This is a genomic window from Leclercia sp. UBA7405, assembly GCF_037152215.1.
Lineage (GTDB): Bacteria > Pseudomonadota > Gammaproteobacteria > Enterobacterales > Enterobacteriaceae > Enterobacter > Enterobacter pneumoniae.
The window spans coordinates 1,198,058-1,421,594 of record NZ_JBBCMR010000001.1; the positions used below are offsets into that span (position 1 = coordinate 1,198,058).

At 54.4% G+C, this 223,537-nt stretch carries 241 protein-coding genes and 2 pseudogenes (2 of these 243 cut by a window edge); 146 read left to right on the top strand and 97 right to left on the bottom strand.

Features of this window, described 5'->3' with window-relative positions; genetic code table 11:
• From WFN75_RS05815 to WFN75_RS05830, 4 genes are all read right to left on the bottom strand, one after another.
• On the bottom strand, positions 1-518 hold the 5' portion of the coding sequence (locus WFN75_RS05815; protein ID WP_336995764.1) for a dimethyl sulfoxide reductase anchor subunit family protein. The gene continues 334 nt to the left of window position 1, outside the view; the window shows 518 of its 852 coding nt (coding positions 1-518); the start codon lies at positions 516-518; its stop codon lies beyond the left edge, outside the window.
• A 1-nt stretch (position 519) separates the two neighbouring features.
• Complete coding sequence (locus WFN75_RS05820) at positions 520-1,137, bottom strand: DMSO/selenate family reductase complex B subunit (protein ID WP_040075798.1); 618 nt, start codon at positions 1,135-1,137, stop codon at positions 520-522.
• Positions 1,138-1,147: 10 nt separating this feature from the next.
• The gene (gene ynfE, locus WFN75_RS05825; protein WP_233804644.1) at positions 1,148-3,586 is read right to left on the bottom strand and encodes a selenate/tellurate reductase subunit YnfE; all 2,439 of its coding nucleotides are present in this window, start codon (positions 3,584-3,586) and stop codon (positions 1,148-1,150) included.
• 147 nt (positions 3,587-3,733) lie between these two features.
• Positions 3,734-4,039: a DUF1161 domain-containing protein gene (locus WFN75_RS05830; RefSeq protein ID WP_040075796.1), complete on the bottom strand. Its 306-nt coding sequence runs from the start codon at positions 4,037-4,039 to the stop codon at positions 3,734-3,736.
• Positions 4,040-4,143: 104 nt separating this feature from the next.
• Between WFN75_RS05830 and WFN75_RS05835 the strand changes: the two genes are divergently transcribed.
• Entirely contained in the window at positions 4,144-4,854 is a 711-nt protein-coding gene (locus WFN75_RS05835; protein WP_336995765.1) for a YnfC family lipoprotein, read from the top strand.
• A 39-nt stretch (positions 4,855-4,893) separates the two neighbouring features.
• Here WFN75_RS05835 and WFN75_RS05840 read toward each other — a convergent pair whose 3' ends face one another.
• Positions 4,894-5,223, bottom strand: coding sequence for a DUF1283 family protein (locus tag WFN75_RS05840; protein WP_233804646.1), 330 nt, complete (start codon positions 5,221-5,223; stop codon positions 4,894-4,896).
• A gap of 149 nt (positions 5,224-5,372) precedes the next feature.
• Between WFN75_RS05840 and WFN75_RS05845 the strand changes: the two genes are divergently transcribed.
• From WFN75_RS05845 to WFN75_RS05865, 5 genes are all read left to right on the top strand, one after another.
• Positions 5,373-5,699 carry a YnfA family protein gene (locus tag WFN75_RS05845; protein WP_046885568.1) on the top strand — a complete coding sequence of 109 codons (327 nt, stop codon included), beginning with the start codon at positions 5,373-5,375 and terminating at the stop codon, positions 5,697-5,699.
• A 110-nt stretch (positions 5,700-5,809) separates the two neighbouring features.
• Positions 5,810-7,024: a starvation-sensing protein RspA gene (gene rspA, locus WFN75_RS05850; protein WP_040075792.1), complete on the top strand. Its 1,215-nt coding sequence runs from the start codon at positions 5,810-5,812 to the stop codon at positions 7,022-7,024.
• An 11-nt stretch (positions 7,025-7,035) separates the two neighbouring features.
• Positions 7,036-8,052, top strand: a complete 1,017-nt coding sequence (locus WFN75_RS05855; protein ID WP_336995766.1) for a Zn-dependent oxidoreductase — start codon at positions 7,036-7,038, stop codon at positions 8,050-8,052.
• Positions 8,053-8,105: 53 nt separating this feature from the next.
• A complete protein-coding gene (locus WFN75_RS05860; RefSeq protein WP_336995767.1) occupies positions 8,106-9,485 on the top strand; it encodes an MFS transporter in 1,380 nt (459 codons plus the stop codon).
• A gap of 216 nt (positions 9,486-9,701) precedes the next feature.
• Positions 9,702-11,165: a mannitol dehydrogenase family protein gene (locus tag WFN75_RS05865; protein WP_336995768.1), complete on the top strand. Its 1,464-nt coding sequence runs from the start codon at positions 9,702-9,704 to the stop codon at positions 11,163-11,165.
• A 41-nt stretch (positions 11,166-11,206) separates the two neighbouring features.
• Here the strand turns inward: WFN75_RS05865 and ydfZ are convergent, their stop codons facing one another.
• Positions 11,207-11,410 carry a putative selenium delivery protein YdfZ gene (gene ydfZ, locus WFN75_RS05870; protein ID WP_040075787.1) on the bottom strand — a complete coding sequence of 68 codons (204 nt, stop codon included), beginning with the start codon at positions 11,408-11,410 and terminating at the stop codon, positions 11,207-11,209.
• A 262-nt stretch (positions 11,411-11,672) separates the two neighbouring features.
• Between ydfZ and WFN75_RS05875 the strand changes: the two genes are divergently transcribed.
• Entirely contained in the window at positions 11,673-12,104 is a 432-nt protein-coding gene (locus WFN75_RS05875; RefSeq protein ID WP_336995769.1) for a universal stress protein, read from the top strand.
• Between the two features lie 42 nt (positions 12,105-12,146).
• Here the strand turns inward: WFN75_RS05875 and WFN75_RS05880 are convergent, their stop codons facing one another.
• The 4 genes from WFN75_RS05880 to WFN75_RS05895 all read right to left on the bottom strand — a co-directional run bounded on the left by WFN75_RS05880 (position 12,147) and on the right by WFN75_RS05895 (position 14,482).
• Positions 12,147-12,833: a GntR family transcriptional regulator gene (locus WFN75_RS05880; protein ID WP_040075785.1), complete on the bottom strand. Its 687-nt coding sequence runs from the start codon at positions 12,831-12,833 to the stop codon at positions 12,147-12,149.
• Positions 12,834-12,923: 90 nt separating this feature from the next.
• A complete protein-coding gene (gene ydfG / locus WFN75_RS05885) occupies positions 12,924-13,670 on the bottom strand; it encodes a bifunctional NADP-dependent 3-hydroxy acid dehydrogenase/3-hydroxypropionate dehydrogenase YdfG (RefSeq protein ID WP_046885572.1) in 747 nt (248 codons plus the stop codon).
• An 88-nt stretch (positions 13,671-13,758) separates the two neighbouring features.
• Positions 13,759-14,004 (bottom strand): YmjA family protein, encoded by a 246-nt coding sequence (locus WFN75_RS05890; protein ID WP_046885573.1) that lies wholly within the window; start codon positions 14,002-14,004, stop codon positions 13,759-13,761.
• A gap of 88 nt (positions 14,005-14,092) precedes the next feature.
• The gene (locus WFN75_RS05895; protein WP_207291789.1) at positions 14,093-14,482 is read right to left on the bottom strand and encodes a hypothetical protein; all 390 of its coding nucleotides are present in this window, start codon (positions 14,480-14,482) and stop codon (positions 14,093-14,095) included.
• A gap of 76 nt (positions 14,483-14,558) precedes the next feature.
• On the opposite strand from WFN75_RS05895, the gene WFN75_RS05900 reads away from it, so the two are divergent.
• Together WFN75_RS05900 and WFN75_RS05905 are read left to right on the top strand one after the other, a co-directional pair.
• The gene (locus WFN75_RS05900) at positions 14,559-14,963 is read left to right on the top strand and encodes a hypothetical protein (RefSeq protein WP_336995770.1); all 405 of its coding nucleotides are present in this window, start codon (positions 14,559-14,561) and stop codon (positions 14,961-14,963) included.
• A gap of 261 nt (positions 14,964-15,224) precedes the next feature.
• On the top strand, positions 15,225-15,908 hold the full coding sequence (locus tag WFN75_RS05905) for an RluA family pseudouridine synthase (protein WP_336995771.1): 684 nt from the start codon (positions 15,225-15,227) through the stop codon (positions 15,906-15,908).
• A gap of 6 nt (positions 15,909-15,914) precedes the next feature.
• Here the strand turns inward: WFN75_RS05905 and WFN75_RS05910 are convergent, their stop codons facing one another.
• The gene (locus tag WFN75_RS05910; protein ID WP_040075776.1) at positions 15,915-16,454 is read right to left on the bottom strand and encodes a DUF2058 domain-containing protein; all 540 of its coding nucleotides are present in this window, start codon (positions 16,452-16,454) and stop codon (positions 15,915-15,917) included.
• Between the two features lie 125 nt (positions 16,455-16,579).
• Here WFN75_RS05910 and dcp point away from each other — a divergent pair, with 125 nt between their 5' ends.
• Entirely contained in the window at positions 16,580-18,625 is a 2,046-nt protein-coding gene (gene dcp / locus WFN75_RS05915; protein ID WP_336995772.1) for a peptidyl-dipeptidase Dcp, read from the top strand.
• 150 nt (positions 18,626-18,775) lie between these two features.
• Here the strand turns inward: dcp and WFN75_RS05920 are convergent, their stop codons facing one another.
• The 11 genes from WFN75_RS05920 to WFN75_RS05970 form a co-directional block, all read right to left on the bottom strand.
• Positions 18,776-19,915: a phage integrase Arm DNA-binding domain-containing protein gene (locus tag WFN75_RS05920; RefSeq protein WP_336995773.1), complete on the bottom strand. Its 1,140-nt coding sequence runs from the start codon at positions 19,913-19,915 to the stop codon at positions 18,776-18,778.
• On the bottom strand, positions 19,896-20,153 hold the full coding sequence (locus WFN75_RS05925; RefSeq protein WP_212478057.1) for an excisionase: 258 nt from the start codon (positions 20,151-20,153) through the stop codon (positions 19,896-19,898). Before WFN75_RS05925 ends, WFN75_RS05920 begins: the two co-directional genes overlap by 20 nt.
• 59 nt (positions 20,154-20,212) lie before the next feature.
• A complete protein-coding gene (locus WFN75_RS05930; RefSeq protein WP_336995774.1) occupies positions 20,213-20,452 on the bottom strand; it encodes a DUF4060 family protein in 240 nt (79 codons plus the stop codon).
• A complete protein-coding gene (locus WFN75_RS05935) occupies positions 20,439-21,080 on the bottom strand; it encodes a hypothetical protein (protein ID WP_336995775.1) in 642 nt (213 codons plus the stop codon). Before WFN75_RS05935 ends, WFN75_RS05930 begins: the two co-directional genes overlap by 14 nt.
• 34 nt (positions 21,081-21,114) lie before the next feature.
• Positions 21,115-22,230 carry a RecT family recombinase gene (locus tag WFN75_RS05940; RefSeq protein ID WP_336995776.1) on the bottom strand — a complete coding sequence of 372 codons (1,116 nt, stop codon included), beginning with the start codon at positions 22,228-22,230 and terminating at the stop codon, positions 21,115-21,117.
• Positions 22,231-22,241: 11 nt separating this feature from the next.
• On the bottom strand, positions 22,242-26,054 hold the full coding sequence (locus WFN75_RS05945) for a RecE family exodeoxyribonuclease (protein WP_336995777.1): 3,813 nt from the start codon (positions 26,052-26,054) through the stop codon (positions 22,242-22,244).
• A gap of 138 nt (positions 26,055-26,192) precedes the next feature.
• Complete coding sequence (locus tag WFN75_RS05950) at positions 26,193-26,354, bottom strand: YdaE family protein (RefSeq protein ID WP_336995778.1); 162 nt, start codon at positions 26,352-26,354, stop codon at positions 26,193-26,195.
• A gap of 11 nt (positions 26,355-26,365) precedes the next feature.
• Complete coding sequence (locus tag WFN75_RS05955) at positions 26,366-26,572, bottom strand: cell division inhibitor protein (protein WP_336996225.1); 207 nt, start codon at positions 26,570-26,572, stop codon at positions 26,366-26,368.
• Positions 26,573-27,143: 571 nt separating this feature from the next.
• Positions 27,144-27,881 (bottom strand): hypothetical protein, encoded by a 738-nt coding sequence (locus WFN75_RS05960; RefSeq protein WP_336995779.1) that lies wholly within the window; start codon positions 27,879-27,881, stop codon positions 27,144-27,146.
• A gap of 20 nt (positions 27,882-27,901) precedes the next feature.
• Positions 27,902-28,180, bottom strand: a complete 279-nt coding sequence (locus tag WFN75_RS05965) for a hypothetical protein (protein ID WP_336995780.1) — start codon at positions 28,178-28,180, stop codon at positions 27,902-27,904.
• 104 nt (positions 28,181-28,284) lie between these two features.
• A complete protein-coding gene (locus WFN75_RS05970; protein WP_336995781.1) occupies positions 28,285-28,662 on the bottom strand; it encodes a helix-turn-helix domain-containing protein in 378 nt (125 codons plus the stop codon).
• Positions 28,663-28,766: 104 nt separating this feature from the next.
• Here WFN75_RS05970 and WFN75_RS05975 point away from each other — a divergent pair, with 104 nt between their 5' ends.
• From WFN75_RS05975 to WFN75_RS06000, 6 genes and pseudogenes are all read left to right on the top strand, one after another.
• Positions 28,767-28,985: a transcriptional regulator gene (locus WFN75_RS05975; protein WP_021543299.1), complete on the top strand. Its 219-nt coding sequence runs from the start codon at positions 28,767-28,769 to the stop codon at positions 28,983-28,985.
• Positions 28,986-28,996: 11 nt separating this feature from the next.
• Positions 28,997-29,554 carry a toxin YdaT family protein gene (locus WFN75_RS05980; protein WP_336995782.1) on the top strand — a complete coding sequence of 186 codons (558 nt, stop codon included), beginning with the start codon at positions 28,997-28,999 and terminating at the stop codon, positions 29,552-29,554.
• Positions 29,555-29,638: 84 nt separating this feature from the next.
• Positions 29,639-30,622 carry a replication protein gene (locus tag WFN75_RS05985; RefSeq protein ID WP_336995783.1) on the top strand — a complete coding sequence of 328 codons (984 nt, stop codon included), beginning with the start codon at positions 29,639-29,641 and terminating at the stop codon, positions 30,620-30,622.
• Positions 30,619-31,371, top strand: a complete 753-nt coding sequence (locus WFN75_RS05990; RefSeq protein WP_336995784.1) for an ATP-binding protein — start codon at positions 30,619-30,621, stop codon at positions 31,369-31,371. The genes WFN75_RS05985 and WFN75_RS05990 overlap by 4 nt, the downstream gene beginning before the upstream one ends.
• Before the next feature lie 17 nt (positions 31,372-31,388).
• Positions 31,389-32,090, top strand: a complete 702-nt coding sequence (locus tag WFN75_RS05995; RefSeq protein ID WP_336995785.1) for a DUF1627 domain-containing protein — start codon at positions 31,389-31,391, stop codon at positions 32,088-32,090.
• Positions 32,077-32,316: pseudogene (locus WFN75_RS06000) on the top strand (DUF977 family protein); the annotation flags it as partial. The gene WFN75_RS05995 and the pseudogene WFN75_RS06000, both read left to right, overlap by 14 nt.
• 732 nt (positions 32,317-33,048) lie before the next feature.
• On the opposite strand, the gene WFN75_RS06005 reads toward WFN75_RS06000, so the two are convergent.
• Positions 33,049-33,489, bottom strand: coding sequence for a hypothetical protein (locus tag WFN75_RS06005; RefSeq protein WP_336995786.1), 441 nt, complete (start codon positions 33,487-33,489; stop codon positions 33,049-33,051).
• Positions 33,490-34,383: 894 nt separating this feature from the next.
• On the opposite strand from WFN75_RS06005, the gene WFN75_RS06010 reads away from it, so the two are divergent.
• The 12 genes from WFN75_RS06010 to WFN75_RS06065 all read left to right on the top strand — a co-directional run bounded on the left by WFN75_RS06010 (position 34,384) and on the right by WFN75_RS06065 (position 40,449).
• Positions 34,384-34,980, top strand: coding sequence for a DUF1367 family protein (locus tag WFN75_RS06010; RefSeq protein WP_336995787.1), 597 nt, complete (start codon positions 34,384-34,386; stop codon positions 34,978-34,980).
• Between the two features lie 4 nt (positions 34,981-34,984).
• Positions 34,985-35,185 (top strand): hypothetical protein, encoded by a 201-nt coding sequence (locus WFN75_RS06015; RefSeq protein ID WP_336995788.1) that lies wholly within the window; start codon positions 34,985-34,987, stop codon positions 35,183-35,185.
• Between the two features lie 2 nt (positions 35,186-35,187).
• Positions 35,188-35,799: a recombination protein NinG gene (locus WFN75_RS06020; protein WP_336995789.1), complete on the top strand. Its 612-nt coding sequence runs from the start codon at positions 35,188-35,190 to the stop codon at positions 35,797-35,799.
• On the top strand, positions 35,796-35,936 hold the full coding sequence (locus WFN75_RS06025) for a YlcG family protein (RefSeq protein WP_336995790.1): 141 nt from the start codon (positions 35,796-35,798) through the stop codon (positions 35,934-35,936). The genes WFN75_RS06020 and WFN75_RS06025 overlap by 4 nt, the downstream gene beginning before the upstream one ends.
• Entirely contained in the window at positions 35,933-36,511 is a 579-nt protein-coding gene (locus WFN75_RS06030) for a DUF1133 family protein (protein WP_336995791.1), read from the top strand. The genes WFN75_RS06025 and WFN75_RS06030 overlap by 4 nt, the downstream gene beginning before the upstream one ends.
• A gap of 571 nt (positions 36,512-37,082) precedes the next feature.
• Positions 37,083-37,298 (top strand): class II holin family protein, encoded by a 216-nt coding sequence (locus WFN75_RS06035; RefSeq protein WP_053271627.1) that lies wholly within the window; start codon positions 37,083-37,085, stop codon positions 37,296-37,298.
• Positions 37,298-37,834: a lysozyme gene (locus tag WFN75_RS06040; protein ID WP_442913265.1), complete on the top strand. Its 537-nt coding sequence runs from the start codon at positions 37,298-37,300 to the stop codon at positions 37,832-37,834. Before WFN75_RS06035 ends, WFN75_RS06040 begins: the two co-directional genes overlap by 1 nt.
• Positions 37,831-38,292 (top strand): lysis protein, encoded by a 462-nt coding sequence (locus WFN75_RS06045; RefSeq protein WP_336995792.1) that lies wholly within the window; start codon positions 37,831-37,833, stop codon positions 38,290-38,292. The genes WFN75_RS06040 and WFN75_RS06045 overlap by 4 nt, the downstream gene beginning before the upstream one ends.
• A gap of 142 nt (positions 38,293-38,434) precedes the next feature.
• Positions 38,435-38,695 carry a hypothetical protein gene (locus tag WFN75_RS06050; protein ID WP_040074996.1) on the top strand — a complete coding sequence of 87 codons (261 nt, stop codon included), beginning with the start codon at positions 38,435-38,437 and terminating at the stop codon, positions 38,693-38,695.
• Between the two features lie 177 nt (positions 38,696-38,872).
• On the top strand, positions 38,873-39,061 hold the full coding sequence (locus WFN75_RS06055; protein WP_336995793.1) for a hypothetical protein: 189 nt from the start codon (positions 38,873-38,875) through the stop codon (positions 39,059-39,061).
• A gap of 390 nt (positions 39,062-39,451) precedes the next feature.
• Positions 39,452-39,910: a hypothetical protein gene (locus WFN75_RS06060; RefSeq protein ID WP_336995794.1), complete on the top strand. Its 459-nt coding sequence runs from the start codon at positions 39,452-39,454 to the stop codon at positions 39,908-39,910.
• Between the two features lie 272 nt (positions 39,911-40,182).
• Positions 40,183-40,449, top strand: a complete 267-nt coding sequence (locus WFN75_RS06065; protein ID WP_336995795.1) for a hypothetical protein — start codon at positions 40,183-40,185, stop codon at positions 40,447-40,449.
• 92 nt (positions 40,450-40,541) lie between these two features.
• On the opposite strand, the gene WFN75_RS06070 is transcribed toward WFN75_RS06065, so the two are convergent.
• Positions 40,542-40,724: a hypothetical protein gene (locus WFN75_RS06070; RefSeq protein WP_336995796.1), complete on the bottom strand. Its 183-nt coding sequence runs from the start codon at positions 40,722-40,724 to the stop codon at positions 40,542-40,544.
• A gap of 68 nt (positions 40,725-40,792) precedes the next feature.
• On the opposite strand from WFN75_RS06070, the gene WFN75_RS06075 reads away from it, so the two are divergent.
• The 16 genes from WFN75_RS06075 (at position 40,793) to WFN75_RS06150 (ending at position 55,042) form a co-directional block, all read left to right on the top strand.
• The gene (locus WFN75_RS06075; RefSeq protein WP_336995797.1) at positions 40,793-41,365 is read left to right on the top strand and encodes a terminase small subunit; all 573 of its coding nucleotides are present in this window, start codon (positions 40,793-40,795) and stop codon (positions 41,363-41,365) included.
• Entirely contained in the window at positions 41,362-42,933 is a 1,572-nt protein-coding gene (locus WFN75_RS06080; RefSeq protein ID WP_336995798.1) for a terminase, read from the top strand. The genes WFN75_RS06075 and WFN75_RS06080 overlap by 4 nt, the downstream gene beginning before the upstream one ends.
• 4 nt (positions 42,934-42,937) lie before the next feature.
• Positions 42,938-44,341 (top strand): DUF4055 domain-containing protein, encoded by a 1,404-nt coding sequence (locus WFN75_RS06085; protein ID WP_336995799.1) that lies wholly within the window; start codon positions 42,938-42,940, stop codon positions 44,339-44,341.
• A gap of 1 nt (position 44,342) precedes the next feature.
• Complete coding sequence (locus WFN75_RS06090) at positions 44,343-45,446, top strand: hypothetical protein (protein WP_336995800.1); 1,104 nt, start codon at positions 44,343-44,345, stop codon at positions 45,444-45,446.
• A gap of 228 nt (positions 45,447-45,674) precedes the next feature.
• Positions 45,675-46,427 (top strand): DUF6651 domain-containing protein, encoded by a 753-nt coding sequence (locus WFN75_RS06095; protein WP_336995801.1) that lies wholly within the window; start codon positions 45,675-45,677, stop codon positions 46,425-46,427.
• Between the two features lie 17 nt (positions 46,428-46,444).
• On the top strand, positions 46,445-47,584 hold the full coding sequence (locus WFN75_RS06100; protein ID WP_336995802.1) for a P22 phage major capsid protein family protein: 1,140 nt from the start codon (positions 46,445-46,447) through the stop codon (positions 47,582-47,584).
• Positions 47,585-47,623: 39 nt separating this feature from the next.
• Complete coding sequence (locus WFN75_RS06105; RefSeq protein ID WP_336995803.1) at positions 47,624-47,917, top strand: hypothetical protein; 294 nt, start codon at positions 47,624-47,626, stop codon at positions 47,915-47,917.
• Positions 47,918-47,919: 2 nt separating this feature from the next.
• A complete protein-coding gene (locus WFN75_RS06110) occupies positions 47,920-48,402 on the top strand; it encodes a DnaT-like ssDNA-binding protein (protein ID WP_336995804.1) in 483 nt (160 codons plus the stop codon).
• Position 48,403: 1 nt separating this feature from the next.
• The gene (locus tag WFN75_RS06115; RefSeq protein ID WP_336995805.1) at positions 48,404-48,757 is read left to right on the top strand and encodes a hypothetical protein; all 354 of its coding nucleotides are present in this window, start codon (positions 48,404-48,406) and stop codon (positions 48,755-48,757) included.
• A gap of 2 nt (positions 48,758-48,759) precedes the next feature.
• Complete coding sequence (locus tag WFN75_RS06120) at positions 48,760-49,359, top strand: hypothetical protein (protein ID WP_336995806.1); 600 nt, start codon at positions 48,760-48,762, stop codon at positions 49,357-49,359.
• Entirely contained in the window at positions 49,349-49,795 is a 447-nt protein-coding gene (locus WFN75_RS06125; RefSeq protein ID WP_336995807.1) for a phage tail terminator-like protein, read from the top strand. Before WFN75_RS06120 ends, WFN75_RS06125 begins: the two co-directional genes overlap by 11 nt.
• A 46-nt stretch (positions 49,796-49,841) precedes the next feature.
• Complete coding sequence (locus tag WFN75_RS06130; RefSeq protein WP_336995808.1) at positions 49,842-50,774, top strand: phage tail tube protein; 933 nt, start codon at positions 49,842-49,844, stop codon at positions 50,772-50,774.
• A 40-nt stretch (positions 50,775-50,814) separates the two neighbouring features.
• On the top strand, positions 50,815-51,153 hold the full coding sequence (locus WFN75_RS06135) for a phage tail assembly chaperone (RefSeq protein ID WP_336995809.1): 339 nt from the start codon (positions 50,815-50,817) through the stop codon (positions 51,151-51,153).
• A 17-nt stretch (positions 51,154-51,170) separates the two neighbouring features.
• Positions 51,171-51,458, top strand: coding sequence for a DUF1799 domain-containing protein (locus WFN75_RS06140; RefSeq protein ID WP_112018309.1), 288 nt, complete (start codon positions 51,171-51,173; stop codon positions 51,456-51,458).
• Entirely contained in the window at positions 51,458-54,595 is a 3,138-nt protein-coding gene (locus WFN75_RS06145; protein ID WP_336995810.1) for a phage tail tape measure protein, read from the top strand. The genes WFN75_RS06140 and WFN75_RS06145 overlap by 1 nt, the downstream gene beginning before the upstream one ends.
• 24 nt (positions 54,596-54,619) lie before the next feature.
• Positions 54,620-55,042 carry a hypothetical protein gene (locus WFN75_RS06150; RefSeq protein WP_336995811.1) on the top strand — a complete coding sequence of 141 codons (423 nt, stop codon included), beginning with the start codon at positions 54,620-54,622 and terminating at the stop codon, positions 55,040-55,042.
• A 90-nt stretch (positions 55,043-55,132) separates the two neighbouring features.
• Here the strand turns inward: WFN75_RS06150 and WFN75_RS06155 are convergent, their stop codons facing one another.
• The gene (locus WFN75_RS06155) at positions 55,133-55,447 is read right to left on the bottom strand and encodes a hypothetical protein (protein ID WP_325946127.1); all 315 of its coding nucleotides are present in this window, start codon (positions 55,445-55,447) and stop codon (positions 55,133-55,135) included.
• Positions 55,448-55,687: 240 nt separating this feature from the next.
• On the opposite strand from WFN75_RS06155, the gene WFN75_RS06160 reads away from it, so the two are divergent.
• The 14 genes and pseudogenes from WFN75_RS06160 to WFN75_RS06225 form a co-directional block, all read left to right on the top strand.
• Complete coding sequence (locus WFN75_RS06160) at positions 55,688-56,089, top strand: hypothetical protein (protein WP_336995812.1); 402 nt, start codon at positions 55,688-55,690, stop codon at positions 56,087-56,089.
• Between the two features lie 52 nt (positions 56,090-56,141).
• Entirely contained in the window at positions 56,142-56,492 is a 351-nt protein-coding gene (locus WFN75_RS06165; protein WP_336995813.1) for a phage tail protein, read from the top strand.
• Positions 56,492-57,262 carry a phage minor tail protein L gene (locus tag WFN75_RS06170; protein WP_336995814.1) on the top strand — a complete coding sequence of 257 codons (771 nt, stop codon included), beginning with the start codon at positions 56,492-56,494 and terminating at the stop codon, positions 57,260-57,262. Before WFN75_RS06165 ends, WFN75_RS06170 begins: the two co-directional genes overlap by 1 nt.
• A 12-nt stretch (positions 57,263-57,274) precedes the next feature.
• Positions 57,275-58,006 carry a C40 family peptidase gene (locus WFN75_RS06175; RefSeq protein ID WP_336995815.1) on the top strand — a complete coding sequence of 244 codons (732 nt, stop codon included), beginning with the start codon at positions 57,275-57,277 and terminating at the stop codon, positions 58,004-58,006.
• Complete coding sequence (locus WFN75_RS06180) at positions 57,994-58,587, top strand: tail assembly protein (protein WP_336995816.1); 594 nt, start codon at positions 57,994-57,996, stop codon at positions 58,585-58,587. Before WFN75_RS06175 ends, WFN75_RS06180 begins: the two co-directional genes overlap by 13 nt.
• Positions 58,588-58,661: 74 nt before the next feature.
• Positions 58,662-59,078: a hypothetical protein gene (locus WFN75_RS06185; RefSeq protein ID WP_249220444.1), complete on the top strand. Its 417-nt coding sequence runs from the start codon at positions 58,662-58,664 to the stop codon at positions 59,076-59,078.
• Positions 59,079-59,133: 55 nt separating this feature from the next.
• Positions 59,134-62,337 carry a host specificity protein J gene (locus WFN75_RS06190; protein ID WP_336995817.1) on the top strand — a complete coding sequence of 1,068 codons (3,204 nt, stop codon included), beginning with the start codon at positions 59,134-59,136 and terminating at the stop codon, positions 62,335-62,337.
• On the top strand, positions 62,337-62,639 hold the full coding sequence (locus WFN75_RS06195) for a hypothetical protein (protein WP_336995818.1): 303 nt from the start codon (positions 62,337-62,339) through the stop codon (positions 62,637-62,639). Before WFN75_RS06190 ends, WFN75_RS06195 begins: the two co-directional genes overlap by 1 nt.
• Positions 62,639-63,307: a hypothetical protein gene (locus WFN75_RS06200; RefSeq protein WP_336995819.1), complete on the top strand. Its 669-nt coding sequence runs from the start codon at positions 62,639-62,641 to the stop codon at positions 63,305-63,307. The genes WFN75_RS06195 and WFN75_RS06200 overlap by 1 nt, the downstream gene beginning before the upstream one ends.
• Before the next feature lie 102 nt (positions 63,308-63,409).
• Positions 63,410-63,646 (top strand): phage exclusion lipoprotein Cor, encoded by a 237-nt coding sequence (gene cor, locus WFN75_RS06205; protein WP_336995820.1) that lies wholly within the window; start codon positions 63,410-63,412, stop codon positions 63,644-63,646.
• 63 nt (positions 63,647-63,709) lie between these two features.
• Positions 63,710-64,786, top strand: a complete 1,077-nt coding sequence (locus tag WFN75_RS06210) for a tail fiber domain-containing protein (RefSeq protein ID WP_336995821.1) — start codon at positions 63,710-63,712, stop codon at positions 64,784-64,786.
• A 99-nt stretch (positions 64,787-64,885) separates the two neighbouring features.
• Positions 64,886-65,305: a translesion error-prone DNA polymerase V autoproteolytic subunit gene (locus WFN75_RS06215; RefSeq protein WP_336995822.1), complete on the top strand. Its 420-nt coding sequence runs from the start codon at positions 64,886-64,888 to the stop codon at positions 65,303-65,305.
• 1 nt (position 65,306) lies between these two features.
• Positions 65,307-66,575, top strand: a complete 1,269-nt coding sequence (locus tag WFN75_RS06220; RefSeq protein ID WP_336995823.1) for a Y-family DNA polymerase — start codon at positions 65,307-65,309, stop codon at positions 66,573-66,575.
• 333 nt (positions 66,576-66,908) lie between these two features.
• Positions 66,909-67,157, top strand: a pseudogene (locus WFN75_RS06225) (M3 family metallopeptidase); the annotation flags it as partial.
• 72 nt (positions 67,158-67,229) lie between these two features.
• On the opposite strand, the gene WFN75_RS06230 reads toward WFN75_RS06225, so the two are convergent.
• The 3 genes from WFN75_RS06230 to ftrA form a co-directional block, all read right to left on the bottom strand.
• A complete protein-coding gene (locus WFN75_RS06230; RefSeq protein WP_166182385.1) occupies positions 67,230-67,520 on the bottom strand; it encodes a Bor family protein in 291 nt (96 codons plus the stop codon).
• A 384-nt stretch (positions 67,521-67,904) separates the two neighbouring features.
• On the bottom strand, positions 67,905-68,573 hold the full coding sequence (locus tag WFN75_RS06235) for an SOS response-associated peptidase (protein WP_207291785.1): 669 nt from the start codon (positions 68,571-68,573) through the stop codon (positions 67,905-67,907).
• Between the two features lie 269 nt (positions 68,574-68,842).
• Complete coding sequence (gene ftrA, locus WFN75_RS06240) at positions 68,843-69,835, bottom strand: transcriptional regulator FtrA (RefSeq protein WP_040075772.1); 993 nt, start codon at positions 69,833-69,835, stop codon at positions 68,843-68,845.
• Positions 69,836-69,903: 68 nt separating this feature from the next.
• On the opposite strand from ftrA, the gene WFN75_RS06245 reads away from it, so the two are divergent.
• The 8 genes from WFN75_RS06245 to zinT all read left to right on the top strand — a co-directional run bounded on the left by WFN75_RS06245 (position 69,904) and on the right by zinT (position 77,918).
• Positions 69,904-70,302, top strand: a complete 399-nt coding sequence (locus WFN75_RS06245; protein WP_046885591.1) for a rhodanese-like domain-containing protein — start codon at positions 69,904-69,906, stop codon at positions 70,300-70,302.
• A gap of 162 nt (positions 70,303-70,464) precedes the next feature.
• Positions 70,465-71,568 (top strand): cobalamin-independent methionine synthase II family protein, encoded by a 1,104-nt coding sequence (locus tag WFN75_RS06250; RefSeq protein ID WP_040075769.1) that lies wholly within the window; start codon positions 70,465-70,467, stop codon positions 71,566-71,568.
• Positions 71,569-71,765: 197 nt separating this feature from the next.
• Positions 71,766-73,037: an urea ABC transporter substrate-binding protein gene (gene urtA / locus WFN75_RS06255; protein WP_207291783.1), complete on the top strand. Its 1,272-nt coding sequence runs from the start codon at positions 71,766-71,768 to the stop codon at positions 73,035-73,037.
• Positions 73,038-73,054: 17 nt separating this feature from the next.
• The gene (urtB, locus tag WFN75_RS06260; protein ID WP_336995824.1) at positions 73,055-74,629 is read left to right on the top strand and encodes an urea ABC transporter permease subunit UrtB; all 1,575 of its coding nucleotides are present in this window, start codon (positions 73,055-73,057) and stop codon (positions 74,627-74,629) included.
• On the top strand, positions 74,629-75,702 hold the full coding sequence (gene urtC / locus WFN75_RS06265) for an urea ABC transporter permease subunit UrtC (protein ID WP_336995825.1): 1,074 nt from the start codon (positions 74,629-74,631) through the stop codon (positions 75,700-75,702). Before urtB ends, urtC begins: the two co-directional genes overlap by 1 nt.
• The gene (gene urtD / locus WFN75_RS06270; RefSeq protein WP_207291781.1) at positions 75,702-76,499 is read left to right on the top strand and encodes an urea ABC transporter ATP-binding protein UrtD; all 798 of its coding nucleotides are present in this window, start codon (positions 75,702-75,704) and stop codon (positions 76,497-76,499) included. Before urtC ends, urtD begins: the two co-directional genes overlap by 1 nt.
• Positions 76,500-76,509: 10 nt before the next feature.
• Positions 76,510-77,208: an urea ABC transporter ATP-binding subunit UrtE gene (gene urtE / locus WFN75_RS06275; protein ID WP_336995826.1), complete on the top strand. Its 699-nt coding sequence runs from the start codon at positions 76,510-76,512 to the stop codon at positions 77,206-77,208.
• A gap of 68 nt (positions 77,209-77,276) precedes the next feature.
• Positions 77,277-77,918: a metal-binding protein ZinT gene (gene zinT, locus WFN75_RS06280; protein WP_207291779.1), complete on the top strand. Its 642-nt coding sequence runs from the start codon at positions 77,277-77,279 to the stop codon at positions 77,916-77,918.
• Between the two features lie 33 nt (positions 77,919-77,951).
• Here the strand turns inward: zinT and ydeE are convergent, their stop codons facing one another.
• Positions 77,952-79,148 (bottom strand): efflux MFS transporter YdeE, encoded by a 1,197-nt coding sequence (ydeE, locus tag WFN75_RS06285; protein ID WP_046885598.1) that lies wholly within the window; start codon positions 79,146-79,148, stop codon positions 77,952-77,954.
• Between the two features lie 193 nt (positions 79,149-79,341).
• Here ydeE and eamA point away from each other — a divergent pair, with 193 nt between their 5' ends.
• On the top strand, positions 79,342-80,241 hold the full coding sequence (gene eamA, locus WFN75_RS06290) for an O-acetylserine/cysteine exporter (protein WP_046885599.1): 900 nt from the start codon (positions 79,342-79,344) through the stop codon (positions 80,239-80,241).
• A 33-nt stretch (positions 80,242-80,274) separates the two neighbouring features.
• Here eamA and marB read toward each other — a convergent pair whose 3' ends face one another.
• The 3 genes from marB to marR are packed head-to-tail and all read right to left on the bottom strand — an operon-like array spanning position 80,275 to position 81,355.
• Positions 80,275-80,490 (bottom strand): multiple antibiotic resistance protein MarB, encoded by a 216-nt coding sequence (gene marB, locus WFN75_RS06295; RefSeq protein WP_046885600.1) that lies wholly within the window; start codon positions 80,488-80,490, stop codon positions 80,275-80,277.
• Positions 80,491-80,518: 28 nt separating this feature from the next.
• Positions 80,519-80,902, bottom strand: coding sequence for an MDR efflux pump AcrAB transcriptional activator MarA (marA, locus tag WFN75_RS06300; protein ID WP_154298843.1), 384 nt, complete (start codon positions 80,900-80,902; stop codon positions 80,519-80,521).
• 18 nt (positions 80,903-80,920) lie between these two features.
• On the bottom strand, positions 80,921-81,355 hold the full coding sequence (gene marR, locus WFN75_RS06305) for a multiple antibiotic resistance transcriptional regulator MarR (RefSeq protein WP_046885601.1): 435 nt from the start codon (positions 81,353-81,355) through the stop codon (positions 80,921-80,923).
• Positions 81,356-81,612: 257 nt separating this feature from the next.
• Between marR and WFN75_RS06310 the strand changes: the two genes are divergently transcribed.
• Positions 81,613-82,278, top strand: a complete 666-nt coding sequence (locus tag WFN75_RS06310; protein WP_040075757.1) for a MarC family NAAT transporter — start codon at positions 81,613-81,615, stop codon at positions 82,276-82,278.
• Between the two features lie 29 nt (positions 82,279-82,307).
• On the opposite strand, the gene WFN75_RS06315 is transcribed toward WFN75_RS06310, so the two are convergent.
• The gene (locus tag WFN75_RS06315) at positions 82,308-83,504 is read right to left on the bottom strand and encodes a sugar transporter (RefSeq protein WP_207291777.1); all 1,197 of its coding nucleotides are present in this window, start codon (positions 83,502-83,504) and stop codon (positions 82,308-82,310) included.
• A 175-nt stretch (positions 83,505-83,679) separates the two neighbouring features.
• Here WFN75_RS06315 and WFN75_RS06320 point away from each other — a divergent pair, with 175 nt between their 5' ends.
• From WFN75_RS06320 to nadS, 4 genes are all read left to right on the top strand, one after another.
• A complete protein-coding gene (locus WFN75_RS06320) occupies positions 83,680-84,471 on the top strand; it encodes a PhzF family phenazine biosynthesis protein (protein WP_336995827.1) in 792 nt (263 codons plus the stop codon).
• A gap of 15 nt (positions 84,472-84,486) precedes the next feature.
• Positions 84,487-85,278, top strand: a complete 792-nt coding sequence (locus tag WFN75_RS06325; protein WP_336995828.1) for a PhzF family phenazine biosynthesis protein — start codon at positions 84,487-84,489, stop codon at positions 85,276-85,278.
• Positions 85,279-85,451: 173 nt separating this feature from the next.
• Positions 85,452-85,784 carry a type II toxin-antitoxin system RelE/ParE family toxin gene (locus tag WFN75_RS06330; RefSeq protein ID WP_040075751.1) on the top strand — a complete coding sequence of 111 codons (333 nt, stop codon included), beginning with the start codon at positions 85,452-85,454 and terminating at the stop codon, positions 85,782-85,784.
• 1 nt (position 85,785) lies between these two features.
• Positions 85,786-86,070, top strand: a complete 285-nt coding sequence (gene nadS, locus WFN75_RS06335; RefSeq protein WP_336995829.1) for a NadS family protein — start codon at positions 85,786-85,788, stop codon at positions 86,068-86,070.
• 37 nt (positions 86,071-86,107) lie between these two features.
• Here nadS and WFN75_RS06340 read toward each other — a convergent pair whose 3' ends face one another.
• The 6 genes from WFN75_RS06340 to WFN75_RS06365 all read right to left on the bottom strand — a co-directional run bounded on the left by WFN75_RS06340 (position 86,108) and on the right by WFN75_RS06365 (position 91,961).
• Entirely contained in the window at positions 86,108-86,785 is a 678-nt protein-coding gene (locus WFN75_RS06340) for an SDR family NAD(P)-dependent oxidoreductase (protein WP_327061755.1), read from the bottom strand.
• Between the two features lies 1 nt (position 86,786).
• On the bottom strand, positions 86,787-87,257 hold the full coding sequence (locus tag WFN75_RS06345; RefSeq protein ID WP_286781925.1) for a YhcH/YjgK/YiaL family protein: 471 nt from the start codon (positions 87,255-87,257) through the stop codon (positions 86,787-86,789).
• Entirely contained in the window at positions 87,254-88,423 is a 1,170-nt protein-coding gene (locus WFN75_RS06350; protein WP_263617765.1) for a sialidase family protein, read from the bottom strand. Before WFN75_RS06350 ends, WFN75_RS06345 begins: the two co-directional genes overlap by 4 nt.
• 1 nt (position 88,424) lies before the next feature.
• Positions 88,425-89,837 carry a sodium:solute symporter family protein gene (locus tag WFN75_RS06355; RefSeq protein ID WP_040075745.1) on the bottom strand — a complete coding sequence of 471 codons (1,413 nt, stop codon included), beginning with the start codon at positions 89,835-89,837 and terminating at the stop codon, positions 88,425-88,427.
• Between the two features lie 76 nt (positions 89,838-89,913).
• Positions 89,914-90,798, bottom strand: coding sequence for a dihydrodipicolinate synthase family protein (locus tag WFN75_RS06360; RefSeq protein ID WP_263617764.1), 885 nt, complete (start codon positions 90,796-90,798; stop codon positions 89,914-89,916).
• 17 nt (positions 90,799-90,815) lie between these two features.
• Complete coding sequence (locus WFN75_RS06365; protein ID WP_336995830.1) at positions 90,816-91,961, bottom strand: iron-containing alcohol dehydrogenase; 1,146 nt, start codon at positions 91,959-91,961, stop codon at positions 90,816-90,818.
• Between the two features lie 172 nt (positions 91,962-92,133).
• On the opposite strand from WFN75_RS06365, the gene dtnK reads away from it, so the two are divergent.
• The 3 genes from dtnK to WFN75_RS06380 are packed head-to-tail and all read left to right on the top strand — an operon-like array spanning position 92,134 to position 95,093.
• Entirely contained in the window at positions 92,134-93,351 is a 1,218-nt protein-coding gene (gene dtnK, locus WFN75_RS06370; protein ID WP_336995831.1) for a D-threonate kinase, read from the top strand.
• Entirely contained in the window at positions 93,344-94,330 is a 987-nt protein-coding gene (locus WFN75_RS06375) for a D-threonate 4-phosphate dehydrogenase (RefSeq protein WP_207291768.1), read from the top strand. The genes dtnK and WFN75_RS06375 overlap by 8 nt, the downstream gene beginning before the upstream one ends.
• 1 nt (position 94,331) lies before the next feature.
• The gene (locus tag WFN75_RS06380; protein WP_040075740.1) at positions 94,332-95,093 is read left to right on the top strand and encodes a DeoR/GlpR family DNA-binding transcription regulator; all 762 of its coding nucleotides are present in this window, start codon (positions 94,332-94,334) and stop codon (positions 95,091-95,093) included.
• A 3-nt stretch (positions 95,094-95,096) separates the two neighbouring features.
• Here WFN75_RS06380 and WFN75_RS06385 read toward each other — a convergent pair whose 3' ends face one another.
• The gene (locus WFN75_RS06385) at positions 95,097-96,041 is read right to left on the bottom strand and encodes an L-lactate dehydrogenase (RefSeq protein WP_207291767.1); all 945 of its coding nucleotides are present in this window, start codon (positions 96,039-96,041) and stop codon (positions 95,097-95,099) included.
• A 152-nt stretch (positions 96,042-96,193) separates the two neighbouring features.
• On the opposite strand from WFN75_RS06385, the gene WFN75_RS06390 reads away from it, so the two are divergent.
• Positions 96,194-96,676 (top strand): GNAT family N-acetyltransferase, encoded by a 483-nt coding sequence (locus WFN75_RS06390; RefSeq protein ID WP_336995832.1) that lies wholly within the window; start codon positions 96,194-96,196, stop codon positions 96,674-96,676.
• Here WFN75_RS06390 and ptrR read toward each other — a convergent pair.
• The gene (ptrR, locus tag WFN75_RS06395) at positions 96,630-97,508 is read right to left on the bottom strand and encodes a putrescine utilization regulator PtrR (protein WP_046885616.1); all 879 of its coding nucleotides are present in this window, start codon (positions 97,506-97,508) and stop codon (positions 96,630-96,632) included. The genes WFN75_RS06390 and ptrR overlap by 47 nt on opposite strands.
• A 99-nt stretch (positions 97,509-97,607) precedes the next feature.
• On the opposite strand from ptrR, the gene sad reads away from it, so the two are divergent.
• The 11 genes from sad to WFN75_RS06450 all read left to right on the top strand — a co-directional run bounded on the left by sad (position 97,608) and on the right by WFN75_RS06450 (position 109,739).
• Complete coding sequence (gene sad, locus WFN75_RS06400) at positions 97,608-98,990, top strand: succinate-semialdehyde dehydrogenase (RefSeq protein WP_233802466.1); 1,383 nt, start codon at positions 97,608-97,610, stop codon at positions 98,988-98,990.
• Positions 98,991-99,104: 114 nt separating this feature from the next.
• Positions 99,105-100,694: a methyl-accepting chemotaxis protein gene (locus WFN75_RS06405; RefSeq protein WP_233802465.1), complete on the top strand. Its 1,590-nt coding sequence runs from the start codon at positions 99,105-99,107 to the stop codon at positions 100,692-100,694.
• 63 nt (positions 100,695-100,757) lie between these two features.
• Positions 100,758-101,684, top strand: coding sequence for a glutaminase B (gene glsB, locus WFN75_RS06410; protein ID WP_336995833.1), 927 nt, complete (start codon positions 100,758-100,760; stop codon positions 101,682-101,684).
• The gene (locus WFN75_RS06415; protein WP_207291761.1) at positions 101,684-102,046 is read left to right on the top strand and encodes a DUF4186 domain-containing protein; all 363 of its coding nucleotides are present in this window, start codon (positions 101,684-101,686) and stop codon (positions 102,044-102,046) included. Before glsB ends, WFN75_RS06415 begins: the two co-directional genes overlap by 1 nt.
• Before the next feature lie 109 nt (positions 102,047-102,155).
• Complete coding sequence (locus WFN75_RS06420) at positions 102,156-103,607, top strand: GGDEF domain-containing protein (RefSeq protein WP_336995834.1); 1,452 nt, start codon at positions 102,156-102,158, stop codon at positions 103,605-103,607.
• A gap of 178 nt (positions 103,608-103,785) precedes the next feature.
• Positions 103,786-104,778 (top strand): sensor domain-containing diguanylate cyclase, encoded by a 993-nt coding sequence (locus tag WFN75_RS06425; protein ID WP_212476155.1) that lies wholly within the window; start codon positions 103,786-103,788, stop codon positions 104,776-104,778.
• A 51-nt stretch (positions 104,779-104,829) separates the two neighbouring features.
• Complete coding sequence (locus WFN75_RS06430) at positions 104,830-105,801, top strand: sensor domain-containing diguanylate cyclase (RefSeq protein ID WP_046885622.1); 972 nt, start codon at positions 104,830-104,832, stop codon at positions 105,799-105,801.
• Positions 105,802-105,865: 64 nt separating this feature from the next.
• The gene (locus tag WFN75_RS06435) at positions 105,866-106,393 is read left to right on the top strand and encodes a GNAT family N-acetyltransferase (RefSeq protein ID WP_336995835.1); all 528 of its coding nucleotides are present in this window, start codon (positions 105,866-105,868) and stop codon (positions 106,391-106,393) included.
• Positions 106,394-106,511: 118 nt separating this feature from the next.
• The gene (locus WFN75_RS06440; protein WP_336995836.1) at positions 106,512-107,963 is read left to right on the top strand and encodes a tagaturonate reductase; all 1,452 of its coding nucleotides are present in this window, start codon (positions 106,512-106,514) and stop codon (positions 107,961-107,963) included.
• A 207-nt stretch (positions 107,964-108,170) separates the two neighbouring features.
• Complete coding sequence (locus WFN75_RS06445; RefSeq protein ID WP_336995837.1) at positions 108,171-109,085, top strand: bestrophin family protein; 915 nt, start codon at positions 108,171-108,173, stop codon at positions 109,083-109,085.
• A 144-nt stretch (positions 109,086-109,229) separates the two neighbouring features.
• On the top strand, positions 109,230-109,739 hold the full coding sequence (locus WFN75_RS06450; RefSeq protein WP_336995838.1) for a GNAT family N-acetyltransferase: 510 nt from the start codon (positions 109,230-109,232) through the stop codon (positions 109,737-109,739).
• Positions 109,740-109,778: 39 nt separating this feature from the next.
• Here WFN75_RS06450 and WFN75_RS06455 read toward each other — a convergent pair whose 3' ends face one another.
• The 4 genes from WFN75_RS06455 to WFN75_RS06470 all read right to left on the bottom strand — a co-directional run bounded on the left by WFN75_RS06455 (position 109,779) and on the right by WFN75_RS06470 (position 111,955).
• Positions 109,779-110,174: a hypothetical protein gene (locus tag WFN75_RS06455; RefSeq protein WP_154298845.1), complete on the bottom strand. Its 396-nt coding sequence runs from the start codon at positions 110,172-110,174 to the stop codon at positions 109,779-109,781.
• Positions 110,175-110,231: 57 nt separating this feature from the next.
• Positions 110,232-110,354 (bottom strand): hypothetical protein, encoded by a 123-nt coding sequence (locus WFN75_RS06460; RefSeq protein ID WP_336995839.1) that lies wholly within the window; start codon positions 110,352-110,354, stop codon positions 110,232-110,234.
• Positions 110,355-110,382: 28 nt separating this feature from the next.
• On the bottom strand, positions 110,383-110,931 hold the full coding sequence (locus tag WFN75_RS06465) for a GNAT family N-acetyltransferase (RefSeq protein WP_336995840.1): 549 nt from the start codon (positions 110,929-110,931) through the stop codon (positions 110,383-110,385).
• 133 nt (positions 110,932-111,064) lie between these two features.
• The gene (locus WFN75_RS06470; RefSeq protein WP_207291753.1) at positions 111,065-111,955 is read right to left on the bottom strand and encodes a LysR family transcriptional regulator; all 891 of its coding nucleotides are present in this window, start codon (positions 111,953-111,955) and stop codon (positions 111,065-111,067) included.
• 128 nt (positions 111,956-112,083) lie between these two features.
• Here WFN75_RS06470 and WFN75_RS06475 point away from each other — a divergent pair, with 128 nt between their 5' ends.
• The 8 genes from WFN75_RS06475 (at position 112,084) to ompC (WFN75_RS06510) (ending at position 119,832) form a co-directional block, all read left to right on the top strand.
• Complete coding sequence (locus tag WFN75_RS06475; protein WP_046885629.1) at positions 112,084-112,344, top strand: DUF2798 domain-containing protein; 261 nt, start codon at positions 112,084-112,086, stop codon at positions 112,342-112,344.
• A 97-nt stretch (positions 112,345-112,441) separates the two neighbouring features.
• Complete coding sequence (locus WFN75_RS06480) at positions 112,442-113,332, top strand: alpha/beta hydrolase (protein ID WP_233802456.1); 891 nt, start codon at positions 112,442-112,444, stop codon at positions 113,330-113,332.
• Between the two features lie 142 nt (positions 113,333-113,474).
• A complete protein-coding gene (locus WFN75_RS06485; RefSeq protein ID WP_336995841.1) occupies positions 113,475-113,942 on the top strand; it encodes a GNAT family N-acetyltransferase in 468 nt (155 codons plus the stop codon).
• A gap of 138 nt (positions 113,943-114,080) precedes the next feature.
• Positions 114,081-115,076 (top strand): alpha/beta fold hydrolase, encoded by a 996-nt coding sequence (locus WFN75_RS06490; protein ID WP_336995842.1) that lies wholly within the window; start codon positions 114,081-114,083, stop codon positions 115,074-115,076.
• 47 nt (positions 115,077-115,123) lie between these two features.
• On the top strand, positions 115,124-115,864 hold the full coding sequence (locus tag WFN75_RS06495; protein WP_336995843.1) for a response regulator: 741 nt from the start codon (positions 115,124-115,126) through the stop codon (positions 115,862-115,864).
• Positions 115,861-117,165: an ATP-binding protein gene (locus WFN75_RS06500; RefSeq protein ID WP_336995844.1), complete on the top strand. Its 1,305-nt coding sequence runs from the start codon at positions 115,861-115,863 to the stop codon at positions 117,163-117,165. The genes WFN75_RS06495 and WFN75_RS06500 overlap by 4 nt, the downstream gene beginning before the upstream one ends.
• Positions 117,166-117,295: 130 nt before the next feature.
• Complete coding sequence (locus WFN75_RS06505) at positions 117,296-118,486, top strand: cytochrome c biogenesis protein DipZ (RefSeq protein ID WP_336995845.1); 1,191 nt, start codon at positions 117,296-117,298, stop codon at positions 118,484-118,486.
• 224 nt (positions 118,487-118,710) lie between these two features.
• Positions 118,711-119,832, top strand: a complete 1,122-nt coding sequence (ompC, locus tag WFN75_RS06510; protein WP_336995846.1) for a porin OmpC — start codon at positions 118,711-118,713, stop codon at positions 119,830-119,832.
• Between the two features lie 6 nt (positions 119,833-119,838).
• On the opposite strand, the gene tam is transcribed toward ompC (WFN75_RS06510), so the two are convergent.
• From tam to WFN75_RS06525, 3 genes are all read right to left on the bottom strand, one after another.
• Complete coding sequence (gene tam / locus WFN75_RS06515; protein WP_325945835.1) at positions 119,839-120,597, bottom strand: trans-aconitate 2-methyltransferase; 759 nt, start codon at positions 120,595-120,597, stop codon at positions 119,839-119,841.
• A 73-nt stretch (positions 120,598-120,670) separates the two neighbouring features.
• Positions 120,671-121,033: a DUF4406 domain-containing protein gene (locus WFN75_RS06520; RefSeq protein ID WP_336995847.1), complete on the bottom strand. Its 363-nt coding sequence runs from the start codon at positions 121,031-121,033 to the stop codon at positions 120,671-120,673.
• Positions 121,034-121,040: 7 nt separating this feature from the next.
• Entirely contained in the window at positions 121,041-121,625 is a 585-nt protein-coding gene (locus tag WFN75_RS06525; RefSeq protein ID WP_336995848.1) for a GDP-mannose pyrophosphatase, read from the bottom strand.
• 87 nt (positions 121,626-121,712) lie between these two features.
• Between WFN75_RS06525 and WFN75_RS06530 the strand changes: the two genes are divergently transcribed.
• Positions 121,713-122,468 carry a DeoR/GlpR family DNA-binding transcription regulator gene (locus WFN75_RS06530; protein WP_207291745.1) on the top strand — a complete coding sequence of 252 codons (756 nt, stop codon included), beginning with the start codon at positions 121,713-121,715 and terminating at the stop codon, positions 122,466-122,468.
• Positions 122,469-122,534: 66 nt separating this feature from the next.
• Here WFN75_RS06530 and WFN75_RS06535 read toward each other — a convergent pair whose 3' ends face one another.
• From WFN75_RS06535 to WFN75_RS06545, 3 genes are all read right to left on the bottom strand, one after another.
• Positions 122,535-123,026: a GNAT family N-acetyltransferase gene (locus WFN75_RS06535; protein ID WP_336995849.1), complete on the bottom strand. Its 492-nt coding sequence runs from the start codon at positions 123,024-123,026 to the stop codon at positions 122,535-122,537.
• Positions 123,014-123,280 carry a type II toxin-antitoxin system TacA family antitoxin gene (locus WFN75_RS06540; RefSeq protein ID WP_040075705.1) on the bottom strand — a complete coding sequence of 89 codons (267 nt, stop codon included), beginning with the start codon at positions 123,278-123,280 and terminating at the stop codon, positions 123,014-123,016. The genes WFN75_RS06535 and WFN75_RS06540 overlap by 13 nt, the downstream gene beginning before the upstream one ends.
• A 188-nt stretch (positions 123,281-123,468) precedes the next feature.
• Entirely contained in the window at positions 123,469-124,617 is a 1,149-nt protein-coding gene (locus WFN75_RS06545) for a PD-(D/E)XK nuclease family protein (RefSeq protein WP_336995850.1), read from the bottom strand.
• 162 nt (positions 124,618-124,779) lie between these two features.
• Here WFN75_RS06545 and WFN75_RS06550 point away from each other — a divergent pair, with 162 nt between their 5' ends.
• Positions 124,780-125,118, top strand: a complete 339-nt coding sequence (locus WFN75_RS06550) for a hypothetical protein (protein WP_207291741.1) — start codon at positions 124,780-124,782, stop codon at positions 125,116-125,118.
• Between the two features lie 33 nt (positions 125,119-125,151).
• Here WFN75_RS06550 and WFN75_RS06555 read toward each other — a convergent pair whose 3' ends face one another.
• Entirely contained in the window at positions 125,152-126,249 is a 1,098-nt protein-coding gene (locus tag WFN75_RS06555; protein ID WP_046885643.1) for an oxidoreductase, read from the bottom strand.
• Between the two features lie 120 nt (positions 126,250-126,369).
• Between WFN75_RS06555 and WFN75_RS06560 the strand changes: the two genes are divergently transcribed.
• The 5 genes from WFN75_RS06560 to ampC all read left to right on the top strand — a co-directional run bounded on the left by WFN75_RS06560 (position 126,370) and on the right by ampC (position 132,827).
• On the top strand, positions 126,370-127,257 hold the full coding sequence (locus tag WFN75_RS06560) for a LysR family transcriptional regulator (protein WP_040075701.1): 888 nt from the start codon (positions 126,370-126,372) through the stop codon (positions 127,255-127,257).
• A 265-nt stretch (positions 127,258-127,522) separates the two neighbouring features.
• Complete coding sequence (locus WFN75_RS06565; protein WP_336995851.1) at positions 127,523-129,712, top strand: TonB-dependent siderophore receptor; 2,190 nt, start codon at positions 127,523-127,525, stop codon at positions 129,710-129,712.
• A gap of 131 nt (positions 129,713-129,843) precedes the next feature.
• The gene (gene hipB, locus WFN75_RS06570; RefSeq protein WP_233802433.1) at positions 129,844-130,113 is read left to right on the top strand and encodes a type II toxin-antitoxin system antitoxin HipB; all 270 of its coding nucleotides are present in this window, start codon (positions 129,844-129,846) and stop codon (positions 130,111-130,113) included.
• A complete protein-coding gene (locus tag WFN75_RS06575; RefSeq protein ID WP_336995852.1) occupies positions 130,113-131,447 on the top strand; it encodes a type II toxin-antitoxin system HipA family toxin in 1,335 nt (444 codons plus the stop codon). The genes hipB and WFN75_RS06575 overlap by 1 nt, the downstream gene beginning before the upstream one ends.
• Before the next feature lie 237 nt (positions 131,448-131,684).
• Positions 131,685-132,827, top strand: a complete 1,143-nt coding sequence (ampC, locus tag WFN75_RS06580) for a class C beta-lactamase (protein WP_336995853.1) — start codon at positions 131,685-131,687, stop codon at positions 132,825-132,827.
• Positions 132,828-132,859: 32 nt separating this feature from the next.
• Here the strand turns inward: ampC and WFN75_RS06585 are convergent, their stop codons facing one another.
• Positions 132,860-133,231 (bottom strand): cupin domain-containing protein, encoded by a 372-nt coding sequence (locus WFN75_RS06585; RefSeq protein ID WP_336995854.1) that lies wholly within the window; start codon positions 133,229-133,231, stop codon positions 132,860-132,862.
• Positions 133,232-133,387: 156 nt separating this feature from the next.
• On the opposite strand from WFN75_RS06585, the gene WFN75_RS06590 reads away from it, so the two are divergent.
• The 3 genes from WFN75_RS06590 to WFN75_RS06600 all read left to right on the top strand — a co-directional run bounded on the left by WFN75_RS06590 (position 133,388) and on the right by WFN75_RS06600 (position 135,134).
• Positions 133,388-134,281 (top strand): siderophore-interacting protein, encoded by an 894-nt coding sequence (locus tag WFN75_RS06590; protein WP_336995855.1) that lies wholly within the window; start codon positions 133,388-133,390, stop codon positions 134,279-134,281.
• A 63-nt stretch (positions 134,282-134,344) separates the two neighbouring features.
• The gene (locus tag WFN75_RS06595; protein WP_336995856.1) at positions 134,345-134,704 is read left to right on the top strand and encodes a nuclear transport factor 2 family protein; all 360 of its coding nucleotides are present in this window, start codon (positions 134,345-134,347) and stop codon (positions 134,702-134,704) included.
• A gap of 103 nt (positions 134,705-134,807) precedes the next feature.
• A complete protein-coding gene (locus WFN75_RS06600) occupies positions 134,808-135,134 on the top strand; it encodes a YebG family protein (RefSeq protein WP_040075693.1) in 327 nt (108 codons plus the stop codon).
• 461 nt (positions 135,135-135,595) lie between these two features.
• On the opposite strand, the gene WFN75_RS06605 is transcribed toward WFN75_RS06600, so the two are convergent.
• Entirely contained in the window at positions 135,596-136,471 is an 876-nt protein-coding gene (locus tag WFN75_RS06605) for a LysR substrate-binding domain-containing protein (protein ID WP_336995857.1), read from the bottom strand.
• Positions 136,472-136,614: 143 nt separating this feature from the next.
• Between WFN75_RS06605 and WFN75_RS06610 the strand changes: the two genes are divergently transcribed.
• The 3 genes from WFN75_RS06610 to WFN75_RS06620 all read left to right on the top strand — a co-directional run bounded on the left by WFN75_RS06610 (position 136,615) and on the right by WFN75_RS06620 (position 141,597).
• A complete protein-coding gene (locus WFN75_RS06610; RefSeq protein WP_336995858.1) occupies positions 136,615-137,874 on the top strand; it encodes an MFS transporter in 1,260 nt (419 codons plus the stop codon).
• Between the two features lie 505 nt (positions 137,875-138,379).
• Positions 138,380-139,927, top strand: coding sequence for a GMC oxidoreductase (locus WFN75_RS06615; protein ID WP_336995859.1), 1,548 nt, complete (start codon positions 138,380-138,382; stop codon positions 139,925-139,927).
• A gap of 125 nt (positions 139,928-140,052) precedes the next feature.
• Positions 140,053-141,597 carry a GMC family oxidoreductase gene (locus tag WFN75_RS06620; RefSeq protein ID WP_336995860.1) on the top strand — a complete coding sequence of 515 codons (1,545 nt, stop codon included), beginning with the start codon at positions 140,053-140,055 and terminating at the stop codon, positions 141,595-141,597.
• 30 nt (positions 141,598-141,627) lie between these two features.
• Here WFN75_RS06620 and WFN75_RS06625 read toward each other — a convergent pair whose 3' ends face one another.
• The 21 genes from WFN75_RS06625 to WFN75_RS06725 all read right to left on the bottom strand — a co-directional run bounded on the left by WFN75_RS06625 (position 141,628) and on the right by WFN75_RS06725 (position 159,155).
• The gene (locus tag WFN75_RS06625) at positions 141,628-142,815 is read right to left on the bottom strand and encodes an MFS transporter (RefSeq protein WP_336995861.1); all 1,188 of its coding nucleotides are present in this window, start codon (positions 142,813-142,815) and stop codon (positions 141,628-141,630) included.
• 48 nt (positions 142,816-142,863) lie between these two features.
• Positions 142,864-143,337, bottom strand: a complete 474-nt coding sequence (locus WFN75_RS06630) for an OsmC family protein (protein WP_336995862.1) — start codon at positions 143,335-143,337, stop codon at positions 142,864-142,866.
• Between the two features lie 190 nt (positions 143,338-143,527).
• Positions 143,528-144,397 carry an archaetidylserine decarboxylase gene (gene asd, locus WFN75_RS06635; RefSeq protein WP_336995863.1) on the bottom strand — a complete coding sequence of 290 codons (870 nt, stop codon included), beginning with the start codon at positions 144,395-144,397 and terminating at the stop codon, positions 143,528-143,530.
• Positions 144,394-144,906: a methyltransferase family protein gene (locus WFN75_RS06640; protein WP_336995864.1), complete on the bottom strand. Its 513-nt coding sequence runs from the start codon at positions 144,904-144,906 to the stop codon at positions 144,394-144,396. Before WFN75_RS06640 ends, asd begins: the two co-directional genes overlap by 4 nt.
• A complete protein-coding gene (locus tag WFN75_RS06645) occupies positions 144,903-145,202 on the bottom strand; it encodes a hypothetical protein (RefSeq protein WP_336995865.1) in 300 nt (99 codons plus the stop codon). The genes WFN75_RS06640 and WFN75_RS06645 overlap by 4 nt, the downstream gene beginning before the upstream one ends.
• 28 nt (positions 145,203-145,230) lie before the next feature.
• Positions 145,231-145,617, bottom strand: a complete 387-nt coding sequence (locus tag WFN75_RS06650; RefSeq protein ID WP_336995866.1) for a RidA family protein — start codon at positions 145,615-145,617, stop codon at positions 145,231-145,233.
• Positions 145,618-145,689: 72 nt separating this feature from the next.
• Positions 145,690-146,610, bottom strand: a complete 921-nt coding sequence (locus WFN75_RS06655; RefSeq protein WP_336995867.1) for a LysR family transcriptional regulator — start codon at positions 146,608-146,610, stop codon at positions 145,690-145,692.
• A gap of 79 nt (positions 146,611-146,689) precedes the next feature.
• Positions 146,690-147,895, bottom strand: coding sequence for a cystathionine beta-lyase (metC, locus tag WFN75_RS06660; protein WP_336995868.1), 1,206 nt, complete (start codon positions 147,893-147,895; stop codon positions 146,690-146,692).
• 80 nt (positions 147,896-147,975) lie between these two features.
• A complete protein-coding gene (locus WFN75_RS06665; RefSeq protein ID WP_336995869.1) occupies positions 147,976-149,160 on the bottom strand; it encodes an aminotransferase-like domain-containing protein in 1,185 nt (394 codons plus the stop codon).
• 192 nt (positions 149,161-149,352) lie between these two features.
• Positions 149,353-150,633 carry an amino acid permease gene (locus WFN75_RS06670; protein WP_336995870.1) on the bottom strand — a complete coding sequence of 427 codons (1,281 nt, stop codon included), beginning with the start codon at positions 150,631-150,633 and terminating at the stop codon, positions 149,353-149,355.
• Between the two features lie 365 nt (positions 150,634-150,998).
• Complete coding sequence (locus WFN75_RS06675; RefSeq protein ID WP_336995871.1) at positions 150,999-151,937, bottom strand: LysR family transcriptional regulator; 939 nt, start codon at positions 151,935-151,937, stop codon at positions 150,999-151,001.
• Between the two features lie 158 nt (positions 151,938-152,095).
• Entirely contained in the window at positions 152,096-152,242 is a 147-nt protein-coding gene (locus tag WFN75_RS06680) for a DUF2474 domain-containing protein (protein WP_336995872.1), read from the bottom strand.
• A 10-nt stretch (positions 152,243-152,252) separates the two neighbouring features.
• Positions 152,253-153,257, bottom strand: coding sequence for a cytochrome d ubiquinol oxidase subunit II (cydB, locus tag WFN75_RS06685; protein WP_336995873.1), 1,005 nt, complete (start codon positions 153,255-153,257; stop codon positions 152,253-152,255).
• Positions 153,250-154,668, bottom strand: coding sequence for a cytochrome ubiquinol oxidase subunit I (locus tag WFN75_RS06690; RefSeq protein ID WP_336995874.1), 1,419 nt, complete (start codon positions 154,666-154,668; stop codon positions 153,250-153,252). The genes cydB and WFN75_RS06690 overlap by 8 nt, the downstream gene beginning before the upstream one ends.
• A gap of 109 nt (positions 154,669-154,777) precedes the next feature.
• A complete protein-coding gene (locus tag WFN75_RS06695; RefSeq protein WP_336995875.1) occupies positions 154,778-155,299 on the bottom strand; it encodes a carboxymuconolactone decarboxylase family protein in 522 nt (173 codons plus the stop codon).
• A 34-nt stretch (positions 155,300-155,333) separates the two neighbouring features.
• Positions 155,334-155,657 carry a thioredoxin gene (gene trxA, locus WFN75_RS06700; RefSeq protein WP_336995876.1) on the bottom strand — a complete coding sequence of 108 codons (324 nt, stop codon included), beginning with the start codon at positions 155,655-155,657 and terminating at the stop codon, positions 155,334-155,336.
• 32 nt (positions 155,658-155,689) lie between these two features.
• The gene (locus WFN75_RS06705) at positions 155,690-156,715 is read right to left on the bottom strand and encodes an alcohol dehydrogenase (RefSeq protein WP_336995877.1); all 1,026 of its coding nucleotides are present in this window, start codon (positions 156,713-156,715) and stop codon (positions 155,690-155,692) included.
• A gap of 3 nt (positions 156,716-156,718) precedes the next feature.
• Complete coding sequence (locus tag WFN75_RS06710) at positions 156,719-157,789, bottom strand: flavin monoamine oxidase family protein (protein ID WP_336995878.1); 1,071 nt, start codon at positions 157,787-157,789, stop codon at positions 156,719-156,721.
• Entirely contained in the window at positions 157,786-158,460 is a 675-nt protein-coding gene (locus WFN75_RS06715; RefSeq protein WP_336995879.1) for a cupin domain-containing protein, read from the bottom strand. Before WFN75_RS06715 ends, WFN75_RS06710 begins: the two co-directional genes overlap by 4 nt.
• Before the next feature lie 51 nt (positions 158,461-158,511).
• Complete coding sequence (locus WFN75_RS06720) at positions 158,512-158,853, bottom strand: carboxymuconolactone decarboxylase family protein (protein ID WP_042391062.1); 342 nt, start codon at positions 158,851-158,853, stop codon at positions 158,512-158,514.
• Positions 158,854-158,873: 20 nt separating this feature from the next.
• Positions 158,874-159,155, bottom strand: coding sequence for a hypothetical protein (locus WFN75_RS06725; protein ID WP_336995880.1), 282 nt, complete (start codon positions 159,153-159,155; stop codon positions 158,874-158,876).
• Between the two features lie 208 nt (positions 159,156-159,363).
• On the opposite strand from WFN75_RS06725, the gene gcvA reads away from it, so the two are divergent.
• Positions 159,364-160,377, top strand: a complete 1,014-nt coding sequence (gcvA, locus tag WFN75_RS06730; RefSeq protein WP_336995881.1) for a transcriptional regulator GcvA — start codon at positions 159,364-159,366, stop codon at positions 160,375-160,377.
• A 319-nt stretch (positions 160,378-160,696) separates the two neighbouring features.
• Positions 160,697-161,533 carry an alpha/beta fold hydrolase gene (locus WFN75_RS06735; protein WP_288820340.1) on the top strand — a complete coding sequence of 279 codons (837 nt, stop codon included), beginning with the start codon at positions 160,697-160,699 and terminating at the stop codon, positions 161,531-161,533.
• A gap of 66 nt (positions 161,534-161,599) precedes the next feature.
• Here WFN75_RS06735 and WFN75_RS06740 read toward each other — a convergent pair whose 3' ends face one another.
• Positions 161,600-162,787: an aminotransferase-like domain-containing protein gene (locus WFN75_RS06740; RefSeq protein WP_040075691.1), complete on the bottom strand. Its 1,188-nt coding sequence runs from the start codon at positions 162,785-162,787 to the stop codon at positions 161,600-161,602.
• A gap of 243 nt (positions 162,788-163,030) precedes the next feature.
• Between WFN75_RS06740 and WFN75_RS06745 the strand changes: the two genes are divergently transcribed.
• A complete protein-coding gene (locus WFN75_RS06745) occupies positions 163,031-163,801 on the top strand; it encodes a hypothetical protein (RefSeq protein WP_212476102.1) in 771 nt (256 codons plus the stop codon).
• Positions 163,802-163,857: 56 nt separating this feature from the next.
• Here the strand turns inward: WFN75_RS06745 and WFN75_RS06750 are convergent, their stop codons facing one another.
• The gene (locus WFN75_RS06750) at positions 163,858-164,916 is read right to left on the bottom strand and encodes an NAD(P)-dependent alcohol dehydrogenase (RefSeq protein ID WP_336995882.1); all 1,059 of its coding nucleotides are present in this window, start codon (positions 164,914-164,916) and stop codon (positions 163,858-163,860) included.
• 110 nt (positions 164,917-165,026) lie between these two features.
• Between WFN75_RS06750 and WFN75_RS06755 the strand changes: the two genes are divergently transcribed.
• The 4 genes from WFN75_RS06755 to leuA all read left to right on the top strand — a co-directional run bounded on the left by WFN75_RS06755 (position 165,027) and on the right by leuA (position 168,832).
• Positions 165,027-165,428: a winged helix-turn-helix transcriptional regulator gene (locus tag WFN75_RS06755; RefSeq protein WP_046885457.1), complete on the top strand. Its 402-nt coding sequence runs from the start codon at positions 165,027-165,029 to the stop codon at positions 165,426-165,428.
• A gap of 45 nt (positions 165,429-165,473) precedes the next feature.
• Complete coding sequence (locus tag WFN75_RS06760) at positions 165,474-165,761, top strand: VF530 family DNA-binding protein (RefSeq protein ID WP_046885456.1); 288 nt, start codon at positions 165,474-165,476, stop codon at positions 165,759-165,761.
• Positions 165,762-165,767: 6 nt separating this feature from the next.
• Positions 165,768-167,075: a glycoside hydrolase family 10 protein gene (locus WFN75_RS06765; protein ID WP_336995883.1), complete on the top strand. Its 1,308-nt coding sequence runs from the start codon at positions 165,768-165,770 to the stop codon at positions 167,073-167,075.
• A 98-nt stretch (positions 167,076-167,173) separates the two neighbouring features.
• On the top strand, positions 167,174-168,832 hold the full coding sequence (gene leuA / locus WFN75_RS06770) for a 2-isopropylmalate synthase (RefSeq protein WP_336995884.1): 1,659 nt from the start codon (positions 167,174-167,176) through the stop codon (positions 168,830-168,832).
• Here the strand turns inward: leuA and WFN75_RS06775 are convergent.
• From WFN75_RS06775 to WFN75_RS06810, 8 genes are all read right to left on the bottom strand, one after another.
• Complete coding sequence (locus WFN75_RS06775) at positions 168,829-169,593, bottom strand: AraC family transcriptional regulator (RefSeq protein WP_336995885.1); 765 nt, start codon at positions 169,591-169,593, stop codon at positions 168,829-168,831. The genes leuA and WFN75_RS06775 overlap by 4 nt on opposite strands.
• Before the next feature lie 3 nt (positions 169,594-169,596).
• A complete protein-coding gene (locus tag WFN75_RS06780) occupies positions 169,597-170,550 on the bottom strand; it encodes a hypothetical protein (RefSeq protein WP_212476097.1) in 954 nt (317 codons plus the stop codon).
• On the bottom strand, positions 170,547-171,215 hold the full coding sequence (locus WFN75_RS06785; protein ID WP_336995886.1) for a hypothetical protein: 669 nt from the start codon (positions 171,213-171,215) through the stop codon (positions 170,547-170,549). The genes WFN75_RS06780 and WFN75_RS06785 overlap by 4 nt, the downstream gene beginning before the upstream one ends.
• A 119-nt stretch (positions 171,216-171,334) precedes the next feature.
• Positions 171,335-173,410 (bottom strand): glycogen debranching protein GlgX, encoded by a 2,076-nt coding sequence (glgX, locus tag WFN75_RS06790; RefSeq protein WP_336995887.1) that lies wholly within the window; start codon positions 173,408-173,410, stop codon positions 171,335-171,337.
• A gap of 23 nt (positions 173,411-173,433) precedes the next feature.
• Entirely contained in the window at positions 173,434-175,932 is a 2,499-nt protein-coding gene (gene treY / locus WFN75_RS06795; protein WP_336995888.1) for a malto-oligosyltrehalose synthase, read from the bottom strand.
• The gene (gene treZ / locus WFN75_RS06800) at positions 175,929-177,719 is read right to left on the bottom strand and encodes a malto-oligosyltrehalose trehalohydrolase (protein ID WP_336995889.1); all 1,791 of its coding nucleotides are present in this window, start codon (positions 177,717-177,719) and stop codon (positions 175,929-175,931) included. Before treZ ends, treY begins: the two co-directional genes overlap by 4 nt.
• A gap of 187 nt (positions 177,720-177,906) precedes the next feature.
• Positions 177,907-179,121, bottom strand: a complete 1,215-nt coding sequence (locus WFN75_RS06805; RefSeq protein ID WP_212476086.1) for a diguanylate phosphodiesterase — start codon at positions 179,119-179,121, stop codon at positions 177,907-177,909.
• Between the two features lie 118 nt (positions 179,122-179,239).
• On the bottom strand, positions 179,240-179,701 hold the full coding sequence (locus WFN75_RS06810; RefSeq protein ID WP_286931711.1) for a winged helix-turn-helix transcriptional regulator: 462 nt from the start codon (positions 179,699-179,701) through the stop codon (positions 179,240-179,242).
• Between the two features lie 96 nt (positions 179,702-179,797).
• Between WFN75_RS06810 and WFN75_RS06815 the strand changes: the two genes are divergently transcribed.
• Entirely contained in the window at positions 179,798-181,018 is a 1,221-nt protein-coding gene (locus tag WFN75_RS06815) for an MFS transporter (RefSeq protein WP_336995890.1), read from the top strand.
• Here the strand turns inward: WFN75_RS06815 and WFN75_RS06820 are convergent.
• A complete protein-coding gene (locus tag WFN75_RS06820; protein ID WP_336995891.1) occupies positions 180,939-182,408 on the bottom strand; it encodes an alpha/beta hydrolase in 1,470 nt (489 codons plus the stop codon). The two genes, WFN75_RS06815 and WFN75_RS06820, sit on opposite strands and share 80 nt — an antisense overlap.
• Before the next feature lie 274 nt (positions 182,409-182,682).
• On the opposite strand from WFN75_RS06820, the gene WFN75_RS06825 reads away from it, so the two are divergent.
• The 8 genes from WFN75_RS06825 to WFN75_RS06860 are packed head-to-tail and all read left to right on the top strand — an operon-like array spanning position 182,683 to position 190,507.
• Positions 182,683-183,549, top strand: a complete 867-nt coding sequence (locus WFN75_RS06825) for a MurR/RpiR family transcriptional regulator (protein WP_336995892.1) — start codon at positions 182,683-182,685, stop codon at positions 183,547-183,549.
• Positions 183,550-183,560: 11 nt separating this feature from the next.
• Positions 183,561-184,115, top strand: a complete 555-nt coding sequence (ddpX, locus tag WFN75_RS06830) for a D-alanyl-D-alanine dipeptidase (protein ID WP_286808966.1) — start codon at positions 183,561-183,563, stop codon at positions 184,113-184,115.
• Between the two features lie 31 nt (positions 184,116-184,146).
• Positions 184,147-185,685: an ABC transporter substrate-binding protein gene (locus WFN75_RS06835; RefSeq protein WP_336995893.1), complete on the top strand. Its 1,539-nt coding sequence runs from the start codon at positions 184,147-184,149 to the stop codon at positions 185,683-185,685.
• A 42-nt stretch (positions 185,686-185,727) separates the two neighbouring features.
• Positions 185,728-186,750 (top strand): ABC transporter permease, encoded by a 1,023-nt coding sequence (locus WFN75_RS06840; RefSeq protein WP_040075672.1) that lies wholly within the window; start codon positions 185,728-185,730, stop codon positions 186,748-186,750.
• The gene (gene ddpC, locus WFN75_RS06845; RefSeq protein WP_336995894.1) at positions 186,747-187,640 is read left to right on the top strand and encodes a D,D-dipeptide ABC transporter permease; all 894 of its coding nucleotides are present in this window, start codon (positions 186,747-186,749) and stop codon (positions 187,638-187,640) included. The genes WFN75_RS06840 and ddpC overlap by 4 nt, the downstream gene beginning before the upstream one ends.
• Positions 187,640-188,626 (top strand): ABC transporter ATP-binding protein, encoded by a 987-nt coding sequence (locus WFN75_RS06850; protein WP_040075669.1) that lies wholly within the window; start codon positions 187,640-187,642, stop codon positions 188,624-188,626. Before ddpC ends, WFN75_RS06850 begins: the two co-directional genes overlap by 1 nt.
• On the top strand, positions 188,619-189,545 hold the full coding sequence (locus tag WFN75_RS06855; protein WP_046885438.1) for an oligopeptide/dipeptide ABC transporter ATP-binding protein: 927 nt from the start codon (positions 188,619-188,621) through the stop codon (positions 189,543-189,545). Before WFN75_RS06850 ends, WFN75_RS06855 begins: the two co-directional genes overlap by 8 nt.
• Positions 189,545-190,507: a mannuronate-specific alginate lyase gene (locus tag WFN75_RS06860; RefSeq protein ID WP_336995895.1), complete on the top strand. Its 963-nt coding sequence runs from the start codon at positions 189,545-189,547 to the stop codon at positions 190,505-190,507. The genes WFN75_RS06855 and WFN75_RS06860 overlap by 1 nt, the downstream gene beginning before the upstream one ends.
• Here WFN75_RS06860 and WFN75_RS06865 read toward each other — a convergent pair.
• On the bottom strand, positions 190,504-191,253 hold the full coding sequence (locus tag WFN75_RS06865; RefSeq protein WP_336995896.1) for an SDR family oxidoreductase: 750 nt from the start codon (positions 191,251-191,253) through the stop codon (positions 190,504-190,506). The two genes, WFN75_RS06860 and WFN75_RS06865, sit on opposite strands and share 4 nt — an antisense overlap.
• 123 nt (positions 191,254-191,376) lie before the next feature.
• Between WFN75_RS06865 and WFN75_RS06870 the strand changes: the two genes are divergently transcribed.
• The gene (locus WFN75_RS06870) at positions 191,377-192,291 is read left to right on the top strand and encodes a LysR family transcriptional regulator (protein WP_336995897.1); all 915 of its coding nucleotides are present in this window, start codon (positions 191,377-191,379) and stop codon (positions 192,289-192,291) included.
• A 32-nt stretch (positions 192,292-192,323) separates the two neighbouring features.
• On the opposite strand, the gene WFN75_RS06875 is transcribed toward WFN75_RS06870, so the two are convergent.
• Both WFN75_RS06875 and WFN75_RS06880 read right to left on the bottom strand, forming a co-directional pair.
• Entirely contained in the window at positions 192,324-192,752 is a 429-nt protein-coding gene (locus tag WFN75_RS06875; protein WP_040075664.1) for an OsmC family protein, read from the bottom strand.
• Between the two features lie 78 nt (positions 192,753-192,830).
• Complete coding sequence (locus tag WFN75_RS06880) at positions 192,831-193,709, bottom strand: LysR family transcriptional regulator (RefSeq protein ID WP_046885435.1); 879 nt, start codon at positions 193,707-193,709, stop codon at positions 192,831-192,833.
• A 109-nt stretch (positions 193,710-193,818) separates the two neighbouring features.
• Between WFN75_RS06880 and WFN75_RS06885 the strand changes: the two genes are divergently transcribed.
• The 6 genes from WFN75_RS06885 to WFN75_RS06910 all read left to right on the top strand — a co-directional run bounded on the left by WFN75_RS06885 (position 193,819) and on the right by WFN75_RS06910 (position 199,905).
• Positions 193,819-194,670, top strand: a complete 852-nt coding sequence (locus tag WFN75_RS06885) for a Vmh family MBL fold metallo-hydrolase (protein ID WP_336995898.1) — start codon at positions 193,819-193,821, stop codon at positions 194,668-194,670.
• Between the two features lie 51 nt (positions 194,671-194,721).
• The gene (locus tag WFN75_RS06890; protein ID WP_336996227.1) at positions 194,722-195,243 is read left to right on the top strand and encodes a VOC family protein; all 522 of its coding nucleotides are present in this window, start codon (positions 194,722-194,724) and stop codon (positions 195,241-195,243) included.
• Between the two features lie 140 nt (positions 195,244-195,383).
• Positions 195,384-195,599: a biofilm-dependent modulation protein gene (gene bdm, locus WFN75_RS06895; protein WP_040075660.1), complete on the top strand. Its 216-nt coding sequence runs from the start codon at positions 195,384-195,386 to the stop codon at positions 195,597-195,599.
• 95 nt (positions 195,600-195,694) lie between these two features.
• Positions 195,695-195,832 carry a stationary-phase-induced ribosome-associated protein gene (gene sra / locus WFN75_RS06900; protein ID WP_040075659.1) on the top strand — a complete coding sequence of 46 codons (138 nt, stop codon included), beginning with the start codon at positions 195,695-195,697 and terminating at the stop codon, positions 195,830-195,832.
• Between the two features lie 177 nt (positions 195,833-196,009).
• A complete protein-coding gene (locus tag WFN75_RS06905; RefSeq protein WP_040075658.1) occupies positions 196,010-197,707 on the top strand; it encodes an NAD-dependent malic enzyme in 1,698 nt (565 codons plus the stop codon).
• 494 nt (positions 197,708-198,201) lie between these two features.
• A complete protein-coding gene (locus tag WFN75_RS06910; protein WP_336995899.1) occupies positions 198,202-199,905 on the top strand; it encodes an ABC-F family ATP-binding cassette domain-containing protein in 1,704 nt (567 codons plus the stop codon).
• A 41-nt stretch (positions 199,906-199,946) separates the two neighbouring features.
• Here the strand turns inward: WFN75_RS06910 and WFN75_RS06915 are convergent, their stop codons facing one another.
• Positions 199,947-200,546: an inorganic diphosphatase gene (locus WFN75_RS06915; protein WP_046885431.1), complete on the bottom strand. Its 600-nt coding sequence runs from the start codon at positions 200,544-200,546 to the stop codon at positions 199,947-199,949.
• A gap of 273 nt (positions 200,547-200,819) precedes the next feature.
• Here WFN75_RS06915 and adhP point away from each other — a divergent pair, with 273 nt between their 5' ends.
• Positions 200,820-201,830 (top strand): alcohol dehydrogenase AdhP, encoded by a 1,011-nt coding sequence (gene adhP / locus WFN75_RS06920; protein ID WP_040075655.1) that lies wholly within the window; start codon positions 200,820-200,822, stop codon positions 201,828-201,830.
• Between the two features lie 32 nt (positions 201,831-201,862).
• Here the strand turns inward: adhP and WFN75_RS06925 are convergent, their stop codons facing one another.
• Complete coding sequence (locus tag WFN75_RS06925) at positions 201,863-202,372, bottom strand: RrF2 family transcriptional regulator (RefSeq protein WP_040075653.1); 510 nt, start codon at positions 202,370-202,372, stop codon at positions 201,863-201,865.
• Positions 202,373-202,595: 223 nt separating this feature from the next.
• On the opposite strand from WFN75_RS06925, the gene WFN75_RS06930 reads away from it, so the two are divergent.
• Positions 202,596-203,798 carry an NAD(P)/FAD-dependent oxidoreductase gene (locus WFN75_RS06930; RefSeq protein ID WP_336995900.1) on the top strand — a complete coding sequence of 401 codons (1,203 nt, stop codon included), beginning with the start codon at positions 202,596-202,598 and terminating at the stop codon, positions 203,796-203,798.
• Positions 203,799-203,865: 67 nt separating this feature from the next.
• On the opposite strand, the gene araJ is transcribed toward WFN75_RS06930, so the two are convergent.
• Positions 203,866-205,041, bottom strand: a complete 1,176-nt coding sequence (gene araJ / locus WFN75_RS06935) for an MFS transporter AraJ (RefSeq protein WP_336995901.1) — start codon at positions 205,039-205,041, stop codon at positions 203,866-203,868.
• A 198-nt stretch (positions 205,042-205,239) separates the two neighbouring features.
• Between araJ and ppk2 the strand changes: the two genes are divergently transcribed.
• From ppk2 to WFN75_RS06950, 3 genes are all read left to right on the top strand, one after another.
• Positions 205,240-206,058, top strand: coding sequence for a polyphosphate kinase 2 (ppk2, locus tag WFN75_RS06940; RefSeq protein ID WP_040075650.1), 819 nt, complete (start codon positions 205,240-205,242; stop codon positions 206,056-206,058).
• A 104-nt stretch (positions 206,059-206,162) separates the two neighbouring features.
• The gene (locus WFN75_RS06945; RefSeq protein WP_040075649.1) at positions 206,163-206,351 is read left to right on the top strand and encodes a hypothetical protein; all 189 of its coding nucleotides are present in this window, start codon (positions 206,163-206,165) and stop codon (positions 206,349-206,351) included.
• Positions 206,351-206,674, top strand: a complete 324-nt coding sequence (locus WFN75_RS06950; RefSeq protein WP_336995902.1) for a CcdB family protein — start codon at positions 206,351-206,353, stop codon at positions 206,672-206,674. Before WFN75_RS06945 ends, WFN75_RS06950 begins: the two co-directional genes overlap by 1 nt.
• 43 nt (positions 206,675-206,717) lie before the next feature.
• On the opposite strand, the gene fdnI is transcribed toward WFN75_RS06950, so the two are convergent.
• The 3 genes from fdnI to fdnG are packed head-to-tail and all read right to left on the bottom strand — an operon-like array spanning position 206,718 to position 211,310.
• A complete protein-coding gene (gene fdnI / locus WFN75_RS06955) occupies positions 206,718-207,374 on the bottom strand; it encodes a formate dehydrogenase-N subunit gamma (RefSeq protein WP_040075646.1) in 657 nt (218 codons plus the stop codon).
• Positions 207,367-208,251: a formate dehydrogenase subunit beta gene (gene fdxH, locus WFN75_RS06960; RefSeq protein ID WP_336995903.1), complete on the bottom strand. Its 885-nt coding sequence runs from the start codon at positions 208,249-208,251 to the stop codon at positions 207,367-207,369. The genes fdnI and fdxH overlap by 8 nt, the downstream gene beginning before the upstream one ends.
• Positions 208,252-208,262: 11 nt before the next feature.
• Positions 208,263-211,310 carry a formate dehydrogenase-N subunit alpha gene (fdnG, locus tag WFN75_RS06965; RefSeq protein ID WP_336995904.1) on the bottom strand — a complete coding sequence of 1,016 codons (3,048 nt, stop codon included), beginning with the start codon at positions 211,308-211,310 and terminating at the stop codon, positions 208,263-208,265.
• A gap of 220 nt (positions 211,311-211,530) precedes the next feature.
• Here fdnG and yddG point away from each other — a divergent pair, with 220 nt between their 5' ends.
• The 3 genes from yddG to WFN75_RS06980 all read left to right on the top strand — a co-directional run bounded on the left by yddG (position 211,531) and on the right by WFN75_RS06980 (position 214,634).
• Positions 211,531-212,409, top strand: a complete 879-nt coding sequence (yddG, locus tag WFN75_RS06970; protein WP_263616974.1) for an aromatic amino acid DMT transporter YddG — start codon at positions 211,531-211,533, stop codon at positions 212,407-212,409.
• 612 nt (positions 212,410-213,021) lie between these two features.
• The gene (ompC, locus tag WFN75_RS06975) at positions 213,022-214,125 is read left to right on the top strand and encodes a porin OmpC (protein ID WP_207293773.1); all 1,104 of its coding nucleotides are present in this window, start codon (positions 213,022-213,024) and stop codon (positions 214,123-214,125) included.
• A 68-nt stretch (positions 214,126-214,193) separates the two neighbouring features.
• Positions 214,194-214,634, top strand: coding sequence for a GFA family protein (locus WFN75_RS06980; RefSeq protein ID WP_046885422.1), 441 nt, complete (start codon positions 214,194-214,196; stop codon positions 214,632-214,634).
• Here WFN75_RS06980 and WFN75_RS06985 read toward each other — a convergent pair.
• Positions 214,624-215,568, bottom strand: coding sequence for a LysR substrate-binding domain-containing protein (locus WFN75_RS06985; protein ID WP_263616975.1), 945 nt, complete (start codon positions 215,566-215,568; stop codon positions 214,624-214,626). The genes WFN75_RS06980 and WFN75_RS06985 overlap by 11 nt on opposite strands.
• Positions 215,569-215,739: 171 nt before the next feature.
• On the opposite strand from WFN75_RS06985, the gene WFN75_RS06990 reads away from it, so the two are divergent.
• From WFN75_RS06990 to WFN75_RS07020, 7 genes are read left to right on the top strand one after another with little or no spacing between them, the layout of a single operon-like run.
• Positions 215,740-216,690 carry a branched-chain amino acid ABC transporter permease gene (locus WFN75_RS06990; protein WP_336995905.1) on the top strand — a complete coding sequence of 317 codons (951 nt, stop codon included), beginning with the start codon at positions 215,740-215,742 and terminating at the stop codon, positions 216,688-216,690.
• A gap of 8 nt (positions 216,691-216,698) precedes the next feature.
• Positions 216,699-217,805, top strand: coding sequence for a branched-chain amino acid ABC transporter permease (locus tag WFN75_RS06995; protein WP_263616977.1), 1,107 nt, complete (start codon positions 216,699-216,701; stop codon positions 217,803-217,805).
• On the top strand, positions 217,802-218,569 hold the full coding sequence (locus WFN75_RS07000) for an ABC transporter ATP-binding protein (RefSeq protein ID WP_263616978.1): 768 nt from the start codon (positions 217,802-217,804) through the stop codon (positions 218,567-218,569). Before WFN75_RS06995 ends, WFN75_RS07000 begins: the two co-directional genes overlap by 4 nt.
• Positions 218,562-219,281, top strand: coding sequence for an ABC transporter ATP-binding protein (locus WFN75_RS07005; protein WP_336995906.1), 720 nt, complete (start codon positions 218,562-218,564; stop codon positions 219,279-219,281). Before WFN75_RS07000 ends, WFN75_RS07005 begins: the two co-directional genes overlap by 8 nt.
• A 24-nt stretch (positions 219,282-219,305) precedes the next feature.
• Positions 219,306-220,463: a branched-chain amino acid ABC transporter substrate-binding protein gene (locus WFN75_RS07010; RefSeq protein ID WP_336995907.1), complete on the top strand. Its 1,158-nt coding sequence runs from the start codon at positions 219,306-219,308 to the stop codon at positions 220,461-220,463.
• A gap of 17 nt (positions 220,464-220,480) precedes the next feature.
• Positions 220,481-220,966 carry an L-2-amino-thiazoline-4-carboxylic acid hydrolase gene (locus WFN75_RS07015; protein ID WP_040075631.1) on the top strand — a complete coding sequence of 162 codons (486 nt, stop codon included), beginning with the start codon at positions 220,481-220,483 and terminating at the stop codon, positions 220,964-220,966.
• Positions 220,963-222,189 (top strand): Zn-dependent hydrolase, encoded by a 1,227-nt coding sequence (locus WFN75_RS07020; protein ID WP_336995908.1) that lies wholly within the window; start codon positions 220,963-220,965, stop codon positions 222,187-222,189. The genes WFN75_RS07015 and WFN75_RS07020 overlap by 4 nt, the downstream gene beginning before the upstream one ends.
• A gap of 74 nt (positions 222,190-222,263) precedes the next feature.
• Here WFN75_RS07020 and WFN75_RS07025 read toward each other — a convergent pair whose 3' ends face one another.
• Positions 222,264-223,537 carry the 3' portion of an MFS transporter gene (locus WFN75_RS07025; protein ID WP_327061770.1) on the bottom strand. It continues 217 nt past the right edge of the window, so only the last 1,274 of its 1,491 coding nucleotides appear in the window; the start codon falls outside the window, past its right edge; it ends in the stop codon at positions 222,264-222,266.

Sequence of the window (223,537 nt, forward strand, 5' to 3'; positions counted from 1 at the left end):
TTTGCCGCCTGCAATAACAGCGCAGCAAAAATCGGGCCGCCCAACAGCACCGTCAGGAAGAAGCCCAGGGTGGTATATCCATTATGCCAGGTGGGGACGGTATCGATCTGATAGACGCGGGTCATTGCCCAGACAAAACCGATCCCCAGAATTTGGGTGATCACCAGCCAGGCGGTGTAGAGCGCATCCGGCAGTTTCTTCAACATCGCCAGCAACCAGCCGAGGCCGCCTACGGCAAAGAAGAGCGAACCACTGGCGATTTCGTTACTGAGGGCAGAGTCCCCGATGCGGTTCAGGGAGTTAAAGGCCCGCAGCGGCGAGCCCAGATGCAGCACCGAGGCAATAAAGCCCGCCCCCATCACCAGCCAGACGAAGAACATCATGCGCAGGATCCGCTCCCGTGCCGGACCCTCGCTTTCCCGCATCAGGACAAAACCCATCACCAGTATTGCCCCCACGGCACACTGCCCAAATACCGTAAAAATGACCAGAGGCCACTCATGCCATCCGTTTCCCATCTCACACCTCCTTCGGATTGGCCAGATAGCCGGTGGTATCACCCGTTGGTCGGCTGTTGGCATTGGGTTTAATGACAATACTTGGTTTCGTAAAGTGCGCCGACGGCAGCGGCGCAACGGCCGCCAGCTTGCCGTGTTTCTGCCGCAGCTCGTCGATCGGGCCGAAGTCCAGTGCACGCAGCGGGCAGGACTCCACGCAGACCGGCTTTTTGCCCTCTGCCACGCGATCGTAACACCCATCGCATTTGGTCATGTGGCCTTTGGCGGCGTTGTACTGTGGCGCGCCGTACGGGCAGGCCATATGGCAATAACGGCAGCCAATGCAGACCTCTTCGTTAACCACCACAAAGCCGTCTTCCCGCTTGTGCATGGCGCCGCTCGGGCAGACTTTGGTGCAGGCCGGGTCTTCGCAGTGGTTACAGGCAATCGACAGATAGTAGGCAAAGACGTTCTGCTGCCAGACGCCGTTATCCTCCTGCCAGTCGCCCCCTGCGTATTCATAAATGCGGCGGAAGCTCACGTCCGGGGTCAGATCTTTGTAATCTTTACAGGCCAGCTCGCAGGTTTTGCACCCGGTGCAGCGGCTGGAGTCAATATAAAATCCATACTGGGTGGTCATCGACTACTCCTTATGCCTTCTCAATTTGCACCAGGTTGGTGTGCTGAGGGTTCCCCTTCGCCAGCGGTGAGGGGCGGTGCGTGGTGAGGGTGTTAACGCAGGCACCGTGATCGACGCGATCGCCATTCATGTCGGCGTTATGCCAGGCGCCCTGGCCCATCGCGCTGACGCCGGGCATGATGCGCGGCGTGACTTTTGCGGCAATACGCAGTTCGCCGCGTCCGTTAAACACCCGGACCAGATCGCCGTTTTTAATCCCACGCGACGCGGCATCGAGCGGATTGATCCACACCTCCTGGCGACAGGCGGCCTCCAGCACGTCGATGTTGCCGTAGGTTGAGTGGGTACGTCCCTTGAAGTGGAAACCAAAAAGCTGAAGCGGATAGCGGTCGCGCGCCGGATCATCCCAGCCTTCAAAGGTGTGAGCATAGATAGGTAGGGGGCTGATGGTCTCGTCTGGCGCAAGCTCCCAGCGATGGGCGATATCTGCAAGCTTGCTGGAGTAGATTTCAATTTTGCCGGAGGGCGTTTTCAGCGGGTTGTTAAGAGGGTCTTCGCGGAATTTCTTGTACGCCACAAAGTGCCCGGCAGGATCGCGTCGCTTATAGATGCCCATTTTCTTCAGCTCATCATAAGCGGGTAGTAGCGGATCCCGGGCCACCATCTTCGCATAAAGGTATTGCAGCCATTCTGACTGCGTGCGCCCCTCTGTAAATTTATCGTAGACATCCTTGCCGAGACGTTTAGCCACCTCACTCATCATCCAGTAGATAGGTTTGCGCTCAAATTTGGGCGAGGTCGCCGGCTGCAGGAAGATGAGATAACCCATATTCCCGGCGTAGTCGTTAGGGATGATATCTTCCTGCTCTACGGTCATTAAATCGGGCAGCAGCAGGTCGGCGTACTTCGCCGAGGAGGTCATAAAGTTGTCGATCACCACAATCATCTCGCATTGACTCTCGTCCTGCAGAATGGCGTGGGTTTTGTTGATATCCGAGTGCTGGTTAGTGATGCAGTTACCCGCATAGTTCCAGATAAATTTGATGGGGACATCCAGCTTCTCTTTACCGCGTACGCCATCGCGGGTAGCGGTCATTTCCGGTCCGCGGGCGATGGCATCCGTCCAGCTAAAGCAGGAGATTTGCGTTTTTACCGGATTTTCCAGCACCGGCATGCGCTCGATGGTGATGGTATAGGTAGATTCCCGCGCGCCACTGTTGCCACCATGGATGCCGACGTTGCCGGTAAGGATTGGCAGCATTGCGATGGCGCGCGCACTCAGCTCGCCGTTGGCATGACGCTGTGGCCCCCACCCCTGGCTGATATAGGCCGGTTTAGCGCTGCCGATTTCGCGCGCCAGCTTCACAATACGTTCGGCAGGAATACCGGTAATTTTCGCCGCCCATTCAGGTGTTTTGGCGAGACCGTCCTCGCCGTCCCCCAGAATCCAGGCTTTGTAATGCCCGTTGGCCGGGGCACCTTCTGGCAGGGTTTTTTCGTCGTATCCCACGCAATAGGTATCAAGAAAGGCTTGATCAACCCGATTTTCGGTAATCAGTACCCAGGCCAGGGCGCTCACCAGTGCGGCGTCGGTGCCGGGACGGATAGGTATCCATTCATCTTCACGCCCGGCTGCGGTGTCGGTATAACGCGGATCGATGACGATCATTCGGGCGTTTGAGCGCTCCCGCGCCTGTTCGAGGTAGTAGGTAATACCCCCGCCGCTCATGCGCGTCTCCGCCGGGTTGTTGCCAAACATGACGACCAGTTGGCTGTTCTCAATGTCGGAGGTGCTGTTACCCTCGTTGCTTCCGTAGGTGTAGGGCATGGCACAGGCTATCTGTGCGGTACTGTAAGTACCATAATGGCTGAGGAAGCCGCCGTAACAGTTCATCAGGCGTGCCACCAGTGAGGCATACGGGGACGAACGGGTCACGTTGCCGCCAACGATGCCAGAGGAGTAGTTGATGTAGACCGCTTCGTTACCGTACTGGCTTACCACCTTTTTCAGGCTGTCGGTCAGCAGGTTCAGGGCTTCATCCCAGCTGATACGTTCAAATTTTCCTTCGCCGCGTTTGCCCACCCGTTTCATCGGATAGTTAAGGCGATCCGGGTGATTCATACGCCGGCGGATAGAGCGGCCGCGCAGGCAGGCGCGAACCTGGTGATTGCCGTAGATATCTTCGCCGGTGTTATCGGTTTCGACCCGCCACACTTCGTCATCGCGAACGTGCAGACGCAGCGCGCAGCGGCTGCCACAGTTAACAGAACAGGCGCCCCAGACGACTTTATCTTCTGCAGGCTGCGTGGCTTGCTGAATTGCGGCAGCCGCGCTACGTAACCCAAAAGGCAAGGAAATCCCGCCCGCTGCAAGAGCGAGGGAACCGATAGCGGTGGATTTGACGAGGCTTCGGCGACTGATCGCCCCCCAGTGCTGATGATCGGACATGGCTCACTCCATCGTTATTGTTGTGCAAACAATTTCATGCCTGATGATTACCAGGCTAATGACGAAGGGAGTGTTACCTGTTTAGAGGTAGAAAATATTAATCCTTATCAATGAAGAGGGCATTTCCCCCGCCAGGGCGGGGGAAAGTTACTGGGGTTCGGTGGGGGCATTGTCTTGCGTGGCGGCACCGCTTACCGGGTAATTGCCGCTGCTGGTGCGGGTATAGAGAATTTTATAACTGTCATTAGCGCAGTGACCAACAACCTGAGCATCGGGTTGATCGCTTTGGTCGTTCGGCACAATGTTGAGGGTAAAACCCGACTCGGGTACGCCATTATTGATAATTCGCTGCTGTATATCGCTTTTAACCCGTTCGCAGGAATCGGGTGCCGCCAGGGCAGCCGGAGCCACGCCAGCCAGCAGCAGTGCAGTAATCAAAGGTAACTGTTTCATAACCGCCTCCTTTAGTTTGGCATCAAGTTAATTTTAGCAGGCTTAGTGTAAACGTCTGTATTTGCTAATATGATTGAGAATTATCTCCAGATTTGGTGAGTTACGTGAAGAAAATTGCAGTCAGTTTAGCCCTGACGACACTGTTGGCGGGATGTGATAACGCCTCAGCACCGCTTTCGTTTACGCCTGAAATGGCAAGCTTTTCTAATGAATTTGACTTTGATCCCCTGCGCGGACCGGTAAAAGAGTTCAGTCAGACTCTGATGAATGAGAAAGGGGAAGTGGCGAAACGGGTCAGCGGTTCGTTATCCACCGAAGGGTGTTTCGATACCCTGGAGATCCACGACATCGAATCGAATTCGGGGGTGGCGCTGGTACTTAATGCTAACTACTACCTCGACGCGCAGACGATGCAGAAAAAGTTGCGTTTACAGGGTAAATGTCAGCTGGCCGAGATGGTTGCTTCAGGCACTTCATGGGAGACCAATGACGCCGGGTTTATTGTCAGCGCGCACGGGAAAGAGACCGATGTTAGCTATCGTTACGATGTGGATGGGTACCCGTTGGGCAAGACGAGCGTTTCAGGGGAGCAACGGCTGTCGGTGGCCTCCAAACCTTCTGCGGATCTTCGCAAGCGGCTGGATTATACCGCCGTCAGCATGCTGAACGACAAGACGCTGGGTAACGTTAAACAGAGTTGCGATTACGATCGCCATGACAACCCCGTGACCTGCGAGCTCCTGATTGTGGATCAGAGCGTAAAACCGGCGCAGGAACACAAATACACCATCAAAAACACAATTGATTACTATTGAGAAACCGCGCAGGGATCTGCGCGGTGAAGTGCAGGGCGATTAGGGTGCCAGGCTGCGGCCGGTGCGGCGGTCAAGGCAGCGCAGGGTATTGGGTTCCCAGTAGGCATTAACGTTCGCGCTTTGCTGGCACTTATCGCGCGCATCAAAGGCCACGTCCTCTTTATCCCACTCTTTCTCTGCGCGGGTATTAACTTTATGGCGCAGGCTGCGGGTGTCGTTCCACTGCTCTTTATCCATTGCAGCGTTCTGACGGCTTTGCGCGCTATCCCCGGATTCGATAATCAACTTGCTGGTATTGGCAGAGACTGGAGCGATAAACATCGCCGCCAGCAGGGCAACCAATCCGAGACGTATACTCATTGTATTCATGGTGATTTTCTCCCGAACGGCGAAGATTCGAAAATGACGCCGTCGATTCTACAACAGTCCATTTTGAGGGCAAAACCACATCAGCTGTGTGGAACGCTTCCTTATAGAGTTGGGTATAATAACTCAACCCCCCTCAAAGTACGTGAAATATGATTAAAACAACTTTACTCTTTTTCGCCACTGCAGTTTGTGAAATTTTGGGCTGTTTCCTGCCCTGGCTCTGGCTGAAGCGGGGTGGGTCGGTGTTTCTTTTGCTGCCTGCGGCGGTAGCGCTGGCGCTGTTTGTCTGGTTATTGACTCTGCATCCGGCGGCCAGCGGCAGGGTCTATGCCGCCTACGGTGGTGTCTATGTCTGCACGGCTCTCCTCTGGTTACGGGTCGTGGATGGGGTGAAATTGAGCTCGTATGACTGGGCAGGCGCGGCGATAGCGCTCTGCGGCATGCTAATTATCGTGGCAGGATGGGGGCGCCCCTGAGCGCCTCTTTTTGTGATCCGGTGAGGATTTTTTGATCGCAATACTTGTATGGTAGTAGGCTTATTGCATAAATTTCCTGCATCACAACGCAAGATGTAAGGAACCGGAACATGAAGATTGTTGGGGCTGAAGTATTTGTTACCTGCCCAGGACGTAATTTTGTCACGCTGAAAATTACCACTGACGACGGTATCGTCGGGCTCGGCGATGCCACCCTGAATGGTCGCGAGCTTTCTGTCGCCTCCTACCTGAAAGATCACCTCTGTCCGCAACTGATTGGCCGCGATGCGCATCGCATCGAGGATATCTGGCAGTTCTTCTACAAAGGCGCTTACTGGCGTCGCGGCCCGGTGACTATGTCTGCTCTTTCGGCCGTGGATATGGCGCTGTGGGACATTAAGGCTAAAGCGGCAAACATGCCGCTCTATCAGCTGTTGGGCGGCGCCTCCCGTGAAGGGGTGATGGTTTACTGCCACACCACCGGCCATAGCATTGATGATGTGCTGGAAGATTACGCCCGCCACAAAGAGATGGGCTTTAAGGCGATTCGTGTGCAGTGCGGTGTGCCGGGTATGAAAACCACCTACGGCATGTCGAAGGGCAAAGGGCTGGCCTACGAGCCTGCCACCAAAGGCAACTGGCCGGAAGAGCAGCTCTGGTCAACCGAAAAATATCTCGATTTCACACCGAAGCTGTTCGATGCCGTGCGGAATAAATTTGGTTTTAACGAGCATTTGCTGCACGACATGCACCACCGTCTGACGCCAATTGAAGCTGCGCGTTTCGGTAAGAGCATCGAGGCGTTCCGCATGTTCTGGATGGAAGATCCTACGCCGGCAGAGAACCAGGCGTGCTTCCGTTTAATTCGTCAGCATACCGTAACCCCGATTGCGGTAGGCGAAGTCTTTAATAGCATCTGGGACTGCAAACAGCTGATTGAAGAACAGCTGATCGACTATATCCGCACCACCATTACCCACGCGGGGGGCATCACCGGCATGCGTCGTATCGCCGATTTCGCCTCGCTCTACCAGGTACGTACCGGCTCGCACGGGCCGTCGGATCTGTCGCCGATCTGCCACGCGGCGGCTCTTCATTTTGACCTGTGGGTGCCGAACTTTGGCGTACAGGAGTATATGGGCTATTCCGAACAGATGCTGGAAGTCTTCCCGCATAGCTGGCGTTTCGACAACGGCTACATGCACCCAGGCGACAAGCCCGGACTCGGCATCGAGTTTGATGAAAAACTGGCCGCAAAATATCCCTACGATCCCGCCTATCTGCCGGTTGCCCGTCTGGAAGATGGCACCCTGTGGAACTGGTAAAGGAGCAGAAGATGAAAAGTATCGTCATCCAGAAACCTGAAGAGCTGGTCATTGAAGAGCGACCGCGGGCAGAGCCCGCAGCCGGAGAGGTGCGGGTTAAGGTGAAGCTGGCGGGAATTTGTGGTTCCGATAGCCATATCTATCGTGGCCATAACCCCTTCGCCAAATATCCACGGGTCATCGGTCATGAATTCTTTGGTGTGATTGATGCCGTGGGCGAGGGGGTTGACCACGCGCGCATAGGGCAGCGAGTCTCTGTCGACCCGGTGATCAGCTGCGGCCACTGCTATCCCTGTTCGGTGGGTAAGCCCAATGTCTGTACCTCACTGGTGGTGCTGGGGGTGCACCGTGACGGCGGCTTTAGCGAGTATGCCGTGGTGCCAGAAAAAAATGCCTGGCCCATCCCGGATACCATCAGTGACAGACATGCGGTCATGGTGGAGCCCTTCACGATTGCCGCGAACGTCACCGGACATGCCAGCCCTTTAGAACAGGATGTGGCCTTGATTTATGGGGCGGGCCCCATGGGCCTGGTTACCACTCAGGCGCTGAAAGGGGTGTACAACGTCAGTCAGGTCATCGTGGTCGATCGTATCGACGAGCGTCTGGAGATGGCGCAACGCAGCGGTGCGGACTGGGTGATTAATAACGGCAATGGTTCACTGCAGGCAGAGCTGGAAGCAAAAGGGATCAAACCGACGTTAATCATCGACGCGGCCTGTCATCCGTCGATTTTGCAGGAAGCCGTTACGCTGGCATCCCCTGCGGCACGTATTGTGCTGATGGGCTTTTCCAGCGAGCCAAGCCAGGTTATCCAGCAAGGGATCACCGGCAAAGAGTTGTCGATCTTCTCGTCGCGACTGAATGCCAATAAGTTCCCGGTGGTGATTAGCTGGCTCGAGCAGGGACTTATCGACCCCGACAAACTTATTACCCATACCTTTGATTATCAAGATGTTAAAGACGCCATTGAACGCTTTGAAAAAGACCAGCGGCACTGCTGCAAGGTATTACTGACGTTCTCTTAATTATGACGAATGCGGTTTGGTAGTACGCATCTTACCCTGTTGAGATAGCCAATATGACTCAAGTACAACATGAAAGAAGCACCTCTGATCTCGTCAAAGCCGCAGTCTCGGGCTGGCTTGGGACTGCACTCGAATTCATGGATTTTCAGCTCTACTCGCTGGGCGCCGCGCTGGTCTTTCACGAGATTTTCTTCCCGGAACAGTCTGCCGCAATGGCCCTGATCCTGGCGATGGGTACCTACGGCGCGGGGTATATCGCCCGTATCGTGGGAGCCTTTATCTTCGGGAAAATGGGCGACAGCATTGGCCGTAAAAAAGTGCTGTTTATCACCATTACCATGATGGGGATCTGCACCACCCTGATTGGCGTGCTGCCTACTTATGCGCAGATCGGGATTTTTGCGCCGGTGTTGCTGGTCACGCTGCGTATCATCCAGGGGCTGGGCGCCGGGGCGGAAATCTCCGGGGCAGGCACCATGCTGGCGGAGTATGCGCCGAAAGGTAAACGCGGGATCATCTCTTCACTGGTGGCGATGGGCACCAACTGCGGCACCCTGAGCGCCACTGCGATCTGGGCGATTATGTTCTTTGCCCTCGACCGGGAAGAGTTGGTGGCATGGGGCTGGCGTATCCCGTTCCTTGCAAGCGTGGTGGTCATGATCTTTGCTATCTGGTTGCGTATGAACCTGAAAGAGAGCCCGGTCTTTGAAAAGGTGAATGCCGAAGAGGCGCCAGCCGTGACTGCGCCGCAGGAGAGCACTCTGGGGGCGATGTTTAAAAGCAAATCCTTCTGGCTGGCGACCGGCTTGCGCTTTGGTCAGGCGGGTAACTCCGGGTTGATTCAGACGTTCCTGGCGGGCTATCTGGTGCAGACGTTGCTGTTTAATAAGAGCATCCCTACCGATGCGCTGATGATCAGTTCGTTCCTGGGCTTTATCTCGATTCCACTGCTGGGCTGGCTCTCAGATAAGTTTGGCCGTCGCTTACCCTATATAATCCTCAATATTTCGGCCATTCTTCTGGCCTGGCCGATGCTGTCGATTATCGTCGACAAAGCCAACGCGCCAGGGGTGATCATGGCGTCCATTATCATCATCCACAACGTCGCGGTGCTGGGGCTGTTTGCACTGGAAAACATTACCATGGCGGAGATGTTTGGCTCGCGTAATCGCTTTATCCGCATGGCGATCTCGAAAGAGGCGGGGGGGCTGGTGGCGGTGGGCTTCGGTCCGGTGCTGGCAGGAATTTTCTGCAATATGACCGGTGCCTGGTGGCCGATCGCGGTCATGGTGGTGGTCTACTCGGTAATTGGTCTGGTCTCTGCCGTGCTGATGCCCGAAGTGCGTGATCGTGATCTGAGCGCCCTGGAAGATGCAGCCGAAGCAAAGCCTGCGCGGGATGGCGCACGCGCTAAGCAGGGCGCTTTATCCTGATGGTGAATGTTGTCACACAGCTTTCAATAGCTGTCACACCACTTGCCTAAAAGTTAACGTAAATCAATAACCCGGCTTCAACAATCAGTATGGTAGATGGCAGCTCTCTTTTTTATAGCTTCTACCATTCTAGTTAGTTTAGTAAGCCGGTGCCGCCGCGACTCCTCTGGGACGCGGCGACGCGCCTGAGATAAATCTTCGCTAAAAGAGTCAATTATGGAAAATCCGTTATTAAAGGCAAACGCGACGCTCCCGCGCTACGATCGAAATACCCTGCAAACGCGCATTGTTCATCTCGGTTTTGGTGCATTCCACCGTGCGCATCAGGCGGTCTATACCGACATCCTGGCGGCAGAGCAGGGCAGCGACTGGGGATACTGCGAGGTTAATTTGATCGGCGGTGAGCAGCAAATTGCCGATCTTCGTGCGCAGGATAACCTCTATACCGTAGCGGAAATGTCTGCCGATGCCTGGACTGCACGCGTTGTTGGGGTGGTCACAAAAGCGCTGCATGTGGATGTGGACGGCCTGGAAACCGTGCTGGCAGCCTTGTGCGACCCGCAAATCGCCATCGTTTCGCTGACCATTACGGAAAAAGGTTATTGCCATGCACCTGCCAGCGGGGAACTGATGCTCGATCATCCGTTTATCGTGGCAGACCTGCGAAACCCCCATCAGCCAAAATCTGCTCCCGGCGTGGTGGTCGAGGCGCTATCTCGTCGCAAACAGCGAGGGCTGTCGGCCTTTACCGTGATGTCGTGTGACAACATGCCTGAAAACGGTCACGTTACCCGAAATGTTATTTGTGCTTACGCCCGGGCGGTAGAAAGCGAGCTGGCGGAATGGATTGAAGCGAACGTCACCTTCCCGTCCACCATGGTGGATCGTATTGTGCCTGCCGTTACCGCCGATACGCTGGATAAAATCGCGCACATCACCGGCGTACGCGACCCTGCCGGGGTTGCCTGTGAACCCTTCCGGCAGTGGGTAGTAGAGGATAACTTTGTTGCAGGACGACCAGCGTGGGAAAAAGCAGGGGCGGAGCTGGTTTCAGACGTTGTCCCCTTCGAAGAGATGAAGCTGCGTATGTTAAACGGCAGCCACTCCTTCCTCGCCTATCTGGGCTATCTGGCGGGTTATCAGCATATCAATGACTGCATGGAAGATACGAACTACCGCCACGCAGCGCAGGCGCTGATGCTCCAGGAGCAGGCGCCCACGTTGAAGTTGAAAGGGGTAGACCTTCAACGTTATGCTGAACTGTTAATTGCCCGCTACAGCAATCCGGCGTTGCGTCATCGCACCTGGCAGATCGCCATGGACGGTAGCCAGAAACTGCCGCAGCGAATGCTCGACTCCGTGCGCTGGCATCGGGCACATCAACGTAGCTTCCCGCTGTTGGCGCTGGGCGTGGCGGGCTGGATGCGCTATGTGAGCGGAGTAGATGAGCAGGGACAACCTATCGAGGTGTGCGACCCGCTGCTGCCGGTTATTCAGGCGGCGGTACAGCACAGTGAAGAAGGGGTGAGTCGGGTCACGGCGCTGTTGGGTATTGAAGCGATTTTCGGCAATGAATTACCGCAGGATGAAATCTTCGTTGAGGCGGTGAAACAGGCTTATCTCACGCTGTTGAAGCTGGGGGCGAAGGCGACGGTGGCGCAGTACGCCGCTTCCCGCTGAGTCAGGACATGCCGCCGTGCGCGGCGGCATGATTCGGCCTCTTAATGCAAACCGAGGCGGATGAGTTCAACCGGTTCGAATCGGCCTTCTACGCCCTCGACTTCTACCGTTTTGCTGCGGCGTACCTGAGCGGCGCTCAGCCCTTCGCTATGAATCGCGCGGATGGTGCCTGTAGTGCCGGTGCTATTAATCATTACCCGGCTGCCGGTGGAAATTGCGTTACGGTTGCGGTCGTAAGTCATCATCATATTTCTCCTCTAATGCTAACCGAAGCGACGTGATGGTTCTTGCCGCTCACGGGATAGTATTAATACGCCTGTAGCGCAGCCGTTTTTTTGTTTTTGATCAAACTCACACTTTTTTATCTCACGGCAAGAATAACTCAGGCCGACATTTCTTTACCTCTTAAGGTAATTTCCTGACGGGACTGTTTAGGAATGGTTTGATTTCGCCGTGTCACTCTTAATATCGTTAAGCAATCTGGCTAGCGCAATAAGGAGAGAGACGATGTACAAAAGAATATTGATGCCTGTCGATGTCTTTGAAATGGATTTAAGCGATAAAGCGGTGCGCCATGCTTCTTTTCTCGCTATGGCTGATAATGCCACCATCACGCTATTAAACATTCTGCCTGTCAGCGGACGCGCCATGTTACGAGGTTTCTCGTCAGACATTAAAAAGTTTGAAAACTATATGACGCAAGAGTCAGAGAAGAAGATGAATGAGTTGAAGCGGCTATTCGATATTGCGCCGGAAAATATTCAGACGCGGGTACGATTCGGTAATGTGCGTGACGAAATCATTGCCATGAGTGCTGAGGGTGAATATGACGTGATTGTTATCGGCTCAAAAAAACCGGGCGTCACCACCCATCTGTTAGGCTCAAATGCCGAATCCGTCTTACGCTATGCCAAAATTCCGGTATTAGTGGTTCGCTAATTATTTTGCCGCATCCTGGTAATATAACAGGATGCGGCAGCATTACTCTTCGCTAAACCAGTCGCTATTTTCTTGACGAATTAACTGCACGGACTCGCCAATCTCTTGCAGATGCAGCGTCATCGCCTTTTCCACCGCATCCCCATCGCGTTTTTCCAGCGCGCTGAAAATATCGTAGTGTTGGCGTAACAGCATCTCGGGCGGAGAGACATGGTCAAGGCTCATATAACGCACCCGATCGATAGTCGCCTTAATGTTTTCAACCGTATCCCAGGCCAGCTGGCAGTCGGCGATTTGCGCCAGCTTCTGGTGGAATTCGTCGTCGAGCTGGAAAAAGTCATTAAGTTGCTTGCGCTCAATGGCTATGCGCTGCTGGTGGAGATTTTGTTCCAGCAAATAACACTGATTGTCGTTTACCTGGCTGGCGGCGCGACGGACCACCGCACACTCAATGGCCTGGCGCACGAAGCAGCCATTACGCACCTGATTAAGCGAGATTTTATTAACATAGCTGCCGCGCTGCGGACGGATCTGGATAAGTCCATTTTCAGCCAGTTTGATAAAAGCTTCACGCACTGGCTGACGGGAGACGTCAAAGCGCACGGAGACCTCTTTTTCCGACAGCGGCGTTCCCGGCGGAATCAGGCAACGCACGATATCGCGGCGCAAAATGCGGTAGATTTGCTGGTTGACGGGCTGTGTAGGATTAAGTTGCGATTCTGCGGCCATGCGTTGTGATTTCTCGAAGAATTAAGCGGTAAATACTACCATTTTTTTGCCGGTCATCCCATACCCGGCCCGCAGGCCGGGAGAGGAAGATCAGCCGCGATGGACGCTCAGGCCAGCAAAGCTCTGGCTGACCGGCATCATCTCTACGGTGTTGATATTGACATGTTTCGGCAGGGTCGCGACCCACCAGACCGTCTCGGTGACATCTTCTGGGGTCAGGGCCTGGGTATTCTCGTAGGTTTTACCGGCTTTATCGTCGTCGCCTTTGAAGCGCACGTTAGAGAACTCGGTTCCGCCCACCAGACCTGGCTCGATATCGGTCACGCGAAGAGCGGTGCCGTGCAGATCGGTACGCAGGTTGAGGCTGAATTGACGAACAAAAGCTTTCGTGGCGCCATAAACGTTACCCCCTGCATAAGGCCAGCTGCCCGCAGTAGAGCCAATATTAATGACATGGCCGCGGTTACGCTCAACCATACCCGGCAGCACTGCACGGGTCATATAGACCAGACCTTTGTTGTTGGTGTCGATCATCGTTTCCCAGTCTTCAACGCTGGCTTTATGCGCAGGCTCCATGCCCAGCGCCAGACCGGCGTTGTTAACCAGCACATCAATTTCACGCCACTCGGCAGGGAGGTTTGCGATCATCTCTTCAATGGCGGCGCGGTTACGCACGTCCAGCTGCGCGGTCAGAATGCTGTCACCCAGCTCATCCTTCAGCTCTTGCAAACGCTCCTGACGGCGGCCTGTCGCAATGACTTTGTGACCGTTGGCCACAAAACGACGGGTAATACTTTCACCAAAACCTGCGGTCGCTCCAGTTACTAAAATAATCATCTCACTGTTCCTCAACGCTTTTTGTGTTGTACTACCATAGCATGTGATCTGACACAGGGTAAGGGCCGCTGCATGGCCTTAATGTGGACTACTCATTGCCCCACTGATTGAGGAAGTTGGCAACGTCATCAATGCGCAGCGGGTTAATACCGGCCTCGGCGGCCATCTCTTGCTGGGCTTCTTCACTGATCTCTTCGTTATTCATTAAACGGGTGATCAGCAGCTGAAAATAGTGCGCCAGCGTGTCGCGCTCGGCGTCGTTAACGGCAATGTCCGTTTCAGTGGCGTACTCGTCAACGATGTCGTAAAACTTGAGGGGAATGTCGTGGTTCATTGTTTATCCTGTCAGGCTGCATAAATGGGTGTCCGGACTGAATATTATCATTCTTAATCTTAATTTCTGATAGCGGTTTACTCAGGCATTAACCTCGATTTTCCAGATACGACGCATAAGGGAGGTGATAACAGATGAACGTCCCGTCTCTGGAACACCCGTTCTGGTCTTCATCTTCCCACTCTTCGCAGAAAGCGCGCAGGCTCTCGTCGTCAAACTCAATCGTGACAGAACCATCGTATTCCCGATCAAAGAAGAGCGACAGACTGGTGCTGCTGTGCGGCCATACCGGCTCGACCGCTATATGGGGATAGTGCGCTTTGAACCAGCTTAATAACGCTGCTCTACCCGGCGGGTTTTCACTCTTTTTAAAATTATCATCATGCTTTATGGGAAATTTGCGGCCGAATACCACGAAATAACAATCTTTTTTCTTCTCTTCGAAATAGTTATCGAGACACCAGATAAGTTGCGGCATAAAAAGTGACGGTTGAAGACAGGGGATAGGTATTATAGCATGAAATGTATCTCTCTCATAAATAAGAACTACCCTGATGAAAAAGCCTGCCTCAATTTTTATGACACATGCTGTCACTCTGACGGACTTTGATAAAGCGGCGTGCATTATTAATAAGGGTATCGTTGAGCGTCTCTGCATCCAAATAAAGCCTTATTATTGCCCAACGGCCGAGTGGATTACGGCTTTTCACCAGCACTACACCCACCGGTGCGCAAGTTTTGCGATCACAGCGAGGGGCGTCTGCTATCTCAGCCTCGATCAAGTTAATGTTGACATTCACGGGCTCCAGGCGGTAATGACGCATCTGGCGCTGGTGGTAGAGCAGGTCAATATTCAACTGGGCAATGAAAGTATTCTTTCTATTGTTGATTTAGCAGATTCCGGGATGAAAATTCGGGAGGATATTTCAGGTCTGCTCGATACTATTAGCTGGAGCTAATAAGCATGGCGGGCGTAAGCGTTTTTTATTATCTACGCTGTTATTAATAATTCCCGCTCTTACGGACGTGTAATCCCAGCTTGCTTTGCGTAATCAGAAAAGAAAAAAGAGGTCATTCTTCCGCGCCGCCAGTTAAGGGGGCGAGGGCGCTTGCCTTTCATCGGCAGAGCGGGCGCGTAACATTCATTCTGCAGCGTGGCAATTCGCGTAGCGGTAAATAATGGGATATTATTCGCCCCCTTTCTTACAGCGGGCGACCTGATGTCTACCATTGTTGATACCTTTATTGCACCACCGTGCCATGACGAAATAGAGATCCTCTATGAGGACGAACACCTGGTGCTGATCAACAAACCTGCCGGCTTGCTCAGTCTGTCGGGTAAAAACCCGCAGAATCTTGATTCGGTGCATTACCGCCTGGTCCAGCGATTCCCCGGATGCGCGCTGGTGCATCGTCTCGATTTTGGCACATCCGGGCTGATGGTGGTTGCTCGCACTAAACCCATTAACGCGGCGCTTTGCCAGCAGTTCAGCCAGCGCAGCGTAAAAAAAGGCTACAGCGCGCTGCTCTGTGGCCACCTCCGCCATGATGAAGGGGTAATTGATGCGCCCATTGCTAGAGATCCTGCGTTGTTTCCGTTGATGTCGATTTGCGCTATCAAGGGTAAGCCAGCACGCTCTCGCTATCGGACTCTGGAGCGTTTTTATCGCGACGGTCTGCCAGTAAGCCGGGTGGCACTTACCACCGAGACCGGACGAACCCATCAACTGCGCATTCATTGCCAGCACCTGGGCCACCCGATATTAGGCTGCGATCTCTACGGCGGGCGTCTGCAGCCGGGCACGGAACAGACGTCGCGGTTGATGCTGCATGCCAGCGAGCTGCATTTTGTCCATCCGGTCAGCCATGCGGTGATAGATATACATCATGCCAGCCCGTTTTGACGCGGTTTACCACATCAGGTCATCAGGGATCTTGAAATCGGCGTAAGGATCGTCCTGATCTTGCTCCTCCTGACTCAGCGCACTGTGTAACACAATACTGCCGGCATCACGCTGGGCAATTTTCTCGGCAACGCTCGCCGGGATGATGGCGTATTCGCCTTCCGGTTTGTTATCAACGGCCAGACGCGCAATGGCGAGACGTCCGTTAATCAACTGGGCCTGGGTGGTCTTATCCACTTCCAGCTTTTTAATGACGTTATTGTCGGTAAAGTTAAAGGTAATATTGCCTTTAGAGAGGGGAATGCGGTTCATTTCAATGAGCTGCTTCACCTGTGCTTTGAACTCTTTAGAGAGCACTGCCTGCTTCTGCTGTTCGCTCAGCTGCTTATCCCGCTCTTGCTGCGCCTTTTTATTCTCTTCTACGGCTTCACGCGCCTCACGGGCCTGAACGCGCGACTTCTTAGCGGTTCTCTGGACTTTGGCCATTTTCTTGCTGGTGACCAGGCCAGCTTTGAGCATTTGCTCTTGTAAGGTGAGTTTTGTCATCGTCTTCTCTGAACCCGTTAAACATTTTCCACGATTATACCTGCAATTATTAACAGGATACCAGGATTGCAGGGAGTGGCGCGCTGGCCTACTCTGGTGAGATTCACCCTATTCAGGAGTTCGTCATGTCGCAGCACAATCCTTTTTTTGAAATCAGCGCGTTACCTTACCAGGCCCCGCCTTTTGACCGTATCAACGACGACGATTATCGTCCGGCCTTTGACGAAGCGATCCGCCAGAAGCGTGAAGAGATTGACGCCATCATTAGCCAGCGCCTGCCGCCTGATTTTGACAACACGATTTTAGCGCTGGAAAAGAGCGGGGCGCTGCTGTCGCGCGTCAGTAGTGTTTTTTTCGCCATGACTTCAGCACATACCAACGACTCTCTGCAGGCGCTGGAGGAGGCGGTTTCAACCGAACTGGCGGCGCTCTCTAATGATATCTGGCTTAACGATGCCTTTTTTACCCGCGTTGAAGCTGTCTATAACCAGCGGCATGACCAGGCCCCGGATGCTGAATCCCTGCGCCTGACTGAAGAGCTTTATCAGCGTTTTATTCTGGCCGGCGCGCGGCTGGATGCTTCGGGTAAGAAAGAGCTAAAAGCGTTAAATACCGAGTCGGCGACGCTGACCAGCCAGTTCAATCAGCGGCTTCTGGCTGCGGATAAAGCGGGTGGGCTGGTGCTCGATTATCACCATCAGCTGGAAGGCCTCAGCCCCGCAGAGGTAGCCGCCGCCGCGCAGGCCGCAGAGGAAAAGGGGCTCCAGGATCGCTGGTTGATTCCGCTGCTTAACACCACCCAGCAGCCCGCGTTGCAACAGCTTCGTGACAGGCAAACCCGTGAAAATCTTTTTCAGGCCAGTTGGCTGCGCACGCAGAAGGGCGACCAAAACGATACCCGCGCCATCGTCTGTCGCCTGGCCGCGCTGCGTGCCCGGCAGGCTGAACTGCTCAACTTCGAGAGTTTTGCCAACTGGAAGCTGGCCGACCAGATGGCGCAAACGCCGCAGGCGGCGCTGGAGTTTATGCGCGGCATTGTCCCGGCGGCGCGAGGACGCGCGCTAAAAGAGCTGGCGGACATTCAGCATGTGATTGACGCTGAGCAAGGCGGCTTTACGGCTCAGGCCTGGGACTGGTCTCTCTATGCCGAGCGCGTGCGGCTGGCGAAATATGCTCTGGATGAGAGTCAGGTCAAACCTTTCTTTGAACTCAATACGGTGCTCACCGACGGCGTTTTTTGGGCGGCAAGCCAGCTCTTTGGTATTCGCTTTGTTGAGCGTAGCGATATCCCGGTTTATCACCCGGATGTCCGCGTCTGGGAGATCTTCGATGATAACGATGACGGGCTGGCGCTATTCTATGGCGATTTCTTTGCCCGTGATTCGAAAGGCGGAGGTGCGTGGATGGGCAACTTCGTCGAGCAATCTCATGAGTTCGCCACGCGGCCGGTAATCTACAACGTCTGTAACTACCAGAAACCGGCCAATGGCCAGCCTGCGCTGATCTCCTGGGACGATGTCATCACCCTGTTCCATGAATTTGGCCATACAATGCATGGGCTTTTTGCCAGCCAGCGTTACGCCACGCTTTCAGGGACCAATACACCGCGCGATTTCGTGGAATTCCCTTCGCAGATCAACGAACACTGGGCCAGCCATCCGCTGGTTTTTGCCCACTACGCTCGTCATTTCGAGACCGGAGAGCCAATGCCGGACGCGCTGCGTGAGAAAATGCTCAGCGCCACCCAGTTTAATAAAGGCTATGACATGACTGAACTGCTGAGTGCCGCGCTGCTGGATATGAACTGGCACAGTATCAGCGCCGATAAAGCACCGCAGGATGTCGACTCCTTCGAAGCCGCAGCCCTCGAGAAAGAGCAACTCAATCTCCCGGCCATACCGCCACGCTATCGTAGCAGCTATTTTGCCCATATTTTCGGCGGCGGTTACGCGGCGGGTTATTACGCCTATCTTTGGACGCAAATGCTGGCCGACGACGGCTACCAGTGGTTTGTGGAGCAGGGCGGATTAAACCGCGAGAACGGGCAGCAATTCCGCGAGGCGATTTTATCCCGTGGGAATAGCACTGATTTAGCGGAACTTTATCGCGTGTGGCGTGGGCACGATCCTAAGATTGAGCCGATGCTGGTAAATCGCGGATTAAGTTCATAAGGACTTTTCCAGGCTGGAAACAAAACCGGGCGGAATGCCCGGTTTATTTGTCTAAATTTCTTCCCCAAAACTCCTCCAAAAATCCTCCCCAAAATGAATCCTTTAATTCTGAGAAGTTTTCGGGGGTATGCGGCCCAATTATTCGCGTAGCTACACCTTCACTTTCACCCAGTCGAGACCGCGATCGTTATGATACTGCGCTGTCATCCTGTCTGATGAGTGACCCAGGAGCTGCTGAGTATTGATGCCTTGCTCCTCATACAGACGCTCCGATAGAGAGCGCTGTTCGTGAAATGTTGGCATAGTTTTTCCGCCCTCCACAGAAATGTCAGTGCTATCGATCGCGACCTTGAAGGAGACACTAAGGCTGTTCTCGCCAACCTGATCACCTGCCTTCACATTTCCGCTTGATGTCACATGATGAAGAAGCCAGGGGCTTACGACCCGATCCCTACATCGCTTGATTACCTGTGCCAGAGTGATATCCAACATCTCGCAGCGTAAAGTGAGGGGTATAGCCAGTTTCATCCCCGTCTTTTGCTGTTCAACGTGGAGATGACCGTCCCATACGTCAGAGAACTTCATTTTGGCTATATCACCGCGACGTTGCCCGGTCACAATTGCCAGGAGCATGGAGTTTTGAACATAGGGCGCCAAATTGCCGGCTGCTTCAAATATCGCTTTCCACATCTCAAGGTTCAGTCGAGACCGACTTACCCGAACAACGACTTTTCTTGTGGCCAACGCAGGGTTATAACCGGGCTCGACTTCACCAGCGTGCTGAGCTTCTTTGAACAAATCAATCCAGACACTTCTGAGCGTTTGCGCCATGCGCGCTTTTCCTCTGGATTTATATTCGTCAGTAATAGCCGCCAACATTTTCGTTGTGACCTCCTGAATGCCAATGTCTGGCATTCTTTCAGCCAGCACTTTGGTGCAGGATCTTCTGGATTTGAGCGTATTAATTTTTATCTCTTTATTGCTGAGTCGTTCCTCTTGAAGTTTCAAATACCTCTCGATCCATAAACGCATCCTTATCGATTTTTTTGAGTTAACCTTTTTATGGCTGACCATATCTATCAGGGCGAACGACTGGGCAGCTTCCTGCTGCGCCAGTAGCCTGTTTAACTCAGTAGCGGCCAATCTGGCCGCCTCCTGATCGGTACCGAAACCGACAAATTGACCGGTTAAAGGGTGTCGGTATTGCCAGTAGGTTTTACTGTTGCGCTTATCCAGTTTGCAGTAGAGGTTTGGGATATCAACCCTGTGATTACGTGGTCTGGCTGCCATTAATTACTCGCTCCATAAGCGTATTCACCGCTTTCGGTAGGCGTGGTGGTATGGCTGGCGATGCGAGTAAACCAACAAATTTGGCTTCTTCATCGATAACCCACCGCCGGCCTTGTTTCAGCGCCCTGGGGATTGTTTGTCCAGTTTTTGCAATCCTGTGCAGCGACGCTCTGGATGGTGGTTGCTTAAAGCCGTTCGGACCGGATGCCCAGTCCTCCAGGCTAACGAGCTGTCCCATTAAAACCTCCAGTTTGATTAATATGAGCCATCAAAGCCCAGTAGGGTGATATTTCAATATCAGGCGATCTGCCCGGGTAAAGACCGCAAGCGCCGCATGCCGGTCATCGCTGTGGCCACATAGCTCGCCTTTCGGTTCACCACCTCCACCCAGACCTTCACGCCTTCAACCCTCACCGTATACGTCTCTTTCATTTTGCTGCGACCGTAATCGCCGTAACTTTCTGCGTGGGCCGCCAGGGCGATTTCGCAGGCCTTTCGCGCCAGCGGTGACTGTGTGCTGCGGTTAATCAGTCGCATGGTCATCTCCTTCGATACGCTTAAACTCGATCACCCAGACCCACGGGTTGGCCTGCCAACTGTCGTCGCCGTAGATGCTTTTCCATAGGCTACGAAAGCCAAGAAAATGCTTATCACCAATAACGCAGCATTCAGTCGGCGCGCCTTCAACTTTTGCATCCTCTTCGCTGATGCTATTTAGCCGCTCTATCCGCACATCGGTGATCTCCAGCAGAATACGGCTGGCCCAGCGCGGCATGTGGATTGAAGGTGTCCATTTACCGTATGGTCCGTCGCCGTCGGCTGCATAAAGAAGAGCTGAACAGCCAACTGGTTCATCATGATCAGGCACCGCACTGAACGTTTCCCGAACCCAGATGCGATCGCCTGTCTGGCCGAACGGACATTTAGCCAAAAACTCCTCGTTGGTGAAGTCCTGCCATACACCGCTACGATCCCGCATGGAATAAACGTGGTCTCCATACCACTTGTCGCCAGGTGCACGGTGAGTGATTACTTCGTGACCGCGCGCCTGCATATTTTTGGCAGCAGACTGGATGATCCGCCGGGTCTGCGTCTTCCGGTCTTCCAGGATCGCCCGCACCATCTCGCCGTTAAAAATCATTCCGCGTTCTGTAACTTTCGTCATGTCATTACCGGGAGGGCGAACCCTCCCGCCTCCCTTAGGCCACGTATTCCGGTTTCATATCTGCCAGGGTGATGCTGAACTGATCGTGCAGTTCGTCGCCCAGGTGACGTTTTGCCGACGCCAGCACGCGTTCGGCTTCCTCGAAGCGCTCGGCACCATCCGGTTCGCCGGGCTGCGGCAGGGAGTTGATCGCCGCCTCAACCTTGTTGCGCGCATCCACTAGGTAATAGCGTTTCACCGCTTTGTTTTTGAGCTCTGTGTACAGGGCTGTGCCCAGCGTCACCTTTGCGGTTTCGATGTCAGCGCGGAGTGCTTTGGCGTTATCTACGTCCTGTGCTGCCTCAATGCGATCCCGGAATTCATCAGCCAGGCCGTTAATGTTTGCCGCTGATTCCTGCGCGCTGCGCGTGGTTGTTACGGTGTCACCTTTGATATCAGCCAGGCTCACGCGCTGGGCGGGGGCCGGGTTAATTTCCTTCTCGGTGCGTGCCTCAACTTCATCCGGGGTATACACACCCAGAACAACTGCAGGGCAATACAGTCGCGCCCAGTATTTGAGGGCCAGATATGCGATCTGCTGTTTCGGGTTCGATACCCAGAGCGGTGAGTTGCGTGTAATCACGCTGGAAAGGAACACCGGTTCGCCCCAGGTGATCTCGCTTTCGCCGCGAATGACTGCCCCCACACGAACCGACAGGCCCTGTTCGTCAGCACTGGTCCAGCCGCGTACCATTTCTTTTTTGTCGTACGTACCACCGCCTTTCGCTGGCTTCTTAACGATCTCCTCGCGGCTGCTGGCGCATTTCGACCAGTCACCTTCGTACTCATAGTGAAAGCGACCAACGATGGCGTTGGAGCTGGAGATCACCGCGTTTACCAACTGCGCTTCGTAGCCCAGCACGCCGTTGACCAAGTGCGTTTTCTGCGCGACTGCGTAAGGGTTCATACCCCACTGCATCGCCTGCATGATGATAGCCATGCAGTCGGCAGGATTGCCGCGGAGGTGCTCAGGCACCGTTACGGCTGCTTGCGCCATCAATCCGGCGACAGCCTGAAGCTGGGTTAATGCCTGCACATTGAAAATGGCATTGCTGGCTGAGATCGTGTTTGGAGTCTGCTGTTCAGCGCTTACGATATTTGTGTTTTCCATCGTCATTCCCCTTATGCCTGAGTGCGCAGCGCTTCAAGGCGGCGCAGGTCGAAGTCGTTCAGTTCGTCGGTGTAGTCTTCGGTGATCGGCGCTGGCCACACGCCAGTGTCGAAAGCGTTAGCGATGCGGTTCATCGTCTGGCGATACTCGAGCATGCCCAGCTCAATCAGTTCTTCGCTGGCCTCAACGATGGCGATCCAGTGATAACCCTCGTCTTTGTTAACGAAAATCCAGAAGAATTGATCCAGCGCCGCGGTGTTCATATACATGGCCGCGCTGAGGTGATAATCGCGGTCGATGATTTCGCGGTGCAGACGGGCCCGCAGGCCGGACTGCTTCACATTCCACATGCTGATGGTTTTCAGGTCGGCACCGATGCGTACGGCGTCGATGTCGATTTCCAGATCCGGACGCACGCGGATTTCCAGCCCGGTCTCCTCATCGATACCGAAATAGCTCGTCTCAACAGCGCGATCAGGGTGCAGCAGCAGCTTGCCGGCGGTCGGGTGCTCGTGCAGTGCTTTCTGAATAGCCAGCGCCGTTTGCATCTGCTGCTGGGTAACCAGAATCTTTTCACCCGGATTCTCGCGCCACGCATCCAGCAGTTCGTCAGCGAATACCGCATCCGGCTTAACGGACTTCACCGCCTGGATCATTTCCGCTTTGGTGCTGGACACTTTCAGCGGTGCCGGTTTCTGTACTTCCTGCGCCACCAGGTCAGGATTGATGATCGCCAGCTGCTCGAGGAGCGCGTCACGGCTGCCACTGGTTTTCACCGGCGAAGGCAGGGTAGCGTTGTACTCTTTGATGCAGACTTTCATCGCCGTCGCTGTCTGTCTCTTAACGACTTCAACACGCTGGTATTCTTCCGGTAGCGACATGTAACTCTGCGCGGTTTCTTCCATGCAGGCGCCCAGCGGCACCGGCACCGGCAGGGTGGCGTTGTGCTCTTCAAGCAGCGCTTTGATATCGTCTACGCTTAGCAGCGCAGGCAGGGTGGCGTTGTGCGCGTCAATGAACTCGCGCAGAGTCGCCGCGGTTGTAAATGCCCCCTCCGGAATCACCGGCTCAACGCTGAAATCTTCATAGAGGTTTTCCGGCTGCAGCGCCAGCGCATGCACCAGGTTACCCATATCCAGCACTTTGGAACCTTCACGCGGGATGGTCTTAGCGACGTGACGCGCGTTGAAGTACATCAGGCTGACACGGGCATCTTTCACCTGGGTGCTGCTGATCCCGTTTGCTGCGTGGTAGACGTTATTCGGCAGACCTTCATAGCGACCCGGTTCGAAGTAAGCCGGGTATTCGGCTACTGGTTCGGCCTGATGCGCTTTTGGCTCGTTCTGATTCACTTTTGGTGTGTTTTGATGCGCAGAATCGTCATCTTGATGCGCATTTTCCGCGTTTTGGTTCACATCGGCCTGTTCTTGGTTAGCCTGGCTCGGCGCTGCGGCGGCCAGAACTTCGGACGAATTCAGGGCATCTGTTTGCGGATCAGCTGCATCAGCGCTTTCGCCTGGTGGTAACGCGTCACCAGCTTCTCCTTCCTGCGGGTGAGTCTCTTCCATCTGCACATCGCTGGTGGTCTCCGTTACTGTTTCCGTTTTTTCGACTGAGTTTGAGGTGGTATTGATGACCGGGTCAGTTTTTCCACCCATCAGGCCATCGATAGAGAACACGCCGCCGCCGAGGTTCGCGACCTGCGGCTGGCTGGCGGTGGAGCCTGCCCACTTAGGAAGGTTCTGCGTTTCTGCTTCATCTTTATCAGCGAGTTTTTGCTCACCTGCTTCTACCCATTTTGGCAATACGTGTTGCTCGGCAGCCAATTTCTGATTGACTTCACTTTCCCAGCTTACTTCTGGGGTGTGGCGTGCCGCCGCTAGCATTTCCGCTGTAGGATGCTCATGGTCGGTTTCGGTCAGGTTGGCGTGGATGTGTCCGCGAATGTGCTTAGGTTCGAAATGAATCCCACTAAAAGCGCTACGGATCAGTGCAAAAATTGCAGCGCGGGAATAATCCAGAATGCCTGGCGTTGCGCGCAGAGCTTCAGACCATTCTTTAAACGGACTGTAATTTGCTGCGACTATAGCTTTCGCCTGGCGGAACTCTTCACTTGGGATGTCGTAAATATTGAAGTGAGTTGAAAGGGTTGCTAACGCAATCTCTGTATCGAGACCGTCAAAATCGTGTTTGTAGTTAGGGTTGCGATCCGTCTTTCCGCCACCGACCGGCTGCTCTGCCTCCCCGGACTTAGCAGCTGGCGCAGGCACAGTCACCAACTCAGTTGCAGCATTGAATTCAGCCGTCATCGTCTGGGTAATAAACTCCAGGTGAGCAACAGGCGTCAGGTGGATGTTCTCCGGTGCGATGCGTACTAGGTTGAAGATGGCTGCACGGTTTACCGACAGAATGCCAGGCTGATTGCGAAGGATCGCACTCCAGGACTTCCAGGGCTGCTCTTTGCTGGCGACAATATCTTTGGCGCGGCGGTGAATGCTGCCCGGGATTTCGAGGTGGTTAAAGTCCATCGGAAGTAAGGCACAGGCGATTTCCAGATCCAGAGTATCCAGGGTGTGATGGGCACCTTCACCGCGGTCGGTGATAAAACCGCCGTCTGCATTGGTGCCTGTGTCAGTGCGCTGCACATCACTGATACGGTTGCCGGCAGCCCATTCGCGCGCCAGGATACCGCGGTTGATGTAATCAGTTGCAGCCCATATTCTGGTGAAACGGAGTACCAGAGCTAGCTCGTGACGCTTATCCTGGCTGAATACCTTGCGAATGGCATCGGTGTAGCGCCACAGGTCTTTAGTATCGTAGCTTTTTAATTCCGGGCAGCTCTCTGCGGCCAGGAGAAGGTTCTGGACGTAGGGGTTATCAGTATCCATTTCCAGCACGCCGAGAGCTGCGAACTCCTCACGAGTTACGTGGTGGCGCAGTTCGTCAGCAGTGAACTGGGCGAGCAGCTGTTTGCGGAAGGGCATCTGCACAACGGGATAGCGAGTATCTTCATCGTCATGCTCATCGATCACCAGACCTTGCTCGACTAACGCATTGTTGTCAGAAACATCAGTTTCAACACTTGCTTTGAGCAGAGAGGATTTGCCATTCTTCCAGTCCTCAACCAGCTGATTGCGATCATCGGCCTTAATCCACCCAGACATGAAGGTGGCCAGCATTGCGGGTTCGTGTTCTTTTCCCTGAGAGAAAACGTCTTTGACGGCCTGAACCAGTTTCCACTCGGCATGCAGGCTGAGATCGCCAATATCAGCAACATCATTTTTGGCCTGCATCAGGATTTGGAAGTAAGCATTACCCTCATCGTTCGCCAGTTCGGTGGCAACGATCTGCTGCTCCTGGCTAATCTCCGAAAGATACTTATCACCCAACAGATGGACGGCGAAGCGGACAGCCGGGGTGCGATTTTCAAGTAGGGAGGTGGTGCCCACATTTGCTGTATCAGGGGCAGTTACAGCCGCGTCCAGCTGATTCTCATCGCTGGTGGCGCTGTCGGGGGCGATAGTGGTTTCGCTCTGAGATGCGGCGCCCGGGATCACATTCCAGGTGCGGCCGTCTTCATCCAGGGCGTAGCGCTGGCACCAGGTGTAATCAATCACGCCTTCTTCCGGCAGGTCGTTAATAACAGGCATGTCGGTACGGATCGGCTTGGCGTAATCTTTACCACGGCCGGTTTCAATTTCGGCGTCTTCAAGCGCGACATCCAGCTGCAGGTTTGCGCGCGCTGCAGTTTTCGCAGTGAACCAAATCACCGCATCTTTCTTTCCAGACTTCTGACTGGCTTTAAGCAGATGGAAAAATTCCATATCAGATCCTCATTTTTGGATGTAAGATCCCCGGGCCAGAGATAGCGCCCATTGGGTGTGTTTTTGGGTTAGGTAGTTTTCCGGTGTAACTTTGGTCGGTGTCACCGGACGTACAGGCCGCCTTGCGCGGCTTTTACGTTATGCTTCGTGAGCCATCTGGTCGTATGAAGCGCAACGTACAGAGCAGTAGTTACGTTGTTCGCGCGCCAGCTGGGCGCCGCTGATGAAGAGCAATTCGTTTTTAACTTCCTTCCCTTGCTCGACCGGTTTGCGGCAGTAGGCGCATTTCTTCTCTTGCATGATCCCCTCCGTTAATGGCTCAGGCCATTCCCCACGCCGTTTAAATAGACCTCAACCAACAACTCCTTGGTGTAGGTGCGTTCTACGCCACGGTGAAGATACAGGCGACCACGTGCATTAGCAGATGCGGTCCAGGTTGATTCTTTGTGTTTGACGAGCATGCCGGGCAGAACTGCGCCGCGGTTGACCGTCTGGGTGCCATAGTGCTGATGAACCATGATGATTCCCTCTTGTTTGCCCTTGTCGCCAGGCTGGCGGAACGTTTCTTTAACCTGATGCGCGTTAATCACTCCACCTCATCCGACTATTCGTATGTCGTCGGCGGCTACTTCGTGGGCTCCATGCCTGGGTGGTACGTGGTGCGTCTTGGTGGGATTATATTAAGTCTGCGGCTTAAATTGTGTCAAGTCTGGGGTGAAGTTAATTTGTAAGTTTGAGGCTTAATCGTGATGTTTGATGTAGAAATAGAGCGCAAACTCACTCTGTTTAGTGCCAGTTTGTCGCTAAACACGCTCAGTTTGAGATCGATACTGGCAGTGCTAATCTTTCTGAGGGCATAACCGAGCGGAACGATGAGGAACAAAGACGAACATACTGGGTTGGTTGGCTTGGCTATCGGCGCGGCAGTGATTGGCCTGGTATCAGCTCAAAAGCCCATTAACCGGACGAGCATTATTGACGAACTGGTGAGGTTGGGAAGGCAGAAGGGCGATGGTGTTGAGGATGAAATCTTTGTTTAGGCTGCGGAACTGGTGAGAAAAGGAGTTTCATAAACCCGGCATAGCCGGGTTAGTGATGGTTAGATTTAGGGGGTTGTGCAGGTGCCGAAGAGATTGGAGGCTGAGGTACTTGAATGACAATTGGTTGAGAACTTGACGTTGGTTGCGCAGGCTTAAAACTATTGACTGACGAAATCACCCCAGGAATAGCCACGATTAACGCTATAATTGTGCCAAAAATAGCTAATCGAGTTGAGATACCTGATTGTATGCCGCTAATCGCAGTGTTGATTCCTGTCATCTGACCTTGGAGGCCGCTGAAATTTCCATTTATCGCTTTAATGTCACCATCAACGCTATCCAGCTTTCCATCAATTTTAGCTGATAATGCTGAAATTGAATTGTTTAGCTGGGAAATTTGAAAGTTTTGATGCTCGCGCCATTCAGCCATGTCGCGCTGCATTTTGGCTGCGATAGCTTCAAATTCGGCCTTGTTTTTATCAAGCTTAGCATCAAGCTCTTCCCTTGTTACTGACATAATTTCATTCTCTACCTGCAAAAGTTCTTTGCCAAGCGGACCTGTGTTAGAGACTACTTGACCACTTTTCCCATGTATTCCATGACGCTCATGGTGTAAGTCTACCTCACTTCTATCAGTTTGGTTTGATTCTTCTTCAATAATGATTTTAACATCATTTAAGTCTCTTTTTGGTTGATAAACCTGTTTGACTTGATCTTTAGGGATGTTCCTAAGTTTCGAAGTAATAGGTATTACTTCAGCAAGATTACCACTTGCACCGTGGCTCATACTTTGTCCCGGCATATCGTTTACGCTTTTTTATGAAGAGCATCAAGTTGTTGGACGATAGTTTGAGCCAATTCTCTCGCTTGATATTCCGAAAGCGATATTGTTGCAATCGCTTCAGCATTTAAATCTGACATGCTAGACATTTGATTAAATTCGTTTTTATGAACCTTCGCAACGTATTTAACAAAAGTGATAGAGCAAAATTGCTCTGGCCCGACATTAGTCCCTATCACGTACCATGAGTTTGCTGATTCGCTGAGGTAATTTTTGGATTCGTTGATATATTTTTCTTCAATCATAATGCCCTCTTAAACGCTTGTGTGAAATAATTATTATAAATAAGGATTTTAAAAACCTAGAACGCGGGGTAAGGTTTTTATCAATACAAACAGATGGTTAGTGTTTATGTTTTAATCCGACCTTTCATGTACTTTTCATACAGTTCGTCCAGCTCTTTGAGGCGAATCGCGAAGATGCGGAGCATGTTCTGTTGCTCTTCTTCCGGTAGCTGGCGATAGAGCTCCAGCACGCGCTGTTCGTCCGGCTTCAATCCATCCTTCTCACCAACGTCCTCACCGAGTAACCATGGCACCGAAACCCCAGCTGCGTCAGCAACCGCTAAGGCCGATTTCTTACTGATCACACCTTTCTTGAACCAGCCGTTCACAGACTGCGGGGTCACCCCAGCAACCCTAGCCATATCGGATTTAGTCATGCCGCGCCCGTTCAGCTCTGAAAGGCGTTCGACAAGTGTCGGATTAAGTACGTTTTTCTCTTTCATGGTTAAAAGAATAAGCCTTTTGCTTAAACTTGGAAATTCGCCTCAGGCTTGACAATAAATTAAGTCTCAGGCTTAATTTGATTGTATTCAATTCGGAGACAACAATGAACGGGTTAACAAAAGCCATTAAGTCCGCTGGTACTGCAACAAATCTCGCAACCATGCTGGGCATCAAACCAATGTCAGTTAGTCGCTGGAAAAACCGCTATCAGGGAGTAGTGCCTGCTGATCGGGTCCTTCAAATCTACGCGGCCACTGGCGTAACTCCTCACGAACTGCGCCCAGATCTCTACCCAAATCCAACTGACGGTTTACCAAAGTAGGAGCATTAACAATGCAAACACTTTCTTTTCAACAGAATAACAGAGCGTCATCGGAGCGCCTGAAATTTCAGTATCAACTGAGTGAGCCCGAAAGTCGGCTAATTGATCATCGTGCCATTTGCTCTGCTGTTCGCGCCTGGGCGGCGGCTGAGGGACGCGTTGCGGTGGCAATGATAATCAAGGAGGCTGCAGAAGAAGCGGCGTTGACCTGCGTCGACATGAGCGGGAACGCGGACGTATGGAACGTGAAGTTATTCCGGTGGCTAGACAACCATGAAAAATCGCCTGCTTATCGGGCAAACGTCGAACAGCTGGCTCCGGTGATTATTTCTGTTTTGCCGCTGGCCTATAGGGATCGCGTGGTTAAAAACGATTGTACTTCAGCACGTATAGCCAGATCGGTTAAGGAAGATGCTGAGTCAATCCAGGTTGTGGCTCTTGGAGCTCCTAAACACGAGCGCCTGAAGGAGATCAGCGAAAGCATTGTGGCGAAGTTTTATCTGGATGGCCCTGACTCTGTGGCGCCGCTAATGGCGATGGTGACGACGATGCTGGGAGGGTCGCTATGACGAGTTCTAAAAAGGCGAAAGCCGCGGTGCAGCAACACCAACGGCTTTCAGGTGCAAAAACTGTGTGTAATTGCGGAGAACAGTATGTCAAATACCGCTGAAATATTCAAATTCCCCACGCAACAGGGGAAGCCGGAGGGTCGCATGGCCGAGCTGGAGAACGGCTATTTGCGTTTAGCCAACCAGATCCAGGATGCTCTGTGTATCGTCGAACTATCAGGTCGCGAATTCCGCGTTCTAAACGCTATCGTTCGTCTGACGTATGGCTGGTCCAAAAAGTCGGACAGAATCGCCAACAGCCTCCTCGCGGACAAAACAACGCTGAAGGTAAAGCACGTTTCTGAAGCGGTGCTGAGCCTCGCGTACAGGAACATCATTATCCTTCGCCGCATTGGGCAAACCAGATACATCGGGATTAATACCAACCTGGATAAATGGGCTTACACAAAGCCGAATTGTACAAGATGCCCAGTGATTTTCCCTGCTGCTGATGCTGTCACATGGGTTATCTCGCTTCCTGAAGTTAGTCTTTGCAATCCCCAGAAACGGGGATGGTTATCCCCGAAAACAGGGACAGCTATCCCTGAAAACGGGGATAGCAAAAATACCCCTCAAACCATCCCTGAAAACGGGGATGGTTATCCCCGAAAACAGGGAAAGGTATCCCCGAAAACAGGGAACACCAAAGACATTCTTCCAAAGACAAATATAAATACAGATCTAACCCCCTCTAATCCCCCAAAGGGGAAGGTGAAGTTTGATCCGCTGAGTATCCAGGTTCCTGAATGGCTAAATGCCGAATCATGGAGCGAGTGGGTCGCTTATCGCCGCCAGGCTGGGAAGCCAATCAAAACTGAGATGACCGTGACCAAGGCATTCAACTTGCTGAAAGAGTGCCTGGACGAAGGCCACGACCCGGTAGCCGTCATCAACGCGAGCATAGCCAACGGATATCAGGGCCTGTTCAAACCGAAATTCGGTCTCAGCAGCCGCAAGGAAGTCCGGGACGTGAATCGGATCTCACGTCCTGACAGCAAGATCCCTACAGGCTTCAGAGGTGCAGAATGAAAAATGTCATCGGTACTGGTACCGCTCTTGAGCGCCTGAAGAAAATTATCCCGGCCAGCGTACAGCCGAAATTCAGCAGCGTCGCCGAATGGCAGGCATGGCAGCAGGAAGAGGGCCGTAAACACTGCCTGCAAATCGAGAAGCAAAACCAGCGGGCTAGGTCTGAAAAGATTTTCGGTCGAGCCGGCATACAGGCTCTGCACCGCAGCTGCTCATTTGCGAACTATGAAGTCACTGGTCCAGAGCAGCGCTCGGCCTACAGCATGGCGAAAAGCTACGCGCAGAACTTCGGCGGCGGCAGCTTCGCAAGCTTCGTCTTCAGCGGCGCACCGGGTACCGGGAAAAACCATCTGGCAGCGGCGATCGGTAACCACCTGCTGGCGGCTGGCCATTCCGTTCTGGTGGTGACCATCCCTGATCTAATGCTCCGCGTACGCGAGTGCTACGACGAGGGGCTGTCCGAATCGTCACTGCTGAACGACCTGTGCAACGTCGATCTCCTGGTGCTTGACGAAGTTGGCATCCAGCGTGGCTCTAGCGGCGAGAAGGTCATCATCAACCAGGTAATCGACCGCAGACTCTCCTCAATGCGCCCTGTCGGCATCCTGACCAACCTGAATCATGGCGAACTGGTGACCACTCTGGGCGCGCGCGTCATGGATCGTTTACAGATGGACGGTGGTATCTGGGTCAATTTCGACTGGGAAAGCTACCGCAAAAACGTGTCGCACCTGCGTCCGGTTAAATAATTTCTAAGGGGAAAACTATGGAAACCGTAATCCAAGCACTGGAAAAAATGGGCCGGGCGACATACCGCGAATTGGCCGCTCGTCTGGATATTGAGCCTGTCGAAGCACTGAACATGCTGCGTGAACAGCGCGATCAGGGTCTTTGTGATTTCTCCGATGGCGGCTGGTTCCTTGGTTCCGCAAGGGATGCGAAACGCGTTGCTTGCGTGCCACCGGCAAAGCCTGCACTGCATGGCGAAGCGCCAGAGCCCGTAGACCCGGCGGTGATTAAGCAACTCCTGGCGAAGAACGGCGCCATGGATACCGTATCGCTGGCGGCAGTGGTGAACCGTAACGGTCGCGGGATGACCTCAGCAATGCGTGCGCTGGAGCGCCAGGGCATCGTGGTGAAGAACGGGCAGGGCAAAGGCGTCACCTGGTCACTACCGGCGGCGACAACGGTAACCGCTGAAGAACCAGCTGCGCCAGCAGAAATTGCATTACCTGAAGTGGTCGAGACGGTTCAACCGAAGGACGTTGTGCAGATTGTCAGTGAGATCCCTTCGTTCACCGAAGGGTGCTACGCATCCGTGACCATTCCGACGGTCCGGGTTATCTCCCGCGAAATTCGGCGCACGAAGAGCAAGCTGGCGAACCTGGAGAGATTGCGCGACGCCGTTCGCATTGTTGGCCGCCATAAGCACCTCGTAAACGCGGAGGTCGAAAATAGCAAGGCCTAAGTCCCATCAGGAACGCGCGCTGTTTATCGCATGGATCATCGAGATGGTGAAAAAGTATGGCCACGCGACGACCAAAGACATCGTGGAGATGTTCGGGCTGCATCGCACCACCGCCGAGAAATACATCCGGGTTGCCATAAAACAGGGCTCACTAATCCGCCACGGACGGTGCGGCATCTTCCGCGACGAACGCGCAGTTATCGACTTTGATCTGGAACGCTATACGCATCGGGGAGCATCAAAATGAACGATTCACTGAATAATAAAGAGCTTGTGGAGGTAGCTCATGGATTTGCAAAGGCGATGATATCCAGCGATCAAGTTGCTGTGATCCAAAAACAAAACATAGGATAAGGGCTGTGATAAAATCATAGCCCTCTATAGAAGGTTATCAAATCCGAAATGACAAACCCAGCCCACATAAAGCTTCCAACGGTTGAGCAGCTAATCGCTGTCGCTAAGGAACGCAATATTCCATTAACAGAAAAAAAAGCTAAGACGCTGCTGAAGCGTTGGAAGATCGACATCGAAAGAATGTCCATCCCAGAGAGTGCAATCCAAGGGAATATGGAAATATTTCTCCGTTACATTCAGCCTGGATTCGTCGTCACGAATCCAGGAACCAAAACGGCTTACTCGATACCACACAAAACTAAAAGAAGGTGAGTCATAAGTTCCGTAAACATCGCACTAAGAAATTTTAGGAAGCGCGCGACAAATCAATTATGATCACACAGCTCCGGGTGACACGATTATCATTGGCTAGGAATATCGTGAAGGTAAATCCGAAGGAAAGCGGGTGGCCCAGTGTGAAAATGAGGTACCGCCAAAATTCACCTTGGATCTGGTGATAATCATTATTATTGAGCTGTTTCGAACCGGTAGTATAACTGGATGCTCAACACCCCTCTATATTTGAGGGGGTACCTATCGTGAATGGCGCTTAGAAACCTTAAGATTAACGTGACTTGAAATTCACCTTTTTCTCTTCTGATTTAGCACCGCATTTCACGCATTGGTATAAGTGATGTGTATCGGTAGAACCAGCCGATGTCCATGAATGTTGCTTTCCGTGGATGCGCTCGGATCTGCAACGTGTACAACTTTGTTTAACATTGCAGTAGTCGTCAACATCGACGTTTTCATAGCCTTCATGCCTCTCCCCCTCTTTTTCAAATCCGCATTTAAGGCACTTCTTAACTGTTACGCATTTGTATTCGAATTTATACTCGGCTTGTCCAAGTTGATGTTTTTCCGTCTTGATCGTCTCCTGACAGTCGGGGCAAACTTTTGAGTATTTGCAAGTTTCGCCCTCGATTGGCCGGAAATTCCCGCCATGAATTCCAACAGCGCATTTTGCTTTTAATGCTGCACTTTTGATACTGTCCCAAAAACCCATACTTGAACCTCATGAATGGTATTTAAAATCAACTACTTATAGTTAATGTTCGTGTGTTTAGCTTTTGATGGTTTAACTTAGATGCTTGTCTACATCTATGGTTAAATCATCGGCACAGAATTCATAAATCTTTAACTATCTTTACGCTTTATATCGTGCGAATGAGCTCCGTTAGGCGTTCTGCATCTCACAATGGATTAAATGCGGCTATTAATTCGAGCAATTGATAAGCGTCGCACTATTATAAATGGTCAAACTGACACACCTTGTCAGTATCGGATGTTCCTTCAGAATCGAGTCTGCACCCCTGTATGCTAACTTTTTAAAAAAAAGGTATTCCTTATCATCTGTATGGAATAAAGCACTGTAAATTCAATTAGTTGTATAATGTTCTGCAAGGTTGTCTTTAACTGTCGCATATTTTGAAAATGTATGAATACTGTTTGTTCATACAGTTATTTGATGTATGGTTTGAATGCAACAGCGATAAACATTTATTTTTCTGCCGGCGAACCTATTAGGAAATTTACGCCATTTGATATTTTTGTCCTACGAAGAGAACTTCTCTCATAAGTTAGTAAGTATTTTTAGATAGCAAAGTGCAAAGTAAGGGGGTTGATGTGAATGAAGGTCAGAGGCAGGGTGACTGGTACGATATTATCAGGCGAACGGACGGCAAGCTTGTCGGCTCAATGCTGCTTGAAAGCCGTTGTCTCGTTTACTGCAGGAATGGGATGGTTTCATGCCGTCCGTTGCTGGAAGATGAGGGGATTTTTAATCTTTCTTCAGGCACACGTTTTCTTCGCCGTCTTGGCTACCGCATAACGCAACCCTCTGATATCATAATTTCAACGGACTGAACACCCGTTAACCTGATGCGCCACGGAGAATACCATGGCGCAGTTACAACTTATCAAGCAGTCCTCAGGAATCCTGATCCCCGCAACGCCGGAGACCAGCAAATTACTGCAATCAAAAATCAAGCTTGGCGCCGTACTGGTTGCCGAATTCAAACAGGTCCGTAACGCGGCTTTTCACCGTCGCTTCTTCGCGCTGCTGAATCTGGGCTTCGAATACTGGGAGCCAACCGGCGGGGCCATCTCATCCAACGAACGTAAGCTGGTGACCGGCTACGCCAAATTCCTGGCATCCTTCGGCGGGAGCGAAACCGCGCTGCTGGATGCGGCTGAACAGTATCTCGATCGCATCGCCGACAAGCGCACCGGGAGCATCAGCGCCTGTAAGTCCTTCGACGCTTATCGCGCCTGGGTAACAATCGAATCCGGCCACTACGACGCCATACAACTACCAGATGGCACCCTTCGCAAGCACCCCCGCAGCATTGCCTTCGCCAACATGGACGAAACCGAGTTTCAGCAGCTGTATAAGGCCGCACTTGATGTTCTCTGGCGCTGGATATTGTCCAGGGCATTCAAAGACCAGCGCGAGGCCGAGAAAGCCGCTGCGCAGCTCATGAGCTTCGGGGGTTAACCAGATGGCGAAATCATGGTTCCAACATACCGAATGCACCACTGCGCAGGCCGAACAGCTGCTGGCGGATTACCGGCGCCGCGGCGTGGAAGTTGAGCGCAGCCTGAATCCCGATTGCATCACCTGGACTGTGAGCGCCCGGTTGCCGGAAGCCAGGCGGCAAGAACGCACGCCGCGGACATTTCGCCAAAAAGGCTGGGGGTGATTATGGCTAAGAAACCCCGCCGTAAGTGCGCAAACCAGAACTGCCGCGAGTGGTTCCACCCGGTTCGTAACGACCAGGTGGTCTGCTCTTATGCGTGCGCCACTGTTGTTGGTAAAGAGCAGACAGCAAAAAACCGGGCCGCCGAAAAACGCAAAGAGGCTCAGCAGCAGCGGGCCCATGAGAAAACCGAGCGTGCGGCCTGGCGCCAGCGTAAGGCATCAGTAAAACCGCTCAAACACTGGGTGGACCTGACCCAGCGCGCTGTTAATGACATTTGTCGTGAAACTGAACTGTCAGAAGGTAGGGGCTGCATTTCCTGTGGCACCAAAACCGCCTTTGCCTGGCATGCTGGTCATTACCGGACGACGGCTGCTGCCGGACACTTGCGCTTCACGCGTATCAACATCCATCTGCAGTGCGATGTTTGCAATGTCCATAAATCGGGAAACATCGAAAAATATCGCGCTGCGCTGGTGGAGCTATACGGCGAAGAAGTTGTAATGAGCCTGGAGAACAACAACACCCCACATCGCTGGACGGTGGATGAACTGAAAGAAATCAGGCTCACCGCTCTGGCAGACTTACGTTCACTGAAAAAGCAGGTGGCAGCATGAAACCGGAACTGATCGAATCGCTTCGCATGCGCTGGCTGCGCCTGCGCATTTACCGCCGATCGGGAACGGTGCTGGTGGACTACAGAATTTTACGAAATTTCATTCGCATTTACCTGATGGCAGGAGCCGCAGCATGATTCACGCAGAAGAAGTTGGCAAAGCAGGGGAGCATGCGCGCTTGCGCACGCTGGAGAGCATTTGGATCCAGGGAAAGCTGCGCATGTGGGGGCGATGGTCCTATATCGGCGGAGGTCGTGCCGGGAATATGTTCAATCAGCTGCTGACCAGCAAAACGGTAAGCAAGACCGCAATCAATGAAGCCCTGCGGCGCATGAAGCAGGCCGGTATATCTAAGCCGGAGCTGGAAGAGTTCCTCCGTGAAATGCTCAGTGGCAAAAACAAAAGCGGTTTGGCATTTTGCTCTGATGAGGAGGGGCTGAAAATTGATGGTGTGATCGGCGCTGTGCTGGTCAACCCGGGCTATGCTGGCCTGTTCGGCATTCTGGCGCAGCGCTACCGCTGGCGGAAGAGCAAACGGCAGATGGCCGAGGGGCTGCAGGAACAGCACCCGGACTGGAGTTATATGACGTGTCGCCGCCGGATCGATATGTGGTTAAGTCTGGCCGAATCGATGCTTTACAGGCCAATGTGTGACACTTTCGGCACAAATGGTGATAGATTTTCCTTGCAAAGTGAGCCATCTGGTGATTGAATTGTGATAGGCTCGGGACGTTAAAGCGAACTGAGCAGCAAACATAAAAGAAGCCCGCCATTGAGCGGGTTTTTTTATTCCTAATGCCAGGTTGTCAGTTACACAAGCCGCTTGGTTTTTTAAGGGGTCCGCATTCTCCGAAATCCTGCATTACGTATCCTTTTGACTTCATGCAGTTCTCTACCTTTTTAGTTCTGGCAGTGAGCTGCTCTATCGTCTCGCCGGGCTTCAGGCAGTTGCGACAAAATTTTTTATCCCATGAATTAAGCGAAAATTTCCTGTCAACGCCGCACTCGTATAAATCGTTACGGCGAGTCTGCACATTTGTGTGACCCATAGTCTGTGGCTTTTGGAATGTCTGAACATATGGAAAGGACGTGTAATTACTTGAGTCCATATCTGCGACAACACAACCGGTTAAGCCAATACAACAAACCAGGCTGAGACTCGTTATCCTTTGCATCGTTTTTATCTCTCCATAATTACGTATTAAAACTCCCCGCGACCCGGCTTTTATCGGGCGTCCCTATTTATAGCACACAGCACCCCGAAACCAATCGGAGGTGAGAGCATGTTACGCATGGAAAAATTAACCACTGGTATCGCCTACGGAGCATCAGCAACCAACGCCGGTTACTGGAGTCTCCAGCTGCTCGATCAGGTATCACCATCGCAGTGGGCGGCCATTGGTGTACTCGGCAGCCTGGTCTTCGGGCTGCTGACTTATCTGACGAATTTGTACTTCAAAATCAAAGAGGACCGGCGCAAAGCCGCCAGGGGGGAATAGTGGCAGACAGATCAAAGCTAAGCGCCGCGGTACTGGGGCTGGTCCTCGCTGGTGCGTCAGCCTCCGCAATCCTCGATCAGTTCCTGGACGAGAAGGAAGGCAATAGCCTGAACGCCTACCGTGACGGCTCCGGCATCTGGACTATTTGCCGGGGCGCCACGCTGGTGGATGGTAAACCGGTTCGGCCGGGTATAAAACTGACCCAGGCCAAATGTGACCAGGTAAATGCAGCTGAGCGTAATAAAGCGCTGGCCTGGGTAGATCGTAATATCCACGTGCAGCTGACTGAACCACAGAAGGCCGGAATCGCCTCGTTCTGCCCCTACAACATCGGGCCGGGTAAGTGCTTCCCCTCTACGTTTTACCAGCGCATCAATGCTGGTGACCGTAAAAGGGCATGTGAAGCAATCCGCTGGTGGATACGTGACGGCGGCAAAGACTGCCGATTAACGAAGGGCCAAAAGAACGGCTGTTACGGGCAGGTTGAGAGGCGCTATCAAGAGAGCGCTTTAACTTGTTGGGGGATAGACAAGTGAGCCGATTTGCAGGTATCACCTGCGCTGTGATCATCATAGTTGTCAGTGCGATGGGATGGGCCGTAAGCCACTACCGTGACAACGCCATCACCTACAAAGAGCAGCGCGACAAGGCAACTGAGAATCTCAGCCTTGCGAACGATACCATTGACGACATGAAGGTGCGCCAGCGTGATGTGGCCGCACTGGATGCCAAATACACCGGAGAACTGCGGGATGCTAAAGCTACTATCGATCAGCTTGAGCGCGATGTTGCTTCTGGCAAGCGTCGGCTGCAGCTCAGCGCCAGATGTTCCACGAACGGAACGGCCAGCACCGGCGGCCTGGGCGATGAGCCCAGCCCCAGACTTACTGACTCCGCTCAACGGGATTATTTCACCCTCAGAGAGCGAATCGTCACAGTGACGAAGCAGGTCGGGTATCTGCAGGACTACATCAACACGCAGTGCCTAAAGTGATTTGGAGGCGCAATCCTAAATATTAGGCAGTTAGATCACCCACGAAAAAAGGTAGGGCTAGTCTATTATCATTACACCAGAGGCGGCATTATTTTATAGTTGGTGCAAGAAATAACTCTAACCAAACCCCTGGAATGTAATTATGGATAGCTTAACGGGCTTTGTAGTTTTCCTGATTGTTTGTCTCTTATTTGGATACCTGTGTCATGTATTTGCCAACCGAAAAATTAACAAAGCTAAGGCTGTGATTGAATCCCGTGAGGCAATAGGGAAACCCCTTCCAGAAGACGTTGTAAAGTACATGCTAGGAAGAGCAGGCTTCATTGCTGTGACATGTTCTACTATCAGCTTCATTTCGCTCATCATCGCCCTTAGTTGCCTTGCCTTCTGGTTTTTCCCGTAAAAGGGGAATGGTAAGAACTTGCCAACTTCTAAATTAAGAGTCGCCTGAGAGCGGCTTTTTTATTGCAGATAGAGCCTCATCCCTGAGGTTCTGACACAGTCTCTCCTCTGGACTTTAAAGGTAGCAAATTTTTACGGCCTCGCATGTGCGGGGCTTTTTATTAACAGAGGGTAAAGAATGTCATCTCCGATCATGAAGTATTTTACGTATCAGCATCTACCGGCACCCCTGCAGGAGGTGAGTAAGCCAATTGGCGATCTCGCGACGCTGATGGATGTAACCTTGCCGGACGGCGCAGAAAAGTCAGCGGGCCTGCGCAAATTGCTTGAGGCCAAAGACGCATTGGTACGCGCTAAGCTGGGTTAAGCCATTAGAAAGCCCATCTGCTGGTGGGCTTGATAATGGTTGTCCTAACGAAGACAAAAAAAAAGCCCCTGGTGTGGGGCTAGTATGAGTCAAATCATTATTATATTTATGTGCTTCTTGCTCTAAGGCTTTGGGACAATAACACCCCACCCCAATATTGCAAACAATATGCAACTTTTAATGCATCCACGTGATGTATGTCCGACCCTTTATCTTACCCCCTGTAAGGGATGATTTACTGAAAGTACCCAGGAGGGGATAAGACATAGCAGAAGCGATTAACAGAGTGCTTGTGTGAATGCCTCTCTCGGATCTTTAGGCAGAAAAACATATTTTGTAGTGATATCCTTACAAACTCTTAACAGATTCAATGGTTAAAGAGGCAAAAGAGTGTTTGGATTATTTAAACGCGGCCCCGCTGCAGTAAAAGTCAAAAATCACATCACAGACTTGATGACAGCAATGAGAGTCTCCTTCCGCGAATTAACGACTGGAAAGCGCTTCGATGAGACTACACTGCATATAGTTTGCACGAGCATTATCGTTGCGGCGATTATGGAGCGAGGGGTCAGCTCACCCAGACTAATGACCGCTCTCTCTGATCATGTAATGAACTCATACGGATTAAGCCTAGAAGAAATGCAGCTTACGCCTGTTCTTGCGCATGGCATGCTCAAAGGATTGAATGGGAAAGATCCGCAGCAGTTTAAAATGAGCATGCTTAATGACATTTGTCCTGGGCATGAGTTTAGTGAGGAAGGAATTAGATGGTTTGAAACCAACACGATTTTAGTAAGGGAACAAATCGATTCAAACCTTAAGGAAGCTATTCACACTCTGAGTCAATAGTTAGTTTGCTGGTCTGACACGCAAAGAACGACACTTCTCGTTAAATTTGATAAGCCACTTGCTTTCGCTGGTGGTTTTTTATTGCCATCACCATGGGCGAACTCATCGTGATGGCAATACCCCCTACAGCGGATAATCAAGTAAATATCCTCAGTAAGGGATAGGCATTACAGCAGGCATTCACTGAGTGCCTGGGATAATGCGTGACAAACCCCAAGTACTTTTATTCCCCAAGCTGTTAAATTGCTTTTTCAACATTGAAAGGAGAGAGCATGACAAAACAAGAGTTGTTTCTTTGGGGAGTACAAACGATCGTATTGAGCAATAACACTAACGTCATCCGGCAAGATCCTGAAGGTAAATTGGCGCATATTTATAGTGCCACTGGCATATTTAGCACCATACAAGATGCAATCTATGCAAGCGAAAGGATCCCCTCCGAACTAAGTGCCACGGAAGCTATTGACCAGTTCTGTTTTTATATGCTTGAGAATCTTCGTGAGGATTTGGAATGTCCTCAATGGTTCCGGCGCCATTAAAAAGTAACAGGTTTGAACATTAGCCACTGGCATCCGCTGGTGGCTTTTTTGTTGCCATCACAATGGGCAGACCCATCGTAATGGCATTGTAGCTAAACTTTCTTTCCGTCAACCGTAACGCTGGCAGTGGCAGAGCTGTTTGGTATGTAAACTCTGACCTTAGAACCGCTATCGGTAATCACTTCAATCGTCACAGATGTTGGCGGCGCGCCAGTGTCATCGCCCGTGAAAGCCGTAACGATTTCATCCGAGGTCTTATTTTGAATGATTGGCATTAGGGCTCCATTAACCAATCCAGCGTAAATCTTCACATTGCCCATTCGCATCTCCTAAAGGTATTTAAATGGCACTCACTGACAAACAAGAGATGTTCTGTCGCGAGTACCTCATCGATTTAAACGCCACGCAGGCGGCTATTCGTGCGGGGTACAGCGTCAAAACTGCAAACCGTACCGCATCCGAGAACCTGTCAAAACCTGTCATCCAAGAAAGGATTGCCGAACTTAAATCTAAGCGCAACGAGGATGTGGGCATTGATGCTGATTATGTGCTCCGGCGCTTGGTTGAAATCGACCAGATGGACGTTCTGGACATCCTGAATGATGACGGGAGCCTTAAGCCGATCACTTCATGGCCAAAGGCCTGGCGAGTTTCGCTAACCGGTCTGGACATCAGTACCACGATCCAGAACTTCGACGAGGAGACAGCGGAAACCATCCTCAAAAAGGTCAAATGGCCTGATAAGGTTAAAAACCTTGAACTGCTTGGCAAGCATGTGCGCGTTCAGGCATTCAAAGAACAGGTTGAGCAGAAGGTCACCGCAACCCACAGCATCATGCCGGTTCCTTCCTGCGATAACGTAGACGAGTGGGAAGCAGCAGCGCAGAAGCAGCAGAGCGAGGTTCTTGGTGGATGAATTACAAAGCTGTCTGGAAACCTCTACCGGGGTCGCAGTCGCTCTCCCTGAGCTGCCCGTGTAACGAAATTCTCTACGAGGGAACGCGTGGGCCCGGAAAAACTGCCGCACAACTGGCGCGATTTCGTCGCCTCGTTGGCCTGGGCTACGGCTCGTTCTGGCGCGGTGTCATCTTCGATACTGAGTACAAAAACCTCACCGACATCATCACCCAGTCGAAGCGTATGTACCGCCTCTTTAACGACGGTGCACGCTATCTGGCGTCAGCGTCCGAACTGCGCTGGGTGTGGCCGACCGGCGAAGAGCTATTGTTCCGATTCGGAAAGGAGGAGGGCGACTACTGGGACTATCACGGTCAGGAGTTCCCTTTCATTGGCTTCAATGAACTGACCAAGCAGCAATCGTCCGAGTTCTACGAAATGATGTTCTCTTGCCGGCGCTCGTCGTTCCGGCCAGAAAACTATCCGCGGGAAGACGGCTCATTACTGAAGCCGATCCCACTTGAAACATTCAGCACCACGAACCCGTTTGGCATCGGCCATACCTGGGTGAAGAAGCGCTTCATCGAGCCTGCTCCGCGCGGCACTATCATTCGCGAAACGCAGAAGGTGTTCAACCCACAGACCGAGAGGGAAGAGGATGTGACGCTGACTCGCGTGGCGATTCATGGCTCTTTTAAAGAGAACCCATATCTGGATCCGCAATACATCGCAACGCTGATGGCTATCAAAGATCCCAACCGGCGAAAGGCCTGGGTAGAGGGTTCGTGGGACGTTACCAGCGGTGGACGCTTTGACCACTTGTGGAATGCCTCGCATCACGTCATCAAGCCGTTCCGCATTCCGGACAGTTGGACGGTTGATCGTTCCCATGACTGGGGTGAATCGAAGCCGTTCTCCAACCTCTGGTGGGCGCGCGCCGATGGCACCGCCGCCGAGCTGCCTGATGGACGTCAGTTCTGCCCGCCGGCTGGGTCGTTGGTCCTGATTGGTGAGTGGTACGGCTGCCCTCCGGACGAGTTGAACAAGGGCCTGAACATGTCCTCCACAAACGTCGCCAAAGGTGTGGCGTGGGTGGATAAGCGGCTGGTGGGCGAAGAGCTAGCAGAGCCCGAGGAGATAAAACTCAACGGTGTGACGCAGGGCCAACTGAACATCATGCCCGGCATTTGCAAGAAGGTTCTCCCCGGCCCGGCTGACGGTGCGATTTATAACACGGGCGATGACGAACTCTCTATTGCCCAGAAGATGGAATCGCAGGGCGTTAAGTGGGTGCCATCCAATAAGAAACCGGGGTCACGCGTCAACGGTGCGGCCCTGTTTGCTGACATGCTTGAGGCTGTTGTTGAAGGCAAGAAGCTGGAGTCCGGCATACCAGAGAAGCCAGCATTCTACGTGTTTGAATACTGCCGGGGCTGGATAAGCCGTGTGCCGGTGCTCGTTCGCGACAGCAAGAACCCCGACGATGTAGACACCCAGCAGGAAGATCACGATTGGGATGGCACCCGCTACGCCGTCCTGCATTCACCGCCGAAGAAAGTCGGCAAAGTCACCAACCTACGGATTTAACTCCATGCCTGATATTTCAACACCCAATCTGGACTATGGGAACATGGTGCAGGCGTGGGACATTAACGACGCCCTGATGGGCGGCACGCTGTACATGCGTCAGCTGGGTGAGGCTTATCTTCCGCGCTGGCCGAAAGAAGACAAAGAGGATTACAAAAAGCGCCTGGCAGTGGCCACGCTTCTCCCTGCCTACGAAGAGACGATCAACCAGAACGTCGGGCGTGTATTTGCCGAGCCGATTAAGCTGAGTGAGGACGTGCCGGACCAGATCCGCGAATTTACTAAAGATATCGACCTCGAAGGTACCCGCCTGGATGTATGGGCGCAGTCATTCTTCAGCCTGGCGATGCAGTATGGCCTTTCCCATGCGCTGGTGGACTACCCCCGCGTTGACCCCGAACAGGTGAAGACCAAGGCGGATGAGAAGGCCACCGGCGCGCGACCATACGTCACCATGCTGAATCCCCGCCAGGTTATCGGCTGGAAGTCGAAGATGGTCGGCGGCAAAGTGCAGCTCACTGCGCTGCGCATCAAAGAGGTGGTGGTCGAAGACGGAGACGACTTCGGGCAGACGAAAGTCGAGCAGATCCGCCTCCTGACGCCTGGCAAGGTGCAGATTTACCGGAAGTCTACCGGTGCAGAGGGGCAGGCCACATGGGCGTTACACGACGAGTGGCAAACCTCCCGTCGCGATATCACCCTTGTCACGCTCTACACCAAGCGCACCGGCTTTATGTGCGGTTCACCGCCGCTGCTCAACATGGCGCTGCTGAACGTCAAGCACTGGCAGAGCCAGAGCGAGCAGGACAACATCCTGCACGTTGTACGTGTTCCAATCCTGTCAGTGTTTGGACTTGAGGAGGGAGAAGAGCTGGTGATTGGCTCGTCGTCTGCCACATCGTTCTCCGATCGTCAAAAACAGGGGATGGAATACACCGAGCATACTGGCGCTGCAATCGGCGCTGGCGAAGAGTCACTGGATAAGCTGGTGGAGCAGATGCGCCAGGCTGGCGCGAAGCTGCTGCGCACAGACAACACCTCTACGAAGTCCGTGGATCAGACCTCTGAAGAGAAAATGCAGGAGCAGTCACCGCTCTACACGATGGCGACCAGCCTGGAGGATGCCATCGACAACATCCTGCAAATCATGGCCGAGTACATCGGTGAGAAAGAGGGGGGTAACGTCGATGTCCGCACCGAGCTGGACGTCGAGTCGAATGAGTTTAACCCCCCAGCAGCGCTGGCTATTCAGTCCCTGCGCCAGGGTGGTGACATCCGTCGTATTGATGCCATCAAAGCCCTGCAGAAGCTCAACCTGATTGATGCTGATGCCGACCCGGATAAGGTGCTCAGCGAACTGCTGGCTGAATCGGCCTCGCTGAATGAGCCTCCACCGGAAGAGGTGTGACATGGCCCGTTCCGTCAACGACCGCCTGCAGGATGAGACGATAGCGCATGGCCTGTATGTGACGCGCTACGGTACTGGCGTCGCCCGGCGCATGATGACGCTGCTGAATAAACTCGATGCCGACCTAGCCGCGAAACTGCTGGTGCTTCTGGACGGCAAACGGGCTGATACCTACAGCGCCCGTCGCCTGGCATCGCTGCTGGCTGGTGTCCGTGACCTGAATCAGCAGGCCTACGAACCGGTTAACGCGGCGCTGGCACGCGAACTGACGCGCTACGTTGAATATGAGGCCGGGTATCAACTGGACCTGTTCAGCAGCATCATCCCGCAGCAGATCCTTAAACACGTTCCGCTGCAAAGCATTGCACCTGAGCAGGTCTACGCAGCAGCAGCAGCGCAGCCGTTCCAGGGGCGATTACTGAAGGAGTGGGGCCAGAAGCTTGAAGCCGACCGTCTGGACAAAATCACCAATGCTGTGCGCTCCGGCTTCCTACAGGGCGAAACGGTAGAGCAGATTGTCCGACGGGTCGCCGGCACGCCAAAGCTTAACCGTGAAGATGGGGTTATCAACTCATCCCGGCGCGACCTGGCGGTGGTAACCCGCACCGCGGTGAACCATATGGCAGCCACGGCGCGACAGGAGTTCGCCCAAAGCAATAGCGATATCGTCAAAGCCAAGCAGTGGTCATCCACGCTGGACACGCATACCAGTCAGTGGTGCATCATCCGCGACCGCAAGCTCTACACCCTCGACGGCAAGCCGCTGGGGCATGTGGTGCCGTATCTGCGCGGCCCTGGCAAAATTCACTTCTGCTGCCGCTCCGGCGAAATCCTGATCACAAAGTCATGGGAAGAGCTAATGATCCCCCGTGATGAGCTGAGCACCGCCACGCGCGCGTCGATGGATGGGCAGGTGCCAGCGCATACCAGCTATGCCGACTGGCTCGCCAGGCAGACATACGCGCGACAGGAGCAGGTACTGGGTGTAACCCGGGCGCAGATGCTGCGTGACGGCAAAATCACGGTACCCGAGATGTTCAACGATGCCGGGGAGTTTCTCACCCTGGAGGAACTTCGCCGCGTGGATGCGTCGGCGTTTGAATAGGAGGGTGTGATGCTTGAGATGATTTTGAGCATGGCCTCGATTGTGCTGGGGCTGGTGGCAATAGCCATATCCTCTCGGTGCATCTACGAAATGTGGTGTTTCCTGAGAGAGTAAAAGAACAAACAGGTCGCTTCGGCGGCCTTTTTTTATGCCTGCCGCTGAGCGGATGCGACGCGGTGACCGGGTCGGATGACCCACTACCAATGGCCGGAAGGCTGGAGCAAAACAATGAAACTCAAACTCGATGCTAACGGATATGTGGTCGTTGAAAACGGTATGCCTGTGTACGTCCATGATGACGGCAAAGAGATCCCGTTCGATGCAGCCGCAGCGATGACCAAAATCACCTCCCTGAACGGTGAGGCCAAAACCCACCGTGAGGCGAAGGAGGCGGCGGAAGCCAACCTTGCGAAATTCGCTGGCATCTCCGACCCGACCAAGGCGCTCGAGGCCATGGAAATGATGACCAAAATCGACCAGAAGAAACTGATCGACGCTGGCGCCGTTGACCAGGTGAAGGCCGAGATCACCAAGGTATTCCAGCAGCAGCTGGACGAAGCGAACGGCAAGACCAAAAAGCTTGAATCCCAGCTCTACGACGAGATGATCGGCGGCCGCTTCGGTGGCTCGAAGTTTATCTCCGAGAAGATGGCGATCCCGGCTGAGTTCGTGCGTTCCCACTTCGGGCAGAACTTCAAAATCGAAGACGGCAAGGTCGTGGCCTATGACGGGCAGGGCAACAAGGTGTTCTCCCGTACCAAGCCTGGCGAGCTGGCCAGCTTCGATGAAGCGCTGGAATCCCTGGTCGAGTTGCATCCGCAAAAAGACTACATCCTCAAATCGTCCGGCAACAGCGGCGGTGGCTCTCACCAGTCGCAGCATCAGGCCGGGCAGAAAACTATGAAACGCGATGCGTTTGATTCCCTGGATATCGCTGGCAAACAGTCAGCGCTTAAAGACGGCGTCAGCATCGTCGATTAAATCGAAAGGAGCCATAAATGGCAGGTAATACCCTTACTGGTCTGATCCCGACCATCTATACCGCGCTGGACGTAGTATCCCGCGAACAAACTGGTTTTATTCCTGCGGTGGCGCGTGACGCGAAAGCGGATGCTGCTGCAAAAGACCAGACCGTACGTGCGCCAGTCGCACCTGCAGCCACCACTGAAGATATTGTCCCTGGTCCGGCAGCGCCTAATTCTGGCGACCAGACCATCGGTGGTGTGGATGTCAAAATCACCAAATCCAAAATGGCCCCTGTGAAATGGAATGGTGAAGAGCAATTAGCTCTAGGCCCGGCTGGTACCTACAACACCATCCTGGCTGACCAGTTCAAGCAGGCTTTCCGCGCGCTGGCGAACGAAGTGGATGCAGACCTCGCTGCGCTGTACCTCAACTCCTCCCGCGCCGTTGGCGCGCCGAAGGATACCCCGTTCAGCATCAAAGACGATCTGACTGATGCTGCGTTGGCGCGTCAAATCCTGACCGATAACGGTGCGCCGACTACCGATTTGCGTATGGTGCTGGGTGGCGAAGCGATGGCATCCATCCGTGGTAAACAGGCTGTCCTCTTCAAAGCGAACGAAGCGGGAACCGACCAACTGCTGCGTGAAGGTGTGATCGGTCGCATCATGGGATTCAACCTCCACGAATCCTTCAGCATCAAGCGTACCGCGAAAAGCGCTGCTGCTGGCTATAAGGTCAATGGCGCGAAGAAAGAGGGCGATATCATCATCGCTATCTCTGCCGGCACCGGCGGTATTGCTGCAGGTACTGCGGTGAAGTTCGATGGTGATGATAACCAGTATCTGGTTGTTGCGGCTACGTCTTCCACTATAACCATCAGCGCGCCGGGGCTCCGTCAGGATCTGGCAGACCAGGCTGATGTCACTGTGTTGAGCGAATTCGTACCGAACATGGCGTTTGACCGCGGGGCGTTCCTGCTGGCCAGCCGTACTCCGGCAATGCCTGAAGGTGGCGATACTGCTGATGACGTCATGAATGTGACTGACCCGGTATCTGGCATCACCTTCCAGGTGGCGCTGTACCGCCAGTACCGTCAGGTGCGTTATGAAGTGGGTCTGGCATGGGGTGTGGCTGCTGTAGCACCACGTCATTCCGCCATCATCATGGGTTAACCCAAGGGGCTTCGGCCCCTTTTTTATTCAGGAGGCCCAATGGCCGGATTAACCAAAGAACAGCGCGCACAGCGTGAGGCTGAAAAGCTTGCCGCGCAGAGTGGTGATGTAAAAACTCCTGCACCGCAGGAACCGCAGGAACCGCAGGAACCGCAGGAACCGCAGGAACCGCAGGAACCGCAGGAACCGCAGGAACCGCAGGAACCGCAGAGTATTGAGCTGGTGGTAATGGTGCGTGATACCCCAGAGTTTCCCGGCGGCCCGCTGAGCGCTGAGGTTCATCCTGACGAAGTGGATAACTGGCTGGCGCTGGACTGGCGTCAGGAGGATTAACCATGCTGGTTGCCGATCCCCATTCGCCTGACTTCAACAGCTACGCCAGCGTTATTGACCTTCGCACGTTCGCAGCGGGGCGCGGATATGCCGTTCCTGCGGATGATGACGAATGTGGAAAGATACTGATGCAGGCAATGGACTATCTGGAAGGCAAAACATGGCGTGGCCAGCGTTCCAGCGCATCACAGCCGCTGTCGTGGCCGCGCGCGGGCGTGCGCTTCGACGGCGCTGACCTACCAGATGACACCATCCCACAGCGTGTGGTTGATGCGCAATGCCGCCTGGCTATCGAGTCGCAGGAGATTGACCTCACGCCTTCGGTCGCTGGTGGTGGGGCGGTAACGATGGAGCGCGTCGAGGGCGCAGTTACGGTTCAGTACGAACCGGGTACGAATAAGGCGGCACCGTCATTCCCCTGGTTCTATTCCTCGTTGCGCGGGCTGGTGGTTGGCGGCAATCAGATCCGCATCGAAAGGGGGTGATATGCCAATCGACTACCGCCGCATGCGAAACACCGCGACACGACTGCTGACCGAAAACGGGAAGGCCTACCCGCTGACCCGCGCCGGCAGCACCATCCGCGATCAGTTCGGGAAGGAGGTCACAATGCCTCCTGTCACTGCGACCGTCACAGGCGTTGTCACTGAGTATTCCTCCCGTGAAATCGATGGCTCGCTGATTGTCACTGGCGATAAGAAGCTGGCGGCCACCGCTACAACGGAAGTGCGTATCGGTGATCACATCGAAATCGACGGCAAAAAGTGGCGCGTTGTACAGCCGAATCCGGTTAAGCCTGCAGACGTGCTGATCTCTTACAACATCCAGCTGAGGACCTGATTATGGCCAGCACTGCAAACCAACCGTTTCTGGCTGCTATTCAGTTGTTCGTTGATAGTTCAAAGCAGGATATGGACCAGGTTGTACGCCGGACAGGTATCAAAATACTGGGCCGGTTGGTTGAAATGTCACCCGTCGGTCAGCCTGATATCTGGGAGGTTAACCAGACGGCATCGGCTTACAACACAGCGGTGAAAGAGCATAACGCTGCGTTGCGCGAAAATCCGGCCAACCTGACGAAGGCAGGGCGGCTTAAGCGCGGGTTGCGCGTCAATGACTCGATGGACATCAAAAAGCATGAGGGATATGTCGGCGGGCGATTCAAGAACAACTGGTATGTGGGGTTCGATAACCAGCCTACAGAGTCCAACGACACGCCAGATGCTTCCGGGCAGGGCTCTAACTCCCGAGGTCTGGCGATGCTTGAGGTGTTCAGGGTGGGGCATGTCAGCTCGATTTACTTCACCAATAACCTGCCATATGCGCAGGCGCTGGAGAACGGGCACTCCAGCCAGGCGCCCGGCGGCATGGTCGGCCTTACTGCGCTGGATGCGGCACAGTACTTCCGGGAGGCTATGAGCGAGGTGCGTAATGGTCAGTGACCAGTCAATGCGTATCGCTGGTCTGCTCGAGAGTCGCGTTGCGGTTATCTGCTCGTCGCTTGAGTTGCCAGTGGCCTGGCCGAACCTCGCTTTCGATCCCCCTGATGCGCCATACCTCCGCGTTTATGTTTTACCGGCGCAAACCGTGGGGCAGGATTTGGCGGGCCAGCTGCGCACGTATCAGGGCATTCTCCAGCTCAATATCATCGTGCCTGCCGACTCCGGAGTGACGTCGGCCAGGGCGCTTGCTCAGTCTATTGCTGATGCCTTTCCGGAAGGGTTGCCGCTGGTTCATGAAGACCTGACGGTTTACATCAACGGGCCTCCGCAGGTGCACCAGCCCATTCAGGACCGGCCTACCTCGGCCCCCAGCGGCAGTAGCGGCTCCATCTCCTATACCATCCCCATCAGCATGCAGTACCGCGCTGATTACTGACCCGCCATCCGGCGGGTTTTTTATTACCCAAAATCAGGAGAATGCAATGGCATTCGCAATCCCTAACGGGTCACGAGTTAACGTGGCCAAGGCCTATCTTGCGCCGATTGTTTTCACAGCAGCAACCAATGCGACGGAATGCGAACTGACCGTTGCGTCCTCTGTCGGCATTCTTGCTGGTGATGTTGTCCAGGTCAGCTCTGGCTGGCTGAAGCTCGATAACATGGTGTTGCGCGTTAAATCTGTCACCAGTACCAAAATCGTGCTGGAGTCATTTGATACCTCTGACACCAAGAAATTCCCGGCGGGCACCGGCGCCGGCACGCTTCGTAAAATCGACTCGTGGATCACCATGCCGCAGGTAATGACGCTGTCCACCGAAGGCGGCGACCAGCAGACCATCAGCGTGCAGTTCCTGGAAGATGATAAGGCCCGTACCATCCCGACGTTTAAAAACGCCGTGGTTCAGGTCTATACCTTCGCCCATGACCCGAACCTGGCTATCTACAAACGCCTCATTGACCTGGACGACTCCAGCGATACTACGGCGGTCTGGTTCCACAACCCGCGCGGTAAAGCCGATCGTTTCTACTCAGCCAAAGTGTCCTTCCAGCGCGTTCCTCGCACGGAAATCAACGCCGTTGAGAGCAATGAAGCGCGTATGAACTTCGAATCAGACATGCAGATTTACCCGATCGCCGATTCTTCTGTGACGCCGCTGGCGTTCCTGACTGACCTGCCGGCAACCAAATCGGTCGCTACTGGCTCAGCGCTTGACCTTGCTGTGGTCATGCAGGGTGGTTCCGCGCCTTATACCTACGTGTGGAAGAAAGGCGGCACGGCTATCCCGGGCAAAACCGCTTCAACGCTCAACATCGCCTCCGTGGCATCGGGTGATGGCGGCGTTTATACCTGCGAAGTCACAGATGCCGCGGGCAAGACCATCACCTCGGCTGCTTGCACCGTCACCATCAGCTAATCAACCAGCCCGGTTCGCCGGGCATTTCTGAGATATCTAAATGTCCAAATTCTCTCTGATTCCAAACCCCACCTTTTCCATTTCTGTCAGCATCCCTCGCGCCGGTGCAGAAGACGGCAAACTGACCTTCACCTTCCGCCATAAAACGCTTGAAGAACTGCGCGTGATGGACGAGGAACTGCACAAAGCTGCTGAAGGTAAAAAGGACCTGACAGGGCCACAGGCAGACTACCTGATGGAGGTCATTGACGGATGGGCCCTGCCTGACGAGTTCAATCGCGATAACGTGATCGTTCTCCTGAAGAACTATCCGCGCGCATACGACAGCATCGGCCTGGCCTACACCAAAGAGCTGATGGGTATCCGCGAAAAAAACTGAGGCAGGTCGCCGCAGCGTTGTACACGCCAGGACCGACTCTCGCGGAACTGAGCGCTTTTGGTTTGACGCCTGAAGACGTGGAGGAAGAGGTGGGGATCCTGCCGTCGGTATGGAAATCATTCACCATCTTCTCTGCGCTGGCGACCCAGTGGCGCGTCGGCGCGGGCGGGGCAACCGGCCTTGATTACAATGTTCTCCCCTGGATGTTTGAGTTACATGGGGTTGAGGATGCGGCGGCCTGCATGGCTGACCTTCAGATTATGGAAAGCGAGGCTCTCAAAGTAATGCACAAGGAGACGAAATAATGACTGACCAGATCGCCTCGATTACTTTGCGGGCCGATGTTTCTGACCTGAAAACAGCCAGTAATGAGCTGGATAAACTCGGTCAGGCGGCGGCCGGTGCTGTCGATAAAGCGGATGACCTTAACAGCGTGTTCCGCGCTGGTGCTGAGTCTGCAAAGCAGGGCAGTGAAGGCATCAAGGAGCAGCAGAACGCGCTCAAAGGGTTGCTGGAAAATATCGATCCTGTCACCAAAGCATTGAACCGCCTGGATGAACAGCAGGAGGCGTTAAGGAAATTCCAGAGTAAGGGGTTTCTGGATACTGACACCTTCCAGTCCTATAACAAAATACTGGACGATACCCGGTTAAGGCTGACGAATACCGGCGAAGCTGCAGCGAAGGCTCAGGCAGCACTGGCAGCCACCCAGGCGGCAGAGAAGCAATCAGCCGCGCTGAAGAACCTGCTGGGCTCCATCGATCCGACGATTCGCGCATTCAACTCACTGGATGAGCAGCATGCGCAGCTGGTGGCGCATTTCGAAGCTGGCCGCATTAACGGCGCGCAGTTCGAACATTTCAATACCATCCTCAATCAGACGCGTGAGCGACTATCCGGCGTAGCCGACGTGCTGCCTGAGGCGCTATCCCGACAGGAGGCCGCTGCGCGTCGTGCCGGTATCTCCGTGGGGCAATACAGCGCAGCAATGCGTACGTTGCCGGCACAGTTTACCGACATTGCTACGCAGCTGGCTGGTGGGCAGTCTCCGTTCCTGATCCTGCTCCAGCAGGGCGGGCAGATTAAAGACCAGTTTGGAGGGGTGAAAGGTGCACTGACCGGCGTTGGCGATTATCTGCGTACGCTGATCGGCTTTGTTAACCCTCTCACCCTCAGCCTTGCCGGCTTAACTGTTGGCGCAGGCGCGCTGGCAGTTGCCTGGTATAAGGGAAGCCAGGAAGCGAGTGAATTCAACAAGCAACTAATCCTGACCGGGAGCTACACGGGGAAAACAGCCGCCGACCTGGCGAATATGGCAGAACGTATTGGCGGGAGTTCCGGAAAGATTGCCGCTTCCGCCCAGGCACTTTCAGCAGCTCTCGCCACTGGCTCCTTCAAGGGCAACGCCCTGGAGGTTGTGGCTGCCTCAGCCGTGGCCATGCAGAGCGCAACAGGCCAGGCTATCGATAAAACCATCGCTGATTTCAAGCGGCTTGCTGATGATCCGGTCAAAGCATCCATTGCCCTCAATGAGCAATATCATTATCTGAACGCGACTATTTACGATCAGATTGTGGCTCTGCAAAAGCAGGGGGACGCCACCGGCGCGGCAAAACTGGCGGTGGACACTTATGCCAACGCTATGAAGACCCGCTCGAGCCAGATTAAAGAAAATCTGGGTGATATCGAGCGGCTCTGGAAGGCGATTAAAGACAGCGCAGCATCAGCCTGGGATCAGATGCTTAACGTCGGGCGGCAGGTTACGCCGGAGGATACTCTGAAGGGGCTGCGAGAGCGCCTGAAAGCTCAGCAGGAAACCTTAAATACCCTGCAGAATAGCGCTACGGCGAGCCCTGATTACGGTTTTGGAAGGCAAAGCAGTAACTTCCAGGATGCAGCTGCCGCACAGCGCCGTAAGGACCAAGAGGCGCTGGTTGCTTCGACCAAATCGCAGATCAGTGCATTAGAAAAAACATTGGCTCTGCAAACGCAGGCTGCAGCGCAAAAAGAAAAAGAAGCGGAGGCAAACCAGCGCGAACTCGAGGCATCGCAGCGCCGCAATGCGAACCTCGAGCTGTATGAAACTAACGCTATGAAGCGGGCTGCGGAGCTTAAAAAGCTCGCGGCAGACAGATCCCGGTATTCTGAGGCAGAGTACCAGATGGTGAAAGCTGGTATCGAAAAGCGTTACGCCGATGCCAAAACCCCAAAAACGCCTGCGGTTAAGATTGATACCGGCACGCGCAGTTTGGACAGCACCAACGCTGAAACCCTCTCACTGCAAGCACAGTTAAAAACGCTTCAGGAGCATCGTGATATCAACGATGTGATAAGCCAGCAGCGCAAGCAGCAATGGGACCTGATTTCGAAATTCAGCATTCTGGAGGAGGCATCCAAGACCCGGACGCTTTCGAAAGATGAGCAGGCGCTACTGACTACCAAAGACCGCGCATTGGCTCAGGCCGAGGTTAATGCTGGCTTGGGTGATCAGATTGCTATTCAAGAGCGCTTGAACAAGCTGCAGGACAACTCCCAGAAGTACGTTACCCAGATGTCTGAAAAGACCGCCGCGCTAAGAGATAGCGCAGGGTTAAGCGGCCGTCAGGCGCAACGCCTACGTGAAGAGGCACAGCTCCGGCAAGGCTGGCTTAATAGTGGGGGCAAGCTTGAAGATTCTGGCTACGAGAAAGAGCTGGCAGCGCTTCGCAATTATTACGCTGAAGAGGATAAGCTCCGTGGTGATTGGAAAGCAGGCGCGATAAGCGGCTGGAATGAATATCTGGATGTCGCCACGAACACCTATGACGCCGTGAAGAACGTTGCCAACTCCACGCTGACCGGCTTGAGCGACATGCTAACCAGCCTCATGACGACTGGAAAAGCCTCAGTCAAAGAGTTTGGCAAATCAATGCTCAAAATGATCGTTGAGGTAACAAACCGGTTGATGGTTGCCTACACGGTGCAGGCGGCCATGGGGTGGATTAGCGGCAGTGCAAGTGGTGGGTCAACTCCTGGTGGGGCATATGCGAATGCTGCTGCTAACGTATCTTTCAATGCCAAAGGCGGGGTTTACGATTCGCCAGGCCTCAGCAAGTATGTGAATGGGGTCTACGACTCTCCTCAGTTTTTCACCTTTCAGGGCGCGTCGAAGTTCGCAAAAGGTGGCGTATTTGCAGAAGCTGGTGCAGAGGCAATTATGCCGCTCACTCGCGATTCAGCTGGTCGGCTTGGGGTTAGAGCTCAAGGTGGCGCGGGGATGGCGCCGGTGATTAATACCACGGTTAACGTCGATGCTGGTGGTTCGGCAACAGCTCATACAGCAAGTTCTGGCGATGCTATGGGGCGGGCCCTTGCTGAGGAGATGCAAAATGCTGCGCTGCAAGTGGTCCAAAAGCACCTTAAGCCTGGAGGCATGATCTATAACTTCACCAAAGGCCGGTAGTGTTTACTTTACCCCCTGGTTATCATGGATCAAACCATGCCAATCAAGGGGATGATGATGCGTTTACTGGGAACAGTAGCTTTGCTAATTGCTACAGCATTCAATGCAAGTGCCGCAACCGAACTATGCGAGGGGAAGATATTCTCTCCACAAATAAATGTAGGCAAGGCGAGTTTTGATGGTGTCGATTACGAAATAATCAAAAAGGGGAGAGATTCTGCTTATAGTGGAGTGGCGATGGATCTTGATAAAAGCGGATCTCGTATGGCATCAACATTTTTAGTGAACGATGATGCTACTCGCTGGATCAGGGTTATTCCCATCTCGGGAACTGGGGACCTTATTGGAGATTATTTCAGCACAACATTAGTAGCTAGCGGCTTTATTGGCAAGGCAGGTGGTAATGAACCACCTAAGGCTAGCATCTACAGGTGCGAACCTGAATGATGGACTATTCATATGATTAACCACTGATGATGCCAGCACAAGAGTTGGTTTTTACAAACCGGAAGATGCCTACTTCAGAAGTGGGTTTCTTCATTTTGCGATAGGCTGCATATCATAGATATCATCATCAATAATTGCCTTGATGAGATAACCCCTTCCGGCATCATTTGTTAAAACGGCCACTGTTGGTGCATAAGCGTAGTGATAGTTGTATGTCTGGCATGTGAGTACCCAGCCATTTTGTAGCTTGATTTTTTTATCGTATTCACACCCCTCAAAATCCCCATCGACACGGGTGATTGCTGTAACGGTATAACCTTCAAGCTCACTAAAATCATCGGCATCAAGAGCGAGGGCTGGAGCAGATAGCGAAATGAAAATTGTTGCCGCGAGAATGTAATTCATTTTGTTCCTTACCATTTGCTGGGGAAGATCGAAAGAAAGGTGTATCAGGGGTGTTCTTGGTTTTGCCATAGGCATGGAAGGATTCCCATTGGTGCTCTCTACTGCTGGGGCTTCATGGTAGCTATGTTTACCTACATCCAGCCTCGCTATTTTTGATAATAATTATTCAAGCAATTAGGGGCCCCTGGAGTCAAGATTTTCTGTTAATAGACTTGTATCGCACAACTTTTTGCATGGATAATGTTTCTTTATATCCTTGAAATTAGTGATATTGAGGTAGAAATGGTATCTATTAAAGTTACTGCGCTGTGGGTCGAGGATGGGAAGTCCAATATTTCCTTTGTCTCACCTGTTCTTGATGATAAGAAGCTTAATTATGACAGCGATGCTTTTGGTTATGGTTGTGTTGAAAATTACGAACAATCAGGTATTGAGCGATATCCTTTCGTAATGGAAGATTTTGGCGATGGGCTTGCGCTGCTAGATTGGGGGTCAACCATCGAGAAAAATACAGCCACGCTTGATGTGCTTGATAGACCACTGAGCGTAGGTGGCATCATTACCTATAACGAAACTGATGAAGATGGTGTTCAGCACGGCCCCTATTCTTATCGTATTTCTTCAATCGAGCCATTCGCGTAACTAAGTATTTATGAATATAACCCGCTTCGGCGGGTTTTTTTATGGAGCAAATATGGCAGTTGAAACCTATAACTGGTCCTCCCAACTCGGCGCTGGGCCTATTGAATATAGCCAGTCGGTACGAACGGCACAGTTTGGAGATGGCTACGAGCAGGCGGCCGATAATGGCATCAACTCCACGGCGATACAGGTGCCGATGAAACATACCGGCACTGAGGCGGAGGTTAACGCAGTACGTGCATTTCTCCTGGGTCACACCGTGAAGGCCTTCATCATCACGCCCCCGGGCGAAGAGAAGGGTCTATACCGCGTTGTCTCCGACTCCGTGCGTAAAAACCAGATCAGCAGCAAATTCGCTGAGCTGACGTTCACTATCAAACGGGCTTATGGGGTGTACGCATAATGTCTTTAGTCGATCAGGCTGCGAAGCTGGCACCGGGAGGCAGGGTCCGCCTGGTTGAAGTTGATGCTTCGGAGTTCAGCGGCGGTATCCACCGCTTTCATTACGCACCATTTCCACATACGCCAGCAGAGATTGACGCGGCGAACGGTGATGAGAATAAGCTTGGTCCAAAACCAATCGTCTTCGGCGGCAAGGTTTATGACTTCTGGCCTTTCCAGATTACTGACCTGGCGCTTTCAACCGATCAGGCCGCAGAACCAAAGCTCAGCGTATCAAACCTCGACGGCCACATCTCCGCGCTGTGCCTCCAATTCAAGGATGTGGTGAATGCGAAAGTAAGCATAATCGACACATACGCGGTTTACCTCGATGCAGTTAACTTCCCGGGCGGCGTGAACGCGATAGCTGATCCGTCGATGTTCTCCCTGCAGACCTTCTGGCTTGATACCAAAACCACGGAAGACGATGAGGTGGTGACCTGGGCGCTTAGCAGCCCGGCCGACCTGCAGAACCTGGTCATACCCACCCGTCAAATCACCTCGATCTGTGAGTGGACCCTGCGCGGTCAGTATCGCAGCGGTGATGGCTGCACCTACAACGGCACGGCTTATTTCGACGCGAAGGGCAACGCGGTAGCCGACCCTGCGCTGGATATATGTGGGGGTTGCCTCGGTGATTGCCGTAAACGCTTTGGCGCCGGGCTGGCAAATCCCAATACTGCGATTCTCGATTTCGGCGGCTTCCCCGCTACGGTCTTATTCTCTCGTTAAACGGGCATAGCAATGAACAAAACTCTATTGACCGCCATCCGGGCGCATGCGCTGGAGGAATCCCCGCGCGAGAGCTGCGGCTTCGTCATTCAGTCTGGGCGACGCCAACGCTATATCCCGGTGCCGAACAGCCACGAAAACCCGACAGAGCATTTTCGTATTGATGGTGAACACTGGGCGAATGCTGAGGACATCGGGACCATTGTCCGCGTCATTCACTCCCATCCGGGCGATGGCGCGCGGGCAATCCCCTCAGACCTCGATCACCAGCAGTGCAATAACTCCGGTGTGGTCTGGGGCATCTACGCGCCTGACTGCGATGAATATTTCGAGATCACCCCTGATGCCATCCCGCTGATTGGCCGCCCGTTCATCCTGGGCTCGCACGACTGCTGGGGGCTGGTCATGGACTGGCACGCCACGCAGGGCGTCACGCTGAACGATTTCCGCGTGGATTATCCGTGGTGGGAAAGCCAGTACCCGGACAATCTCTATTTCGATAACTGGGAGCGGGAAGGGTTTATCGAGAGCGACCCGGCGCCAGGGTGCATGGTGATCATGCAGGTCGAGTCCGATAAGTGGAATCACGCAGGGATCATCACGGAAGAGGGCGAGCTGTTGCACCACATGTATGGCCAGCCATCCTGCATCACGCCATACGCGCGCGGTTACTTCAAAGATCGGACGATGATTTGTGTTCGCCATAAAGATTTGCCAGAGGAGATAAAGCCATGGCGCGTTTAACCACTATTCGACTGTACGGTGCGCTGGGCGTCCGGTTCGGCCGCGTGCATAAGCTGGCGGTGCAAACCTCTGCAGAGGCAGTAAAAGCCCTGTGCGTAAACTTTGACGGTCTGGAAGACTATCTGATGAATGCCAAAAAGAACGGCATGACCTTTGCGGTGTTTCGCGGGAAACGCAATATAGGCGCCCAGGACTTTAAAGAGCTCGGCGGCGATAGCGATATCCGAATTGCACCTGTAATGGAAGGGTCGAAGAAGGCCGGTATTTTCCAAACCATTCTCGGGGCTGTGATGGTAGTGGCCGGGATCGTAATGACGGTGATCTCGGGAGGTACTGCATCTCCTTTGGCTGCTTCCTTGATGGTTTCCGGCGTTGGGATGATGGCAGGGGGGATTTACCAGATGCTTTCACCGCAACCAAAAGGACTGCAGGGGCGAGATGATCCTGATAATAAACCAAGCTATGCGTTTGGCGGGGCGGTTAACACACTTGCAATGGGTAACCCGGTGGCATTGCTCTACGGCGAACGCGAGATAGGCGGGGCGATTATCAGTGCTGGTATCGTCGCGGAAGACATTTAATGTTTAGTTTATCCTCAGTCATTGAATTTTTTTGCCCTATGCCTACTATGTGACGGCACATAGCAATTAAGGTGATGATAGTGAAGAAAATTTTAATTCCTCTGATTGGGGCAGTTTTGCTCTCAGGCTGTGCTCGTCCATACGGACCAGCTGAGACAATTATTAATAAGCAGATCGTAGAGCCAAAACCGGGTGTAGAACAAACAAAGGTCACAGTTACCCGAAACAAACAATTCATCGGTGGAGGAAGTGGAGGTACATGTAAATTCCTCGTACAGATTGATGGAGACGATATTGCTAAGTTACGCCAGAATCAGTTCGTAACAGCTTATCTAGCTAATGGACCCCATAAGCTCCGCGTAAGTAACGAATGCAATGTTCTAAGTATGGGCATGCGCAAAACGCTCGATATTGACGCTAATGGTCAAGACCAGGAATACCTCACTGAGGTTGGATTCTGGGGCCAGTACAGAATGTGGCGTGTCAAATAAGCCGTATAACCAATCAACTTAAACCCGCTTCGGCGGGTTTTTTTATGGACGCAATATGGAAACGATTATCGGCGCGAAGGGTGGTAGCCAGAAGCAGCACACCCCAGTGGAGCAACCCGATTCCGCGCAGTCTATGGCGCGCTGCCGTATGCTGCTGGCGCTTGGTGAGGGGGAGTTTGCGGGCGGCCTCGACGCTTCGCGAATCTTCCTTGATGGCACCCCGCTGGGCAATCCTGACGGGACGATGAACTTTGAAAACGTCTCGTGGGAATTTCGCCCTGGCACGCAGACCCAAACGCCGATCCCCGGATTCCCTGCTGTAGAAAACGAGTCCAGTATTGGCGTATCGCTGACAAAAGTTGCCCCCTGGACCCGCGCATTGAGTAATACCCAGATTGACGCGGTGCTCGTGCGTATTGGCATACCCGGACTTCAAAAGCAGGAAAACAACGGAGATGTCGTTGGTACCACTGTTAAATACCATATCGACCTTTCTGTCGATGGCGGAGCTTACTCAACGGTCATGACCAAGACTGTCACCGAGAAACTCAGCTCGTTATATGAGATCACGCACCGTATCAACCTGCCAAAAGCCAGCACTGGCTGGCAAATCCGCGTGGTTCGCGATACCGCTGACAGTACCAGTCAAATGCTGCAGAACAAAACCCAGGTGCAGGCTATCACTGAGGTGATAGACGCCCGACTGCGCTATCCACATACCGCGCTGCTGTATGTTTCTTTCAACGCCAAATCGTTTAACAACATCCCTAAGATTTCCTGCAAACCGAAAGGGCGAGTGATCCGCATCCCTTCAAATTATGACCCGATTAACCGGTCATATGTTGGTACCTGGAATGGCACGTTCAAATGGGGCTGGACGAATAACCCGGCATGGATCTGGTACGACGTACTGACCGAGCCGCGCTTTGGACTTGGTCGCCGGGTTACAGCGGATATGCTGGATAAGTGGGAGCTCTACCGTATTGCTCAGCGCTGTGACCAGAAGGTTCCCGATGGTAAAGGTGGCAGCGGTACCGAGCCGCGCTTTATGTTTGATGTCTATATTCAGTCGCAGGCGGATGCCTGGCAGGTGATCAAGGATATTGCCGCTGGCTTTAACGGCATGACGTTCTGGGGCAACAACATGTTTAACGTTGTCTCCGACATGCCGGCTGACACGTCGAAGCTGCAGATCCTCACCAGGGCATCAGTGGTAGGCAAGCCCGTATATTCGAGTGGCAGCGAAAAGACTCGCTTCTCCAGTGCGCTGATCAATTTCAGCGACCCGGAGAATCATTACCAGGACCGCACCACGGCAGTGATGTTCCCTGACCTGGTGAAGCAGTTCAAATTCAAGCAAACGCAGCTGACGGCTATCGGCTGCACCCGTGAAAGTGAAGCGCAGCGCCGCGGTGGCTGGGCGGTTTACTCCAACTCTCTCGACCGCCTAATCACTCTGCAAACCGGACTTGATGGCTTTGCTTATGTACCCGGTACCGTATTTGCGTTTGCTGACGAGCGATTGTCGGGGCGCGTTTATGGAGGACGAGTAACAGCCTATGACGCAGGCATCAAAGCTGTAACGACTGACCGAGGCACCAGTGCGGTTGCCGGCGACACGCTGATGATCCGCACGCAAGGCGGTACCGTTGAAAGTCGCACCATTCAGGCCGTAAACGGCACCCAGCTGATTATGGCCACTGCTTTCACGGCACCACCTCTTCCGAACGCGGTATTTGTTATCGATGCCGGGCAGCTACGCCTGCAGTATTTCCGGGTAATGAACCTGACTTTCAACGATGAGGAAAACACGTTTTCCATTACTGGCGCGGAGTACAACGCGTCGAAATATGATGCTGTCGATAACAATGCCAGGCTGGACACGCCGCCAATAAGCCTCATTCCGACAGGTATCGTTTCTCAGCCACGAAACATCGCAATCACCAGCTATGAGAGCGTTCGTCAGGGCCAGCGTATTGCCACGATGGTGGCGAAATGGGAACCGCCTGTAGATGCCAAAGGCAAAATCCAGCCAGATATTATTGCCTATGAGATGCAGTGGAAGCGCGACGATAACGAATGGATCAACGTTCCGCAAACGGGCCTGCGTAGTGCAGAGGTCGTGGGGATTTACGCTGGTAATTACCTCGTCAGGGTCAGGGCTATCAATAGCGGTGGCGCGTCATCTATGTGGGCTACTTCCGTATTAACGACGCTTACCGGCCGCCAGGGTGCTGTTCCGAAACCTGTAGGGTTGCGGACCACCCCTTTACTCTGGGGTATCCAGCTTGACTGGGGATTTGGTAGCGACACAGCCGACAGCGCGTACACGGAAATCCAGTACGATATTGATCCTCAGGGCAGCAACATGCAGTTGCTGACCAGCGTGACCTATCCGGGCCGCACGTATCAGCAACTGGGGCTGAAGGCTGGCCAGACATTCTGGTACCGGGCCCGGCTGGTGGACAGGATCGGCAATAAATCCGACTGGACAGACATCGTTCGGGGGGATTCGAATGCCAATGCTGATGAATATCTCGATGCTATTGGCTCTGATCTTCTGACATCTGAAGACGGCAAGGCGCTTACTGAAGCTATCGATTTTAATATTGAAGCACAGTTACAAGATGCCCTGGCCAACAATGCCACGGTTGAACACCAGTGGAAACAATATGGTGAGAACCGGACAGACATCCTTCAGATTAAAACTACCCAAGCAGATGATAAAAAAGCTTTTGCTGAATACCAGACGACCGTTGCGTCAAAATTTGGTACTCAACAGGCTGCAATTGACCAGAAAATGACATCCGTTGTGGATGCCACCAGTGCAAATGCAATTTATACCCTGCGTGCCGGCGTAAATTACAACGGCTCTTATTACGACGCAGGGTTGTCGATAGCGACCATGGCCAGCGGTAATGGCATTAAGAGCAGGGTGGCCATCAACGCCGATCAATTTGTCATGTTATCCGGACAAGGCGATACGCAATATTCACCTTTTGCTGTGGTTGGCGGCCAGGTATTCATTGATTCAGGGATGATACGTGAAGGCACGATTAACAACGCCATGATTGGTCAGTTTATTCAGTCAAATAACTTTCAGGCCAATGTGTCCGGATGGCGCCTGGATAAGTCGGGCAATTTCGAAAATTATGGAAGTGACGGCGACGGGGCAATGAAGCAGACAAACACCACATGGAGCGTTCGGGATAAAAACCGACTCCGAGTGCAAATCGGCAAGCTAACGGGGGTATTCTGATGGATTGGGGAATTCAGACCTGGGACGAAAACGGCATCCCAAATAACTATGGTATTAAACCTATTTCAGTTGTTGGGCGAATTCTGCTGTCTGAAGGGCAGAATTCTGGCAGCTGGTCTTTTCCCACTCCCGCTGGAATGAAAGTTGGGTTTGCTATAGCTCTTGATAAAGGCGGCTTTTCAGTTGGAAGACGCATTGTGGCTAATGGCAATGCAATCTTACTCAGTGCGGCAAGCAATACAGGGGTTGGAAACTATCCAGCATCTGAGTGTGAACTCATCGTTTATCTGGAGAAAGCATAGTGGCAGATTACGGTGCGCTAATTCCCCTGGAAAACGGCAATCCATTTATAACACCCAATTCAACGCCTTTTTGCCTATATAGAAAAGTTACGGCAAATTCTGTAGGAACGGGGGGTAATTACCAGGGCGCAAGTGCTGACATTCCTATTGACCCAAGCTATCCAGCTATAGTTTTTTGTAAAACATCCAATGCTGCAACGGTTAGCGCCGCCAGGGTTGGTAATGTTATCAAGGTAGGTTCCAGTAGCCCTAGGGGTCTCACTCATACTCTGACAGCGTACGTGTTCGCCATTTTCCCTCAGACGTTACCCAAATGGGGGATGGCAATTTGGGACGAGGCCGGCAAGCTGGTCCTGACGAATGAAAGCAAAGTCCTCACTGATCTGGTTACTATCGGAACTCCGGGGAATAATGGCGGTATTAATATCGATCAAACCTTGGCTGGATCTTACGCCATAGTCCCTACCATTCTGGGCTCCTCTCTCTGGCAAATAACAGTTCAGGGTCAGCCGGTTATAATAAATAGTACCGCCTATGCTGGAGCGCTTTTCAACGGATCGACGACGAGAATTAATGCTCAGGGAAGTCAGACTGGTCAGGGTAGCCCGGCAGGCGGGACAAATACCGGAATGGCGATTACAGCTATTAATACTGCTGCATATGATTGATCGCTGAAAGCGATCAATTGAAAATTATCGATCTGTTATATCTATTTTATAATCAATCACTACTGGGTTAATTTTATTTTAATAAAATGACCATGGTGAGTTATGAATAAAATACTTTTGGGGTTGCTACCTTGCTTGCTTATTAGCGGGTGTGCCGAATCAGTTTTACAGAAACAATCTCCTGTGTGCCAGGCAACAGCCTTGTTGGGAGGTCAGCAGGAAACCGTGCAAATTTACGGCGTAAGAAAGGTGGCAAACCAGACAGAATTCCGGGCTGGACATCCATTTAACTGGCGATGGGTTAACAAAAATAACTTCTCATCAAATACCTGCAAATAAAAACCAAATAATTACGACCCGCCTCCAGGCGGGTTTTTTATTATCTGAATTCAGGAGACAACAATGTCCGCTGGAACTTTAACCCTAACCACCAACAGCGATGCGGTAACCGGCTCCGGTACCAACTTTACAACCGAGCTGGTGTCCGGGGATTTTGCTGTTGTGGTTGTTGGCGGCATCACTTACACGCTCCCGGTAAAATCTGTCGATAGTGCGACGAAATTAACACTGGTCAGCAAATATCCAGGACCTTCTCAGAATGGCCTGGCGTGGTCTGCCGTGCCGCGCGCAACGCAAAACCTGATTACCGCAGCAGTGGTGGCTCAGGCTACCGAAGCACTGCGCGGGCTGAACTACGACAAGCAGAACTGGCAGCAGGTATTCAGCGGAACGGGAACGATCACAGTTAAACTTCCGGACGGGTCGACATATTCTGGACCTGCGTGGAATGGCATGACCAGCTTGCTCGCCGGGAAAATGGACAAGTCACAGAATCTCAATGACGTGCCTGATAAGGCAGCCGCTCGCACAAACATCGGTCTAGGCGAAGGAAGTTCTTTAAAGGTTGGGCAGGTCACTGTGGAAACGGCAGGTTATTCAACTTTGACGGCAAGGAATACATCAAGAACATCTACCGATTTGGGAGCGCAGGTGATGCTTGAGGTTTCGCCAGCTGTCGGCTCAAAACCTTATCTGACCCAACGTTACAATGATGGATCCAATACGAATCAGATACTGAATAATCTGCCTACATCTTCTGGAGTAATTGCTGTACAGGGCACGTCGGGGCTCATGTATAAACGCGATATATCCCCGGCACCGTTAAGCGATGCTGTAGAGCGTATCGCTGCGCTTGAGATGGTACATTTCACCTATAAAGATGATGAACAAAACAGGGTACGGTTTGGGATTATTGCAGAACAGGCTGAGACTATAGCTCCGCAGTACATCAAACATAATCTGGAGCCTGATCCAAATGCAATTTATGATGCTGATGAACTTGATGAAGCCGGGCGGCCTCTTCTCCCTGTCATGCGCGACAGACCTTCGGTAGACAACAATCCAATCGTAATGGATCTGCTAGGAGCGGTGCAGTATTTATTACGTGAGGTTGCCGAACTCAAAGAGAGCAGAACATAAATAAGTTCAGCAGGAATAATTGATAGGCGGCTTCGCATTGATCTACTCTCTGTTAAAAACTACTGTATATAAAAACAGTATAAACAGGAGTGATCTTTCATGGAATTTTACACACCAGTAGAGTTGCGCGGCATTGTCGCGTTACCGCTTTATGGGAGCCTTGTTCAGTGCGGCTTTCCTTCCCCTGCTGCAGACTATGTCGAGCAGCGCATCGATTTGAACGAACTGTTAATCCAGCACCCGAGCGCCACATATTTTGTTAAGGCAGCGGGCGATTCAATGGTTGAAGCGGGCATCAGTGATGGTGACCTGCTGGTCGTGGACAGCTCCAGAGTTGCGGAACATGGTGGCATAGTCATTGCCGCGATCGGGGGTGAGTTTACCGTCAAACGCCTCCAGCTTCGTCCGACTGTTCAACTCAACCCCATGAACAGCGCTTACTCGCCGATCTTGGTAGAAAGTGAAGATACGCTCGATATTTTCGGGGTTGTGACATTCATCGTTAAAGCGGCCAGTTGATATGTTTGCGCTTTGTGATGTGAACAGCTTTTACGCATCATGCGAAACGGTGTTCAGACCCGATTTAAAGGGGCGGCCCGTCGTTGTTCTCTCGAATAATGACGGGTGCGTTATTGCCAGAAGCGCCGAGGCGAAACAGATCGGCATAAGTATGGGTGAGCCGTTCTTCAAACAGCGCGAATTATTTCGTCGATACAACGTGGCCACGTTCTCCAGTAATTACGAGCTGTACGCTGACATGTCGCACCGGGTGATGACCACTTTGGAGGTCATGAGCCCTCGCGTCGAAATTTATAGCATCGACGAGGCTTTTTGTGACCTGACCGGGGTTCGTAACTGCCGGAACCTGGAGGATTTTGGCAGGGAGATGCGTGCCACGGTTTTGCGGGATACTCATCTCACCGTGGGTGTGGGAATAGCGCAAACGAAAACCCTGGCGAAGCTGGCAAACCACGCTGCAAAAAAGTGGCAGCGGCAAACGGGCGGGGTGGTCGATTTATCAAATGTCGATCGCCAGCGCCGGTTAATGGCTCTCGTCCCCGTAGAGGATGTCTGGGGCGTAGGGCGCCGAATCAGTAAAAAACTGAATGCCATGGGTATCAAAACCGCTCTCGATCTCTCAGAGCAGAGCACCTGGATTATCCGGAAGCATTTTAACGTTGTGATGGAGCGAACCGTACGCGAGCTACGCGGAGAACCTTGTCTGGAGCTTGAGGAGTATGCGCCGGCTAAACAGGAAATAGTCTGCTCACGCTCATTCGGCGAACGCGTCACAGAATATGAGCATATGCACCAGGCCATATGCAGCCATGCGGCGCGCGCGGCGGAGAAGCTGCGCGGTGAGCACCAGTACTGTCGCTATATCTCCGCATTCGTGAAAACCTCGCCCTTCGCAATCAATGAGCCGTATTATGGAAATAGTGTATCTGTGAAGCTGCTGACGCCAACTCAAGATAGCAGGGACATTATCAGTGCCGCAGTGCGCTGCCTGGATAATATCTGGCGTGATGGCCACCGATATCAGAAAGCGGGAGTGATGCTTGGGGATTTCTTCAGCCAGGGCGTTGCGCAGCTAAACCTGTTCGACGACACGGGGCCACGACGAAACAGCGAACAACTCATGGAGATACTGGACCACCTGAACGCCAAGGGAGGGAGGGGGACATTGTTTTTTGCCGGGCAGGGAATACAGCAGCAATGGCAAATGAAAAGGGAGATGCTCTCGCCTCGTTATACGACGAGATTCTCCGATCTGCTATTCGTTCGTTGAAAAAGGGTGCGCACCTTAAATCCTACAATCGGATCGGTGACGATATTGCCTGCATGGGCGGAGCCGGCAAAGCACCGAGTGTGATTTCTGGAAGGAGCTACGCAAAGTTTTTTGTAGACGCTTTTAAAATGGTTTTTTGCTGACATTTGTACGAAATTGCAGCGATTTAGGGTGGTAATAACGCGTTTTCAAGATTGATTCTTCCCCAAAACCATACGCAACTTACTGAATAACATGGATTTATATTGAGGCTAAAAATGGTGAAAATCGACACCCCGATTATAAGTTAACACCTTGTTTAGTATGGATAAAAACCTCATTTGAATAGTATGCTTTGCCCATATTTTCGGCGGCGGTTACGCGGCGGGTTATTACGCCTATCTCTGGACGCAAATGCTGGCCGACGACGGCTACCAGTGGTTTGTGGAGCAGGGCGGATTAAACCGCGAGAACGGGCAGCAATTCCGCGAAGCGATTTTATCCCGTGGGAATAGTACTGATTTAGCGGAACTTTATCGCGTGTGGCGTGGGCACGATCCTAAGATTGAGCCGATGCTGAAAAACAGGGGGCTGAGTGAGTAATATTGGTATCGTGAAGCGATTTTTAGCCTAACGATGAGAGGTCAGCGGGAGAATATCCCGCTGACAGAACGCTTATTTAGCGCAATACACGCGCGCTTCACGCGGGGTGTAAATACCGAAAGTCACAACACCCAGCAGGCCATTAACAAAAGTCTGCTGAACTTCGGTACGAACAACTTTGTCCGCAGAGCCACAAACTTGTGCTGCATCGATCTGTTTAGACTGACCAATGCCGCTAACGAAGAAGTGATGAGTGGTCACTTTCTGCGGTGCAAAGGTAGTTCCTTTGTTTACAGAGAAAGATTGTTGTGCGCAGCCAGATACCGCCCCTGCAATGAGCGCAACCATAATTAACTTTTTCATAATTGACCTTGTTGTAAGTTTAATGCCAAAAAATGATGACATATTTTAGAATCAATAGCATATCAGACCAGTCGACCAACAAGATATTATTAATGTGTGCCTGAAGACCGCACTGAACAAACTTTATTCAATCAAGTGTTCCAGTTGCAGATAAGTCAACCCAGCGGCCTTATAAGTCGCGCAGTTATATACCATAAACTTAATCTTTATTAACTAAACGCAAATCAGACTGAAGTAATAATAAAATATTTCGTGTCAAGCTACCTTTATTTGGTAATCGCGCTGACGGGATTATTTCGGAATTCATTCAGGAAGCAGCGCGTAAAAAAGATGATTTATTATAACCGGAACGTCACGATGTTTAGATATCGCTTTTAATTAAGATCACAGTGCCTCAATGAGCTCGGGCCCCTGATTCTTCACATTCCCTACGGCGCGCGTTACGGCGTGCCAGATAAACTTATCGGCGGGCACGGCGCCGTCGGCAATAATGGCTTCCGCTTCTTTGCCGCTGAGATCCTGGCGCATCCACGCACGGGCCGCGTCGGGCGACAGAACCAGTGGCCGACGATCGTGGATATCGATTAACCCTTCATCGGCGGCGGAGGTAACAATCACAAAACCCTCGGCCTCGTCACCCCGTTCAAAAGGCGCACTGCCAATCGCCGCCATAAATATTGGCTGACCATCAGCGCGGTGGATAAACCAGGGCTGTTTTTTATTACCCTCTCTCTTCCACTCAAACCACCCATCTGCGAAGCAGATCGCCCGTCCATGCTGCCATAGGGGCTTGAACATCCTGCTGGTGGCCGCCGTCTCAACGCGGGCATTAATCAGCGGCGGCTTATTCCACCACCCCGGCGCGTAACCCCAGAAGACGGGATCGAGGTGTAATTGTGAATCGCGTTCGCTGAGTAACAAGACTTTCGTTCCCGGCGCCACGTTATAACGGCCGATTGGAGCCGGATCGTACGCAATATCACGCTCGGCTTCGTCGGCAAGAAACGCCAGGTACGCTTCCCGGGTTTGGGCTTGTGCAAAACGTCCACACATAGAAACCTCCTTCAAGGTTAGGTGTTTTCGCCAGTACTCTGTTGTTACTCAGCCCCGGGTAGAAAATGGCAGATTCTCACTCTGTTAGCCATCACGCCGGGGCAGCTCCGCTCTTTGTGCGCCGTTTACCTCTTATTTACTTTCTCCATGATAGCGTATTAAACGATCTGCAACCCGGCACGGAATACCGGGAACGTAGATACCAAAACACAAAATCTATCCATGCAAGCATTTACCGCCAGTCTCTGGCGGTTTTTTTTTGCCTGCTTTCACGAGCAGAACTGTTTGCGGTACTGGGCAGGCGACAGGGCAAAGTGCTGTCGGAAGTGATGGCGCAACGTAGCGGTATTACCGAAGCCCGTCTGTTCGGCGATACGGTCAATACTGAGGCGGCTGTTCTCCAGAAACTCTTTGGCGCGGGTCAGGCGTTCATTCAGCAGCCAGCGGGCAGGGGTGGTACCGGTCGCCTCCTGAAAACGTCGCAGAAACGTACGCTGGCTCATCCCAACGCGCTGGGCGAGGGAGCCCACCGTATGCCCCAGGGTCAGATGTTGATGCAGGTAATCGAATAACTGCCCCAGCCGTTGGCTTTCACGCAGTTGTGCCACCGGGCGACTGAGCTGCTGGGTCTGAGAACCATCGCGATGGGGCGGGATCACCAGGCGGCGCGCGACCTGATTAGCCGCCTCCATGCCATAATCACGTCGTACCACGTGCAGGCACAGATCAATACCCGCAGCGCTCCCTGCGGACGTCAGCAGTTGCCCCTCGTCCTGATACAGCACATCTTCCACCACGTTAATGCGCGGAAAGCGGCTCTTCAGGGTTTGGGTATAGCGCCAGTGCGTGGTTGCGCGCTGGCCATTCAGTAGCCCCGCAGCGGCCAGCACAAAGACGCCTGAGCAAATAGAGAGCAGATGACAGCCTCGCTGCTGCGCCTGTTGCAGGGCTTCGCACAGCGCTGACGGCACCGGGCTCTCTACGCCACGCCAGCCAGGAACGATAATCAAATCCGCCTCCTGCAGCAGCGACAGGTCACCATCGGCGACCATGCGGATCCCGCCCGTAGCCCGCAGCTCGCCGCCATCCACAGATGCCACGGCAAAGCGATACCAGTTCTCGCCCATTTCCGGGCGCGGCAGGCCGAAGATCTCCACCGCCACGCCAAACTCAAAAGTACAGAGGCCGTCATAGGCCAGTGCCACCACACGCGGGCGCGCAATATGTCTTAAGTTTGTCATCTTTTTGCTGTTTTCTGGCATAGGTGCTGGCATTCACAGGCATCGTCTCTCGTTACTCTAGTGTTAACACAGACACACAGGAGAAAGCCATGAGTTATGTTACCGAGTTCCCCGTCGCCGAGCCGCAAGAAGCGGTCGCCCATTTTCTGCGTCGCCTGAGCGTAGAGACCGACTGCGCGGATGTGCACCATGCCCTGAGCAGTGGTCAGCAGGATTTCGTGTTACTGCACGTCGTCGGGCAGGCGGCGCATTTTGCCCATCGCCACCTGCCGGGTGCCATCCATTTACCCTGGTCGCAAATCACCGCCGAAAAGATGGCTCAGTGGCCGGAGGGTACGCTGTTCGTCGTTTACTGTGCCGGGCCGCATTGTAACGGAGCCGATCGCGCGGCGCTGAAACTCGCCCGGCTGGGACTGCCGGTAAAGATCATGCTGGGGGGGATCACCGGCTGGGAGGATGAAAATTTCGCCTTCGCCAGCGGCGACTGAGTGCAACATGAATTTTATTCAACACACATGAATTTTTCTCGTTTGCCGTGGCGGGTCGCATGTGACATCTTTTTTGGACATTTAGACATCCAGAAGTCTAAAGATTCATAAGATGAATTATCACTGTCGGCAATCATCTGCCGACAGATAAAGGAGAAAAGCATGCAGCGACATAACGCCCCATACCGCGCCGACGTAGTTGGCAGTTTCTTACGCCCTGACGCCATTAAAGAAGCGCGGGTGAAATTTGCCAACGGTGAGATTGATGCCAGCGCGCTGCGTGCCATTGAGAATGACGCCATCCGCCATGTTGTTGAGCAGCAGTGCGCCTGCGGCCTGCACGTAGTGACAGATGGTGAATTCCGTCGCGCCTGGTGGCACTTCGATTTCTTTGACGGTCTGCAGGGTGTGGAGCGTTACGATTCCAGCCAGGGTATTCAGTTCAACGGCGTGCAGACTAAAGCCCACGGCGTGCGGGTTACCGGCAAACTGGGCTTTGGCGCGCACCCAATGCTGGAAGATTTCCGCTACCTGAAAAGCATTAGCGGTGAAGCGCAGCCAAAAATGACCATCCCCAGCCCGAGCGTGCTGCACTTCCGCGGCGGTCGCAAAGATATCGATGCCACCGTCTATCCTGAACTGGATGCCTATTTTGACGATCTGGCCACCACCTGGCGCGATGCGATCCACGCCTTCTATGAAGCAGGCTGCCGCTATCTGCAACTGGATGACACCGTCTGGGCCTATCTCTGCTCCGACGACCAGCGTCGGCAGATCATCGAGCGCGGTGACGATCCCGAGCAACTGGCCCGTACCTATGCGCGTGTTCTGAACAAAGCGCTGGAGGGCAAGCCCGACGACCTCACCATCGGCCTGCACGTTTGTCGCGGTAACTTCCGTTCAACCTGGATCTCGGAGGGCGGCTACGAGCCGGTGGCCGAAGTTCTGTTTGGCACGGTGAACGTTGACGCTTTCTTCCTGGAGTACGATAACGATCGCAGCGGCGATTTTGCCCCCCTTCGTTTCGTCCGTCCGGGCAAGCAGCAGGTTGTGCTGGGTCTGATTACGACCAAAAACGGCGAGCTGGAGAACCCAGAAGGGGTGAAAGCGCGTCTGGAAGAGGCGAGCCAGTATGTGGCTAAAGAGCAGATCTGCCTCAGCCCGCAGTGCGGGTTTGCATCAACGGAAGAGGGCAATAGCCTGACCGAAGCACAACAGTGGGACAAGGTTCGCCTGGTCACCCGCATCGCCAGCGAAGTCTGGTAAAAAATGAGGCACAGCGTTGCACTTATTTAATGCAACGCTGTGCCGCTGCACCATCTCCCTCCGTTAAACCTCGCTAAACCCGCCCGCTGTCAACCTGGCATCCTTTTTGCTCATTCACTTCTGAACTGATGTTTTGCTCTTTCTACGTCCTGTCGTCGCGGACGATTTCGCACAGCTTTCTTTTCAGGAGTGAAAATATGCACCGTCGTACCTTAATAAAAGCTTTTGCTCTCTCCGCCTCTGTGGTGGCCATGGGGATGAGTTTCAGCGTTCAGGCCGCTGAAACGATCAAAGTCGGCATCATGCACTCACTCTCCGGCACGATGGCTATTTCTGAAACGCCGCTGAAGGACGTGGCGTTAATGACTATTGATGAAATTAACGCCAAAGGGGGCGTACTGGGCAAAAAGCTGGAGCCGGTGGTGGTGGATCCCGCCTCGAACTGGCCGCTATTTGCTGAAAAAGCGCGCCAGCTGCTGAGCCAGGATAAGGTTGCCGCGGTGTTCGGCTGCTGGACCTCGGTCTCGCGTAAATCGGTTCTGCCGGTATTTGAAGAGCTGAACGGCCTGCTTTTCTATCCGGTCCAGTACGAAGGGGAAGAGATGTCGCCGAACGTTTTCTACACCGGCGCGGCACCTAACCAGCAGGCGATCCCGGCGGTGGAGTATCTGTTGGGTGAAGATGGCGGCAGCGCGAAGCGCTTCTTCCTGCTGGGCACCGACTACGTCTATCCACGCACCACTAACAAAATCCTGCGCGCTTATCTGCACTCGAAAGGGGTTCAGGATAAAGATATTGAAGAGGTCTATACGCCCTTTGGTCACAGCGACTACCAGACCATCGTCTCCAGTATCAAAAAATTCGCCGCTGGCGGCAAAACCGCAGTGGTCTCTACCATTAACGGCGATTCTAACGTTCCCTTCTATAAAGAGCTGGCGAACCAGGGGGTAAAAGCCACCGACGTGCCGGTCGTCGCCTTCTCGGTCGGGGAAGAAGAGCTGCGCGGTATCGACACCAAACCGCTGGTGGGGAATCTGGCCGCCTGGAACTATTTCGAATCGGTCGATAACGCTGACAACCAGCAGTTTGTGGCCGCGTATAAAGCCTACGCCAAAGCGCATAAGCTGCCGAACGCCGATACCGTGGTGACCAATGACCCGATGGAAGCCACCTATGTGGGGATCCATATGTGGGCTCAGGCGGTTGAGAAGGCCGGTACCACCGACGTGGATAAAGTGCGTGCCGCTATGGCGGGCCAGTCCTTTAAAGCGCCGTCTGGCTTCACCCTGACCATGGATGAAACCAACCACCACCTGCATAAGCCAGTGATGATCGGTGAGATCGAAGATAACGGTCAGTTCAACGTGGTCTGGCAGACCGATGCCACGGTGCGCGCTCAGCCATGGAGCCCGTTTATCGCCGGTAACGATAAAAAACCCGACACCCCTATCAAAACCGCCAGTAACTAAGTTCAGGGAGATCAGCCATGAGCATGCTGCGCTTACTCGTCGCCATCATGTGGCTTGCCGGGCTGGTGCCAGGGATGGCGCAGGCAACGGACGCCGATACCTTTGTTGCCGCCAGCCGCAGCCAGCAGGCGGTACTGCTCGGGGAGTGGGCGACAACGCCGGACCCCGCCAGGCTGCCGCTGTTGCAGGCACTGCAACAGGAGAATCTTTACGGCGATGCAAAGAAACACGCCTTTACCCGCCACAACGGGCGCTATGACACCCTGGGCAGCGCCGCGACGCCGCAGGGACAGCCTAAGGCGGTGCGGCTGACTAACCGTCTGCGTATTGCCGCCGCCACCGCGCTGGCAACCCATCAGCTTATCAGTGACAACGTCACGTATCGTCTTGCTGCGGCAAAGCTGCTGCAGCGGGACGCCCAGCCCGCGATGCTGGGTTTTATGCAGCAGCGGCTGAACGCGGAGCAAAACGAGGCGATACGCCAGGCGCTCAACCTGGCGATTGCCCGCCTGCAACTGTCCAGCCCGCAGGCAGAGGTGCGCCGCCAGGCCGTGACCGCGCTGGGTGAGGCGGACGACGCCGGGGCCCAGGCGCTGCTTACCCCCTACACGCAGGCGCAAACCGAACCCGATGACAGCGTACGCGCGGCGGCAAGCCACAGTCTGAAGCAGATTGAGCGTCGGCTGATGATAGGCGATCTTCTGGGCCAGGCTTTTATGGGGCTGTCACTCGGCTCCATTTTACTGCTGGCGGCGCTCGGGCTGGCGATCACCTATGGCCTGCTGGGGGTGATCAATATGGCGCATGGCGAAATGCTGATGCTGGGCGCGTACGCCACCTGGATTGTGCAGCAGGCGATGGCGCAATTCACGCCTCAGTGGCTGGCGCTCTATCCGCTGGTGGCGCTGCCGGTCGCCTTTCTGCTAACTGCCGGGATTGGGATGGCGCTGGAGCGCACGGTGATCCGCCATCTGTATGGCCGTCCGCTGGAGACGCTGCTCGCCACCTGGGGCATCAGCCTGATGCTGATCCAGCTGGTGCGTATGGGTTTTGGGGCGCAAAACCTTGAAGTCGCCAACCCCGGCTGGCTCTCCGGCGGGGTACAGGTTTTTGCCAACCTGATATTGCCGTGGAACCGCATTGTCGTGCTGGTGTTTGTCATGATGGTGCTGTTCTTCACCTGGCTGGTGCTGAACAAAACGCGTCTCGGGCTGAACGTCCGGGCAGTCACGCAAAACCGCAATATGGCCGCCTGCTGCGGGGTGCCTACCGGGCGGGTCGATATGCTGGCGTTTGGCCTCGGTTCCGGCATTGCCGGGCTGGGCGGCGTGGCGCTGTCGCAGCTGGGCAACGTCGGTCCGGAGTTGGGTCAGGGCTATATCATCGACTCCTTCCTGGTGGTTGTGCTCGGGGGCGTCGGACAGCTGGCAGGTAGCGTCGCGGCCGCATTTGGGCTGGGTATCTTCAATAAAATTCTGGAGCCGCAGATGGGCGCCGTGCTGGGCAAAATACTCATCCTGGTGGCGATTATTCTGTTTATTCAGAAACGGCCGCAGGGTCTGTTTGCACTGAAAGGGAGGGTAATTGACTAATGAGCCAGCCACTGACATTAACCCTGGCGCGCAAAGCGCCACGTACCGCACCGATTGTCGGGAGTCTGCTATTGGCGGCGCTCCTGGTGCTGCCCTTTCTGGCGCTCTTGCCGGCCACCCATCCGCTGGCAGTATCGACCTGGATGTTGACCCTGATTGGCAAAATTCTCTGCTACGCCATCGTAGCGGTGGCCCTCGATCTGGTCTGGGGTTACGCGGGCATGTTGTCGCTGGGGCACGGGATCTTCTTCGCCCTCGGCGGGTATGCCATGGGTATGTACCTGATGCGTCAGGCCTCGGGCGATGCGTTGCCCGCCTTTATGTCGTTTCTTTCCTGGAACGATTTACCTTGGTTCTGGTGGGGGACGCAGCACTTTGCGTGGGCGCTGGCGCTGATTGTTCTGGCTCCCGGTCTGCTGGCGCTGGTATTCGGCTGGTTTGCCTTCCGGTCAAAGATCAAAGGGGTCTATTTCTCGATCATGACTCAGGCGCTCACCTTTGCCGGAATGCTGCTCTTCTTTCGCAATGAGACCGGCTTTGGCGGCAACAACGGCTTCACCGGTTTTACCACGCTGCTGGGCTTCCCGGTCACCGCCATCTCGACGCGCATTACGCTGTTTCTTGCCACCGTGCTGCTGCTGGCCGCCTCGCTGGCTATCGGCTATGCGCTGGCGAAAAGCAAGTTTGGCCGCATTTTGACGGCGGTACGCGACGCGGAAAACCGCCTTACCTTCTGCGGTTACGATCCGCGCGGCTTTAAGCTGCTGGTCTGGACCCTCTCGGCCGTCCTCTGCGGGCTGGCAGGTGCGCTATATGTGCCGCAGGTGGGCATCATCAACCCCAGCGAAATGTCGCCCACAAACTCCATTGAGGCCGCCATCTGGGTGGCGCTGGGCGGGCGCGGCACGCTCATTGGCCCGGTGATCGGGGCGGCGCTGGTCAACGGAGCTAAAAGCGTCTTTACCGTGGCGATGCCGGAATACTGGCAGCTGTTCCTCGGCCTGATTTTCATCGCCGTCACGCTGTTCTTGCCGCGCGGCGTGATTGGCCTGTTACGTAAGGGAGAAAAATAATGCAGCCCGCCGAAACCCTCTTTACCCGCCAGCTGCCGGGGGATCGCTTCCGCGACCAGACCGACCCGGTCCTGCAGCTGGAAAACATTACCGTCAGCTTCGATGGCTTTAAAGCCCTGAGCGATCTCTCGCTCAATATTGGCGTGGGCGAGCTGCGCTGCGTAATCGGTCCCAACGGGGCGGGCAAAACCACGCTGATGGATGTGATTACTGGCAAAACGCGCCCCCAGAGCGGGCGGGCCATTTACGATCAATCGACCGATCTCACCACCCTTGAGCCGATGATGATTGCCCGTCAGGGGATCGGGCGTAAGTTTCAAAAACCGACGGTCTTCGAGGCGCTTACCGTCTGGCAAAACCTTGAGCTGGCGATGAAGGGCGATAAAACGGTCTGGGCCAGCCTGCGGGCGCGTCTGAGCAGCGAGCAGGGGGACCGCATCAATGAGATGCTGACTCTGCTGCGGCTGAGCGCCGAGCGGGATCGTCTGGCAGGGCTCCTTTCGCACGGGCAGAAACAGTTTCTGGAGATTGGCATGTTGCTGGTGCAGGATCCGCATCTCCTTTTGCTGGACGAACCCGCCGCCGGCATGACCGATGCGGAAACGGAATACACGGCCGAGCTGTTTCGCACACTCGCGGGGAAACACTCTCTGATGGTGGTAGAGCATGACATGGGGTTTGTTGAAACCATTGCCGATCACGTCACGGTGTTACATCAGGGGCGGGTCCTGGCGGAAGGATCGCTGCGTGACGTTCAGGCCAACGAACAGGTGATTGAAGTCTATCTTGGCCGCTAAGGAGCCAGCCATGCTACAGGTTAACGAACTGAATCAGTATTACGGCGGTAGTCATATCCTGCGCGGCGTGAGCTTCGAGGCGCAAACCGGAGAGGTGACCTGCCTGCTGGGGCGTAACGGGGTGGGGAAAACCACCTTGCTGAAATGCCTGATGGGGCTGGTGCCCGCCCGCACTGGCGAGGTTACCTGGCAGGGTAAAAAGATCACCAAAGCCTCGCCGCACCAGCGGGTACAGGCCGGGGTGGCCTATGTGCCGCAGGGAAGGGAGATCTTCCCCCGTCTCACGGTGGAAGAGAACCTGCTGCTGGGGTTATCGCGCTTTCCGGCGCGTGAAGCGAAGCGGGTGCCAGACGATATCTGGCAGCTTTTCCCCGTTCTGCAGGAGATGAAACACCGCCGCGGCGGCGATCTCTCCGGCGGGCAGCAGCAGCAACTGGCCATTGGCCGGGCGCTGGCCAGTCGGCCGCAGTTACTTATTCTGGATGAACCCACCGAGGGGATTCAGCCTTCGGTGATCAAAGAGATTGGCCAGGTGATCCGCGAGCTGGCGAATCGGGGAGATATGGCCATTTTACTGGTCGAGCAGTTTTATGATTTTGCCGCCGGGCTGGCGGACAGTTATCTGCTGATGTCGCGGGGGAGCATCATTCAGCGTGGCCGCGGCGAGAATATGGAGCAGGAGGGGGTACGCGGTCTGGTCGCCATTTAAAGGGCGTTGCGCCTGGTGATGTTATATTATAACATCCTCACTCTTAACAACGGAGTGAGGACAGAAGAGTGGCTGGACAGATTGGTAAACTTGCAATGACTTTGGGGGCGCTGTTGATGGGTGGCCAGGCCTGGGCCCATTCACACGGTCATCAGATGACCGAAGCGGAACAGAAAGCGGCGAACGGCGTATTTGACGATAAAGATGTGCAAGAGCGCCCGCTCTCCAACTGGGACGGCGTCTGGCAGTCGGTCTATCCGTTCCTGCTGAGCGGTGATTTAGACCCGGTATTCAAAAAGAAAGCGGAAAAAGAGAAGAGCAAATCTTTTGACGAGATTAAAGCCTATTACCGCACGGGTTATGCCACCGACGTAGAGACCATCGGAATTGAAAACAACGTGATGGAGTTCCACACCGGCAAGAACGTGAGCCGCTGTGAATACGTCTCTAACGGTTATAAAATCCTGACCTACGCTTCAGGTAAGAAGGGAGTGCGTTATCTGTTCGAGTGTAAGGATGCCAGCAGCAAGGCGCCAAAGTTCGTTCAGTTCAGTGACCACACCATTGGCCCGCGTCAGTCAGCCCATTTCCATATCTTTATGGGCAACACCTCGCATGAAGCGCTGCTGAAAGAGATGGATAACTGGCCAACCTACTATCCGAACGAGATGTACAAAGAGCAGGTGGTTGACGAGATGCTGCACCACTAATTTCTACAAGGCGAGGGGATCCTCGCCTCTGTTTTATACTGTCTCAGGAACGTCCCCCTGCCACGCCTTCACATTCATCCCTCGCAGGATCATCAGCCAGGCAATAACGATCGCCACCATCATGATGGCAAACAGCGACCAGTGCGGCAGATGGGTGAGGATAATTCCGGTGATCATGGGGTTAAAGGCTGCGCCCAGCCAGCCCAGCGCCTGTGCGGAAAAGTAGCTGGCCTTCATCCCCGGCGGCGCGATATTGTCGATCAACATATATTCCCCCGGGGCATAGATAATCTCGCCGACGGTAAAGATCGCCGCCGCCACGCCCCAGTAAATCAGGTTATTGCCCGACACCATAAAGCCTGCCAGCCCCAGCACGAAAAAGAGCGTCCCCAGAGTCATTAGCGGGCGGATATTTTTACCCGTCAGCTTACGGCCAATCAGGTATTGCAAAGAGACCACCATCGCCGCGTTGACCGGCAGGACCACCGCCACCACCTGTTGGGCAAAGTCGCTGTCGTAATCGGCGGCCAGGACGTACTGAGAGATACAGCTGGCGAAGGAGCCGCCCACGTAGGAGGCCAGCAGACCAGAGAGGGTATACCAGAACAGCGCCCGGTCTTTCAGCAGTATTGAAGGCTGCCAGGCGACGGGCGCGGATTCGCTGGTAGCGGCTTCGACACGCTGCACCCATAGCTGGATAAAGACCAGCGGCAGCGCAGCGCAGAGCGCCGCCAGCCAGAAGGGAAGTTGCAGGCTGTACATCACCAGCAGGGTGCCAATCGGCGGGCCGATGGTCCAGCCGATGTTAAGAAAGCTGTAATTGAGCGAGAAAATTTTCGCCTTTTGGCCTGGGGTAAGCACATCGGAAAACCAGGCCTTTAGCACGGTGGCGAAGACCGAGTAGGCGCAGTTAATCAGGGCAAAGAAGAGCACCACCAGGGTGACATTATCCACCAGCGGAATGGCGATAAAGCCGAAGATAAATGCCGTAATGGAGACCAGCATATAGCGCTTTTTATCGAACTTATCCGCGAGGATGCCAAACCCCATACTGAACACCACGCCGATCGTCAGGGCCACCGTCAGCGCATAACCGATATTCTCCACGCTCATCGCATAGACGCGGGTGAGGTAGATGGTCATGAAAGGTAAGGTCGCGCCGCGTCCAATTGTTAATAACAATGACGAAGCCAGCAGCGCTGCGGTTGAGCGCCTGAGTGATGGTTTCATTATTCCTGCCCGACAATTGCTTATGATTATTTTGTTGTGTCTTATCAGGATTAACACGGCATAAGCGGCTTGTATAGCACCTAATTTATCCCTAAGTGCTTCGCCTGACTGCCAGAATTAATGATCTGTTCTTCACGCTTTTTTTTCGCTACCTTGGTTCTCTTTACAAAAATTTAATAAACAGGGGCAGAGTATGACGCGTAAAGACGGGCTGCTGGCGTTACTGGTGGTGGTCGTATGGGGGCTCAATTTTGTGGTCATCAAAGTTGGGCTGCACAATATGCCGCCGCTGATGCTGGCCGGGCTGCGTTTTCTGCTGGTGGCCTTTCCCGCGCTCTTTTTTGTCGCTCGCCCGCAGGTGCCGTTTCGTCTGCTGCTGGGCTACGGCCTGACCATCAGCTTTGGACAGTTCGCCTTTCTCTTTTGCGCGATTAACTTCGGTATGCCAGCCGGACTCGCCTCGCTGGTCCTTCAGGCCCAGGCTTTCTTCACCATCATTCTGGGGGCCGTAACCTTTGGCGAACGGCTGCAGGGCAAACAGCTGGCAGGGATCACGCTCGCGGTCTTTGGCGTACTGGTACTGGTAGAGTCCAGCCTGAATGGCCAGCACGTAGCGTTACTGGGCTTTATGCTCACCCTGGCGGCCGCCTTTAGCTGGGCCTGCGGAAACATTTTCAATAAAAAAATCATGCTGCTGGCGTCGCGCCCGCCGGTAATGTCGCTGGTGGTATGGAGTGCGCTGATCCCCATTCTGCCCTTCATGGTTGCCTCCTGGCTGCTGGATGGCCCACAGGCGATGCTGCAAAGTCTGGTGAATATCGATCTCACCACCATTTTGTCGCTGGTCTACCTGGCGTTTGTCGCCACCATTGTCGGATACGGCATCTGGGGAACGCTGCTGGGACGCTATGAGACCTGGCGTGTGGCACCGCTGTCGCTGCTGGTTCCTGTGGTAGGGCTGGCTTCTGCGGCGCTGCTGCTGGACGAGAAGCTGAGTGCACTGCAACTGCTGGGGGCGGTATTGATTATGGCGGGGCTTTATATCAACGTCTTTGGGTTTCGCTTTCGCCGGGCGGCGCAGGTAAGGGGCTAAAAAAAAGCCCCGCAAGCGCGGGGCAAATACGAATTACAGGTCGTGGTTGTAGTACGGCACGCCTAATTCGTCGGATTTATCGCTGCCAGCGCCCATATGGTTAAAATCGAACGGCGACTGGTCATGTGCAGAAGGCAGGATCATCGCATCGCGATTATTCTGCTGCACAGCGCGGGGAGTTTGCTCCGCAAAGCTCTGGCCGGAGACCAGCACCAACAGGGTGAGGGCGGCGGAGATAAACAATTTCATGATTTCCTCGATACGTCTTGAAAGGCGATTAACAACTACAGTGGTTTAGCGGCATCAAATAACGAGATTCACCGTGCATGTTGGTGATGCGATACTTGTGCGGCGGCACGTCGAAATAGTTTTTAAACGTGCGGGTCAGGGTCTGTTGCGATTCAAACCCATAACGCTCCGCCAGATACAAAATCGGCTCGTTGCTCTCTTTCAGCTTCTGGGCGATTTCCGTTAACTTGCGGCTGCGGATGTATTGACCTAATGAATGGCCTGTCTCTTTTTTAAACATCCGTTGCAGGTGCCACTTGGAATAACCTGAACGCTCAGACACCTTCTCAAGTGAGAGCGGCGATTCCAGGTTATCTTCGATCCAGTCCAAAATGCTATGAATTGTAATAGCGTCAGTATTGCGTCTGGACATCGTCATACCTCTTTCTGTTTACGGCAGGATTTTCTTAAGCAAATGCTCAAGAGTTGCCACTTCATCCGCCGTTAAGTTTTTTGTTAGTTCCTGGTGTAATTCTTGCCCTACTAATTGATGACATTGCTCACACATTGCTGCGCCGTCGCTGGTCAACTGCACCAGTACGCCGCGTTTGTCATTCGGGTTAGGGCGTCTTTCAATCCATCCTTTGCAGACCAGTCGATCCATCATGCGCGTCAGGGCGCCAAGATCGACGGATAAGACCTTTTTGAGCTCAACCGGCGTGATACACCCTTCGCAACGCACAGAACAAAGGACTTTGAACTGGGTGGCAGTAATGTCCAGCGGCGACAAATAGTCATTGAGCAAGCGGTCTTTTTTTTGGTTAACCATATAGATAAGGCGACCCAGTGGGATAATTTCGTTGAAGAGATCACTGGTGCTTTTCACAATGGTTGCCCTGGCAAGTAGTTTAATCACGGCAGATATTATTGCTCAGGCAAGTATAAGTCAACTGAATGTATTCCCCGATGCCACGATTTGCTAAAACGTTTCATGAACTTTTTTTTAGCTTTTTCAAATCAATTACATAACTAAAGATTATTTATCACCGGGCGTAAATAGTCAGAATTGGCGCGCCGTAGCCTAAACCCGCTTTAACACCGTATACTTCCTGAGTTGATGAATGGAAAAGGATGACACGCACTATGGTAGAGCTCTTACAAGCCATCGGTCTTGGGCTGGTGGTCCTGCTGCCGCTGGCAAACCCGTTAACGACCGTGGCGCTCTTTCTCGGTCTTGCGGGGGACATGAACAGCGCGGAACGTAACCAACAGTCTCTGATGGCCTCGGTTTACGTCTTTGCAATCATGATGGTGGCTTACTACGCCGGACAGCTGGTGATGAACACCTTTGGGATCTCGATTCCTGGCCTGCGTATCGCCGGGGGCCTGATTGTGGCCTTTATCGGTTTCCGTATGCTCTTTCCGGCGCAAAAAGCGCACGACAGCCCGGAGGCAAGAAGCAAATCGGAAGAGCTGGAGGATAAACCTGGTGCAAATATCGCCTTTGTTCCCCTGGCGATGCCCAGTACGGCCGGGCCGGGTACCATCGCGATGATCATCAGTTCCGCCTCCACCGTGCGCGATAATACAACCTTTCCTGACTGGGTCATCATGGTGGCCCCACCGCTGATCTTTGCGCTGGTAGGCGTCATTTTATGGGCCAGCCTGCGCAGCTCGGGCGCCATTATGCGCTGGGTAGGTAAGGGCGGGATCGAGGCTATCTCGCGGCTGATGGGCTTCCTGCTGGTCTGTATGGGCGTGCAGTTCATCATTAACGGTGTGCTGGAAATTATTAAGACCTATCACTAATAAAAAGGGTGGCTTGAGCCACCCTTTTTTTATCCGTGTTGCGGCCGCTCTTCCAGCGAAACCGGCCACTTACGAAACACCAGCACTGACCAGATTAACGCCACCAGCGCCGGTATCGCCCCCAGGTAACCGATAGCGGACATCGAAAGATGCAGGCTGATCTGATTTCCAACCAGCGCGCCCGCACCAATGCCGATGTTAAAAATGCCGGAGAAGAGTGACATCGCCACGTCGGTGGCATCTGGCGCCAGCGCCAGCACTTTAACCTGCATGCCCAGGCCGATAATCATGATCGCCACGCCCCAGAAGATGCTCAGAATGGCAAGGTTCGACTCGCTCCCCGACGCCGGTAGCAGCAACAGCAGACACGCCAGCAGCAGGCCAATCGCGCCGCTAACCAGTAACGAGGCGTGGCGATTACCCAGCTTGCCAAACAACACACTGCCGACAATGCCCGCGCTACCCAATATCAGCAGCAGAACGGTGGCAAATCTGGCGCTAAAGCCGGCAACCGTCTGCACAAAAGGTTCGATGTAGCTATAAGCCGTGTAGTGGGCGGTCACCACGACAACGGTCAGCAAATAGATGCTCATCAGCGCCGGGCGACGGAAAAGCAGGGGCAGACTTTTCAGCGAGCCAGAGTGTTCGCTCGGCAGTTTTGGCAGTAATTTAATCAGACACAGCAGGGTGATCAGCGCGCCCATTCCGATGACAAAAAACGTGGTGCGCCAGCCAAAATATTGTCCTACGAGGCGGCCAATCGGCAGCCCAAGCACCATGGCCAACGCGGTGCCCGTTGCAAGCAGGCTCAACGCCTGAGCGCGTTTGCCCGCCGGGGCCAGACGAATGGCCAGCGAAGCAGTGATCGACCAGAAGATGGCATGTGCAAAGGCGATACCGATGCGGCTCACCACCAGCACGGTGAAATTCCACGCCAGAAACGACAGCACGTGACTGGCAATGAACAACACAAAAAGTGCAATCAGCAATTTACGCCGCTCCACCTGACTGGTGAGCAACATAAAGGGTAACGACATCATTGCCACCACCCACGCATAGATGGTCAGCATGATCCCGACCTGCGCGGTTTCCATGCCAAAGCTGCTGGCAATGTCGGAGAGCAGGCCAACGGGCACAAATTCGGTGGTGTTAAATATAAACGCTGCAATCGCAAGCGTAACCACCCGTAGCCACGCGACCCTGCGGGAATCAGTGTTGATTGTCATAATTTTGTCTGGGAATCGTTACGTAAAGAAGAGGAGGCGATCTTAAAACCATCGCTGGTGAAAAGACAATCATTTTGTGACGTAGATCTCAAAATCACCGTTAGAGAAAGGGTGGTGAAATCGGACAATTTCCATGAATATAGGATGCAACATCACATTAACAACCGGAAAAGCGATGCAGAAATATGATTATTATCTGGTAGATGCGTTCAGTGACGGCCCATTTAGCGGTAATCCTGCGGCGGTCTGTCCGCTACCAGACTGGCTGCCGGACGATACGCTCCTCAGGATGGCGCAAGAGCACAATCAGTCAGAAACGGCCTTCTTTGTCTGTCATAAAGAGGGCATCACGCTGCGCTGGTTTACCACCACCACGGAGGTGAATCTTTGCGGCCATGCGACGCTGGCGACGGCATATGTCCTGTTTAATGAACTGGGTTACCCCGATCCCCGCCTCCATTTTGAGACCGCCTCCGGCACGCTAACGGTGACCCGCGACGGCGACTGGCTCACGCTCGATTTCCCGGCCTGTCCGACAGAGAAGCAAACGCCGCCTCCGCAAATGCTGGCCGCGCTGGGGATTGAGCGCTACGTCGAGGCTCGTAAAGGCCGTGCCTGGGTCGTGGTGCTGGAAAATCGACAGCAGGTGGAAGCCGTTACTCCGAATATCAGCGCTATGATCCCCGGTGAACATAAAGTGTGTATTACCGCCCCGAGCGAGGGCGAGTATGACTTTGTCAGCCGTTTCTTTTCACCGGGCGTCGCACTCTGGGAAGATCCGGTCACCGGCTCGGCGCATACCATGCTTATCCCTTACTGGGCGGACAAGTTGGCTAAGACCACTCTGCTGGCGCGACAAGTCTCAGCCCGGGGCGGTGAGGTACGTTGTCAATTGAACGGCGATCGCGTCATGATGGGCGGGAAGGCGTCGCTGTATATGAAAGGGCAGCTGTTTATTCGTGAATAACAAAGGGGTAACCCAATGAAAGAAATTGCATTTTATCTGGTCGATGCGTTTAGCGATCGCGCTTTTAGTGGCAACCCTGCTGCCGTCTGTCCGCTGGAAAGCTGGCTGCCGGACGACATTCTGTTAAAGATGGCACAGCAGCATAACCAGTCCGAGACGGCCTTTTTTGTCCGCACGGACGCAGGCTTCGAGCTGCGCTGGTTTACCACCCAGGATGAGATTAACCTCTGCGGCCATGCGACGCTTGCCAGCGCGCACGTCATTTTTGAATACTTCGACTACCCGGCAACGGAGATCCTCTTTTCCACCCGCTTTGTTGGCGACCTGAAGGTCTCGCGTAACGGCGACTGGCTCACGCTGGACTTCCCGGCCTGGAGCAGCGACGCGGTCGACAATCCACCCGCGCTGCTGTTTAGTGCGCTCGGTATTCCGGCGTCCAGCGCGGTGCGCGTCGGGCGTGATTATATGGTCGTGCTGGAAAACCAGCAGCAGGTTGAATCCCTGACCCCGGCTATCGAGGCGCTGAAACCGCTGGGTAAAATGGTGTGCGTTACTGCGCCAGGCGATGAAGTGGATTTCGTTAGCCGCTTCTTCTGCCCGGGCGAATCGGTGGCAGAAGACCCGGTCACCGGCTCCGCGCACAGTATGCTGATCCCCTGGTGGAGTGAGCAACTCGGCAAAACCCAAATGACCGCACGTCAGGTTTCCGCCCGCGGCGGCGATCTGCGCTGTGAACTCAAGGGAGACCGCGTGCTGATGAGCGGCCAGGCGGCGCTTTATTTGAAAGGCACGGTGTTTCTTCGCTAACATCCCGCGGGCGGCGTGAAATTCCGCCCGCGTTAAAAGCAGCCAATCCCCCTCCCAACGTTTTCCCGGAAAGCGCCTCGCAGTTTTAAGCACGCTTGTTCGCGTTCTTTTTTTGAAGGTGTACAGTGTACATGCAAATGGTGTACTGTGTACATGACAAGGAGCGTACGCGAATGACTCACGCGATAGAATTTATCGAGACTCGAACATTCACTCGACAGATAAAAGCGATTGCCACCGATGATGAGCTAAAAAATTTGCAAAAAGCCCTCATCGAATATCCCGACCGGGGCGATGTTATTGAAAACACTGGGGGCTTACGCAAGATCAGGATGGCGCTCGGTTCGCAGGGGAAACGTGGATGCGCCCGGGTGATCTACTTTATTGCTAACGTTGAAGTTATTTGGTTCCTGATGGCTTACCTGAAAAGTGAGAAGGAGAGTCTCACTGACGCGGAAAAAGCAGAACTAAAGAAATTAACCAAATTGCTGAAAAATGAGGTATGACATGAGCTTTTATAACGACCTGAAATCTTCTCTTGAAGAGGCGGTCGATATCAAGAATGGGGTAACTGAACCCGCTCGAGTAACCCGCTATGAGATCGCAGATGTCAGGGCCATCAGAGCGCAGTTAAATGTTTCTCAGGCGGAAATGGCAAAAGCGCTGGGCACCAGCGTCGATACCATTAAAAGCTGGGAGTCCAAAAGACGTAATCCTACCGGGCTGGCAGCAAAAGTGCTGGCGGCGATTCAGGCCGATCCGGCGTTTTACGCGCTTCTCGCTGCGTATTAAAGAATAAAGCCTGCATCCGCAGGCTTTTTTAATGACCTTAACCCAGCGACGCCCCACCGCAGAGCACCCACTCCTGACCGGTGATCGGGGCCGCTTCCTCACTCAGTAGAAAATTCACCGCAGCGGCCACCTCCTGAGGAAGGATCAAGCGACCCATGGGGGGGACCCTGGGTGGGGAAGAGACGCGTCCGGGGTCGCTAAGCATCGGCGTCTGGGTCGCGCCGGGCGCGACCACATTGGCGGTGATACCCCGTGGCGCCAGTTCCGCCGCCCAGCTGCGAATCATCCCTACCAGCGCGGCTTTGGTGGCGACATACTGCGAGCGGCCCGCGGCACCCCGGGAGGTCCGGCTGCCGATAGCAACCAGCCGTCCACCGGGACGCATTTGCGGTACAAAGTGGTTAAAAAGTTGCTCGGCAGCATGGACATGCAGGCTCCAGAGCCGGGCGCTGATGGCCGGATCCAGCTCGCCGAGCGGGGCGGCAGCCATCATCCCGGCTGCGTGGACGATCGCCTGCGGTACAGGCAGGGTAGCGAGTGCGGCGGCAAGCGCGTTGCTGTCGCTAAGATCCACGCTCACGCAGCGATAGTTCGCATGATCCAGGGGTAAAGCGCGCCGGCTCAGGCCGATAACCTGCCAGCCTTCATCAAGCAGGCGATGCACAATGGCTTCGCCGATTCCTGAGCTTGCACCCGTTACGATGGCACTGGGCATGTCACACCTCCAGCAGGGCGCGCGGCACCTTGAATACCGCTTTGCGCACGGTCATGGATTCGTCTAAGGCGCACAACGCCTGATGCGGCTCGCCGGGCAGAAATACTGCAAAAGCACCGGGAGTTAACCTGATGCTGACCGGGAGCGCAGCGCCGGTGGCGATAAAGAGATCCGGTTTGCGCTCTTCATCCTGCGGCTGCGCCAGCGACTGCATACCTGCGTTGATCATCTCGCTGCCAGCCAGCATAACCTGAATATCCGCCCACTGGTGATGATACTCCGTATGGCGCTGGGTCTGCGGCTGGGTCTGCGCCGGGCCGATATGGCAAAACCATGCGCAACCTTCCGGCTGCCAGCGGCCGTCGTCCCGGGCCGCAAGCGCCGCCAGGGTGCAGTCAGCGCGCGTCAGGATGGACAGCAGCGCGGTGGGGAGCCCTGCCAGCGGCAGGGCGTTCAGATGGCCGATGATCACTGTGATGACTCCTTAACCCATTCAGGCGAGACACGCACATATTTGATCGCCTGACGGAAATAGGTGTAAGCGATGTGTAGCGTGCCGTCGGCACCCTGTTTAATACTGGGGTAGGAGAACTCGCGGTTCAGCTTCTCCAGCGAGTTATTCGTCATGCAGTAGCCATCGCCTTCATCAAGATTGCGCTGCCACGCCCAGCTCTTTCCGCCGTCGGCCGATATGGCTACCGTCATCGGTGCGCGCGGGGCACCCCAGAAGGCGGTGCGTTCTCCGGTCACTTCTGGCTCTTTACGGTCATCACCATCGTCGATCTCGTCATACAGTGAGGCGCGACGCTCCAGCGCTCCGGCTGCGCTCATGTGGTTGAACACCAGCGCCAGCTCACCGCTGGCAAGGGTGGTGACCTGGATAGAGGAGTTATTGTTCGGCAGCGCCGTGGGTTCCGGTACAGACCAGCTTTCGCCCTGATCCTGCGACTGGCTGATATAGATATGATCCGCCCAGCGGCTACGGTAGAGCGCCACCAGATGCCCATTTTTCAGCGGCGTAATGTTCATATGGACGCAGCCCAGGCTTTGCGGCACCTCGACATCGCGCCAGCTTTTCCCCCGATCGGTAGAGATTTTCACCGCGCTAATATCATCGTTTCCGACCCATTTCTCGCCCGGTCGGGTGCGGCAATAAAAGACCGGCAGCAGCCAGTTACCGTTTTCGAGAACGGTGATGGGCTGGCGGATAAAGGTACCCGGTTTATCCAGCAGAGTAGCAATCTCACCCCAGGTTTGGCCAAGATCATGAGACTGGCGGTAACGCACAATGGCGGTATCCTGGTTACCGGAGATCTGCGCGGTCCACAGCAGCCACAGTACGTTGTCCGGCGCGAGGAACAGCACCGGGTTCTGCTCGGAGCGGCTGGCATCGTCAGAGAGCTTTACCGCCTCGCTCCACTGGTTGCTACCGGGAGCCAGGCGAGACCCCCACACAGAAATATCAGCAATCCCTTCCTGGGTGCCGCCGAACCAGACGCACATCAGCGTGCCATCCGGCAGGGGCAGCAGGTTGGCGGCATGGTTCTGCGGACAAGAAGAGGGCAGCATGGCCGTTTCCACGCGGGCATCCTGCGGCTGCGGGCGAACAATCCCGTCACGGGTTACGGTTACAGACATATCAGACTCCATTATGTTGAACAGGGGCAGGCGCTTTGCGATCCGCTTTATTGGGGATCAAACGGTCGAGAACCATAATCACCGCCGGGGTGACCAGCGCAATATACATATTGTTAATCCCAAACGGATCGCCCAGCAGATACCAGACCGAGGTGACTACGCAGGCGCCAATCAGCCCGGCATTCGCCCCGCGGGCGCTCTTAAAGAACGGGGCGTAGAAGGCGATGATGGCCACAACCGTAATCGACAGACGAATAGCGCGAGTAAAGAACGACAGCTTCAGGACTTCCGGCACCAGCAGCACAAAGATTAACGGTAGGAAGCCAATCAACAACGACAGCCAGCGGGTCGCTTTAAACTCCTGCTCCGGGGTCGGGTTGCGGTAGGGCACGTAGAAATCTTTTACTACCAGCGAGGCGATAGCGAGCGCCACGGTGCTGACGCTGACAAAGATGGAGGCAACAAGTGACGTTGTCACCAGTCCCGCCAGCCACGGATTCATGTCCTGCAGGAAGATAGGCATTGCGTACAGGCTGTTAATCTCCGGATGCAGGTACTTCGCCGCCACGCCAATTACCGCAATCGCCAGCGCGATGGGCAGGCAGAAGAAGAAGGCGATCCAGGTGGAACGTTTAGCTGACTTCACATCTTTCGTGGAGGAAATGGCCTGAATCACGAACTGGGTACAGAAAATGGAGCCGATGGTGCCAATCAGCCAGGCGACAATGGTGCTGGCGCCGATATTGCCGTCCCAGGTCCAGTAGTAAGATGGCATCTGTTCAATCATGGGGGTAAAGCCGCCGGTTTTAGACAAGGCGAAGCCCATAATCACCAGGATACCGAAATACTTCAGGGCGCTGTGCAGCAGGGTCACCCACGCCACCCCCTTCATGCCGCCAAAAGCGAAATAGAAGGTACTGACGATGGCGGTGATAAAGGCGGCAACAGGCAAGTTCACCTTCAGTACCGTCGAAATCGCCGCCGCGCCGCTCACGTAGTTACCCACGTTCACCAGCAGCAGGGCGTAGATCATAATGATGGAGATAATGTTTTTGGTGCTGGTGCCGTATTTTTCGGCAATCGCCCCGGAGATGGTGATCTTGCCGGTGCTGTAGATGCGTTTCACCAGCAGCAGCCCAAACAGCGGGAAGCCGATAGCCGCGCCAATCACTGACCAGGAAGCGGCAAAGCCATCTTCAAACGCCGCCTGTGCGGTACCGATCGTGGATTTCGCACCAATGTATTCCGACATCAGCAGGATCCCGACGATAAACGCCGGCATCGCGCGCGAGCCTTCCATAAAATCACCGGTGTTTTTACTGCGTAACCGGAACGTCAGCCAGGTAGTAAACAGAATGTAGACAATCACAATGCCTACGATGATGAGGGTATCTTCAGCGGTAAAGTTGTTCATCTTAGCCTCTCTTCAGGGCGTATGAATCCTGGGCGCAGAGGGCACCCGAATTCTTATGGACGAAAGCAAACGCCGGTTACTGCAGTGACTTCGTCACTATCTGGCGGATCTGTTCTGTTTGTTGCGCATCGAAAGCCACCGCGTAGCGGCTCTCTCCCACCTCTTCACCCATGACCTGCAGCGCTTTTTTCACGGCCGCAGGCGAAAAAGCGACGCTGTACAGACGGGTACGTAGATCGGTCACGCTCTCCTGGGCCTGCCGCGAGCCCGCGATATCCCCGGCACGAAAACGCGCCCAGATGGCATTGATCTCGTTCGGCGCCACGTTCGCCAGGCCAGAAATACAGGCGGAGCATCCCTCAACAAAGCCCTGATGAATGAGCGAATCCGGGCCATTCAGCACGTCAAAACCGTCAATATCTTCAACGGCTTTCAGAAAACCGCTCAGGCTCTCATGGCTCCCCGCGCTGTCTTTAATACCGATGATATTGGGGTGGGCGGCCAGCGCCCGGGCCGTCTCAGGCGCGATGGTGTTGCCGGTTCGCGCCGGGATGTTGTAGAGGAACACCGGTACGTTCAGCGCATTGGCAATGGTGGTGTAGTGGGCGATCAATTCAGCCTGGGTGAGCGGAACGAACCACGGGGTGATAACGGAGACCGCGTCCACCCCCAGCGCCTCGACCTGTTTACCCAGACGAATCGTTGCCCGGGTCGAAATTTCGCCAATATGTGCCACCACCGGTGCGCGCCCGGCCACCTCTTCCACGCAGGTGCGGGTGACGGCCACTTTTTCCTCTTCGGTCAGCACAAAGAACTCTCCGTTAGTACCGCCACAAAAGATGCCGTTGCCCGCCGCCAGCTGACGCTGGATCTGACGTTTTAGTCCCGGCAGGTGCAACGCCCCGTCGTCGGTGAAGGGGGTGACGATCGCCGTCAGCACGCCCTCAATGTTGTTACGCATTACACACTCCTTTGAAGTTAACTGGCTGGAAACAGAGTCTGATAAATACCTGCGACCTCGGCATGGCTGACCTGGCGCGGGGCATTATTCATCAGACGTTTTACGTTCAGGGCGGCATCGCTCAGAGAGGCGATGTCATCGCGCGGGACCCCCAACGTTTCGAGGTTGTCGGGTAAATTCAGGCGACGTACCAGGGCGGCGAAGTAGTCCACCAGCGCGTGCGACTTCTCTTCCATCGACAGGGAGGTGTCGGCGCCAGGCACCAGATCCCACACTTGCGCAAATTTCTCAACGGCATCCGGACGAACCACGCGCATGCAGGGGGCCAGCAAAATGGCATTCGCCACGCCATGGGGCAGATGGTACGTCCCGCCCAGAGGATAAGAGAGGGCATGAACCAGATGGGTGCCCGCATGGGCAATGGCGACGCCGCCGTAGTAAGAGGCCCACAACATCTCCAGCTTCGCGGCCAGGTTGTGCGGCTCGGCGCAGGCGGTTTCAATGTTGTTCAACAATTTGCGCAGCCCCGTCAGCGCCGCGTTATCGCTTACCGGGTTGGCCACGGTTGCGGTGAAACACTCAATCAGATGGCAGAGGGCATCAATACCCGTTGAAGAGGCAATATGCGGCGGCATGCTGGTCGTTAACTCCGGCAGCAGCGCGACATAATCTGGCAGCAGCACGGGGGAGATGATGCCAACCTTGGTGCTCTGCTCGGGAATCGCGAGAATCGCGTTTGGCGTTGCTTCCGAACCGGTGCCGGCGCTGGCCGGAATCAGCAACGAGGGGAGGCGAACCTGCGGTTTTTCGCCTGCCAGCAGGGCATCCAGCCCAGGGGAGTGGGGATGACACAGCACCGAAAGCAGTTTGGCCACATCCAGTACGCTGCCGCCACCTACGCCGACCACCAGATCGAAGGCGGTCTCTTTTGTTTCAGCCAGCAGGGCGCGCACGTCGTGGCTGGTGGGCTCGGGTGGCACACTGTCAATCACGCTGAGCTGGCGGCCATCGGCCTCCAGCAGGCTGCGGATGGCGCGGGCGGCGTCCAGACGGGCGATATTGCCGTCGGTGACCAGTAATAGACGCGTTTTACCTGCCAGCAGGGGGGCAATAGCGGGGATAGCGCCCGCGCCGCTGATGATCGTACTGTTGATGGTTAACACATGAATCTCCTGTTGCTGTGTCTGTGATTGATTTCGCTCATTACAAAGCAATCACAGTCATCGTGTCCTTAAATTTATAATTTATTCACAAACTGAATAACTTGATCTTGCTCACATATAATCAATCATGATTGAATATAATCATTAACAAGAAATACAAACCGGAGTGGGGATGAAAGTGAACAGCAAAAGAGAGGTCGTAGTCATTGCCGATGACTTTACCGGGGCTAACGATGCGGGGGTGAGCCTGGCGTTGCGCGGTAAAAAAGTCAGTGTGGCGTTTCAGACCCCCTTTACCGGTCATGCCGACGCGCTGGTTATTAATAGCGATAGCCGGGCGCTAACGGCATCAGAGGCCGCTGAAAAGGTGGCGGGCTATGGTGCTGAAATGCGCCAGGCACAGTGGCAGGTGAAAAAAATCGACTCCACCCTGCGGGGTAATCCCGGGGCGGAAGTGGAGGCGCTTCTGCAGGCGACCGGCCAGCGTCAGGCGATTATCGCGCCGGCGTTTCCGCAGGCCGAGCGTACCACCGAGCAGGGTGTCTGTCGCGTGTTCGGCCTACCGGTGACGGAAACCGAATTCGCCAGCGACCCCAAAACGCCCGTGCGGCATGCGCAGATTGCCGCAGTGCTGGCAGAGCAGACGGCGCTGTCAAGCCAGGTGGTTACGGCGTCGACCCTGGCCGCAGCCCTGACTGGCGACACCCGATTACTGATTGTGGATGCCCAGAGCGATGACGATCTGGATCAGATCATGGCCGTGGCCGCAGCCTGCGACCCGCGTCCGTTGCTGGTGGGTTCCGCCGGACTGTGTGATGCCCTGGCGCGTCACCTGGCGCGTCCGCGTCCGTTATTGGCGGTGGTTGGCTCGATGAGTGAAATCGCGCAAAAGCAAATTATGCGAGTACGCCAGCAGCAGAACGTCCGCTCGATCTTTATCGACATCACCGATCTCTTTCGCAACGGAATAAGCGGTTATGCGCAGCAGATTAGTGTGGCGCTGGCGGCAGGAGAACACTGCGTGGTGCACACCTGTTCCGATCACGCCGCGCGTCATCAAATTGATGCGCTGTGCCAGCAGTACGGGCTGAGTCGTGCGGCGCTGGGTGAGCAAATCAGCACGTTTCTGGGCACGCTCACGAGCCAGGTGCTGGAGAGCAGCAACCCGGCAGCGTTATATGTCTCCGGGGGGGATGTGGCAATGGCGGTAGCCAGTGCGCTTCACGCCGAAGGGTTTGAAATCACCGGGCAGGTGGCGCGCTGCGTACCCTTCGGTCGGTTTTTAGGTTGTCGCTGGCAGGGGCCAGTCATGACCAAAGCGGGCGGTTTTGGTAGTGAAACCACGCTGCTTGAGGTTCTGCATTTTATCGAGGAGAAGATGAGTGACTAATATCATTGCTGTAACGATGGGCGACCCGGCGGGCATCGGCCCGGAGATCATTATCAAATCCCTGACCGGGGGGGAACTCTCTGGTGCACCGATCGTGGTGGTGGGATGCGCAGTGACGCTGCAGCGCGTACTGGAGAAGGGCATTACACCTGCGGCCGAATTACGGATGATTACCCGAGTCAGCGATGCCCACTTTGGCCCGGCTATCATCAACGTGCTCGACGAACCCCTGGCCGATCCGCAGGCCTTGCAGCCCGGCGTGGTACAGGCTCAGGCCGGCGATCTGGCCTATCGCTGCGTGCGTCGCGCTACCGAGCTGGCGATGGCCGGAGAGGTAAAAGCCATTGCCACCGCTCCGCTAAATAAAGAAGCGCTGCATCTGGCGGGCCATCTCTATCCAGGGCACACCGAGCTGCTGGCACATCTGACCGACAGTAAAGACTACGCGATGGTGCTCTATACCGATCAGCTTAAGGTCATTCACATCACCACCCACATTGCGTTGCGCAAATTCCTTGATACCCTGAACCCGGAAAGGGTAAAAACGGTGATTGGCATTGCCGATACCTTCCTTAAGCGCGTAGGCTACACCAACCCGCGCATCGCCGTGGCGGGGGTGAACCCGCACGCGGGAGAGAATGGTCTTTTTGGCGATGAAGAGATCACTATCGTTGGCCCGGCCGTCGAGGCGATGAAAGCGCAGGGGCTGAATGTCTTTGGACCCTGCCCGCCGGACACGGTCTTTATGCAGTGCCATGAAGGTATGTATGACATGGTGGTGGCGATGTATCACGATCAGGGGCATATCCCCTTGAAACTGCTTGGGTTTTATGATGGTGTCAACATCACCGCCGGGCTGCCGTTTATCCGCACTTCCGCTGACCATGGCACCGCGTTCGACATTGCGTGGACAGGTAAAGCGAAGTCTGAGAGCATGACGGTTTCTATCCAGTTAGCGATGCAAATCACACGGGAATAATATGAAGGGATATAACCGGTTAGAGCAGATAATGGACTACCTGAAGGGGCACAATCTGGTGACGGTTGACCAGCTGGTAGCCGTGACTGACGCCTCCCCGGCGACCATACGTCGGGATTTGATTAAGCTCGATCAGGAGGGGGTTATCAGCCGTACCCACGGCGGCGTAACCCTGAACCGGTTTATTCCTTCCCAGCCCACCACCAGTGAAAAGATGCAGCGCAGCCTGGCTGAAAAACATGCCATCGCCTGCGCGGCGGCGAGCTTCGTTAAGGCCGGCGATGCGGTGGTGCTGGATGCCGGCACCACCATGATTGAACTTGCGCGACAGCTGACGCATTTGCCGCTTCGCGTCATTACCAGCGATCTGCATATCGCGCTGTTTCTTTCAGAGTTTAAGCAGATTGAGGTCACCATTATTGGTGGGCGCATCGATGACTCCAGCCAATCCTGCATCGGCGAACATGGCCGCCGTCTGCTGCAAAACATCTGGCCGGATATTGCGTTTGTCAGCTGTAATGGCTGGGATGTGGAGCGAGGCATAACCTCGCCAACGGAAGAAAAAGCGGCGTTAAAGCGCGATCTGATTGCTAACGCCCGCCGTCGTGTACTGCTGGCAGACAGCTCAAAGTATGGCGCCTGGTCGCTGTTTAACGTTGCGCACCTTCACTCGCTGACCGATATCGTGACCGACCGCCATCTGGATGAAGATGCGCAACAGACGCTAAGTCAGCTCGACGCCACCCTGACGCTGGCACCCTGAGCGTCAGGGCAGGCGAGCAATATTGGCTTTAATGACCTCTACCGACTGGCGGAATTTTTGTTGCTCCTCTTCCGCCAGTTTCAGTTCGATAATCTGCTGAACCCCGCTCTGCGCCAGTACGGCCGGTACGCCAATCGCCACCTCATCGACGCCATATTCCCCCTGCAGAATGCAGGAGATCGCCAGCGCCCGGTGGCTGCCAGTAAAGATATTGCGGCAGATTTCAGCGATGGTTCCGGCGATACCGAACTCGGTGCACCCTTTACGGGCGTAAATCTCAAACCCTTGCTTGCGCACGCGTTCGGCCAGGGCGTCGAAGTCCAGGGTATTGCCGGTATGGCGTTGATAAACTTCGGCGATAGGTGAGCCGTAGACCGATGAGTGCGACCACACCGGGAACTGGGTATCCCCATGTTCACCCAGAATAAAGGCATCGATGCTCTGGGCGCCAATATCCAGCGCTTGCGCAAGGGTGCGGCGCAAACGGGTGGTGTCCAGCCAGACGCCAGTGCCGATCACCTGGCTGCGCGGCAGGCCGGAGAGCTGCCACACCTGCCAGGTGATGATGTCGCACGGATTAGTGGCGATCAGGAAAATGCCCTTAAAGCCGCCCGCCATCATCTGCGGCACAATACTTTTGACAATGTTAGCCGTCGCGGTCAGCTCATCGAGCCGGGTCTGGCCGGGCTTTAACGCGCCGCCGGAAACGGTGATCACCGCGATATCCACATCCGCGCAGTCGCTCACTTCGCGGGTGGAAATGGTCATCATCCCCGGCATATAGGCCGCGGCGTCGGCCAGATCCCAGGCGTGCCCCTCGCTGCGCGCCTTATCAAGATCCACCAGCAGTAGCTCTTCGCAGATATTCTGGTTTAACAGGGCGTAAGCGGCGGAGGTGCCGACATTACCGGCGCCGATAATCATCACTTTACGGGCTTTGGTGTGCATTGTTTTTCCTGAGGTTTTAATCGTTAACTCCCTTCAACGTTACGCCGCGGGAACGGGCGGCGCAACGGGCGCGGATAGCTATAAGTTTAAAATATGAATAACCCGTCATAGTGAAGGGGTAGGGTAGAGAAAAACGACAAAAGGAGCCTGCTATGTATTCCATTACCTCTGAATCACCCGCTCATCCGGACATCGTTACGCTGATTGCCGCGCTTGACAGGTATCAAGGCGAACTCTACCCGGCTGAAAGTAACCACCTGCTCGATTTAACGGCGCTGCCCGCCGACAGCCTGATTATGATGGCGATCCGCGATCTGCAGCTACGCGCCGTGGGATGCGGCGCCATTGTGCTGAACGGTGACGGTACCGGCGAGATGAAACGGGTCTATATCGATCCGACGCATCGCGGGCAGCACCTGGGAAATCGATTGCTGGCGGCGCTGGAGGATGAAGCCCTGAGCCGCGGCTGCCATACTCTCCGCCTTGAGACGGGCAGTAAGCAGGATGCCGCCATTCGTCTTTATGCCCAGCAGGGATATCAGCTCTGCGAGGCTTTCCCGCCCTACGCCGCCGATCCGCTAAGCCATTTTATGGAGAAGGCGCTGGTGGCTGATGTTCGTTTAGCAGCGCTATAAATGCCTCCAGTTGCCGGGTCATTGCTCCCCGGCGCCAAACCAGCCAGGTGGTGAGCCAGCGCCAGTTTTCGGCCAACGGCCAGGCCTCGACCTGATGATGTCCGGGCATACTTTCCAGCATCGAGCGCGGCATCAGAGCAATACCCGCCCCGGCAATCACGCAGGCCAGCATGCCGTGATAAGACTCCATCTCGTGAATCCGACCGGGCGTGGCCCGGTCGGCATGGAACCAGCTTTCTAAATGGCGGCGATAAGAGCAGTTTGCGCGAAACGCGTAAACGTCCTGACCACTTACCTCGGCGGCGCGCGCCACCTTCGCATGACCCGCCGGCACCACCAGCATCATCTCTTCCCGGTAGACCGGCATCCCTTCCAGCTCCGGATGCGTTAATGGCCCGTCAACGAAGGCCGCGCTGAGGGTCCCCTCCAGTACGCCGTCGATCATGGTGCCGGAGGGGCCGGTCGCCAGAGCGAATTGTATGCGCGGATAGCGCTGGTTGAATTGCGCCAGCGAGGCGGGAATGCGCACCGCAGCGGTACTCTCCAGCGCCCCCAGAGAGAAAAGTCCCTGAGGTTCATCGCCGGCCACCACCATCCGCGCCTCATCCACCAGGGCGAGGATCTGCCTGCTGTAACGTAAAAAATTATGCCCGGCAGGAGAAAGCCGCAGGCGCTGGTTTTCGCGGATAAAGAGCGCCACGCCCAGGTCGGCCTCCAGCTGTTTAATACGGGTGGTGAGGTTAGAAGGGACGCGGTGCACCTTCTGCGCCGCCAGGGTGATGCTCCCCGTCTGAGCTACGGCGTTAAACATTTCCAGCTGCGTTAAATCCATACCATTCTCGATTCGTGAAAAAGGTGGTCAATATTATTCATTTTTCAGAAATAGCAGACCAGGCCACACTTAGGCAACTGTTATTCACTGGAGCACAAGATGAACTACTCCTCAGCTACTCATGCTTTTTCGGTCAATCCGACGACCGGTGAAACCCTTGCCCGCTGGCCGTGGGCCACGGCGTCTGATGTTGAGACGGCGATCGCCAATGCTGATGCGGGCTACCGCCAGTGGCGTACCGTACCGCTGGCCAATCGCGCGCAGCTTCTGCGGGATCTCGGCGCGGCACTGCGCCAGCACGGCGAAGAGATGGCCCAGACCATTGTCCGTGAGATGGGCAAACCTCTTGTTCAGGCGCGGGGCGAAGTGGCGAAATCCGCCAGCCTATGCGACTGGTATGCCGATCACGGTCCGGCGATGCTGAGCCCTGAAGCCACGCAGGTGGAAAAAGCGGTCATTGAGTACCGTCCCCTGGGGCCGATTCTGGCGGTGATGCCGTGGAACTTCCCGCTGTGGCAGGTATTACGCGGCGCGGTACCGATTATTCTTGCCGGTAACAGCTATCTGTTAAAACATGCGCCCAACGTGCTGGGATGCGCGGATCTGATCGCCCGGATATTTACCGCCGCCGGCTTCCCGCAGGGGGTATTCGCCCAGATCAACGCCACCAACGAAGGGGTGAGCCAGGCGATTAACGATCGGCGTATCGCCGCCGTGACCGTCACCGGTAGCGTACGCGCCGGGGCCGCTATCGGCGCCCAGGCCGGGGCGGCGCTGAAAAAATGCGTGCTGGAGCTGGGCGGTTCCGATCCCTTTATCGTGCTTAACGATGCCGATCTGGATCTGGCGGTCAAAGCGGCGGTCGCGGGGCGTTATCAGAACACCGGGCAGGTCTGTGCCGCCGCCAAGCGCTTTATTGTGGAAGCAGGCATTGCCGGGGCATTTACCGAGCGCTTCGTCGCCGCCACCGCCGCACTGAAGATGGGCGCGCCGGAGCAGGAAGAGACCTTTATCGGGCCGATGGCGCGTTATGATCTGCGTGATGAACTGCATCAGCAGGTTCAGACCTCCCTGGCCGAAGGGGCGACGTTGCTGCTGGGCGGCGAGAAAATAGCGGGCGAGGGCAACTACTATGCGCCAACCGTACTGGGTAACGTTACGCCTGCAATGACCGCGTTTCGCCAGGAGCTGTTCGGGCCGGTTGCGGCCATCACCGTGGCGAACGATGCCGCCCATGCCCTGGCGCTGGCTAACGACAGTGATTTTGGCTTGTCGGCAACGGTCTTCACCACCAGCGATGCCACCGCGCAGCAGTTTGCGGATGGGCTGGAGTGCGGCGGGGTGTTTATCAACGGCTTTAGCGCCAGCGATGCCCGCGTAGCGTTCGGTGGGGTGAAAAAGAGCGGTTTCGGTCGCGAGCTGTCCCACTTTGGTCTGCATGAGTTCTGTAACGTGCAGACAGTCTGGAGAGATCGTCTGTAACAAAACCCGGTAAAGGCCTGCAGATCGCAGGCCTTTGTCATGCTGCTGAAATAGTTCTGTCATTTATAAACCGTAGACTCGCTGGCGTCTAACGTCTTGTTACAGAACACAAATATGAACCTAACGCAAATTTTTCGTCCCCTTGTTCAGCGACTCAGGCCACGGCAGTTTGGCCTGCTGGCGGGGATCTTCTGTATTATTGCGCTTTTTTCCGCACTGCAAATCTCCTCCTCCGTGCTGCTTACGTTCTCGCTGAGCGACGCCCAGCGCAACGATCAACGAAATCAACTCGCCCTGACCCAGCAGGAAAAGCTCGACGAGGCGCGTATCGCTCTGCTGTCGGCAAGCGATCTGCTCAACCGTGCCGGGGTCTACTTTATGCAGGACAAAGAGACGGGTTCTGAAGGGAGCTGGCAAAGCCTGATGGACGAGGCACGGAGCGCCCTGGCGGCTTCGGGAAAGGCCTGGGCGAGCTGGCAGGCAATGCAGCCGCGACAGGACGACGCGCTGGTGAGCAGCTATCAACTCTTCTTCGGTGCGATTCAGGAGCAGGCGGAAGGGCTCGTGAAAACGCAGTCCATTGACGCCTTCTTCGCTGTACCGGCCCAGGCATTCCAGGCCGATTTTAACGACAACTATGCGCGCTATCAGCAGACCAGTAGCCAGCTTGCCGCCGAGGGGCGCCAGCGTCTGACCAGTAGCCTGTCGAATCTGCAGACGCTGTTTATGTTGGCTCCGCTGCTGCTGGTGGCTATTGCCGTACTGGTCTGGTTTGGCATGTCGCGCTGGGTCATTACACCGCTGCGCGGCCTGATTGGCTGGATCAATCAGCTGGCCGCGGGGGATCTTTCAGGTACGCCGCCTGCGATAAAACAGGTCAACCGGGAGATTTCGCAGCTGGATGACAGCATTCATACCTTGCAGTGCGGCCTGCAGCAGCTGGTGAGACAGGTGAGCGACGCCACCACGGCGATGGTAGAGAATATCGGCTCGCTGGCCGAGGGGAACCGGGCGTTATATCACCAGTCCACCCTGCAGGCGCGAGAGCTGAAAGAGGTCACCGCCCATATCGCCACCCTCGAGACTCACGTGGAGGGTAACACCGGCTATGCGAAGCTCGCCAGTTCTCGCGCCGACGAGGCCCGCCAGGTGGCGGCAGGCGGGGATCGCATGATGGCTACCGTTAATGCCTCGATGGCGGCCATCGTCGAGCGCTCGTCTGAAATGCGCGGCATCGTAGCAATGATTGATAACGTCGCGTTTCAGACCAATATTCTGGCGCTCAATGCGGCGATAGAGGCGGCTCACGCCGGTAATCAGGGGCGAGGATTTGCCGTAGTGGCGCGGGAAGTCGGGCTGCTGGCCCGCAAGAGCAGCCACTCGACCCAAACCATCCAGGAGCTGATTAACCGCTCCCTGCAGGGGATCGATGACGGTTCGCAGGCGGTGACCCGGCTGGAAGATAACCTGCAGCAGGTCATGAGCCTGGTGGGGAATCTCTGCAGCCTGCTGAATGATATCTCGGTGGCGACCCTGAGCCAGGGAGAGAGCATTCACCATATGACCCGCCAGCTGCAGGGGTTGAACAACGTGGCGCAGCAAACCGATCTCCTGGTGAACACCGCCACCGAAGCGTCTCAACGCCTGCATGATGAGTCGGGCTTGCTGATTCAGGCGGTTTCGCGTTTTCGACTTCCAGCCTGACGCAATACATTTGCCTCTGGTATACTCCCAGCCCGTTTTTGGGCTGTGAGCAAGGAGTAAGACGTGGCTGCGGTCATCGACAATCAGATGCTGGAAGAGATTCTGGCGCAGGTGCGCCCATTACTGGGGCAGGGTAAGGTAGCCGATTACATCCCGGCGCTGGCCTCGGTAAAGGGCAATAAGCTCGGCATCGCCATCTGCACCCTCGACGGACAGCAGTTTCAGGCCGGTGATGCCACCGAACGCTTCTCAATCCAGTCGATCTCCAAGGTGCTAAGCCTCGTAGCGGCCATGCGCCAGTACGACGAGCACGAGATCTGGCAACGCGTGGGAAAAGATCCCTCCGGACAGCCCTTCAACTCGCTACTCCAGCTTGAGATGGAACAGGGAAAACCGCGCAATCCCTTCATTAACGCCGGGGCGCTGGTGGTGTGCGATATGCTGCAAAGCCGCCTCAGCGCGCCGCGTCAGCGGATGCTGGAAATTGTGCGCCAGCTCAGCGGCCAGTCGGATATCACCTACGACACCACCGTAGCCCGTTCGGAGTTTGAACACGCGGCGCGCAATGCCGCCATTGCCTGGCTGATGAAGTCGTTTGGCAATTTCCACAACGACGTGACCACCGTTTTGCAAAACTATTTCCACTACTGCGCGCTGCGGATGAACTGCGTAGAGTTGGCGCGCACCTTCCTGTTTCTGGCCCTCCAGGGTTCGGCTCCCCATTTGGGGCAGGAGGTGGTGTCACCGCTACAGGCACGGCAGATTAACGCCCTGATGGCGACCAGCGGCATGTATCAAAATGCCGGGGAGTTTGCCTGGCGCGTGGGGCTGCCGGCAAAATCGGGCGTGGGTGGCGGCGTGGTAGCGATTGTTCCCCATGAGATGGCTATTGCCGTCTGGAGCCCCGAACTGGACGAGACGGGTAATTCACTGGCGGGGGTGGCGGCACTGGAGCAGCTCACCCACCGACTGGGGCGTTCTGTATACTAATGACTGATTTTACTCCGCTGTTTACCCGGCTGGCACGTTCGCCGTTTCGTTCCCGTTTTCGTCTGGGAGTGAAAGAGCGACAGTACTGCTGGGATAAAGGGGCAGAAACTATCGATCAGCACGCGGCCGATTTTATTGCCAAACGGTTAGCCCCGGCGCGCCCGGCCAAGGATGGCAAACAGACGCCGATGCGTGGACACCCTGTGTTTATTGCACAGCATGCTACCGCGACCTGCTGTCGGGGCTGTCTTGCCAAATGGCATAATATTCCGGAAGGGGTTGCACTGACCGCCGCGCAGCAGCACTATGTTGTGCAAGTCATTCATTTCTGGCTGGTGCAGGAAATGAACGCAAAACGTTGATGGGTACCGCAGTGTTACCTCTGTGTTATATATTGATGCTAATCTTTTAACACTTCCGCCAGCCGCTAGATCATTGTCTGTCACAAGCAGTGATATGGATAGAGATTGAATGTCAGCTTCTCCTTTCTTCAGATTTACTTTCTTTGCTAAGAACAACCCGTTACGTAACGCGGTGTGGATCTTTTTGTTAACCACGCTGTTTTACTTTATCGGTGCGAAGTTACGTCTGATCGAAGCGCTGTCGGTCTTCTGGCCGCTTAATGGCGTGATGGCCGGAATTTTTGCCCGCTATATCTACCTCAACCGGTTGCGCTACTACGCCATCTCATACGTGGCGATGCTGGGTTACGATGCCATCACAACCAACTGGGGTATCGCCTCGCTGGTGATCAACCTCTCGAATATGGCGTTTATCGTTACCCTGGCGCTGCTGGTGATCCGCGATAAACGGCTCAATAAAGGTACGCCGGATCCGCTCAACGCCCTGCGCCTGTTTGGCTACTGTCTTGTTGCTGCGCTGTTTTGTGCGTTAATCGGGGCAGCGGGTGCTGTGGGTATTGCCAGTCAGACCTTCTGGCCGTCGGTGGCCGACTGGTTCAGTGAACAGTTCTCTACCGGGGTGCTGATTGTGCCCTGTCTGTTGACCATCCGGTGGCCTGAATTGACTCGTCAGGTTCGCCTGCAAAATTTGATGCCGGTGGCGGCGCTGATCGTCTCGGTTTTCGCCTCCGTATTGATCGGAGGTGCCGGGAGCCTTGCCTTCCCGCTGCCTGCGCTCATCTGGTGTGCGGTACGCTATTCAGTGCCGGCAACCTGTCTGTTGACCTTCATGACCGGTGCTACAGAGATCACGCTTATCGCCAACTCGATTATTGATATCGCTGTGACGTCGCCCCTTACCACGCCGATGATGTTTTCGGCGCGTCTGGGGGTCGCTACCATGGCGATTTGTCCGGTGATGGTCGCAGTGAGCGTGGCGGCGATCAACTCGCTTATCCGCCAGGTCTCGCTGCGCGCGGACTATGATTTTCTGACCCGTGTTTACTCCCGGTCCGGACTGTACGAAGCGCTCAAACATGAGGAGTCGCACCGGCATCCTCGCTTCCTGACGGTGATGTTGCTGGATATCGATTACTTTAAAAGTATCAACGATAACTATGGTCATGAGTGCGGCGACAGGGTGCTTGCCGAGTTCGCCGAACAGGTGCAAACCACCGTGGGAGAGGATGGCCTGGTGGCGCGAATGGGGGGCGAAGAGTTTGCGGTGGTCGTCAACTCTTCTTCGGCACAGCAGGGCTATGCGCTGGCCGAACGCATCCGGGCCTCTATTGAGCAGCATCCCTTCCACTGGCGTGGGCAGACGCTCTTCATCACGGTCAGCATTGGCCTGGGAAGCGGTAAATCTGAATCCTGGCAACTCACCGAGGTCTTTAACCGCCTGCTGACCGAAGCGGATGATTATCTCTATCGTTCGAAAAAAGCAGGACGAAATCGTACCAGCGGTCGACTGAACGAAAGGGTTCAGCCTGCCGGGAATACCACCGCGCGTGAACAGGTATAACCGCGCAGACCAGTCTGGCTGCGGGGTTTATATCCTTGTTTAACAGATAAATATCTTGCTACGTATTTTTAACGCCAATACTATAACAGGGTGATTGTATCGGAAAAAACGTGTAATGAACGGAACTGACCAAATCAGTAAGCCCCCCCGCATACCAGGAAGTCGGTTCGTCAAACGCATGTACTTGATGCGGATCCTTGGCACCTTTCTTTGCTTTATCCCTATCTGCTCCGTCTTGTTAGAGCAACACCGCTCCGGCTGGCTAATTGGCCTGCTGGCGCTGAATGCCTTTGTCTGGCCAACTCTCGCCTGGATGCGCTCACGTCACTCCGCAACGCCGCTTAAAACCGAGCACCAGAACCTGATACTCGATGCAGGGGCCGGCGGTTTCTGGATTGCGATGATGGCCGCCAATCCGCTTCCTTCGGTGACCATTGCCACCATCCTGCTGGCGGATCGCCTGTCAGCAGGCGGTGTACCCTTAATGAAAAAGGCGCTGGGGCTGATGGTGGCCGTATTTCTGGCGACGTGGTTGACTCAGGGTATGGCACTGGTTGCTGAGGTGTCTCAACGTACCATGTACGCCACGCTGCCGCTGATTGCCGTCTATTCCCTGGCGCTGAGCGTGCTGACCGACAGCATTGCCATTCGCCTGCGCCTGAAATCCCGTGAGCTGGAACGCATCGCGATGATGGATCCGCTGCTGGATATCGCTAATCGCCGCCTGCTGGAAACACGCATCGATCATGAACTGAACAAACTGCGTAAAAGCTGTCATGAATCGGCGCTGATGTTTATCGACATTGATAACTTCAAAGAGGTGAATGACCGTTTCGGCCACAAAGTAGGGGATATGCTTTTGGTGACAGTGTCACATATTCTGCATGTTGCTACCCGGACAACCGACACTCCCGCGCGGCTGGGCGGGGATGAGTTCGTCATTTTACTCCCTGACACCTCCCTCGAAGAGGCCCGGAGCGTGGCTACCCGTATTATGGATGCCGCTGCTATTATTGATGAAGTTGCCGATGAGCCGGTGCTGTGTACCGTAAGTATCGGTATTGCCAGCGCCACGAGAGAGATGAAGAGTGTCACTGACTGGTTACAGGCTGCAGACACCGCGCTCTATCAGGCGAAACGGGAAGGTAAAAACCGCATTTTTGCCCATTGATTCACTGCAAGATGCGCTAAGCTTTTAAAAAGGACGCCCTCCGGAGACGACATGAAACCACCCATATTCCCTGCCAACGAAGCGGAGCGTCTTGCATCGCTGCGCGATTCAGGTCTCCTTGAGGCCAATTTACACCCAACCTGCGATCGATTGACCAGGCTGGCGAAACGGTTATTTGATGTGCCCATGGCCATGGTGAATCTGGTGAGCGAGCATACCGTCCTGGTGAAGTCGGCCGTGGGCATGTCCGAGGCTGCCCAGCCACGGAACATCTCTTTTTGCGGGCATACCATTCTTTCATCCTCGGCGCTGATCGTGCCAGACACTCTGAAAGATGAACGTTTCCTCGATAACCCCCTGGTAACCGATGACCCGCCGGTCCGCTTTTATGCCGGTTATCCTCTCAGCCTGCCGAACGGGGCGGTCGTAGGTGCTTTGTGCCTGCTGGACAACCGGCCGCGACAGTTTAGCGAACAGGATATCGCCAGTCTGCGTGACCTGGCGGCGCTGGCAGAAGTGGAGTTTTCAGCCGTTAGTTCGGCCATCACCGACGACCTGACCGGGCTCTATAACCGCCGTGGCTTCCACCATATGGCGACCTGGGGTATCAATAACGCCCGTCGTCGCGCCGAACCACTGACGCTGGCCTGGCTCGATCTGGATCGTTTTAAGCAGATCAACGATCGTTATGGTCATGCGGATGGCGATGCGGCCCTGAAGGCCATGGCCGATTTGCTGAAAGCCACCTTCCGGGAGGCCGACGTGCTGGCGCGCTATGGTGGAGATGAGTTCGCCATTCTCTTTACCAACAGTGATGAGAAGGGCGCCTGGATTGCAATGCAGTTTCTAACGGAACAGGCGGCAGTCTGGAATGAGCACGCCCAGCACCCGTGGGCGCTCTCCTTCTCGTGGGGGGTGAGCGAGTTTGATCACGATCGCGATGACCTGCATAGCTGGTTACGCACCGCCGATGAGAAGATGTACTCCATGAAACAGCAGCGCGGTACCGGGCGCGTATCATAAGTAAATCCTCTTGTGTTAATAAAACGTTAAGAGCAAGCTGATGTGGTTGATTATGGAGAAAATAATGACCACATCACTCGCTATTTCATCTCTCTCGCGTGAACAAATCCTTACACATCTTCCCGCTTTAGCCGACATTCTGCACAACTGCGTACAAGGTGGCGCATCGGTAAGCTTTATGTTGCCCTTTACCCAGGATCAGGCCTGCGATTTTTGGCGCGGCGTTGCCGATAGCGTTGGGCGTGGCGAACGCGTTGTACTGGCCGCGGCCCGCGCCGATGGCGAACTGATCGGTACGGTGCAGCTCATTACCGACCAGCCGCCAAACCAACCCCATCGCGCGGATGTCGCCAAGTTGCTGGTCCATGAAAATGCGCGTCGTCTCGGGGCCGGTCTACAGCTGATGCAGGCGCTCGAGCAGCACGCCCGTTCCCACAATAAAAGCGTGCTGGTGCTGGATACTGCCACCGGCAGCGGGGCGGAAACCTTCTATACCCGTACCGGCTGGCAAAAAGTGGGCGAGATCCCGCGCTATGCACTGATGCCTGGCGGCGAAATGACGGCGACCTCGGTGTTCTGCAAATTTTTATAGTCTTTAGCAAAATTGCTACAAGCTTTGATCAAAACGGGGGTTAGTGGTCGTAAAGTTTTGATAAGTTATTACACCAATCTTATCAGGCTGTATGACTAATCATAAAAGGAACCCCCTAGTGAACACACTCAACCGTCGTGATTTCCCCGGTGCCCTCTACCCTGAACGTATCATCCAGTTTGGTGAGGGCAACTTCCTGCGCGCGTTTATCGACTGGCAGATTGATCAGCTAAACGAGCATACCGACCTCAATGCCGGCATTGCGATTGTGCGTCCGATTAAAAGTGATTTCCCCCCGTCACTCAGCACTCAGGACGGCCTGTATACCACCATCATTCGCGGCCTGAATGAGCAGGGCGAAGCCGTGAGCGACGCGCGCCTTATCCGCTCCGTTAACCGCGAGATCAGCGTCTACGATCAGTACGATGAATTCCTGAAGCTGGCGCACAACCCGGAGATGCGCTTTGTCTTTTCGAACACCACCGAAGCAGGGATCAGTTACCACGCCGGAGATCGCTTCGACGACGCGCCTGCCGTCAGCTATCCGGCCAAACTGACCCGTCTGTTATTTGAGCGCTTTACTCACTTCAACGGCGCCAGCGATAAAGGCTGGGTGATTATTCCTTGTGAACTGATTGACTATAACGGCGAGGCGCTGCGTGAGCTGGTGCTGCGCTATGCCCAAGAGTGGGCGCTGCCGGCGGCCTTTACTCAATGGCTGAACGAGGCCAACAGCTTCTGTTCCACCCTGGTTGACCGTATCGTCACGGGCTATCCGCGTGACGAAGTGGCGGCGCTCGAGAAATCTCTGGGTTATCACGACGCCTTCCTCGACACCGCCGAACACTTTTACCTGTTTGTGATTCAGGGGCCTAAATCTCTGGCCGCCGAGCTGCGTCTCGACCAGTTGCCGCTTAATGTGCTGATTGTGGATGACATCAAACCCTATAAAGAGCGCAAAGTGGCCATCCTGAACGGGGCGCATACCGCGCTGGTGCCGGTGGCCTTCCAGGCCGGGCTGGATACCGTTGGCGAAGCGATGAATGATGCGCAGATCTGCGCCTTTGTTGAGAAAGCCATTTACCAGGAGATTATCCCGGTGCTGGATCTGCCGCGCGATGAGCTGGAGTCATTCGCCAGCGCGGTGACGGGGCGTTTCCGCAATCCGTACATTAAGCATCAACTGCTGTCGATTGCGCTCAACGGCATGACCAAATACCGCACCCGTATTCTGCCGCAGTTGCTGGCAGGGCAGCAGGCGAGCGGTAAACTCCCGGCGCGCCTGACCTTTGCGCTGGCTGCGCTGATTGCCTTCTACCGTGGTGAACGTAACGGCGAATCCTACCCGGTGCAGGATGATGCCCACTGGCTGACCCGTTTCCAGCAGCTCTGGGCTCAGCATCGTGATAAGCAGATCGCAACCAGCCAACTGGTCACTGCAGTTCTGAGCGTGAGCGAACACTGGGAGCAGGACCTGACGCAGGTGAAAGGTCTGGTCGAGCAGGTGACGCTGGACCTGGATGCGATTTTGCACCAGGGGATGCGTGCGGCGGTGGAGCCACTGTGCTAATTCTTCTGCCTTAACTGTACCCGGCTGCGGCCGGGTTTTTCAGTAATCCTATTAGTTACAACATACTATTTTGCTTTTTTGATTAAGGTCGGGCACCGTGCGCGCTGTCAGAGGTCTGGCAAGGGCGCAATACTTCTTTAACATACTTGCAACCGTGACAACGATCACGTTTAATAGTCGCCGCTCTTAATTCTTCAGAAGCTGACTATGATCGTTCGTCCTCAACAGCACTGGCTGCGGATGATATTTGTCTGGCACGGTTCGGTGCTGGTTAAAATTTCCTCCCGCCTGTTTCTTAATTTTTTGCTCTCTATTGCCGTCATTATCCTGTTGCCCTGGTATACCTCACTCGGCATCAAACTGACCGTAGCGCCATTCAGTATCCTCGGCGTGGCGATAGCGATCTTCCTCGGGTTTCGTAACAACGCCTGTTACTCACGCTATGTCGAGGCGCGGCAACTCTGGGGCCAACTGATGATTGCTTCCCGCTCGCTGTTCCGCGAGGTGAAAAACACGCTACCCGATGATCCGGCACTGGGTGAATTCGTGCGTCTGCAGATTGCCTTCGCCCACTGCCTGCGTATGTCGCTCCGCCGCCAACCGCAGGCCAGCCAGCTGGCGAACTACCTGTCACCCGAAAACCTGCGCCACACGATGGATTCCAGTACACCGGCAAATCGCATTTTGTTGATTATGGGGGAGTGGCTGGCCGTACGGCGCCGGGAAGGGAAGTTGTCCGATATCCTCTTTCACAGCCTCAATAACCGTCTGAATGATATGTCTGTGGTGCTGGCCGGATGCGAGCGTATTGCCAATACACCGGTACCGTTCGCATATACGCTGATTTTGCATCGCACGGTCTATCTGTTCTGCATCATGTTGCCCTTCGCCCTGGTGGGGGATCTGCATTACATGACGCCGTTCGTTTCGGTGTTGATCTCCTATACCTTTATCTCTCTCGATGCGCTGGCAGAAGAGCTGGAAGAGCCCTTCGGCACTGAAAACAATGACCTGCCGCTGGATGCTATTTGTAATGCGATGGAAAGAGACCTTCTGCAGATGAACGACGAGCAAGAGATCCCGCCGCGCATCCTGCCTGATAAGTACTACCAGTTAACCTGAAACGGTTCGGGGCGGTTGGCAACGCTGGCACGCCTCGACGTTTATTATCCCATCGGCAGACGTAACCGGGCCGCCAGCCAGGCCTTGCGCGCAGGACTAACCTGCATTAGCGTCGTTATCCTGTCCGCTATCTGGAAAGGAATCATGAATATCACCATTACGCCCGCGCAGCCTGAACAGTTTGCCGCGTTGCGCGCCATTGAATTGGCGGCATTTGATACATTACAGCTCGCCGGCGCGGTCAGCGGCGAGGCCTCTGCGGCAAGTCTGGACGAACTGGGTGCCTTGCGCGAGGAAGGGGTGTTACTGACGGCTTTGACGCCGGAGGCGGTGCCGGTCGGATTTGCGGCAGGCAGCATGGAAGAGAACTGGCTCCATATTGCTGAAGTGGATGTGCACCCTGACTGGCAGCGTCAGGGCGTGGGGACTCAGTTGATGCGGGCGATACTTGATACCGGGCGAGCCCGTGGTCTTGTTGGGGCAACCCTGACAACCGATCGCCTGGCAGCATTTAATGCGCGTTTTTACGCGACGCTGGGTTTTGAAATAATCGAAGGGTCAGCAAGGCCGTGTCATTTGGCGGATCGGATCACCGATGAAATCAATAGCGGGTTCGATCCCGCCCGACGTGTCGCTATGTTGATGCGCTTTTAATTGATGTAAAATCCGCCAGGCGATTCCCGGCGAGTTATCTCACAGGCTGGGATATTTCCCGTCCTCATCCACCAGGTAAATCTGGGTTAAATACCATTTTTGCTTCTCCTGCTTAAAATGGTACTCATACACGGGCGAATAGTACTCAGCCGACAGCTGGGTGGTGATAACCGCCTCCTGCTGTTGAATGTTTTTGCCGATAATTTTCTCCCGCGCCGGGTCGTGCGAAGCGTCGGAACCATACGCGACGGGCTCACCGTGAAAGTCAGGTTGGGTATATTTTTTTAGCAGTGCGGCATAATTTTGCTCCGCCGTTTTCATCGCATTGACATCATCTGGACGACGATTCTGGAAGGATTCATCGTTCCAGATTTTATAATCATGCTGAAATGCCACTACCATCTGCTCTGGTGTTGTAGCCATTGCCTCACTCATACATAGCACTCCCGTCAGGAATAAAAGCAGAGAAATTAGCCTGTTTTTCATCGTGTCTTATCCGCCTGCGCAGCCAGGGATAAACGTTGCCATCCGGTCAAAAGGCCCGTTGCGGCCAACATTTATGCTCCATGATCTTCTCTTTTTTGCCACCAGCACGGGAATAAACACGATTTTCATCTCTCATTACTCCTTAAATTCAAACAGTTCAGAACATAGCCAGTGGATTACGCTTGCGCCAATCGTCTCGTGAAAGAGTAAAGAGCAGGCTCGGGGGCGCGTTCTTCACGTCGTCAACTTCACGGCTATAGGTCAGCCCCGTTTTCATCAGCACCTTTTGCGATGCGAGATGGTTACCCCGTACCACGGCAGAAATGTCACTCAGTCCGAGCGTCTCAAAGCCGTAATGCACGGCAGAGAGAGAAAACTCTGTTGCCAGTCCTTTACCCCAGGCGTCGGTGGCAAAACGATATCCGAGATTATTGATAGTGATGTCGGCATAACGGCTGATGCTTAATCCCCCAAAGCCAATGATCTGTTCAGGATTTTCGCGTAACGCGATCGCCCAGTTGCCGAATCCCTTATCGCGCCAGTGCGTGAGCCAGCGTTCAAGCACCGCTTCTGCATGCTGGAGAGAGGGATAGGGGCCTGCGGGGTTAAATTGATTGGTCGCCGGGTCACCATAAATGCTGAACAGCGTTTGTGCATCGGTCTCTGTGACAGGCCGAAGTTGCAGGCGTTTCGTTTCTACTATCACACTCTTCTCCCGGAGTTTATGGTCAGATGCTGCCATGAAAAGCATTGAACATTTTTAGCCCTGCGTAAAGCGCTAATAACAATGGTAAATGAGTACAAGGCTATGACGTTTCACCGGCCCTCCAGGCCATGACTCACTCCCGGATTGCCTCTTCTAAGAATTCGATAAACGCTCTGACCTTCGCATTCAGCGCCGATCGTTCATGAACACAGGCGAAAATCGTCATCGGCACGGATTCCGTATCGTGACAGAACAGAGGGACCAGCTGTCCATTATCAATAAAGGGCTGTGCGACAAAGCTTGCCAGACGCGCTATCCCGCCGCCGTTGACGGCGATTCTGGCAATAATATCAATATCATCACTGATAAATTTTGGGTTGAGTTTGGCGTTAACCTGCTGGCCGTTGACGGCGAATGTCCATGGAAGGAAACGTCCATCTGTGGGATAACGAAATACCAGACAGGCGTGATGGCTCAGTTCGTCCGGCGTGCTGGGTGTACCGGCAAGCGCCAGATAGGCCGGTGCTGCACAGAATACAAAGGGGAGGGAGGCGATTTTTCGGGCGATAAGCTGATCGTTAAGTTGCGCCTCGATGCGGATACTCACATCCACCCCTTCAAGGCGATGATCGACGTTACGGTCGGTTGCGATCAGCTCGACCTCAATATCGGGAAAAGCCTGATTAAAAGCCGGCATGAGTGGGGCGATAACATGGCGACCAAACGCGGCCGTTGTGGCTATGCAGAGCGGGCCCTGCGGTCGACTCTCCGTGGCTGCGGCCTGCGAAGCGATCTCAATATCCTGCGGTATATGTCGAACTTTCTCGAAATAACGTTTTCCGTTTTCGGTTAACGTCATGCTCCGGGTAGTGCGCGAAATCAGACGCACCCCTAAATGCGACTCCAGCCGGGATAAGCTCTGGCTCACCGCCGCCGGGCTCATTCCTTTTGCCCGCGCCGCGGCAGCGATGCTTCCATTCTCGACCACCCGAATAAAATTGCTGATTAGCCCTAACACGTCCATCGCGTCTCCGAGGTTCTATTCATCACATTCTCTTAATAATGATTAAAGCACAGCCGCTCTACTGAGAGAACGCTTAACTTGTTAGTTTAGCGGCTGTTTTCACCTGACAAAATCAAGAAGGACGGTTCATGAACGACACCATCGCAAACAGAACTCCCCGTATTCGCTTGCCAAAGCACGCCTCACCTTACGTTTTCGCACTCTATATGGCGACCATTATGGCCTTTCTGATGAGCCTGGTTATTACCCTGGCTGAATTCGGCGCCGGCCCGCATTACATGGAAAATGTGATGAATGCTTATCAGGTTGCCATGCCGGCGGCCTTTTTCTGCATCCTCGTGGTCCGTCCGGTGGTGAGCCGTCTGGTCGGATTGACGGTTCACGGCTGAAAACGGCTCGTTGTGCTATGACAAACAGAGGGATATCCTTTTATCTCTTACGGATATCTCTTTGTTTAGCTTCGCAACCTTTGCAGGTTTCACGCTTATGCCAGACACGACTATCGAAACGCTTCTGGAAGCCCAGGGCCCCTGCGGTATGCTCAGGGGAACGTTACTCTCGCCGGTCCCTTCTCCTCAACAGGTCGTTTTCATTCTTCCCGGATCCGGACCCACCGATCGGGACGGCAATAACCCGCTGGGCGTGAGTGCGTCTACCTATCGACATTTGGCCCAGGCGCTGGTCGCGTACGGCATTGCTACGCTCCGTATTGATAAGCGCGGGATGTTCGCCAGCGCATCCGCCGTGCCTGATGCCAATGCGGTAACAGTGCAGGACTACGTTGATGATGTTCGTGCCTGGATAGCAGTGCTAAAACGCGAAGTGCCTACCGCCGCCGTCTGGCTACTGGGCCACAGCGAAGGCGGCGTCGTGGCGCTCGCTGCGCAGGAAGAGGAGGTAAAAGGGGTCATGCTGGTCGCAACGCCAGCGCGTCCGCTGGGTGAAATCTTGCGTCAGCAGCTGGCAAACGCCGCGCTTCAGGAGGAGGGCAGCGCTATTATTGCCGGGCTCGAGCAGGGTTGCCGTGTCGATGTTGCACACGCCCATCCGGCGTTGCAAAGCCTCTTTAATCCCGCTGTTCAAGGCTTTCTTATCGATCTCTTTTCCCGCCATCCGCAGGCCATGATCGCTACCGTGCGCAAACCGCTGCTGATTTTACAGGGCGAGCGCGACCTGCAAGTAGAGCCGGAGGAGGCCCGGCGCCTCAGCGCGGCTAACCCCAATGCCACTCTGGTCCTGCTCCCGGATACCAATCATGTACTGAAGTCGGTTCGCTCCGATAGCCTGCAAGAAAACATGGCGGCTTATTCAGATGCCTCGCTTCCGCTGGCGCCTGGGGTGGTTGCTGCCATTACGCAATTTCTCGCCCGGCACTGAATATTGGCTCTGACATCCTGCCGCCTTTTCATGTTAAAACATTGTTACGCGTCTCGACGCGGATCACGCGGTGTTCATTTGAAACCGCACATCGCAAACGCCTGTGTTTCATAACCAAAAATAACAACAATAAGGAGAGACGATGCAGTTGAGAAAAGCGCAGGCGCATGAAGCCGAAGCGTTGTGGAATCTGCGCAATCTGGCGATCCGCCACGGTTGTGTCAGCAGTTATAGCCCGGAGATTATCCGTAACTGGACCCCAGAGGCCATGCCCGAACATTACCGTAAGATGATTATCGATAACCCGTTTTATGTTATCGATGCCCAGGGCGTACTGGTCGCCAGCGGTTATCTCGATCTGAATGCTGCGAGCGTAGAAGCGATTTTTACCCTGCCAGGCTACACCGGCAAAGGGCTGGCATCGCAAATTATTGCGGCTATTAAAGAGGAGGCGGCCGCGCGGGGTATAACCCGCCTGACACTCGAAGCGACACCGAATGCTGCCGATTTTTACCTGCGCCACGGGTTTGAGTGGCTGGGTGAGAGTATGCACCCGTCGGCAATGGCCCGCGCCGAGTTGCGCTGCGTCAATATGGCCATCACCCTCTAAATTTTTCCCTTGTTTGTATCACAGTGTATATAGCGCCGGGTCCGATACGCAGGCATGCAGTTCGGCCCGGTTGTGCACACATTATCCTTACACTGGCATGTTGTTATGTCCGGGTAAACACAACCCGGAGACAGACAAATGAAAAACAAACTGGCTTATTCAACCCTGGTCGCAGCCCTCTCTCTTTCAACCGTGATGGCCTGTCAGGCCGAAGCGGCAGGGACGGATTACCATGCCGCATTTAATCAGCTGCATCAGATCAACGCCGGTGACCTGAACGTCGGTTACGTTGATATCGGCCCAAAAAATGGCGAACCGGTGATTTTGCTGCACGGCTGGCCCTACGACATTAGCAGCTATGCCGAGGTAGCCCCGGCGCTGGCGGCGAAAGGTTATCGCGTCATTGTTCCTTATAACCGCGGGTTTGGTACCACCCGTTTTCTCTCCTCGAAAACCCCTCGAAATGGGCAACCTGCCGCCATGGCGAAAGATGTCATTAATCTGATGGATGCGCTTAACATCAAGCAGGCGGTTTTTGCTGGTTACGACTGGGGCGCCAGAACGGCGGATATCGTGGCAGCGCTGTGGCCTGATCGGGTCAAATCGCTGGTTTCGGTGAGCGGTTATCTGATTGGTAACCAGCAGGCGGGTAAAAAACCGCTGCCGCCGCAGGCCGAATTACAGTGGTGGTATCAGTTCTACTTCGCTACCGAACGCGGCGAGAAGGGCTATGCCGCAAACACCCACGACTTTGCGAAGCTGATCTGGACTCTGGCCTCACCGGGCTGGAAATTTAGTGATGCCACCTTTAATCGCAGCGCTAAAGCGCTGGATAACCCGGATCATGTGGCGGTCACCATCAGCAACTACCGGTGGCGTCTGGGTCTTGAGCGCGGCGAGCAAAAATACGACAACTACGAGCAAAAACTGGCGGCGGCGCCCGTTATCACTGTGCCTACCATTACCATCGAAGGGGATAACAACGGCGCACCGCATCCGCTGCCGGCCGCCTATGCCGCCAAATTTACCGGCAAATATGAGCACCGCACCTTTACGGGCAATATAGGTCACAACCCGCCGCAGGAAGATCCGCGCGATTTTGTTCAGGCCGTGGTGGATGCGGACCATCTTTAAGCAAACTATGCTAATTTCTGCGTATCCCTTATTAACAGGAGCTTACCGTGGATGCAGCTGACCATATCCTTGTCGTCGATGACGACAGGGATATTCGTGAACTGATTGTTGATTACCTGCATAAGTCGGGCTACCGCGCGACCGGGGCGGCCAACGGCAAAGAGATGCGCGCCGTGCTTGATAAACAACATATCGATTTGGTGGTGCTGGATGTCATGATGCCCGGCGACGACGGTTTGACGCTCTGCCGCCAGCTGCGTAGCGATAAGCACCAGGATCTACCGGTATTGATGCTCACCGCCCGCAGCGACGATATGGACCGCATCCTTGGGCTGGAGATGGGGGCCGATGACTATCTGGTGAAACCCTTTGTTGCCCGGGAGTTGCTGGCGCGCATTAAAGCGATTCTGCGTCGTTTTCGCACCCTGCCACCCAATTTGCAGGTGACAGAAGCCGGGCGGATCATTGCCTTTGGGGAGTGGCAGCTGGACACCAGCGCCCGCCATCTGCTGGATGCCGCAGGGACAATCGTGGCGCTGAGTGGGGCGGAGTACCGTCTCCTGCGGGTATTTCTGGATCACCCCCAGCGCGTGTTAACCCGCGACCAGCTTCTCAACTTCACCCAGGGGCGAGACGCCGAGCTGTTCGAGCGCTCTATCGACCTGCTGGTGAGCCGGGTGCGACAACGCCTGAACGAGGATGCCCGTACCCCGGCCTATATCAAAACCGTGCGCAGCGAAGGCTATGTCTTCTCCATGCCGATCAGCATCGTTGAGGCGCGAGAATGAAATTCTGGCCACGTTCGCTCCTCTATCGGTTGCTGCTGATTGTGCTGCTGGGACTGCTGCTGGCCAACGGTCTGAGCCTGACGCTGGTGATGATCGAAAGAATGACCAGCGCCCGTAACGTGATGCTGGGTAACCTCGAGCAGGATGTTGCCACCAGCGTGGCGATCCTCGACAGGCTGCCTGCCGATGAGCGGGCGGAATGGCTGCCCCAGCTGGCGCGGGGCAATTACCGCTACCTTTTGGGCGAGGGGGAGCCCGGCAACCCGCCGCACGACGCCCGATCCCGGGATGCTATACGCACTATTACCGACACCCTTGCGGGCCGCTACCCGCTGCGCTTTACCGCCGTACCGGGGCCTGTGTCGCACATTCAGGCTCATGTCACCCTGCGCGACGGCGCGCCGCTTACCATCGATCTGATCCCGCGCATGCCGCCGGTGGCCCGCTGGTTACCGGTGGTGTTTATCCTGCAGGTATTGCTTGTAGCGCTCTGCTCCTGGCTGGCGGTACGGCAAGTGGTGCGTCCGTTTACCCGATTCACCCGGGCGGTGGATGCGCTGGAGCCAGCCAGCCAGACCCTGACGCTGGCCGAACAGGGGCCGCTGGAGGTGCGACAGGCTGCGCGGGCCTTTAACGCCATGCAGCAGCGAATCCAGGCGTATTTACAGGAGAGGGCGCAGATCCTGGCCGCCATCTCCCACGATTTGCAAACCCCGATTACCCGTATGAAACTGCGTGTCGAAATGGCCGATCAGCCAGAGCTGCGCGATAAGCTGACCGCCGATCTGGATAATATGACCCGACTGGTGCGAGAGGGGATCGCCTTTGCCCGCTCGTCCGGATCGTCTGAAGAGACGCCCCGGCGTCTTGATCTGCACGCTTTTATTGACACTATGGTGTGCGACTATCTCGACATTGGGAAAAACGTGCAATTTCGTGCAAGCGGCGTTGGGCAACCGCTGACGACACGACCGCAAGCCCTGCGCCGGGTGGTGACTAACCTGCTGGATAATGCCCTGAAATTTGGTGATGCCGCCGACGTGACGCTTAACTTTGCTCCTCGTGAGGTCAGTATCGTTGTGGCCGATAACGGACCGGGGATCCCGCAGGATGAACTGGCCGCCGTGCTGCAGCCTTTTTATCGGGTGGAATCCTCCCGTAATCGCGAAACGGGCGGGACGGGGTTAGGGCTGGCGATTGCCGCCCAGCTCACCGGCCAGATGGGCGGAAAACTGCAGCTCGTTAACCGCCCGGAGGGAGGACTGGCAGTAACCGTGACTTTACCTGCCACGCAAATGTAGTCTTTTGTATCAGCCTGGGTCGTAGATACCCAGGCTGACAAATCTCGCCTTTCTGCACATATCCCGCACACATCACTCCGCTGTAATAGTCCCACTGCGCCGTTGCAGATAACTGCTTAGTGAGGTCGATATGACGCTGTTAATCGCTTTTTTTGGGGGCATGGTAAGCCTGCTCAGCCCCTGCACGCTGCCGGTGATCCCGCTGCTCTTTGCCGGATTTCGTGGCCAGCCCCGGCAGATAGCCGCCATGCTGGCTGGCATGGTAATGATGTTTACCCTGGTTGCCGGGCTTATCACCGTCGCCAGCGACTGGGTAATTGATGCCACGCTGGTGGGGCGCTGGCTGGCCCTTGTGGTGCTGGCAATGGCCGCCGTGTCGCTGATTTTTCCGGGCGTAGCCCTGCGCGTGGCGGGCCCCGCGCTGAAGCTGGGGAATGTGCTTAATGACCAGAGCCATAAAACGCGCGGGTTGGTCTCCGCCGGGCTCGCAGGCATGGCGGTAGGGTTACTGTGGTCACCCTGCGCCGGGCCGATATTAGGGGCGATCCTCAGTCTGGGCCTGGCTGGTGAAAGTGCCCTGACCACCGGAGCGCTTCTGGCAGCCTATGGCAGCGGTTGCGCTGTGATGCTGGCGCTGTTGGCCTTTTGTGGCCAGCGAGTGTTAACTCGCCTGAAAGCCAGCGGCGGAGTGATGGAAGGGCTGCGCAAAACCGCCGGTGTGATGATGCTGGGCACCGTAGTACTCACCGCCAGCGGGATGAACAGCTTGTTACAGGGGGCAAATGGCGTGGCCGATCGGGTCGAGCAGCGCCTGTTACAATGGGCTCCCGATATCACACGACCGGCGAAGTTACAGCCGGTGGTGGAAACGGCCCCGTCCAGCGCGATGCCTTCCCTCAGCGGTGGCACGGCATGGATTAACGGTGAGCCGGTCACCCCCGCGTCGTTAAAGGGCAAAGTGGTATTGATTGATTTCTGGACCTGGGACTGCATCAACTGCCAACACACGCTACCGCATGTCCGGGAGTGGGCAAAAAAATATGGTGACCAGGGGCTGGTAGTCATTGGCGTACATACCCCGGAGTACCCCTGGGAAAAACCGCTCGACTCGGTGAAAAAGGCGGTAGCGAAGTGGCAAATCCCTTACCGCGTCGTTACAGATAATAACTACAAAATCTGGACGGCGTTTGGTAATCAATACTGGCCCGCACACTACTATTTTGATGCCAAAGGGCAACTCCGTTACACCGCGTTTGGTGAAGGAGATTATGCAAAACAGGAGCAGGTTATTCAGCAATTACTTAAAGAGGCCAGAACCTGATTGTTTAAATAAACACCCCTGATTTTTATTTTACCGCTTTATATCATGACGGCGCACATTATCCATATGTGCGCTTTTCGCGTGAATTTATTTCAAGCAAAATTAACGATCCGTGCGCTAATGCTTTTACTGTTTTACATACATTTACAGGAGTGATAACAATAATGCCCTGCAACCTTTTCAGGTTGTATTTTGGCAAGTGGCAGATTATCAGGGTATAAAAAATGAAAATTAATCAACTGAGCATGCTGATTAGCGCAGCCATGCTCTGTACAACCGCACACGCAGCAGAGATTTATAATAAAGACGGCAACAAACTGGATCTTTATGGTTTAGTTTCCGCAGAGCATTATTTTTCTAACAGCAGTGATAACGATGGCGACCAGACTTATATGCGTCTGGGTTTCCGCGGTGAAACTCAGGTTAACGATCAGATTACCGGGTATGGCCAGTGGCAGATGCACATCGATGCCACTAAATCCGAAGGCGAAAGCAACAACCCGCGCACCCGTTATGCGTTTGCGGGGCTGAAATTCGCCGATTATGGCTCTATTGATTACGGCCGTAATAAGGGCGTGGTCTATGATTCGCTGGCCTATACCGACATGCAGCCAGAGTTCGATGGCATGACCTACGGTTCCGATCAGTTCCTGTTCAACCGTACCAATGGTGTGCTGACCTACCGCAACACTGACTTCTTGGGTCTGGTTGATGGGCTCAACGTTGCGCTGCAGTATCAGGGTAAAAACGATGGCGGCGGGGAGCCGGGCGTGCGTGACGTACTGCGCCAGAATGGTGACGGCTTCGGGGCCTCTGTTACGTACGACATCGGTGCGGGCTTTAGCGTAGCGGGCTCGATGATGAGTTCTGACCGTACTAATGAACAAAATACCGCCGCCGGTATTATGGGTAAAGGTAAACGGGCCGAAGCGTATTCTGGCGCCATTAAGTATGATGCGAATAATATCTATTTAGCGGCGATGTTTACCCAGGCCTATAATGCCTCCCGATTTGGTTCTCGCTCCAGTGACAGTGCCTATGGTTACGCCAATAAATCACAGATTATGGAATTCTACGCCGGTTATCTGTTCGATTTTGGGCTGCAACCTTTCGTCGCTTATGATGTATTAAAAGGTAAAAATCTCGGCAGGGCGGTATCCGGAAATACCTACGGTGACGAAGATCTGATTAAATATGTCGATTTTGGTGCGACCTATAACTTCAACAAAAATATTAACGTATTTGTAGATTATATGGTTAACCTGGTTGATGAAGATCGGTTTACCCGTGAAGCTGGTATTAATACCGACGACGTGGTCGCCGTCGGCGTGGTGTATCAATTCTGATTCACCTCAGGGTTCGCGTCTGGCAACAATAAACAGGCGCGGATAGGCAAGCAATATCTGGCCGTTCTCCTGTAGCGGATAGTGCTCTTCCAGTAGCTGATGATAGCGGTGCAGATAATTTTTCTGTTCGCTCTCATTCAGCTCCTGTAGCCATGGGCGTAAGCCCGTGGCGCTCACCCAGTCTATAATCGCCTGGTGCGACGTCATCTGGTGGTAGTAGGTGGTTCGCCACAATGTCACGTCACATCCCGCTTCGCTCAAAATATCATGATAAGCATGCACCCCCGGTAACGCTTCCCGTCCACGATCCGGGTAACCTTGTTCCCAGGCCACTTCGCGCATCAGGACGTGGGTCGGCTCTTGCCAGTTGTCCGGCATCTGCACTGCCAGCACGCCGTTCATTTTTAGCAGCGAGACCAGTTTCGGCAGCAGATCGTAGTGGTCTGGCACCCACTGTAACGAGGCGTTAGCAAAGATCAGATCCAGGGGGCGATCCGGGCGGTAGTGACGGATATCTTCCTGCAGAAAGTGACAGTCGGGCAGGGCGCGGCTGGCTTCTGCAATCATCGCGGATGAGCTATCGACCCCGGTGATATGGGCCGTGGGCCAGCGCTGATGTAGCAGGGCGGTGCTGTTGCCCGGGCCACAGCCGAGATCGACAATCTGCTCAGCGGCTTCGACGTTTACGCGGGAAAGCAGATCGATGGCCGGGCGGGTACGCTCCGAGCCATAGTGCAGATATAAGGTGGGATTCCAGTCATCCATTGTAGCGCCTCCTGTTTTTATGAACACAGCAAGTGTAGATGATTCGGACAGAACTCCCGTTCTGTCCGCCTTATTATGCCTGCGGGATCGCGTCAAGCTCGGTATAAACGGTCAGACCGTGCTCCCGGGCGACCTCAATATCCATATCCGCTCCTCGCGATGCGCCGGAGATACGATAGAGGGCATCGCAGCGGGTAATTAACCGGTGCGCCACCGGATAGAGCATCGCTTTGCTTATCTCATCTCCCAGCTGCTGCGAACCGGCGGCCTTTGCCAGCGGCAGTGCCAGCCACTCGCCGATCAGCGGTATGTGCCCACGCTCCCACACCGCTAGCGCCGCCGCCTCCAGTTTCGCCAGGTTAGCCTCAATACGGGCAGGGTCGCCATCGGTGCCGCTACGATAGGGGCCGGCAATCAAAATCAATTTTTTAGACATCATTTCCTCACAAAATGCCCTTCAGGGCGAGATGGTAAATCAGCATGATGGTTTTGCCATCGACAATCAGGCCGTCATCAATGGCGCGTAGCGCCGCCTCAAACGGCATTTCCAGAACCACGATATCTTCGCCTTCGTCTTTAATGCCCCCACCGTCGCCGGTGCGATCCTGAGGCTGATATTCGGCAATATAGAAATAGAGTTTTTCGGTCACCGAGCCCGGGCTCATAAAAGCTTCGAACACTTTTTGTGGGCGTGCGACCCGATAGCCGGTCTCTTCTTCGGCTTCGGCTTTTATGCGGTTTTCGGGGTCCATGTTGTCCAGCAGACCGGCGGCGGTTTCGATGAGATAGCCGTCATGCCCGTTGAGAAAAACAGGAAAGCGGAACTGTCGGGTCAGGATTAGGGTGCGTTTTTCACGGTTATAAAGGAGGATGGTGGCACCGTTACCGCGATCGTAAGCTTCGCGATTTTGCCGTTGCCACTCCCCGTCATGACGCTGCAGTTCGAAGGTGTACTTTTTCAGGCTATACCAGTCATCAGACAGGATTGTGGTATCGATAATACGTACTTCTGCACGTTTTGATTGCATGTTTTACTCTCCCTCGGTAGTCTGACCATCATAAGCAGCACATTCGTGCAAGATCAAGTTAAAGCGTGCAACTTCAGGAATAACCCGATGCTCACCAGTCAACGTAAACAACGCATCCTTGAGAAACTCAACGCCGAAGGGCAGGTATTATCGGGCGCGTTAAGCCTTGAATTCGCGGTCTCTGAGGACACCATCCGCCGGGATCTGCGCGAACTGGCGGCAGAAGGGCGCTTGCAACGCGTTCATGGCGGCGCGTTGCCGGCTTCGGGCGCGGTGGCCAATTTTGCTGAACGAAAAACGTTGCGCACCGATGCGAAAAAGCGGGTGGCGCAGCAGGGGGCATCGCTGATTTCAGCCGGGCAGGTGGTAATCATTGATGGCGGGACGACCACCGGTGAACTGGTGCGCTGTCTGCCGGACGATCTGGCGATCACCGTGGTGACGCACAGCCCTGGCATTGCACTGGCGCTGGTTGAACATCCGCTGATTGAGGTGATCCTGATTGGCGGTCGGCTATTTAAACACTCGATTGTCACCGTCGGCGCGGCCACCGTCGAGGGTATCGAACGTATTCAGGCGGATCTCTTCTTTATGGGGGTTACCGGTATCCACCCCGAGGCGGGGCTAACAACCGGTGATTACGAAGAAGCGTGTATCAAACGTGCATTTTCCGGCAGAGCAGCCGAAACGGTGGTGATGGCGTCGCCAGAGAAGATTAACAGCGCCTCGCCGTTTCAGATCGGTCCGCTCTCCCTGGTCAACACTGTGGTGGTCGAGCCGGATACCGACGCCGCGTGGGTGAAGGCGATACGCGCAAAAGGGATAACCGTTGTGGGTGCTTAATCAGTCGCGGAGAAGAGCAAAAAAAGCGGGGCCGGCAAATGTCAGCCAGGCTCACAGCCTTATTGCTCAAGTCATTATTGGCAAACGCAGGAATAAGGTTCTCTCCTGCGTTTGTGAAGGGGTGAACCCGTGATGGATGTAAAACTGCCTGGCGCGGTCAGAAATAGCATGAACCATAATGGCCCGTACGCCAATGTTCTCAGCCACCCGGCAGCAGCGTAAGACGGCGTCATGGAGTAAATCAGCGCCGAGTCCTTTGCTGTGAAAACTCGCGTCAACGGCAAGCCGGGCCAGAATGATGACGGGGACCGGATCGGGCATATTCCTGCGCAGGCTTCCCGGTGCAACAGCATGGGTGACGCTACCGGTCGCGAGAGAGTAGAACCCAATCACCTGAGACGCGTTGCCCCGGCATACCACAAATGTCCTTGCGGGTCCCATGGATTGATTTTTTAATCCCCGGTGCTTAATCCATTCGTCCAGTGCAGCTTCACCACAGTGAAATTCAGCGAGAATATGTGACGAATTCAATGGTACTGGAGCCGTTACTTTTCCCACTGCGGTTTTCTCGCCAGGAGTTTATCCATCGCCGGATTAGCAGTCACCGGGGCATCCAGCATCTCGATAAATTCGGCATATTGTTCATCGTTAAGATTAAACATCCGGCGGTCAAGGATGACGTTCTCAGCTGCCTGGCAGGCCATCTCCAGGATAAAATCGGTGCGTGATTTATGGAGAATCTCAGCGGCAGCATCAATCAGGGCTCGCTGCGCTTCTTTTGCCCGGATATTAAGCTGAACATCAGATTTCATACTCCCTCCTTTGTATAGCAAATGATATACACAGCTTAGCACTGATGTATAGCAAACGCTATACAGGCTTTACGCGAAGCTCGCTCTGGACACTGTAATTAACTCTGTCAGCAACCCGATTTAATGCATGACATTTTGAATGGCAAAAAGGTGTCACTTCTGCTTTGCGTTGACTCTACTGGAAAAGGTTAGCGCGGCAGTTCAACGACAAACGCGTTCTCTGTTAGCACGCCCTCAATAAACAGCGCCATCTCTTTCAATAGCTGTCGGCCTTCCTCCAGCGTACCGTTCGGCGTGCCGAAGGAGATCGTTAACTCTTTGCCGCTGCGCGACAGCAGGATCTCTGCATCGTCTTTGTTGGCGGCGGGGAGGAACAGCCCCGAATGCTTGTTTTCCTCGATCGCCTGATGCAGGGTGGCCAGCTCCGGACAATCCGCCACGTTCACTATTCCGTTGACGTAGAACTTCATGGTCTGGCCATTTTTCGCCGGATAGTAGACCAGCGTCACCCAGCTGGTTTCATTTCCCCAGCCTTCCGGATAGAGATGAATCGCCTTGTAATCGCCCTCCCAGTTATTCACCCGGTGGCGACAATTCTTATCGGGGAAGATCTCTGCCATCGTCAGCTTAGCGGTTTCAATCATTGCCGCCTCAAACTCCGCTAATAGCGCGTTGGCTTTCAGTAACTGCTGAAAGTTTTCCGTCACGAAGGTCTGCTTGTCGTTATTCATGATCTGCTCAGGTTCCTTTCCACTTAGCGCATAAAGATGGTTTAAAAATTCGGTGTAGAAAACATGCCACTTGCTGAAAGGGAGGCGCGCCTGGTCTTGTCCCAGACGGTTTCGGGCCGCGTCTACCAGCGTGGAGTAGTTGATAAATGGCCAGCCTGCCTGTGGCGGGCAGCGGTTAGCGTCTGGCTTCACAATGCAGGTGTAGATTGGCTGCCCATTGTCCACACAGCTTTCAAGCAACTGCTGGTAGCTTGCAAAAGGGTTATTAATGGCGGAAAAGGTTTTATGCTCAATGCCGATAATAAAATCCTGATGATAGATCAGCAGATCGAGAAACTTGCCGTCTTCTGTTATGACCTCCCGGCTGACCTCAAGGGACGTGGTATCCAGCGCGTCGCCCTCGTTGCCGATGTTCAGGCAATGTAGCAATGCGTTTAACAACCAGGGCGGCACCCCCGCGTTTTCCCCCATAAACAATGCCAGCAGATCCGAGGTGGGGTTCTCCAGATATCCCGAACCGCCTGCGGTAAAGAAATTCACTTCCGGAACGGCTTCTGGCGGCAGAGAATCCAGCTGCTGTAAAAAATCGGTGCTCAGGTCACTCATTTTCCAGTCTTATCTATGGCTTACAGTACGGTGATCCTACCGGACACAGGCGCCAGGCAATGCGCGAATCAACCCTGAAGTTTGGTGAGTTTTGGGCCTTTCAGGCGTATCGGCACGCCATGGCCTATTATTCAGAGAGTAATGACTGGGTTACTGGAGTGCATGATGATCAAGACAATACGTATTGTGTCGCTCGCTTGCCTGCTGTTGGGTGGCTGCTCCAGCAGCCCACTGACCCCGCAGGAGCAGAAGTATCAGCAAATCAAAGAGGCGGCCCGCGTCTGCTCGGAAGAGGTGAAAGCACACACGATGGAGCTCTCCACCGAGGGGCAAACGGCCGACAGCACAGCAACGACCGTGGATTATGATATGGGGGATGGATTGCCGCCGCGTACGGTGGATTCCCGTTCATCACCGGTGATGGATAACGGGACGCCGGGCAATGCCTGGACTGCGTGCATGAAGCGCAAAGATGCGCTGGTACCCGAACTGAAGATCTGAGCCCGAACAGAATCCGGGCTGCGCGGGGTGTTATCAGACCACCAGCTCGCTCTCTTTAATATCCGCAATGGGTGAAAGAATCGCGTTATCAAAATCACGCGGTGTCGTCCCCGCGGCAATACGGTTTGGCCAGTCATGATTGGCCAGGGCACCCCGGCCCAGGGAGATAAAATCAGCCCCCATTCCCATGACTTCTTCCGCTCGCGCCTTATCATGCAAACTGCCGTTCGCCATTAGCGTCAACTGTGGGGCGTATTTACGCGCCAGTTCCACCAGCGAGAGCGGGTTGTCCGGGAAGGCTGGCTGCCAGGCTTCGTGCTCGGTGAGATGCAGGTAATCAATGCCCGATTGCGCCAACAACGTAAACACGGTGCGCGCATCCTCTTCGCCATTAGCCCATTTATGGAAAAAGTCATTAACCTTGCCCTGAGAGAGACGTATGCCGACAACCACATCTGCGCCTACACGAGCACGTACCGACGCGATCACGTCCAGGCTCAGGCGCAACCGGCTGGCGATATCGCCACCCCAGCGGTCGTTACGCGTATTGGTATAGTCGGTGAAGAACTGATCGAGAAGATACCCGTTAGCGCCGTGGATCTCCACGCCATCAAATCCGGCAACGTTCACGGCGTAGCTGGCGGCATCTGAGAAGCTGTCGATAATGGCGCCGATCTCGGCTTCATTGAGTGCGCGTGGAACAGGGTATTCACCTTCCCCCCGGTAGAAGGCCATCTGTTGACCCACCGGGCGAATAGCCGACGGGGCCACGGTACCGCTCAGATAGTGGTTTCCCTGTGAGAGGGCGCCCGCATGCTGGATCTGCGCGAAGATTTTACCCTGCTGACGGTGCACGGCGTCGGTGACGCTACGCCAGGCGGCCGCCTGCTGCGGGCTGGTTAGCCCCGCCTGGAAGGCATAGGTTTGTGACCATGCCCGATCGATATAGATCCCCTCGGAGATCACCAGCCCAAAGCCGCCGCGCGCAAAATCCTGGTAATATGCCTTCATCCTTTCCGTAGCATGACCATCGACGGTCGCGGTGACGCGGGTCATGGGGGCCACCACAAGGCGGTTTTTTAGCGCGACATGCCCAATGCGGCCAGGGATAAGAAGGGGGGAGCTGTTCATAGAAGTCCTGTCAGTTTTAACTCTTTTAAGCACTATAATCACTGACGAATACGCTATAAACCGGGCAAAATGATAAGGCTGTATATCATTTATCGTTATAATCGCCATGACGGAGTTGCTATGAATCTTCAGGATGTCTCGCTGTTTCTGGCGATCACCGAAACCCGTAGCCTGACGCAGGCTGCGAAGCGGCTGGATGTCACGCCGATGGCCGTCTCACGCAGGCTGGCCTCTCTGGAACAGGAGCTGGGCACCCGGCTGCTGCAGCGCACAACCCGCTCGGTGTCGTTAACCCAGGAAGGGATGGAGTTTTTGCCCTATGCCCGGGCGCTGGTGGATGCCGAAGCGGGGGCGAAAGCGCTCTTTTCTCCCACCACACAGGGGGCTTCCGGACTGTTACGGATCACGGCGCCTACCGGCTTTGGTCGGCGTAATATATTGCCGCTGGTGCCCGGGTTGCTAGCGGCGAATCCGAAGCTCAATATTGATCTGCAGCTCGGCGAAGACGTGGTGGATATTGTCGGTAGGGGTATTGATGTGGCGATCCGAATTGCTCCGCTGAAAGACTCGAACCTGATTGCACGTAAGATTTGTGATAACCCCCGCATTGTCTGCGCCTCGCCGGCGTATCTGCACGCCTTCGGTCATCCCCAAACCCTGGCCGACCTGGCGGAACATAACTGCCTACGTCTGACCAGCGTGCCGCAATGGGTATTTGAGCGTGATGGCGAGATCATCAGCGCCGCCGTAGAAGGGCGTTTCAGCTCCGATAACGTAGAAGGGGTGCGCGAACTCTGCGTGCAGGGGTTGGGATTGGTACAGTTGACCCGCTGGGATGTATTAAAGGAGCTCAACGACGGCACGCTGGTCGAGATCGTTCTGGCGGATGTGCGTCCACAGTCCCTTTCCATCTGGGCGGTACTGCCCACTACACGTTTCCTTCCGCTGCGAGTGACCACCTTTATCGATACCCTTAAATCGTCATTAACCTCTCCAGCCAGAGATTAACCCTGTTTAATGAATGGGCAAAAAAAGGTAGGGAGAGGATGTTGTTCCAAATAATCAAGCCGTTAAAGAAAGACTTACTGCCTTCCTGTTAATGAATTATTACATTCCGCATTGTTTATGTAACAGAAATAAATATCATAACGAGAATCGTTACGAACAAAGCCCGCAGGCTGAATACGATTCTTACCCCCTGTTTTTGCACGATAAAGCTTCATCGTACGGCCTGCGTTACGTTTAACCTCCACCTACAGGAAACGTTACACCCATGCAGCGTCACTTTTTATGGGCTCTTAATCCTTGCCTGCTTGCACTTTTATCCACCCCAGCCTGGTCGGCAGCCGCCGAAGAGGACGAGCTCGTTGTCTCGGCCAGCCGTTCACACCGTAGCGTCGCGGAAATGGCACAAACCACCTGGGTAATTGAACAGTCTGAGATTGAGCAGCAGGTACAGGGGGGGAAAGAGCTGAAAGAGGTTCTTGCCCAGCTAATTCCCGGTATGGATGTCAGTAGCCAGGGGCGAACGAATTACGGCATGAATATGCGTGGTCGTTCCATGATGGTGATGGTGGACGGGGTTCGGCTTAACTCTTCGCGCAGCGACAGCCGACAGCTTGACGCGATCGATCCATTTAATGTCTCACGTATTGAGGTTATCTCGGGGGCCACAGCGCTGTACGGCGGCGGAAGTACCGGCGGCCTGATTAACATTGTCACGAAAAAAGGGCAGTCGGAGAGAGAAGTTGAACTGCAGACGGGGATAAAAAGCGGATTTAACAGCCATAACGATCATGATGAAAACGTGGCGGCCGCGGTAAGCGGTGGCACAGACCGCGCTTCCGGTCGACTCTCTGTGGCGTATCAGCGCTATGGTGGCTGGTACGATGGCCACGGTGACGAAGTCATTATTGATAACACCCAGACGGGGCTGCAGTATTCAGACCGTCTTGACGTGATGGGCACCGGTACGCTGGATATTGACGACCATCAGCAGATTCAGCTCACGACTCAGTACTACAAAAGTGAGTCGGACGGTAAACACGGTCTCTATCTTGGTGAGAACTTCTCTGCCGTTACCGGGCAAGGTAAAGCCTATAACTCGGGCAACCTCGACGCCGATCGTCTGCCAGGCACCGAGCGGCATTTGATCAACCTCCAGTACTCCAATACCGATTTTCTGGGCCAGGATCTGGTTGCGCAGATCTACTACCGTGACGAAAAACTGACCTTTTATCCTTTCCCGACGCTTGCGGGCGGCAGCGTGGGGAGCATTGGCGCCTCTCAGCAGAATACCGATTACTGGGGCGGCAAATTGACGCTCAACAGTCAGCCTGTTGACGACCTGACCCTGACGTATGGGGTAGACGCAGACCATGAGACCTTTGATGCCAATCAGCAGTTCTTCGACCTGACGAAGGCCGCGCAGAGTGGGGGGATGGATCTGCAGAATGCGTACCGGGTGGGGCGTTATCCGAGCTACAGCATTACCAACCTGGCGCCGTTCCTGCAATCCAGCTACGACATTCGCGCCATTACGCTCAGCGGCGGCGTGCGCTATCAGTACACTAAAAACAAAGTCGATGACTTTGTGGGGTATAACCAACAGCAGGCCATTGCCCGGGGGGATGCCCTCTCTGCCGATGCCGTACCTGGAGGAGAGACCAGCTATAACAACCTGCTGTTTAACGCCGGTATTCTGGGGCGTGTGACGGAACGCCAACAGGTGTGGTTCAACTTCTCTCAGGGATTCGAAATTCCCGATCTGGCGAAGTACTACGGCTCTGGCCGTTATCAGCTGGTGGACGGTCACTATCGTCTGATCGATAGCGTGAACGTCAACGACTCCAGACTCGATGGTATTAAAGTTAACGCCTATGAACTGGGATGGCGTTATAACGGCGATAACCTGCGGACGCAGATTGCGGCCTATTACTCGCTCTCTGACAAAACGATCAATATTAATAAGACGGATATGACCATTAATATTGAGGACGACAAGCGCCGGATCTATGGCATTGAAGGGCAGGTTGACTACTTCTTCCCGGACAGCGCATGGAGTACCGGTACCAATTTCAACGCCATCAAATCAGAAACGCGGGTGGATGGGCAGTGGCAGAAGCTGACCGTCGATAGCGCCAGCCCGTCGAAAGTGAGCGCGTGGCTTACCTGGGCGCCGGGTCCCTTAAGCCTGCGCGTACAGAGCACACAGACGTTTGACGTGTCGGACGAAGCCGGTAAAAAGATCAACGGCTATAACACCGTCGATTTACTGGGCAGCTACGAACTTCCGCTGGGTAAGCTGAGCTTCAGCGTCGAAAACCTGCTTGATAAAGATTACACCACCACGTGGGGGCAGCGCGCGCCGGGTCTCTATAGCCCGACCTACGGCGATGCTGGCCTCTATACTTATAAAGGGCGTGGCAGAACCTTCGGCCTGAACTACTCCGTTCTGTTTTAACTCGTCATCTTATTTGCTTTCACCTTCCGCTGGCCCCCTCCGGGCCAGCAGTGGCTTGACTTTATCCCCGATAAGGGATAAACCTGTCTATATCCCTTGTAGGGGATATTCACCGCCACCCTGAGAGTGATATGAAACCACCCATGATCTACAGCCCCGTGCAGCTGGCAAATTACCTGAAATTAACGCGTCAGAAGAATAACTGGACCCAGAGTGAGCTGGCCCGAAAGATTGGTATCAAGCAAGCTACGGTGTCGAATTTTGAAAACAACCCCGACAACATCACCCTGACCACTTTCTTCAAGCTATTACAGGCGCTGGAGTTAACGATGGTGCTATATGAGAAGGGTGAAACGGTCGAGGATAGCACCTCTATTCAGCAGCAGGATGTAGAGTGGTAATGCCTAAGCTCGTGACATGGATGAACAATGAGCGAGTTGGTGAGCTAACAAAGTTCCCTAACGGCGCGCATACCTTTAAATATGATCGTGAGTGGCTCTATAACCGCCACGCCAGGCCCATCTCGCTGTCGCTCCCCTTGCAGACCGGCACGCTCACCTCTGATGCGGTCTTCAATTTCTTTGACAACCTGTTGCCGGATAGCGCTGTCGTGCGGGATCGCATTGTTAAACGTTATCAGGCGCGCTCAAAACAGCCCTTCGATCTGCTGGCGGAAGTGGGCCGCGACAGCGTCGGTGCTGTGACCCTGCTGCCCCCGGATGCGATCATCTCTGCCCCGATTATGCGCTGGGAGACACTAGATGAACTCCGGCTCGAAAAGGTGCTCTCTGCTTATCAGGCCGATATTCCGCTTGGCATGATTAAAGACGAGAACGATTTTCGTATTTCGGTGGCGGGCGCCCAGGAAAAGACGGCGCTGTTACAGATTAACGACGCGTGGTGCATTCCGAAGGGGATAACCCCCACCAACCATATTATTAAGCTGCCCATCGGGGAGATCAGACAGCCCAATGCCACCCTGGATCTTCGCGACAGCGTGGATAACGAATATTTCTGTCTGGCCTTTGCCAGGGCGCTGGGGCTGGCGGTTCCTGACGCCACCATTATTACCGCCGGGCAGATTCGGGCGCTGGCCGTGAAACGTTTTGACCGCCGCTGGAACGCCGATCGCACTATGTTGCTGCGATTGCCGCAGGAGGATATGTGTCAGGCCTTTGGTTTACCTTCTTCGGTGAAGTATGAATCCGACGGCGGGCCCGGTATTTTGCCGATTATGTCGTTTTTGCTGGGATCGAGTGAAGCCCTGCAGGATCGCTATCGCTTTATGCAGTTCCAGCTCTTACAGTGGCTTCTGGCCGCGACGGACGGGCACGCCAAAAACTTCTCGGTGTTCATCCAGCCTGGCGGCAGTTACCGTCTAACCCCGTTTTACGACATTCTTTCAGCTTATCCGCTGCTCGGCGGGGCGGGTCTGCACATCAGCGACCTGAAGCTGGCGATGGGGCTCAAGGCTTCCAGAGGGCGAAAGAACGCTATCGATCGTATTTATCCGCGTCATTTTTTTGCGCTGGCAAAAGAAGTTGGGTTTTCACAAAGCGAGATGGAGAGGATCATGCAAACCTTCGCCCAACAAGTTCCTGATGCGCTGCGTCGCGTAAACGATGCGCTTCCGGCTGGTTTCTCCAGCAGGGTGGCTCATACCATTACCGCCGGGGTGCTGCGCCTGCATCAACGTCTGGTAAATGGATTATCCCTTGCAGGGGATAAACACTAAATTATCCCTGGTAGGGGATAAACCTGCACGTTAACTTCATATTCTCTCTACCCGCAGAGACTCTGTTCAGGTATGAAGCATTACCGGGCTGGTGGCACGAAAGTACCTGATTTTAGGCTTATAATGCGCGGGGCAGAATATGATAATTCCTCTCTCTGCCATGCTATTTCTGTTTATTCAGAAGCCATTTTACTTAACGCGATGATGAAGCGATCGCCCTTAAAGAAGATAACCGCAATGAAGAAAATCGCCCTCTGTTCTCTGTTGGTTTTACTGTCTGGCTCCTCTCTGGCAGCCACTACCAGCCCCACAAATATTGCCGACGTGGTCACGCCGGTCATCACCGCGCTGATGAAAGAAGAGGCGATACCGGGTATGGCCGTTGCGGTGATTTATCAGGGAAAACCTTACTATTTCACCTGGGGGCTGGCCGATGTCGCGGGTAATAAAGAGGTCGATCGGCAAACCCTGTTTGAACTGGGTTCGGTAAGCAAAACCTTTACCGGCGTGCTGGGCGGCGAGGCGGTGGCGCGGGGAGAGGTAGCCCTGGACGATCCCGCCAGCCGGCATTGGTCCGCACTGTCGGGCAAACAGTGGGAAGGGATCACGCTGCTGCATCTGGCCACCTATACCGCAGGGGGCTTACCCCTGCAGGTGCCGGACGACGTCACCGATCGGACATCGCTTGCAGGCTTTTACCAGCAATGGCAACCGCAGTGGGCTCCGGGTACGAAACGCCTCTATGCTAACAGCAGTATTGGCCTTTTCGGTGCACTTTCCGTGACACCGTCACGTTTGAGTTTTGAGAAGGCGCTGGGTGACCGGGTACTTAAACCCCTGCAGTTAAATCATACCTGGCTTCAGGTTCCACCGAGTGAAAAACAGCACTACGCCTGGGGCTATCGCGACGGAAAACCTGTTCATGTGTCGCCGGGCATGCTGGATGCCGAGGCTTACGGCGTGAAAACCACCATTGTCGATATGGCGGCATGGCTACAGGCCAATATGCAGCCCACTGGAATAAAAGTGCAGTCGCTTAAACAAGGCGTGACGCGAGCCCAGTCACGCTACTGGCAAGCAGGCGAGATGTATCAGGGGCTGGGCTGGGAGATGCTTGACTGGCCGGTGAGCGAACGCACGCTGGAGGAGGGCAGCGCCAATACCTACGCGCTGTCGCCGCAGAGTGTGGAGAAAATCACGCCGCCGACACCGCCCGTGAGCGCCTCCTGGGTGCACAAAACTGGCGCTACCGGTGGATTTGGTAGCTATATCGCCTTTATCCCGGAAAAGGAGATCGGTATCGTGATGCTGGCGAATAAAAACTACCCGAATCCTGTGCGTATTCGGGCCGCGTACCGCATTCTTGACGCCTTACAGTAAGCCGCAGGGCCTGCTTCGGCAGGCCAACAGACCTACCAGTCGGGATCGTCATCCGGCAAATCTTCCTGAGTCCACTTTTCACTTAGATGAATATCCAGAGTCTCAAGGGGGCCGGAACCGGTATTCTTAAACTTATGCGGCACGTTGGCCGGGCCGAAGAGTACGTCGCCGCTTTGCGCTTCAATAACCTCTTCGCCGATTTTAAACAGCGCCGTTCCGCTAAGGATGACGAAGATTTCCGGGTAGGTGTGGACGTGCAGTGATGGCCCGGCGCCATACGCTTCCTGGGTATAGCGCAGGACAGAAACCTGGGTACCAAACATCGTACCGTCGAAATTGCCGTTTTTAAGATCTGGCAGGGATAACCATGCGCCAGCATCGAGCTTCTGAGCTTTATCCGTCATAGAGGAACGCCTTTTTTTGTCATGCCTCCCTAAAGGATAGTCTTTCGATCCTGAATTTCCTCACCCGTTTCGGGGCGGTAATAAGCATTCTCATTATCATTTCCGTTTGCTACTATCGGTCTCTCTAACTGTTCGTTATGGCTGTAAGGCGGTGTTATGTCGGCTGTTCAAAGTTATCGCTTATTCAACGTTGTGCTGGCGCGAAAAGAGAGGCTTTCCCCCTCGATGCTGCGCTGCGTGTTTAGGGGTGACGAGGTGCGTCATATGAAAATCGATGCGCCGGATCAGCGTATTAAGCTACTTTTCCCGTCGCTGAATGGCACCCCGGCGGCGTTAACGTCCGACGGTTCCTGGTGGGAACAGACGAAGGCACTGCCTGAAGAGCATCGTCCTGTACTGCGCACTTATACGCTGCGTCGCGTCGATGTTGAGGCCGGGGAAGCGGAGGTAGAGTTTGTCATGCACGGGACTGATGGCCCGGCATCTGCCTGGGCGATGGGCGCACAGCCGGGCGATGCGCTGCAGATGGTGGCGCCAAACCGTGATTATCCAGAAGATAGCGGTGGGTATGAGTGGAATCCCCATCCAGAGGCCGAACGGGGACTGATTATTGCGGACGAAACGGCGTTGCCCGCAGTGAAGGGTATTCTGGAACAGCTGGCCCATCGCGATACGCCGCCTCAGATTCAGCTATTTATTGAAGTGCCGAAGCAGGGCGATTGTAGCGATCTCAGCGCCTGGCCTTTTGCAGAAGTGCACTGGTTAGCGCGTGAACTGACCGGAGCCAGCTACGGCGAGGCGCTACTCCAGGCGGTAAAACAGCATGTGATGTTGCCTGACTATGCGCTGACCCGCTACCAGGAAGTGCAAGAAGAAGAAGAGGGCGAGTTACTGTGGGATCGCGCCGAAAGTGATAACCGCTTCCACGGTTGGGTAGCAGCAGAATCCACGACGGTTAAACATCTGCGACGTTACCTTATTGGTGAACGCAACGTGTCGAAAGAGACGATCAGCTTTTTGGCTTACTGGGCGCGTGGCCGCCGTGCGTAGCAGTGCAGCCTCTTATGTGGTTGAATAGGCCCAGGAATTAATCCGTCTGCGAGGTAGGCCGCAGTGACACTTCTTGAACAATTAATAGAGCTTGAATGTTCACTTCATAACGTCCGGCGAAAGGATGGCGAATGGCTGGAAAAGATCCTTCATCATGAGTTCAGGGAGATTACACGTTCCGGTGTATGGGTTAGCCGCACGGAAACCATTGAAGCGCTGACGCATGAAGACGCCACCACGCTGATTCAAAGTAGCGATTTCCAGCTGATCTCCTTAAAAGAGAATGTCGCTTTATTGCATTACCGAACCTTCAGCCCCGATGGCAGCAGACGCGCTCTTCGCACATCATGCTGGATATGCGGTGATGATGGGCAATGGCAGCTAAGGTTTCACCAGGGGACACCAGAAGCCGAAGGCGCATAGCGCGCCAGCGGGGTTGGCCTGGGGAGTACAAATAAACAACATTCCGGCTGCAACACCATTCCGGAACTGTTATACTGTATATAAATACAGTAGGAGGCATGAAATGGCTGTTGAAACAAAATTTGTAGTCGTAAGAAAAGGTGAAGAGAAAATGACATTTGCCAGTAAGAAAGAGGCGGACGCTTACGACAAACTGCTTGATATGGCAGATGCGTTCACCGACTGGCTGCTGCAAAGCGATATGCAGATGGATGAAACACAGGCTGAAAATCTGGGTCTGTATCTCGCCGAGCAGAAAGAGGCCGTGCAGCATATTCTGCGTACCAGTAAGCTCCCTGAATCAAATGATGCCGCAAGCGCAACGCCAGATGAGACCGCAGAGTCTGATGTGGCCGGCAGTAAGAAAATCAGGGCTGTGAAAGCAGCCTGATCGCCAGAGTATCTCATCGCTAATAACGGCGCCGTAAGTGGGAAACCGCTTGCGGCTTTTTTATGTCTGTGTGGCGCTGAGACTGAGTGACTGAGTAGAGCGTTGCCGAAACGGTTTGAACGTCGGCTGGATACGTCAAAAAGATAATGCCGGTGATAAAAAGGAAAACGTCGCTAAGAGGCGGTTGTAGCAACAATCATAGAGTCCCGTGCAACAGACCAACGCAGCTGAGTCAAAGATGAGATGTGTGTGCCGAAGCCGGCCACAGCAATCAGCCACACAAATACCGTAGAATTGAACTTATAATCCTTTAGTGCGCATAATGTATATTATGTTAAATGTGGTAATATGTACCTTCAACTGACGGTCACCGTCTCATCTCTCCCATTTATCTCTCCTCTCTCTCGCGTCAATGAAATGAGTTGTTTATCTTTTCACTGGCTGCTTTCTTCACGAAAGCGTCAGATGAGTTTTATCAGCTTGTTCAAAACTTCAGAGCATCTATCCTTGCGCCAGACTAACTCCCACTCCTGCTCCAGATTCAAATCATCCAACGTTGTAAATGTTACATTAGGCGGAGCCAGATGCCGTGTTCCCTCAGCTACAATGGTACATCCCATTCCAGCTGAAACTAACGTTAACATGGAAACTGCATCTACACCCTGCATGACCGACCGCGGTGTGAAGCCTGCGTCGAAAAAACAATGTATAAGTCGATCATGCCACGCCGGCGCTGCAGTTCTGGGGATCCAGATAAAATCTAAATCCTGCAAATCCCTCAGGTATTGCGGTTTTTTATCATTTGGCCATTCCCACTCAGCCGGATAAGCCAACAACATCTTTTCTTTATAAACGGGAAGTCCCTCAAATAAAGGATCGCTTTGAGGCCTGAATAATAAAAAACCTGCATCCAGCTGACCTTCTGCAATCCTGGCAAGTTGAACTTCAGAAATTAAATGATGGAGTGTTATCCCAACGTGGGGAGCTTCTTTTTTGAATCGTTTTAAAAGACTGGTTATTGATGGGGCTGCATTCTGAATAACAGGTAGTGCAAGAGAGATCGCACCGCACTCCCCTCTCGAGGCTCTGACTGCTCGATCTTTGGCTGTGGCTGCATCATTAAGTAATCTTTCTGCGTCCGTTAAAAACTGAGCCCCTGCATCGGTAAGCTTAACGCCACGCCCCGTTCGTTCTAGCAATAATACGCCTAACTCCTCTTCAAGTTTTTGGATCTGACGCGTTAGTGCAGGTTGAGCAATGTGAAGTTCGTTTGCGGCGTGGCTGATGCTGCCCAGTTTAGCCACGGCCGTGAAGTAACGAAATTGACGCAGTTCCATGGCTATACCTCAATGGCATGAATGAGATGTTTAAAAGGTATTTTACGGTATACCACCTTATACCTATCATTCCTGTTGTACAGATTCAAGCCGCTATAGCTCGTGATGACAATACCTCACAGACTGTATTTATACAGGAAGTTGTGCAGAAACCAACCCGGCAAAGATTTTACGTTTTAGCGATTCTTTTTATAGGACTTTCCATTATATATTTAGACCGAGTGAATATTTCTATTATCGCTGCAAATACTGATTTCTTGCAGGAGATGGGATTGATAGGTAAACCGGTTTACATTGGTTTGTTGATGAGTTTGTTTTTGATTACCTATGGTGTTTCGAATGTTATCCTAAGCCCATTAGGAGACCTCATTGGCCCCCGTAAAGCGATGATTATGGCCTATGCCGTGATAAGCATATCTCTTCTTTTAGGTGGGCTATCAAGTGTTTTTGGCATTCTTTTAGGAACGCGGATTCTGTTAGGTATAGGAGAAGGTCTTTACTATCCAATGCAAAATACCTTTATCAAAAACTGGTTCCCTCCAGAAGAACGAGGTAGAGCTAATACCGCGTGGATTTTGGGACAGTCACTCTCACCTGCCGTTGCTATGCCTGTTTTTACATGGATAATCGCCGAATACTCATGGCGACACACATTTTATTTCTCTTTCGTTCTTAGCCTCCTCCCCCTCGCGTTCATCTATTTTTTTACCTCCAATTCGCCGCGTGAAAATAAATACATTAATAAACAGGAGCTTAATATTATTGAGGCCAGTATACCAGGTGAGATGTCAACAACCAGAACGAATGAAAAGACCTCCATTCTGTCGCGCTCTAAAATTTATCTCTGCAATTATGATTTCTGGATGCTGCTGGCGATTTTTTCATCAAACTCCATGCTTTCATGGGGTATCGTCACCTGGCTTCCAACCTATCTAAATTCTGAACGCGGCTTTTCATGGTCGGGCGTTGGCTGGATGTCATCCTTACCCTTTATATTTGGTCTGCTCTTTAAAGTCATATCGGGGATTGCCGTTGATCGAACCGGTAAAAAAGGTGTCATTATGCTTATCTCAGCTCTGTTGTGTGCAGGCGGCATTTTGGCTGGAGTAAATATTACTAATAATTATCTGGCGGCAATAATAATATCATTCGGTATAGGTGCCTCATCTATGCAGCTTCCTTGTGTATTTACCTTGTTACAAGGAATGGTGCCTGGCGCTGCAATATCTTCTGCTGCCGGGGCTTTAAACGGCATGGCTGTTGGCTTTGGCGCCCTTTCACCGGTTCTAATAGGGGTAATATTAAGCTTTACGCATAATTTCTATTCAGTGATGTATTTATTGATTGGTATAGTAATGATTGGCGGCCTGTTTTCACTCCCTTTCGCGATGAGACGACTTTAAATTTAGTCTGAGTATCTTCTGGTGCAATATTTATGGTTGCCATTGAGGCGGCATGATGTCGCCTTTCTCGTTACGCGTAATAGCAAGCATCTCCTGCTTTAAAGCACTTCTTCCACAGGTAGTACATCAATTGTGTATTAGGCCTAATAGCCCGGCGTTTAACCATGCCCCGGGGTTGGTTATTATGAAATTCTGGCAGCAACCTGAAATTTTAACAGGGCTTCCCTTTGAATTCATTTCATATTAGCTGTGAATTCTATTTCACAGCACCATTGAAAAAATAAAAAAGACTGTAAATACGGCAGCTTACCCATTTAAAAGTTTACCTTTAGGCAAGCAAAAGATTATCTTCCTTGTTGCCCTTTTATTTACTAAAGACAATGGTTTTGTAACAAGAAACAATAAAACCCTTAACAATTGAATACATATCAACTCAGTAATTTATTAAGGGTCAGCTCTTATCGTTGATGCTGGAAAATCACCCTACAAAGTTGCAGGTGTTTTAATGGAAAAACAGGCAGAAACAGTTGTTATAGGAAGTGGTTTTGGCGGTGCGGTTGCAGCAAAACGCCTGGCAGATGCAGGCCGGGACGTGCTGATGTTAGAAAGAGGTCCCTGGCGCGATACGGTGCCGAATCGATCGATAGGCTTAACTCATCTCGCACCTCTCCCTCAAGGCAGGAAAGTCTTTACTCATGGTTTACGATCGGTCGGTACCAATCGGCTGAAGAAAAGTATCATGCTTAATAAAAAAGGCTTTATCGAAGCCTTTAGCGGTAAAGGCATAAATATTATCTGCTCATCTAACGTGGGCGGAGGCAGCCATGTTTATGCTGCTATGCTCGCCAGGCCCGCCTCTCCCGACTATTGGGCCAATCGCCATCCGCTATTATCAAAAAAAGCGATGGATAATTACTATGCGGAAATCATTGATCTACTTAAGGCCAGACCCGTCAATGATGAAGACTGCGTGCCTAATAACATCAGCAAGACTGGTTACGATGGCACGTTGTCATCCGAGGGGATGGCTAACCCGTTCATCGGGATCTTGCTTCCCGCAAATCCCGGTAAGGTGGCCAAAATAGTAGATGGTAATGGCGTCGAGCGATGGGAGTGTGAATATAAAAATAACAGTATCCTTGGGTCTCCTACGGGTGCCAAAACTACGCTCGACTTCGCCGTTGTTTGGCCTGCGATACGCAGCGGCCTTATTGTACGTGATATGTGCGAAGTGACCCTTATTCGCAAACTAGATTCAAACGATGCGAGTGGTATGCGCTATGAAATCTACTATCGCGATCATCATAAAAATCGGGATGAATGCGTGCGCGCCCGGCATGTCATTCTAGCCGCGGGCTGTCTAAATACCGTTCGTTTACTTATGCACAGTCGTAACGATAGCGATGGCCTGGAAGGCATGCCGCGTCTGGGCGAAGGTTTTGGTACCAATGGCGGCTATTTCGGTTTCTGGAAAGAGAACAGCAACCACGATTTATCGATAGGCCTCCCACTGTGTGGCCCCTTCCGGGTGGCCAACTCTACGAGCAGAACCGTCCAGATATTACGCGCTGCGATCCAGGGTTTGGATGAGATACCAATGCCCAGCTTTATCAAAAGGTGGTTACGTAGGAACGCCTTCATCGTTGCGCTAGGTAAAGATAATAACAACGGCGTGATGGTTCTAAAACGTGGGAAATTTCAGGTTCTCTATAACAAAGCCGATAGCCAGGTTTACCAGGAAATTGAGAGCGAGGTTTGCGAGATTAAAAACCGCACGGATACCAAGATCTATTCACCTTCCGCACCTGTCACCGTACAGCCTCTGGGGGGAGCCTGCCTCGGCACGTCTAATGAGAACGGCGTCATCGACGCTAAGGGTGAAGTTTTTGACAACCCTGGTCTTTACATTGCCGATGCGGCGGCGTTACCCGAATCACCCGGCAGGCCTCCCAGCCTGACAATTGCCGTCTGGGCTGCACACGTTGCCGACAGGCTGCTCGACACTATCAGACAAGAGTCTTTGCAGTATAAGGACTCAACTTCGCAATCTTGATGATGCCGCGTGACGTGCATTATACGAACGGAGCAGCGAGTTTAGCCTGCCGCTCCGCCCTTCCCACCTCTCCTCCGGAATTCTGATTAACAGTATCCCGGCGGGATCATTTACAAGGTTGGTTAATGACTAAGCAAGTTGAAGTACTAATTATTGGTAGTGGTTTTGGCGGCGCGATGGCCGCACGACGCCTGGCCGCGGCTGGTCGTGATGTCTTAATGCTAGAACGGGGCCCATGGCGCGATACGGTGCCAAACCGCTCAATCGGTCTTAAAAACCTTGTCCCTCTTCCTCAGGGAAGTAAAGCTTTTACCCATGGTTTGAGAACGGTAGGCTCGCATTTATTTAAAAAAACATTAACGCTGAATAAAAAGGGGTTTATAGAAGCTTATGCCGGTAAGGGGATCAACATCATTTGCTCCTCAGGCGTAGGTGGAGGTAGCCATGTTTATGCTGGTTTCCTGGATCGGCCGCTCGCCGCAAACTACTGGGATAACCACCACCCGGAAATAAGCCAACAAAGCATGGAGCCTTACTACGACGAAATCATTAAGGCCTTCAATGCACGGCCGCTAACCGCGGCAGACAAGGCACCCAATCGCATTGAAGAGGCCAATTATAATGGCCTGCTTACCCCCCTCGGCGATCCTGCAATCGCCATGCTGGTCCCCCAAAAACCTGGCTTTCCGGTCAAAGTAAAGGATCACAACGGTGTCGAACGTTGGGAGTGTGACATGAAAAACAACAGCTTCCTGGGTTCGCCTTCAGGGGCGAAAACGACTCTCGACTTTAGCTTTATATGGCCAGCGGTAAAGGAGGGGCTGGTTGTACAGGAGATGTGCGAAGCCCTGTCGATCCATAAAATCGAATCGCAACCAGGCAGCACAATGCGCTATGAAGTACGTTATCGCAATCATGTCAGTGGGAAAATAGAAAATGTTCAAGCTGAACACCTTATTCTTGCGGCTGGCGCTTTGAATACATTGCGGTTGTTAATGCGCAGTCGTGACATTGAAGGCGGTCTTACGGGCATGCCCCGACTCGGCCAGAAATTCAGCGGCAATGGCGACTTTTTCGGCGTCTGGAAAGAGAATAGCGCTACAGATATGTCGAAAGGTATGCCTATCGCTTCCCCATTCCGCCTGAAGGACTCCACCAACGAACGTGTGCTTGTTTTGCGCGCCAGCATTCAGGGGCTGGATGATGTACCTGTCCCCCTGTTCCTGAAGCGATGGTTACGTAAACAATCGGTGATCATTGCCTTCGGCGGCGATGACAGCAACGGCTCTGCCATCATAAGTGGCGGCAAGTTTAAAATCAGCTACAGCAAGAAAGAGAACAGCATCTATGCTGACATCGATGATGAGTTGACCAACATCAAAGCCTGCACAAAGACAAAAATTTACGCACCGCGTAATCCGGTGACCGTACATCCCATGGGGGGAGCCTGTCTGGGCACATCAAATGCGGATGGCGTGGTGGGTGCTGAAGGTGAAGTATTCGATCATCCTGGATTATATGTGGCTGACTCTTCAGCTCTTCCAGCCTCTCCCGGCGGAGCGCCTAGCCTGACCATTGCCGCCTGGTCGGCCAACGTTGCAGACAGGCTAATAAAAAAACTGCAAGAGAGTGACGCCACCGCTACAAATGAACAGCAGGCAGTGGCATAACTGATAAAAAGCCCGCCAGACGCGGGCTTTTTATCTTTTAGCGCGCTCCCCAACAATTATCGCCAGAAATGCCAGGCTTATCGGAACCAGTGATCCCCAAAGAACAGCGTTCCAGCCGTAGAGGTTGAGGAGCGCTCCTGACGAAAACGAGCCAAAAATCATTACACCAAACACCACAAAATCGTTTAGCGATTGCACCTGATTTTTCTCTTCAGGCCGATGAAAATCGATAATTCTGGCTGATGCACCGATAAAACCGAAATTCCATCCTATACCCAACAAAATCAGCGATAACCAATAGTGTTGGATTTCTGTACCAACCAGACCAATGAATATAGCGCTGGAGGTAATCAGCAGCCCTACCGCTGCAACCCTTAGTGCGCCAAAACGGCTAATTAACTTACCGGTAAAAAACCCCGGTGCGTACATAGCAATCACATGCCACTGGATGCCGAGGTTGGAGGCTTCCTGAGAAATCCCGTGCATATGCATAGAGAGTGGCGCAGCCGTCATCAGGAAATTCATCACCATATAAGTCACCGCGCCGCTGAATACGGTTCTGGCGAAACCGGGCTGGCGAATAATTTCACTGATCGGCCGACCAACGGATGTAGAGACCGTACCGACCTCTGTCGGTTTAACCCCCATCAGGATTACTGCTGAAAGAGCCGCTACCAGCCCCTGGGCTATAAAAGTTATGGCAAATGTATGGGGTGGCCAAAGATTCATCGTGCCGGTCACAAGTCCGGGCCCAATGACGCCAGCGACAACGCCGCCGCCCATCACCAGTGACAATGCCCTGGCACGCCGAGCTGGCGAGACGCCATCCGTTGCCGCAAAACGGAAACTGAGCGCCACCGCCGCATAAGTCCCGCCGATAAAGGCGGCGATACAAAAGAGTAAAAACGAGCCAGTAACCACCGCAAGCGCAGCAGTCAGCCCCGTTATCACTCCCGCTCCCGTGCCTGTCATAAACACGGTTTTACGTCCGTGATATCTTGCCAGGGCGCCGAACGGCAAGATCGATGCCGCCATACCCAGCACAAACATGGTAATGGGGAGTGTTGAGAGCGTCGCATCGGGGGCGATGGTATCCCCGACGATGGCTCCTGTCGCATAAAAAACAACCGAGTTCGCCCCAGCCAACGCCTGAGCACTAGCCAGACGGATAATATTGTTATTTTGCTCAGGTACAGAGAGAGCATGTTCTGTGGTCATCTTACGGTACATCCTGTTCAATTGCAGGTGAGGTTTGAGCAAGCAAAATTAAGTGACGATCAGATCGCCCTCGATAGTGATATTTCCTGCTATCAACCATCTGTTAGGCGATAAGCGAATGATTGCGCTATGAATTTTATCAAACTGGCGAGTGTTGCCGTTTCCACTGACGTGAATGGTGTAGTCAATCCTTTCATCCACCTTCGAGTCTGTAGATTCGGGGCGCATGATGCAAAGCGTGGCCGAGGTTTGGATTTCAAGATGGCTTATAGTGATATCTTGCCTGTGCGCCTCGTAAACAAATGCCGCCGTCATGCAGGCATTGAAGGCGGCGAGTATCAACTCTTGGGGATTAGGCGCCAGCCCTGTGCCACCCAATGCCTCAGGCTCATCAGAGTCAATAATATGGTCTTGCCGGGAGTGTAAATTCCCTTCATCAAAGCATGAGCGGCTATGGGTCCGGCTGGACATGCCGCCTTGCCATTTAGTCGTAAGTTGATAATTGCAGATGCCATTTTCCATAGTGCCTCCTATGCAGTGTCAGAACTGGCCCGGCCCGGCAACTTCATCCATATACAGATGCTTGCTGGTCATCGGGGCGGGGCTATCATGTTATTGCGTCGTAACTACTGCCCACACGCTCAGTAAATGATTCATATGGCTGACAAGGGGAAGATGCTCAGCTGTGAGTCAAAGAACGTTGCGGCAGATATCAATCCAGGCGGGTCGCGAGCGACTCACCGAACTTTAAGCATTTACCTGTCGTTACGGCTTGTGCCCACTGCATCCGATGTGGCCCAAAGAGCATAATGACCGTCGAGCCCAGCATAAAATGACCAAGTTCATCGCCTTTGTTTAACCTTATCTGCCTAAGGTCCGCTGCAGGGTAAGTGAATGTCTGGATCTGACCAGAATGCGCAGAAAGCGGACCATGCCAGACGGTATGAATAGATGAAACAATCATCGCTCCGACCAGAACAATAACGAACGGTCCTGCGTCAGTATCAAAGTGGCAAACGACACGCTCGTTACGAGCAAACAGACGGGGCACGGCATCAGTAGTGACACTATTGACTGAAAAGAGTTTACCAGGGATGTAGACCATTTCGCGCAACGTTCCGGACAGAGGCATATGTACTCGGTGATAGTCCCGAGGGGCCAGGTAGATCGTCGCATATTCGCCATCGATAAAGGGTAAGGTGCGTTCAAAATCGCCTCCAAGCAGTGCATGCAGGCTATATTCGTGCCCTTTGGCCTGTACAAGCGTGTCGCATTTGAGGCAGCCAAATTGCCCGAGAGTGCCGTCCGCTGGGCTGGTTATATCCCGGGGATGCGGCGCGATCGGTCGCAGACAGGCTTTCAGCGGGCGGGTAAAAAAAGCATTAAAATTTTCATAAACTTCTGCAATCTCGCCGCAGGCTGCTGCCATATCCACGTTGTAACGGGCAATAAATCCGTTTATCAACCTGTTTTTAATCCAGCGAATCCGGCATTGGGCAGCATATCCCGTAAGCCGTGACAGAAAGTGTTGTGGTATCAAGTACTGCGCCAGCACAAATAATCGGTCAACCGGAGTACTCATGTCATTTTCCGTAGTAATAACGCCCGACAGAACCAGCGCGGCGTCTTTTTACGATATTGGTCCCATTGCAGTCCAAAGAGCCGCTGCATGCCGGCCTCCTCTGGCTGAATATGCAGAAAGGTCAGGAATAAAATCAGAAAAGGTGTCGCGAACAAACCCGCTACGCTATTCAATATCAGGGCGGTAGCAAAATGAAGCCCCACGAAGCCTAAATAGACGGGATTGCGAGTAAAGCGATAACAGCCTTTGGTCACAAGCCTACGGGTGCGTTCCGGGTGTAGGGCATTCAGAGTTGTCTTATTTTCTGTTAAGGTAAACAATCCAGCCAGCGTCAGACTCAGACTTATTCTACCTACCAGAAGCGCTGCGCCGCCGCGCCACGACCAGCTAACCATGCTATTCAGGTAAGTAAGAGCGGGCCAGCTGCTCCAGATGCTGAACGACATAAACAGCAGCAATAACACCGGCGGTGGCAAGATTTTTCGAACGCGTTCGCGAAGCTTGTTCATGTTGAACCCTCCTCTTGCATGTTCAAAAGAAAGTCTAATTTAACAACGATGTTTTCGACCATTGCCGCTATATCTACCCTTATTCCATGACCGCGTAATTGTCCTGTTAGCCACGTAATTTCATCATGCAATGTATGTTCGAAAATATTTTTTTTCGCAGCTTTATTAAGCCACTCGTATATAAACTTATTCTCTTCAATTCTGTTCAGAAAACGACGTTCGCGACGATACATTTTCACCGCAATAAGGAGGCAGTAGTAAAAATGATGCACGCGTTTCATGCGGTGAATATCCACCCCGCCTCCTTTGTCATTACAATTATGATTACTTTTTAATGTAGGCGATGGCTTCGATTTCAACTAACGCATCTTTAGGGAGTTTGCCCGCTTGAATACAGGAACGTGCCGGCGCGCCTGTAGAGCCGAAAAAGTCGGTATAGATTTCGTTAAAGGCGGCGAAATCCTCCATTCTGGCAAGGAAGCAAGTTGTTTTCAGTACAGTTTCCAGTGACGCACCCGACTGTTCCAAAACTGCTTTAACGTTTAGCAGCGACTGGCGCGTCTGCTCCTTTACTCCCCCTTCAGGGAAGGCCATCGTAGCAGGATCCAAAGGAAGTTGGCCGGAAGTCATCACCAAATCACCGAAGGAAACACCCTGCGAATAAGGGCCGATTGCAGCTGGAGCGGCTTCGGTATTAATAATATTTTTCATCTGTATCTCCTGTAAATAAATAGCGTTAACCGGGGTTCGAATAAATAAACCCCCTATTCTCATAATGTTTAATTACGTTATCTGAATGTCAGGCAAAAGGCGCATACAGCGCTGCCGGATAAAATGAATAAAGTCACGTACAAAGTCTTTATCGAGATTATCGGTTAGCGATGCGAGCCAAATTTCAGACATTAATTTTTCTTTGGTAATCGATCTAGCGGTAACGTACTTTTTGTCCAGATATTCTGATACCGCCCAGATGGGCAACGCGGCTATGCCGCGCTGACTGGCTACCTGCTGAACAATTGCCATGGTGAGTTCAGTCGTTTTTCGCCGTACTGATATACCGGCAGGTTTTAATACTTTACGACATAGATCGATACGATCTTCCGGTACCGCATAGGTAATCAACGACTCCTCACGAAAATCCTCCGCCTCAAGCCAGGGTTTACGCACCAGCGGGTGTTCATTAGCTAAAATGGCGACCATTTCATATTTGAACAATGAGCTGTAGCTGACCATTTCCGTCTGCTCTGTGTCATCCACAATGGCCACATCCGCTCTGTTTTGCAGCAACAGTCCCACCGGATCCGGCTGAAAACCCGGAAGGATATCGATTTCAACTTCTGACCATTTCTTACGGAACTCATCCATCACCGGCAGTAACCAGCCATAACAGGTATGGCACTCAAGGGTAATTCGCAGCGACCCCTGCTTGCCACTGGCGAACTGATATAGATCCCGATTGGCCTCTTCCATCGCATTGAGCACGGTCTCAGCAAGCGTTAACAAACGCTCTCCCGCCAGAGTAAACGTCAACGGGGATGATTTACGTACAAACAGCGTGACGTTGTAGTGGTCTTCCAGCTGTTTAATCTGATGCGATAACGCCGATTGTGTCAGTTGCAAGGCTACAGCCGCGCGAGTCAGGCTTCCCGTTTTACGCAATGTTAAAAGAGTGTGTAAATGCTTAATATCTATCGGGATATCCATTACTACTTCCGTCAATCAGAACGTTTCGTTGTTGCATTAGTATAACAAGCGCCAGCACCGCTGGCGCTCTGAAGGGGGCTTACCCCTTTAAATGGCGAAGCGCCTGATCCAGATCTTTTACTAAATCAACCGGGTCTTCCAGACCAATCTGCAAACGGAAGGATTGTCCTTCGTACGGCCAGTGATATTCAGGGCGATCTTTACGCGGGTTAAACGGAATGGCCAGACTTTCAAAACCGCCCCAGGAGAAACCAATACCGAAATATTCCAGACTATCGATAAACTTCTCGACAGACTCTTTTGAAAAGTGAGGTTTAAGCACAACGCTAAACAGACCGCTTGAACCAGTGAAGTCACGCTTCCAGATTTCATGACCAGGACAGGAAGGCAATGCCGGATGCAGGACCTGTTGAACCTCTTCACGCTCTTCGAACCATTTAGCAATTTTCAGTGCTGAGCTCTGATGGCGTTCGAGGCGCAAAGACATAGTGCGTAGTCCACGCTGAGCCAGATAAACGTCGTCTGGTGCGGCATGCAGGCCAAAGAGATACACGAAGCGACGAATGGCCAGCCATGTCTCTTTATTAGTGGTAATCAGCCCCATCTGCGCATCAGAGTGTCCGACGATATATTTAGTGGCGGCATGCACAGAGACATCCACGCCGTGATCGAATGGTTTGAAAAACAGCGGCGTCGCCCAGGTATTATCAACAATAACCTTGGCGTTATGAGCATGCGCAACGCGAGTAATTGCTGGTATATCTTGCATATCAAAGGTTTGTGAGCCAGGCGATTCCGTAAACACTACGGTAGTATTTTGCTTGAACAGACTTTCAATACCGTCGCCAATCGTAGGGTCGAAAAATGTGGCAGAGACACCCATATTCGCCAGAACGTTGTTCACGAACCCACGCGTCGGGCCATACACGCTACTGCTGACAAGAATATGATCTCCGCTTTTAACCAGGGCCAGTAAGGCGCTGGTGCATGCCGCAAGACCCGTGGGGACCAACAGTGAACGGTAACCACCCTCCAGCTCAGCCAGTGCTTTTTGTACGGCAAAGGTGATTGGGGTACCAAAGCGCCCGTAGTACATCACCTCATCTTCAGCGTCATCAAACAGAGCCTGGTGACGCTCGCTAAGTTCTTTGCAGCTTTTGAAAATGACGGTTGAAGCATGATACACCGGTGGGTTAACTACACCGCCAAATACGTCAGGATCGAACGGGCCATGACAAAGATAGGTTTCCGGGGACACCTGATTATCAAAACTATGATTGGACATGATTACACTTCCTCTTGTTACAACTTTTACTAACTTGTTTTTGACCTATGTCCCCGCCCCTGACCAACTGGCGACGACGATTAATTCAGTGCGGTTTTTAAGCGCAACACCGCTTCTTTCAGCTTCTCTTCCGTAGTGCTGACGTAAGACATACGGAGCGTGGAGCGATCCGGCTCATTGCAATAGAAGAATTCGCCAGGCACATACACCACGCCGTTATTCAGCGTTTTTTGCAGCCACTGCGTGGTGTCCATCTCATATCTAAATTTTGCCCATAAAAACATGCCGCCCATGGGCTGATGAAAAGTGAGATGGTCACCCAGCTCGTTCTGGAGGTGCTGGCTGAGAACAAGGCATTTCTGCTTATAAGCTTCGCGGATCAACCTAATCTGCTCAGCAAGACGGCCACCGTCTAAATAGTGGTAAGTTAAAGACTGGGATAGAGCACTGGTATGCAGATCCGTGGCTTGCTTGAGACTCACTACTTGTCGTTTAAGCCAGTTAGGCACGACTAACCACCCAACCCGTGCGCCTGGCGCAAGAATCTTAGAGAAGGTAGAGGTGTAAATCACATTATCGCTATTACCTAACTCCGCAGCCCAGGCTCTGAGCGGAGTAAACGTCTTATCGGTAAAGTTAATCTCACCGTAAGGATCGTCTTCGATGATGACGAAGTCGTAACGCTGAGCCAGGGCCACCAGCTGCTTGCGTCGCTGTTCTGAAAGCGTTACGCCGCCTGGGTTGCCAAAGGTCGGCACGATATAAACTGCTTTCACCGTCGAGGTTTTTACCAGTGCTTCGAGCTCATCGACAATCATGCCCTCGCCGTCCGTACCGACAGACATCAAATTTGCTTCTGCAATCTGCAATACCTGTAATGCTGCGAGATAGGTAGGTCGTTCTACCACTACAACGTCACCCGGATTAATTAACGCGCGCGCAAGGATATCCAGCGACTGCTGAGAGCCGGAGGTCACAACCACGTCGTCTATATCGCAGTTGATAGCCCTTTCACTCATGAGCTGGCAGATGGCACCTCTCAGCTGAGGATTACCTTCGCTCAGTCCGTACTGAAAAGCATCCTTCCAGGCATGCGTTAGCACTTTATCCATGGCAATCGCTAATCCTTCACGATCGAATAAATTAGGATCCGGAATGCCTCCGCCGAGAGAAATGACGCTCTCCATTTTACTGTGTTTGAGTAGTTCTCTAATTGCAGATGATTGAAGGTTCTGTAATTTTTCTGCGATTTTATTGTGCGACATCTCCGCTCCCCATTATCTTTTACGTTTCTTTCTTCATATCACAGGCAAGCGTCTTTGATAATTCTTTTTCACTCGCGGACTTTATTTCCGGGTCATCATGAATTGAATTAATGATGACCCGGAATATAATTAATGATCGAGCCTTTTAATTGTTATGGTTGAAGCATAGCGTGAGTTACAGAGGTAAATTTTCTATTGTGAAAACAGCATGACAAATGGTCCAACGCACATCAGCATGCCTATTAAGATTACGTAATAGACCGATACGCCCCTAAGATCGGTAAACTTGTCATTCTTTAATATAATCAACCCAGGAATGATGCAGCTGATAAGACCATAAGTCACTCCGCCAAAAACAAATACCTTAAGAATCGGGAAGTTCGTCAGAACGATCAACCACAGCACCAATATCACCATGAAGAATGCTGTCACGGAGATAGTATTGCTATTTGGGGTCTGAGATTTAAACATTTTTTGTACAGTGACTTTGATTAAGCCAACAAAGGACTCATGCACAGCCAGATAGAGGGCCAGGAAGGCGGTTACGATGGAGAACACATTCAGAATCACGCTCATGTATTTCACCGCTGCTCCTGGTATCACCTTAGCGGCAAGCGCAAGTGCGGAGATGTTATCCTGATAGGCCCGCAGCGCATCCGCCTCACTGATAGACAGTACGATGGAGACGACAAACAGCAGAACGGTCGCCACCAGAACCAGATAAGCCACTTTGTGTACGCGCAATATTTTATACTTTGCCACCTCTTTATCTTCTTCGCGTTTTTTGTACGCAATATTCATAGGATTCAAAATCCCAACGAACATGATGGAGAAGATAGCAAATGGCAGAGTTGGAAAGGTACCAACAATCAGATGGTTAACACCTGGAAATTCGCTGACATTGCTCACATCCCAGAAAGGCACTACTACAAAGCCAATGGCTACAATGATGACCAATTTTATGGCAATCATGCTTCCAGATACTTTGAACAGTAACTTCTCCCCTTTAGAGGCCACAAGAGAAAGCCCGGCAATCAGCAGCAGTGGCCACCACCAGTGATCTGAGAGCGTCTGGGTCGTAAGGCCGAACGTCTTCATGTAGGAAGCGCTATCATTGGTGATGGCAAGGGCATACTCTACCATCGACTTCAGCATGGTGATGGAATAAAGCGCGCCGAGTAACACTCCCCAGCGGTTCCCTACATAGCTAGCAATGATACTTAGATAAGAATCTTGTTCATCACTACGTGCCATAGTTTCAATAAAAAGTTTCTGCATATAGTAGACGGCCGGATAACCAAGGATAACCGCCAGCGCAAATACCCATACCCCTTTCAGGCCGACCTGCAATGGGAAAAAGACAATACCGGACCCAATGGCGGCCCCAATACAGAGCACCACCCACCCTAAATCGTACATGGTAAAGGGAATATTTTTTTTATTTATTACTTCACTATTAATTCCTACAGTCATAGGAGACCCCAATAGACTAAATATAACCACCAGAACGAGCATGGTAGAAATACATGCTGTAGTAGCTTGTACATTCCTGAAAGGATGTGAACAAGCTTCTGCCGATATTCAATCAAATATCCAGGCTGGCTTTAATGATTGAATGTAATTAGCTTTACACAGCAACAAAACTGTAGCGAATGAAAATTAAAGAAAACAGTTTCCACTTTCACTCACAAGTTGTTTATTAAAAAACGGCATGACGTATGCCACAGAATATAAAATTATTTATCTGTTAATGTGATCTGCATAATAGTTTTTTCTTATGCGAACATTCTTATATGGAATTATATTTGTGAGCTAGCGCACATCAGGAAACCTGCCGGTTAAAGCAGGTTCTCAATTGCTTGTTCCCAACGGTTCCACGGTTGATTCTCTTCAACCAGAAAATCGATAAAAGATCGGACTTTTGGGTTACGAAACTTGCTCGGGAAATAGAGCGCATAAAGGCTGTGGGTGGGATAGGCACATTTACCGTCCAGCGTCAGGGGCACCAGCTCCCCGCTATCAATGTGTCGGCTTATCAGGTAGGACGGAAGCCAGGCTATACCCTGTCCAGATAGAGCTGCTTTAAGCAGCAAAAGGCTGCTGTTAGCCTGCACAGGCATTCTGGGTTTGATTGTGCACTGAGGATGTTGCGAAGCTATCTCGTTGTAGCGGAGCGGTGGCGTCAAGCCTGGGTACACCAGACACTCATGGCTCGCGAGCTCTGTACGCCGGGTTGGGGTGCCGTTTCGCGCAAGATAGGCAGGTGAAGCACAGTAGAGCCAGCTTATTTTGGATAATTTTCTGGCTGCATAGTTTTGCGGCGGCGTGGCTGTGATCCGCAGCGCGATATCAACGTTGTTTTCATTAAGATTGGTCAGGTGATCGTCGAGGTCCAGAATGAGCTCAACGTCATGATTTTTTTTGCGATATTCTTCAAAAATATCAATCAAATGTGCATAACCAAACGCCACGGAACAGGTGATCCGCAGCGCGCCGTGAGGATGGTTGAAATACCCGCAGGTGGTATTCACGATATCGTCAAACTCTTTGAGAAGAGATGAGGCTCTGGAGACAAAGTACTCTCCAGCTTCAGTGAGTTGGAATGACCGGGTCGTTCGTTGAATAAGTGGGACGCCGAGGTTTTCTTCCATCACTGCCAACCCTTTACTAACGGCCGAAGGAGAGATATTTAGCAGGCGAGCCGCTTCAGAGAGCCCTTTTCCCTCACTGATTTTCACTAGCATCTCAATTTGTTTGATCGTCAATGGAATTGTCATAGATTTGTTCGGTGGGTTTAACATAAGAAGGCAAAAAATCTCTGATGAAGTATGAGGTGGAGACACCGCCCCCGACAAAGCAGATAAACTTCTTTAACAGAAAAGAATTTCTTTCTGGTAAAACGCCCGGACATTATTCGGCCGGGCATCGGTTTAGATCATGACTTCAACCCTGCCGCAGACATTAGCGCGCGGAAAATCAGTGAAACCACACCCAGCGCAAGGACGCTGGCCGTCCAGATGATGATCAACCACGCCAGTCCTTTCAGCAGTCCAGGATTTTTATTGTCGGTGCCTGTATGCATACATTTCTCCTTAATGGTATCCCTCGCCAGTCCTGACTTTCCCGCGGAAAACGTAGTAGCTCCAGAAGGTATAGATAAGAATTACAGGGATGATCACCGTACTGCCTGCCAGCATAAAGGCCAGACTCTTATCCGGTGAAGCCGCCTGATGAAGCGATACTGACGGTGGAATGATATTGGGCCAGATGCTAATCCCAAGCCCTGAAAATCCGAGGAAAATAAGTGATAGCGTTAATAAAAAAGGGGAATAATGTGCGCCGCGGCGAACGGAGCGTATCACTCCCCATGAACAGACCAAAACCAGAACAGGAACAGGCAAAAACCAGAACAAGTTTGGAAGACTGAACCAGCGCAAAGCGATATGCGAGTGAGCCAGAGGGGTCCAGAGGCTAACGATCCCCATTATCACCACCAGCGCCGTAACTAACGGTACAGTAAGTCTGGCCATTTTCTGCTGTAAGCGCCCTTCGGTCTTCATAACCAACCATGTACTGCCCAGGAGCGCATAAGCTAAGGTAAGACCAACGCCGCAAAACAGCGCAAAAGGATCCAGCCAGATAAGTTCCGGACCCGCGTAAGCACGTTGACTAACGGGTAAACCATTAATCAGGCAGCCCACAACCACACCTTGTGAGAAGGTGGCAATAATTGAACCAACAATAAATGCCTTATCCCAGAAAGGACGATGGGCGGGCGTAGCTTTAAATCGGAATTCAAAAGCGACCCCACGAAAGATCAACCCAATGAGCATCAGCGTTAAGGGGGCGGCCAGTGCATCGGCGATGACGGCATAGGCCAAAGGAAATGCGCCATAGAGGCCAGCTCCCCCCATAACCAGCCAGGTTTCGTTACCATCCCAGACCGGCGCCACCGTATTAACCATGACATCGCGTTCTTCGGCATCCTTATTGAAAGGGAAGATGATCCCTACCCCCAGGTCGAATCCATCCATGACGATATACATCAGGATTGAGAAAATGATTATGCCAAACCAGACAAGCGGGAGATCAATCATGACGTGCTCCTTCTTGTTGGCTGCTCGCAGAAAGAGGCCGTGCCGGAGTACGAAGCTGGCCAGGCCCCCCTTCCTCATGATGCTGACCTTCGCCACTGACCGGACCCTTTTTGATAAGCTGCATCATATAGAGATAACCCACTCCGAATACCGCGGAATAAACCAGGATAAATGCCAGCAAGCTAAAACTCATATATAAGCTACCGTGCGCCGATACTGCGTCACGGGTGCGCTGGATACCATAAACTACCCAGGGCTGCCGCCCAATTTCTGTGGTAAACCACCCTGCCAAAATGGCCATTAAACCGGATGGCCCCATTAGCAATACAAACCAAAGAAAAGGTCGGGAAGAATAAAGATGCTTGCGATATCGCAGCCAAAGACTCACTGCCCCCTGGGCAATCATTAAGAGCCCCAGTCCCACCATGATACGAAATGACCAGAACACTATTGTAGAGTTTGGCCTGTCAGCAGACGGGAAACTCTTCAAAGCAGGGATCTGTTTATTCAGACTGTGAGTCAGGATCAAGCTGCCGAGATAGGGAACTTCGAGGGCATATTTTGTGCGTTCCTGCTCCATATCCGGAATGCCAAAAAGAATGAGTGGTGTAGCTTCACCCGGTCTATTTTCCCAGTGCCCTTCAATCGCCGCAATTTTCGCAGGCTGATGTTCAAGCGTGTTTAACCCATGCCCGTCACCCAGAAATGCCTGAATGGGGGCAACAATGGCAGCCATCCACAGTGCCATTGAGAACATCGTCCGGATGGCAGGCGTATCATTACCTTTAAGTAGGTGCCATGCGCCGGATGCGCCGACGAAGAAGGCGCTCGACAGAAATGCCGCTGTCGTCATATGCACCAGACGCCATGGGAATGACGGATTGAATACAATCTTTAGCCAGTCCTGGGGCACCACTACCCCATTTTCAATACTGTACCCCTGCGGGGTGTGCATCCAGCTATTGGAAGCCAAAATCCAGAAAGTCGAAATCAACGTACCCAAAGCGACCATGCAGGTGGCAAAAAAGTGAAGACCTGGCCCAACCTTATTACGTCCAAACAGCATGACGCCCAGGAAACCGGCCTCGAGGAAAAAGGCTGTCATGACTTCGTAGGTAAGTAAAGGTCCAGTAATACTGCCGGCAAACTGAGAAAATCCGCTCCAGTTAGTGCCAAACTGATAAGCCATGACCAGGCCGGAAACGACGCCCATACCGAAGTTAACCGCGAAAACTTTGGACCAGAAATGATAAAGATCCAGATAGACTTCTCGGCGTTGTTTAAGCCAAAGCCCTTCCAGTACTACCAGATAGCTGGCGAGACCAATCGTTATCGCCGGGAAAATAATGTGAAACGAAACGGTGAAGGCAAATTGGATCCTTGCCAGATGAAAAGCATCTATTTCGAACATATGCACTCCTTATTATGGGCGCCACGGTTCACCGCGTGCGTTCGCCCATAGCATCACCGCAGCGTGCACTGCGGTGATATCCAGGTAACAGAAGAGAGAGGATGGGACGTTAGATGTCCAGCGCTACGAGAAAACGTGAAACCATGTTGTAAGCGGCAACGGTTGCTACGGCTTCTACCGTTTTGGTTTCACCGAAGAGGATTTTTAGTGATTCAATGACCTTACTATCAACATCCACTTTTTTTGTTGATTGATCGGTTAAGGTTAAGAGGGTCCATTCGTGCTCATTGAACAGGCTACGTTCCGGTTCGGCTTGTTTCAGCGCCAGAGCCTTCTCTTCAGTTCCTCCAGCGTTTAGATAAACCGGATAGTGCACACCCCACTCAAATTCAGCGTTATTGAGTACCGCCACACGCAGCATTATTAATTCAAGATAAATGAGCTCAAGACTAAAATTAGCTCGAACTCGTCCGAGTAAGGCATTCCAGCCGGTTGCCAGCGGGAAGCTTTTCAGCAGTACCCTGTCGATTCCAATCAACTCCCCGCCGGGGCGACGGGCCTGCATAGCGGCCAGTAAATCAGCCGGTACAGGATCGTTATCCTGCCACGGCGTTACGCGTACATTGCTCATAAATATTCTCGCAGATGAATGTAATGCTCTTAGATCAGTCAATAATGGTCGTCAATAACGAATCGAAGTCGCTTTTTGGCCTGGCACCGGAAAACTCCATTACGGTTTCACCGCGCACATAAATTTTAAAAAAGGGAATGGAGCGTATTCCATGTTTAGCCGCCAGCTCTGGCTGTTCATCTATATTGACTTTGAAAACGGCCATCTTCCCGGCGTGTTCATGTGCGAGGGCCTCAATCACTGGTGCAACCGCACGGCAAGGCTGGCACCAGGATGCCCAAAAATCGACTAATACTGGAACGGATGCGTTTAACACTTCAGAAGAAAATTCAGCTGTTGATAATTCACGGATGGTCATGACTTTTCCCTTTTAACTTGCGCATAGTGGGTTCAATTCTGGTCTATGGTGAGAACCATACGGAATTTGGCCTGACCGCTACGCATTTTTTCAAAAGCGTCCTGCGCCTGAGCCAGAGGCCGGGTCTCAATCATCGCTTTCACATCCGCCAACAGGCTGAATTTTAGAGTCTTTTCTAACTCAATGGGCGTGCCGGTAATAGCGCCTCTGGCCGTTAGTTCGCGCCCTATCATGACACCCGGCGTCAGAGTCAGCGGCTCCTTGCCTACCCCGACGACCATTAAACGTCCATGCGGTTTGAGAGCCGGTAACAACGCTGATACGGCGAGACTATCCGTTATGGTCGATAAGATGACTTCCGCACCGCCATGCGCTTTGATTGTTTCCACGGCATCTTGTCTGTGCGTGTCTATATAATGGTGCGCCCCAAGCGTCATAACCTCACTCGCAATGTCATCACCTCTTCCTACGGCAATGACCAGGAAACCCATTTTACGCGCATACTGTACGGCCAGATGTCCAAGGCCGCCCATTCCCTGAATCACAACGGTATCACCGGCCTGGGCATGCGATTTTTTTAGCGCATTGAAGGTTGCAATACCGGCGCAAAGTAGCGGTGCGGCTTCTACGGATGAGAGATCGTCCGGGATGGCGACCAGTCCTGTCATCCGCGCGAGCATATATTCGGCATATCCCCCGTCACGAGAACTGCCGGTAACCGGCTGGTTTTGACAGAGGTTGAAGTAGCCCAGACGGCATTGTTCGCAGGCGTTGCAATGTCCGCCTAAGCGCCCAATCCCAACGCGCTGTCCTGGCTTCAGCCATGCGGGCAACGGATCGGCTGCTTTGTAGATCGTTCCCACCACTTCATGGCCAGGGACGCGTGGGTATTGAACGCCCTTTTCTAGCCCTTCGATAGCTCCGGCATCTGCCCCGCAAATACCACAGGCTTCAACTTTGATGAGCACTTCCCCTGGCCCCGGGTTAGGCAATTCTCTTTCCACCATTTCAAGTAGACCCGGATGCGTCACCTGGATGGCCTTATAAGTTTCTTTCATACCTTATCTCTCCTGTGATAATCGTTGAACGCCTTCAGCGGCGGCATCAATCGCGCCAGCAAGATAGCCAGGGAATGCGGTCGACCACTCACTGGCAATACCCGTCAATAGGTGTTGCCAGGGACCGTCATTCGCCCCGGCAGGCGGTACAGAATGGCCTGCCTGTAAAATGAGATCGCGGGATGTAGCGGTAAAAGGATCGGCGGCCCAGTCTTTGAAAAACTCAGCATGCGGATGGAGCGCCTCGGGACCAAATAACCTCTTCAGTTGCTCCCTGCACGCTTCGCGTAAAGCCGTTTCACCAACGCTCTGCCGCGCGTTATAGGGCAGCCCGATAAAACCAAAAAGGGAATGAACCCCATCTGGTTCGGAAACGTCGTGGATTTCTACCATAGGGCCGACACTGCTTCGCGCCTCGCCAGAGAGTCCCTTTGCTTTCCAGAAATCGCGTGAATAGTGGGCGACATATTTGGCATGGGGCGCCATCCAGGTCCCGGTATTACGCCAGGCCTGTAGTAAGGGATCCGGTAGCGCAGGGGTAAAGGCAATATGGGCTGCCAGCATCGGAGGCAGTGCCAGCAGGATATGCCCGGCACGCAAAGTCATTGGCGGTTTGTCTGGACTGTGCCCATAAATCGTCAGCGTTCCGTTGCATTGTTCAATCTGCTTTACCTGTATATCCATAACAATTCGCTCGGGCTCAAGACGAGATAGTAGCGCGTCGGTAAACTTCGACATTCCTCCACGAACACGTGCGGGCGCAGGGGAAGAGACGAATCCTGGATGGCGCGAAGAGGCATCCATTGACCGCTCAAACAGCATGTCACCCATTTCCTGATGGGAAAAAACCTCAAGGCCCAATTCTGCCAAAAGGCCAGACAGCATGGGTTGAATTGCAGGCCAGAACCACGTTGCGCCGAGATCTCCACCTTCCGCAGCAGATGAAAGGACCCGGCCCCCTACGCGGTTGCGAGATTCGAGTACAACATAATCAATACCGGCCTTCTGCAATAACCACGCCGCATACAGCCCGCTAACTCCCGCGCCAATAATCGCGACCTGCCTCTTAATCACGGCTGTGACTCCTGCCGAAGAGGAAGATGCCCCTTTTTAAGATAAAGAAGGGTATGTTCTTTTTCGGCTATAAACGCCATCTGCTGCCCGGCTGGAATGCGAATCCAGCTTCCTTCGCCATGGATGCTGTTGCCTTCAATGAGACAGCCTTGCATGATAAGAATCTCTGCTCCTCCCAACAGTAGAGGCGTAACCAGCAGAGCACCTGAGGCTAAGCGCATCAGGCAAACACTCTCATGATCGTTTTCGAACAGTTGGCAGACTGAGCTACCCTTTTCCTCGATCCAGTTTGCCGTATCGCGGGTATTGATACGCAGTGGCCTCTTTTCGTCGTCACTCATCTGGCCAAGTTTAACGAAAAGTAGTGTGCCAGGGGTGCTGTTGGGCTGATGGAGAGAGCCCGGCGGATTGCGTAGATACCAGCCCGCAGGGTAGTTCTGCTCACCTTCCGAAAACTCCCCCTCTAGCACCAGAATCTCTTCACCCGCTGGGTGAATGTGCTGCGGAAAAGAAGTTTGAGGTAAATAACGAACAATGCTTGTCGCACGCGCTTGTTCACCGCCGATCCGATCCAGCATCACACGATCAACGCCCCCTTGCGGAGAGCGAACCCAGTGGTATTCGTCCAGCGCAATGGTCACCCGCCGGGAAAAGTCGTGATTAATCAACATACGGCGTTCCTGCAAGAAATGCGGTTTCCAGACGAAACCGCTATATCAGTTTTATTTTGGTAATGAATCGAAGGCATCAAGGGCTCGGCTAGAGTACACAAGCGCGGCTCCTGTATTCAGGGTAATAGCGACACCCAGCGCCTCGGCAATCTCTTCACGTGTGGCCCCCTGTTTTGCAGCAGCTTCGGCATGCACCGACAGACAACCATCGCAGCGGGTAGTGACGGCAACAGCCAGCGCAATCAACTCATGCGTTTTGGCATCAAGGTGCCCTGTGGCAGCCGCACCGTTTTGCATTTTATCGATGCCCTGCATTACGTCAGGTTGTAGACCTGCAAATCTGCCGATGGCGGCACGCAGCTCTTTACGCATTTCAGTCCAGTTCAAAAACATAACGATTCCTTATTGAGCATTCAGGCAACGGTATAAATGCGCACATCGGGCGCACTGTTCAGATAAGGTTTAAGGGCCTCAACCACATCTGCAACGAACAGCTGAGATCCGAGATAGGCTTCAGCCTGTTTGGTGGTTTCGAAGCCATGAAGTACCTGTACATCCTCGGCACGAACCAACAGCTCTTTCGAGACCGCGCCATCAATGGTAGAGAGGAAAGGCGCTTTATATTTTTGGTAAACCGCCGCTGCAGCGGCACGGTTTTGTTCGCTCACATCCAGGATGCTTTGTAAATACGCCATGCTTAACTCCTTCATTCAATGAATAACTGAAGCCAAAAGGCTTTCGCGTTCTTTTAGATTACGGCGTGTTAGGGCTTTCATTTAAATGCAAAGAAAAGCTTTGCACATAAAATCATCGCCCTTGATAAGGTTTTAAACAATATGTTTTGTAAGCCCCACCGTTTCTGCATTATGTTAAGCAACCGCCTCATGAACAAATGAGATAATCTTGACCATTCAAAAAGGTTTTCTATCTGATATGAAGATTCCAGTTCATCTCAATGCACTACGGGCTTTCGAAGCCAGCGCGCGTCATCAGAGCTTCTCCCTTGCGGCAGAAGAGCTCAATGTCACCCCTGCTGCCGTAGGCCAGCTGGTGCGTTCCCTGGAAGAGGTTGTCGGTTTTCCACTGTTTCATAGAAGTAATAACCGGCGTGCCGCCTTACTACTTACAGAACCTGCACAACGGGCGTTGCCCGACATTCGCTCTGGGTTCCAGAGCCTCAATTTAGGCATGACGCTGCTTCGCGAAGGGGCAACAAACGGTATTCTTAATGTTACTATCAGCCCTGCTTTTGCCGCCAAGTGGCTGTTACCGCGGATAGAAGATTTTCAGCAACGCTGGCCGGATATCGATGTACGACTGGAGACCAGCCTTAAGCTACTGGATTTTACTTCGCAGGGTATGGACGTCGGTATTCGTTACGGTTTGGGACAATGGGAGGGCTTGCAAGCAGAGCTATTGATGTCCGAAGAGGTCTTTCCCGTATGCGCCCCCTCTTTGATGGCTGTGAATCCGGCAATTAATTGCCTGACGGGCGTCACGGAGCAAACGCTTATTCATGATTTATCGATGGAGCAGCATAAAGACTTCATTACCTGGGAGCAGTGGTTACGCCGTTTCAATGTGCAGTCCATCGCCCGTAAGCCAGGCCTTCGCATCAACAGTTCAGCTGCCGTGCTGCAGGCTGCCGTGGAAGGCCAGGGTATAGCGCTGGCGCGCAGCATTATGGTCGATGACGATCTTAAAAGCGGGCGTCTGGTCCGGTTATGCCCGGAAGTCTCGCTCGCCAGCCCCTTAGCCTATTATCTGGTGCATCGGCCTGGTTGCGAAAGCCTGCCAAAAATTGCCTTTTTCCGCGAGTGGATGATTGAACAAGCCCGAGAGTTCAACAAAACTCAACAAAGGTTATCGGAGGATGATCGCGAGATTCAGAAAAACGTGCCGGTAAATCCTGAATAATAGGTTCTGCAGAGATGCAGATATTTTCCGGTTTATGGCCGGAAAACTCCCTTTATCCCGATTGCCAGACGGACCCAGTCGCTATCATCCCTGACAGTCTAAATTTAGTATTTATTAATAATCACAGATTAACTGTGCATATATACAGTTAATCGTCGCTGGATTTATTGCCTCCTCTTTACCCTTCCCTTTCTCATCCCGGAATGCAGGCGCTGCTTCGCTACACTACACTTCAACACGGCATGTTATCGCCATCCGATTGCCTGTTCACCAGCGCAACATTCATCCCGACTTTTATTCATTCCGCGAGGGGTCAATCATGTCATTTGTGACGACAAAAGATAATGTCAGTATCTTCTTCAAAGACTGGGGTCCTAAAGATGCACAGCCCATCTTTTTCCATCACGGTTGGCCACTCAGCGCCGATGACTGGGATAATCAAATGCTCTTCTTTTTATCCGAAGGCTTTCGCGTGATCGCGTCCGACCGTCGTGGTCATGGGCGTTCCAGCCAGGTCAGCGACGGGCATGATATGGATCACTATGCAGCGGATGTCTCGGCGGTGGTTGAACATCTGGATCTGCACAATGTGGTGCATGTCGGCCACTCCACCGGTGGCGGCCAGGTGGCGCGCTATGTCGCACAATATGGGCAGCAGCAAGGGCGTGTCGCAAAGGCCGTGCTGATCAGTGCGGTTCCGCCACTTATGGTGCAAACGCCAGATAATCCGGGTGGGACACCGCTGGAGGTCTTCGATGGTTTCCGGCAAGGGCTGGCAGCCAACCGGGCGCAGTTTTACCTGGATGTCGCATCGGGTCCGTTCTACGGATTCAACCGCGACGGCGCCGACATCTCGCAGGGCACCATTCAGAACTGGTGGCGTCAGGGAATGATGGGCAGCGCAAAAGCGCACTATGAAGGCATTAAAGCGTTTTCAGAAACCGATCAGACCGAAGATCTGAAGGCGATAACGGTACCCACTCTCATTCTTCAGGGTGATGACGATCAGGTGGTCCCCTATAAAAACGCCAGCCTGCTTCAGGAGAAACTCGTCTCTGACAGCACGCTGAAAGTTTATCCAGGCTATCCGCACGGTATGCACACCACTCATGCGGAGAGTATCAATCAGGATCTTCTCGCCTTTATAAGGGGCTGATCGCCCTGCCCTTTAATGAGCAATGCCGCATGCGCTAAGGCGTACGCGGCATATTTCATGGGTAACTCAACCCGGCAGCGAGGCTTTCAGGCGACGCACCGCTTCCTGCAGGTTTTCATCGGTCACGCTGACATAAGACATGCGTAAGGTACTGTGGTCCGGTTCATTACAGTAGAAGAACTCGCCCGGCACGTACACCACGCCGTTGTTGAGGGTCGTTTTCAGCCATTCCGTGGTATTCATCTCGTATTTGAATTTCGCCCATAAGAACATCCCGCCCATGGGTTTATGGAAGGTCAGATGATCGCCCAGCTCGCGTTCAACCAGCTGGCATAGCGTCTCGCATTTATGCTTATAGGCTTTGCGGATCAGCGCAATTTGCCCTGGCAGACGACCACTTTCCAGATAATGATAAGTGAGGGATTGGGACAAGGTACTGGTATGCAGATCCGTCGCCTGTTTCAGGTTCACCACCTGCCGTTTAATCCAGGCCGGCACCACCAGCCAACCCACCCGTGCGCCAGGCGCGAGGATTTTTGAGAAGGTAGAGGTATAGATGACGTTATCGCTGTTATCCATCTCTTCAGCCCAGGCTTTCAGAGGCTTGAAAGTGTTATCGGTAAAGTTAATCTCGCAGTAGGGATCGTCTTCAATAATCACAAAATCATAGCGTTTAGACAGTGCCACCAGCTGTTTACGGCGATGCTCAGCCAGCGTCACCCCGCCCGGGTTGCCAAAGGTGGGAACGATATAGACGGCTTTGATTTGGGTGGTTTTCACCAGCGCTTCCAGCTCGTCGATAATCATCCCGTCGCCGTCGGTTCCAACAGACATCAGGTTTGCTTCGGCCAGCTGCATAACCTGCAGTGCCGCCAGGTATGTCGGGCGTTCTACCACTACGATATCACCCGGATCGATCAGAGCACGCGCCAGTAGATCCAGTGACTGCTGAGAGCCAGAGGTCACCACCACATCATCGATATCGCAGTGAATGGCGCGCTCCCCCAGCAGCTGGCAAATGGCGCCGCGCAATTCCGGGCTCCCTTCGCTCAGACCATACTGGAAGGCCTCTTTCCAGGCGCTGGAGAGCACCTTCTCCATTGCCATCTCTAATCCTTCACGATCGAATAGTTCCGGATTAGGAATGCCGCCGCCGAGAGAGATGACCCCTTCCATTTTGCTGTGCTTCAATAACTCACGGATTGCCGATGACTGAAGATTCTGGACCTTTTTTGCTATTTTGTTCTGCGACATCTTCCCTTACCCATTTATTAATGTATCTCAGACTTATTATCACATGCGCAACAATTTGATAACCGTTTAATGGCCCAAATCGATATGTCCCGCCATATTATCCCTCCCAGATCTACATTTCAGGCAGGGAATGGCGTTTTCGGACGCGTAAAAATAGCCAATCTGATGGCGTAAATTGTTCTTTAATCTCCTAAGTACGCGCGCTAAGCTCCGCTCACACTCAGTATATTAAGAAACACTATCATGAAACTAGAGCAGTTCAGCGGTCTGTTAACCACGTTAACGCATGACTTCACCAAAACGCTGCCAGGGGAGCTGTTGCTGACGACCGAAGGCGATATCACCACCTTTTATGCCCCCTTTGACTACATTAATACCCAGGCAAAAATCGTCTTGTGCGGCATTACGCCAGGTTTACAACAGGCCAGCCGGGCGCTGGAAGAGGCGCAGCGCCATTTACGGATGGGGGCCACCGTCGAGCAGGCGAGAAAAGCGGCAAAAGAGACGGGCAGCTTCGCCGGTCCAATGCGCAGTAATCTTATCGCTATGCTGGATCATATTGGTCTGCCCGATATTCTGAAAATTGAGCGCTGCGCCCAGCTATTCGGAACGCACAGCCACCTGGTTCACTATACGTCAGCGCTGCGCTACCCGGTGTTCATCAAAGGGAAAAATTACAGCGGTTCGCCTGGCATGTTGCAGCGTGCCAGTATGCGTCAGCAAATTGATACCCATCTGGCTGAGGAGATTGCGCTGCTGGGGCCTGAATGTCTGTACGTTCCTCTTGGCCCTAAAGTGACGGAAGTGTTTCTGCATTTGCAAGCACGCGGGCTGCTCAAACCGGAGCAACTGCTTGACGGCCTGCCTCACCCGTCCGGGGCGAACGCCGAGCGCATCAGTTACTTCCTCGGTAAGAAAGCGCGCGCTACGCTATCAGCCAAAACCAATGCCGATACGATTGATAATGCCAAAGCCAGACTGCTGGCGAAGATGGCTACCCTGCAAAATCGTTAACGGTTTAGATGACAAAAGCCAGCAAACCATGAGCCTGCTGGCTTTGAGTAAAGTCCTTAACTCGCTGACCAGCGCGTTCCCTGCATATCTATCACAAACCGGTAGCGCACATCACCTTTCAGCATGCGACTAAACGCCTGTTCGACTTCGTTACCGGTAATCAACTCGATATCGGCGGTAATGTTGTGAGTGCCGCAAAAATCGAGCATCTCCTGGGTCTCTTTAATACTGCCAATCGATGAGCCGCTGATGCTCAGGCGTCGGAAAACCATTGGCGTGATATCCGGCGAGAGATGCGGACTGTCCGGAATGCCCACCAGCACCAGTCGTCCGTTTGTTTTCAGCGTTGCGAGCAAGGGATTCAGATCGTGTGGGGCCGCTACGCAATCAATAATGATATCGAGCGAGCTCTGCATCTCGGCCATTTGCGCCGCATCGCGGGATACCACCACCCGCTTCGCACCCAGCCTTTTCGCATCCGCCCCCTTTTCCGGGGAGGTGGTGAAGAGCGTGACCTCCGCGCCCAGCGCGCTGGCCAGTTTCACCGCCATATGCCCTAGCCCGCCTAGACCAACCACCCCTACGCGATCGCTCGCCTTCACGTTGAAGTGGCGCAGCGGAGACCAGACGGTCACGCCGGCGCAGAGCAGCGGCGCGACCCCTGCCAGATACAGGTTCTGCGGCACTTTGACCACGAAATGCTGATCGACAATCACATTCTGCGCATAGCCGCCCCAGGTGCTCTCACCGGTCACCTTGTCGATACCGTTATAGGTTGCGGTGAAGCCAGCTTCGCAGTATTGCTCCTCCTGCTGTTGACAGAAATGGCACTCGCGGCAGGAGTCAACCATCACGCCTACGCCGACAATGTCTCCCGGACGCAAGCGATCCACATTGCTGCCGGTCGCCACCACGCGACCAACAATTTCGTGACCCGGAACCAGCGGATAACGGCTCACACCCCACTCGTTACGCGCCATATGCAGGTCGGAGTGGCAGACGCCGCAGTAAAGAATTTCAATATTGATGTCCTGCTTTTGCAGGGGACGCAGGGTAATGTTCCCGGAGACCAGGGGTTGTGTCGCCTCATGGGCAACTAACGCTTTAACTTTCATGCCACCTCGCAATGCACTGGCTTTTCTCAATCGAAGGCGGCAAACTTTACGTAAATGGGTTCACAATTGATAGTAGTCACCATTTGGTGACCATAAATGAGGAGCACGCCATGCCCGCCTGGGTAGACGGAAAACTGTTTTTTTACGCCGATTCACCGCCGCGCCGGTTAATGGATCTCTTCTCGGTCAAATGGAGCACCATGGTGCTGCACGCCCTCTACCACTGGCCGGACGATCGCGCCCGCACGGGCGAGCTGCAGCGCAGTCTGCAGGGGATCTCAAAAAAGATGCTTTTTCAGACGCTTAAAGAGCTGGAGCAGCGCGGACTCATTAGCCGACACGTCTATGACGTTATCCCGCCCAAAGTGGATTATCGCCTTACCCCGCTGGGCCGAACCTTTGCCGAACCTATAGAGCAGATGTATCAGTGGGGGCTGGATAACCAGGCGGCGCTGGATCAGATGCAGGCATGCTATCAGGCTGCGATAAACACGCAGAAAACCGGCGGATAATGATGTAACCTTTCTTAGCGATAAATGACAACAAACGGACACAGCATGTCAGCACAAATTTCGAAAGATCCTCTGCACGGCGTTACCCTCGAGATGCAAATTAACGCTCTGGTGGCGCACTACGGTTGGGAAAAGCTGGGGCAGCTTATCAAGATTAATTGTTTCAATAGCGACCCGAGCGTGAAATCCAGCCTGAAATTTTTACGCCGCACACCGTGGGCGCGTGCAGAGGTTGAAGCCCTGTATCTCGATAGCCTCGACGAACCCGCACCGGAATCCGCGCCGGCGCCCACCGCCAGCCCCTGGTCCAATAATCGCCATACAAAGAGCTGACACGCCATGATGCGAGACGTTACACGGTCAGGCATGCTGCTTGCCTGCGCCCTTCTGTTAGCCAGCTGTGCCTCTGAGCCGCCAAAATCGTTGGTCACCCCGCTGCCGCCAGTAGCCAAACAGCCGGTGCCAGACCAACGTCAGCAGGATAATCATCCGATGCGTGGCGTCTGGCTGGCCACGGTCTCTCGTCTCGACTGGCCGCCGGTAAACTCGGTGAATGTCAGCAGCCCCGCGCTGCGTATACGACTGCAGCAGCAGGCATTAATCACCAAGCTGGACAACCTCAAAAGCCTCGGCATCAACACCGTCTTCTTCCAGGTCAAACCGGACGGCACCGCCCTGTGGCCATCCCAAATTCTGCCCTGGTCAGATATGCTGACGGGCACCATTGGCCAGGATCCGGGCTACGACCCCCTGAAGTTTATGATCGAGGAAGCGCACAAGCGCGGAATCAAAGTGCATGCGTGGTTCAACCCGTATCGGGTTACCACCAATACGAAACCGGGCACGATTACGGCGTTGAGCCGGACCTTGCCGCAAAATCCGGCCAGCGTCTATGTGCTGCATCCTGACTGGATTCGCACCTCCGGCGACCGCCTGGTGCTCGACCCCGGTATACCCGCAGCGCGGGACTGGATCACCAGCATCGTGGCCGAAGTGGTAGAACGCTATCCGGTAGACGGCGTGCAATTCGATGACTACTTCTATACTGAAACCAAAAGCTCCACCCTCAACGATACACAAACCTGGCAGCAATATGGCCAGGCCTTCGCCTCGAAAGCCGACTGGCGCCGCGATAACACCCAGCAACTGATTGCGCAGGTGTCGCGTACCATTAAGCAGATCAACCCTAACGTGATGTTCGGCGTCAGCCCTGCCGGGGTGTGGCGTAACCGTTCGCACGATCCCGCCGGGTCAGATACGCGCGGAGCCGCCGCGTATGATGAATCTTTTGCCGATACGCGGCGCTGGGTGCAGCAAGGGCTGCTGGATTACATCGCCCCGCAGATCTACTGGCCATTTTCCCGCGATGCCGCGCGTTATGACGTGCTGGCAAAATGGTGGGCCGAGGTAGTTAAACCGACCAAAACCCGGCTCTATATCGGCGTGGCGCTCTATAAAGTGGGCGAACCGTCGCGTAACGAGCCCGACTGGACGGTCAACGGCGGCGTACCGGAGCTGCGTAAACAGCTTGATCTGAACGACACGATGCCGGGCATCAGCGGCACGATCCTCTTTCGCGAAAACAACCTCAATCAACCGCAGGCCCAGCAGGCCGTCAGCTATTTACGCAGCCGCTGGGGCAGTTAGCCCTTCGGTTGTCCAGTTCTCATAACCCTCTGTCCAGGGCGCTAAAGCAGCGCCCTTTTCTCCTGCGCACAATGGAATGAAAACCACAGGAGATGATCATGCTGAGTCACCCACAACAGAAATATCGCCCCTTCCCGCCTCTTAATCTGCCCGATCGCCGCTGGCCATCACAGCAGATCACCCAGGCCCCGCGCTGGCTCTCTACGGATCTGCGCGACGGTAACCAGGCACTCGCTGAGCCCATGGACAGCGAGCGCAAACGCCAGTTCTGGCAATTACTGCTGGCCTGCGGCTTCAAAGAGATTGAGGTGGCTTTCCCTTCAGCGTCGCAAACTGACTTCAACTTCGTTCGTGAGCTGATTGAAGAGGATCTGATTCCGGACGATGTCACCATTCAGGTGTTAACCCAGGCGCGGGAAGATTTGATTCTGCGCACCTTCGACTCCCTGCGCGGGGTGAAACGGGCCACGGTGCATCTTTATAACGCCACTGCCCCGCTGTTTCGTGAGCTGGTCTTCGGCCTGGAGAAAGCGGACATCATCGCCCTTGCTACTCGCTCAACCCGCCAGATCCGCCAGCTGTGTGAACAGCACCCGGAAACGCACTGGCAATATGAATACTCGCCTGAGACCTTCTGCTTCACCGAGCCGGAGTTTGCGCTGGAGATTTGTGAAGCGGTGGCGGATATCTGGCAACCATCGTCCGACCGCCCGATGATCATCAATCTGCCGGCGACGGTTGAAGTGAGCACCCCGAATGTCTACGCCGATCAGATTGAATTTTTCTGCCGCCATTTTTCCCGGCGCCAGGATGTCTGCATTAGCGTACATCCGCATAACGACCGGGGAACCGGCGTCGCCTGCGCCGAGCTGGCGGTTATGGCGGGAGCCGATCGCGTGGAAGGTTGCCTGTTTGGCAACGGCGAACGCACCGGCAATGTCTGCCTGGTGACTCTGGCGATGAATCTCTATAGCCAGGGGATCACCCCGGGGTTGCGCTTTGATGATATGAAACAGGTGGTTGAGGTCGTAGAGCGGTGCAACCAGTTGCCGGTGCATCCTCGCCATCCCTGGGCGGGTAGCCTGGCTTATACGGCGTTTTCCGGTTCGCATCAGGATGCGATCAAAAAAGGGTTCGACGCGCGTAAGCCCGGTGAGCCCTGGGCAATGCCCTACCTGCCGGTCGATCCCCAGGATATTGGCTGCAGCTATGAAGCGGTGATCCGTGTGAACAGCCAGTCCGGGAAAAGCGGCAGCGCCTGGCTAATTGAGCAGAATCACGGTCTGAAGCTCCCGCGCGCATTGCAGCAGGATTTTAGCCAGCACGTACAGCGTGAAACCGACGCCCATGGCCGGGAGATGACGCTCAACGCCCTCTGGCAACTGTTCCGTACCCGTTACCGGCTGGTGCCGCAGCCCCCGCTGGCGCTGAAGGAGTATAAAAGCGAAAGCCAGCAGAATGGTCAGTTAAAGCTGAATGCTACGCTGCAGGTGGCTGGCGAACAGCGCAAAATTGAAGGATATGGCAACGGCCTGCTCTCTGCCGCAGCCCAGGCTGTCTCGGGGCTCATCAGGCAGCCGGTGGTGATTAAGGATTACCACGAGCACACCCTGGGGGAACGCAGTGACAGCCGCTCAGTAGCCTATATCCGCTGTCTGTTTGCCGATGGCAGCAGCCGCTGGGGCGTGGGGATTGATAGCGACATCTCCCGCGCGTCGCTGCAGGCGTTCTTCAATGCAGCGCAGCTGGACGATTAACCATCCTGAAAATAGTCGCTGGGTGATATTCCCATCACCCGGCGGAACATGGTCGTAAAGGCGCTGTGACTGCCATACCCCAGCTCCAGCGCGACGGTCAGTACCGCCTGCCCCTGCGCCAGCCGAATCAACGCCTCCATCAGTTTAGCCCGCCGCACCCACTCTCCCCAGGTGAGCTGGGTTTGCTGCTGGAAATGGCGGTTTAGAGTACGTTCGCTCATGTTCACTAGTTTTGCTGCCCGGCTGCTGCTCCAGTCTTCTGCAGGCGACTCGCGCATACGCGCGCAGAGCTGGCGCAACACCTCACTGGTCGGTTCGGCCAGACCAAAAGGCAGCACCGACATGCCGCGTATTTCATCGAGAATAAGTTCATAAATGCGCTCGTCCCGGCTGCCGGGCGCATACTCTTCCGCCAGATCGAGCGAGGCCACAATCAACTCCCGCAGCAACGCCGTAACCTGCACAATCTGACAGCTGGCGGGGAAATCAGCCCGCGCCAGCGGATCGATAAACAGCGTTCTCGCCGCCACCTGTCCGGTGATCCGCAGCGAATGCCGCGTGCCGGCCGGTAGCCAGACCCCCCGCCCAGGCGGCACCACCCAACTGCCGAGCGGTGTGTCTACCCGCACCACCCCGCTCAGGATATGCAGCAGCTGGGCGCACTCATGCTCATGCCAGGGCTCACTCTCTCCGTGGGCGTAGTCATGGGCAAAAGGCACCAGCGGCCGGTGGGTAAACAAAAAGGTTAAGCGGGTGGTCATGGGTTAGCCGACCTTTTGCCCCACCGGAACCGGATCCAGCATACGAATAGCGTCAAAAGGATTATTCAGCAGTTGGCATTGAGGTACTTTTAACGCCAGTGCCAGGGTGTTCTGACTGGATAGCATCTCCGACTGTGTTTCAAGCTGGCGAAAATTAACGACATCTGTTTTCAGCATATCCAGCGCTTCGCGACTGATCACATGGGGGCTGAGGGCTCCGGTTTTTTTCAGCTCTTGCAGACGATGGCGAAGCAGCGCATTCGAGTCCGCGTTACGCGCAAAATATCCCTGGGCGATATCGTCCTCTTCAAGACGAATATGGGTCTGGCAGAGCACAAAGGTAGCTTTGTTCTTGAGATCTGCCACCAGCATCACAAAGTGAACATTCTCGATAAACGCTTTGTTATCGAGCCCGTCGAGCATGCTTCTAAGCAGGGTATCGAGATCGCTCAGCGCCCGGCGCAGCGGGGTAATATGCAGGCGGATGAACTGATGATCGCTCTGCTTCTGGTTGGCATAGAGTGCCTCTTCAATAGCCGCCAGTGCGCTGCTTTTAATCTCACTGATTTTGATTAACTTACTAAAACGGGCTTCATCCAGCAGCTGCTCGGCCTTGTGATCCAGCGCGTCAATTTTTTCGCTGATCTCTTCCAGCTGTTGACCGAGGGTCTCGGTCGTCTGCTGCGCAGACATGATATTTATCGCTGAAAGCGAAGCCGTCTGACTGGCGAGCTGTTCCATTACCTCTGCATGATTCTGGCCCAGCTGTTTCTCTAGCTGCTCCAGCGGACTTTTTTGACCAGGCTGCCCTTCTTGCGGGAAGATAAGATGTTTAACGATCTTACCTGCAACATCGCGAATAGTGCCGCCATGAATTTTTAGCTCCCCGGATTCAATACGGGCAATAATGTCTGCCGTCAGCGGTAGAGCACGTTCAAGAATCACTGAAAAAATCATAGGTCGATCTCACTGGCATAGTTTTCTGCAGCCAGACGTGAACGAATACTGCCAATAATTAGTACTGCCGGGATGGTCACGCTGTAGGCGGTGCCGGTGAAGGCAAACAGCACCCCTGCCACGCCGGTGAGCACGCCAATAAACTGTCCGGCGACCGGTATCGCAGCAACCACACCGCGACGCAAAATAAAGGTGCCGACAGCCATGAGCGCCGGGGTCATACCCAGCAGGCTTCGGGCGGCGGCGTTTTTGGCGTCGGTTAACATTTTCTGGTCGTCCAGGCTTTCCCGCAATACCTGTTCAAAGGCTTCACGTTCGCTATCAGAAAGTTTGGCTTTATAATCGGCAATCACTTTCTCGGCGATTTTCTCTTCGATTTTAATCAGGTCGCTTTTCATATCGACTTTGGCACCGACTTTCTCCGCAACATCGCAGACGATTTCACGGTAGTTCACCCCGCGTCGACGGAACAGATTCATCACCGTATCGCCTCCCATGCTTTGCAGCTCAATGGTCAGTTTCAACGGGTCACGTTCTTCTTTACTGATATCGGAGGATCGCTTACTCGCTATCACCTCGGCCAGAAATGCCTTCTCCTGGTCACTTGCTTGCTGCAATAGCGGATAAAGATCCTGATCGTTACGGGCAAAATCGATGCTTTTCATTTTTGTAGTTTCTACTTTGCTGTGTGATTGATGGTGAGAATGCTACTCAAAGCAAGCATAACGTCAAGGAATCAATGAGATGAAAAGCAGAGCCAGCGTTAACTGGCTCTCAGGAGGCTTCAGGATTTGCTAAAGAGGGTGATACTGCGAGCGGCCAGTTGCCAGACCGTCTGGTCTTCCTGCGTCGGTGATGACGGGTTTTCACCGGCAGTCGATAGTTGCAGCATCCAGTCGTTGTCGTCGAGGCGCGGGAGCTGGAATGTCACCTCTTCTGTTAACGGATTAAACAGCATCAATACATCGTGCCACACGCCCTCTTCGCGCTGGAGATCCGGACGGCTGATGACGACACCGAGCGTGGCGCTGGCATCCCAGTGCTCATCCTGCTGTGGCCCGCCGTCCGGGTTAAACCAGTGGATCTCCAGCCCGTCGCGCCAGTTTTCTCTGCGTAATAAGGGTTGCTCCGCGCGCAGCTGAATAAGCTTGCGGGTAAATTCCCGCAACGCATCGGCGCTCGGCGGCAGGTTTTCCCAGTGAACCCAGGAGATCTCGCTGTCCTGGCAGTAACCATTATTGTTACCCATCTGACTGCGGCCAAACTCATCCCCGGCCAGCAGCATCGGGGTGCCATGCGACACAAACAACGAAGTGAGGAAGTTACGTTTTTGCTGTTCGCGTACGGCATTAATGGCTTCGTCTTCGCTCGGCCCTTCGGCACCGTAATTGCAGGAGCGGTTATCGTTGTGGCCGTCGTTATTGTCTTCGCCGTTATCCTCGTTGTGTTTGTCGTTGTACGACACCAGGTCGTTGAGGGTAAACCCGTCGTGCGCCGTAACAAAGTTGATGCTGGCCCACGGGCGGCGACCATGCTGATCGTACAGATCGCCGGAGCCCAGCAGCCGTGCGGCAAAATCGGAAGAGACATTATCCCCGCGCCAGTACTCACGCACCGTATCGCGGTATTTGTCGTTCCATTCCCCCCAGCCCGGCGGGAAGCCGCCAACCTGATATCCACCGGGGCCGATATCCCAGGGCTCACCAATCAGCTTCAGTTTAGAGAGCTGCGGATCCTGCATAATGGCGTCAAAGAAGCCGCCACGCGGGTCAAAGCCCTGCGGTTCGCGGCCCAGAATGGTGCCCAGGTCAAAACGGAAACCGTCGATGTGCATGGCGTCCGCCCAGTAGCGCAGGGAGTCCATCACCATCTGCAGTACCCGGGGGTGCGAGGTGTTGACGGTATTACCGGTCCCGGTGTCATTAATGTAATAGCGGTGTTGATCCGGCAGCGTGCGGTAATAGGCGAAGTTATCAATGCCCTTGAACGACAGCGTTGGACCCAGTTCATTGCCCTCTGCGGTATGGTTATAAACCACATCCAGAATCACCTCGATGCCCGCGTCATGATAAGCGCGAACCATCTCACGAAAACCCTGCATTCCCCGTGGGCCGTAATAGTGCGGCGTCAGGGCGAAGAAGCCCAGGGTGTTATAGCCCCAGAAATTCTTCAGCCCTTTATCAAGCAGATGTTGATCGTGGGGGAACCAGTGCACCGGCATCAGCTCGACGGAGGTAATGCCCAGGCTTTTGATGTAGTCGACCGAGGCCTGATGCCCCATCCCTTCAAACGTGCCACGCAGCGCCTCAGGAATGGCCGGGTTAAGCTGGGTAAAGCCTTTCACGTGGGTTTCGTACAACACCGTATGGGGCCAGGGCACCGCCGGACGGTTGTTATCCTGCCAGTCGAAGGCGTTGGGGTCGATCACCCGACATTTTGGTGTGAACGGCGCGCTATCGCGGGTATCGAAGCTCAGATCCAGATCGTCATGCCCCATCTCATAGGCGAAGTGTGACGGGTCCCACTGAAGCTCGCCCACCAGTTCCCGCGCATAGGGATCGATTAAGAGTTTATTGGGATTAAAACGGTGCCCGTTTTCAGGATCGTAAGGGCCGTAAACGCGATAGCCATACAGCGCCCCGGGCTCAAGGTTCGGGACATAGCCGTGCCACACCTCGTGTGTGAACTCGGGTAGCTCCAGCCGGGCAATCTCCGTTTTACCACTGGGATCGTACAGGCAGAGCTCAATGCGCTCGGCATGTGCAGAAAAAATCGCAAAATTGACCCCTTTTCCGTCGTAATTGGCCCCTAACTGATGGCTGGACCCTGCCTGAATGTCGAAATGATTACCGTTTGGCATGCTTATCTCCATGTGTAACACGCTCAGTCGCAGGCGACCAGTACCCGCCAGCACCACTGTGCAGAGGCTAATTCAAGGGTGTCGTTGAGGGCGAACACCTCTTCTGTAAAGAGATCCCGATAACGGCGTCCGGCCAGAGGCTCAGGCAGCGCGACGGAAGTCTCGGGCCATAACGCGGCGCCGGTATAGCTGGCGGCGGCAAAAACCAGTCGGGGGGCGACAACAATCACCGCGTCGTTACCGTCGGTGCGGGCAAAGGCGATGGCTTTCTCTGCCTGTTCGCCGTGGGTAATCAGCGCCACATAGTCACCCCGGCGGAAGAGCGCCGGTTTGTCCTGACGCAAACGTAACAGTGTGGCGGTTACGAACTGATTAACCTGGCCGCTGCGCCAGCTGGCTTCCTGGTTAAACACGTTCCGATCTGCGTCGCGTAGCTGCTGCGCCAACCGGGGATAATCGGGCTCACGGCGGTTGTCGGGGTCGACGAGGCTGAAATTGAGGGCTTCGCTGCCCTGGTAAATGTCCGGTACGCCTGGCGCGGTAAGTTTGATCAGCGTCTGGCTCAGGCTGTTGACCAGCCCGGCACGAATAAAGGGCTGCAGTGAATCGCAGAAATCCGTTAAGAAGGTCTGATTCTCGGCGCTGAGCAGATGGCGGGCATACTCCAGCACCACCGTTTCGTAGGCTTCGTTGCTATCCACCCAGTCGGTACGAAGCTTGGCTTCGCGCAGGGCTTTTTCCACAAACTCCAGGAAACGCGTCTCCAGCGCCTTCAGCCCGGCGTGATCATCCGGCCTCAGCGCAGGCGGCCAGACGCCGGCCAGCGCCTGATAGAGCATCCAGGTATCGGCGGCTTTCGGCGCCGTCCCGTCATTCAAGAAACGAACATGCGTCTGGTTCATCTGCCGCCAGCGCGCCACGCTTTCGGCCCACTGAGTGGGGGCTTCGGTCAGAGTATAGAGGCGAGCACGGGCATCTTCCCCGCGCTTGGTATCGTGAGTAGAGGTGCCGGAGAGCGCATCGGGTTGACGTTCACGACGGGTCGCCATCTCCTGATGAAAACGGGTCAGCGAAAAGCCCCGCGGCACCGGTTCGGCGCCGACTTCATTCAGCGCCAGCCCCATGTTCTGGCGGAAAAAGAGAGTATCTTCCACTGATTTGGCCATTAACGGCCCGGTAAGTTGCTGGAAGCGGGTGCGGAAGCTGTTCGCCTGGGCCTGATTCACCACCGCACCGGTCATGATTCGGGTAAGCAGATCCAGCGCCTGCGCATCGGCATCGACCTGCGCGATGACCTGCTGCAACAGGCGCAGATCCGCCGGGGGCAACCCCGCTTCGGTGCCGTAGGTGCGGTAGACCGGGAAGGCTAACAGCAGCTCGCGCAGCGCATGGCGCAACGTCTCTTCGTCGGGCTGCTGCGGCTCGTCGCGGGCGATAACGTTAGCCAGCCCTAACAGGGTGGCAAACTCGCCGGCAAAATTACGATCCACCATCAGCCGGCGGGCAGCGCGCAGTTCGGCATGAGGATCGGAGGTTTTACCCACTACCTCGTCCCAGGCCTGACGCAGGGTATCCATCTTTTCATCATCCACCAGCACTTCCGCCAGCGAGGCGATAAATTCATATCCTGTCGTGCCCGAGATGGGCCAGTCGGCAGGCAGATGCTCCCCTTTGCCGAGGATCTTCTCGACGGTGATGTAGCACTCCGCCCCCGCCTCCTGGCGCAGACGCTCCAGATAACCTTTTGGATCGGCCAGACCGTCCACATGATCCACCCGCAGCCCGTCCACCGCGCCAGAGCGGACCAGGGCCAGAATCAGCGCATGGCAGTCATCAAAAACGGCGGGATCTTCGACCCGAACGCCGACCAGGCCGGTAATTTCAAAGAATCGCCGCCAGGAGAGATCTGACGCCGCATCGCGCCAGCTGCTGAGCCGCCAGGGCTGCTGCTCATGAAGCAGGGTAATGGCCCCGGGATCGGTCAGGCTCAGTACCTCCTCCTCGCGCCCTGCCCAGCTGGCTGGCGTCAGGGGGTAGAAGTTTTCAAAATAGGCCAGCACAGGGCGGCCAGTATGGGGATCGCGCTGAATGGTGATATCCCCCTGGGCCACCACCTTGTCAAAATCATCCCCCAGGAAAGGCAGGGTCAGACGGCGCGACCAGTCGATATCGAAGTGGTGGGCGTAACGGCTCTGCTCGCCGTACTCAATCACATCCCGCCACCAGGGGTTCTCCAGCGAGGTGGACATATGGTTGGGCACAATATCCAGAATCAGCCCAATACCCGCCTCTTTCAGGGCGCTAACCAGCCGCTCGAACCCTGCCCGGCCACCGATGGCCGGATCGATTTCGTTCACGTCCGTCACGTCATAGCCGTGAGTGGATCCGCTGGCGGCGGTAAAAATCGGTGAAGCATAGAGATGGCTGATACCCAGTTGCTGCAGATAAGGCACCAGACTGACGGCACGATCGAAAGTCATGCCATTACGAAACTGAATACGCCAGGTCGATACGGGAATCATCGGCAGGCTTCTCCCTCAGCAAAACAGACAATAATCGAATTTGGCGTCAGTGCTTCAGCGCCTTCAGGCCAGACAAACAGCGTGTTACCCGGCAGCTCAGGCGCGGTCAGCGTGCGGTCGCTGACATTCAGCGCCAGGGAGAGCGTGCCCTGCGCAAAGTGCCAGCAGACGGCGATATAGCCAGGTGCGGTGTGCAGGACTTTCCCCTGGCACGCCTGTGCGCCTGTCAGTAAAGGAACAATCGCCTGCTGGCGCAACAGCAGCAGCTGGCGGGTAAAGCGTAGCCAGGATTTACCGCTCTCACTGGTCAGTTTCTGCCAGTCAAGCTGCGAAGCGGTAAAGGTGGTCAGCGCGTTAGGATCGGGAACATCCTCTCCGTCGTGGCCCGTATGGCCGGCAAACTCTTTTGCCCGCCCTTCCCGCACCGCCCGGGCTAGTTCGCCGTGGAAATCGGTAAAGAACAGGAACGGATGGGTTTCGCCGTACTCTTCCCCCATAAACAGCAGCGGAATGTGTGGAGAGAGCAGCAACATGGCCAGCAGCACCCTGGTGCGCTCCGCACCCGCAAGCGTAATTAACCGCTCACCCTGGGCACGGTTGCCTACCTGATCGTGGTTCTGAATAAAATCGACAAAGGCCAGCGGCGGCTGATTACGGCTATTCACTCCGCGCGGTTTCCCGCTGTGCGGCGACACCTCTCCCTGATAGGCAAACCCCTCGGTCAGCGCGCGGGCAAGCCACACCTCTGGCGCATCGGCGAAATCTTCGTAGTAAGCGTGGGTTTCACCGGTCGCAAAAACATGCAGGGCGTTATGCAGATCATCATTCCATTCTGCGGTAAACAGCGGCGGTTGCCCGCGCTCATCCCGGGGATGCAGATCGATACCGTTGCGGCTATCTTCCGTAGTCAGATGGATCGGCCGGTCGGTAATGGTTTCGCGAATACGTGTCGCGATCTCTTCCAGCACGTGCGGCTGGCGACTGTCTTCGATATGGTCAATGGCATCAAAGCGCAGCCCATCGAGGCGATATTCACTTAGCCAGTAGAGCGGTAGGCCGATGATAAACGCCCGGACCGGGTCCAGATCATAGGCGATACCATTGCCCCAGGGCGTCATGCGATCCGGGTGGAAAAAGTCCGGGGATAATCTCGGCAGGTAGTTGCCTTCAGGGCCAAAATGGTTGAGCACAATATCCAGCACCACGGATAAACCCAGCCCGTGAGCGGCGTCGATAAAGGCTTTGAAATCGTCCGGCGTACCGTACGCGCTGTGCGGCGCGTAAAGCAGGACGCCATCGTAGCCCCAGTTGCGGTTGCCCCCGGTCTGGGAGACCGGCATCACCTCTATCTGAGTGATCCCCAGCTCTGCCAGGTATGGCAGTTTACTGATGGCACTGCGAAAGGTGCCCTGAGGCGTAAAGGTGCCGATATGAACCTCGTAGACCACCGTCTCTTCCCACGGGCGGCCTTGCCACTCCGGGTATTGCCAGACGTAGCTATGGGGATCGACCACCTGTGACGGGCCATGAACATCCCCCTGCTGCGCACGCGATGCCGGGTCTGGCAACGCAGTGCCATCTGCAAGCACATACTGATAATTGGCCCCGGCAGGAAGGTCGTTCAGGGTGATGTCATACCAGCCATCCCCCGCTGACTGCATGGGATAATCGTGCCCTTCCACCCGCAATGTCATCTGCTGTTGGCCGCTGGCCCACAGCCTGAAACGCACCGCGCCTGTTTCCAGACGAACGGCACCCCACTGTTTTGATACCTGTTCTGACTGCATACGATCACCTCGTTTTACCCGAACTGCCCCTGGGCTGCTTAACTGGATGGTTACGCGGAGGAGAAAAGCCGTAACATGACGTGAATGCTTAGCGCACGAAGATAAACTATAGACCAGGTTAGCGCTGTGCTGTGGCGGGTGTGCGAACAATTAACAGGTGGCGGGGAGGCCCCGCCAGGGGAAGGGTTCAGGAGGCGATGTGTGGCCAGTTGATGGTACCCACGCCGTTAAGCTGTGGGCGGGCGAAGAGGAAGCCCTGGAAGCGCTTAATCCCAGCCGTTTCCAGCCAGCACCACTCTTCCATCTTCTCAATTCCTTCGGCCACCAGGGTGATGCCCAGGTCGGCGCAGCAGCTGACGATAGATTTCACGATCGCCTGTTTCGGGCCGCTGAGGTGAATATTGCTGACAATCTCGCGGTCGATCTTGATTTTATCGGGCTGGAAACGGGTCAGCAGGGACAGCCCCGCGTAACCCGAACCAAAATCATCGATAGCCAGACCGATACCGGCGGCCCGCAGCTGTTTGATCGCGCTATTAAACTGATTGAAACCGGAGATCATCTCGTTCTCCGTCACCTCAATGACCACCTGCTCCGGCACCAGACCATGGCGCAGAATCTGCTCCATCAAAAACTCCACCGCGCCGGGCACATTTACCAGCGACATCGGCAGCAGATTGATGGCGATTTTATGATCGCCAATACCAATTTTTTCGGCCAGCGCGAAGGCATACGCCTTGGTTTGCAGATCCACTTCGTAAACTTTATCCCCGTCGATAGCGCTGAAAAAGCGCTCCGGGCTGCCTCCGTCATTACTGCGGATCAGGGCTTCCAGCGAGGAGATTTTTCCTTCACCAGGCTCGACAATCGGCTGCAGGGCGAACTGGCACATCTGGTTATCGATCAGCTCACCCCGCGCCGGGCCAAAGGGAGCCTGCTCCTGGGTGAGTGTCCACCGTTCAGGAGACGAGGTCGCGGCAGGCTCTGGCCGTTGAGTTTTGCTAATAAATTGCTGAATGAATTTGAAAACCCGGTCTTCCGAAGCCAGATAGCGTTCTATTTTGCTGTAGCTCAGCACGGAGGTCAGGATAGATTTCGGCGTATCAACGCGCAGATCGAAAAGCAACATTCCCACGTTTTCAAAACGACGACGCGGGCCATAATCGCGCATCAGCTCCACCACGCTATGGTGCCGCCTGTCGTCCCGGATGGTCTTGAAAAGCGTATCGACGGTCTCTTCTGCCCCCTCGAGAATTTGCAAAAATTCCGTACCGTTGAAGAGCAAAATACCGGTGACACCCAACTTCACATTGCTGTGCTTCGCTTTTTCGATCAAAGCGGTGAGAGATAACAATTCGCAGGAGGAATTTAACTGGCTTCGGTAGATAAGTGTAGTCAGCACAGCAATGGGTCCCGGTCGGTGAAATGTTGTTATAAGCTATTGTTTAGCATACTTCATATGGTGCTACTAAAGATATCGTTGCGGCCTGTGAATTATACACATTCTGAAATGAACATAACTAATTTGAATGCTTGCCGTCAGGCGCGATAACACGGCGGGTTTCTCGGGCCTCCACCCGGGTGCCATCCTTATCCGTGACCTCCAGTTTCGCAAGGGATTGCCCATCGGCCGTTTGCAGATGAGACATCGCCTCGCCTTCGTTAAACAGGTTCATCTCACCCCATTGACGCAGGCAGACAACCAGCGGGAAGAGCGCCTCACCACGCGCAGTGAGATGATAAGCCTTATATGCCCCGCCTTCGCTGGCTGGGGTCTGCTTCAGGATGCCTGCCTCTGTCAGGGTTTTGAGCCGCGCGGCCAGGATATTTTTGGCTACGCCGGTACTCTTTTGAAAATCACTAAAGCGGGAAATTCCGTCAAACGCGTCGCGGATAATCATCAATATCCAGCGATCGCCCAGCACATTCACGCTGCGGGCTACCGGACAGGTGGTGGTGATAAACGTCTCTTCGTGCGTCATAAAGTACCCTCAACGTAAAAACTGGTTGCAAATAAAAACCAGAACAGGCGATAGTAATCTGGTTTTTATTTAAAACCAGTTTAGAGGGTAATGCAAATGAGCCTGACCGAATCGTCACGCGCCACGCCGCTGCTCACCTCCCGGCAGCTGTTTCTCTTCGCCGTGCTCTGCGCGTTTGCGGTAGCCAATGTCTATATGACCCAGCCCCTTCTCGACCAGATTGCCCATGACCTGCACGCGCGTACCGCAAGCATGGGATGGATTATCACCGCGACCCAGACGGGCTATGGGCTGGGGCTGCTTTTTTTAGTGCCGCTGGGCGACAGAGTGAATCGTAAAACGCTGATCGCCTCATTGATGCTAATGAGCAGCCTGCTGCTGGCGCTCGCCTCGCAGGCAGGGTCACTGCTGATGCTCAGTACCCTTATGGGCGTGGTGGGACTGCTGGCGGTGGTGGTCCAGATTGTGGTGGCCTATACCGCCAGCCTGACGGAGAGTGCGCGCCGGGGCGAAGCGACTGGGAGAGTGACGAGCGGCGTGGTGCTGGGGATCTTACTGGCGCGAGTGGTGGCCGGGTTGCTTGGGGAGTGGAGCTCCTGGCGTATTGTGCTTCTCTTTTCTGCCCTGGCGATGCTGGGCATGGCGCTGCTTTTTATCCGCACCGCGCCGCAGGAGGAAACGCAGAGGCAGCGTCGCCCCTATAGCGAGCTGCTGCTCTCGCTGTTTGCGCTCTGGCGGGAACTGCCTGTGCTGCGGGTGCGCGCCCTCCTCGCTCTGTTGATTTTTATGGCTTTTAGCCTGCTCTGGACTTCGCTGGTGTTCCCGTTAAGCGGTGCGCCGCATGACCTCAGCCCGGGCCAGATTGGTCTGTTCGGGATAGCGGGTATTGCCGGGGCGCTGGCGGCGCGTCAGGCTGGTCTCTTCGCGGATCGCGGCCTGGGGCAGCGGGTCACAGGCGTGGCACTGTTGCTGCTGTTACTGAGCTGGGGGCTGATGGCCTGCGGCGAAGGGTCTCTTATCATTTTGACGCTGGGCATCATTCTGCTGGATTTTGCCGTACAGGCGGTGCACGTCACGAGCCAGAGCCTGATCTTCGCGCAACGTCCACAGGCAACCAGCCGTCTGGTTGCGGTGTATATGGCTTTCTATTCGCTGGGTAGCGCCAGCGGCGCGTGGCTCGCCACCCATTTGTGGGCCTGGGGTGGCTGGCACGCCGTCTGTGCTGCGGGCGCGTTCATCAGCGGGCTGGCGCTGGCGTACTGGGCGCTGTTTGCACGATCCGCTGTAACAGATAGTCGTAGAAAGGGTTTGAGGTAAGTCGCATCATGGCGTCCATGCCGGCGATCAATCCGCCCGTTTCGCCACGCAGGGCCGCATTACCCAGATTTATGCCAAACCGCTGCGGATCGACTGGCCGGGTACCGTAGAGATCGTCCTGCGGCGGGAACGGCAGCGCCACGTGTGAGAGGGAATAGATATCAGCCGGCCAGGGGGTAGTGAGCGGCGTAATCTGCGCCGCCGCTGCCCCGGCGGGCAGCCTGCGCGCGACCGTTTTCAGGGTCTGCGCCGAGGCATTGGTCACCACCGTCGTCGTATAGCGCCGCGGCGGCGGAGGTAGCAGCGCATCAACCGAAAGATACGCCCCAGGACGCAGGAACGGGCGCAGACTGGCGGCCTGGTTGATGTCAAAAATGACCAGCTCGCTGCCGTTAGACGGAAGCAGATTAAACAGCATATCCACCACCGCACGGGTGCTGACGGTGCTGTCCATAACAGACTGGAAGGCCAGTACCGGAGGAAGCGCCGTCAGGCTCTGCTTGTCGGCATAACGGCGGATCTGCTGTTGCAACGCCTGGGTCAGTTGCCAGCTCTGGCGCGCCCCGTTCACTGGGAACGAGTTGTATTTAAAGGGATTGTATTCCGGCTGGATATTCAGCCATGCCGCTTTGGCGAAGGGCGGAAGCAGCGCGGGCAGCCCCGCCAGCCCGGCAAAACGGGCGAAGGCGCTGACGCCAATCATCGGCGAAATCAAAATCAGCTGCTGGGGTTTCGCCAGGTGGTTGTCATCAAGAGCGTCGAGAGCGTATTTCAACGCCAGCGCCCCGCCGTTGGAATAGCCCACCAGATGCAGCGGCACCTTTCCCCCGCCAAGACGACGGGCTTCACGCACGGCCAGACGGGTCACCGCCATCCACTGCTCCCACTCCACATCACTGAGCGCGCCCGGTGCGGTACCGTGGCCCGGCAGACGCGGCACGACGGCCACAAATCCACGCTGTTGATAGTCGGCGGCGATGCGCTGCACGCTGTAGGGGGAGTCAGTTAGTCCATGCAGTAATACCACCGTACCGCGTGGCGTACCCTCAGGCAGCAGCACCCGTGAGCGATTCCCCTGCAACGAAAACTGTCCGGGCCAGACCAGGCTGTTGCGGTAATAGCGGTTCAGCGGCGTCTGCTCGTCACCTTTTGTCTTATCCACCACGTCGCGCTGTAATGCCTGGAAGATCTGCCCTTCCTGACGCAGATAATCGGCAAACGTCGCCTGATCAATATCGCGCGCCGACATCTCCGGCGCAGTCCAGGTGTGCCACGGGTGCAGCGCGGGGCCGGTCTGCGATTTATAAATCCGGAAGGCCAGCAGCACGATCAGGACGACGCCCAGTACCTTAGCGACAATTTTCACGGTGGAGATCAGCTGGGCGCGCATGGGCTTCCTTTCCAGAATGGGATTGACGCTATCTTAGCGCGTTTCTCCCGGCCCACAAAAATGTGATGCCCGTGAGGTATTCACTAATTTCATACCTTCAACGCGGCCTGGCTGCACCAAAAGTGCGCCAGGTTGCACTAATGTTACTCATAAGTTAATTGAATATTGCAGAGAAACCCGCCATTTCTGGCATGGGCTGGATTGGCATGCGTCCTGCATTGTTAATCAGGTAACAGTTTTTCCGGTGATGACAACCCGTTAACAGCGAGGCGGCATGACTCCACACACTGAATTTCTGGCGCGTATAGAAGGCGGTTTTAGCCAGCTCACCCCTACTGAGAAACGGGTTGCGAGCTGGCTGCTGGCCCATGCGGGTCAAATCCCGTTTGAAACGGCAGAGAGCATCGCGCAGGCCACCGGCACCAGCGGTATCACCGTGGGACGTTACTTACGCAAACTGGGCTATCGCAATCTGGATGATGCCAAAAAAAGTCTGCGCGAATGGCCTGCCGCCCCCTATCAGCCCTGGGGGATGAAAGAGCGTCTCGACTCCTGGCACCAGCAGCAGACGCTTCCTGACCGGGCGCAGCGCGCTCTCGCGCTGGAAATGGATGCTATAGGGCATGTTTACCAGCTGGCGCAGAGCGAGAGCTTTCAACGGGTGGTACACCATCTGGCTACCGCTGACGCGGTTTTTGTGCTGGGGATCCAGTCCACCCGCGGCATCGCTAACGCCTTCTTCAGCCATCTGGAGTATCTGCGTCCGCGCGTCATTTATAGCGAAGGGCTCTCCGGCAGCTGGGTTGAGTCGCTCAACTCCGGCTTTAGCCACCCCTACGTGGTACTGACCGATACCCGCGCTTACTCCTCGGTGGCCCGTCAGTTTTGCCGGGTAGCCTGTGAGCGACAGATCCGTACCGTACTGATCACCGATATCTGGTGCCCCTGGGCGCGGGATTACCCCATCGATCTTCTGCAGGTGAAAACCGATACCGGCCACTTCTGGGACTCTCTGGCCCCGGTGAGCTGCCTGTTTAACCTGCTGCTGTCGGGCGTGGTCCAGGCGCTGGGCGATGCCCTGCCCACCCGCCTGGCGGCAAACCGGCAATTACAACAAGAGTTTGGTCAATTCGAACGTTAAGGAGCGGAGCTATGCCCGAAGAGTGTCAACTGGTCGACGTCGCCAGGACGTTTCCTACCCTGCATATCGACCTGAAGTATGCCACGGCCGACAACATTACCGGCCGCCCTGTCTACCGCGAGGCGCGCTGTCTGCTGCATCCGGATGCCATTACCGCGCTGGCGAAAGCGATAAGTATTGCCGACCTCGCCGGTTTACAGCTGCTGGTGTATGACGCCTATCGCCCGCAGGCGGCCCAGGCTCGCCTGTGGGAGGCATGCCCGGATCCGCAATACGTGGTGGATGTCTCTACCGGCTCGAACCACAGCCGCGGTACGGCTATCGACGTCACGCTGATGGACGCCCGCGGGACGGTGCTGGATATGGGGGCGGGCTTTGATGAAATGCACGACCGCTCTCACGCCTTTCACCCCTCCGTTCCGCCCGAGGCGCAGCGCAACCGTCTGCTGCTGAACGGCATCATGGCCGGCGGGGGATTTGTTGGCATCAGTTCCGAATGGTGGCACTTCGAGCTGCCGCTTGCTGCCAGCTATCCGCTGCTTGAAGACCGTTTCGCCTGTTTTTGACGCACACCCTTTTACTCGCTGGAGCCTTACTATGAACACACTCAACCTGTTTCGCCCCGCGCTGATTGCCGCGGCCCTCGCCCTGGCGCTCCCTGCCGCTCAGGCCGCGGTGCCGAAAGATATGCTGGTCATTGGTAAAGCCGCCGACCCGCAAACCCTCGATCCGGCCGTGACCATCGATAATAACGACTGGACGGTGACCTACCCCTCTTATCAACGTCTGGTGCAGTACAAGCCGGGCTCAACGGAGATTGAAGGCGATCTTGCCAGCGGCTGGAAAGCATCCGAGGACCAGAAAACCTGGACCTTCACCCTGCAAGACAACGCCCGTTTCGCCGACGGCACCCCGGTCACCGCTGAGGCAGTCAAGGCCTCGTTTGAGCGGCTGCTGAAAATTGGTCAGGGACCGGCAGAGGCCTTCCCTAAAGATTTGCAGGTCGAAGCGGTGGATGCGCACACGGTGAAATTCATTCTGAACCAGCCGTTTGCGCCATTCCTCTATACGCTGGCCAACGATGGGGCCTCGATTATTAACCCGGCGGTCCTGAAAGCTAACGCGGCGGATGATGCGCGCGGATATCTGGCGCAACACACGGCCGGATCCGGTCCCTTTATGTTGAAAAGCTGGCAGAAAGGCCAGCAGTTAATCCTGGTACCCAATCCGCACTGGCCAGGGGAAAAACCGGCGTTTAAGCGCGTTTCGGTGAAGATCATCGGTGAGAGCGCATCTCGCCGTCTGCAGCTTTCGCGGGGTGATATCGATATCGCCGACGCCCTGCCGGTGGATCAGCTCACCGCCCTGAAGCAGGAGGGCAAAGTGACCGTGGCCGAGTACCCCTCCCTGCGAGTGACCTACCTCTACCTGAACAACAGCAAAGCGCCACTGAACCAGGTCGATCTGCGTCGGGCCATCTCCTGGTCTACCGATTATCAGGGGATGGTGAAAGGGATCCTGAGCGGCAACGGTAAGCAGATGCGCGGCCCCATTCCTGAGGGGATGTGGGGCTTTGACGCTACGGCCCAGCAGTACAGTCTGGACGAAGCCAAGGCCAAAGCGGCGCTGGAAAAGGTGAAAGAGAAACCGGCCAGCCTCACCTTCCTCTACTCAGATAACGATCCGAACTGGGAGCCGATCGCCCTCTCTACCCAGGCCAGCCTCGGTAAGCTCGGGATTAACGTCAAGCTGGAAAAACTGGCGAACGCCACCATGCGGGATCGCGTAGGCAAAGGCGATTACGACATGGCGATCGGTAACTGGAGTCCGGATTTCGCCGACCCGTACATGTTTATGAACTACTGGTTCGAATCGGACAAAAAAGGGCTGCCGGGTAACCGCGCTTTCTATGAGAACAAAACGGTCGATTCGCTGCTGCAAAGTGCGCTGAAGACCACCGACCAGGCCGAACGGACCAAAGATTACCAGCAGGCGCAGAAGATCGTGATCGACGAAGCGGCCTACGTCTATCTGTTCCAGAAAAACTACCAGCTGGCGATGAACAAAGAGGTCAAAGGTTTCACCTTTAACCCGATGCTTGAGCAGGTGTTCAACATCGCCACGATGAGCAAATAAGCGTGAGCCGGCGCCGGGGGCCCGGCGCCGCAGGAGGGGCGTATGACATTCTGGAGCATTGTGCGGCAGCGCTGCTGGGGGCTTATCCTGGTCGTGGCTGGCGTCTGTATCATCACCTTTATCATTTCGCACATGATCCCCGGCGATCCGGCGCGTCTGCTGGCAGGCGACCGCGCCAGTGAGGAAATTGTGCAAAATATTCGGCTACAGCTGGGGCTCGACCAGCCGTTATATGTGCAATTTGGCCACTACGTGAATGCGCTGGCACACGGCGATCTGGGGACGTCGATACGCACTGGCCGCCCGGTGGCGGAGGAGCTGAAGGCGTTCTTCCCGGCGACACTCGAACTGGCGTTTTGCGCCCTGTTGCTGGCGCTGCTCATTGGCGTGCCGCTCGGGATTTTGTCGGCTGTTTACCGTAACCGCTGGCTGGATCATCTGGTGCGCCTGATGGCCATCACCGGTATTTCGACCCCCGCTTTCTGGCTAGGGCTGGGGGTGATTGTTCTCTTTTACGGTCAGCTACAAATTCTGCCCGGCGGCGGCAGGCTTGACGACTGGCTGGATCCCCCTGCTCATTTCACCGGCTTCTACCTGATAGATGCGCTGATCGAAGGCAACGGCGAAGTCTTCTTTAATGCGCTTCAGCACCTGATTTTACCCGCCCTGACCCTGGCCTTTGTCCACCTGGGGATTGTGGCGCGGCAGATCCGTTCGGCGATGCTGGAACAGTTGAGCGAGGATTATATTCGTACCGCCCGCGCCAGCGGTCTGCCGGGCTGGTACATCATTATGCGCTATGCCTTGCCGAACGCGATGATCCCGTCCATCACCGTGCTGGGGCTGGCGCTGGGCGACCTCCTCTATGGCGCGGTGCTGACTGAAACCGTCTTTGCGTGGCCGGGAATGGGGGCCTGGGTGGTGACCTCGATTCAGGCGCTGGATTTTCCGGCAGTAATGGGCTTTGCGGTGGTGGTATCGCTGGCCTACGTGATAGTCAATCTGGTGGTGGATCTGCTCTATCTGTGGATCGACCCCCGTATCGGGCGCGGAGGTGCTGAATGATGTTAAGCCAGGAAACGCCAGTGACCGTAAAGGCCACGCCGCCCCGCATCGACTGGGCAAAAATAATATGGCTGCTGCGCCAGAGTCCGCTGACGCTGGTGGGCGGGCTGATCATGCTCTTGATGCTGCTGTTAATGATCCTGTCACCCTGGATTGTTCCGCACGACCCGAATGCGCTCGATCTCACCGCGCGTTTACAGGCGCCGTCGGCGAGCTACTGGTTTGGTACCGATGAGGTCGGACGCGATCTGTTTAGCCGGGTGCTGGTGGGTAGCCAACAATCCATCGCCGCGGGGCTGGCGGTGGTGGTAATAGCCGGTGGCATTGGCTCACTGCTGGGCTGTTTCTCCGGTGTCATCGGCGGACGTGGCGACGCCATCATTATGCGCGTCATGGACATTATGCTGTCGATCCCCTCGCTGGTCCTCACCATGGCGCTGGCCGCAGCCCTGGGGCCAAGCCTGTTCAATGCCATGCTGGCAATTGCTATCGTCCGTATTCCGTTTTATGTGCGCCTGGCGCGCGGTCAGACGCTGGTGGTACGCCAGTTCACCTATGTGCAGGCGGCGCGCACCTTTGGCGCGTCACGCTGGCATTTGATCAGCTGGCATATTCTGCGCAACGCCCTGCCGCCGCTCATTGTCCAGGCATCGCTGGATATCGGCAGCGCCATTCTGATGGCAGCCACGCTAGGATTCATCGGACTGGGGGCACAGCAGCCCACCGCTGAATGGGGGGCGATGGTGGCTGTTGGCCGTAATTATGTGCTCGATCAGTGGTGGTATTGCGCCTTTCCGGGTGCGGCCATTCTGATTACCGCCGTGGGTTTTAACCTGTTCGGCGACGGCATTCGCGACCTGCTTGATCCGAAATCGGGAGGAAAACAGTAATGGGAGACGCAGTCTTAGCCATCGACAATTTACACCTGAGCTTTCCTGTTTTTCGCGGTGAAGTGCATGCTCTGAACCGCGTCTCGCTGGAGGTCAAGCGCGGCGAAATCGTGGGGGTGGTAGGCGAATCGGGCTCCGGTAAATCGGTTACCGCCATGCTGGCAATGCGCCTGCTGCCTGAGGGGAGTTATCGCATTCACAGCGGTCAGGTGACGCTGCTCGGGGAGGACATGCTCACTGCCCACGAAAAACAGCTGCGCCAGTGGCGTGGCGCCCGGGTGGCGATGATTTTTCAGGAGCCGATGACCGCCCTTAACCCGACCCGGCGCATCGGCCGACAGATGATGGAGGTGATCCGCCAGCACCAGCCGCTCTCCCGCCGCGAGGCGCAGCAAAAGGCCATTTCGCTACTGGAGGAGATGCAGATCCCCGATGCGGCGCGGGTGATGGATCGCTACCCGTTCGAACTCTCAGGGGGGATGCGCCAGCGGGTGATGATCGCCCTGGCCTTCTCCTGCGAGCCGGATCTGATTATCGCCGATGAACCCACCACCGCGCTGGATGTGACCGTCCAGCTGCAGGTGCTGCGGTTGCTGAAGCATAAAGCCCGCGCCAGCGGCACCTCGGTGCTGTTCATTAGCCACGATATGGCGGTCGTCTCGCAACTCTGCGATCGACTGTATGTCATGTATGCCGGAAGCGTGATCGAAACGGGGGCGACCGATGCCCTGATTGCCCACCCGGTGCATCCCTACTCTATCGGCCTGCTGCAGTGCGCCCCGGAAAATGGCGAACCGCGCGAAATGCTGCCGGCGATCCCCGGCACCGTACCCAACCTGACCCGTTTGCCCACGGGGTGCGCGTTTCGCGAACGCTGCTTCGCCGCCGGGGCACAATGTAGCCAGATACCGCCGCTCTCACCGCACGGTGCCACCGGCCAGCTCGCGGCCTGCTGGTATCCGCAACTGGAGACTCGTCATGTCTGAAGTATTACTTGAGCTTAATCGCGTGCATGTGAATTTTCCGGCGCGGAAAAACTGGCGGGGACGGGTGACAGAACAGGTTCATGCCCTGAACGGGCTCGATTTGCAGATCAAACGCGGTGAAACCCTGGGGGTGGTTGGTGAGTCGGGGTGCGGTAAAAGCACCCTGGCCCAACTGCTGATGGGCATGCTGAAGCCCAGCACGGGCGAATGCTGCCACCATGACCGCAGCGGGATGCAGATGGTGTTTCAGGATCCGCTCTCCTCCCTCGATCCGCGCCTGCCGGTCTGGCGGATCATCACTGAACCCGTGTGGATAAAAACGCGCAGTAACGAACGCGCCCGCCGCAGTCTGGCCGAAGCGCTGGCGCAACAGGTGGGGATTCGCCCCGAATATCTCGATCGTCTACCGCATGCCTTTTCTGGCGGGCAGCGCCAGCGAATCGCCATTGCCAGGGCATTGTCATCGGACCCCGATATCATCGTGCTGGATGAGCCTACCAGCGCGCTGGATATTTCTGTGCAGGCACAGATTCTGAATCTGCTGGTCAATTTACAGCGTGAGCGGACGCTAACCTATGTGCTGATTTCCCATAATGTCTCGGTGGTCCGGCACATGAGTGACCGGGTGGCGGTGATGTATCTGGGGCAGATCGTTGAGCTGGGCGAGACACAGCAGGTACTGAATAGCCCGTCCCACCCTTACACCCAGCTGCTGCTGGACTCGGTACCGAAAACCGGCGCGCCGCTGGATGATGCCCTGGCATTACGAAAAACCGATCTGCCGGGCAATCGTCAGCTGCCGACGGGCTGCTATTTCCGCGACCGCTGTCCGTTGGCCACCGCAGGCTGCGAACAGCCGCAGGCGCTTGCCTCGGTTTCGGGTGGCCGGGCGGTGCGCTGTTGGCGTAAGCTTGAGTAATGCGTTTATTACTTGTTTTGGCCTTTTTACCCCCCCTGCTCTGGGCGGCACCGCTGGTGCCGCCGCCGGGGTTTACCCGCCCCCTGCCGCACACTCTGGCCGGAAAGTGTGTCGATCTGCCTGCCCCCTGGACCGGGGCGCTGGATTTTCCCAGTAAATATGCAGGTTCAGACAGCGCGCGCGCCACCCTGAACCCTACAGCGGAACGCGCGTTTCGCGCCCAGACCCAACCTATTGTCGACTTTGAACGCGGTATCTCGACCATGGTCTGGCGCTATAAACAGAGCGGCGATCCCGCCACGCTCAACTGTCTCCTGAAGGGTTATCGCGCATGGGCCCGCGCGGGGGCATTAACCTCAATCCAGACCAACCATACCGGGCGGGCAATGCGTAAATGGGCGCTGGCCACACTCGCTACAGGCTGGCTGGCGCTACAACCGCAGCCTGAAGACGCGCAGGTTGCGCACTGGCTCGGGGAACTGGCGGACCTGGTGGTGGCAGACTGGGACGGTCTGGCGCTGCAAAAAACCAATAATCACAGCTACTGGGCAGCCTGGGCGGTGATGGCCACGGCGGTTGCGCTCGACCGTCAGGATCTGTACGACTGGTCAATAAAGGTGTTTCGCCTTGCCGCCGGGCAGATCGCCGCCGACGGGCAGCTACCCAACGAACAAAAACGCGGTGCACGCGCGCTGGCTTATCATAATTACGCCCTGCAACCGCTGGTGATGATCGCCAGCTTTGCTGCAGCGAACGGACAGGATCTACTGAAGGAGAATCATGGTGCCCTGGGGCGGCTGGCGGGATACGTTCTGAGTCAGAGAGAAACCGATCCGGTGTGGCTGGCGCCCTGGTGCAATCTGACCCGGTGTAACGCCACGACGCGCGCCCTGCGTGACGCCCGTCAACCGCTTGAAAGCCGCCGTCTCGGCGGCAATCTCACGCTTATTTATGCGCCCTAGATCTGCGCCATACCGCCATCGACAAACAGTTCGGTGGCATTGATAAAGCTGGCGGCATCGGAGGCCAGGAAGGCCACGGCTTTACCCACCTCTTCCGGTTCGCCAATGCGTTGCAGCGGGACCTGAGCGGCCAGTGCGTCGAACAACCCCTGGCGCTGCTCTTCCGGTACCAAATCGCCAAGTCCTGGGGTTTTAATCGGGCCAGGGCTTACCACGTTAATCCGCACACCGCGCCCCTGTAAATCCAGCGCCCAGGATCGGGCAAAGTTACGTACCGCCGCCTTGCTGGCGCTGTAAACACTGAAATTAGCCGTTCCCATCACCGAGACCGTAGAGCCGGTCAGGATCACCGAAGACCCATTCGACAGCAGCGGCAGCGCCTTCTGTACGGTAAAGAGCACGCCGCGCACGTTAGTGGCGAAAATACGGTCAAAATGTTCTTCGGTAATTTCTCCCAGCGGCAACATCTCGCCGCCGCCCGCGTTGGCAAAGAGGATATCCAGCCGCCCGGCCTGTTCTGCGATCTGTCCATAAACCTTATCGAGGTCGGCAAGCTGCGATGCGTCTGCGCGGATGCCGGTGGCAGCATCGCCCAGCGCGGTCAGCGCTTTCTCCAGCTCGGCTTCGCGACGACCGGTGATGTACACCTTCGCCCCCTGCGCAATTAACTCTTTGGCCGTTGCCAGACCGATGCCGCTGGTGCCGCCGGTGACGAGTGCGATTTTTCCATTCAGTGCGTTGTTCATGTGATTTACCTTGTGGTTGCGTTTGTAACTTTCTGTGGGGCTAATCTAACGCTTGCCGGATTAGAGAAAAATCAGCAAAAATGGAAATGACTCTTTCTGTGTGTGCATAATCGAGGGCTGGCGGTGGATCAATTATTGGCAATGCGCGCGTTTGCGCGAGTGGTAGAAAGCGGGAGTTTTACCCGGGCGGCAGACTCGTTGAATATGCCGAATGCGACCCTCAGCAAACTGGTGAAATCGCTGGAAGCGCATCTGGGCGTACAGCTATTACAGCGCACCACCCGTCGGGTAAACGCTACGCCTGAAGGACGCGAGTATTACGAGAAAGCCTCACGAGTGCTGATTGATATTGAAGATATCGACACCGCCTTTAATACGGCAAAACAGCAGCCTCAGGGGCAACTGCGCATCGACGTGGGTGGCTCAACGGCGCGGGATGTGCTCATCCCTGCGCTGCCAGATTTTATGCGCCAGTTTCCCGGCATCCGCCTGGAGCTTGGCGTGGCCGACCGGCCGGTTGATTTGATCCGCGGCAGCGTGGATTGCGTGATCCGCGGTGGTGCGCTGGAAGACTCGTCACTGATTGCGCGGCATATCGGTAATGCGGAGATGGTGACCTGCGCCACGCCCGCCTATCTGAAGCACCACGGCACCCCCGCCTATCCCGAAGAGCTACGCAATGGCCACCGGCTGGTAAGCTATCTCTCTCCGGTCACTGGCCGTCCTTTTCCCTTTCGTTTTACCGACGAGGATGGGGTGCGGGAAATGGTGATGCCCCATGCTATCGGCATCAATGAGAGCAATGCTCACCTGGCCGCGGCGGTGGCAGGTATGGGTATTGTGCAAACTTTTCGCTATTCGGCTGGTGAATTGATACGGGAAGGGAAACTGGTTGAGATCTTGGTGAAATGGCGACCGCCGCGGTATCCGTTTTATGTGGTCTATCCACAAAACCGGCATGTGACGCATCGGTTGAGGGTATTTATCGACTGGCTGACGGCAATCTTCCCCGAGGGATTGAATGGCCCGGGACGTTGATGGATAGCCGGGCGCGCGGCCCGGCCAGACCATTAATTCAGTTTATAGTCCAGGGTGATCTCAGCGTTCAGCACCTGCGACACCGGGCAACCGGCTTTGGCCTTCTGAATAATGCCGTCGAACTGCTGTGGATCAATGCCAGGCACAGTCACTTTACTCTCCAGGGCAATTTTGCTGATGGCAAAACCGCTGTCGGTTTTATCCAGTGACACTACCGCTTTGGTATCAATGGAATCGGCTGTGTAACCCGCTTCACCCAACATCAGCGAAAGCGCCATTGAGAAACAGGCTGCATGCGCCGCGCCGATCAGTTCTTCCGGGTTGGTACCGGCCGCCCCTTCAAAGCGAGTATTGAAGCCGTAGGGCTGCTGGTTGAGCACGCCGCTTTCGGTAGAAACCGTCCCTTTACCGCGTTTGATGTCACCAGACCAGTGTGCCGAACCGTGTTTATGAATCGTCATGCTTGTTCTCCTTTTGACATACAAAGGGTTAAGTATAGACCACCCTTTTTGCCTGACCCGAAACACGGATAATTCTTGTTAATTGCGCAGATGTTGTTCAACTGCGTCAAGGAAAAGGCGCAGCGCGGCGGGCTGGTATTCGCGTGACTGATAGATACCGAAAATAGACAAGGGCTTAGGCGTGAGTTCGGGCAATACCGGCACTAGTTCACCCTGCGCCAGCGCAGCCTGCGCCTCCTGCTCGGGCAGCATGGCAATTCCGCAGTGGGCTACCGCAGCAGCCAGTAAGAGCGATGAGATACTGGCGCTGAGATTCCCCCCGACGGCTACGCTCAGCCCCTCCCCCTCAGGGGTGATAAATTGCCAGGACTGCCCGGCAAAAAAGCTGTAATGCAGACAGTTATGCTGAGCTAATGCCTGCGGGTGCTGCGGTGTGCCATGAGTAGCCAGATAGTGCGGCGAGGCGCAGAGCACTGACCTACAGCGCCCCAGCTTACGGGCAATCATGCCCGGCTCCGGGTTATCCGTGATGCGAATAGCGACGTCGATCCGTTCACCCACCAGGCTGACCGGGTGATTATTCACGTCCAGCTCGACGCGCACCTGCGGGTAGCGCGCCAGAAAATCAGGCAAAATGGGGGCAAGCATATGGAGGGCGGTAAAATGGGCGCAGGCGACGCGTAACGTACCGGAGGGCAGATCGCGGGGTGCATGGCCCTCGATCTCGTGCGACAGCTGCGCCAGCGTACGGGTTTTCTGCAGCACGTTCTCCCCTGCCGCCGTCAGCGTGAGCTTGCGGGTCGAACGGTTCACCAGCCGGGTTCCGGCCCACTTCTCCATCTGTTCCAGATAGCGGCTCACCATCGGGCGTGAAATGCCCAGCGCACGGGCTGCCGCGCTCAGGCTCCCCAGTTCACATATGCGGTTATAGACCTGAGCGGCAATGACGCGATCCATGAAAACTCCATTTGTTCGATTTATGAAACTAAGCATGTCTTGTTTCAGTAATTCTGGCAAATGCGCTGAGGGGTACAATAGCGGCTTTGTTGCTAACCGAGACCCGAAGATGAAGCTTACCCACCTTGCCGTACTGTGCACCCTTATCACCCCCGCCGCCTTTGCGGCCCCCTTAACCGTAGAGAACTATAACCCGCAGGAGAACGCGATTTTTGCCGTCTCTTCAACGCTGGTTTATGGCGCGAAAGAGGCGGTCCTTTTTGATGCGCAGTTCAGCGTGAAAGATGGCGAAGCGCTGGTCGAGAAAATTCGTCGCAGCGGCAGGAAGCTGAACAAAATTGTGATCACCTCCGGCGACCCGGATTTCTACTTTGGTCTGCAGCCGCTGGTGAAGGCCTTCCCGGAGGCCAAAATTCTGGCAACCCGGCAGGTAGTGGATCACATTAACGCCACCAAAGAGGCGAAACTGCAATTCTGGGGACCGCAGATGAAAGACGGTGCGCCGACTACTCTGTACGTGCCGCAGGTGCTGGCCTCCACAACTTTTATGATCGACGGCGAAAAAGTGTCGATAGAGCATGCTGACGATTACGCGGCTTACGTCTGGATCCCGTCCGCGAAAACCATCCTGGGGGGAACCGGCGTTTCCTGGGGCATCCACGTCTGGACGGCGGATACGCAAACCAAAGAATCCCGCCAGCAGTGGCAACAGACGCTGGCGGCGATGGCGGCCCATCAGCCAGAGCGGGTCATTCCGGGGCATTACCTCGGTACGCCGCCTGCGGGAGCGGAGGCGATTCGTTTTACTCAGCATTATCTTGCCCAGTTTGAAACTGCCCTGGCGCAGCATAAAACATCGGCGGATGTGATTAACACCATGAAAAAAGCCTATCCTGACCTGGCTGAAGTCAGCTCACTTGAGTTAAGCGCCAAAGTGAATACCGGCGAAATGAAGTGGTAATAAGCTAACCTCCTCCTGCTATAGTGAATAATTCGTATAGCAGGAGGAATGATGCAAACGACAGTAAGAGGTATTGACCACATAGGTATTACGGTGCCTGATATTGAACAAGCCACGTTATTTTTAGAACAGGCACTGGACGCGCGCGTTTTATATCGCTCTGTCGAACCCGGCAGCGAGAATATTGACCCTGAGGCGCAGCAGCATACGTTAAGATTATTCCCCGGCACGGAAATACGCGCCATCCGCATGCTGGCCTTGCCGCACGGCCCCGGTATCGAACTCTTTGAAATGCACGGCCCACACCAACAGTCCCCCGCCCGCCCCAGCGATTTTGGCCTGCAACACTTTGCTGTCTATGTCGATGATTTTTCGCAGGCAATCAGCCGTTTTACCGCAGCCGGCGGCGAAATGTTTACCGAACCAAAAGCGCTCTCTTTTCCCGCCGAAAAAGGAGAAGGTAATGCGTTTTGTTATGGTAAAACTCCATGGGGGAGCGTGATTGAATTGATCTCGTGGCCTTCACCAATGCCTTATGAAAAATATACGGAACTGCGTCGCTGGAAGCCATAATATATTCTTCAAATACAGTTTGATGATATTTTTATTTCCAGGACGAATCTTAAACACAGCGGTAAAAATATTTGTCATTCTGAATGCGTATTATGTTTTTGCGAGCCGTACCATTAAACAGAGAACGACACGGAGGCAACATGTTTAATTATTATTCTGCGACCAACTCTTCCGCACAGCCGGAACTGGTAAATGCCATTGCACAGGGTCTACGTGCCGAAATGGGTGCTGTCACCGAAGATGACATTTTGATGGAGCTGACCAAATGGGTCGAAGCGTCAGACAATGACATCCTCAGTGATATCTACCAGCAGACCATTAACTACGTGGTTAGCGGTCAGCACGCAGCTTTATAAAAGCCTGCTAAGCTCAATGGGCAACCTTCAGGGTTATATTTCGTTTGCGTAAGCAGACTGGTCCTTAAAACTATCAACAGGATTGAGGAGTTAAGATGAAATCGAACCGTCAGGCACGTCACATTCTGGGGCTGAACTACAAACTCTCTAACCAGAGAAAAGTGGTGATTGAAAACAATCAGGAGTCAGTTACCACCCATGCGACCGGCAGAAAGCGCCACGCAGATAAATAAAGCACACACTGTGATGCGAAACGCCATCGATTTTATCGGTGGCGTTTTTGTTTCCAGAGTGCGGAAATTAATATTCACCTCATTTATACTACCCTCCACCGCAGCCCTGAAGCCAGGCCATCGATGCTGAAAAACGACAATGCCAGGGACCGGATATTCAAAAATTAAGTGAGTGACATGGACAACAAACTGAAAAAACATCGTTCCCTTTACATCCCCTATGCCGGCCCTGTCCTGCTGGAGTTCCCGCTCCTGAACAAGGGCAGCGCCTTTAGCCTGGAAGAGCGCAGCAACTTCAACCTGCTCGGCCTGTTGCCCGAAGTGGTAGAAACCATTGAAGAACAGGCGGAACGCGCCTGGATCCAGTACCAGGGCTTCAAGACTGAAATTGATAAACACATCTACCTGCGCAATATTCAGGACACCAACGAAACCCTCTTCTATCGCCTGGTACAAAACCACCTCGAAGAGATGATGCCGGTCATCTACACCCCGACCGTTGGCGCCGCCTGCGAACGTTTCTCTGAAATTTATCGTCGTTCCCGCGGGGTGTTCATCTCTTACCAGAATCGTCACAACATGGACGATATTCTGCAGAACGTGCCGAACCACAACATTAAAGTCATTGTGGTCACCGACGGGGAGCGCATCCTCGGCCTGGGGGATCAGGGCATTGGCGGAATGGGGATCCCTATCGGCAAGCTGTCGCTCTACACCGCCTGTGGCGGCATCAGCCCGGCGTATACCCTGCCGGTAGTTCTGGATGTGGGCACCAATAATCCGCAGCTGCTCAACGACCCACTCTATATGGGCTGGCGTCACCCGCGTATTACCGATGAAGAGTATTATCAGTTTGTGGACGACTTCATCCAGGCGGTTAAACATCGCTGGCCGGACGTGCTGTTGCAGTTCGAAGATTTTGCCCAGAAGAACGCCATGCCGCTGCTTAACCGCTATCGCGATGAGATCTGCTCTTTCAACGATGACATCCAGGGCACCGCTGCCGTCACGGTGGGTACCCTGATCGCCGCCAGCCGTGCGGCAGGCAGTCAGCTGAGTTACCAGAAGATCGTCTTCCTGGGCGCGGGCTCTGCCGGGTGTGGTATCGCCGAGCAGATTATTGCCCAGACCCAGCGGGAAGGATTAAGCGAAGAGCTGGCCCGTTCGCGTGTCTTTATGGTGGATCGGTTTGGTCTGCTGACCGACGCGATGCCAAATCTGCTGCCGTTCCAGAGCAAACTGGTGCAGAAGCGCGACAACCTCAAAAACTGGGATACCGACAACGAAGTCCTCTCCCTGCTGGACGTGGTGCGTAATGTTAAGCCGGATATCCTGATTGGCGTCTCTGGCCAGACGGGTCTCTTCACCGAAGAGATCATCCGCGAGATGCACAAATATTGCGCTCGCCCGATCGTGATGCCGCTCTCTAACCCGACATCTCGTGTGGAAGCGACGCCGCAGGACATTATCGCCTGGACCGAAGGGAACGCGCTGGTCGCGACCGGCAGCCCGTTTGCGCCAGTGGTGTGGAAGGATAAAACCTACCCGATTGCCCAGTGCAATAACTCTTACATTTTCCCGGGTATCGGCCTTGGGGTCATTGCCTCCGGTGCTTCGCGCATTACTGACGAGATGTTGATGTCAGCCAGTGAAACCCTGGCCAAGCACTCTCCTCTGGTCAATAACGGAGAGGGGCTGGTCCTGCCTGAGCTGAAGGATATCCATGTGGTCTCCCGCGCAATTGCGTTTGCCGTGGGCAAGATGGCGCAACAGCAAGGCGTGGCGGTGAAGACCTCCGCCGATGCGTTGCAGCAGGCGATTGATGATAATTTCTGGATGCCGGAGTACCGGAGTTATCGTCGTACATCGATTTAAGATCGTAACGGTAACGTCGGTTGTCATGCCAGCCAGTTAAGCAATCCGGCGTTGCTAAGACAGTAGAGTGGAAAGGTTCCGTTCACTAAGGCATCTCTGCGTTATGCCGCTTCCTCTGCGGTGAACGGAACAATTCCACCGTGCTTAACCGATCGGCAATGACAACCTCGGTTGCCGTTTTTTTTGCTGACGCTCTGTGCCTTATCCGTTACTTTGCCCTTTCACCGCTAGCCAAAACCCTTCCGTCCCGCTACACTCCCTTCACCCATTAATCTAATGAATATATAAGGAGGCTAATTATGCTGTACTGTGAAATCTTTCTGTTTTCACGTACTTATGGTGATCGCACCTGCTCAAGCGTTATCGATATCGTGCTGCGATAACTTCGGCTTGAGCGAAGACACCATTCACTAAACCCTTCTCTCGGGCTTACCGGGTTATCGTCAGCGTTGTTTGACGAGGTATTTTCATGCCTGTAACTCTTGAGTAAGCAAATGAGCACATTACTAACTGCACAATCCCTTCGTGTTGATACGGCGTTTGGCACGCTTTTCGACAACCTCTCCTTTACACTGAAAAAAGGCGACCGCATTGGTCTGCTGGGCGATAACGGCTGCGGGAAAAGTACCCTTCTGAAGATCCTTGACGGCACCGACTCCCCTCTTACGGGCACGGTGACGCTGGCCGGACACTGCCTGATGGCGCGAGTGGAACAGCACCTTCCGGAGGCGCTCTATCCGCTGTCGTTGCTGGACGCGGTACTGGCACAACTCCCTGCACCCGAGCGTGACAGCCTGCGCTGGCGGGCAGAAACGTTACTTGCCGGCATGGGTTTTGCCAGTCAGGATCTGGCGTTAACGTCAGCGACGCTCAGCGGCGGGCAGCATACCCGTCTGCTGCTGGCGCGAGCGCTGATTCGCGAGCCCGATCTCTTGCTGCTGGATGAACCCAGTAACCACCTCGATCTGCCTACGCTGCTCTGGCTGGAGACGTTTTTACAGCGCTGGACGGGGAGCTTTGTGCTGGTCTCGCATGACAGACAACTGCTGGATGCGGTGACCAACGGCAGCTGGATCCTGCGCGACCAACGCCTGCACTACTTCACTCTTCCCTGCACCCATGCGCGCCGCGCACTCTCTGAGCGGGACGAAAGCGATGCACTTCGCCACAAAGCCGAACAGAAAGAGATTGACCGGATCGCCGCCAGCGCCAAACGGCTGGCAACCTGGGGCAAGGTCTATGACAACGAAGATCTCTCCCGCAAAGCGAAGCAGATGGAACGTCAGGTCGAACGGCTTAAAGAGAGTCAGACCGATCTGACGGCAGGCTCACCCTGGACGTTAACCCTGCGTGGCGACGCCCTGCGTGCTGACCGTCTTCTGGAGATGACAACTCTTGCGGTGCCGCCCGCGCCGGGCCTGAGCCCGCTCTTTACGCTGGATAGCGCCCGGCTAAAAAGCGGCGACCGGGTAGCCATAGTCGGACGTAACGGCTGTGGGAAATCATCGCTGATGAGGCTTATCTGGCAGCAATTTATCGCCGGGCAAGCCGCTGAGGCACTGAATATCCACCCGCGGGTTACGCTCGGTTATTACGACCAGACCCTGCATCAACTGCCGGATGACGCCAGCCTGCTGGAAGCACTGGCGCCTTTCGCTGCCGATCCTCAGCGTCGCAAAATGGCCCTGATTAGCGCTGGCTTCCCGTGGATACGGCACGGTCAGGCTGTGAGTACCCTGAGCGGCGGCGAGCGTTCGCGGCTGCTGTTCATTGGGTTGACGCTGGCACGATTTAGTTTGCTGATGCTGGACGAGCCGACCAACCACCTGGATATGGAAGGCAAAGAGGCGCTGGCCGGTACCCTGGAACAGTTCGAGGGCGGCGTACTGCTGGTGAGCCACGATCGTCAGTTGATACGCCAGAGCTGTAATCGCTTCTGGCTCATTGAGGACGGTAAGCTTAGCGAGTGGCATGATGCTGACGCGGTGTTTGAGCGTCTGCGCCATAGCGTCCAACTTCCGGCGGTAGCTGACGACTCCGTTGACGTTCAACACGAGGAAAACGAGGATCTGCTGGAACGGCTGATTGCGCTGGAGACACTGCTTGCAGAAGATCTGGCGCGCAAGCCTAAACATCAGAAACCCCTGCTGCAGGCGCAGTGGCGTGAGGCCATCGACAGGCTAACGGCACAGCTGTAAACCACAGCCCGGCGGCCTTGCGCCGCCGGGCTGCATAGCAGTTATTGCGCAGGTTTCGCTTTCCAGGCATCCCATGCCTGTTTAATTTCCTGCTTCGCGGTCGCGGCATCGTTAAAGCCATTCAGCTCCACTTTTTTGCGCCCTTCCGGCAGCTCCTTATAGACGCGGAAAAAGGCTTCCAGACGTTGCTGCTCAATCTTCGGCAGATCGCTCAGCTCTTTAATGTCATCGTAGGTTGGGTCGATTTTGCTTGCCGGTACGGCCACGATTTTGTCATCTTTTTCGCCGCCATCGATCATCTTCAGCACGCCAATGGCGCGCAGTTTGATCAGGGTGCCGGGTGCCATCGGCGCACGGGTATAAAACACCACGTCCAGCGGATCGCCATCCCCTGCCAGCGACTGGGTCAGGGACCCGTAGTTCGCCGGATAGGCCACCGGCATAGACTGGAAACGATCGGCAATGATAAAGCCCGTTTTGGCATCGGTTTCGTATTTAATAATCCCGCCAGCCGGGATTTCAGTGACCGCGTAAAACTCTTCCGGGTTATTCTCCGGCTGCGGGAACTCAAGAATATTTTGGGCCTGAACGGAGGCAGATAACAGCAGGCTCACGGCGAGCACTTTTTTGACCAGGTGCATTGTCTTTTAACTCTTTGGTTATTAGGAAGACAACACCTTACGGAGCAAAAATGTCAGAAACATGACGGTTTGTTGACGAAACCGATAGCCTACCATTCATCATAGTTATTAATCATTCAGCCCCTCCCACCAGGCAAAATACCGACAAAATTATTACATTATGTTGCTCTGCCCTTGCCGGATTGATTGAAAGAATTAATCCTTAAGAGGTATATCGTTAGTGCGATATGCCGGACCTGCCTCGCAGATCTCATCATGAACATGGAGAAACATATGAAAGCTGCAGTTGTGACAAAAGACCATCATGTGGACGTGACCGACAAAACCCTTCGCGCACTCAAGCATGGCGAAGCGCTGCTGAAGATGGAGTGCTGTGGCGTGTGCCATACCGATCTTCACGTTAAAAATGGCGATTTTGGTGACAAAACCGGGGTGATTCTCGGGCATGAAGGTATCGGGGTCGTGAAAGAAGTTGGGCCGGGCGTCACCTCCCTCAAGGTGGGTGACCGTGCAAGCGTCGCCTGGTTCTTTGAGGGATGTGGTCATTGCGAATACTGTAACTCGGGCAACGAAACCTTATGCCGCACGGTAAAAAATGCCGGCTATTCAGTGGACGGTGGCATGGCTGAAGAGTGCATCGTTACCGCCGACTACTCAGTCAAGGTGCCGGACGGTCTGGGGTCGGCAGAAGCCAGCAGCATTACCTGCGCCGGAGTGACTACCTACAAAGCGGTGAAGATTTCAGACATCAAACCCGGCCAGTGGATTGCTATTTATGGCCTGGGCGGCCTGGGGAACCTGGCGCTGCAATACGCTAAGAATGTCTTTAACGCCAAAGTGATTGCCATTGATGTCAATGACGAACAGCTGAAGCTGGCGGCGGAGATGGGGGCCGATCTCACTATCAACTCGCGCACTGAAGATGCGGCTAAGATCGTTCAAGAGAAGGCCGGTGGTGCCCATGCTGCCGTGGTGACCGCAGTGGCAAAAGCGGCCTTCAACTCAGCGGTGGATGCCGTGCGTGCCGGTGGCCGCGTGGTTGCCGTAGGCCTTCCACCCGAAGCGATGAGCCTGGACATTCCACGTCTGGTGCTGGATGGCATCCAGGTCGTAGGCTCCCTGGTGGGCACGCGCCAGGATCTGACCGAAGCGTTCCAGTTTGCTGCAGAAGGAAAAGTGGTACCGAAAGTGGCCCTGCGTCCGCTGGGTGATATCAACGCCATTTTCAAAGAGATGGAACAGGGCCAGATCCGTGGCCGTATGGTGATTGATTTCCGCCAGTAAGTCTTAACCCTCGTCTTAGGACGAGGGTGCTTTCAGTTAGAACTGCGCCTGTCGGCAATCCACTCCTGCACTTCAATCTGAAAGGTATCCGGCGCTTTACGGAACATCTTGCGTGCCAGATCCAGAATGGTATGCCGGGATAACTCCTCTTCCATCCGCTGCTGCGCACTGTCCATCACCGAACGGACGCCGCACGGCCCTTCGCAGGCCCATGCGGGAGGGGCTTCATCAAACAGCGCCAGCCGCTGTCGCACTTCGCGACATTCGAACATGTTCTTCTGGCCATCGATGGCATGCGCCACGTCCAGCACGGTGATCAACTCGGCCGCACGCGCCAGCTTAAACCCCCCGCCCTTACCTTCGGTGCTGATGACCAGCCCGGCGCGGGAGAGGCGCGTGAATATTTTGCCCAGGTAGTCATAAGGCACGCCCTGCAGTTCGGCCATTTCCCGCACGCTCATTTCGCGCTCATTGCCCTTTGCATCCACCATGCACATCAGGCTGTGAATACCGTATTCCACACCGGAACTGTAAAAGGCCATGCGTAACTCCGTAATGATTAATCCTGGTTAGTATAGCGTTAGCGTCCTTCTGAAAACTAGTCCGAACCAGATCGCAAGCCTAACCTGTTATTTAAAAAGAATATTTATTGCAATCCAAAATTCGTGCTTGCGCTTAACTCAGAAAACTATTGTCGCAGTTAACTACGACAAGTATAGTTGGAGTCAGGTCAGACATAGAGCCTGACGCGTTTAAGGAACGAAGATGAAGAAGCAACTTTTGATTGTGGGCAGCGGCTTTGCCGGAATGTGGGCGGCGGTCAGTGCTGCGCGTGTAGCTGAACTGAGTAGCAGCGATGACCTTCAGATCGCCGTGCTGGCCCCCGCCGCCGAGCTGCGCGTGCGTCCGCGTTTTTACGAGGAAAATGTCGCCGGGCTACGTGCCCCATTAAGCGACCTCTATGCCGAGCTTGATGTCGAATTTATCGCAGGTCACGCAGAACGCATTGATACTACTGAAAAAACGGTCTGGTACCGCGCACAGGATGGCGGCACGTCGCTCAGGAACTATGACCGTGTGATCCTGGCAACCGGTAGCCAAATCCGTCGTCCTGCCATTAACGGCCTGGCAGAGTATGCTTTTGATATCGACCAGATGGAATCTGCGCAAATCTTTGAAAAACACCTCGACGAACTGGTCAATCAGCCAGCGAGCCTTGCGCGAAATACGGTGGTGGTCTGCGGTGGCGGTTTTACCGGCATTGAGCTGGCGACCGAATTACCGGCACGTCTGCGTGCACGTTTTGGTGATGATACCCAGACCAGAGTTATCGTAGTTGAGCGCGGTAATAAAATCGGCGGACGTTTCAGCGAGGCACTGAGTCAGGTCATCGCGGAAGCCAGCATTGGGCTGGGCGTTGAATGGCGCGTGAACAGAGAAGTAGAGTCCATCGACGCGACGGGCGTAACGCTAAAAGGCGGCGAACATATTGAATCGTCTACCGTGGTCTGGACCGCCGGTGTGGAGGCGCATCCCCTCACCCAGCAGATCCGCGCTGAACGCGATGCGCAGGGGCGTCTGCGCGTAAATGATTTACTGCAAATCCCGGCCCTTCCCGACGTTTATGCCACCGGCGATACGGCTCATGCGAAAACCGACGAGCTCGGCAATACCGCGCTGATGACCTGCCAGCATGCGATCCAGCTTGGGAAATTCGCCGGTCATAATGCGGCGGCCAGTCTGCTGAACGCCACGCCTCACCCTTATCGTCAGGTTAATTATGTTACCTGTCTGGATCTCGGGGGCTGGGGCGCGGTCTACACAGAGGGCTGGGAACAGGCGGTGAAGAGCGTGCGTGAGGAGGCGAAAAAAATCAAAATCGCCATTACTAACGAACTCATCTACCCACCGGCGGCAAACCGCGCAATTGCCTTTGCCGCCGGCGATCCGCTGGCAAAATTTGTTTAATACCGCCAACCGCCCACATGGGCGGTTGTTTTACATAACGCATGAAGCCAGACGGGCCTGAAAAGCATCAGGCTACCGCGCTGGCGCTGGAATGAGCCCCTTTAGATTTCCGATATCCGTACATCAATAAACAGGACATTGCGGCAAACGACAGCAGGGCTGCGGGCAGCGTGACATAGTCCCAGCTGTAGCCAAGCGTAATCATCAATCCACCGAACCAGGCCCCAATTGCGCTGCCAAGGTTAAAGGCCACCTGGCCGCCTGCCGCCCCCAGCAATTCCCCGCCCTTCGCGTTTTGCAGTAACAAAATCTGCAACGGCGCAGAGAGTGCAAAGAGTCCGGCGCAGCAGATAAAGCCCATCACCAGCGAGGCGGTTTGGTTCTTACCGAAAGTGAACAGCAGCAAGAGGGACAAGACAATCACCAGGTCCGTCGTGGCGGCAATGCGCAGCGGGCTGAAACGTCCTGATAACTTGCCGCTGAGCAGGTTGCCGAGCACCATCCCCAGCCCCATCAGCATCATGATGAAGGTCATAAACAGGTCAGAGAAACCGGAGACGTTAACCATGAAGGGTTTAACGAAGCTAAACCAGGCAAACACCCCTGCGTTGCCAAACATGGTCGCGGCAAAGATCAGCCAGGGCTCAGGTTTCTTCAAAAAATGGAACTGCTCGGTGAGGCGGGCTTCGCTTTTATCGTAGAGCTTAGGCACCCATAAGACTATGGAAAGAATCACCAGCGCATCGAAAAGCGCAATCAGGGCGAAGGTGTAACGCCAATGATAGGTCTGGCCAATCCAGGTGCCCAGCGGCACGCCCATCAGATTGGCCACCGTCATGCCGGCAATCATTCCGGATACGGCCAGCGTGACTTTACCCGGCGGCGCAATTTTAGAGAGGAGGATGGCCCCGACGCCAAAGAAAGCGCCATGCGGAAGACCCGAGATTAGACGGCCCAGCGCCAGCATGGTATAGGAGTTTGCGCAGGTGAAAATGGCATTACCTGCCACGCAGAGCGCCACCAGAAAGAGCAGCGTGCTCTTCAGGGAAAACTTACTGGAGAAGAGCGCGATGATCGGCGCGCCAATCACTACGCCAAAAGCGTAAAACGAGATCATATTGCCCGCAGAGGGAATGGAGATCCCGGTATCCTGCGCCAGTTCAGTTAACACACCCATAATGCCAAATTCGGCCATACCCAGGCCGAAGGTGCCAAGTGCCAACGAAAAAATGGTTTTTTTCATACCACGACCACTTGTTAATAGATTGCGACGCGCATTATCGGCCAATCTTACTGTGTGAGCCAGTTCAAAACTGTCCGCTGACCGTTTCATCCATTATTTCGGGTAGGGTGTGAATATTTTCCGCCAGCCTGCCACACCACGATTACACTTCAAGGTGTTAGCACGCAATGAACCTGCAACTCTATCGAGGATCGCAACATGGCAGAGAAGAAAAAGAGCAAGGCCGCCGCGGATGCCACTCCCACTGCACCGCTTAAAAACAAAGCGTATGAAAAAGAGCTGCGCCGACTGCACGTGGAGCTGGTTAAATTGCAGCAGTGGGTGGTCGCAAAAGGGTTAAAAGTCTGCATCGTCTTTGAAGGGCGAGATGGTGCCGGTAAAGGCGGTACCATCAAAGCCATCACCGAGCGCGTCAGTCCGCGGGTATTTCGGGTGGTGGCTCTCCCTGCTCCAACCGAAAAAGAGAAAAGCCAACTCTACATGCAGCGCTATGTGCCTCATCTGCCTTCTGCCGGCGAGATCGTCATCTTTGACCGCAGCTGGTATAACCGCGCCGGTGTAGAGCGAGTGATGGGGTTCTGTACCGAAGATCAAGTCGAAAAATTTCTTGATGGCACCCCGGTAATGGAAAAGGCCATGGTGGATGCAGGCATTATCTTGCTGAAGTATTGGCTTGAGGTTACGCCGAAAGAGCAAGAGCGCCGGCTTCGCGATCGTATTAACGACGGGCGCAAGACCTGGAAGCTCTCCCCGATGGATATTAAATCCTTCAATATGTGGGATGAATATACCGCCGCCCGTGACGCCATGTTTGAAGCCACCGACACCGCCTGGGCGCCCTGGTTTGTGGCGCGTTCAGAAGATAAAAAGCGCGTTCGCCTGAATATTATTTCGCATCTGCTGTCACAGATTCCGTATAAAGATCTGCATATTAAGCCGATGGATTTACCGAAGCGAAAAATAGGCAAGATAAAACCGACGAAATATCCGTTCAGGTATATTGCGGAGCGCTTCTAAAATTACTGGAAGACGCCTCGCAAGAATCACTCTTGCCAGGAGAAGTGCTATTGTCTTTTGTCGGCTGCGGTTGATAATAACCGCACCAACACAGGAGGTGAAAAATGAAAGCAAACGAGAAAGAAAATCGCTGTACTCAGCAGCATCTAAGCCCAGCGATGCCGCTTCCCGCCTTGCACAAAGATGATAAATTACCGCCAGGCCAGCACGATAAAGAATTTATTAAAGCTATGAATGCGTTTACAGCAAAAGCGGGGCTATTGTCAGATGATCCCTATTTCGGAGGGATTTGATGGGATATCAGTTCGATATTTACCGCAACCCATCGGGCAGGACTTGCGAGTATCAACCCTATTTTATGATCATTCAACATGATTGGTATGACGACTTATCAACGAGGCTTATTATACCATTAAGTTATCGTATTCATCTGAATAGCCATATTCACTCTGCAACTCTTCTGGTTAACATTGAATTCGAGAAGTTGTTCCTGAATACACCTGGTATGACTCATATAGATAAAAATAAGCTCAATAAGAAAAACTATGTCTGTAATTTACAGAGTGCACGAAGTCGTGTTATCGCAAGCATTGATGCTTTAATCACCAATACATGACCCGCAAAGCGCCGCCGGTCTCTGCCGACGGCGCACGGCCGGGTTAGTTTATCCCCTCTTCACTCTCTTTCTTCGCTTCCAGACGTTCCACATCCCGATACCAGCGCGGATGGTGTTTCTTCGCCCAGCGGCGGCTCACCTTTCCTTCAATCATCCCCTTAATCGACCCTTTAACCCAGAAAGCCATATACATATGGATCAGAATGGCATGGATCAAAATAATGGCAGACGTCGCGTGGATCAGCAGGCTATAACGCACCAGCTGAATCGGGAATAAGTGGGCAAAATAAGGACGCCAGATTATGACGCCCGTCACCAGCAGCACAAAAATCATGCTCATGATGGTCCAGAACATCATTTTTTGCCCGGCGTTATATTTCCCCACTTTTGCGACTTTATGTTCGTTCCCTTTCAGGACCTCAACAATCCCCTTCACCCACGGAATATCCTGCTTGTCCGGAATGTTATGGTGTACGAAGCGCACGAACATAAACATCAGCGCCACGAAGATCAGCACGCCGAAGAACGGATGCAGAATGCGCCCCATCTGCGGGGTACCGAAGGTTTCGGTCAGCCACTGTAGCGTCGGGAAGAAGAACGAAATTCCCGATACCGCCACCAGGAAGAAGCAGATCACCACCGTCCAGTGACAGGCGCGGTCGATAAATTTCGTGCGCACAATCATCTTTGACTTACTCATGATGCTCCTCCTCGTCGTCATCCACCTCTTTGTTCGGACCAATGCCAATATAGTGATAAATCAGCCCGGCAAAGGTGGCGATAAAGCCCGCCGCAGAGAGGGGTTTCAACGCCCCTTTCCACAGGTTGATCGAAGTATCGATCGCCGGGTCTTTCGGCAGATTGTGGTACAGCTCCGGCTGGTCGTTATGGTGCAACACATACATCACGTGTGTCCCCCCGACCCCCTGTGGATTGTAGATCCCCGCGTTGGCGTAACCGCGTGCTTTTAACTTGTCGACGCGCTGCTGCGCCACTTCCAGCATCTCTTTTTTGGTCCCGAAGTGAATGGCGCCCGTAGGACAGGTCTTCACGCAGGCTGGCTCTTGCCCAACGCTGACGCGATCCACACACAGGGTGCATTTATAGACCCGGTTATCCTCTTTATTAAGACGTGGGACGTTAAACGGACAGCCCGCAATGCAGTAGCCGCAGCCGATACAGTTGTCCTGCTGAAAATCCACGATGCCGTTGGCGTACTGAATAATCGCGCCGGCAGACGGGCAAGCCTTGAGGCAGCCCGGATCTTCGCAGTGCATACAGCCATCTTTGCGGATAAACCACTCCAGCTTGCCGTTCTGGTCGGTTTCGCTAAAGCGCATCACCGTCCAGGATTTGGCGCTCAAATCCGCCGGGTTATCGTAGACTCCGACGCAATGGCCCACTTCGTCACGGATATCATTCCACTCTGAACACGCCACCTGGCAGGCTTTGCAGCCCACACAGGATGACACATCGATAAGCTTGGCAACTTCGGCCTTGTAATCCCGCGCGCGGGGCGCGGGAGTGATGCCATTGGTCGCGGAGCGTTTAATAATGTCTTGTGTTTCCATCGCCATCTTATCGCTCCTTACGCTTTCTCGATGTTAACCAGAAACGCTTTGTACTCCGGCGTTTGCGAGTTGGCGTCGCCGACGTTAGGCGTCAGGGTATTGGCGATATAGCCTTTCTGCGCCACCCCTTCAAAGCCCCAGTGCAGCGGAATACCGACGGTTTCCACCTGCTGACCGTGTACGTTCAGGGTCTGCAGACGACGAGTCACCACCGCAACGGCGCGTATAAAGCCGCGCTTGCTGCTCACCTTCACGCGGTCGCCGTTGGCAATCCCCTTCGCTTTCGCCAGATTTTCGCTGATCTCTACAAACTGTTCCGGCTGCGCGATGGCGTTGAGCCGCGCGTGTTTGGTCCAGGTGTGGAAATGCTCGGTCAGGCGGTAGGTAGTCCCCACGTACGGGAACTTGTCCTTCTTGCCTAAACGCAGCACGTCGTCTTCGTAGATACGCACCACCGGGCTGGACACCACGTTCGGGTGCAGTGGGTTGGTGCCGAGCGGCGTTTCCATCGGCTCGTAGTGTTCCGGGAATGGCCCTTCCGCCAGTTTGTCGAGGGCAAACAGACGCCCCAGCCCTTCCGGCTGCATAATAAACGGACCGGTGTTGCTGCCCGGCGCGGCGGTGTTGAAGTCCGGGATATCGTTCCCCGCCCACTTCGATCCGTTCCACGCGATCAGCATCCGTTTTGGATCCCACGGCTTGCCGTTGATGTCCGCAGACGCACGGTTGTAGAGCACGCGACGGTTAAGCGGCCACGCCCATGCCCAGCCCAGCGTATTGCCAAGGCCTGACGGGTCGGCGTTGTCGCGGTTGGCCATCTGGTTACCCTGCTCGGTCCAGCTGCCGGTATAAATCCAGCACGAGGAGGCCGTGGTGCCGTCATCACGCAGCAGCGCGAAGCTGTTCAGCAGCTGGCCTTTCTTCGCCAGCAGGTTACCGTCAGCATCATAGAGATCAGCCAGCGCAATGCCGTTGTTCTCTTTGGCCACTTCCTCTGTCTCAGGGTGATCCGGCTGCTTATAGCTCCAGCTCATTTTCAGCAGCGGCTCGACGCCCTTGCCGCCTTCCGTTCGATACATGTCGCGCAGACGGTGGTAAATGCCCGCCAGAATTTCGCCATCGTTACGTGCTTCACCCGGCGCATCCTGGCCTTTCCAGTGCCACTGCAGCCAGCGGCCAGAGTTGGCAATAGAGCCATCCTCTTCCGCGAAGCAGGTGGACGGCAGGCGGAACACCTCGGTCTGAATCGAGGCCGGATCCACGTCGTTAGACTCCCCGTGGTTCTGCCAGAAGGTCGAGGTTTCAGTCACCAGCGGATCGATAACCACCATGTACTTCAGCTTGCTCAGGCTGCGAACCACTTTGTTTTTGTCCGGGAACGAGGCAACAGGGTTAAAGCCCTGGCAGATATAGCCCGTTACCTTGCCCTGATCCATCAGGTTGAAATACTTGATGACGTCCCAGGACTGATCCCACTTCGGCAGCCAGTCAAAGCCCCAGTCGTTCTCTTTCTGCGCCGCATCGCCGTAGAAAGATTTCATCAGGCTGACGTAGAACTTCGGATAGTTGCTCCAGTAGTTCACCTGATCCGGTAACGTCGCTTTTGGCGTATTTGCCGCCAGATAGCTTTGCAGATCGGTCTGTTTTTCTGACGGCAGCGTCAGGTATCCCGGCAGGCTGGTGGAGAGCAGCCCAAGATCGGTCAGACCCTGAATGTTGGAGTGGCCGCGCAGCGCGTTCACCCCACCGCCCGCCATCCCCATGTTGCCAAGCAGCAGCTGGATCATCGCCATGGTGCGGATGTTCTGCGCACCCACGGTATGCTGTGTCCAGCCCAGCGCGTACAGGAAGGTGGTGGTTCTGTCTGCTGCACTGGTTGAGGCCAGCACTTCACACACTTTCAGGAAGTCCGCTTTCGGCGTACCACAGATGTTTTCCACTACGTCCGGCGTATAACGGGAAACGTGCTGTTTGAGCAAATTCCACACGCAGCGAGGATGCGTTAGTGTTTCATCGCGCATCGCATAACCGTTTTCATCGAACTGGTAGTTCCAGGAGGATTTATCGTACAGGCGTTTTTCCGCGTCATAGCCGCTGAAAAGCCCGTCTTCGAAGGCAAAATCATCCCGCACCAGCAGGTTTGCGTTGGTGTAGTGCTTAACGTATTCCGCGTTAATTTTGTTATTTTCGATCAGATACAGCAGTACCCCAGAGAGGAACGTAATGTCCGTACCGGAGCGAATAGGCGCATAGATATCGGCCACCGATGCCGTACGCGTAAAGCGCGGATCGACGACGATAAGCGTTGCGTCGTTGTTGTTTTTTGCTTCCATCGCCCAGCGGAACCCCACCGGATGGGCTTCAGCGGCGTTACCGCCCATCACCACCACGACATTCGCGTTTTTGATATCAACCCAGTGGTTGGTCATCGCACCGCGACCAAATGTTGGAGCAAGACTTGCTACCGTTGGTCCGTGTCAGACGCGCGCCTGGTTATCTACCGCCAGCATGCCGAGGGAGCGCACAAACTTTTGCGTCAGCATGCCGGTTTCATTACTTGCCGCGGATGCACAAAGCATCCCGGTGGAAAGCCAGCGGTTAACCGTGACGCCCTGCGCGTTCTTTTCAATAAAGTTGGCATCGCGGTCGGCTTTCATTAATTTTGCTATTCGGGAGAAGGCCTCATCCCAGGAGATGCGCTGCCATTTATTAGAACCAGGCGCGCGGTACTCCGGATAGCGTAGACGGTTGTCGCTGTGAACGTAATCCAACAGCCCCGCCCCTTTCGGGCACAGTGCCCCGCGGCTTACCGGATGATCCGGATCCCCTTCAATATGATAAATCGCCTCTTTGGCGTTCTTCGCACCATCACCCAGGCTATACATTAATAGCCCGCATCCAACGGAGCAGTATGTGCAGGTGTTACGGATCTCTTTAGCGCGCAACAGTTTGTAGTTGCGTGCCTGAGCCAGCGCCATTTTGGGCGCAAATCCCAGCATTGCTGCTGTAGTCCCGGCCATACCGCCCGCGCAGATTTTAAAGAACTGTCTGCGGCTGACGTCCATTGCTGTCCTCTTTTTCTGATAACTCTTCGCGCCGCAAACTATCAGCAAAGCCCCTGTTTTTATTGCGTCAAATCAAAGTCACCTGAATTCGCCCTCTTAATTGTCACGATGAGCCGTTTTGCTTAACCCGTTGGTATTAGCTCGCTTACGTTTCATTCGCGAAAGCGGCTCAAAGGGTGCTATAAACTTTTCCCTTTATTTCAATACCTCCGGGAGAGATATGGACAGGAAAAAAGCCACGCTGATCGGCCTGCTCGCCATTGTGCTATGGAGCACCATGGTGGGACTTATTCGGAGCGTCAGCGAAGGACTGGGGCCGGTGGGTGGTGCGGCAATGATTTATACTCTGAGCGGCTTATTATGTTGGCTAATTGTTGGGTTTCCATCGCTTCGCCGTTTTACGCCAGGCTACCTGATTGCTGGTGGCGTGCTATTCGTCAGCTACGAAATATGTCTGGCGCTGTCGCTCGGTTATGCCAGTACTCGCCATCAGGCGATTGAAGTGGGGATGGTGAATTATCTCTGGCCAAGTTTGACCATTGTTTTTGCTATTCTCTTCAACGGGCAGAAAAGCAGCCTGTGGGTAGTGCCCGGATTACTGATCGCACTCTTCGGCGTAAGTTGGGTATTAGGAGGTGAACAGGGTCTGCATGTTGATGAAATAGTCAGCAATATTCTCTCAAATCCTCTGAGCTATGGCCTGGCCTTTGCCGGTGCGTTTATCTGGGCGGCCTACTGCACCGTTACCCGCAAATATGCTAAGGGTCAGAATGGCATTACGCTCTTTGTGTTACTCACCGCCCTGACGCTGTGGATGAAATATCTGCTGAGCGACCAGCCGGAGATGACCTTTAGCCTGCCGATCGTTTTCAAATTGCTTCTGTGCGGCATGGCTCTGGGTGTCGGCTATGCGTCCTGGAATATTGGTATCCTGCACGGAAATGTTTCCCTGCTGGCGACAGTCTCCTATTTCACACCGGTGTTATCTGCCGCCCTTGCCGCCGCGCTACTGAGCGCGCCTCTCTCTTTCACCTTCTGGCAAGGAGCATTACTGGTCTGCGCCGGGTCGCTGCTCTGCTGGTATGCCACGCGCAATTAACGGTTTGGCTCCCTCCCGCGCGGAGGGGCGCCTCAGTTGTAAAATAAAATGTGATCTCTCCTCAGAATATTTAGGTAAACACTAGCCGCTACGTTGTGTGTTTGTTTATATTTGTTTCCGTCGTAAATAAATATTTCATTGCACTTACATTTATTGACAACAGATGTAATTAATTGACTCCTAATACTCACGTGCGATATAGCACGAAGTGCAATAGTATGTTTCTGGATATTTCAAAGAGAAATGTACAAAATATAACCTGACCGCTCATTAACCCTCTGTTTTTGACTAATTAAATGTCTTGAGACGATCAAATTTCGCTCACCCGACCCGCTAATTACTCTTCGAAACAAAACCCCTCCAAAACTATAAATAGATTAATAATAAATTACGGCACTAAATAAATTTCAGAACATTTTCTAAGCGAATTTTGCAATATATGCGCTCATTTTACCGATCGCGATCACACTAATTGAAATTAAGATTAATAATTTGAAACTTATTATTGAAACGATGCAGCAAGAATCTTAAAAATAGCGTGCCATTGACGAGCGGCCTCGTTCATCAAGGGTTGAGGGTGTGCTTAAAAGAAAATTATAAGGATTACAAGCAATGAAACTTAAATTAGTTGCAGTGGCAGTGACTACCCTGTTGGCGGCTGGCGCAGTAAATGCAGCCGAAGTTTATAACAAAGACGGCAACAAACTGGATCTGTACGGTAAAGTGACAGGTCTGCACTATTTCTCTGACGACACCGATAACGACGGCGACAAAACTTATGTTCGTCTGGGCTTCAAAGGTGAAACTCAGATCAACGATCAGCTGACCGGTTTTGGTCAGTGGGAATATGAATTCCGCGGTGACAATGCTGAATCTCAGGGTTCTGACGGTAACAAAACCCGTCTGGCCTTTGCTGGTCTGAAATTCAACGAGTTCGGCTCCTTCGACTACGGCCGTAACTACGGTGTTGCATATGACATCGGCGCATGGACCGACGTTCTGCCGGAATACGGCGGCGACACCTGGACCCAGACTGACGTCTTCATGACTGGCCGTACTACTGGCGTAGCGACCTACCGTAACACCGACTTCTTCGGTCTGGTGGAAGGCTGGAACTTCGCGGTTCAGTATCAGGGCAAAAATGAGCGCTCTGATAGCCAAAAACTCTACGGTGCAAACATCACCAAAGCGAACGGTGACGGCTGGGGTCTCTCCTCTACCTATGAAATGGACGGTTTTGGCATTGGTGCAACCTATGCGAAATCTGACCGTACCGATGCGCAGGTTCGTGCAGCAGTTAACAATCTGAACGCTGGCGGCGATGAAGCAGACGTATGGGCAGCGGGTCTGAAATATGACGCAAACAACCTGTACCTGGCAACCACCTACTCTGAGACCCGTAACATGACTACCTTCGGTAGCGGTTACATCGCCAACAAAACCCAGAACTTTGAAGCGGTTGCTCAGTACCAGTTCGACTTCGGTCTGCGTCCGTCCGTTTCTTACCTGAAATCCAAAGGTAAAGACATCGGTTCTTACGGCGACCAGGATCTGGTTGAGTACATTGAAGTGGGCGCAACCTACTACTTCAACAAAAACATGTCTACCTACGCTGATTACAAAATCAACCTGCTGGACGACACTGAATTCACCAATTCAGCAGCCAAGATTGCAACCGACAACATCGTTGCACTGGGTCTGACCTACCAGTTCTAATCGACATATCATGTCTAAGGCCAGCCTCCGAGCTGGCCTTTTTATTGGGCGTAATAAAGGAATATGCCATGCAACGTTTTACCGGGCGCTGTTTATGCGGGATGAGCCACTTCAGCGTTACGATCAAGAACTTCGACGTCTATGCGTGCCACTGCACCCTCTGTCAGAAATGGTCTGGCGGGGTGGCAATGTACCTTGAAACTGAGGGCGAGCCGCAGGTGGAACAGGGATCTATCGCCCCCTCGCATTTTCACTCCTCCGAACGTGGGGAGCGCCGGTTCTGCCCCGGCTGCGGCTGTCCGCTCTGGTCCACACTCACCACCGTCGGACGCTATTTTGTTCCCTGGACGCTGCTGGAACTGAGCGAAGATGAACGCCGCCGCCTGGTCTTGGCCGCCGAAATTTACACCGAAACGCAGCCCGCCTTCTGGCGTTTGACCGGGCAATATGCCCGCTTCAGCGGCACCGAGATCGAAGCGCTGGATAATCACTGTTCGCTTACGCCGTAACGTCACCGCCCCCCGCCGCTCGGCGCAGCCACGATTGCAGCAGTTTGCCATCCTGGGTCATATCAGAATCCTGGCGCACACAAAGGTAATAATCGCGGCCGTCATCGATAGGGGCATCGAAAATTTTCACCAGTTCACCGCTCTCCAGATAGGGTGCAATCAGCGGCTCGCGCATGAGGGCGCACCCTAACCCCGCCTGCACCCCCGCCAGCGTCAATAGGCCATCTTCAAACATCGGCCCGCTGCGGCGCGCCGGACGTTTTACCCCCTGCTGGGTGAACCACATCTGCCAGGTTGCACGCTCTTCGTCATGCAGAAGCGGCATTTGCAGCAGCTGTTCCGGGGTATCGATATGGCCATGGAGCCGCAAGAACGCCCTGCTACAGACCGGCACCATCTGGCCCGAGATCAGCTTTTCACTTTGATAGCCCGTCCACTGGCCGTTACCAAAGCGGATAGACATATCCGACGCGTCGCTAAGGTAGTTACGGTGATTGGCATAGACCACGTTGATCTCAGTCTGGGGATTGGCACGCATAAAGGTCGGTAAGCGCGGAATAAACCACCCCATACCAAACAGCGGGATCAGGCTGATCGTGACCTGCCGGGTCTGTGCCTGCTCCACCAGGTGCTCGGTGGCCTGGCGCAGCACATTGAAGGCCGCCCGTATCGAGCGGTAATAGTCGCGACCATTTTGACTGAGTACCAGCTTGCGCCCCTGCCGTTCAGTCAGCGGCATTTGCAAATATCCCTCCAGCACCCGCAGCTGATGACTGACCGCTGAAGGAGAGATTGCCAGCTCCTGTGCCGCGAGCGTAACGCTGCCGAGCCGGGCGATGGCCTCAAAAGCGCGTACCGCCCGTAAAGGGGGATCGTTGGCCAGACGGCTCTCTGCGTAAGCGGCCAGCATCACTGATTGTTCTGTTTTATTCATATATTGATTTTAATGAAGAAATTGCCCTGAGGGTCCATTGCGTTATTGTGTTTAAAATCATGCAGATAAATCAATCATTAAATATCATAAGAAATAATATATGCGTATTTTACAATTTAATTCATTTATCAGATGTTACCCGCTGAAAGAGCAATTTGTCGGGTAGGAACGTTGGACACTCTCATACAACAACTGATCAATGGGGTAATGCTTGGCAGCATCTACGCCCTGATCGCGCTGGGCTATACCATGGTGTATGGCATTTTGCGCATTATTAACTTTGCCCACGGCGATATTCTGATGGTTGGCGCGCTCACAACGCTTTCTGCCATTAACGCCCTGAATAACCATTTCCCTGAAATGCCGCTGCTGTTACAGCTCGGTTTTGCGTTGATCATCGCGATGGCGGTGTGTGCCCTGCTGGCGATGGCGGTAGAACGTTTCGCCTACCGCCGCCTGCGTAATGCCCCGCGCCTGGCGCCGCTCATCTCCGGTATCGGCGTCTCCGTCCTGCTGCAGACGGTGGCGATGATCGTCTGGACGCGCAATCCGCTGATGTTCCCGCAGATCCTGCCCATGGATCCGATCGCCATTACCGCCGGTAGCGACGCCCATCCTCCCACGATTATCACCGTTACCGGCATGGTAACGGTTGCGCTGGCGCTGGTGGTGATGATCGGCCTCTGGTTGCTGGTGGAATACACCCGCCTCGGGCGTGGGATGCGCGCAGTGGCGGAAAACCCGCGCGTCGCCACCTTAATGGGCGTTAACCCTAACGCCATTATCACCCTCACCTTTGCCATTGGCGGCATCTTCGCCGCGCTGGCCGGGGTGATGATGGCCAGCAATTTTGGTAATGCCAGCTTTTCGATGGGCTTTTTGCCGGGGATTAAAGCCTTTACCGCTGCGGTATTAGGCGGCATCGGTAACATTCGCGGCGCGATGGTGGGTGGGATCCTGCTCGGCCTTATCGAATCGCTCGGCGCGGGCTACCTTGGCGATCTGACCCATGGCGTGTTCGGCAGTAATTACCAGGATGTATTTGCCTTCATTGTGCTGATTCTGGTGCTGGTCTTCCGTCCGGCAGGTCTGCTGGGCGAGCGCGTAGCGCACAGGGCGTAGAGGAATTTATGACAACCATACAAATACAGGCACCCGCCTCTACCCGCCGATTCTGGTCCGGCATGACGCTGTTTATCATTTCCCTGCTGGTTGCCCCCGTGGTGGCCTCCCAGCTCGGTGGCAACTACTGGGTGCGCGTGATCGACTTCGCGCTGCTCTATATCATGCTGGCGCTCGGGCTCAACATTGTTGTGGGCTATACCGGCCTGCTGGATATGGGATTCATCGCCTTTTACGCGGTGGGCGCCTACCTGGCCGCGCTGCTGGCCTCTCCGCATCTGCTGGAGGCCTTCCCGATCCTTGCCGTCTGGTTCCCGGACGGGCTGCACACCTCTTACTTGCTGATTATCCCTGTTGCCGCGCTGGTGGCGGCGGTATGCGGGATCCTGCTGGGGGCGCCGACCTTAAAGCTACGAGGAGACTACCTCGCGATTGTCACCCTCGGTTTTGGCGAGATCATTCGCATTCTGATGCGTAACCTCGACCGTCCGGTCAACATTACCAACGGCGCAAAAGGCATTACCGGCGTCGATACCCTGAACCTGTTTGGCCTGAAGTTTAACGGGGTCTATCACTGGTTTGGCATGAAGGTTCCCGCGCTGTGGCTCTGGTATTACCTGCTGATGGTCGTCATTGTCGGCATTATTTTTGTCTGCCTGCGCCTGCAACACTCGCGCATCGGCCGGGCCTGGCACGCCATCCGTGAAGATGAAGACGTGGCCCGGGCAATGGGAATTAACGTGCGCAACTATAAGCTGCTGGCTTTCGCCATGGGCGCCTCGTTTGGTGGCGTGGCGGGCGCGCTGTTCGGCGCGTTCCAGGGCTTTGTTTCGCCAGAGTCGTTCACCCTGCAGGAATCCATTGCCGTACTGGCGATGGTCGTGCTGGGCGGGATGGGTCATATCCCCGGCGTGATCCTCGGGGCCGTGCTGCTGACCGCCCTGCCGGAAGTGCTGCGCAGCCAGGCGGCCCCGCTGCAACAGGCACTGTTTGGTTCCGTGCTGGTTGACCCGGAAATATTACGCCAGCTCTTCTACGGCCTGGCTCTGGTCGGCGTAATGCTGGTGCGTCCTTCAGGTATCTGGCCGATGCGCCACAAGGAGGTTAAGGCATGAGCCTGTTAACGGTGCGCAACATGTCAAAACGTTTTGGCGGCCTGACGGCGGTCGATAATGTTTCGCTGTCGATTAATCGCGGTGAGATTTACGGGCTGATTGGCCCTAACGGCGCGGGCAAAACGACCTGTTTTAACCTCATCACCGGCCTTTACCCGGCGGATAGCGGTGAATTTTCTATTGCAGATAAACCCTATTACCCGAAACAGATTGAAAAAGTGACCGCCGTCGGTATCGCCCGCACCTTCCAGAACGTGCGGCTGTTTAACGAGATGTCGGTACTGGAAAACGTGATGGTAGGCCGCCATGTCCGCACCCGTAATGGGCTGTGGGCCGCGCTGAGCCGCCATAAACGCGCCCGGGAAGAAGAGGCGCAAACCCGTGAGATGGCATGGCACTGGCTGGAGTACACCGGTATCGCCAAATATGCCCACTATCGCGCCTGCGACCTTGCCTATGGCCATCAACGGCGACTTGAGATTGCCCGTGCGCTGGCAACCGACCCGCTGCTGCTGGCGCTTGACGAACCGGCCGCCGGGATGAATGCCGTCGAAAAAATGGCTTTAGGCGAGCTTCTTACCCGCATTCGCGACGATGGCAAAACTCTGTTGATGATTGAGCACGACGTAAAGCTGGTGATGGGGATTTGCGATCGTCTCACGGTACTCGATTACGGTAAAACCCTGGCAAGCGGCACGCCGGATATCGTCCGTCGCGACCCGGCGGTCATCGCCGCATGGCTTGGAGGCAGTGCCCATGTCTGAGTTATTAAAAGTTGAGCATCTGGATGTGCATTACGGCGGTATTCAGGCCGTGCGCGATCTCTCTTTCACCCTCCACGAAGGTGAACAGGCCACGCTAATTGGCGCTAACGGCGCCGGTAAAAGCTCCACGGTGCGGGCCATTACCGGGCTGGAGAACTTTAGCGGCCATATTGCTTTTAACGGTAAATCGGTACGCAAACATAAAGCCGAAGCGCTGCTGCGCGATGGACTGGTGATGGTGCCGGAAGGACGCGGGATCTTTGCCCGTATGACGGTGCTGGAAAATTTGCAGATGGGGGCGTGGCTTCGCCGTGACACTGTCACCGTCAGGCAGGAGATGGCAGAAATTTTTGACCGCTTCCCACGCCTTGGCGAGCGCCAGCATCAACTCGCCGGTTTGCTCTCTGGCGGTGAACAACAGCTGCTGGCGCTAAACCGCGCCCTGCTCAGCCGCCCGCGCCTGCTCATTCTGGATGAACCCTCAATGGGGCTGGCTCCGCGGATGGTTGAGAACATTTTTGCGGTGATCGCCGGACTGCGGGAGCGCGGCGTGGCGTTACTGCTGATTGAACAAAATGCCCGTCTGGCGCTGGAGGTTACCGACCGCGCCTGGGTGATGGACAGCGGCAGCATCGTGCATCACGGCGAGTCAGAAGCGATGCTCAATGACGATCATCTTGCACAGATTTATTTGGGCGAAATGCCCGTTTAATACACCAACATCAGGGAAAACATAATGAAAACAATCAAAATTAGCGCACTGAGCGCAGCACTGTTGCTCGGCGGATTTGGCTCCGCTGCCAGCTGGGCTGCCGACAGCGAGACCGTGGTTATCGGACTGGCTGGCCCGTTAACCGGCCCTTCTGCCCGTATCGGTAAAGATCTGGAAAACGGGGCGCAGCTGGCCATTGACGACATCAATAAGCAGCACCCCACCATCGGCGGCAAAGCAGTCACGTTCAGGCTGCAGTCTGAGGACGATCAATCTGACCCACGTACCGCGGTAGCCGTCGCTCAGCGTCTGGTCGATAGTGATGTGGCCGGGGTTGTCGGTCACTGGAATACCGGTACCAGCATTCCGGCAGCGCGGGTCTACCACGATGCGGGCATCGCCCAGGTCGCACCGGTTGCCACCGGACACGCCTATACCAAACAGGGGTTTGACACCAGCTTCCGCGTAATGGGTCACGACGATGACGGCGGCCAGTTTGCCGGTGAGTACGCGGTAAATACCCTGAAAGCAAAACGCATCGCTGTAATTGATGACCGTACCGCCTTTGGCCAGGGGCTGGCCGATGAGTTCATCAAATCGCTGGAGGCGCAGGGGGTAAAAATTGTCGATCGCCAGTATGTGGATGATAAAACCGTCGATTTCAGCGCCGTGCTGACCGCCATTCGCAGTAAAAACGCCGATCTGATCTTCTTTGGCGGCGTCGACAGCCAGGCCGCGCCGCTGGCGCGCCGTATCAAACAACTCGGGATGAAAGCGACCCTGATGGGTGCAGGCGGTTTTGTTAGCCAGACCTTCCTGCAGCTGGCGCAAAAAGAGGGTGACGGCGTTGTTGCCCTGGAGCCAGGCCTGCCTGTTGATCAGATGCCTGGCGGTAAAGCCTTTGAACAGGCGTATCAGTCTCGCTATCACACCCATATCGAACTGCACGCCCCGTTCGCCTATGACGCTACCCGCGTGCTGGTTGCCGCCATGGAAAAAGCGGACTCTGTCGATCCCGCTGACTATCTGCCTGCCCTGCGCGCGATTAACTATTCTGGCGTCACCGGTCAGATCGCCTTTGACGGTCAGGGCAATCTGAAGGCGCCGTCATTTACCGTTTACAAAGTGGTGGACGGGAAATGGCAACCGCAAACCGTGCTGGGTGGCGCAAAAACGAAGTAACGTAGTGAGGCAATGTGATGAGCAATAATAATGAGCTGGGTATTCTCGCCCGCCGCAAAATTGAAGCAGAAATTATTAAACCTATTTACGAAATCCTGGTGCGTGAGATAGGCAAAACGCGTGCGCAGGCGGTGATCGGCGAGGCCATTGAGCAGGCCGCGATCGATGCGGGAAAGTCGTTTGCCAGTAAAGAGCCGAACGGTGCGGATGTTAAGAGCTTTATCGCCCTGCAGTATCTTTGGGAAAAAGATAATGCGCTGGAGGTAAAAGTCATCGACGCCGATGACCAGCAGTACAACTACGACGTCACCCGCTGCCGCTACGCAGAGATGTATCACGAGATGGGGCTGGGAGAGATTGGTCATCTGCTGTCGTGCGCCCGCGATGAGAAATTTATCGTCGGCTATGCACCTGACGTGAAGCTGACCCGCACTACCACCATCATGCAGGGCGGCAAATGCTGTGACTTCCGTTACCGCAGCCAGAAAAAGGACAACGCATGATACGCATCGATGCGGCGCGACTCTGGTCCACGCTTGAAACGATGGCACACATCGGTGGAACCCCTGCCGGCGGCGTTACCCGTCTGGCCCTGAGCGAAGAGGATCGCATGGCGCGCACCCTTCTGCGCGACTGGGCTCTGGAGGCCGGATTCAGCTGTGATGTGGACAGCATGGGCAACATGTTCATTCGCCGCGCGGGCAAAAACCGCGCGCTCCCGCCGGTGATGACCGGTTCGCACGTGGATTCACAGCCACAGGGAGGCAATTACGACGGCATTTACGGTGTTCTCGCCGGGCTGGAGGTGCTACGTACGCTGAATGACAACCAGACGGAAACGGAACGCGATATCGTACTGGTGAACTGGACCAATGAAGAAGGCGCCCGCTTTGCCCCGGCAATGCTGGCCTCTGGCGTCTGGTCCGGACAACTTACGCAGGAGTTCGCTTACGCGCGGAGCGACAGCGCAAAAATCACCGTCCGCGAGGCGCTGGAAGCTATCGGTTACCGGGGCGAGCTGCCCGCCCGCGCGTTTCCGGTTCACGCCTGCTATGAGCTGCATATTGAACAGGGGCCGATCCTGGAAGATGAAGGCATAGATATCGGGCTGGTTCGCGCGGCGATGGGTCAGCGCTGGTTTACGCTCACCCTCGAAGGTTTTGCCGCACATGCGGGTACGACACCGATGCACAGCCGTCGGGATGCCCTCACCGCGTTTGCGGAGCTGGCGCTGCAGGTGGAGGCGATTGGTTATCAGCATGCGCCGGATGGGCGAGCGACTATCGGCATGGCGCAGGTCACCCCTAACTCCCGAAACGTGGTCCCTTCCCGCGTAGTGTGCAGCGTGGAGTTTCGTCATCCAGACAGCGAAGCACTGGCGGCAATGGAAGCGTCGCTGCGTCAGGCCGCTGAGGGGCTGGCGGCCCGCGGCGTGCAGGCTGATGTAGAACGCATTTTTGACTACGCCCCTATTACGTTTGACTCCGACTGTCTGGCACGCAGTGAAGCGGCGGTCACAGCGCTGGGGTATACGGCAAAACCGATGGTTTCCGGTGCCGGTCACGATACCTGTTACATCAGTAAAATCGCCCCGGCGAGTATGATCTTTATCCCCTGCGTTAAGGGCATCAGTCATAACGAGGAGGAGCGGATTTTACCGGCGTGGTCTGAGAAAGGGGCCAATGTGTTGCTGCATAGCCTGTTGAGTGCGGCACAGGAGTGTTAGTTTTGCACGGTCCCCGGCCACAGGCCGGGGAACCTTATTAAAACAAAAGCTAATAGTATGTTGTAACTAATAAGTTATGCCGAACGCGGTACCTTTGCCAGGCTAAACCAGATGCCAATGGCAAGTAACAGCAACATTCCGCCAGCACTCCCCAGCGCCACACTATGGGAGCTGATAAACGCCGTTTTCGCCGCCTGGATGACCGAATCCGCCAAGGCCGGTGGCAGTTCCTGCGCCACTTTTACCGCCTCGCCAATCGACGAGGAGGCCTGTTCTGCCACCCTGCTCTCCAGCCCCTGCGGTAAGGCAATCGCGGCGGAGAAACTGCGGGTAAGCAGCAAGCCAAACAGAGCAATGCCCAGACCGGCACCCAGTTCGTAGGACATGGTCTCGATGGCGCCTGCGGCCGCAGCCTTCTCCTTCGGCGCGGCGGCCATAATGGCCGAGGTCGATGCCAGCAAGGCGCTGGCCGCGCTGAACCCGAGCAATACCATTAAGCCCCAGGCCAGCCACTGCTGAGTGCTGAAATCAAGCATTGACAGGCCGATAAAGCTCAGCGCGCTCAGTCCCATTCCCCCGGCCGCAACGATACGTAGCCCAAGCTTACTCACCAGCACACCCGCAATCGGCCCGCTAAATCCGCTGGCCACCATCACCGGCAGCATAAACATGCCCGCGTCGAAGGGAGTAAAACCATGCACGAACTGAAGTTCCTGCGCCATCAATAGCTCAAATCCCACCAGCGCAATCATCGCCGTCATGGCCATCACCACCCCGCTCAGGATGATGCGGTGGCCGAAAAGACGCATATCGATCATGGGGATCGCGGCGCGCAGCTGGATGCGGACAAATATAAACAGCAGCATCGCCCCGATAAACAGCGTAGTGGCGACCATCCAGGGCGAGAGCGCCCCTTTCAGCGCGGTTTTGGCACTGAACACCAGCAACAGGATTGCCACTATCAACATAATGGCGTGGCTGATATTGAGCGGCTGCTCCGGGCGCCCCTGCTGCGGCGGCACCAGACGCGCCGTCAGGACCACCACAATCGCCACGATAGGAACGTTAATGAGAAAGACCGATCCCCAGTAAAAGTGTTCCAGCAATGCCCCACCAATCAGCGGCCCGAAGGCTGCGCCGCCTGACCCTACCGCGGCCCAGACGCCGAGGGCAATGTTGCGTTGACGCGCCTCGGTAAAGAGCGTGCGGATCCCGGCGAGGGTAGCCGGAATAATCATCGCCGCCCCTATCGCCAGGCTGGCACGCGCGGCAATCAGCCAGCCGGCAGAGCTGGACGCTGCCGCCCACAGGGAAGAGAGACCAAAGAGCACGCTGCCCAGCATTAACA

Excerpts from the sequence above, each read along its gene's own strand:
- WFN75_RS06525 (WP_336995848.1), bottom strand. The coding sequence starts at position 121,625 with ATGCAATCAAAACGTGCAGAAGTACGTATTATCGATACCACAATCCTG.
- WFN75_RS06085 (WP_336995799.1), top strand. The coding sequence starts at position 42,938 with ATGCCTGATATTTCAACACCCAATCTGGACTATGGGAACATGGTGCAG.
- ydfZ (WP_040075787.1), bottom strand. The coding sequence starts at position 11,410 with ATGATGACTTACGACCGCAACCGTAACGCAATTTCCACCGGCAGCCGG.
- sra (WP_040075659.1), top strand. The coding sequence starts at position 195,695 with ATGAAATCGAACCGTCAGGCACGTCACATTCTGGGGCTGAACTACAAA.
- WFN75_RS05930 (WP_336995774.1), bottom strand. The coding sequence starts at position 20,452 with ATGCGACTGATTAACCGCAGCACACAGTCACCGCTGGCGCGAAAGGCC.
- WFN75_RS05950 (WP_336995778.1), bottom strand. The coding sequence starts at position 26,354 with ATGCAAGAGAAGAAATGCGCCTACTGCCGCAAACCGGTCGAGCAAGGG.
- WFN75_RS06725 (WP_336995880.1), bottom strand. The coding sequence starts at position 159,155 with ATGGCGTATTTACAAAGCATCCTGGATGTGAGCGAACAAAACCGTGCC.
- WFN75_RS06320 (WP_336995827.1), top strand. The coding sequence starts at position 83,680 with ATGCAGAAATATGATTATTATCTGGTAGATGCGTTCAGTGACGGCCCA.
- WFN75_RS06430 (WP_046885622.1), top strand. The coding sequence starts at position 104,830 with ATGAAACCACCCATATTCCCTGCCAACGAAGCGGAGCGTCTTGCATCG.
- WFN75_RS06050 (WP_040074996.1), top strand. The coding sequence starts at position 38,435 with ATGGATAGCTTAACGGGCTTTGTAGTTTTCCTGATTGTTTGTCTCTTA.
- WFN75_RS06985 (WP_263616975.1), bottom strand. The coding sequence starts at position 215,568 with ATGAATAAAACAGAACAATCAGTGATGCTGGCCGCTTACGCAGAGAGC.
- WFN75_RS06520 (WP_336995847.1), bottom strand. The coding sequence starts at position 121,033 with ATGTCTAAAAAATTGATTTTGATTGCCGGCCCCTATCGTAGCGGCACC.
- tam (WP_325945835.1), bottom strand. The coding sequence starts at position 120,597 with ATGGATGACTGGAATCCCACCTTATATCTGCACTATGGCTCGGAGCGT.
- WFN75_RS06835 (WP_336995893.1), top strand. The coding sequence starts at position 184,147 with ATGAACACACTCAACCTGTTTCGCCCCGCGCTGATTGCCGCGGCCCTC.
- WFN75_RS06735 (WP_288820340.1), top strand. The coding sequence starts at position 160,697 with ATGTCATTTGTGACGACAAAAGATAATGTCAGTATCTTCTTCAAAGAC.
- WFN75_RS06605 (WP_336995857.1), bottom strand. The coding sequence starts at position 136,471 with ATGGAACTGCGTCAATTTCGTTACTTCACGGCCGTGGCTAAACTGGGC.
- WFN75_RS06650 (WP_336995866.1), bottom strand. The coding sequence starts at position 145,617 with ATGAAAAATATTATTAATACCGAAGCCGCTCCAGCTGCAATCGGCCCT.
- WFN75_RS05955 (WP_336996225.1), bottom strand. The coding sequence starts at position 26,572 with ATGGTTCATCAGCACTATGGCACCCAGACGGTCAACCGCGGCGCAGTT.
- WFN75_RS06620 (WP_336995860.1), top strand. The coding sequence starts at position 140,053 with ATGACTAAGCAAGTTGAAGTACTAATTATTGGTAGTGGTTTTGGCGGC.
- WFN75_RS06930 (WP_336995900.1), top strand. The coding sequence starts at position 202,596 with ATGAAGAAGCAACTTTTGATTGTGGGCAGCGGCTTTGCCGGAATGTGG.
- WFN75_RS06600 (WP_040075693.1), top strand. The coding sequence starts at position 134,808 with ATGGCTGTTGAAACAAAATTTGTAGTCGTAAGAAAAGGTGAAGAGAAA.
- WFN75_RS07005 (WP_336995906.1), top strand. The coding sequence starts at position 218,562 with ATGTCTGAGTTATTAAAAGTTGAGCATCTGGATGTGCATTACGGCGGT.
- WFN75_RS06130 (WP_336995808.1), top strand. The coding sequence starts at position 49,842 with ATGGCATTCGCAATCCCTAACGGGTCACGAGTTAACGTGGCCAAGGCC.
- WFN75_RS05960 (WP_336995779.1), bottom strand. The coding sequence starts at position 27,881 with ATGAGCCACGGTGCAAGTGGTAATCTTGCTGAAGTAATACCTATTACT.
- WFN75_RS06550 (WP_207291741.1), top strand. The coding sequence starts at position 124,780 with ATGATGATCAAGACAATACGTATTGTGTCGCTCGCTTGCCTGCTGTTG.
- WFN75_RS06360 (WP_263617764.1), bottom strand. The coding sequence starts at position 90,798 with ATGCGTAACAACATTGAGGGCGTGCTGACGGCGATCGTCACCCCCTTC.
- WFN75_RS05985 (WP_336995783.1), top strand. The coding sequence starts at position 29,639 with ATGTCAAATACCGCTGAAATATTCAAATTCCCCACGCAACAGGGGAAG.
- ptrR (WP_046885616.1), bottom strand. The coding sequence starts at position 97,508 with ATGGATTTAACGCAGCTGGAAATGTTTAACGCCGTAGCTCAGACGGGG.
- ftrA (WP_040075772.1), bottom strand. The coding sequence starts at position 69,835 with ATGCCAGAAAACAGCAAAAAGATGACAAACTTAAGACATATTGCGCGC.
- WFN75_RS06720 (WP_042391062.1), bottom strand. The coding sequence starts at position 158,853 with ATGTTTTTGAACTGGACTGAAATGCGTAAAGAGCTGCGTGCCGCCATC.
- WFN75_RS06540 (WP_040075705.1), bottom strand. The coding sequence starts at position 123,280 with ATGAAATCTGATGTTCAGCTTAATATCCGGGCAAAAGAAGCGCAGCGA.
- WFN75_RS06745 (WP_212476102.1), top strand. The coding sequence starts at position 163,031 with ATGAAACTAGAGCAGTTCAGCGGTCTGTTAACCACGTTAACGCATGAC.
- WFN75_RS06850 (WP_040075669.1), top strand. The coding sequence starts at position 187,640 with ATGGGAGACGCAGTCTTAGCCATCGACAATTTACACCTGAGCTTTCCT.
- WFN75_RS06875 (WP_040075664.1), bottom strand. The coding sequence starts at position 192,752 with ATGACGATTCATAAACACGGTTCGGCACACTGGTCTGGTGACATCAAA.
- WFN75_RS06825 (WP_336995892.1), top strand. The coding sequence starts at position 182,683 with ATGACTCCACACACTGAATTTCTGGCGCGTATAGAAGGCGGTTTTAGC.
- WFN75_RS06145 (WP_336995810.1), top strand. The coding sequence starts at position 51,458 with ATGACTGACCAGATCGCCTCGATTACTTTGCGGGCCGATGTTTCTGAC.
- urtE (WP_336995826.1), top strand. The coding sequence starts at position 76,510 with ATGCTACAGGTTAACGAACTGAATCAGTATTACGGCGGTAGTCATATC.
- WFN75_RS06775 (WP_336995885.1), bottom strand. The coding sequence starts at position 169,593 with ATGACCACCCGCTTAACCTTTTTGTTTACCCACCGGCCGCTGGTGCCT.
- WFN75_RS05820 (WP_040075798.1), bottom strand. The coding sequence starts at position 1,137 with ATGACCACCCAGTATGGATTTTATATTGACTCCAGCCGCTGCACCGGG.
- WFN75_RS06100 (WP_336995802.1), top strand. The coding sequence starts at position 46,445 with ATGGCAGGTAATACCCTTACTGGTCTGATCCCGACCATCTATACCGCG.
- WFN75_RS06885 (WP_336995898.1), top strand. The coding sequence starts at position 193,819 with ATGAAGCTTACCCACCTTGCCGTACTGTGCACCCTTATCACCCCCGCC.
- WFN75_RS07010 (WP_336995907.1), top strand. The coding sequence starts at position 219,306 with ATGAAAACAATCAAAATTAGCGCACTGAGCGCAGCACTGTTGCTCGGC.
- WFN75_RS05860 (WP_336995767.1), top strand. The coding sequence starts at position 8,106 with ATGACTCAAGTACAACATGAAAGAAGCACCTCTGATCTCGTCAAAGCC.
- WFN75_RS06070 (WP_336995796.1), bottom strand. The coding sequence starts at position 40,724 with ATGCCAATCATTCAAAATAAGACCTCGGATGAAATCGTTACGGCTTTC.
- WFN75_RS06180 (WP_336995816.1), top strand. The coding sequence starts at position 57,994 with ATGGCGCGTTTAACCACTATTCGACTGTACGGTGCGCTGGGCGTCCGG.
- WFN75_RS06165 (WP_336995813.1), top strand. The coding sequence starts at position 56,142 with ATGGCAGTTGAAACCTATAACTGGTCCTCCCAACTCGGCGCTGGGCCT.
- WFN75_RS06740 (WP_040075691.1), bottom strand. The coding sequence starts at position 162,787 with ATGTCGCAGAACAAAATAGCAAAAAAGGTCCAGAATCTTCAGTCATCG.
- WFN75_RS05975 (WP_021543299.1), top strand. The coding sequence starts at position 28,767 with ATGAACGGGTTAACAAAAGCCATTAAGTCCGCTGGTACTGCAACAAAT.
- urtB (WP_336995824.1), top strand. The coding sequence starts at position 73,055 with ATGAGCATGCTGCGCTTACTCGTCGCCATCATGTGGCTTGCCGGGCTG.
- WFN75_RS06065 (WP_336995795.1), top strand. The coding sequence starts at position 40,183 with ATGACAAAACAAGAGTTGTTTCTTTGGGGAGTACAAACGATCGTATTG.
- WFN75_RS06455 (WP_154298845.1), bottom strand. The coding sequence starts at position 110,174 with ATGAGTGAGGCAATGGCTACAACACCAGAGCAGATGGTAGTGGCATTT.
- WFN75_RS06695 (WP_336995875.1), bottom strand. The coding sequence starts at position 155,299 with ATGAGCAATGTACGCGTAACGCCGTGGCAGGATAACGATCCTGTACCG.
- WFN75_RS06675 (WP_336995871.1), bottom strand. The coding sequence starts at position 151,937 with ATGACAATTCCATTGACGATCAAACAAATTGAGATGCTAGTGAAAATC.
- WFN75_RS06500 (WP_336995844.1), top strand. The coding sequence starts at position 115,861 with ATGAAATTCTGGCCACGTTCGCTCCTCTATCGGTTGCTGCTGATTGTG.
- WFN75_RS06115 (WP_336995805.1), top strand. The coding sequence starts at position 48,404 with ATGCCAATCGACTACCGCCGCATGCGAAACACCGCGACACGACTGCTG.
- WFN75_RS05940 (WP_336995776.1), bottom strand. The coding sequence starts at position 22,230 with ATGGAAAACACAAATATCGTAAGCGCTGAACAGCAGACTCCAAACACG.
- WFN75_RS06080 (WP_336995798.1), top strand. The coding sequence starts at position 41,362 with ATGAATTACAAAGCTGTCTGGAAACCTCTACCGGGGTCGCAGTCGCTC.
- WFN75_RS06810 (WP_286931711.1), bottom strand. The coding sequence starts at position 179,701 with ATGACGCACGAAGAGACGTTTATCACCACCACCTGTCCGGTAGCCCGC.
- WFN75_RS06190 (WP_336995817.1), top strand. The coding sequence starts at position 59,134 with ATGGAAACGATTATCGGCGCGAAGGGTGGTAGCCAGAAGCAGCACACC.
- ddpX (WP_286808966.1), top strand. The coding sequence starts at position 183,561 with ATGCCCGAAGAGTGTCAACTGGTCGACGTCGCCAGGACGTTTCCTACC.
- WFN75_RS06530 (WP_207291745.1), top strand. The coding sequence starts at position 121,713 with ATGCTCACCAGTCAACGTAAACAACGCATCCTTGAGAAACTCAACGCC.
- WFN75_RS06475 (WP_046885629.1), top strand. The coding sequence starts at position 112,084 with ATGAACGACACCATCGCAAACAGAACTCCCCGTATTCGCTTGCCAAAG.
- WFN75_RS06030 (WP_336995791.1), top strand. The coding sequence starts at position 35,933 with ATGATTCACGCAGAAGAAGTTGGCAAAGCAGGGGAGCATGCGCGCTTG.
- trxA (WP_336995876.1), bottom strand. The coding sequence starts at position 155,657 with ATGACCATCCGTGAATTATCAACAGCTGAATTTTCTTCTGAAGTGTTA.
- WFN75_RS05910 (WP_040075776.1), bottom strand. The coding sequence starts at position 16,454 with ATGACAAAACTCACCTTACAAGAGCAAATGCTCAAAGCTGGCCTGGTC.
- WFN75_RS06185 (WP_249220444.1), top strand. The coding sequence starts at position 58,662 with ATGATAGTGAAGAAAATTTTAATTCCTCTGATTGGGGCAGTTTTGCTC.
- WFN75_RS06485 (WP_336995841.1), top strand. The coding sequence starts at position 113,475 with ATGCAGTTGAGAAAAGCGCAGGCGCATGAAGCCGAAGCGTTGTGGAAT.
- WFN75_RS06555 (WP_046885643.1), bottom strand. The coding sequence starts at position 126,249 with ATGAACAGCTCCCCCCTTCTTATCCCTGGCCGCATTGGGCATGTCGCG.
- asd (WP_336995863.1), bottom strand. The coding sequence starts at position 144,397 with ATGAGTACTCCGGTTGACCGATTATTTGTGCTGGCGCAGTACTTGATA.
- cydB (WP_336995873.1), bottom strand. The coding sequence starts at position 153,257 with ATGATTGATCTCCCGCTTGTCTGGTTTGGCATAATCATTTTCTCAATC.
- WFN75_RS06705 (WP_336995877.1), bottom strand. The coding sequence starts at position 156,715 with ATGAAAGAAACTTATAAGGCCATCCAGGTGACGCATCCGGGTCTACTT.
- WFN75_RS06880 (WP_046885435.1), bottom strand. The coding sequence starts at position 193,709 with ATGGATCGCGTCATTGCCGCTCAGGTCTATAACCGCATATGTGAACTG.
- WFN75_RS06625 (WP_336995861.1), bottom strand. The coding sequence starts at position 142,815 with ATGACCACAGAACATGCTCTCTCTGTACCTGAGCAAAATAACAATATT.
- treZ (WP_336995889.1), bottom strand. The coding sequence starts at position 177,719 with ATGCAGTCAGAACAGGTATCAAAACAGTGGGGTGCCGTTCGTCTGGAA.
- WFN75_RS06560 (WP_040075701.1), top strand. The coding sequence starts at position 126,370 with ATGAATCTTCAGGATGTCTCGCTGTTTCTGGCGATCACCGAAACCCGT.
- WFN75_RS06545 (WP_336995850.1), bottom strand. The coding sequence starts at position 124,617 with ATGAGTGACCTGAGCACCGATTTTTTACAGCAGCTGGATTCTCTGCCG.
- hipB (WP_233802433.1), top strand. The coding sequence starts at position 129,844 with ATGAAACCACCCATGATCTACAGCCCCGTGCAGCTGGCAAATTACCTG.
- WFN75_RS06025 (WP_336995790.1), top strand. The coding sequence starts at position 35,796 with ATGAAACCGGAACTGATCGAATCGCTTCGCATGCGCTGGCTGCGCCTG.
- WFN75_RS06230 (WP_166182385.1), bottom strand. The coding sequence starts at position 67,520 with ATGAAAAAGTTAATTATGGTTGCGCTCATTGCAGGGGCGGTATCTGGC.
- WFN75_RS06035 (WP_053271627.1), top strand. The coding sequence starts at position 37,083 with ATGTTACGCATGGAAAAATTAACCACTGGTATCGCCTACGGAGCATCA.
- WFN75_RS06490 (WP_336995842.1), top strand. The coding sequence starts at position 114,081 with ATGAAAAACAAACTGGCTTATTCAACCCTGGTCGCAGCCCTCTCTCTT.
- WFN75_RS06380 (WP_040075740.1), top strand. The coding sequence starts at position 94,332 with ATGAAGGGATATAACCGGTTAGAGCAGATAATGGACTACCTGAAGGGG.
- WFN75_RS05830 (WP_040075796.1), bottom strand. The coding sequence starts at position 4,039 with ATGAAACAGTTACCTTTGATTACTGCACTGCTGCTGGCTGGCGTGGCT.
- WFN75_RS06670 (WP_336995870.1), bottom strand. The coding sequence starts at position 150,633 with ATGACTGTAGGAATTAATAGTGAAGTAATAAATAAAAAAAATATTCCC.
- WFN75_RS05965 (WP_336995780.1), bottom strand. The coding sequence starts at position 28,180 with ATGATTGAAGAAAAATATATCAACGAATCCAAAAATTACCTCAGCGAA.
- WFN75_RS06340 (WP_327061755.1), bottom strand. The coding sequence starts at position 86,785 with ATGCCCAGTGCCATCGTAACGGGTGCAAGCTCAGGAATCGGCGAAGCC.
- WFN75_RS06415 (WP_207291761.1), top strand. The coding sequence starts at position 101,684 with ATGACTGATTTTACTCCGCTGTTTACCCGGCTGGCACGTTCGCCGTTT.
- ompC (WP_207293773.1), top strand. The coding sequence starts at position 213,022 with ATGAAACTTAAATTAGTTGCAGTGGCAGTGACTACCCTGTTGGCGGCT.
- WFN75_RS05925 (WP_212478057.1), bottom strand. The coding sequence starts at position 20,153 with ATGGGACAGCTCGTTAGCCTGGAGGACTGGGCATCCGGTCCGAACGGC.
- WFN75_RS06865 (WP_336995896.1), bottom strand. The coding sequence starts at position 191,253 with ATGAACAACGCACTGAATGGAAAAATCGCACTCGTCACCGGCGGCACC.
- WFN75_RS06235 (WP_207291785.1), bottom strand. The coding sequence starts at position 68,573 with ATGTGTGGACGTTTTGCACAAGCCCAAACCCGGGAAGCGTACCTGGCG.
- metC (WP_336995868.1), bottom strand. The coding sequence starts at position 147,895 with ATGTCCAATCATAGTTTTGATAATCAGGTGTCCCCGGAAACCTATCTT.
- WFN75_RS06450 (WP_336995838.1), top strand. The coding sequence starts at position 109,230 with ATGAATATCACCATTACGCCCGCGCAGCCTGAACAGTTTGCCGCGTTG.
- ddpC (WP_336995894.1), top strand. The coding sequence starts at position 186,747 with ATGATGTTAAGCCAGGAAACGCCAGTGACCGTAAAGGCCACGCCGCCC.
- WFN75_RS06640 (WP_336995864.1), bottom strand. The coding sequence starts at position 144,906 with ATGAACAAGCTTCGCGAACGCGTTCGAAAAATCTTGCCACCGCCGGTG.
- WFN75_RS06245 (WP_046885591.1), top strand. The coding sequence starts at position 69,904 with ATGAGTTATGTTACCGAGTTCCCCGTCGCCGAGCCGCAAGAAGCGGTC.
- WFN75_RS06095 (WP_336995801.1), top strand. The coding sequence starts at position 45,675 with ATGAAACTCAAACTCGATGCTAACGGATATGTGGTCGTTGAAAACGGT.
- WFN75_RS06860 (WP_336995895.1), top strand. The coding sequence starts at position 189,545 with ATGCGTTTATTACTTGTTTTGGCCTTTTTACCCCCCCTGCTCTGGGCG.
- WFN75_RS05970 (WP_336995781.1), bottom strand. The coding sequence starts at position 28,662 with ATGAAAGAGAAAAACGTACTTAATCCGACACTTGTCGAACGCCTTTCA.
- cor (WP_336995820.1), top strand. The coding sequence starts at position 63,410 with ATGAATAAAATACTTTTGGGGTTGCTACCTTGCTTGCTTATTAGCGGG.
- WFN75_RS06910 (WP_336995899.1), top strand. The coding sequence starts at position 198,202 with ATGAGCACATTACTAACTGCACAATCCCTTCGTGTTGATACGGCGTTT.
- ydfG (WP_046885572.1), bottom strand. The coding sequence starts at position 13,670 with ATGATTATTTTAGTAACTGGAGCGACCGCAGGTTTTGGTGAAAGTATT.
- WFN75_RS06840 (WP_040075672.1), top strand. The coding sequence starts at position 185,728 with ATGACATTCTGGAGCATTGTGCGGCAGCGCTGCTGGGGGCTTATCCTG.
- WFN75_RS06575 (WP_336995852.1), top strand. The coding sequence starts at position 130,113 with ATGCCTAAGCTCGTGACATGGATGAACAATGAGCGAGTTGGTGAGCTA.
- WFN75_RS06355 (WP_040075745.1), bottom strand. The coding sequence starts at position 89,837 with ATGAACAACTTTACCGCTGAAGATACCCTCATCATCGTAGGCATTGTG.
- fdxH (WP_336995903.1), bottom strand. The coding sequence starts at position 208,251 with ATGGCGATGGAAACACAAGACATTATTAAACGCTCCGCGACCAATGGC.
- marB (WP_046885600.1), bottom strand. The coding sequence starts at position 80,490 with ATGAAATTGTTTATCTCCGCCGCCCTCACCCTGTTGGTGCTGGTCTCC.
- WFN75_RS06855 (WP_046885438.1), top strand. The coding sequence starts at position 188,619 with ATGTCTGAAGTATTACTTGAGCTTAATCGCGTGCATGTGAATTTTCCG.
- WFN75_RS06350 (WP_263617765.1), bottom strand. The coding sequence starts at position 88,423 with ATGTCTGTAACCGTAACCCGTGACGGGATTGTTCGCCCGCAGCCGCAG.
- WFN75_RS06680 (WP_336995872.1), bottom strand. The coding sequence starts at position 152,242 with ATGCATACAGGCACCGACAATAAAAATCCTGGACTGCTGAAAGGACTG.
- WFN75_RS05935 (WP_336995775.1), bottom strand. The coding sequence starts at position 21,080 with ATGACGAAAGTTACAGAACGCGGAATGATTTTTAACGGCGAGATGGTG.
- WFN75_RS06890 (WP_336996227.1), top strand. The coding sequence starts at position 194,722 with ATGCAAACGACAGTAAGAGGTATTGACCACATAGGTATTACGGTGCCT.
- WFN75_RS06315 (WP_207291777.1), bottom strand. The coding sequence starts at position 83,504 with ATGACAATCAACACTGATTCCCGCAGGGTCGCGTGGCTACGGGTGGTT.
- sad (WP_233802466.1), top strand. The coding sequence starts at position 97,608 with ATGAACTACTCCTCAGCTACTCATGCTTTTTCGGTCAATCCGACGACC.
- WFN75_RS06330 (WP_040075751.1), top strand. The coding sequence starts at position 85,452 with ATGACTCACGCGATAGAATTTATCGAGACTCGAACATTCACTCGACAG.
- bdm (WP_040075660.1), top strand. The coding sequence starts at position 195,384 with ATGTTTAATTATTATTCTGCGACCAACTCTTCCGCACAGCCGGAACTG.
- WFN75_RS06215 (WP_336995822.1), top strand. The coding sequence starts at position 64,886 with ATGGAATTTTACACACCAGTAGAGTTGCGCGGCATTGTCGCGTTACCG.
- rspA (WP_040075792.1), top strand. The coding sequence starts at position 5,810 with ATGAAGATTGTTGGGGCTGAAGTATTTGTTACCTGCCCAGGACGTAAT.
- WFN75_RS06915 (WP_046885431.1), bottom strand. The coding sequence starts at position 200,546 with ATGCACCTGGTCAAAAAAGTGCTCGCCGTGAGCCTGCTGTTATCTGCC.
- WFN75_RS06105 (WP_336995803.1), top strand. The coding sequence starts at position 47,624 with ATGGCCGGATTAACCAAAGAACAGCGCGCACAGCGTGAGGCTGAAAAG.
- WFN75_RS05995 (WP_336995785.1), top strand. The coding sequence starts at position 31,389 with ATGGAAACCGTAATCCAAGCACTGGAAAAAATGGGCCGGGCGACATAC.
- WFN75_RS06615 (WP_336995859.1), top strand. The coding sequence starts at position 138,380 with ATGGAAAAACAGGCAGAAACAGTTGTTATAGGAAGTGGTTTTGGCGGT.
- nadS (WP_336995829.1), top strand. The coding sequence starts at position 85,786 with ATGAGCTTTTATAACGACCTGAAATCTTCTCTTGAAGAGGCGGTCGAT.
- WFN75_RS05865 (WP_336995768.1), top strand. The coding sequence starts at position 9,702 with ATGGAAAATCCGTTATTAAAGGCAAACGCGACGCTCCCGCGCTACGAT.
- WFN75_RS07015 (WP_040075631.1), top strand. The coding sequence starts at position 220,481 with ATGAGCAATAATAATGAGCTGGGTATTCTCGCCCGCCGCAAAATTGAA.
- urtA (WP_207291783.1), top strand. The coding sequence starts at position 71,766 with ATGCACCGTCGTACCTTAATAAAAGCTTTTGCTCTCTCCGCCTCTGTG.
- ampC (WP_336995853.1), top strand. The coding sequence starts at position 131,685 with ATGAAGAAAATCGCCCTCTGTTCTCTGTTGGTTTTACTGTCTGGCTCC.
- WFN75_RS06755 (WP_046885457.1), top strand. The coding sequence starts at position 165,027 with ATGCCCGCCTGGGTAGACGGAAAACTGTTTTTTTACGCCGATTCACCG.
- WFN75_RS06220 (WP_336995823.1), top strand. The coding sequence starts at position 65,307 with ATGTTTGCGCTTTGTGATGTGAACAGCTTTTACGCATCATGCGAAACG.
- WFN75_RS06585 (WP_336995854.1), bottom strand. The coding sequence starts at position 133,231 with ATGACGGATAAAGCTCAGAAGCTCGATGCTGGCGCATGGTTATCCCTG.
- WFN75_RS06020 (WP_336995789.1), top strand. The coding sequence starts at position 35,188 with ATGGCTAAGAAACCCCGCCGTAAGTGCGCAAACCAGAACTGCCGCGAG.
- WFN75_RS07020 (WP_336995908.1), top strand. The coding sequence starts at position 220,963 with ATGATACGCATCGATGCGGCGCGACTCTGGTCCACGCTTGAAACGATG.
- WFN75_RS06815 (WP_336995890.1), top strand. The coding sequence starts at position 179,798 with ATGAGCCTGACCGAATCGTCACGCGCCACGCCGCTGCTCACCTCCCGG.
- WFN75_RS06015 (WP_336995788.1), top strand. The coding sequence starts at position 34,985 with ATGGCGAAATCATGGTTCCAACATACCGAATGCACCACTGCGCAGGCC.
- ydeE (WP_046885598.1), bottom strand. The coding sequence starts at position 79,148 with ATGAAACCATCACTCAGGCGCTCAACCGCAGCGCTGCTGGCTTCGTCA.
- WFN75_RS06905 (WP_040075658.1), top strand. The coding sequence starts at position 196,010 with ATGGACAACAAACTGAAAAAACATCGTTCCCTTTACATCCCCTATGCC.
- marA (WP_154298843.1), bottom strand. The coding sequence starts at position 80,902 with ATGTCCAGACGCAATACTGACGCTATTACAATTCATAGCATTTTGGAC.
- WFN75_RS05875 (WP_336995769.1), top strand. The coding sequence starts at position 11,673 with ATGTACAAAAGAATATTGATGCCTGTCGATGTCTTTGAAATGGATTTA.
- WFN75_RS06405 (WP_233802465.1), top strand. The coding sequence starts at position 99,105 with ATGAACCTAACGCAAATTTTTCGTCCCCTTGTTCAGCGACTCAGGCCA.
- WFN75_RS06445 (WP_336995837.1), top strand. The coding sequence starts at position 108,171 with ATGATCGTTCGTCCTCAACAGCACTGGCTGCGGATGATATTTGTCTGG.
- WFN75_RS06010 (WP_336995787.1), top strand. The coding sequence starts at position 34,384 with ATGGCGCAGTTACAACTTATCAAGCAGTCCTCAGGAATCCTGATCCCC.
- WFN75_RS05845 (WP_046885568.1), top strand. The coding sequence starts at position 5,373 with ATGATTAAAACAACTTTACTCTTTTTCGCCACTGCAGTTTGTGAAATT.
- WFN75_RS06925 (WP_040075653.1), bottom strand. The coding sequence starts at position 202,372 with ATGGCCTTTTACAGTTCCGGTGTGGAATACGGTATTCACAGCCTGATG.
- WFN75_RS06995 (WP_263616977.1), top strand. The coding sequence starts at position 216,699 with ATGACAACCATACAAATACAGGCACCCGCCTCTACCCGCCGATTCTGG.
- WFN75_RS06175 (WP_336995815.1), top strand. The coding sequence starts at position 57,275 with ATGAACAAAACTCTATTGACCGCCATCCGGGCGCATGCGCTGGAGGAA.
- WFN75_RS06160 (WP_336995812.1), top strand. The coding sequence starts at position 55,688 with ATGTTTCTTTATATCCTTGAAATTAGTGATATTGAGGTAGAAATGGTA.
- WFN75_RS06120 (WP_336995806.1), top strand. The coding sequence starts at position 48,760 with ATGGCCAGCACTGCAAACCAACCGTTTCTGGCTGCTATTCAGTTGTTC.
- WFN75_RS05880 (WP_040075785.1), bottom strand. The coding sequence starts at position 12,833 with ATGGCCGCAGAATCGCAACTTAATCCTACACAGCCCGTCAACCAGCAA.
- WFN75_RS06630 (WP_336995862.1), bottom strand. The coding sequence starts at position 143,337 with ATGGAAAATGGCATCTGCAATTATCAACTTACGACTAAATGGCAAGGC.
- WFN75_RS06820 (WP_336995891.1), bottom strand. The coding sequence starts at position 182,408 with ATGCGCGCCCAGCTGATCTCCACCGTGAAAATTGTCGCTAAGGTACTG.
- WFN75_RS06655 (WP_336995867.1), bottom strand. The coding sequence starts at position 146,610 with ATGGATATCCCGATAGATATTAAGCATTTACACACTCTTTTAACATTG.
- WFN75_RS05905 (WP_336995771.1), top strand. The coding sequence starts at position 15,225 with ATGTCTACCATTGTTGATACCTTTATTGCACCACCGTGCCATGACGAA.
- adhP (WP_040075655.1), top strand. The coding sequence starts at position 200,820 with ATGAAAGCTGCAGTTGTGACAAAAGACCATCATGTGGACGTGACCGAC.
- WFN75_RS05900 (WP_336995770.1), top strand. The coding sequence starts at position 14,559 with ATGAAAAAGCCTGCCTCAATTTTTATGACACATGCTGTCACTCTGACG.
- WFN75_RS06980 (WP_046885422.1), top strand. The coding sequence starts at position 214,194 with ATGCAACGTTTTACCGGGCGCTGTTTATGCGGGATGAGCCACTTCAGC.
- WFN75_RS05840 (WP_233804646.1), bottom strand. The coding sequence starts at position 5,223 with ATGAATACAATGAGTATACGTCTCGGATTGGTTGCCCTGCTGGCGGCG.
- WFN75_RS06390 (WP_336995832.1), top strand. The coding sequence starts at position 96,194 with ATGTATTCCATTACCTCTGAATCACCCGCTCATCCGGACATCGTTACG.
- WFN75_RS06170 (WP_336995814.1), top strand. The coding sequence starts at position 56,492 with ATGTCTTTAGTCGATCAGGCTGCGAAGCTGGCACCGGGAGGCAGGGTC.
- ompC (WP_336995846.1), top strand. The coding sequence starts at position 118,711 with ATGAAAATTAATCAACTGAGCATGCTGATTAGCGCAGCCATGCTCTGT.
- WFN75_RS06210 (WP_336995821.1), top strand. The coding sequence starts at position 63,710 with ATGTCCGCTGGAACTTTAACCCTAACCACCAACAGCGATGCGGTAACC.
- WFN75_RS06665 (WP_336995869.1), bottom strand. The coding sequence starts at position 149,160 with ATGTCGCACAATAAAATCGCAGAAAAATTACAGAACCTTCAATCATCT.
- WFN75_RS06385 (WP_207291767.1), bottom strand. The coding sequence starts at position 96,041 with ATGCACACCAAAGCCCGTAAAGTGATGATTATCGGCGCCGGTAATGTC.
- WFN75_RS06155 (WP_325946127.1), bottom strand. The coding sequence starts at position 55,447 with ATGAATTACATTCTCGCGGCAACAATTTTCATTTCGCTATCTGCTCCA.
- WFN75_RS06760 (WP_046885456.1), top strand. The coding sequence starts at position 165,474 with ATGTCAGCACAAATTTCGAAAGATCCTCTGCACGGCGTTACCCTCGAG.
- WFN75_RS06195 (WP_336995818.1), top strand. The coding sequence starts at position 62,337 with ATGGATTGGGGAATTCAGACCTGGGACGAAAACGGCATCCCAAATAAC.
- araJ (WP_336995901.1), bottom strand. The coding sequence starts at position 205,041 with ATGAAAAAAACCATTTTTTCGTTGGCACTTGGCACCTTCGGCCTGGGT.
- WFN75_RS06715 (WP_336995879.1), bottom strand. The coding sequence starts at position 158,460 with ATGTTGATTAATCACGACTTTTCCCGGCGGGTGACCATTGCGCTGGAC.
- WFN75_RS06325 (WP_336995828.1), top strand. The coding sequence starts at position 84,487 with ATGAAAGAAATTGCATTTTATCTGGTCGATGCGTTTAGCGATCGCGCT.
- WFN75_RS06075 (WP_336995797.1), top strand. The coding sequence starts at position 40,793 with ATGGCACTCACTGACAAACAAGAGATGTTCTGTCGCGAGTACCTCATC.
- WFN75_RS06435 (WP_336995835.1), top strand. The coding sequence starts at position 105,866 with ATGACCACATCACTCGCTATTTCATCTCTCTCGCGTGAACAAATCCTT.
- WFN75_RS06110 (WP_336995804.1), top strand. The coding sequence starts at position 47,920 with ATGCTGGTTGCCGATCCCCATTCGCCTGACTTCAACAGCTACGCCAGC.
- WFN75_RS05920 (WP_336995773.1), bottom strand. The coding sequence starts at position 19,915 with ATGGCAGCCAGACCACGTAATCACAGGGTTGATATCCCAAACCTCTAC.
- WFN75_RS06090 (WP_336995800.1), top strand. The coding sequence starts at position 44,343 with ATGGCCCGTTCCGTCAACGACCGCCTGCAGGATGAGACGATAGCGCAT.
- fdnI (WP_040075646.1), bottom strand. The coding sequence starts at position 207,374 with ATGAGTAAGTCAAAGATGATTGTGCGCACGAAATTTATCGACCGCGCC.
- leuA (WP_336995884.1), top strand. The coding sequence starts at position 167,174 with ATGCTGAGTCACCCACAACAGAAATATCGCCCCTTCCCGCCTCTTAAT.
- WFN75_RS06480 (WP_233802456.1), top strand. The coding sequence starts at position 112,442 with ATGCCAGACACGACTATCGAAACGCTTCTGGAAGCCCAGGGCCCCTGC.
- dtnK (WP_336995831.1), top strand. The coding sequence starts at position 92,134 with ATGAAAGTGAACAGCAAAAGAGAGGTCGTAGTCATTGCCGATGACTTT.
- WFN75_RS06005 (WP_336995786.1), bottom strand. The coding sequence starts at position 33,489 with ATGGGTTTTTGGGACAGTATCAAAAGTGCAGCATTAAAAGCAAAATGC.
- WFN75_RS05890 (WP_046885573.1), bottom strand. The coding sequence starts at position 14,004 with ATGAACCACGACATTCCCCTCAAGTTTTACGACATCGTTGACGAGTAC.
- WFN75_RS06150 (WP_336995811.1), top strand. The coding sequence starts at position 54,620 with ATGGATCAAACCATGCCAATCAAGGGGATGATGATGCGTTTACTGGGA.
- WFN75_RS06460 (WP_336995839.1), bottom strand. The coding sequence starts at position 110,354 with ATGAAAATCGTGTTTATTCCCGTGCTGGTGGCAAAAAAGAGAAGATCA.
- WFN75_RS05980 (WP_336995782.1), top strand. The coding sequence starts at position 28,997 with ATGCAAACACTTTCTTTTCAACAGAATAACAGAGCGTCATCGGAGCGC.
- WFN75_RS06590 (WP_336995855.1), top strand. The coding sequence starts at position 133,388 with ATGTCGGCTGTTCAAAGTTATCGCTTATTCAACGTTGTGCTGGCGCGA.
- ynfE (WP_233804644.1), bottom strand. The coding sequence starts at position 3,586 with ATGTCCGATCATCAGCACTGGGGGGCGATCAGTCGCCGAAGCCTCGTC.
- WFN75_RS05990 (WP_336995784.1), top strand. The coding sequence starts at position 30,619 with ATGAAAAATGTCATCGGTACTGGTACCGCTCTTGAGCGCCTGAAGAAA.
- treY (WP_336995888.1), bottom strand. The coding sequence starts at position 175,932 with ATGATTCCCGTATCGACCTGGCGTATTCAGTTTCGTAATGGCATGACT.
- WFN75_RS06565 (WP_336995851.1), top strand. The coding sequence starts at position 127,523 with ATGCAGCGTCACTTTTTATGGGCTCTTAATCCTTGCCTGCTTGCACTT.
- WFN75_RS06690 (WP_336995874.1), bottom strand. The coding sequence starts at position 154,668 with ATGTTCGAAATAGATGCTTTTCATCTGGCAAGGATCCAATTTGCCTTC.
- WFN75_RS06135 (WP_336995809.1), top strand. The coding sequence starts at position 50,815 with ATGTCCAAATTCTCTCTGATTCCAAACCCCACCTTTTCCATTTCTGTC.
- WFN75_RS05895 (WP_207291789.1), bottom strand. The coding sequence starts at position 14,482 with ATGCCGCAACTTATCTGGTGTCTCGATAACTATTTCGAAGAGAAGAAA.
- WFN75_RS07000 (WP_263616978.1), top strand. The coding sequence starts at position 217,802 with ATGAGCCTGTTAACGGTGCGCAACATGTCAAAACGTTTTGGCGGCCTG.
- dcp (WP_336995772.1), top strand. The coding sequence starts at position 16,580 with ATGTCGCAGCACAATCCTTTTTTTGAAATCAGCGCGTTACCTTACCAG.
- WFN75_RS06765 (WP_336995883.1), top strand. The coding sequence starts at position 165,768 with ATGATGCGAGACGTTACACGGTCAGGCATGCTGCTTGCCTGCGCCCTT.
- WFN75_RS06780 (WP_212476097.1), bottom strand. The coding sequence starts at position 170,550 with ATGATTTTTTCAGTGATTCTTGAACGTGCTCTACCGCTGACGGCAGAC.
- WFN75_RS06055 (WP_336995793.1), top strand. The coding sequence starts at position 38,873 with ATGTCATCTCCGATCATGAAGTATTTTACGTATCAGCATCTACCGGCA.
- WFN75_RS06250 (WP_040075769.1), top strand. The coding sequence starts at position 70,465 with ATGCAGCGACATAACGCCCCATACCGCGCCGACGTAGTTGGCAGTTTC.
- WFN75_RS06425 (WP_212476155.1), top strand. The coding sequence starts at position 103,786 with ATGTACTTGATGCGGATCCTTGGCACCTTTCTTTGCTTTATCCCTATC.
- urtC (WP_336995825.1), top strand. The coding sequence starts at position 74,629 with ATGAGCCAGCCACTGACATTAACCCTGGCGCGCAAAGCGCCACGTACC.
- WFN75_RS06125 (WP_336995807.1), top strand. The coding sequence starts at position 49,349 with ATGGTCAGTGACCAGTCAATGCGTATCGCTGGTCTGCTCGAGAGTCGC.
- WFN75_RS06950 (WP_336995902.1), top strand. The coding sequence starts at position 206,351 with ATGGGATATCAGTTCGATATTTACCGCAACCCATCGGGCAGGACTTGC.
- WFN75_RS05945 (WP_336995777.1), bottom strand. The coding sequence starts at position 26,054 with ATGGAATTTTTCCATCTGCTTAAAGCCAGTCAGAAGTCTGGAAAGAAA.
- WFN75_RS06505 (WP_336995845.1), top strand. The coding sequence starts at position 117,296 with ATGACGCTGTTAATCGCTTTTTTTGGGGGCATGGTAAGCCTGCTCAGC.
- WFN75_RS06750 (WP_336995882.1), bottom strand. The coding sequence starts at position 164,916 with ATGAAAGTTAAAGCGTTAGTTGCCCATGAGGCGACACAACCCCTGGTC.
- WFN75_RS06785 (WP_336995886.1), bottom strand. The coding sequence starts at position 171,215 with ATGAAAAGCATCGATTTTGCCCGTAACGATCAGGATCTTTATCCGCTA.
- WFN75_RS06420 (WP_336995834.1), top strand. The coding sequence starts at position 102,156 with ATGTCAGCTTCTCCTTTCTTCAGATTTACTTTCTTTGCTAAGAACAAC.
- urtD (WP_207291781.1), top strand. The coding sequence starts at position 75,702 with ATGCAGCCCGCCGAAACCCTCTTTACCCGCCAGCTGCCGGGGGATCGC.
- WFN75_RS06310 (WP_040075757.1), top strand. The coding sequence starts at position 81,613 with ATGGTAGAGCTCTTACAAGCCATCGGTCTTGGGCTGGTGGTCCTGCTG.
- yddG (WP_263616974.1), top strand. The coding sequence starts at position 211,531 with ATGGACAGGAAAAAAGCCACGCTGATCGGCCTGCTCGCCATTGTGCTA.
- glgX (WP_336995887.1), bottom strand. The coding sequence starts at position 173,410 with ATGCCAAACGGTAATCATTTCGACATTCAGGCAGGGTCCAGCCATCAG.
- ppk2 (WP_040075650.1), top strand. The coding sequence starts at position 205,240 with ATGGCAGAGAAGAAAAAGAGCAAGGCCGCCGCGGATGCCACTCCCACT.
- eamA (WP_046885599.1), top strand. The coding sequence starts at position 79,342 with ATGACGCGTAAAGACGGGCTGCTGGCGTTACTGGTGGTGGTCGTATGG.
- WFN75_RS05855 (WP_336995766.1), top strand. The coding sequence starts at position 7,036 with ATGAAAAGTATCGTCATCCAGAAACCTGAAGAGCTGGTCATTGAAGAG.
- WFN75_RS06945 (WP_040075649.1), top strand. The coding sequence starts at position 206,163 with ATGAAAGCAAACGAGAAAGAAAATCGCTGTACTCAGCAGCATCTAAGC.
- WFN75_RS06470 (WP_207291753.1), bottom strand. The coding sequence starts at position 111,955 with ATGGACGTGTTAGGGCTAATCAGCAATTTTATTCGGGTGGTCGAGAAT.